Origin of the sequence: Streptomyces sp. NPDC001407 (assembly GCF_042895325.1) — a bacterium.
GTDB lineage: Bacteria > Actinomycetota > Actinomycetes > Streptomycetales > Streptomycetaceae > Streptomyces.
Map to the genome: position 1 here is coordinate 1 of NZ_JBIAWF010000003.1, position 229,596 is coordinate 229,596.

Genomic DNA, 229,596 nt, shown 5'->3' on the forward strand with positions numbered 1-229,596 from the left:
GCCGCAGCAATCTCCCCCACCGAATGACCGATCAGGAAATCCGCACGCACACCCCACGACGACACCAGCCGGAACAACGCCACCTCAACAGCGAAAATCCCCGCCTGCGCAAACACCGTACGATCCAACAACCCATCAGCAGCGCCCTCACCGAACACCACATCACGCAACGAACCACCAAGCTCCCCATCGAAGAGCCCGAACACCTCGTCCAACACCTCGGCAAAAACCGGGAACGCCTCATACAACTCACGCCCCATACCGACCCGCTGACTACCCTGACCAGTGAACATCACCGCCGACCGCACCGGCCCACCAGCCACACCACGCACCAACCCCGCGGCGCCCTCACCACTCGCGAGGCCGTCGAGTCCAGTGAGCAGCGCCTTCTCGTCCTCGCCCACGATCACGGCGCGGTGCTCGAACGTCGACCGGGTGGTGGCCAGTGCCCGGCCCACCGCCCGTACGTCCAACGCCTCCTGCCCGGCGACATGGTCACGCAGTCGCCTCGCCTGCGCGACCAGCGCCTCTTCCGTACGACCCGACACCACCCACGCCGGCAGACCGGCCGCCGCCGGGTCGTCCGGTGCGGCGTCCTCGGCCGGGGCATGCTCAAGGATGACGTGCGCGTTCGTGCCACTGATCCCGAACGACGACACACCCGCCCGACGCGGACGCCCGGCCTCCGGCCACGGCCGCGCCTCGTTGAGCAACTCCACCGCACCCGCCGACCAGTCCACCAACGGCGTCGGCTCATCCGCGTGCAACGTCCGGGGCAGCACACCGTGCCGCATCGCCATGACCATCTTGATGACACCGCCCACACCCGCGGCGGCTTGCGCGTGCCCGAGGTTGGACTTGAGCGATCCGAGCCACAACGGCCGGTCACCCGGCCGGTCCTGGCCGTAAGTGGCCAGCAGCGCCTGCGCCTCGATCGGGTCACCCAGCTGCGTACCGGTGCCGTGCGCCTCCACCGCGTCGACGCCGTCCGCCGTGATGCCCGCGTCAGCCAGCGCCTGGCGGATGACGCGCTCCTGTGCCGGCCCGCTGGGGGCGGTCAGACCGTTGCTCGCACCGTCCTGGTTGACGGCGCTGCCGCGTACCACCGCCAGCACCCGGTGCCCGTTGCGGCGGGCGTCCGAGAGCCGCTCCAGCACCAGTACGCCGACGCCCTCGGACCAGCCGGTGCCGTCCGCGCCCGCGCCGAACGCCTTGCACCGGCCGTCGACCGACAGGCCGCCCTGGCGGCTGAACTCCGCGAACATGACCGGGCTGGACATCACCGTCACGCCACCGGCCAGCGCGAGGGAGCACTCGTCCCTGCGCAGCGCCTGCACGGCCAGGTGCAGGGCGACGAGCGACGAGGAGCAGGCGGTGTCGACCGTGATGGCCGGGCCCGTGAAGCCGAAGGTGTACGGCACGCGGCCGGAGACGACGCTGGCCGCCGTGCCGGTGCCGTAGTACCCCTCGATCTCGTCCGGTACGGACGGCAGTCCCGCGGCGTAGTCGTGGTACATCACCCCCGCGTAGACGCCCGTGCGGCTGCCCTTGAGTTCGGTGGCGTCGATCCCGGCCCGCTCGACCGCTTCCCACGAGGCTTCGAGCAGCAGCCGCTGCTGCGGGTCCATCGCCAGCGCCTCACGCGGCGAGATCCCGAAGAAGCCCGGGTCGAAGTCCGCGGCGTCGTAGAGGAAGCCGCCCTTGCGGGTCGCGCTCTTGCCGGGCCGGTCGGGGTCCGGGTCGAAGAGGGAGTCGGTGTCCCAGCCGCGGTCCTCGGGGAAGTCCGAGACGGCGTCGCCGCTCCGGTCCACCAGCTGCCACAGGTCCTCGGGCGAGCCCACGCCGCCCGGGTACCGGCAGGCCATGCCGACGATCGCGATCGGCTCGCGGTGCCGCTGCTCCGCGCTCTGGAGCTGCTGACGGGTCTGGTGCAGCTCCCGCGCGACCCACTTCAGCTTGTCGAGCAGGTTCTTGTCATCGGTCATGTGAGGTCACTCCGCAAAAGTGTGTTCAGGACGGGCCGGGAGCTGATCAGGAATTCCCGAACTCTCTTTCGATGACGTCGAGGATCTCGTCCGTCGTCGCGGCTTCCAGCTGGTCGACGAAGGCGGAGCCGTCCGCGGGATCCGGCTCGGTGAGGGACGCGGCGGCGGTCTCCTCGCGGGGGTCCGGGAGCGCCAGCAGGCTCGTCAGGCGGTCCATGAGGCGCCGGCGCGACTCGCCGCCCAGCCCCGGTCCGGTCAGCGCCTGCTCGATCTTCCCGAGTTCCGCGAGGAGCGGCTCGATGCCGGCGCCGTCGGCCCGGTCCAGCTTGCCTTCCAGATACCGGGCCAGCTCCTGGACCGTGGGGTGGTCGAAGACCAGGGACGCCGGGAGACGGAGGCCGGTGGCCTTGTTCAGGCGGTTGCGCAGTTCGACCGCCATCAGCGAATCGAAGCCCAGCCCCTTGAACGGGGTGTCCACGCCGACCAGTTGGCCGGGGCCGTAGCCCAGCACCTCGCCCACGTAGCCCCGCACGGCGTCCAGCAGCACGCGCTGCCGCTCGGCCTCCCCCAGCCCCGCGACGCGGGCGGCGAGACCCGCACCGGCGGCCGGGTCCTCGGTCCGGGTGCGCCGCGCACCGCTCCGCACCAGCGACCGCAGCACCGACGGCACACCCTCCGCGCCACGCCGTTGCAGACCGGCCACATCGAGCAACGCCGGGACCACCGAGGCACTCTCCGCCGACAGGCCCGCGTCGAACAGTGCCAGCCCTTCCTCTGCGGACATCGCGGCCAGTCCGAGGGCCGACAGCCGGCCCCGGTCGACCTCCGACAGTCCGCCCGTCAGGCCACCGTCGGAGGCCCACCAGCCCCAGGCCAGCGACACCCCGGGCAGTCCGAGCGCACGACGCCGCTGCGCCAGGGCCTCCAGGAAGACATTCGCCGCGGCGTAGCCCGACTGTCCGGCGCTGCCCACCACCCCGGCGAAGGAGGAGAACAGGACGAACGCCGAGAGGTCGAGCCCCGCCGTCAGCTCGTGCAGATGGAGCGCGGCGTCCGCCTTGGGACGGAACACACCGGCCAGCCGCTCGGCGTCCAGTGACTCGATCACGGTGTCGTCGAGCACGGCCGCGCTGTGGATCACGCCGGTGAGCGGGCGGTCGTCCGGGATCGAGGCGAGCAGCCGGGCGAGGGCGTCACGGTCGCCCACGTCGCACGCTTCGACGCGAACGCGTGCGCCCGACTCGGCCAGTTCCGCGACGAGTTCGTCCACGCCTTCGGCCGCACTGCCGCGTCGCGACACCAGGAGCAGGTCGCGTACCTCGTACGCCGAGACCAGGTGCCGGGCCACCAGCGCGCCCAGGCCACTCGTGCCGCCGGTCACCAGCACCGTGCCCTGCGCGTCGAAGGACACCGTGCGCTCCGGGGCGGCGGTCAGCCGCGCGAGACGCGGCACGTACGCCTTGCCGTCGCGGACCGCCACCTGCGGCTCGGCCGCACCCAGCGCTGTACGGAAAGCGGCCTCCTCCGCGGCCTCGGAGAGGCCCGGTTCGAAGTCGACCAGCAACAGCCGGTCCGGGTGCTCCACCTGCGCCGAACGCACCAGACCCCACACCGGAGCCGCCGACAGGTCCCCGACGTCCTTGCCGGGGGCGACACTTACAGCACCGCGTGTCAGGACGACCAGACGCGCATCCGCGTACCGCTCGTCCGCGAGGAATTCCTGCACAGTGTGCAGCGCACGGGCAGTCGCTTCGGACACGCTGCCGGAATCCTGCTCCGCATCACCGCTGTGAGCCCACACCACCACACCGGGCACCGGCCCGGAGTCGCCCAGCGAACCCCACGCCTCTGCCGAAGGCGAAGCCGAGGCCGGAATCCATTCCATCTCGAACAGGGCATCCCGCAGGCCGCCGTTCGCGGCGCGCAGTTGCTCCCGTGCCACCGGGCGCGTCACCAGCCGGTCCACCGAGAGCACCGGCGCACCCGCCTCGTCCACGACGTGCACGGAGACGTCACCGTCGGCCGACGGCATCACACTCACCCGTACCGTCGACGCGCAGCCCACCTGGGACAGTTCGATGCCGGACCACACGAACGGCAGCCGCACTTCGTCGGCGGACGGATCGATCGACATGTGGAAGACGGCGTCCAGCAGCGCCGGATGGATGCCGTACGCGGCGGCCTCGCCGCTCACGGAGTCCGGCAGCGCGACCTCGGCGTAGACCTCCGCGCCGCGCCGCCAGGCAGCACGCACGCCCTGGAACACCGGACCGTATCCATACCCCTGGTCCGCCAACCGGTCATAGAGACCACCCACCTCGACCGGCACCGCACCAACCGGCGGCCACACACCCTCACCCACACCGGCAACAGAACCATCCGCGCCCATCAACGTCCCCGTGGCGTGCAGCGTCCACACATCGCCACCCACCACATCGGCATCGACGTCAGGGCAGGAGTGCACCGTCACCGCACACCGACCACTCTCATCCACACCGGCCAGGGCCACCTGCAACCGCACACCACCGGAAACACCCAGCACCAACGGCTGCTGAAGCGTCAACTCCTCCAGACGACCGCACCCCACCCGCTCACCGGCTTGCAGCACCAACTCCACGAACACCGCACCCGGCAACACCACAGAGCCGAACACCGCATGATCCGCCAGCCACGGCTGCTCAGCCAAGGAAAGCCTGCCGGTCCACACCACACCCCGGTCATCAGGCAACGACACCACCGCACCCAGCAACGGATGACCGGCAGCCACCAACCCCAGACCCGCCACATCACCACGCCGCACCGCCACATCCAGCCAGAACCGCTCCCGCTGGAAGGCATACGTCGGCAGGTCGACGCGTCGGGCGGCGGTGCCGGTGTAGACCGCGTCCCAGTCGACGGCCAGGCCGTGGACGTAGCCTTCGGCGACCGATGCCAGGAGGCGTTCCCGGCCGCCTTCCTCGCGGCGCAGGGTGCCCAGGGCCACGGCCTCGGTGCCGGTGTCCTCGAAGATCTCCTGGAGCCCGACGGTGAGCACCGGGTGGGCGCTGGATTCGACGAAGAAGCCGAACCCGTCCGCCAGCAGGGCGCGTACCGTCTCGTCGAAGCGCACTTCCTGGCGCAGGTTGGTGTACCAGTATTTGGCGTCCGCGCCCGAGGTGTCGAACATCCCGCCGGTCACCGTCGAGTAGAAGGGGATGTCGCCGCGGCGGGGCTCGATGTCCTGCAACGCGTCGACGACCTGCTCGCGGATGGCCTCCACCTGGGCGGAGTGCGAGGCGTAGTCGACCGGGATCCGCTTGGCGCGGACGCCGTCGGCCTCGCAGGCGGCGAGCAGTTCCTCCAGTGCCTCCGGTTCGCCGGAGACGACCGTGGAGGAGGGTCCGTTGACGGAGGCGACGGAGATCCGCTCGCCCCACGCCGCGAGGCGTTCGCGGACGCGGCCGGCGGGCAGGGGCACGGAGACCATGCCGCCCCGGCCGGAGAGTTCTCCGGCGATCGCGCCGGCCCGCAGTGAGACGACCTTCGCCGCGTCCTCCAGGGAGAGTCCGCCGGACACTGCGGCAGCGGCGATCTCGCCCTGGCTGTGGCCGATGACGGCGGCGGGCCGCACGCCCATCGCCTGCCAGACGGCCGCGAGCGAGACCATGACGGCCCAGAGGGCGCACTGCACGACCACGACGTCGTCAAGCGAGGGGGCGTCGTCCGCGCCGCGGACCACGTCCGTCACCGACCAGCCCACGTGCGGCCGCAGGGCCGCGTCGCACTCCGCCAGCCGCTCGGCGAACACCGGTGTGGATTCCAGCAGTTCCGCGGCCATGCCCCGCCACTGCGAGCCCTGGCCGGGGAAGACGAAGACGACCTGGCCCGGGTCCTCCGGTGCCCTGCCGGTGAACGTCCCGGCGGCGGGCGAACCGTCGGCCAGGGCGGTCAGGCCCGCGAGGGCGGTCGCGCGGTCCGCCGCCAGGACGACACCGCGGTGTTCGAGGGCGGCCCGTGTGGTGGCCAGCGAGAAGCCGACGTCGGGCACGGCCAGGTCGGTGCCGGCTGCCACGTACGCGGAGAGCCGCGCGGCCTGCGCCCGCAGGGCGGCCTCGGAACGGCCGGAGACGGGCCAGGGCACCATGACCGCGGCCGGCGGGGCGTCGGCGGCCTCGGCGGGTACGGGCTCGGGACCGGCCTCCTCGATGATGACGTGGGCGTTGGTGCCGCTGATACCGAAGGAGGAGACGCCCGCGCGGCGCGGGCGGCCGTCGGTGGTCCACTCCGTCTGTTCGGTGAGCAGTTCCACGGCACCCGCGGCCCAGTCCACGTGCGGGGACGGCTGATCCACGTGCAGGGTCCGCGGCAGCACTCCGTGCCGCATGGCCTCCACCATCTTGATCACGCCCGCGACGCCGGCGGCGGCCTGCGCGTGCCCGATGTTGGACTTGACGGAGCCCAGCCGCAAAGGCCGGTCGGCGGGGCGGTCCTGGCCGTAGGTGGCGAGCAGGGCCTGAGCCTCGATCGGGTCGCCGAGCGTGGTGCCCGTGCCGTGTGCCTCCACCGCGTCGACCTCGGCTGCGGAGAGTCCGGCGCCGGCCAGTGCCGCGCGGATGACCCGCTGCTGCGAGGGGCCGTTGGGGGCGGTGAGGCCGTTGCTCGCACCGTCCTGGTTGACCGCGCTGCCGCGGACGACCGCGAGCACCTGGTGTCCGTTGCGGCGCGCGTCCGACAGGCGCTCTACGAGCAGGACGCCCGCGCCCTCGGACCAGCCGGCGCCGTCCGCCGACGCGGAGAACGCCTTGCACCGCCCGTCGGGTGCCATGCCGCGCTGGCGGCTGAACTCCACGAACACCCAGGGGGTGGCCATCACCGTCACGCCGCCCGCCAGCGCCAGCGAACACTCGCCCGAGCGCAGGGCCTGCACCGCGAGGTGCAGGGCGACGAGGGAGGAGGAGCAGGCGGTGTCGACGGTGACCGCGGGGCCCTCCAAGCCGAAGGTGTAGGAGACGCGGCCCGAGGCGACGCTGCCCTGGGTGCTGGTGACGGCGTAACCCTCAAGGCCTTCGGGGGTCTCGGAAGCCGTGCCGTAGTCGTGGTGCATCACACCGGTGAACACGCCCGTCCGGCTGCCCTTCAGCGTCGTCGGGTCGATGCCGGCGCGCTCGAACACCTCCCAGGACGTCTCCAGCAGCAGCCGCTGCTGCGGGTCCATGGCCAGCGCCTCACGCGGGGAGATCCCGAAGAACGCCGGGTCGAAGTCCCCCGCGTCGTAGAGGAAGCCGCCCTCGCGTGCGTAGCTCTTGCCGGTGGCCTCCGGGTCCGGGTCGTAGAGTCCCTCGTCCCAGCCGCGGTCGGTGGGGAGGGCCGAGACGGCGTCGCCGCCCGTCTCCACCAGTCGCCAGAGGTCCTCGGGCGAGGCCACTCCGCCGGGGTAGCGGCAGGCCATGCCGACGATCGCGATGGGCTCGTCCGCCGCGGCGGTCTGCCCCGCGGGGGCCGGCGGCCCGGCGGCCGGTGCCGGCTCGGCGCCCAGGAGTTCGGAGCGCAGGTAGCCGGTGAGCAGGTCGGGGGTGGGGTAGTCGAAGACGAGCGTGGCGGGCAGGCGCCGGCCGGTGGCGGCGTTGAGGCGGTTGCGGAGTTCCACCGCGGTGAGGGAGTCGAAGCCGAGTTCCTTGAACGGGCGGCCCGAGGCGATCGTCTCCGGGGTGGCGTGGCCGAGGACGGTCGCCACCTGCGCGCGCACCAGGTCCAGCAGGGCCCTGTTCTGCTCGTCCTGGCCGAGGCCCGAGAGCCGCTGGGCGAGTCCGGCGCTTCCCGGGGTGCCGGCGGTGGCGGCCGTCCTGCGGGCCACCGTGCGGACGAGGCTGCGGAAGAGCGGCCGCAGCATGCCGGAGGCGGCCTCGCGGCGCAGCGTGGTCATCTCCAGGCGTACGGGCACCAGGTGCGCGTCGTCCCGGGTGATCGCCGCGTCGAGCAGGGCCAGGCCGAGGGCGGACGGCAGGGGCTGGATGCCCGCGCGCTCCATCCAGGCCAGGTCCTGCTGTCGGAGGTGGCCGAGCATGTCGCTGGAGCTGTCCCACAGACCCCAGGCGAGGGAGTGGGCGGGCAGTTGCCGGGCGCGGCGGTGCTGGGCGAGGGCGTCGAGGAAGGCGTTGGCCGCCGCGTAGTTGCCCTGGCCGGGGTTGCCGAAGGTGCCCGCGATGGAGGAGAAGAGGACGAACGCCGACAGGTCCAGCTCGCGGGTCAGTTCGTGCAGGTTGACCGCCGCGTCGACCTTCGGCCGCAGCACCCGCTGGGTCTGCTGGTGGGTCAGGGAGGCCACGAGGCCGTCGTCCAGCACACCGGCCGCGTGGACCACGGCGGTCAGCGGACGGTCGGCGGGGACGGTGGCCAGCAGGGCGGCGAGCGCGTCGCGGTCGGCGGCGTCGCAGGCCGCGATCTCCACGTCGGCGGCGCCGAGCCTGGTCAGCTCGGCCGCGAGTTCCCCGGCCCCGGCGGCGTCCCGGCCCCGGCGGCTGGTGAGCAGCAGGTGCCGTACGCCGTGCTCGGTGACCAGGTGGCGGGCCAGCAGCCCGCCCAGGGCACCGGTGCCACCGGTGATCAGGACCGTGCCCGTCGTGGCCGGCGCGGTGCGCTCGGCGGTCTCCTGGGCGGCGGCACGGGCCAGGCGGGGCACCAGGGCCACGCCCTCGCGCACCGCCACCTGCGGCTCGTCCGCGGCGACGGCCGCCGCGACCGCCGCGGCCAGTGCCGTGCGGGAGGTCTGCGGCCCGTCGACGTCCACCAGCACGAACCGGCCGGGGTTCTCCGACTGCGCCGACCGCAGCAGGCCCCAGACCGGCGCGTGCGCCAGGCCGGTGATGTCCTCGCCGTGCCGGGTGGCCACGGCGCCCTGGGTCACGACGACGAGGCGGGACTCCGCGGCGCGTTCCTCGGCCAGCCATGTCTGTGCCAGCGTCAGTGCCCAGGCGGTCGACTCGTGCGCGGCCGCCGTGAGACCGCCGTCCGCGGGAGTCGCGGGGCACGTGGCCACCACGGTCTCCGGTGCGGCGCCGTCGGCGAACAGCGTCTCCATGTCGGGTGCGTGCCGGGCCGCGTCGAGCGGCCCGGTCCCACCGAGCACCGCCCAGCCGCTGGTGCCGGTGGCGTCGCCGGTCGTGGGCAGCGCCGTCCATTCGGTGCGGAACAGCGCGTTGCGGGTGGGGTCCTCGGCGCCGCTGAGCTGCCGCGCCGACACCGGGCGCAGGATCAGCGACTCCACGGAGGCCACCGGTGCGCCCGTGGCGTCGGCGATCGTCACGGACACGGCGTCCGCGCCGGCCGGTGCGACCCGTACGCGTACGGCCGTGGCCCCCACGGCGTGCAGCGCGATGCCGCTCCAGGCGAACGGCAGCCGCATGGGTGCGGTGCCCTGCGTGTCCTGCTCGTCGAGTGCGCTCAGCAGGGCGGGGTGCAGTGCGGCGTCCAGCAGGGCGGGGTGGATGCCGAACCGGGCCGCGTCCGCGCCCTGTTCCTCGGGCAGGGCCACCTCGGCGTAGATCTCCTCGCCGGCGCGCCAGGCGGCGCGCAGCCCCTGGAAGGCGGGTCCGTAGCCGTAGCCGATGTCCGCGACCCGCTCGTAGAAGGAGTCCAGTTCGACGCGGTGCGCGCCCTGCGGCGGCCAGGCCGTCAGCTCGGCGGCGGGTGTCACGGCGGCGCTGCTCAACTGGCCGGTGGCGTGCCGGGTCCAGGGCTCGTCGGTGCCGGTGGCGTCGGCGGCTTCAGGCCGCGCGTACACCGCCACCCGGCTGCGCCCGTCGGCGCCCGGTGCCTCCACCGCCACCTGCACCTGGACGGCGCCGCGTTCGGGCAGGAGCAGCGGGGCTTCGAGGGTGAGCTCTTCGAGCAGGCCGCACCCGGCCGTCTCGCCGGCCCGCAGGGCCAGTTCCACGAACGCGGCGCCGGGCAGCAGGACGCTGCCCAGGGCGGCGTGGTCGGTGAGCCAGGGGTGCGTCTGCGCCGACAGGCGGCCCGTCAGCAGGACGCTCCCGTCGGCCGCGGCCCGTACCGCCGCGCCCAGCAGCGGGTGGTGGGCGGCGCCGAGGCCGAGGGCGGCCGGGTCGCCGGTGCCGGGGGCCGTGGTCTCCAGCCAGTAGCGGTCGCGCTGGAAGGCGGCGGTCGGCAGCTGGGTGAGCTGCGCGTCCGTCCCGGTGAAGAGGGCCTTCCAGTTCACGCCGGGCAGGCCGCGTACATATCCCTCGGCCAGCGAGGTCAGGAACCGGGCGGGGCCGCCCTCGTCGCGGCGCAGCGAGCCGATGGCCACTGCCTCGGTCTCCGCGTCCTCGAACGTCGCCTGCATGCCGGTGGTGAGCACCGGGTGCGCGCTGGACTCGACGAAGAACCGGAAGCCGTCCGCGAGCAGGGCCCGCACGGTGGCCTCGAAGTTCACCGGCTGCCGGGCGTTGTCGAACCAGTAGTCGGCCGTCAGTTCCCGGGTGTCGCGGACGGTGCCCGTGACGGTGGAGTAGAAGGGCACGGTGCCTTCGGCCGGGGTGATGTCGGCGAACAGCTCCAGGATCTCCTCGCGCAGCGGCTCGACCTGCGCGCAGTGCGAGGCCACTGTCGAACCGACCACCCGTGCGCGGACGTTGTCCTCACGGCAGGCGGCGACGAACTCCTCCAGTGCCGGGATGTCACCGGCGACCGTGACCGCCCGGGGGCCGTTGCGTCCGGCGATGACGAGGCGGCCGTCCCAGTGGGCCAGTCGGGCCTCGGTCTCGTCGGCGGGCAGCGCCACCGAGGCGACGGCTCCGTTGCCGACCAGCTCGCGGGCGAAGAGGGCGCTGCGCAGCACGGTCAGCTTCGCCGCGTCCTCCAGGGACAGCGCCCCGCCCACGCAGGCGGCGGCGATCTCGCCCTGGCTGTGTCCCACCACGGCGGCGGGCCGCACGCCCGCCGCCTGCCACACCGAGGCCAGTGACACGTTGACCGCGAACAGCACGGGCTGGAGGATCTCGATCCGGTCGGGCGACGGCGCGTGCGGCTCCTGCCGCAGCACGTCGGCCACCGACCAGTCCACGAACCGCCCGATCGCCGCGTCCGCCTCCGCGAGCCGCGCGGCGAACACGGGCGAGGAGTCGAGCAGTTCGGCCGCCATGCCCCGCCACTGCGAGCCCTGGCCGGGGAAGACGAACACCACCTTGCCCCGTACGTCGGCCGTGCCGGAGACGACACCCGGCGCGGGCAGGCCGCCGGCCAGCGCCGACAGGCCGGTCAGGGCCGTGTCGCGGTCGGGCGCGGGCACCACGGCGCGGTGTTCGAGCTCCGCGCGCGACGCGGCCAGCGACCAGCCCACGTCCACCGGGGACAGCTCGGTGCGGGCTTGCGCGAAGGCGGCGAGCCGGCCGGCCTGTGCCCGGAGCCCTTCCTCGGACTTGCCGGAGACGACCCAGGGCACCGGCCCGCCGGTGGCCGTGGGGTGCGTGCCGTCGCTGCCGTCGGCCGGGCCCGGGCCGTACGACCGCGCGTCGGCGGGGGCCTCTTCGAGGATCACGTGGGCGTTGGTGCCGCTGATGCCGAACGATGACACGCCGGCCCGGCGCGGCCGCCCGTCCGCCGTCCACTCCGCGGGCTCGGTCAGCAGTTCCACGGCGCCCGCGGACCAGTCGATGTGCGGCGACGGCTCGTCCACGTGGAGCGTGCGCGGGAGCGTCCCGTGCCGCATCGCCATGACCATCTTGATGACACCGGCGGCGCCCGCCGCCGCCTGCGTGTGCCCGATGTTGGACTTCAGCGATCCGAGCCGCAGCGCCCGGTCCGCCGCGCGGCCCTGGCCGTAGGTGGCCAGCAGGGCCTGGGCCTCGATCGGGTCGCCCAGGGTCGTGCCCGTGCCGTGCGCCTCGACGGCGTCGACCTCGTCGGGCGCGAGACCCGCGTCGGCGAGCGCGGCACGGATGACGCGCTGCTGGGCCGGTCCGTGCGGTGCCGTCAGGCCGTTGCTGGCGCCGTCCTGGTTGGTGGCGCTGCCGCGGATCACGGCCAGCACCTGGTGGCCGTTGCGCCGCGCGTCCGAGAGCCGCTCGACGAGCAGCACGCCGACGCCCTCGGCCCATCCGGTGCCGTCGGCGGCCGCCGAGAACGCCTTGCAGCGCCCGTCGGGCGACAGCGCGCCCTGGCGGCTGAGTTCCACGAACATCCCCGGCGTCGGCATGATCGTCACGCCGCCGGCCAGGGCCATCGAGCACTCACCGGAGCGCAGCGACCGCACCGCCCAGTGCAGTGCCACCAGCGATGACGAGCACGCGGTGTCCACCGTCACCGCGGGGCCCTCCAGGCCGAGGGTGTACGCGACGCGGCCCGAGGCCACGCTGATCGTCCCGCCGGTGAGCCGGTGCCCGTCGACGCCCTCCGCGCCCTCCTGCAACTGGGGTCCGTACTCCTGGAACATCGCGCCGAAGAACACGCCGGTCCGGCTGCCGCGGAGCGACGAGGGGTCCATGCCGGCCCGCTCGAAGGTCTCCCACGAGGTCTCCAGCAGCAGCCGCTGCTGCGGGTCCATCGCCAGCGCCTCACGCGGGGAGATGCCGAAGAAGGCCGGGTCGAAGTCGGGGGCGTCGTGCAGGAAACCGCCGTGCCGCACATAGCTCGTGCCGCGCCGCTCCAACTCCGGGTCGTAGAGCTTCTCCAGGTCCCAGCCGCGGTTGACCGGGAAGTCGCCGATGACGTCCCGCTCGGCCATCACCAGGTCCCACAGGTCCTCGGGCGACTCCACGCCGCCGGGGAAGCGGCAGGCCATCGCCACGATCGCGATCGGCTCGTCGTCGGCGGCGCCCGCGGTGGGCTGCGGCTCCGCCGTCTCGTCGACGCCGAGCAGCCGGCGGCCGAGGTGGGCGGCGATCGCGGACGGGGCCGGGTGGTCGAAGAGCGCGGAGGTGGTCAGGTTGACACCGGTCGCCGTCTTGAGGCGGTTGCGCAGGTCGACCATCGCCAGGGAGTCGAAGCCGAGCGACTTGAACGTACGGCCCATGTCGATGTCGTGGGGCGAGGGGTGCCCGAGGACGACGGCGACCTCGTCGCGTACGAGATCCTCCAGCCGCTCGGGGGTGAGGGCAGGGGTGGCGGCCTGCGGCTCGGACTCCCGCTGGACGGCGGGGACTTGAGCCATCACCTCGGGAGCGGCCACGCCCGGCACATCGAGCCAGTGGCTCCGGCGCTGGAAGGCGTACGTCGGCAGGCCGGCCGCCTTCGGCCCCTGCCCCAGCGGCACGGACCAGTCCACCTCGACGCCGCGCGTCCACGCCTCGGCGGCCGAGAGCAGGAAGCGGTCCCAGCCTCCCTCGTCGCGCCTCAGCGTGCCCACGACCAGGGCGCGCTCGTCGGCACCCGCCGCTTCGAGGGTCTCCTCCACACCGGCCACCAGGACCGGGTGGGCGCTCACCTCGACGAAACGGGTGAACCCGTCCGCCACCGCGGCCCGTACGCTCTCCTCGAACCGCACCGTCTCGCGCAGATTGCGGTACCAGTAGTCCGCGTCCAGCTCCCGGCCCGCGAGTGTGCGGCCGGTCACCGCGGAGTAGAAGGGGACGGCCGCCTGGCCGGGCGCGATGCCGGTCAGTTCGCGCAGCACCTCGTCACGGACGACCTCGACCTCGGCGCAGTGCGAGGCGTAGTCCACCGGCACCCGGCGGGCCCGGATCTCCTCGGACTCGCAGCGGGCGAGCAGTTCCTCCAGCGCGCCGGGCTCGCCGGACACGACCGTCGACGTGGGGCTGTTGACCGCTCCCACCGACAGCCGCCCGCCGAATCCGGCGATGAGCTCGGCGACCGCCGCGGCGCCCAGCGAGACGGCGGCCATGCCGCCGCGCTCCGACAGGCTCTCCCGGATCGCCTGGCTGCGCAGCGCCACCACCTTCGCGCCGTCGGACAGCGACAGGGCTCCGGCCACCACCGCTGCCGCGATCTCGCCCTGGGAGTGGCCCATGACCGCGGCCGGCCGGACGCCCACGGACCGCCACACCTCCGCGAGCGACACCATGACCGCCCAGAGCACCGGCTGCACCACGTCGACGCGGTCGAGCCGGTTCGCGTCCGCGTCCCGTACCACCTCGGTGAGGGACCAGTCGACGTACGGTGAGAGGGCCGCCTCGCACTCGGCCATCCGCTCGGCGAAGACCGGGGACGACGCGAGCAGTCCGGCGGCCATGCCCGCCCACTGCGACCCCTGGCCGGGGAAGACGAAGACCACGCCGGGGTCGGCCTGGGCATCGGCGTGGTCGCGCGCGCCGGCGGCCACACCGCGGACCAGGTGCGCGGCGCCGCCGCCCGTGGCCAGCGCCTGGAGCCCGGCGCGCAGGCCCGCCCCGTCCTCGCCCACCACGACGGCCCGGTGCTCGAACCGCGCGCGCCCGGCCGCCAGTGTGCGGCCGACCGCGTGGACGTCGGCTTCCGGGTGCCGGCTCGCGTAGGTGTCCAGGCGTTCCGCCTGCTCGCGCAGCGCGGCCTCGCCTCGGGCGGACACCAGCCAGGGAAGCGCACGGCCCGGCGCCATGGGCTCTGCCGGGGCTCCGGCAGCGTGTCCGTCGCGCGGCACGGACGGCGGGTCGGTGACGATCACATGGCAGTTGGTGCCGCCCAGGCCGAAGGAGGAGACGCCGGCGACGAGCCGTCCGTTCTCGCCCTGCCACGTCTCGTGCTCGCTTTGGACCTTGAGGTTCCACTCGGCGAGCGGGATGCGCGGGTTCCCCGTCTCGTGGTTGAGGCTCGGGACGAACTCGCGGTGGCTGACGCAGGAGATGACCTTCAGCAGCCCGGCGATGCCGGCCGCCGCTTCCAGGTGCCCGATGTTCGTCTTGACGGAACCGACCACGACGGGCTTGCCGTCGGGGCGCGCGGTTCCGAGCGCCTGGCCGACGGCGGCGGCCTCCAGCGGGTCACCGACCTTGGTGCCGGTCCCGTGCAGTTCGACGCACTGGACGTCCGCGGGCGAGATCCCGGCCGCCGCGCAGGCGTCGAGCAGCAGGTCGCGCTGGGCCGTGGCGCTGGGGACCGTCAGGCCGTCGCCGCCACCGTCGTTGTTGACGGCGGTGCCCTCGATGACGGCCAGCACCCGGTCTCCGTCGGCGACCGCCTGGTCCAGGGGCTTGAGCAGCACGAATCCGCCGCCTTCGCCTCGCGCGTAGCCGTTGGCCCGCGCGTCGAAGGTGTAGCAGCGGCCGTCGGGCGAGAGGGCCTCGAAGCGCTTGAGGCTGTTCGTGCTGTGCTCGGAGAGGATGAGGTTCACGCCGCCCGCCAGGACGGCGTCGGACTCGCCGCGCAGCAGGCTCTGCACCCCGAGGTGCACCGCGACGAGGGAGGAGGACTGGCCGGTGTCGACCACGACGCTGGGGCCGCGCAGGCCGAGGCCGTAGGAGATCCGGTTGGCGATGAAGCTGCGCTGAGTGCCCGTCAGGCTGTGCCGTGTCACCGCGTCCGGGCCGCCGCGGTGCAGCAGGGCGGCGTAGTCGTCGTTGATGGCTCCGACGAAGACGCCGACCCGGGTGCCCCGCAAGGCGTCGGGCGAGGTCCCGGCGTTCTCCACCGCCTCCCAGCCCAGCTCCAGCGCCAGGCGCTGCTGGGGGTCCATGGCGGCGGCTTCGGCCGGTGAGACCTCGAAGAAGTCGGCGTCGAAGCGGTCGACGCCTTCCAGGTATCCGCCCGGCAGGTCCGAAAGGCCCGCTTCCCGGCCGGTGCGGCGGGCGGCCGGGAATTCCCCGACTCCCGACCGGCCCTCCTTGAGGAGCTGCCAGAACTCCTCGGGGCCTCTCGCGCCGGCGACTCGGCACGAGAATCCCACGACCGCGATCCGCGCACTGGAGTTCCGGTCGTCACGCCCGGACATAACGTAACCGCTCATCGAAGATATCCCTCCAGGAATACCGGAACAACGTGCACGCGGGCAGCCCGTTCAAGCCCCCGAAGCAGATTGGGCAGAATTACGCGTGATCGGGACGGCTTTCGCTCACGAAAGCCGTGGATCAGCGATCGACTGAAGACCGCCTGCGCCGGTACGGCGAGGCGTCGTGTCAATTCTCAGGATTTCCCGCACACGGGGACCGGCGCGCCGCGCCGCCGCCCGCACCCGGTCCGCGAGGAGCGGGCGCACCCGCGCCCACCAGCCTGCTCCGGGTGCGGCAAGCACCCGCGCGACACCCGTCTCCGCGTCGAAAAAGTCACCCAGTCCCCCGACCAAGAACTACTCGAATCCGCCCTGCGGCACCGCTTCACAGACCACGCGACAGCGCGGTACTTCCAGCGGCCCCGGGGCGGTTACCAGCCAGTATGGCGGGGTGCGGTTTCAGCGCGGTTTCAGCACGCGCACCCCATCGTCCCGCACCGGGATCCGGGGCTCCCCGGTGCTCCGCACGGCCCGGCCGTGAGGCATGCTGACAGTCGGAGAATTCAGCTCTTGCGAACAGACAGATGGCGCGGGCACCTAGTACCGTCGCTGCGCAGTGACCTCTCGGAACCCCCGCGCGGTGCGCGTTCCCGATGAGAGTCCTTTCGTCCCAAACATTCAGCTCTAGGGAAGATCGCATGGTTCATCGGAAACGCACGATGAAACTCGGGGCCATAATCGACGGCCCCGGTTCACACATCGCCGCCTGGCGGCACCCTTCCACTCCGGTCGACGCCCAGCTCGACTTCGCCTTCCACCTCGCGTGCGCCCGCACGCTCGAACGGGGCCTGTTCGACTGCCTCTTCGTGCCGGACGTGGTGGCCGTCTGGGGCACCGACGTCCAGCACATCAGCCAGACCGCGCGCAACGAGCACTTCGAGCCGCTGAGCCTGCTGGCCGCCTACGCCGCCGGGACCGAGCACATCGGGCTCGCCTCGACGGCCACCACCACCTACAACGAGCCGTACGACATCGCCCGCAGGTTCACCTCCCTCGACCGCGTCAGCGGTGGCCGGGCCGGGTGGAACGTCGTCACCTCCGCCGCGCCCTGGGAGTCGCGCAACTTCGGCTTCCCCGAGCACATGGAGCACGACCTGCGCTATGTGCGCGCCGAGGAGTTCATCGGTGTCACCAAGCGGCTGTGGGCGGGCGAGCAGGACGGGGCGGGGCGGGGCGAGTTCTTCGACGTCCGGGGCCCGCTGAACCTGCCGGCCTCCCCGCAGGGCAGCCCCGTGATCTTCCAGGCCGGGGCCTCGCCCGTGGGCCGGGAGTTCGCGGCCCGGCACGCGGAGGTGATCTTCACCCGGCACACGCTGCTGTCCGACGGCCAGGAGACCTACGCCGACCTGAAGCGCCGGGTCGCCGCGCACGGCAGGGACCCGGAGCGGGTCCAGATCTGGCCCGGCGTCCAGCCTCTGGTCGCCAGTACGGAGCGGGAGGCGCGCCGGCTCATCGACGAGCTGCACGAGCTCGTGCCCGACATCGTGGCCGTCCGGGCGCTCCAGGAGCAGCTGGGCGACCTGGATCTGACGCGGTATCCGCTCGACGGTCCGGTGCCCGACATCCCGGCGTCCAACCGCTCGTCCAGCACGGCGAAGATGTGGATGACGCTGGCACACCGGGAAAAACTGACACTTCGTCAGCTGGCGCTGCGCCAGGTCGCCGACTTCTTCGCCGGCACGCCGGAGCAGGTGGCCGACCACATGGAGCGCGGCTTCACCGAGCGCGCGGCCGACGGTTACATCGTCGACTTCCCCCATCTCCCCGCCTCCCTCGACGCCTTCGTCGACCATGTCGTGCCGGAGCTGCGCCGCCGCGGCCTGGTGCACGACGAATACGTCGAGGGCACGCTCCGCGAGAAGCTGGGGCTGACCGCCCCCTCCTCGGACAGCGCGACGGCCGCGACCGGCCAGACGACCCTGAAGGCAGGTGCCGCGTGACTCAGCGCGCTGACCACATCACCTTGTTCACCCGGCTGATCACCGACCCGGGCACCGACGCAGGCGTGTTCGCGCGGGCCCGCGACCGGGCCCGGGGGGCGGAGGCCGCCGGGATCGACGCGCTGCTGCTCCACGACAGCCAGTCGGCGGCGACCGCCCCGGCCGAGGACCCGCACTTCGAGGCCGGCACCCTGGCCGGGGCCCTGGCGGTCTCGACGCGTGCGGTGGGGCTCGTGGCCGCCATGTCCACGGAGCACGCGCTCCCCTACCACGTGGCGCGGGTCCTGGCCACGGTCGACCACCTCACTCCCGGGCGCGCCGGCTGGCAGCCGCTCACCGGCGCCGACCCGGCCGCAGCGGCCAACTACGGCCGGGCCGACGGGCCTTCGTCCGCCGCGGCCCGGCGCTCGCGCGCCGCGGAGTTCACCGCCGTACTGACCGGTCTGTGGGACAGCTTCGACGACGACGCCTTCCGCAGGGACCGGGAGTCGGGGGTGTACTTCACCCCCGAGAAGCTGCACGCGCTCGACCACAGGGGTGAGCACTTCGACGTGGCGGGACCGCTCAACATCGCCCGCCCGCCGCAGGGGCACCCCCTCCTGGTCCACCGCCCGGCGGACGCCGACGACATCGCGTTCGCCGCCCGCGTCGCCGACGTCGTCCTTCTCACGGTGCCGGACGGCGAGGACCCCGCCCGGCTCCGGGAGGCCGTACGGGAGCAGGCCCGCGCCGCCGGGCGCGACGCCGACGGTATCGCCGTGCTGATCGACTGGCGGGTGGACGGCGGCCCGGACGAGGCCGAGCGGCTGCGGGCCCTGTTCGCGGCGGGTGCCGCGGACGGCTTCACCCTGCTCGCCCCCGCCGGCCCCGCCGAGGCGGCGCACGAAGCCGTCCTCTCCCTCGCGACCGCGGTGCGCGCCGGCGGCCACGCGCCGACGGCCACGCGCGAAGGCACCACCCTGCGCGACCGCCTGGGCCTCCCGCGGCCGGCCGACCGCCGAGCGGCCTGACCCGGCGCGGGCGCCGCCCCGGGCAGGGCCCACCGCGTGCACGCCGCGGTCCGCGTCCACCGACGCGCGGACCGCGGCGTGCGCGGTTCACGCGGCGCGGACCCTACCGCCCGCATCGGATATCCGCGGGGCCGGTGACAGAAACTCAGGTGAGCCTTGCCGAAACGGCGGCAAAACATGAGTGGCGAACTCCACAACCACCGGACAAGCGACCTCCATTGATGCCACGGATTTCTTCCCTGGCAATCACGAGGCTGGAATTCGCCCCTCACTCCACGCCTCTCATATGATGTTCGCTCGCTCGTCCGGGTGAAGCATCCACGAGACCTCTGGCTAACGTTGACTCGTTGCGCTGTCCTGGAATTCCGCCTCTCCGGACACGGGGGTCCAGCGGAGAGAATCCTCCCACCAGCGGCACAGTTTGCCCGGCTTCGCACCTGTTGCTCCCCTCGGGCAACCCCTGGAAGCGCCCGCACATTCTTGTCGACTTTCTTTTCCACGCGTTCTCATTCACGCCCCTGTAAAGCGTTGGATGCACCCGGCAACCAACTCATCGGGAAGGAAAGAAAGATGAGCAGAAGCAGGTTCACCACGACCGCGTCGGCCCTCGCGCTGACCGTGTCGGGACTCCTGGTGGCCGCCACCGGAACGGCCCAGGCGGGGGCCTATGACGACATCAGCATGCAGAAACAGGAAAAGACCCAGTGGTGCTGGGACGCCTCGGGGAACACCATCGCCAGTTGGTGGGGCTACAACTACAGCCAGACCGACTTCTGCAATCTCGCGCACAACGCGACCGGCGTCAGCTGCGCCAACCAGCCGGCCACCCTCGGGGACATGGCGGGTGCCTGGCAGGGCATGGGCTTCAGCAACACCGGCCAGGGAGTGAGCAGCCCGCTGTCGTTCAGCGAGGTCTCCAACGAGGTCAACGCGAGCCGGCCCATGGCCGTGCGCATCGGCTGGACGTCCGGCGGTGGCCACATGAACGTCGTCTACGGCTACGACGAGACCAACAACACCATCGCCGTCGGGGACCCGTGGCCGGACACCCAGACCTACACGTGGTGGAACTACAACGACTACGTCAGCAACAGCTCGTTCAAGTGGACGCACAGCCGCGAGCGGATCCAGGGCTAGGGAGGGCATCATGCGTGACAACAGAAGCTCCAGCACCCGGCGGACCACCCGCCTCGCCCGCCTGTCCCTCGGCCTCGCGCTGGGCACGTCCGCGGCGCTGACGGCGGCGACCGGAGCGGCCCACGCCGCCGACGGCCCCCTCGACATCCCCAACTACCAGGCCGCCCTGGACGCGGTGAAGTCGACGACCGTCCACAACACCGTCTGCCGGTTCCTCAGCGTTCCGGTCCCGCACGGCGGCACCCGGGGAGCCCAGTCGATCCCCGCCGCGACGGACCCGTGCCAGGGCGTGCCGTCCTTCACCGTCAAGGACCCGGTCGCCCTCTACGAGGTCACCCCGGACTTCGTGGCCGGCAAGGCCAAACCCGTCCTCACCGACGCCCTCCGGCTCACCTACGCGGTGTCCTCGGTCAGCGCGGGCAACGGCCGCACCGCCACGGTCATGCTCGGCGCCACCGAGGGCGGCGGCTGGCACCTGGCCGCCGTGCGCGAGGGCGACAGCGACGCCACCTATCCCACGAAGGGGGACCTGGGCGCCGCGGTGTTCTCCACCCCGCAGGACCACGCCTGGTACGAGCTGAAGCTCGACAACACCGTGCAGCCCCTCAACGACGCGGCCAAGAGCGCCATCGACGGCAAGTCCTCACTGCCGCTGGCCGATTACCAGACGCTGCTGAAGAGCCGGCTCGCCGACAAGCAGCCGGGCTCGGACTACGACACGAAGGGCTACTCCAGCGGCTACCGGGCCGCGGCCCCGGCACACCGCTCCTCGTCGCAGGCCCCGCTGATCGTCGGCGGGTCGGGCGCGGCGCTGGCGTTCATCGGCGGCGTCTTCGCCGTCCGCCGCAGGCGCGCGGCCAGGACCGACTGAGCCCTTCGCGGCAAGCCGTTCCCCTTCGCCCCGGTGCCCGGCCCTGCGGCCAGGCACCGGGGCGAAGCCGTCACACGGGTCAGCTCACCGCGTTGTAGCGCTGGAGGTATCCGGAGAAGCGCTCGAGATCCTCGTCGCCCCACTCCGTGAAGCGCTCCTCGAAGGTCACCCTGCGCTGGCGGTGCGCTTCCTCCAGAAGCCGCAGGCCGTCCTCGGAGGGCCGCAGGATCTGGCCCCGGCGGTCGTCCGGGTCGGGCTCGCGGACGATCAGGCCCAGGCGTTCCAGCACGGCGGTCTGCCGGCTGACGGTGGACTTGTCGAGCAGGAAGTGCTCGGCCAGGTCCGTGCCGCGGCAGCCGCCGGTCTCCTTCATGTGGTCGAGCATGGTGTAGGTGACCAGGGACAGCTCGGGGTGGATCTGAGCGGCCTTGTGGCGTGCCCGGCGGGCGAAAGCGGTCAGCTCGCGCTGGATGGTGCTGATGGTCACATCGCGGTCGGGCATACGTCCTCCTCCATATTCGTTGCATAATACATCTGACATTGGTTGCATTTACCAACCTAATCCAGAGGAGTCGCCCCCATGACCGCAGCCGCACACGCACGCCACGCCACCCACGGGCCACGCCACCACGCGAAGCACGTCACGCTCCACCTCCTGACCCCGCTGCTGATGTGCCTCGGCATGGGCCTCGCCTACCTGGGCGCCTTCCACTCGCCGGAACCGCACGAGATGAAGGTCGCGGTCGTCGGCACCTCGGCCAAGGCGGACGCGCTCGCCCGGACCCTCCAGAGCAAGGCGGGCGACACGCTCGACGTCACCACCGTCGCGGACCGCAAGACCGCCGTCGCGCGCCTGGAGGACCGCGACCTGGCCGGCGCGTACGTCCCGGACGCCGCGCACCCCGAGGCGCTGGTGGCCAAGGCCAACTCCGACACCACCGCCGTGGCGGCCACCACCGTCTTCCGCACCGTCGCGGACCGGCAGGGCGTACCGCTGACGGTCACCGACCTCACCACGCTCTCCAAGGGCGACCCGACCGGGCAGGGCATCTTCTTCCTGCTGGTCGCGCTGAGCATCGGCTCGTACGGCAGCGTGGCCGCGATCGGGGCCGCCGGCGCGGCCTTCAAGCTCTGGACCCGGGCGGCGATCGGCCTGGCCACCTCCGTGGTGGTGAGCGTCATCGGCATCGCGCTCGCCGGGCCGGTCTTCCACATCGTCGACCACGACTACGCGACCGTGTGGGCCATGGGCTGGCTCTACTCCGCGGGCGTCATCACCATCGGCATCGGCCTGCACACCTTCCTCAAGCGCTGGACGACGCTGGCACTGATGGTGCTCTTCGTGATGCTGAACTTCACCTCGTCGGGCGGCGTCTTCCGGCCCGAGCTCCAGAACGGCTTCTTCGGCTCGCTGCACGGCTTCTGGAACGGCGCGGGCTTCGTCGAGGGCGCCCGCAGCCTGCTCTACTTCGACGGCGGCGCGGGCTTCGACGGCCGCGTGCTCTCGCTGGTGTGCTGGCTGATCGGCGGCGTGGCACTGCTCGCGGTCTCGGCGGCCACCGAGAGCCGGCGGGCGCGCCGGACACTTCCGGCCTCCGCGGCCATTGCTTGACAACCTGAAAGATTGGCATTTACATCGAAGCATGTGCTTGAGAACCTCAAGCACATGCCGCCGAGCCCCTCCGGCGAGGCACCCCGCACCCACGATCGAGGCACCATGCACCACCCCGCTCCCGAGCAGCCCGCCGACGTCGTCGCCCGGCTGCGCGCCACCTTCCGCACCGGCCGTACCAAGCCCGTCGACTGGCGCACCACTCAGCTGCGCCGCTTGCGCACCCTGCTCACCGAGGAGGGCGCGGCCCTCGCCGACGCCCTGCACGAGGACCTCGGCAAGAGCGCGTACGAGGCGTACCGCACCGAGATCGACTTCACGATCCGCGAGATCGACCACACCCTCGACCACCTCGACGCCTGGCTGCGGCCCGAGCCCGCCCCGGTGCCCGCGCACCTCGGCGAGGCCACGGCCTGGACGCAGTACGACCCGCTGGGCGTCGTCCTGGTGATCGCGCCCTGGAACTACCCGGCGCAGCTGCTCCTCGCCCCCGTGGTGGGCGCGCTGGCCGCGGGCAACGCCGTGGTCGCCAAGCCCAGCGAGCTGGCCCCGGCCACCTCCGCGGCCCTCGCCCGCCTCCTGCCCCGGTATCTCGACACCGACGCGGTCGCCGTCGTGACCGGTGGCATCCCGGAGACCACGGCCCTGCTGGAGGAGCGGTTCGACCACATCTTCTACACCGGCAACGGCACCGTCGGCCGCATCGTCATGACCGCCGCGGCCAGGCACCTCACCCCGGTCACCCTCGAACTCGGCGGCAAGTCACCGGTGTTCGTCGACAAGGGCACCGACCTCGCGGTCGTCGCGGCACGGCTCGCGGCCGGCAAGTTCCTCAACGCCGGCCAGACGTGCGTGGCGCCCGACTACGTCCTCACCGACCCGGAGACCGCCCGCGCGCTGGAGCCGGCCCTCGCGCGGGCCGTCGAGGAGCTGTACGGATCCGACCCTGCGGCGTCCGGGACGTACGGGCGGATCGTCAACGAGCGCCACTTCGACCGGCTGTCCGGCCTGCTCGGTTCCGGACGCGTGGTGACCGGCGGCGGCACCGACCGCGCCACGAAGTACATCGCCCCCACCGTCCTGGCCGACGTCGACCCGGAAGCGCCGGTCATGCGGGAGGAGATCTTCGGTCCCGTCCTGCCCATCGTCACGGTCCCCGGCCTGGACGAGGCCATCGGCTTCATCAACGACCGCGACAAGCCGCTGGCGCTCTACGCCTTCACGGAGTCCGAGGAGACCCGGCGGCGCCTCGCGGCCGAAACCTCCTCCGGAGGGCTCGGGTTCGGCCTTCCGCTGGCCCATCTGACGGTCTCGGACCTGCCGTTCGGCGGCGTCGGCGAGAGCGGCATGGGCAATTACCACGGCCGCTACTCCATCGAGACGTTCAGCCACCGCAAGGCGGTGCTCGAGAAGCCCCTGGGCTGAGGGCTCGTCGTGGCGGTGGCCGCACCCGGTGTGCCGGGTGCGGCCACCGCTTGTCACTGCGCCATCTCGTAGGCGCCGGACAGCGCCTCGACGCGCTCCCAGACGCGCGCGGAGCGGGCCTCGTCGACGACCGGGCGGCGGACCGCGCCCAGCGCCCAGGTCTGCTGCTCGGCGGTGGCGGAGTCCTTGCCGTGGAGCTCGACGGCGTGCGCGGAGAAGTCGCGGACGAGGACGGCGAACAGCTCGTCCAGCACGTCCTCGTCGAGGCCGGCCGGCCGCGCCTGCTCCAGGATCAGCTGACCGTGCACGACCAGCGCGAACAACTGGCCCACGGCGAGCAGGAGATCGAGGTCGCGGCTCTGCTCCTCGTCGGGGGCGGCGGTGGTGACGAACGCGCACAGGGCGTCCGCCTGCTCCCGGAAGCGGGCGACGTTGGGCACGGCGGCGTACGCGTCGTAAGCGGTGCGCCAGTCGTGGAAGCGCACGGAGCCGAGACCGCGGGCCGGCCCCTGGCGGAAGAGGAACGCGTCGTCGGCCGCGTCGAGGCGGCTCGGCACCGGCGCGTAGTCGGCCGGGTCCAGCAGGTGGTTGCGCATGAACTTGAGGATCAGCGCGAGGTTGACGTGGACCGTGCCCTCCAGCTTCGGCAGCCCGCGGATCTCGGTGGCGGCCTGGGCGAAGTAGGTGTCCTTCTCGAAGCCCTTGGCCGCGATGACGTCCCACATCAGGTCGATGACCTTCTCGCCCTCCGTGGTCACCTTCATCTTCGTCATGGGGTTGAAGAGCAGGTAGCGGCGGTCGTCGGGCCCGGCGGAGCGGAAGTAGTCGACGGCGCGGTCACTGAAGAGCTTCATCCCGACGAGACGGACGTACGCGTCGGTCAGCTCGCGGCGCACGTGCGGGAAGGCGGTAACGGGACGGCCGTAGAGGACGCGGTTGTGCGCGTGGGTGACGGCCTCGTACATCGCGTGCTCGCAGATGCCGATCGAGGCCGTGCAGAGGTTGAACTTGCCGACGTTGACGGTGTTGAGGGCGGCGTCGAACGCGGCGCGTCCGGTGTGCAGCACGTCCTCCGGCGCGACCGGGTAGTTCTCCAGCCGGAACTCGCTGACGTACTTCGAGGAGTCGACGACGTTCTTCACGAGGTGGTACGCCGGGTGACGGCTGTCGGCGGCGAAGAAGACGTAGCCGTCGGGGCCCTCGACGTCGGTGCGGCGACCGAAGACGGAGACGAGCCCGGCGGCGTTGCCGTTGCCTATGTAGTACTTCGAGCCGGTGGCCCGGAAACCGCCGTCGCCGTCGGGCTCCAGCAGCATGTCGGTGGAGTAGATGTCGGCGCCGTGGGCCTTCTCGGACAGGCCGAAGGCGAACACCTCGCCCTGGGTGAGGAGTTCCGCGGCACGCTCGCGCGCGGCGGTGTTGTCGCTCTGCCAGACCGGGCCGAGGCCGAGGATGGTGACCTGCCAGGCGTACCAGTAGTCGAGCCCGTAGAAGCCGAAGATCTCGTTGAGGGCCGCGATCCGGGCGGTGTCCCAGCGCGCGTCCCCCTGCCCGGCGGCGGCCGGGGTGAGGAAGGTGGCGAACAGCCCCTCCTTGGCGGAGAACGCGAGGAAGTCCGCCAGCCAGGCGCGGGAGCGGTAGTCCTCGATCAGCTTGCGCTTGCCGCGCTGCTCGAACCAGTCGACGGTGGCGCGCAGCAGCCTGCGGGTCTCGGGGTCGAAGTGCGCCGGGTCGTAGGTGCGCGGGTTGAACAGAAGCTGGTCGGCCATGGATGTTCGCCTTTCCGGCTTGACGGTTGAGGGTGTCGGAGAAGTAAGGGATTCAGCGCTGGGGGCGGAGCCGGTGGAGGGTGGCGAGCACGTCGTCGAGCCAGGCGATCGTCATCCGCTCGTACGCGATGCCGCCGCGCAGCACGACGTGTTGCAGCTCCTGTCCGGCATCGAGCGGGTCCGGGGCCTCGGCGCCGGTGAAGTCGCGCGCCTCGCCCGCGAGATAGTGCGCGAGCCGCTCGGAGTGCGCCCGGTGGTGCCGTTCGACCTCGCGGATCAGCGCGGCGGGGTCGTCGAAGGCCGCGCCGCGGATCTTCACGGCGAGGTCGTGACGGACGCTCTCGGGTTCGATCGGTTCGTGCAGCCACTCGGAGAGGGCGGCCCGGCCGGGGGCGGCGACGGAATACTCCTTCTTGTCCGGCCGGCCCTGCTGCGGCACGTCCCGGACGTCGAGCCGCCCGTCGCCCTCCATCCGCTTGAGGACGCGGTAGATCTGCTGGTGGGTGGCGGTCCAGAAGTATCCGATGGACCGCTCGAACCGCCGGGCCAGCTCATAGCCGGAGCCCGGCTTCTCCAGCAGGGAGACGAGGATCGCGTGCTCGAGCGCCATGCCCCGGATCCTGCTATGCAACTCGTTTCATATACAAGCGGCGCCCCGCAGGTGAGACACGGCTCACCCGGCGCGTGGCCGCCCCGGCATGGCCACAATCGGCCCCCTGCGATCGCCACGCCTCCGGTGCCTCTCCCGCGCGGCCCTCCCCTGGTGCCATCCTGGACGCATCTGCGGGACGACTGCGGGGAGCGCCCCCGCGGGAAGGGGCCCCACCGTGCTTCGCGTCGCAGTCGTCGGGTCGGGACCGAGCGGGGTCTACACCGCCCAGGCACTGGTGCAGCAGCAGGACGTCCCCGGAGTGACGGTGGACGTCCTGGACCGGCTGCCCTGTCCGTACGGTCTGGTGCGCTACGGGGTGGCGCCCGACCACGAGAAGATCAAGTCGCTCCAGGGCACCCTGCGCACGGCGCTGGAGCACCCGGCCATCGCCTTCCTGGGCAATGTCCCGGTCGGTGACGGGCCCGGTGACCTGACACCGCGTCGGCTCCTGGAGCTCTATCACGCGGTGGTCTACTGCGTGGGCGCCGCGACCGACCGCAGGCTCGGGATTCCCGGTGAGGACCTGCCCGGCAGCTTCTCGGCCACGGAGTTCGTCTCCTGGTACAGCGCCCACCCGGACGCCGCGCCCGGCGGCTTCGTCCTCGGCGCGCGCTCGGCGGTGGTCATCGGGGTGGGCAATGTGGCGGTCGACGTGGCCCGGGTGCTGGGCCGCGGCGCCGATGAGCTGCGGCCGACGGACGTGCCGGACGCGGCCCTCGCCGCGCTCGCCGCCAGCCGCGTGCGGGACGTCCACATGGTGGGCCGGCGCGGGCCCTCGCAGGCGAAGTTCACCACCAAGGAGCTGCGCGAGCTGGGTGAGCTGCCGGGTGCCGAGGTCCGCGTACGGCCCGCCGAGACGGCGCTGGATCCGGCGTGGGCGGACCCCTCGGGGCTGCCGTCTGCGAGCAGGCGGAACGTCGAGGTCCTGCGGAGCTGGGGAGAGGCACCGGGACGGGGCCTGGCGCGCCGGATCCACCTGCGGTTCTTCCTGCGTCCTGTCGCCCTGCTCGGGGACGGCGCGGTGCGCGCGGTGCGCTTCGAGCGGACCGTGCCGGACGGCCGGGGCGGCGTGAGAGGCACCGGCCGGTTCGAGGAGATCGACGCGCAGCTGGTGCTGCGGTCGGTGGGCTACCGCGGGGTGCCGATCCCGGGGCTGCCCTTCGACGGCGAGCGGGGCACCGTGCCGCACGCGCGAGGCAGAGTGCTGCGCGACGGGGTGCCCTCGCCCGGTGAGTACGTGGCGGGGTGGATCAAACGCGGGCCGACCGGGGTGATCGGCACCAACCGTTCGTGCGCCAAGGAGACGGTCGGCTCACTGCTGGCCGACGCCGAGGCGCTCGGGGCGCGCAGGCCGGTCGAGGACGCGCGGTCGGCACTGCGCGCGGTCGCCCGGGAGGTGGTCGAGTGGCCAGGGTGGCTGGGGATCGAGGCCGCGGAGTCCGCGCTCGGCCGCCGCCTGGGCCGGGGGCCGGTGAAGATCCCGGACTGGGAGGGGCTGCTGACCGCGGCCCGCACCCGGCGCTGAGGTCCTCGGCGGCCGGGCGGTTCAGTCGCCCGCGAGCCGGTCCTCCTGATGGGCGGCCGAGGTGAGGACGGCGTCGAGCAGCCCGGGGAAGAGGGCTTCGAGGTCGTCGCGGCGCAGGGCGCTCATCTTCGCGGTGCCGCGGTAGGTCTGGCGGATCACGCCGCTCTCGCGCAGCACGCGGAAGTGGTGTGTGGTGGTGGACTTGCTGACCGGCAGCTCGAACACCGAACAGGCCAGCTCGTCCTCGGTGCGGGCGAGACAGCAGGTGATCTTCAGCCGCAGGGGGTCGGAGAGCGCGTGCAGCACGCTTTCGAGACGGATCTCGTCCCGTTCGGGGTGCTCCAGCGAACGGCCTGGGGACGGGGGCCGGGTCTGCGTCTGCACGGCTGCTCCTTCAGGTCGGCAAGGCTTCGGAGGGTCCGTGAAGGCGGCACCCGGGAGCCGGTGTACGAGATCCATCGTACTTCGCCGACCTGCTTACTACGAGAGGCATCGTATGAGTTTCGGCCAGGACATCGACCAAAAGCGGTCAGCCACACAAATGTTTCTATTTTTCGCGCAACCGTACATGCGTGTCGATCATCTGTAGAAGTGTGGCGGGGGGGTGCAGTCGACCGGTTCGGGCGACGCGGCCGTGACCGCCGCTGGCTCTGCTGATACGAGAAAGGTCGACTCACGTGCACGTCGGATCGGGCCGTCGCTCCGTCCTGTTGGCATCCGCCCTGATGGGTTCCCTGGTGCTCAGCGCCTGTTCGGGGGGATCCGGCGGCTCCAGTGCCGATGCCGGGTCCGAGGCCCGGATCACCGTCACCCCGGGCGAGGGCAAGGAGGTCGAGCTCGGCTCCCCGATATCGGTGAAGGCCGAGGGCGGCCGGCTCACCGGAGTCGAGGTCAAGGACGACAAGGGGCAGAAGGTCACGGGCCAGTTGGCCGACGACGGTTCCTCCTGGACCTCGGAGGGCAAGGTCGGCCCGCAGACCACTTACACCGTGCGTTCCACGGCGAAGGGCGGCAAGGACGGCAAGGGCAAGGAGTCCTCCTCCACCGCGACCTTCACCACGAAGCAGGCGTCGAAGGTCAACAAGCTCACCAACACCCCGGGCGACGGGCAGACGGTCGGCACGGGCATGCCCGTCTCGATCCTCTTCGACAACCCGGTGGACAAGAGCAAGCGCGCCGAGATCGAGAAGTCCCTGAAGGTCACCACGCAGCCGAAGGTGGAGGGCGCCTGGGGCTGGGTGAAGGACTGGTCGGGCCAGGACCGGATCGACTGGCGCCCCAAGGACTACTGGCCGTCCGGGACCAAGGTCTCCGTCAACGGCAACCTCTCGGGCGTCAACTCCGGTGAGGGCGGCTGGTTCGCGCGGAACTACCAGTTCGGCTTCTCCATAGGCGCCGACCACAAGGCCGTCATCGACGTGCCCAGCCACACGCTGACGATGTACGAGAACGGCAAGCCCGTCGGGGACATCAAGGGCTCCGCCGGCTCACCCGTGGACCCCACCCGCGGTGGCGTCCACACCGTGCGCAGCAAGAACGCCGACGAGACCATGGACTCCGCCACCATCGGCCACGGCAACGAGTGGATGCTGGACTCGAAGTGGGTGACCCACCTGACCGCGTCCGGCACCTTCCTGCACTCGGCGCCCTGGAACCAGTCGCTCGGCGTGGAGAACAACAGCCACGGCTGCTTCGGCATGACCACCAGCGACGCCAAGCGGGTCTACGACTTCCTGCCCATCGGCTCGACCGTCGAGGTCAAGAACACCAGCAGCACCAAGGTGACCGACGTCGGCAACGGCCTCGAGGTCTGGCAGGAGACGTGGGACCAGTGGCAGAAGCGCAGCGCGCTGAAGTGACGGCCGCACCGGTTCATCCATAGACAGCTTCATCCACAGCCTGCTTCATTCACAGCGGGCGACGCGGCCGGGGGCCACGGGAGTTGATCCCGTGGCCCCCGAGCCGTCAGGCGGCCCTGCGGTACTGGGCGGGCCGGCGCGGCGGCAGCCCCAGAGCGGTGGCCGCGCGCAGCGGCCAGTAGGGGTCGCGGAGCAGTTCGCGGCCGAGGAGCACCGCGTCCGCCCGGCCCGACGCCACGATCTCCTCGGCCTGGGCGGGGTCGGTGATCAGCCCGACGGCGCCCACGGGCAGGCCGGTCTCCTCGCGCACCCTGGCGGCGAAGGGGACCTGATAGCCGGGCGCGGTGGGGATGACGGCATCGGGAGCGTTGCCGCCGGTGGAGGTGTCGAGCAGGTCCACGCCGTGCGCGGCGAGGTCCTTCGCGAACCGCACGGTCTCGTCCGCGGTCCAGCCTTCCCGGTCGTCCTCGGCGTTCTCCGTGAGCCAGTCCGTGGCGGAGATCCGGAAGAACACGGGCAGTTCCTCGGGCCACACCGCGCGCACCGCGTCCACGACCTCCAGCGCGAACCGGGTGCGGTTCTCGAAGGAGCCGCCGTACTCGTCGGTGCGGTGGTTGCTGTGCGGGGAGAGGAACCCGTTGATCAGATAGCCGTGGGCGCCGTGGATCTCGACGACCTTGAAGCCGGCCGCGAGCGCCCGCCGAGCGGCGGCGGCGAAGTCGGCGACCACCTGGGCGATGTCGTCCTTGGTCAGCTCGCGCGGCGCGGGATAGCCCTCCGCGAAGGGCAGCGGGGAGGGCGCGACGGTCGTCCAGCCGTACGCCTCCGGGCCGGCGGGACCGCCGCCGCGCCACGGCCGCTCGGTCGACGCCTTCCGTCCGGCGTGCGCGAGCTGGACAGCCGGCACCGCGCCGTGGGCCTCCAGGAAGGAGGTGATGCGCCGGAATGCCGCCACCTGCCGGTCGTTCCACAGCCCCAGGTCGGCGGGCGAGATGCGCCCCTCGGGGGAGACAGCCGTGGCCTCGGTGAGGATCAGCCCCGCGCCGCCGACGGCCCGGGCGGCGAGGTGGGCGAAGTGCCAGTCGTGCGGCACACCCATGTCGGGGCCGTGGTCGTCCGCGCTGTACTGGCACATGGGCGCCATCCAGACCCGGTTGGGGATGGTCAGCGAGCGCAGGGTGAAGGGCTCGAAGAGGGCACTCATCAAAGACTCCGTTTCCGCCGGTGCAGCCGACGCGCTGCGGCTGGTACGAGAAACACCGTACTACGAGAATTCTCGAATTACGACACCTCTCGTACAAGCTGGCGGGACCCCCGTTCGAGGGACACGCCCCCGGCCGGAACCTGCCCATGGGCCGGACGCGTTCGTACGGGCACGCACTGAGCCAGTAGAGTGACGCCCCGTGGCTGCACGACCTTTGAACGAGATCGTCGAACACGGCTGGGCCAAGGCGCTGGAACCGGTGGCCGGGCGCATCGCGTCGATGGGCGACTTCCTGCGCGCCGAGATCGCCGCGGGCCGTACGTATCTGCCCTCCGGCGCGAATGTGCTGCGGGCCTTCCAGCAACCCTTCGACGACGTAAGAGTGCTGATCGTCGGTCAGGACCCGTATCCGACGCCCGGCCATGCCGTGGGGCTGAGCTTCTCGGTCGCGCCCGAGGTGCGCCCGCTGCCCGGCAGCCTGGAGAACATATACCGCGAGCTGCACACCGACCTGGGTCTCCCCCGCCCGTCCAACGGCGATCTCACGCCGTGGACCCAGCAGGGCGTCCTGCTCCTCAACAGGGCCCTGACCACCGCTCCGCGCAAGCCCGCGGCGCACCGGGGCAAGGGCTGGGAGGAGGTCACCGAGCAGGCGATCCGCGCGCTCGTCGCCCGCGGCGGCCCGCTGGTGGCGATCCTGTGGGGCCGTGACGCGCGCAATCTGCGGCCACTGCTGGGCGATGTGCCGTCCGTCGAGTCCGCGCACCCCTCCCCCATGTCGGCCGACCGCGGCTTCTTCGGCTCCCGGCCCTTCAGCCGGGCCAACGAGCTGCTGGCCCGCCAGGGGGCCGCCCCCGTGAACTGGCAGCTGCCGTGAGCCGGCCGGGCCTGTGACAGGCCCGGCGGGCCATGTGCTGGGGGTCGACTCGGGCGGTTCGGGCATCCGGATCGCCCTGGCCCCCGCCGACGGCAGCGGCCCGCCACTGACCTGGACCTCTCCCGCCCCGGCGGGGGTGGCAGCCCGGCGGCTCCTCGATCACGTCCTGCCCGCCGCCAGGGACCTGCTCACCCGCGCCGGAGCGCAAGCCTGCGAAGCCGCCTGCGTGGGCGCCGCCGGAATGGCCGCGCTGGGCGACGAGCTCCGCGCCGTCCTGCCCGGCGCCCTGCGTGAGGCCCTCGGAGTGCGCCGCCTCGCGCTCGCCTCGGACGCGGTCACCGCTTACGCGGGAGCGCTCGGCCAGCGCCCCGGCGCGGTGGTGGCCGGGGGCACCGGGATGATCGCGCTCGGCACCGACCTGACCCAGGAAGGCGGTTGGCGCCGCGCGGACGGCTGGGGTCATCTGCTGGGCGACTGCGGCAGCGGTGCGTGGATCGGCCGCGCCGGGCTCGAGGCGGCGCTGCGCGCGCACGACGGGCGGGCCGGCGGATCGGACGCGCTGCTGGCCCGGATGACCACCACTCTCGGCCCGGCGCCGGATCTGCCCGCCGCGCTCTACCCGCGCCCGGACCGGCCCGCGGTCCTCGCCTCGTTCGCGCCCGAGGTCGCCCGGTGCGCTCCGGAGGATCCCGTCGCGGCCCGGATCCTCCGCGAGGCGGCCCGGCACATCGCCGAGACCGCCGCCGCCGCATGCCCGCGCCGATGGCCGGTTTCCGGCCGATCGACGCACGCGGCAGCGGAAACGGCCGGGCCGGGTGCGGCCGGTGTGACGTGTGAAGTCGCACTCACGGGCGGACTGTTTCGCATGGGTGACCCGCTGCTCGCACCACTGCGCGAAGAATTGCAATCGCAACTGCCTCACGCACAGCTCGTTCCCGCCCAGGGCACACCGCTCGACGGCGCATTGCGCGTGGCAGGAGCCTTGGTGACGGACAGTCTGCACTTGCCGACGGATCCCGTGATGTTGCGTATCATTTGCTGAACGACTCTTCGTGGACCGTATGTCTGGACGAATAAATCCGGACAGACGGCGCTGTATCGCCCCCGCCCGAACGGCCCGGTGCGATGAACGGCTAACATGCGGCGCCATGAGCTCCCCCACAGGGCCCGCGCCTGGCCTGCCTGTACGAATGCCGCGTCCCCGCCAGCCCGGTCGACACCGGCGGCCGGAACCGGCGGCCGCGCCGACGGGCGCGCCGCCGCTCGTCCTCGCCGTGCCGGGGACGCCCGACCTCGCCACCCGGCAGCTCGCCGAGGAGACCCTCAGCATCGCCCGCTCCGAGCTCCCCGGGCTCGACGCGCGCATCGGCTATGTGGACGCCGAAGGCGGCGACGTGGGGTATCCGTCACTGGAGTCGGTGCTGGCCCACGCGGCGGCCCAGCGGGCCGCTCGCGCCGGCGAAGCCCAGGACGGCTCCGAGGGGGACGGAGCCGACTCCTGGGACCGCTTCCCGACCGCCGTGGCCGTGCCGCTGCTGGCGGGTCCCGACAGCTCGCAGCTGCGCCGCATACGCCAAGCGGTGATGAACAGCGGTTCCGTCACCGAGCTCACCGACACGCTGGGCCCGCACCCGCTGCTCGCCGAGGCCCTGCACGTGCGTCTCTCGGAGGCCGGGCTGGCCCGCGCCGACCGGGCGCGACTGTTCACAGTTGCAACCGCCGCGGACGGCATCATCCTGGCGACCGTCGGCGGCGAGGAGGCCGTGCAGGCGGCGGGCATCACCGGCATGCTGCTGTCGGCCCGCCTGGCCGTGCCGGTGCTCGCGGCGGCGCTGGACGAGGAAGGCGGCATCGCCCGCGCCGCGGAGCAGCTGCGCTCCTCCGGCTCCCGGAATCTGGCGCTCGCGCCCTGCATCATCGGCCCCGAGGTGGCCGAGGGTCTCGCGGCCGAGGCCGCGCGCGAGGTGTCCTGCGCCTCGGCCGAACCGCTCGGCGCCTACCCGGCGATCGGCAAGCTGGCCCTGGCGAAGTACGCGGCGGTGCTGGGCCTGACGACCCAGCCGTCGCTCCAGGGCGCACCGGTCCGCTGACGATCCATCCCGTACGAACGCGCGTGACCGGCAGGGCGAACGCTGCCGCCACGTGCCACACACCCTGACGGCAAGGCCCCGGAACGGCGGGCCGGAGCCGTCCGGTCCGGAGGGGCTCCCGCACCGCGGGAGCCCCTCCGGCCGTTTCAGCCCCTCCGGCCGTTCCGGTGCGGTGTCAGGAAAAGATCACGCAGGAGGCGGCGGGCACGGCGAGCGCCCCGGCGGGGCTCGGTATGCCCGTGTCGGGGTCGATCGCGAACCAGGTCACGTCACCCGACCGCTCGTTGGCGGCGTAGAGATACCGGCCGCTGGGGTGGAGCGTGAGATCGCGGGGCCAGTGGCCTCCGCAGGGGGTGGAGGCGTGGATCCCGAGGATGTCGCCGGACGCGTCGAGGGCGAGGGTGGTGATGCTGTCGTGCCCTCGGACGGCGACCCACAGGAACCGCCCGTCCTCGGAGACCACGGGCTCCGACGGATAGGCGACGGCATCCGTGCCGGGCCTGAGAACGCGCGTCTCCCCGGCCGGCACCAGAGAGCCCTCCGCCGCGTCCCAGCGGCACACCGTGACGGTCGGGACCAGCTCGTTGAGGACGTACGCGCGGTCGCCCCCGGGATGGAAGGCCAGGTGCCGGGGGCCCGTCCCGGACCGGAGCCGCGTCTCGTGGTGCGGGCGCGGCAGACCGGTCACCGGGTCGAGGGCAGAGATCCACACCGAATCCGTGCCGAGGTCCACGGCGAGCAGCAGGCGCCCGGAGGGGTCGGGCACGACGGCGTGCGCGTGCGGACCGCGCTGCCGGTCCGCCACGGGGCCGGAACCCCGGTGCGGCAGGACGGCGGACGGCGCTCCGAGCGCTCCGCCCGTACGCACCGGGAGGGCGCTGACGCTGCCCGAACCGTAGTTGGCGGTGAACAGGTGCTTGCCCGCGAAGCCGAGGTGCGTCGGCGCCTCGCCGCGCACGGGAACGGGCTCGCCCAGCGGTTCCAGCCGAGCGGGATCGGCCAGCGAGAAGGCCGCGACGGCGCCCTCGTCGGTCTCGCTCACCGCGTAGAGCATGTCCGCTCCGGGAGACAGCGCGAGGAAGGACGGGTTGGCCACGGCGTCGGTGGCATGCACCGGTGTGAGCGTGCCCGTGCGGCTGTCGACCTCGGCGACCGTCACACCGGGCCCGCCCGCCGCCGTGAACGAGCCGATGTACGCGAAGCGTCCCCGCCGGCTGTGCTGGTCACTGCTGATCACCGTGCCACCCTCCCCACCGAATCACTCTGTACACCTGACGCTACACGGAGCCACTGACAAGCCCGAGGTCAGGGCGATGGCGGGCTCCGGACGGGACGGAGCCGACGCCCGCCCTTCAGCGTTGCCATTGGCCCCTTCGCGCGCCGACAGTACGGTGGGTAACCATGCCATTGGTACAGTCATTCCGACGTCTCTTGAGCCAACAGCCGGATAGATGGTCTGATGGAGACGTCGATGGCGCTGCGGAGATCCGTGGCGCCTTTTTCGTGTCCGTGCGTCGAAGGGGCGGGAAGTAGTGCTGAAGAGGGCGTTCATGGCACCGGATCCGGGCCGGGCGAGGCTGCGGGTCGCCGTCCGCGCTGTCGCGGGCGTGGCCTGTGCCGTCGCCGTGGTCCAGCTGTCGGGTCTGCCCCTGACCGCTTCCATCACCGCTGGGCTCACGGCCCTGCTCGCGCTGTTCACGGTCGCCGACCCGACCGTACGCCGCCAGGTGATCACCACCGCCCTGCTGCCGGTCGTCGGCTTCCCCGTGCTCGCGCTGGCCGCTGCGCTGCACGGCATGCCACTGGTGCGTGACGCGGCCTTCCTGGCCGTCGTCTTCTGCGGGGTGTACGCCCGCCGGTGGGGTGCGCGGGGCAACGCGCTCGGGATCTTCGGCTTCATGATGTTCTTCGCGACGCAGTTCCTGCACGCCGTCCCCGCCCAGCTGCCGCACCTGTACGCGGCTGTGATCATGGCGCTCGCGGCCGCCGGGCTCGTCCGCTTCGGGCTCTGGCGCATCGAGCGGCATACCCCGCCGCCCGCGGGCCCGGCGCCCCTCGCGGGCCGCGGACTGGCGCGCGTCACGACCCGGCAGGCGTTCCAGGCCGCCTTCGCCTGCGGCCTGGCGCTCGCCGTCGGGCAGCTGGTCTCCGACGCGCGCTGGTACTGGGCCGTCGGCACCGCTTGGTGGATCTTCGTCAACACCGCCTCGCGCGGCGAGACCCTCGTCCGCGGCTTCCGGCGGGTCCTGGGCACGGTGCTCGGCATCGCCACGGGAATCCTCGTGGCGATCCCCCTGCACGGGGCCGCCGTGCCCACCGCGGCCCTTGTCGCCGTCTGCGTCTTCGGCATCTTCTACACGTCCGCCGTCTCCTACACGTGGATGATGTTCGCCGTGACCATGATGGCCGGGCTGCTCTACGGGCTCCTCGGGGTCCTGGACGCGGACCTGCTGATCCTCAGGCTGGCCCAGACCGGCGTCGGGGCGGCGGGCGCGGCCATCGCCGTCCTGGTCGTCCTGCCCGTGACCACGCACGCCGCCACCGACGCGTGGATCCAGCGCGCCCTGCACTGTGTGCACACCTGCGCGGCCGAAGCGGCCGCACGGCTCGCCGGTTCCGAGGCCGCCGACCCCGGCCCGCGGGTCGCCGAACTGGAGCTCCTGCTCGGCAGGGTGCGGCTCTCGCTCGCCCCGCTCGTCCACCCGCTCAACCCGTTCGGCGCCCGCAAGGAGAAGGCCCGTCGCGTGCTGGCCCTCCTGGACGACTGCGCCCGCGAGGTGCGGGGGCTGGCGTCCATCGCCGCCGACCCCGAGGCATCGCACGACGACCGCCTCGCCGCCGCTTGCTGGCGCGTGGAGGCCGCGGTGGAGTCGCTGACGACGCCGGGCAAGGCCCGCGACGCGGTGGGGGCCACGGCCGCGGCGCCCGAGCACCCGCTGGCCGAGCCGGCACTCGCGCACCTGCACAGCCTGGAGCGGGCACTGGCCGAACTGGCGGTGCCGCTGCACAGCTCGCGTCCATCTCCGCTGGTCGGGGCCTGACCGGCGATCCGGAAACCCGGGCGGCCATCGGCACTTGACGCCGTGCGGGGCTGAGCCGTTGGTACTGTTACCGGCCAGGAAGTACGACCACAGGGAGGTCGGCGGCCCATGGCCGTGGACACGCTGGACGCGAGCATTCTGCGGCTGCTGCTGGAGCAGCCGCGCACGAGCGTGCGGGAGTACGCGCGTGTGCTGGGCATCGCGCGCGGCACGCTCCAGGCGCGGCTCGACCGGCTGGAGCGCGACGGCGTGATCACCGCCACCGGGCCGCGGCTGTCCCCCGCCGCGCTCGGCCACCCCGTGCTGGCCTTCGTCCATATCGAGGTGACCCAGGGGCACCTGGACACGGTCGCCACGGCGCTCGCGGACGTGCCGGAGATCATCGAGGCGTTCTCGATCACCGGCGGCGGCGACCTGATGGCGCGGGTCGTCGCCCGGGACGCCGGCCATCTGGAGGACGTCATCCAGCGACTGGTGCAGTTCCCGGGTGTGGTGCGTACGCGCACCGAGATGGTGCTGCGCGAGCGGGTGCCCTATCGCGTGGTGCCGCTGGTCGACGCGGTGGGGCGCGCGGCCGCTCAACGGAGCTCCTGAACGGGCCGTCCCCGGCGCGGGACCGGCCCCGTTTCTCACTGTGAAGAAGTAGGTGCGATTATCTGCACGCTCTACTCAACACGCGAGAAACAGAGGCATGTATGGAGCGATGTGGGGAAAGACCGGCACGCCGGTGGGGTGCCGCTCTGATCGCGTCGGCCGCGGCGGTCGCCGTCGCGGTGCCGGCGACGACCGCGCAGGCCGCGAGCGGCCCGGCGGTGACCGGCGCCAAGGGCGCGTTCCTGCTCGACAGCGGCAGCAACCGCCAGTTGTGGAGCAAGGACGCCGACACCAAGCGGCAGATGGCCAGCACCACCAAGGTCATGACCGCGATGGTCGTGCTGGACACACGCGGAGTCGACCTGAACAAGCAGGTCACCATCAAGCAGTCCTACCGCGACTACGTGGAGCGGAACGGCGCGAGCACGGCCGATCTGCGCACGGGCGACAAGATGACGGTGCGACAGCTGCTGTACGGCCTCCTGCTGCCCTCGGGGTGCGACGCGGCGTACGCGCTGGCCGACACGTTCGGCAGCGGCAGCACCGAGAAGCAACGCACGAGCTCGTTCATCGCCAAGATGAACAAGAGGGCGTCCGACCTCGGCATGAAGAACACCAAGTACGACTCGTTCGACGGCATATCGCAGGCCGGGGCCAACTACACGACGCCTCGCGACTCGGCACAGCTCGCCCGGCACGCGATCGCCAACAGCACGTTCAGCACGGTCGTGAAGACGACCGGCACTCAGCAGAAGGCCGCGAACGTCAAGCGGACCTACTACTGGGACAACACGAACAAGCTGCTCGGCTCGTACAAGGGCGCGATCGGCATCAAGACCGGCACCGGCACAGCCGCCGGACCGTGTCTGGTGTTCGCCGCCAAGCGTGACGGACGGACCGTCGTCGGCGTCATCCTCAATGACGCCACCTCCCGCTACCCGGACGCGGTGAAGATGCTGGACTGGGCCTACAAGACCAAGTCCGACGTCAAGCTGCGCCAGCTCCCGGAGTCGGCACAGCGGGACTGATCGCCCGCTGAGCGACCGCGGATGAGCCTTCCGGCCATGCGCCAAGGCCCTACCAGGAATGCCTGGTAGGGCCATTGTTGCGAGAGCCCCGAGGCTCGGGGACACCGGCTTCCACGGACGCCGCGCGGCCGTCCTCAGCGGCCGTCCTCAGCCGAGGAACGACAGGCGTACCCTCCGGTCCGGGTTGTCCACGTTCGTATCGACCAGGACGACCGACTGCCAGGTTCCCAGTTCCAGTTCGCCGTTCACCACGGGCAGCGTGGCGTGCGGCGGGACCAGGGCGGGCAGGACGTGGTCCCGGCCGTGCCCGGGAGTGCCGTGGCGATGCCGCCAGCGGTCGTCGGCGGGGAGCAGGTCGCCGAGGGCGGCCAGCAGGTCGTGGTCGCTGCCCGAGCCGGTCTCGATGACGGCCAGACCGGCGGTCGCGTGGGGCGTGAAGACGTTCAGCAGTCCGTCGCGCCCCGGGGCGACCTCACGGAGGAACGCGGCGCACTCCTCGGTGAGGTCGTACACGGTCTGCGTGGAACCGGTCGTGATGCCGATCGTGCGGGAGGTGAAGGTGGTATCAGCCATGCCTCACATTCAAGCGGAGTGGCGATGGCCCCGGCGCCGGCCCGGCCGCGTGGCCGGTCCTTCACAGCGGTCGCTCGCTGCGGCAGTATGAGGCGCTGGATGATCAGGTGGGAAGAGGAGCGGGGAGAGGAGGGGGACATGCGCGTAGGACTGTTCGTCACCTGCGTCAATGACACTCTCTACCCCCGGACGGGCCAGGCGGTCGTCACCCTGCTGGAACGGCTGGGTGTGCGGGTGGACTTCCCGATGGAACAGACCTGCTGCGGTCAGCCGCTGTTCAATACGGGATACCGCCATGGGACCGAGCCGCTGATGCGCCGTTACGCAGCGGCCTTCCGTGACCACGACTACGTCGTCACGCCCTCGGGCTCCTGTGCCGCCATGGTCCGTGACAACTACCCACGGATCGCGGCGAAGGCCGCCACGGAGGGCCGCGGCGAGGAGCTGTCCGCGATGGCGGCCGAGGCGGTGGCCAAGACCTACGAGCTGACCGAGTTCCTCGTCGATGTCCTCGGCGTCACGGATGTCGGCGCGTACTACCCGCACACCGTCACCTACCACCCCACGTGCCACGGGCTCCGGGTGCTGGGGCTCGGCGACCGCCCCCGGCGCCTGCTGGAGCAGGTGAAGGGTCTCGAACTGCGGGAGCTGGAAGGGGCGGAGGAGTGCTGCGGCTTCGGCGGCACGTTCGCGGTGAAGAACCCCGCCGTGTCCGCCGCGATGGGCACCGACAAGGCCCGCGCCGTCACCACGACCGGCGCAGGTGGCGTGTGCGCGGTCGACAACTCCTGTCTGATGCACATCGGCGGCATCCTCTCCCGTGCGGGTTCGGCCGTGCGTCCTGTCCATATCGCGGAAATACTCGCCGGCGAGGAGGGCGACGTCCGGTGAGCAGCAGTCGCAGGAGCGATCCCCCGAGGAGCCCGGCGAGCGGGACGCCGGGCCCCGCCGACAGCGACCCTCGGGACCGCCCTCGCGGCGCCACCTACCTGGGCATGCCGGCCTTTCCCCAGGCCGCCGCCGTCTCGACCCGCGACGGCCGCCTGCGCGCCAATCTCCGCCACGCGACGCACACCATCCGCGCCAAGCGTGCCCAGGCGGTCGCGGAACTGGCCGACTGGGACCGGCTGCGCGCCGCCGGTGCCGCGATCAAGGACCGGACCTTGCGCCATCTCGACCACTACCTGGTGCAGCTGGAGGAGTCGGTGACCCGGGCCGGCGGCACGGTGCACTGGGCGGCCGACGCCGCGGAGGCGAACCGCATCGTCACGGACCTGGTGCGGGCCACCGGCGAGACCGAGGTCGTGAAGGTCAAGTCGATGGCGACCCAGGAGACCGGCCTCAATGAGGCCCTGGAGGACGCCGGGATCCACGCCTACGAGACCGACCTCGCCGAACTGATCGTCCAGCTCGGTGACGACCTCCCCTCACACATCCTCGTCCCCGCCATCCACCGCAATCGCGGCGAGATCCGCGATATCTTCCGCGACCGCATGGCGAGCTGGGGCCGCCCGGCGCCCGAGGGCCTGAGTGACCGGCCCGCCGACCTCGCCGAGGCGGCTCGGACGCACCTGCGCGAGAAGTTCCTGCGCGCCAAGGTCGGTGTCTCCGGCGCGAACTTCATGGTCGCCGAGACCGGGACCCTGGTGGTGGTCGAATCCGAAGGCAACGGCCGGATGTGCCTGACCCTCCCGGAGACGCTGATCTCGGTCGTCGGTATCGAGAAGGTCGTGCCGGCATGGCGGGATCTGGAAGTCTTCCTCCAACTCCTGCCGCGCTCCTCGACCGCGGAGCGGATGAACCCGTACACGTCGATGTGGACAGGCACCACCGACGGCGACGGCCCACGCTCCTTCCACCTGGTGCTGCTCGACAACGGGCGCACCGACACCCTCGCGGACCAGGTCGGCCGCCAGGCGCTGCGCTGCATCCGCTGCTCGGCCTGCCTGAACGTCTGTCCCGTGTACGAGAGGGCCGGCGGCCATGCGTACGGTTCGCCGTACTCCGGCCCGATCGGTGCGATCCTCACCCCCCAGCTGCGTGGTCTCTCCTCCCCCTTGGAGGAGTCCCTTCCGTACGCCTCGTCGCTGTGCGGCGCTTGTTTCGAGGTGTGCCCGGTCGCCATCGACATCCCGGAGGTCCTGGTCCACCTGCGTGAGCGGGTCGTGGAAGGCGGCGAGGTCACCCTGCGCGGAACACGCACCGTCATCAAGCCCGCCAGGAAGCACAGGGCCGAGCGCGCCATGATGCGGGCCGCCCGCTGGACCTTCGACCACCCGGGCGCGTTGCGCCATGGCCAGCGGCTGCTCTCCCGCACCCGCCGGCTCCATCCCGGACGGCTGCCCGGCCCGGGCCGGGCCTGGACGGACACCCGCGAACTGCCCGATGTACCGGCCGAATCCTTCCGGGACTGGTGGGCCCGTACACGAGGGGAAGCGACATGAGCACGGGGCCGGGCACGGGGCCGGGCATGGGGCCAGGGGTGGGGCCAGGGGTGGGGGTGGGGGTGGGGCCAGGATCGAGCAAGGAGCGGGTCCTCGGGCGCCTCCGGCGTGCGCTGAGCGATGTGCCACGCGACGAGCACCCGGAAGACCACCCCGTCGTGCGCGACTACCTCACCACGCATGGGCAGCACACGCCCGCCGAGTCCGTCGACCTGCTCGCCCGGAATCTCTCCGACTACCGTGCCGTCGTCCACCACACGGACGCCGCCGGCCTGCCCGCGCTCCTCTCCCGTCTGCTGGCCGCACGGGGCGCGCGGCGCGTGGTGGTGCCGTCCGGGCTGTCGGGGACCTGGCTCGCCGGGGCGGAGGTGCATGTCGTGCCCGACTCCGCGTCCGCCGCCTTGTCGCCGGACGAACTGGACACGGTGGACAGTGTCGTCACCGGCTGTGCCCTGGCGATCTCCGAGACCGGCACGATCGTCCTCGACGGGAGCCCTGACCAAGGGCGCCGCGCCATCTCGCTCGTACCCGATCACCACCTGTGTGTGGTGCGGACCGCGGACCAGGTCGTGGACTCCGTACCGCAGGCCCTCCCCCGCCTGGACCCCGCCCGTCCACTGACCTGGATCTCGGGCCCTTCCGCGACCAGCGACATCGAGCTGGACCGGGTGGAAGGAGTCCACGGTCCACGCACGTTGGAAGTGATCCTCGTGGCAGGAGATCCACGGCCTGCCTCCGCGTATCCCTGAGACGTTCGGAGCTGACGCATGCGCGCACCACGACCGGACCCCCGCGCCGCCACCGTCATCGGTGCCTCCCCCGAGGTCTTCCAGCTGAACCGGGAACCCGCTCGCAGCCCGCTCATCCCCTTCGCCGACGTGCCCTCCGCCCTTGCCCGTCACCCCGCTGACTCGCCCTACTACCGCTCGCTCAACGGCGAGTGGCGCTTCGCCTGGTCCGGCAACCCGGCGGATCGCCCCCTGGACTTCTACGACCAGGACTTCGACAGCTCCGACTGGGGCCGCATCGAAGTGCCCGGCAACTGGGAAACGCAGGGCCACTCCGAGCCGACCTACTTCAACGTCCGCTATCCCTGGACCGGGTACGAGGAGCCTACTCCCCCGCACGCGCCGGCCTCCTTCAACCCGGTGGGCTCCTACCTCCGCACCTTCACCGTCCCCGACGAGTGGCACGGCCGCCGGACACTGATCTCCTTCCAGGGCGTCAAGTCGGCCTTCTTCATCTGGGTCAACGGCGAACTCGTCGGCTACAGCGAAGACAGCTTCTCCCCCGCGGAATTCGACCTCAGTCCGTACCTGCGCGGCGACCGGGGACCGGAGGGGAACAGTCTCGCGGTCGAGGTCTACCGCTGGTCCAACGGCAGCTGGCTGGAGGACCAGGACATGATCGACCTGTCCGGGATCTTCCGCGACGTCTATCTCATCTCCGTACCCCAGGTCCATGTGCACGACCTCTTCGTCCGCACCGACCTCGACGCCGACTTCCGCGACGCCGACCTGACGGCACAGGTGACGCTGCGGTCCGGGTCGTCGGCCGATCCTGCCGGCCATCTGGTCCGTGCCGTCCTCCACGACGCTGAGGGATCCCCCATTCTCTCCCGTACCGGCACCGCCCGATTCGACGCCGCCAGCGGGGAAGCCGTTGTCGAGCTGAGTGCCCCTGTCCCAGGGCCGATGCTGTGGTCCGCCGAGGCACCCAACCTCTATGACCTCACGGTCGAAGTGATCAGCCCCGAGGGCCGCACACTCGAGGTCCAGCACACACGCGTCGGTTTCCGCACGATCTCCTGCGCGCAGGGAAGGCTCACCATCAACGGCAGGCCCCTCGTCTTCCGCGGAGTCAACCGGCACGAGTCCGATCCGGACCACGGGCAGGCGGTCCCGCCCCACCACATGGTGCGGGACATCCGCATCATGAAGCAGCACAACATCAACGCTGTCCGCACCTCCCATTACCCCAACCACCCGCGCTGGCTCGAACTGTGCGACCAATACGGCCTCTATGTGATCGACGAGGCCAACTTGGAGACCCACGACGTGCGGGACACGCTGCCGGGGAGCCGCCCCGAGTGGGCCCCCGCCTGCCTCGACCGGATCCGCAGCCTCGTCGAGCGGGACAAGAACCACCCCTGCGTCGTGGTCTGGTCTCTGGGCAACGAAGCCGGCCAGGGGAACATCTTCCGGGCCATGGCCGACTGGGTCCACGACCGTGATCCGTCCCGCCCTGTGCACTACGAGGGCATGAACGAAGTCGCCGACATCGAGTCGCGGATGTATGCCACGCCCCACGCCGTGGAAGCGTACGGAAAGTCGGGCGCGACCAAGCCGTACATCCTCTGCGAGTACGCCCACTCGATGGGCAACAGCACGGGCAATCTCAAGGAGTACTGGGACGTCATCGAGGCCCATCCCCTGCTTCACGGCGGATTCATCTGGGACTTCGCCGACCAGGCCATCCGTCTCCCGCTCCCGGGCGGTCTCGATGGCACCTACCTCTCCTACGGCGGCGACTGGAAGCCCGGCCACCCCTCGGACGGCAACTTCTGCTGCAACGGCCTCGTCGACGCCGACCGCTCCCCGCGACCCGCCCTCCTGGAGGTCAAGAAGGTCTATCAGCCCGTACGGGTGTCCGCTGTGGACCTCGGCGCCGGCACCCTGCGGATCGTCAACCGACAGCTCTTCACCGATCTTCAGGGATACGAGCTGCTGTGGGAGGTCACGCGCGACGGGACCCGAGTCCAGCACGGCTCTCTCACCCCGCCGCAGACCGGACCCGGTGAAACCGCGACGGTGCAGTTGCCGCTGAAGCCACCGGAGGACCCGGTGCCCGGCGCCGAGCACTGGCTGAACCTCTCCTTCGCTCTTCGCGTCGCGACGCCCTGGGCCGCGGCGGGCCATGTCGTCGCCGCCGAGCAATTCGCCCTGCCCTGGCGCGCCCCGGCACCCGCCCCCGTCTCCACGGCCGTCCTTCCAGCGGTCTCCGTAGCACAGACCACGCGCACCATCACGCTCACTGGCCCGCACCTCGACCTTGTCCTGGACAGGACCACCGGAACATTCACCACCTACCGCTACGGCGGAAGGACACTCCTGACAGGCGGCCCCGTGCCCAACTTCTGGCGTGCGCCTACCGACAACGACATCGGACGCGCCGCCCAGGTCACCTCGCACACCTGGCGCGACGCGGGCGCCAACCGCACGGTCACCGGCATCGAGGTCGCGCAGACGGCGGCCGGAGAAGTCGTCCTCACCATTGCGGCGACCCTCCCGACCTCTCCCAGCGTCTCCCACTGGACGACCGTGTTGACCGTGCGCGGGAACGGCGAGGTCCACATACGCCATAGTCTCCTCCCTGGTCAGGGCCTCCCGGACCTGCCGATGGTGGGCGCCCTGCTGACCGTGCCCGCCGACTGCCAGGACTTCAGTTGGTACGGACGAGGACCAGGGGAGAACTATCGGGACCGGTGCTCCGGATCCTTCGTCGGTCGCTACAGCCGTTCCCTGGCCACAACCGTCATGCCGTACGCCCGCCCGCAGGAGAGCGGCAATGTGACGGGCGTCCGCAGCGTCTCGCTGACCGGGCGGGACGGTGTCGGGCTGACCGTGCTGGCTGAACCGGGGGACGTATCCGGGTGGTTGGAGGTAAGCGCTCCCCCTTGGACGCCCTTCGACCTGGATGGGCCCCGCCACCCGCACGAGCTCGAGCCACGCGGCCAGACATTCCTGGGCGTCATTCACCGGCAGATGGGCGTCGGCGGCAACGACTCCTGGGGAGCGGCGCCGCTGGAGCGCTATCTGCTGCATGCCGATCGCGAGTACAGCTACGCCTACCGGCTGCGGCCCGCCCCCTGAAGGCCGCTTGTGGAACCCTTCGATGCCGAACTGCTCTCCGATGTCCATGGCACGAGATTAGGCATGGCGTGTTCGGAGCGTGACGGTCTGTCCACAGGCCCAGTCATATGATCCCACTCTGCAAGGAGTCGAGTTGAGCCTTCCCCTGCACGGCGTCACCGTCGTCGCCCTGGAACAGGCCGTCGCCGCGCCCTTCGCCACCCGTCAGCTGGCAGATCTCGGCGCACGCGTCATCAAGGTCGAGCGGCCGGGCCGTGGTGATTTCGCCCGTGACTACGATCGCAGCGCCAAGGGCCTGTCCGCCTATTTCGTCTGGGTCAACCGGGGCAAGGAGAGCGTCGTTCTCGATCTCAAGTCCGCCCCGGACCGCTCATTGCTGGACCGCATCATCACTCGGGCCGATGTGTTCATACAGAACCTCGGCCCTGGCGCCGCCGAACGACTCGGCTTCGGCAGCGTCGAGTTGCACACCCGGCACCCTCGCCTGATCACCTGTGATGTCTCCGGCTATGGCCCCACTGGCCCGTACCGCGACAAGAAGGCCTATGACTTGTTGGTGCAGTGCGAGGCGGGTCTGGTATCGATCACCGGCGACCCCGACTCACCGGCCCGGCCCGGCATTTCCATCGCCGACATCGCCGGTGGCATGTACGCCTACACGGGAATACTGAGCGCGCTGTACGAGCGCGAGCGCACCGGCGAGGGATCACAGCTCTCCGTCTCTCTTTTCGACGCTCTCGCGGAATGGATGGGGCATCCGTACTTCGCCGAGGCATACGGCGGGCCGCCCGTTCCCCGTAGCGGTGCCCGGCACCCTTCCATCTCCCCTTACGGGCATTACCGTTGTGGGGACGATGCCAGCGTCTTCCTCAGTGTGCAGAACGAGCGCGAGTGGGAGGCGCTGTGCGAAAAAGTCCTCCGGCAGCCCGCGTTGGTCCACGATCCACGCTTCGCAGACAACCCCCAGCGCCGGGCCCACGACGACGAACTGACAGCCGTGATCGAGCAGCGATTCCATCCGCATACGGCGGACGAGGTTCTCGCCCTGCTCGAAGGAGCGGGAATCGCCCACGCCCGCCTTCGGACAGTCGCCGAATTCACCACCCACCCTCAGTTGACGGCGCGCGACCGGTGGCGCGACTTCGATTCACCGGCCGGCCCGTTGCGCGGGCTCCTGCCGCCGGTTGAAGTCCGTGGACGGGAGGCAGCCATGGGGGCGGTGCCCGCGCTCGGGGCCCATACCACCGCGATCCGCGCGGAGTTCTCGTGCCCCGAGAAACGTTAGCGTTCGAGCGGGCGTTTCGCGGTCTCCGGAAGCATCAGATAAACACAGGCCGAGACCACACAGAGCGCCGCGACATACCAGGGGAAGGCGCTCGGATGCCCCGACTGCTTGAACCAGGTGCCGACGTACGGCGCGGTGCCACCGAAGAGCGCGACGGTCAGGGAATAGGGGAAACCGATTCCCGCGGCCCGTACGCGGGCGGGGAACACCTCGGCGTTCACCGCTGCGGCCACGGAGGTGTATCCCGTGAGCAACACCATCCCGGCGCACTGCACCAGCAGCAGCGAAGTGAAGGATCCATCGATCGCGTGCAGCAGAGGCACCGCGAGAGCGGCGAATCCCACTGCGAAACCGATCAGCAGGGGCTTGCGCCCGACGCGGTCCGACAACATGCCGCCGAGAGGCTGGAGTACGGCGAAGAAGGCCAGGGAGATCGTCCCGGCGAGCAGTGCGTCGCCTTTTCCGATATCGGCGTTCACCTGGGCGTACGTCGGCAGATACGTGGTCCAGGTGTAGTAGGCGAGGGTGCCGCCCGCCGTGACCCCGCAGATCAGGAGCGACTGGCGAGGGTAGCGGCGCATGCCTTCGAAGAGCGACGGTCGCGCGGCTGTCTCTGGCACCGCCTCGTGCGTCTCACGTGCTCCCTGCCGGATCCAGAATCCGACGAGGCTGATGAGGGCGCCGAAAAGAAAGGGAATACGCCAGCCCCAGTCGCCCATCTGCTCCTCCGTGAGGAGGTGGGCCAGGAGGGCCGCACTGCCGGATGCGAGGAGCTGTCCGAAGGTCGTGGACACGTATTGGAAGCTGGAGAACAGCCCCCTTCGGCCGGGGCCGGCCGATTCGATGAGGAAAGTCGTCGAGGCCGCGAATTCCCCTCCGACGGAGAGCCCTTGGAGCAGGCGGGCGATGACGAGCACCACGGGCGCGAGGACGCCCACGGAGGCATAGGTGGGCGTGAGCGCCACCAGCAGGCTGCCGCCTCCCATGAGCAGAATGGTGACGGTCAGCGCGGCCCGTCGGCCCCGACGGTCGGCGACGGCCCCCATCAGGAGGCCTCCGACCGGACGCATGAAGAAGCCGACGGCGAAGACGGCGAAGGTGGAGAGCATGGGCACCAGGGAGTTCCCGGTTCCCTTGGGAAAGACCTGGTCCGCGAAGTAGGTCGCGAGGAACGAATAGGCGTACCAGTCGTACCATTCGGCGGCATTGCCGACCGATGCCGCGGCGAGCTGACGGACGGAGAACCGGGGGTGGAAGCCCGTCGCATTCACCGGATTCGGGGTACCGGCGGCTCCGCCGCCGTCGACAGGCAGGGACTCGGATTGCGTCATGATCCATTGAATCCCCTCCCCCTTCACTTCGCACACCCGTCCGATGTGGCTTCTCTCATGCCGTAGCCGGCTGCCCCTCTCCCTCAGATCTCTCTCGGATCCCTCAGACGCTCGCCGCGAGGTGGGCGTCACGGCGTACGAGGGCGGCGTAGTGGCCGTCTTCCGCGAGGAGTTCCTCGTGAGTGCCGCTCTCGGCGATCCGTCCCCCGTCGAGGACGACGATTTGATCTGCGTCGCGAACAGTGGACAGCCGGTGCGCGATGGTGATCGTCGTGCGGCCCGCGGAGAGAGCGTCGATGGCTTGCTGAACGGCGTGCTCCGTGCGTGTGTCCAGGGCACTGGTCGCTTCGTCCAGGATGAGGACCGGCGGATCGCGCAGGATCGTACGGGCGATGGCAAGCCGCTGCTTCTCTCCCCCGGAGAAGCGGTAGCCACGCTCCCCGACGAGAGTGTCATAGCCGTCGGGCAGGGAAGCGATGTGCTCGTGGATCTGCGCGGCCTTGGCTGCCGCCACCATCTCCTCGTCCGTGGCGTCCGGTTTGGCGAACCGCAGATTGTCGGCGACCGAGGCATGAAAGAGATACGTCTCTTGCGAGACCACTCCGACCGCGCGGGCGAGCGTGTCGAAATCGAGGTCACGGACGTCGACGCCGTCCAGGAGAACCCGGCCGCCGACGACGTCGTACAACCGCGGCACCAGATAGCTGAGGGTGCTCTTGCCCGAGCCGGTCGGGCCGACGACGGCCAGGCTGCCACCGGCCGGAACGTCCAGGTCGATGCCGCTGAGCGTTTGCCTCGGTGGTTCCCCGGAACCCTGTGCCTCGTAGGAGAACGTGACGTCCTCGAAGCGGACTTCACCGCGCACCTTCTCCAGCCGCACCGGCGCTTCCGGCTCGGTGATGTCCACGGGCAGGTCGAGGTATTCGAAGATCCGCTGGAAGAGAGCGAGGGAGGTCTGCATCTGCACACCCGTGGTCAGCAGGCTGATCGCCGGCCGGAAGAGGGCTTGTTGGAGCGAGACGAAGGCGACCAGGGTGCCGAGGGAAATGCCGGGGCCGCCTGCTTTGAGCGCGATGCCGGCCGCCCAGTAGACGAGAGCGGGCATGGCCGCCATGACAACGCCGATGGTGGACATCCTCCAGCGCCCGGCCATGTTCGCCCGGACCTCGAGCCCGACGAGCCGTTCGGATTCCTGGGAGAACGCCCGTGTGAGGGAGTCGGAGCGGCCCATGGTGCGGCCGAGGAGGATCCCGCTCACCGACAGCGACTCGGTGACCATGGCCGCCATGGCGGCCATCTGCTTCTGCCGCTGAGAGGTGATCTTCTTGCGCTCGCGGCCCACGCGCCGGCTGATCCACACGAAGACCGGCAGAAGGAGCAGGGAGACCACGGTGAGCCGCCAGTCCAGGGCCAGCATCGCCACCACCGTGGCGACGACACCGGTGAGATTGGAGACCAGCGAGGTGGCGGTCGAGGTCACCGTGGCCTGCATGCCGCCGATGTCATTGGCGATGCGCGACTGCACCTCACCGGTGCGGGTCCGGGTGAAGAAGGCGAGGGGCATGCGCTGGAGTTGGTCGTAGACCGCGGTGCGCAGATCGTGCATCACCCGCTGGCCGACGGTGGTGGAGATCAGCGTCTGCGACACGCCGAAGATGCCGTTCACGACAGCGGCCGCGATCATGCCGAGCGCCAGCAGGCTGAGAAGGCCCGTACGGCCTTGCGGGATGGCTACGTCGAGCACCTCGCGCAGAAGGAAGGGCGAGGCGACCGAAACGAGCGAGGAAGCGGCGACGAGCAGCCCTACGAGGGCGAGTCTGCCGCAATAGGGGCGGAAGAGCCGGAGGATCCTGCGCACTTGCGCGGGTTGCTCCGGGTCCGCGGGCGGGGGTGTCCAGTCAGGTTGATCGTGACGCATGGGCTCCTGGTTCTCTGATCGCGAAGGGTGGGCGCGAGAGAGGCGCGAACGGGACCGGCAACATACCGGTCCGCGGGGCCGGCGATGGAGATCCGACCACATAGCGAGCATAGCTCATTGTTACCTATACTCACAATGCACTGGGTCCTGTAATCTCTGGTCATGACCGCTTCCGATTCGTCCGCCCAGCTCGCCGAACAGCTGCTGCGCCTCACCCGCAGGCTCCACCGGGCGCAGAAGCTCTATCTGGGACCGATCGGCATCACGCCCGCCCAGGCCCGGCTGCTGCGCACTGTCGCGCACTACGAGGAGCCGCCCCGTATGGCGGATCTCGCCCAGCGGCTCGAGGTCGTCCCGCGCGCCGTGACCACGCTGGTCGATGCTCTCGAGGAGCACGGCTCGGTGCGCCGGGTTCCGGATTTGTCCAACCGGCGGGTCATCCGGATCGAGCTCACCGATCACGGTCGCTCCACCCTGCGTGCCCTGCGCGAAGCCCGGCGGACCGCCGTCGAGGACACCCTCGCACCGCTCTCCGCCGAGCGGCGCGAACTGCTCGGCGACCTGCTGGCCGAGTTGCTGAACGGCCCGGACCAGCCCTGCTGACGTTCCGGCGCCCGCCCGGAAACCGGCGCCCGCCCGGAAGCGGGCCCCGAGGCCGCGGGGCCCGCTCGACCGTGCTGGTCAGCAGTGGCGCCGGTCCTCCGTCAGCTCGCCCTGGGCCGTCGCCAGTGTCCGGTCGTAGCACGTGCCGGGGCCTTCGAGACGGTACCGCTCACGCGAGACACCGGTCGCGTGCCGCTGTTCGCGCGGCACGTTCTGGTTGTACGCGGCGTCACCCTTATAGGTATCGTCGAAGCTCGACCAAGTGAGACGCCTGCCTGCACGCACAGTGACACTGTCCGACCGGTCGCCCATCGTCATGACCGTGCGCAGACGGCCTCCGGTCGAGACCGTCGTCGCTCCGTCCATGGTGTACGTCCGGTGGGTGCGGGTCGTGGCGGCAGGTCCGTGCCCGGCGGTCGTGACCGTCTCGTCGTCGTTCCAGCGCGCCTTGAGCGCGTCCGTTGTCTCGTTCTCGTTCCAACGGTGGTCGGAGTTGCCCGCGATGTTCCGTGTGACGGTCGTCGTCACACGGCCGTGCGAGGTGTCGAGGTATCCGCCGACGGTCAGCGTGTGGCCTCCGTCGGCTCGCAGGTGCCGCTCGGCACCGGGCTCGTAGGCGGTGTCATTGCGGGGTTCGCCCACGTCGTGGGTGGTCAACGCGCCGCTGACCGCGGCCGACTTGGCGTCCTGCCAGACCAGGACGTTGGTGGGCGTGCTCCAGCCGCTCTGGCCGTCGGGCAGTCCGGCGACGGAGACCGTTATCCGGTGCGGCTTACCGTCGTTCAGTTGCCCGGCGAAGGGCGTGAGGTCGTACTCGACGGGTCGCACGTCGAAGGCGCGCGGCCCCGGAATCACGTACCACAGGAAGGGGTTGGACCAGCCCCCGGTCCATACCGTCGGGAACGGGGCGGCGATTCCCGCCAGGCGGCCGTCGACGGCGACCTGGACCTCGCGATAGGGCCCGTCCTTGGCCTTGCACGAGTACGGCGTGGAGTCGGGCACGGTGAGGTACCAGAACTCCTCGCATCCGCCTCCCGAGCCCGTCGCGTAGACCTCGGCCACGATCCGCTCGCTGTTGCGGGGAGCCGTCAGCTTCCCCTCGTAGGCCGAGCCCACGCTGTGCGCCCCGTCGAGGGTGAGGACCTTGTCCGGGGCCGAGGCAGCCTTCACCGGCCCTTCGGCAGCGTAGAACGTCAACGTGACCTTGACCTTGATGACACCTGTGTACGTGCTGTCCACGGTGTTGCCGATGAGCATCTCGACGGGCTGCTCGCTGCGCAGCGTGGCGGCATAGCGGGTGACGTCCTTCTCGACGTTCCAGGCGATGCCCTGGGGTGACGGCTCGGGTGTGGACGTGCGCAGGACCTCGACGCCGCCGATGTGCAGGTAGCCCAGGCGGTCGAATTGCCGTCCGGCGACGGACCCTTCGAGCCGCAGGACCACCTTGTTCCAGCGGTCACCACAGGCCTTGGGCGGCGTGTAGGTGCTCTTGTAGGGCGTGTAGTCGCGGAATTCGGTGTCGGCGACGGTCACCTTGCAGGACCGGGTGTCCGGGGTGGCTATCGGCGGGGCGGCGGTGACCGGATCGTGCCAGTGGGTGCCGAACTCGGTCGGCGGGCCCGCGGCCGTCGCTGGGTTCGCGCCCAGCGCCAGTCCGATCGTCGCGGCGCACAGCGCGAGAAGCAGTCGTCTCATGGGGCAGGAGTGAAGCGCGTCGTGGAGCGGCGCGCCAGAGCCCCTTTGGCCTGATGCGTCTGGCCTGATGCGTCGCCGCTGAGGGAAAACCAGTTGAATACGGCACTCCGGTGGCGCGAACCTTGCAGCATTCCCACCCCCGTTCCCACCCTCCACTCGAACTCGGGATGTCATGCAGATTCGCGATCTCCCCTATCCCGACCCAGGCCGGCCCGATGTCCGATCCGGGCCTCGCCTGCTGCTGTGGCTGGGGCGGAACCAACTGGCGGGTCAGATCAAGGCCATGCTGTGGGGCACCCTGCACATGGCGTCCGTGGCCCTGCTGCCGGTGACCATGGGTATCGCCGTACAGGCGGTCGTCGACCGGTCGGGCATACGGCTGGCGCTGGCGGGTGGCCTGATGGTGCTGCTCGGCACCCTCATCGCCCTGGGTGACACGATGCTGCACCGTACGGCCGTCACCAACTGGATCACGGCGGCGGCCCGGTTGCAGCAGCTTCTGGCCCGCAAGACGGCCGAGTTGGGGGCCACTCTGACCCGGCGGGTCGCGGCGGGTGAAGTGGTCGCCGTTTCGACCGGTGACGTGGAGAAGGTCGGCTGGTTCGTCGAGGCTCTGTCGCGCTTCGCCTCGGCCGCGTTCACCACTGTGGCGGTGTGTGTGGCCCTGGTGGTCTACCAGCCCGCGCTGGGCGTCGTGATCGCGATCGGCGTGCCCGTGCTGGTGCTGGCCGTGCTGCCGCTGCTGCCTCGCGCGACGAAGCGGGCGGATGAGCAGCGGGAGAAGGCAGGCCGGGCGACGGAGTTGGCCTCGGACACGGTGGCGGGGCTGCGTGTGCTGCGGGGCATCGGCGGCGAGGAACTGTTCCTGGATCGCTATCGGCGGGCGTCGCAGGAGGTCCGCAAGGCAGCCGTGTACAGCGCCCGGATGTGGGCGCTGATCGCCGCGGTGCAGGTGGCACTGCCGGGGCTGCTGCTGATCGCGGTGGTCTGGTACGGCGTCGGGCTGGTCCAGGACGGCCGCATCGGCGTCGGCGAACTGGTCACCGTCTATGGCACGGTCACCTTCCTGCTCTTCCCGCTGCGTCAGTTCGAGGAGATCGCCATGGCGTACTCCTTCTCCCGTCCGTCCGCGGCGCGCGCGGCCAGGGTGCTCGCACTGCGGCGCACCGTACCGGCGGCGGACGACGCGGACCGCGGGCCGGCACCATCAGGCGATCTCCGTGACCCGGCGAGCGGCGTGCTCGCGCCTGCCGGTCTGCTGACTGCGGTGGTGTGCGGTGACCCGGATGCCGCCGGGAGGCTTGCCGACCGGCTGGGCGGGCATGCGGCGGGCGACACCGCCGGTGTGGCCTCGGCCCGGCTCGGGGGTGTGGCACTGGACGAACTCCCGCTGGACACGGCCCGTGCCGCTGTGCTCGTCCAGGACAAGGATCCGGTCCTGCTGTCGGGGACGCTCGCGGAGCTGCTGGACGTTCCTGCTTCGGGGGCCGTCAATGCCGAAGCGGCTCTGGCCGCGGCGCAGTGCGCTGATGTGCTGACCGCACTGGCGCAGGCGTCGGCGGACGACTCCGGTGATCCGATGCGGACCCGGATCACCGAGCGCGGCCGTTCGCTCTCGGGAGGCCAGCGCCAGCGGCTGGCGCTGGCGCGGTCGCTGGTGACCGATCCACAGGTGCTGGTGCTCGACGAGCCGACCTCGGCTGTGGACTCGCACACCGAGGCGCGGGTCGCGGACGGGGTGAAGGCCCTGCGAAAGGGCCGCACCACCGTGGTGTTCTCCTCCAGTCCGCTGCTGCTCGACCGGGCCGACCGCGTGGTGTTCGTGCAACAGGGCACGGTCGCAGCCGAAGGTACGCATCGCGAGCTGCTGCGGGATGCCGCCTACCGCGCTGTCGTCACACGGGCGACAGATGCGGAGAGCAACAGGGAGAAGACCGCATGGACCGCGGAAGCGGAGCCGGAGCTCACCGAGCTCAAGGAGATCGAGCCCATCGAGGAGTCGGCATGATCGGCGTGAGACTGCCGGCGTACGACCCGGCGGCACCGGAGTCTGCGACCACCTTGCCCGTGGCCGCACCGACGACCGTACGGGCCTACGTCCGCGGGCTGTTCCGTCGGCACCGGAGAGCCTTCGTTCTGCTGGTGACGGTGAACGCGCTGGCCGTGACCGCGTCCATGGTCGGTCCGTATCTGCTCGGCGGCCTGGTCGAGGATCTGTCATCGGGGGCGCGTGACCTCCATCTGGGGCGCACGATCTCGCTGTTCGCGGTCGCTCTGGCCGCCCAGACGCTGTTCGTGCGGTTGGTGCGGCTGCGTGGGGCGGTGCTCGGCGAGGAGATGCTGGCGGATCTGCGCGAGGACTTCCTCGTACGGTCGGTGGCGCTGCCTCCGGGTGTCCTGGAGCGGGCCGGTACGGGCGATCTGCTCTCCCGCATCACCACGGACATCGACCGGCTGGCGAATGCCATGCGCGAGGCCGTGCCGCAGCTGGCGATCGGCTTCGTGTGGGTGGGGCTGCTGCTGGGCGCCCTCACGCTGACGGCGCCACCGCTGGCGCTGTGCGTGCTGGTGGCGCTGCCGGTACTGGTGGTGGGCTGCCGCTGGTACTTCAGGCGGGCGCCGAGTGCCTACCGGTCCGAGGCCGCGGGCTACGCGGCGGTCGCGGCGTCCCTGACGGAGACCGTGGACGCGGGGCGGACCGTCGAGGCACACCGGCTGGGCGCGCGCCGGGTCGCACTGTCCGACCGGCGGATCTCGGAGTGGACGCAATGGGAGCGCTACACCCTGTGGCTGCGCTCGGTGCTGTTTCCGGTGATCAACGTGACGCATACGCTGGTGTTCGGCTCGGTGCTGATCATCGGTGGTGTCTTCGTCCTCCAGGGGTGGGTCTCGGTCGGTCAGCTGACGACGGGCGCGCTCTTCGCGCAGATGCTCATCGATCCGGTCGGGCTGATTCTGCGCTGGTACGACGAGCTCCAGGTCGCTCAGGTCTCGCTGGCCCGGCTGGTGGGGGTCCACGAGATCGAGCCCGACGTCGGGTCCGAGGGCACGGAGCCGGAGGGCCGGGACGTGCGGGCGGACGAGGTCCGGTTCGGCTACCACGCGGGCAGCGATGTGTTGCACGGGGTGTCCTTGGAGGTCAGACCGGGCAGCCGGGTGGCACTGGTCGGGCCGTCCGGCGCGGGCAAGTCGACGCTGGGACGGCTGCTGGCGGGCATCTACGCCCCGCGCTCCGGCGCGGTGACGCTCGGCGGCGCCGAGCTGGCCCGGATGCCCGTGGAGCGGGTGCGGCGGCACGTGGCCCTGGTCAATCAGGAGCACCACGTCTTCGTGGGCTCGCTGCGTGACAACCTCCTGCTGGCCCGCACGACCGCGGACGACGGGGAGCTCTGGGCGGCTCTCGGCGCCGTGGACGCGGATGCCTGGGTGCGGGCACTGGACCAGGGCCTCGACACGGAGGTCGGGTCCGGTGCGCTCTCGCTCACCCCGGCCCAGGCCCAGCAGATCGCGCTGGCGCGGCTCGTCCTCGCCGATCCGCACACGCTGGTGCTGGACGAGGCGACGTCGCTGCTGGATCCACGGGCGGCCCGGCATCTGGAGCGCTCGCTGGCGAGGGTGCTGGAGGGGCGTACGGTCGTGGCGATCGCGCACCGGCTGCACACCGCTCATGACGCGGACGTGATCGCGGTCGCGGAGGACGGCCGCATCACCGAGCTGGGCAGTCACGATGAGCTGGTCGCGGCGGACGGGGCGTACGCGGCGCTGTGGCGTTCCTGGCACCGGTAGCCGGGGGCGCGCGGGCCGGGCGGCCCTGGGGATCAGATGAGATCCAGGGCGCCGAGCCCGCTCGCTCCTCCGATCAGGATGAAGACCGGCGTCAGGACCTTCAGCTCCACCCAGCTGCCCGCCCGGAAGCGCAGGGACTTCGGCGGGCCCACCGGATACCAGCGCTTGCGGCCGATCGGTATCGGCCACAGGATCGGGCAGCCGGAGACGGTGAGCGCGTCACCGATGTCATGCACGAGCGCCCCGAGGATGATGGGCAGGCCGAGCCACATGTACTCCTGGCCCGGGTCGCCGAACAGCCAGTCGGAGCCGTTGCCCGGCTGGTTCAGGACGCCGGCGAGTATCCAGGCGCTGGTGGCGCCGAGCAGCCACACCAGGACGTCACTGGACGTCCGGGCCATCCGCCACAGGAGCCCCTCGACGGCGAGCACAAGGTGGACGAAGAGGATGCCGAGCACCGCCCAGCGGCCGCCGGTCATCGCGAGCGCCGAGGCACCGACCCCTATCAGCACCGCCCACAGCCAGGTGTGGGTGAGGGTGCGGTGGCCGCCGTTGCGCCGCGGGTCGCCATGGCCTCGGGTGGCCTTGTAGACGGCGTGCGACAGCTTGTCGATGATCTCGCACAGGGAGCGGGATATCGGGCCGAAGGCGCGCGATATGGTCGCCGACTTGTGGTCGAGGTCGGGGGCGAGTGCCGCGCCGGCGCAGATCAGGGCCCCGACGATCAGCACCGGCCACGGCATCGGGTGGCCCGCGGCGGCGACCGCGGCCCCCACCCCCAGCCAGGCGGCAGCGCCCGAGAGCGAGTGCGCCGGTCCCATCATGGTCGTTTCACCCCTTTTGTTGGCCGACGTCGTGCATTCCTGACGCCAGGTCGGCGACTCAGCGTAGCCTCCGATGATCATCGTCCGACCGCCCGGTTCTCTGATACGGCCCCAGGCCAGGCAGTATGGAGGGGTGACCCTTATCGATCAGATGCCGAGCCATGCCGACCCCGATGCCCTCTTCGAAGCTTTTTCGACCTGGGCCGAGGAGCGGGGTATCACGCTGTACCCCGCACAGGAGGAGGCACTGATCGAGGTCGTCTCCGGAGCGAACGTGATCCTCTCGACGCCGACCGGCTCGGGAAAGAGCCTCGTCGCGGCGGGAGCGCACTTCGCCGCGCTCGCCAATGACCAGGTGACGTTCTACACCGCGCCCATCAAGGCGCTGGTCTCGGAGAAGTTCTTCGACCTGTGCAAGATCTTCGGCACGGAGAACGTCGGCATGCTCACCGGTGACGCGTCGGTCAACGCGGACGCGCCCATCATCTGTTGCACGGCCGAGATCCTCGCCTCCATCGCGCTGCGGGACGGCAAGGACGCCGACATCGGTCAGGTCGTCATGGACGAGTTCCACTTCTACGCGGAACCCGACCGGGGCTGGGCCTGGCAGATCCCGCTGCTCGAACTGCCGCAGGCGCAGTTCATCCTGATGTCGGCGACGCTGGGTGACGTCTCCAGGTTCGAGGAGGACCTCACCCGCCGCACGGGGCGGCCCACCGCCGTGGTCCGGTCGGCGACCCGGCCCGTCCCGCTCTCCTACGAATACCGCGCGACGCCGCTGACCGAGACCCTGACCGAGTTGCTGCAGACGCATCAGGCGCCGGTCTACATCGTCCACTTCACCCAAGCCGCCGCCGTGGAGCGGGCGCAGGCGCTGATGAGCATCAACATGTGCTCGCGCGAGGAGAAGGACGAGATCGCCAAGCTGATCGGCAATTTCCGCTTCACCACCAAGTTCGGCCGGAATCTCTCGCGCTATGTGCGTCACGGCATCGGCGTCCACCACGCCGGCATGCTGCCCAAGTACCGCCGGCTCGTGGAACGGCTGGCGCAGGCGGGCCTGCTGAAGGTCATCTGCGGTACGGACACGCTGGGCGTCGGGGTCAACGTGCCGATCCGCACGGTGCTGTTCACCGCGCTCACCAAATACGACGGCCAGCGGGTGCGGACACTGCGCGCCCGGGAGTTCCACCAGATCGCCGGGCGGGCCGGGCGGGCCGGCTTCGACACGGCGGGCTTCGTCGTCGCCCAGGCGCCCGAGCACGTCGTGGAGAACGAGAAGGCGCTGGCCAAGGCGGGTGACGACCCCAAGAAGCGCCGCAAGGTGGTCCGCAAGAAGGCCCCCGAGGGCTTCGTCAACTGGGGCGAGAACACCTTCGAGAAGCTCATCGCCTCCGAGCCCGAGCAGCTCACCTCCCGCTTCCGGGTCACCCATGCCATGCTGCTGGCGGTCATCGCGCGTCCGGGCAACGCCTTCGAGGCGATGCGCCGTCTGCTGGAGGACAACCACGAGCCTCGCCGGAACCAGCTCCGGCACATCCGCCGTGCCATCGCCATCTATCGCTCGCTGCTCGACGGCGGCGTGGTGGAGCAGTTGGACGAGCCGGACGCCGAGGGCCGGATCGTTCGGCTGACGGTCGACCTCCAGTCCGACTTCGCGCTCAACCAGCCGCTGTCGACCTTCGCGCTCGCCTCCTTCGAACTCCTCGACCCGGAGTCCCCGTCCTACGCACTGGACATGGTCTCGGTGGTCGAGTCGACGCTGGACGACCCGCGGCAGATCCTGGCCGCCCAGCAGAACAAGGCGCGGGGCGAGGCCGTGGCGGCGATGAAGGCCGACGGTGTCGAGTACGAGGACCGCATGGAGCGCCTCATGGACGTCACCTACCCCAAGCCCCTGGAGGAGGTGCTCACCCACGCCTACGGCCTCTACCGCAAGAGCCACCCCTGGGTCGGCGACCACCCGCTTTCCCCGAAGTCGGTCATCCGCGACATGTACGAGCGGGCCATGACCTTCACGGAGTTCACCTCCTTCTACGACCTCGCGCGGACCGAGGGCATCGTGCTGCGCTACCTCGCCAGTGCGTACAAGGCGCTGGACCACACCGTTCCCGACGACCTGAAGTCCGACGACTTCGAAGATCTGATCGCCTGGCTCGGTGAAATGGTCCGGCAGGTCGACTCCAGCCTGCTGGACGAGTGGGAGCAGCTGGCCAACCCCGAGGACGAGACGGCGGAGGAGGCGCAGGAGCGCGCCGACCAGGTCAAGCCCGTCACCTCGAACGCCCGCGCCTTCCGGGTGCTGGTGCGCAACGCGCTGTTCCGTCGCGTCGAGCTCGCCGCGCTCGACAGGGTCGGCGAGCTCGGCGAGATGGACGCCGAAGCCGGGTGGGACGAGGACCGCTGGGCCGAGGCCATGGACGCGTACTGGGACGAGTACGAGGAGCTGGGCACCGGCCCCGACGCCCGCGGGCCGAAGCTGCTGCGGATCGAGGAGAAGCCGGAGGACGGCCTCTGGCGGGTCCGGCAGACCTTCGCCGATCCGAACGGCGACCACGACTGGGGCATCTCCGCCGAGGTGGATCTCGCGGCTTCCGATGAGGAAGGCCGCGCGGTGGTGCGCGTCATGGACGTGGGTCAGCTGTAGCCTCCGAGGCGCCGCCCGCGCGCGGCGCCGCACCAGCAGAGGAGTGCCGATGACCAGTCCGACCGACCGCCTGGTGGGTCTGCTCGACCTTGAGCAGATCGATCTGAACATCTTCCGGGGCCGCAGCCCGGACGAGTCCCTCCAGCGGGTGTTCGGCGGACAGGTCGCCGGACAGGCACTGGTCGCGGCCGGGCGGACCACCGACGGTGACCGCCCGGTCCACTCGCTCCACGCGTACTTCCTGCGCCCGGGGCGGCCGGGCGTGCCGATCGTGTACCAGGTGGAGCGGGTGCGCGATGGGCGGTCCTTCACCACGCGGCGGGTGGTGGCCGTACAGCAGGGTCGGACGATCTTCAATCTCACCGCTTCCTTCCATCAGCCCGAGCCGGGTTTCGAGCACCAGGTGGCGATGCCCGAGGTGCCGGATCCGGAGGAACTGCCGCGGCTCGCGGACGAGATCCGCGAGCATCTCGGAGGCGAGCTGCCGAACGCTCTGCGGCACATGGAGCGGCGGCTCGCCTTCGACATCCGTTACGTGGACCGGCTGCGCTGGACGGCGCAGGAGCTCGTCGGCGCGGAACCGCGCAGCGCGGTGTGGATGCGCGCCGTGGGGCCGCTCGGCGACGATCCGCTGGTGCACACCTGTGCCCTCACCTACGCCAGCGACATGACGCTCCTCGACGCGGTGCGCATCCCGGTGGAGCCGCTGTGGGGCCAGCGGGGCTTCGACCTGGCGTCCTTGGACCACGCCATGTGGTTCCACCGGCCCATCCGTGCCGACGAGTGGTTCCTCTACCAGCAGGAGTCACCCATCGCCACGGGCGCCAGAGGCCTGGCGCGCGGCCAGATCTTCGACCACCAGGGCAGACTTCTGGTGTCTGTGATGCAGGAGGGGCTGTTCCGCAAGGTGCCTTGAGAGCGGCTTCAGGCGCGGGCGAGCGGCGCTCTTCCCCGGCGCAGCCACTTCCACAGTGCGCGAAACCCCCAGGGCGCTGCCCGTCCGGCACCTGGTGATCCACCGGTCCCGGTCGTGGGTGCCTCCGCCGTGGCGGCCCTCGCCTCCGCCGCCCTCCCGATGGGAGCACCCTGTGGTCCGTCCGGCACCGGCGCCTGCCGGATCGCGCGGGCTTCGGCCAGCGCGACGGTGAGCCGGCGCCGATACCGCTCGATCTCGTCCGGCTCGGCTGCCAGGGTCACCCTGTCGATGACCTCGCGGCCGGCCGCGGCGTTCGAGCGTCCGTGGGCGAGCTCCGGGCGCATCGCGCTCACGTAGGCGCGTTCATAGGGGTCGGGGACGGCATCGGCCAACTGCTCGGGGCCGAGCACCGAGGCGATGACCGCGGCTCGTTCCCATGGATCCTCGGCCAGAGCCAGCAGTTGGTCGATCCGGCGGGCGCGCCAGGTCCGGGCCCGCCTGTCCTTCCCCTCCGCCAAAGCGGTGCGCAGCGCGGGCGGGGTGCGGCCGGTGAGCAGGTCGGGGCTGGCGTCGGCGAACTCCACGAGATCGGCCGCGAGATAGTGCCAGACCACCGCGCGATACCGGTTGACGTAGAACCTCACGGGCGCGAAGCAGCCCGCTCTCGCGAGGCGGCCGAACCGGGCCGGACTGATGCCCATCAGCTCGGCGCCTTCGGCCGTGCCGACCACCCACACCCGCGTACGGAGCGCGTCGGGGAACCCGGCCACGCCCGTATGCCTGTCGATCTCGTCGCGTGGGACCCGTCGACGTCCGCCCGGCCCCGTCGCGACGGTCCGTACATGGCCCAGCTGCACGGCCAGTTCGAACTCGCGTGGCTTGAGCTCCAGCTCCCGGGCCGCCCTCCCGAACGGAACCCCGGTCACCGCCGTGCCCGGCTCATGGCACTGCTGCACCGTCATGACACCCTCCCCGCTACGGACCAATCACTGACAGTCACGACTGTAGCGGCCGGGTACGACAGCGCGTTCACCCTGTGGATAACTCCGGTCAGAGCTTGTGCTCGGCGTCTCCGCGAGGAGCGCCCTGCTGGCGCGACTCCACGCTCAGGTGCTCGCCGACCCGGTTGACCAAGAGGGTCATTTCATAAGCGACATGGCCGATATCGGCCCCGGGTCCACCGAGGACGCAAAGGCAGCTGCCATCCCCCGCGGCCGTCACGAAGAGGACACCTTCGTCGAATTCGACCATCGTCTGCCGCACTCCGCCCGCCCGGAATTGCCGCCCCGTGCCCTTGGCGAGGCTGTGCAGCCCCGAGGCGACCGCGGCCAAGTGCTCGGCGTCCTCTCTTTCGAGGCTTGCGCTGGCGCCCGTCACCAGTCCGTCGTTGGAGAGCACCAACGCGTGGCGTATGTGCTCGACGCGCTCGGTCAGGTCGTCCAGCATCCAGTCGAGTCCTTTGCTGAGTGCCATGTCCCGCCTCCCCGTTCCGCCGTTCCCCGTAACTGCCGTGCCAGCCTTGCTCACCTGCGCGCTGTCGGCAACCCGCCCGGCCTGTCGGCACGCGTCTGTGCGCCAGTTGGCACAAGATGGGAACATGGCACAGAAAATGAACAAGGACGAGTGGCGCGCCTTTCTTTCTGCGGGCACTCGCACCGGAAAGCTTTCGACGGTGCGTGCCGACGGAAGTCCGCACATCGCGCCCATCTGGTTTGTGCTCGATGGTGACGACCTGGTCTTCAACACCGGCGCGGATACGGTCAAGGGCCGCAACCTCGCCCGCGACGGCCGGATGGCGCTCTGCGTCGACGACGACCGGCCCCCCTTCTCGTTCGTCACCGTGCAAGGGCACGCCGAGTTGGGCGACGACCTCGATGAGGTGCGTTCCTGGGCGACGAGAATCGCCAGGCGCTATATGGGTGACGAACGCGCCGAGGAGTACGGGGCGCGGAACGGCGTCCCCGGCGAGCTGGTGGTCCGCGTCCGGATCGACAAGGTCGTGGCCCTGGCCTCGGTGGCGGACTGATCCACGCCGACGGCCTCGGCGCGGCCGTTCCGCAGCGGCTGCCCGCCCCGGAGAAGGCGGGCAGCCCGGAGTTCATGAGGCCTAGGCGGACTGTTCCGCGATCGCGGCATCTGGACTCAGGACATAGCGCATGCCGTCATCGCTGACGTCGTAAACGCGGCGCCTCCGGTTGATCCACGGATCGCTGGCCGGCCGCCCCCGCATCGAGCCGCCGGATCTCCACGAGCCAGTCGAAACGCTTCACTCGGCAGTCGCCCCTCCGTTGGCCGGAGGTTCAACTCTGCGGGCTCCGGGCACACTTGAACGACCGTAGGGCAACCGGCTCTCGAGGGCAGGTGATCGACGTGTTCGACAGGCTCCGCAAGCGCATCGAAGTGGCCTGGCAGCCGCCTGTGCCACCGCCGCCGTCCGCGGGACGCCGGAGCAACCTCTTCGAGGCGGCGGCCACCTATGTGGCGGCCTGCGCCGAGGAGGATCACGAGACCAGCGCGGAGGCCGCGCGCTGGGTCTCGCCGGAGGCGCTCTGCTTCGGCGTGAACGAGCTCGCCTGCCGTGCGGTCATCGCGCTGGCCCGCGAGCACGACCAGACACCGCAGCGCGTGGCCCGGACGCTGCTGGGTCTTCCCGCCGCCTGACCCACCGGAGCATGCCGCCCCGGCACCGGACACGATCTAGACGCATTCCAGCGGAAGGTGCGGTTCGGGCGGCAGTTCGGCGCGTATGGAGTCGCCGGGTCTGACCTCGCCGCCTGTCAGGACAATGCCCATGATGCCTCCCTTACGGACCACGGCACCGTGCTCGTCGCGGCCGATGACCTGCTTGAGCAGCCCCTTCTGGAACGCCTCGATCTGAGGGCAGGGATTGCGCAGTCCGGTCACCTCGACGACGGCCCGGTCGCCCAGACGCAGCCGCGTCCCCCGCGGCAGGCCGAGCAGGTTGATGCCTCTGGTGGTGACGTTCTCCCCCAGCTCTCCGGCGCGCACCGTGAAGCCTGCCTCGCCGACCTCGTCGAACAACTCCTCGTGGATGAGGTGCACCTGACGGAGATTGAGCTGTCCGGGATCCCGGGCGACTCGCGAGCGGTGCTGCACCGTCACTCCAAGGTGGGCGTCACCCTCCACGCCCAGCCCTTCCAGCAGCACGATGCTCTCCCGCACGGACTTGCCGAACTCGTGCTCCCCGCTGCGGCAGACGGCCTTCACCGTTCCCGACACCATCCGTTCCCCCTCATGGCATCTCCGCTGCCGCGAGCCGTTCACGCGCGGCGTCGATGATCCGACTCTAACCGCAGGCACCGACAGCCGGGGGACGCGCTCCACTCGGCCACTGTTCCCGCCCCCGTCACCAAAAAGGCGTGTACATGTCATTCTGCTGGCTCTACTCTGCCACCGAACCCGCAGGCTCCACCCCCTGACGCCCCACCTCCTCGTCGCCTGCGCGCCGTCGCCCACCCCGTACGGAGGACCCGTGCCCGCCGAAGCCAGCCAGACCCACGCCCCACGCCTCCCCCGCCGCCGTCTCGCCGCCCTGACCACAGCCTTCGGACTCGCCGCCGCGTCCCTCGGCCTGTGGGCCGCGGACTCCTCCGCCGCGGCGGCGGTGCCCACGCCGGACCACGTCGTGGTCGTCGTCTTCGAGAACCACGCCTACGACCAGGTCATCGGCAGCTCGAGCGCCCCCTACATCAACTCCCTGGCCTCCGGCGGCGCCAACCTGACCGCCTCGTACGCCGAGACCCACCCGAGCCAGCCGAACTACTACGCGCTGTTCTCCGGGGACACCCAGGGCGTCACCGACGACAGCTGTGTCACCCCCAGCTTCAGCGACGCGCCGAACCTCGCCTCCGAGCTCCTGGCCACGGGCAAGACCTGGGCCAGCTACAACGAGTCCTTGCCTGCCGAAGGTTCGACCACGTGCAAGAGCGGCAAATACGCCCAGAAGCACAACCCCTGGTTCGGCTTCGACAACGTCCCGACCAGCACGGCGCACACCATGTCGGCCTTCCCCGGCGACTTCGGCAAGCTGCCGACGGTCTCCTTCGTCGTCCCGAATCTGTGCAGTGACATGCACGACTGTTCCGTGGGCACCGGTGACACCTGGCTCAAGAACAACCTCAAGAGCTATGCCGACTGGGCCGAGACCCACAACAGCCTGCTGCTGATCACTTTCGACGAGGACAACCGGCTGAGCGGCAACCGCATCCCGACGGTCCTCTACGGACAGTCCGTGCGCGCCGGTTCGACCTCCGACGCCACCTACAACCACTACGACGTCCTGCGCACCGTCGAGGACATGTACGGCACCTCGCACGCCGGTAACGCCGCGGACGGCAAGGACATCACCGGCATCTGGAACAGCTGACCGTGTATCTCGCGGACAGCCGCACCACTCCCCAACCCTCCGACACCGCCGGCCGGCACCCCCTCCCCGGCCGGCGGGCCGTGCTCGTCCCGGGAGCCGTGCTCGCTCTGGGCAGCGTCAGCCTGATCACCGACGTCTCCTCGGAGATGGTCACCGCCGTTCTGCCGCTCTACCTCGTCGCCGGACTCGGGCTGTCCCCGCTCGGCTTCGGCCTCCTGGACGGTGTCTACAACGGCGTCAGCGCCCTCGTACGACTCATCGGCGGCAGGGTCTCCGACCGGGGCGGCGGGAGCCACAAGGCCGTCGCCGCCGTCGGCTACGGCCTTTCCGCCCTCTGCAAGCCTCTCCTGCTGCTCGCACACAGTGTGCCGTTGATCGGTGCGGTGCTCGCGGCGGACCGTACGGGCAAGGGGCTGCGCACCGCGCCACGCGACGCGATGATCTCCCTGGCCTGCGAACCGGGCAGCCGGGGGCGGGCGTTCGGCGTGCACCGTGCGATGGACACCGCCGGGGCCCTGCTCGGCCCGCTCGTCGCCTTCGTGATCCTGCGGGCGGCGGCCGACGGCTACGACGCCGTCTTCACCGTCAGCGGCTGCATCGCGGCGCTGGGCGTCCTCGTGCTCCTGCTGTTCGTTCCGGGGCACCGGGCCGCTCCCGTGCCGGCGGAAGCACCTGCCGATCGCGCGCCCCTGCGGGCCGTTCTGCGTCGGCCGACAGTGCGCCGGCTCACTGGCTGTGCCGCGTTGCTGGGGCTGACGACCGTCAGCGATTCGTTCCTCTACCTCACTCTCCAACGGCGCCTGGACCTCTCCGAGACGTGGTTCCCGCTGTTGCCGCTGGGAACAGCGGCAGCGTTCCTTCTGCTGGCCGTGCCTTTCGGAGCGATCGCCGACCGGCTGGGCCGCCGGCGGCTGTTCCTCTGCGGCCACCTGGCGCTGCTCACCGCGTACGGCCTGCTGGTCGCCCCGCTCGGTGACTCGACGGCGCTCGCCTTCGTCGTGCTCGCGCTGCACGGGAGCTTCTACGCGGCGACCGACGGAGTGCTGGCCGCCGTGACCGCCGACGCCGTGCCCACGACGGTCCGGGGCACGGGGCTCGCCGTGGTCCAGACGGGTCAGGCAGCCGCCCGCTTCGTGTGCTCGATCGCCTTCGGGGTGGCCTGGACGACCTGGGGCGACCGCGCGGCACTGGCCGCGGCGGCGACCGGTCTCACCGTCTCCGTCGCCGTCAGCGCCCTGCTGCTGCGCCCCTCACCCGACGCCTCACCGGAGCCTGTCCGTTGAACCGCAAGAACCGCATCCTGGCCCTGCTGGCCGCCGTGCTGATCCTGGGCGGTGTCGCCGTGGGAGCCACCTTGCACGCCGCCGGCCGGTCCGCCGAGAAGGACCGCGCACAACCGGGCGGCCCGCGCGTACACGCCGGGAAGGTCGCCCTGGACGCTCCGGGGCTCAGCGTCTTCCGCAACATGGCCTGGGGCCCGCACCGCGACGAGATCTCCACGGTTCCCGCGGCCGATCCGGCCGGGCCGCGCACATCCTCCGGAGTCCGCTGTCTGCGCTTCCACGCGGCCGCGGGCACCGGCATCTGCCTCCAGGCGGTGCACGGCAGGCTCCGCGACAGCTACCGCGCCGTGGTGCTCGACGCGCACCTGCGCGAACTGCGCCACTACGACCTGGCGGGCGTCCCCACCCGGGCCCGGGTCTCGCCGAACGGCCGGAGCGTGGCCTGGACGGTCTTCGTCAGCGGCGACTCCTACGCGGGCACGGCCTTCTCCACCCGCACCTCGATGCTCGACACCCGCACCTGGAGCCTCGACCGCAACCTCGAGGAGTACCGGTTCTTCCTGGACGGCCGCCTCCACCCGGCATCCGATCTCAACGTCTGGGGCGTCACCTTCGCCGACGACACCCGGTTCTACGCCACCGTCGCCACCGGCGGGCGGACCTATCTCGTGCGCGGTGACCGCTCCGACCGGACACTGCGCACCCTGCACACCAACGTCGAGTGCCCGTCCCTCTCACCCGACGGAACGCGTATCGCCTATAAGAAGCGCGTCGAGGGCGCGTCCCCCGACGCGCCCTGGCGGTTGTACGTCCTGGACCTGCGCACCCTGCGCGAGAGTGCCACGGCCGAACGCCGGAACGTCGACGACCAGGCGATCTGGCGGGACGGTCACACGCTCGTCTACTCCCTGCCCGGGGACTACGGCTCCGACCTGTGGACCGTCCCGGCGGACGGCTCCGGAAGCCCCCGGCTCTCCATGACCGCAGCCCTCGCCCCGGCCTACACCGGCTAACGCCCCAGCTGCTTGCGGGACATCCTGCGGAGCCTCTTGCGCTGTGCGGGGTCCAGCAGCAGATAGGCGGCGGCCGGCACGGCCAGCATCACCAGCAGACCCACCCAGGGGTGCAGCCACAGCAGGATCACCCCCACCACCACACCGGCGACGGCGACCTTGGCCCTGTTGCTCATGTCCGTGCCTCCTCCGCGACGGCTGCCGCTTGTCCTGAAGAACGCCCGGGGGTTCCGTCCGGTTCCTCACCCGGCCCGGAGCGGGGCGCCGACGTCGTGCATGTGGCCCAGCGCCTGCCGGTAGGAGTCGACAAGTCCGGTCTCGGTGTACGGCAGCCCGACGGCGCGGCAGTGCGCGCGGACGAGGGGCCGGACGAGCTTCAGGTGAGGCCGGGGCATGCTGGGGAAGAGGTGGTGCTCGATCTGGTAGTTCAGGCCGCCCATGAACCAGTCGGTCAGCGCGCCGCCCCGCACGTTCCGCGAGGTGACGACCTGCCGGCGCAGATGTCCCCAGCGCTCCCCGTCCGGGTCCGGCATGTCCATCCCCTTGTGGTTGGGGGCGAAGACCATGCCGAGATGGAGACCGAACAGCGCGTGGTGGACCAGCGCGAAGACCAGGGCCTTACCAGGAGACAGCACGGACAGCAGGAGCGTCGCGTAGCCCACCACATGAAGAGTCAGGAGGGCCGCTTCGACCCACCGCTCACGCGCTTCCTGCCTTTTGAGGTCGCGCACACTCGAAACCTTCAGGGCGATGCCTTCGAGCAGCAGCATGGGGAAGAACAGCCAGGCCTGGTGGCGGGTGAGCCAGCGGGTGAATCCCTGCCGCTGTGCTGCCTGTCGCTGCGTCCATACGAGCGCGCCGACGCCGACGTCCGGATCCTTGTCGATGTGGTTGGGGTTGGCGTGGTGGCGGATGTGCTTGTCGTTCCACCAGGCGTAGCTCATGCCGAGCAGCAGGTTCGCGTGCAGGAGGCCGAGCACGCGGTTGACGCGGCGGGTGGCGGCTATCTGCGCGTGCCCGCTGTCGTGGCCGACGAAGGCGATCCGGGCGCAGAAGACGGCCGCGGGCAGGGCCAGGAGCACGGCCCACCAGGAGTCCCCCACGAGCACGGCCCCGGCGGCCGTGGCCGCGAGTGCGAGCAGATCGGCGACGATGGTGAACGCGTACCTGCCCCGGCGCCGGTCGAGGAGTCCTTCCTCCCGGACCAGGCGCAGGAGCGGCGCGAAATCGCTGCCCGCGGTACGTTCCGCGAGCGGGGTGGTGGCCTGGCGCATGAGGTCTCCGGTGAGTTCGGACCGGCGGGCTGACTTCACAGAACGTACGGATCCGGGGCGTCCGGCAGCCATGGCGGCACCACCCGGATCCGCAGGGGGCAATCCCCCCTGGACGTGGGGGGCTGAGTGCACCCTGGGGACCACAGGGCGAAGGCGCGTGTCGCGCGTCACACACGGAGGGGGCGCTTCCGGCGGCGTTTCCCTGTACCCTCGACCGCTCGGAGCTTCACTAGTCAAATTTGAGGAATCCTCAGCCCAGTGACACCACCCCTTGCCGCAACCCCCTCCGAGATCTCCCGGCTCGTCCAGTGCTCGGCGGTCTTCCTCCCCGGCGACCCGGCCCGCACCGGCCGCGTGGCCTTCTGGCGGCCCGACGAGGAACCGCCCGCCGCACCGGGCAGCGTCGAGGAACTGACCGTCGTCGTCGACGACGGCACCGGCGTCTCCACCACGACGGTCCGGGCCGTGGTGATGCCCGTGCGCGAAGCCGTGCCGGTTCTCACCCGCGCCCGCGCGGCGCGCGCCGACGAGGCGGCCGCCTTTTGGGGCACGGCGGCGGTGCTCGCCCTGCAACTGGCCGCTCGCGGGCGCCTGCTCCCCGGACTGACCGCGACCGATCACGACGCGTGGCGCGTCGGACCGCTGGCACCCGAGGACATGAGCCGGATCCGGGAGCTGGCGGCCGCCATGCCGCCCGCCGCGCACTCCGTGCCGCTCCCTCACGACGGCAGCGGGCCTCTGCTGCTCCCCGAGCCGGAACGGCTCGTACGCGCCTTCCTGGACGCTGTCGCCGACGGCCTGCCGCGCACTCCCGCCGCCGCGGTCGCCGCGGGTGGTCCCGCCTTCGCCGCCACCGAACCCCGTCGGATGCCCGAACAGCGCGCGTGGGCGGACAGCGTGGCCGCCGGGCACGACGCCGGCGTACGGCTGTCCCTCCGCGTCGAGGTGCTGGGGCTCACCGACGTGGAGGGCGAGGACGCCTCTCCGCGTTTCCGGGCGGTGCTCCAGCTGCACAGCCTCGCCGACCCGGCACTCGTCGCGGACGCCGCCGACGTGTGGTCCGGCGCCTCGCCCCTCACGGCCGCGCTCGGCAAGGGAGCGCGCATGAACGCGCTGCTCGCCCTGCGCCGCGCCGCCCACGCCTGGCCCGCCCTCGCTCCCCTGCTCTCGGCCACGGCGCCCGACGCCGTCGACCTCGCCGACGAGGAGGTCGGCGAACTGCTCGGCGCCGCCTCCGCGGCACTGGACGCCGCCGGCGTCCAGGTGCACTGGCCGAAGGAAGTGGCCCGCACTCTCACCTCGTACGCCGTTGTCGGCCCACAGGACGACGCGGGCCGCGGCCAGGACGACGACCGTTCGGCAATACCCTCCCTGCTGTCGGCCGACGCCCTGCTCAGCTTCAGCTGGCGATTCGCCGTGGGAGACGAGGAGTTGACACAGGCCGAACTGGACCGCCTCGCGGAGGCAAGCCGCCCGGCCGTGCGCCTGCGCGACCAGTGGGTGCTCCTCGACCCCGAATCCGTACGCCGCGCCCAGGGCCGGCAGGACCGCAAACTCACGCCCGTGGAAGCGCTCGGCGTGGCCCTCACGGGGCGCACGCAGACGGAAGGCCCCGACGGCACCGAGGAGTTCGTCGACGTCCGGGCGAACGGCTGGCTGGCGGCGCTGCGCGACCGCATCGCCGATCCTGAGAGCACACAGGAGCCCCTCGCGCAGCCCGCCGCGCTCGCCGCCACTCTGCGCGACTATCAGCTGCGGGGACTCGACTGGCTGCACCGCATGACCTCGCTCGGCCTGGGCGGTTGCCTCGCCGACGACATGGGTCTCGGCAAGACCATCACGGTCATCGCCCTGCATCTGCACCGCGGGACGCTGCGGGACGCGGCAGGACCGACCCTGGTCGTCTGCCCGACCTCCCTGATGGGCAACTGGCAGCGCGAGATCGAGAAGTTCGCCCCCGGTACGCCTGTGCGCCGTTTCCACGGCTCGGCACGGAGTCTGGAGGGTCTGGCGGACGGCGAGTTCGTCCTCACCACCTACGGCACGATGCGGCTGGACGCGCGGCGGCTGGGAGAGACCGACTGGGGCCTGGTCGTCGCCGACGAGGCCCAGCACGTCAAGAACCCGTACTCCGACACGGCGAAGCAGTTGCGCACCATCGGCGGCAAGGCGCGCGTCGCGCTTTCCGGCACGCCGGTGGAGAACAACCTCTCCGAGTTGTGGGCGATCCTCGACTGGACGACGCCCGGTCTCCTGGGTTCGCTCGGCAGCTTCCGGCGGCGGTACGCGCAGGCCGTCGAGGGCGGTGTGGATCCGGGCGCGGCCGAACGGCTCGCCGCTCTCGTCCGCCCGTTCCTGCTGCGCCGGCGCAAGTCCGACCCGGGCATCGCCCCCGAGCTGCCGCCGAAGACCGAGACCGACCGGACGGTCGCGCTCACCAAGGAACAGGCGGCCCTCTACGAGGCCGTGGTGCGGGAGATCCTCGCCGAGGTGGAGGCCGCGGACGGTTTCGAGCGGCGTGGCCTGATCGTCAAGCTGCTCACCGGGCTGAAGCAGATCTGCAACCACCCGGCACAGTTCCTGAAGGAAGACGGCCTTCAGGAGGGCACCCCGCGGATCCAGGGCCGTTCCGGCAAGGTCGAGCTGCTCGACGAGCTGCTGGACACGATCCTGGCAGAAGGGGTGAGCGTTCTGGTGTTCACGCAGTACGTCCGGATGGCCAAGCTGCTGGAGGGGCACCTGGCCTCCCGGGGCGTGCCTGTGCAGTTGCTCCACGGCGGCACGCCGGTGCCCCGGCGCGAGGAAATGGTCCAGCGCTTCCAGGACGGTGAGGTACCGGTTTTCCTCTTGTCGTTGAAGGCAGCGGGCACGGGCCTCAATCTCACCCGGGCGGGCCATGTGGTGCACTTCGACCGCTGGTGGAACCCCGCCGTGGAAGCGCAGGCGACAGACCGCGCGTACCGCATCGGTCAGACCCAGCCCGTACAGGTGCACCGGCTGATCGCCGAAGGGACGATCGAGGACCGGATCGCCGAGATGCTCGCGCGCAAGCAGGCCCTCGCCGACTCCGTCCTGGGCTCGGCCGAGGCCGCTCTGACGGAACTCACCGACGCCGAACTCACCGAACTCGTCGCTCTGAGGGGGACCGGCCGATGACCGGACACGACATCACCGGCGGCACCGAGCTCACCTTCGCCGCCCTGCTTCCCGAGCCCGGCCAGGCATTCGCCCGGAGCTGGTGGGGCCGGGCCTGGCTCAAGGCCCTGGAGGACACCGCCCTGGACGGACGGCAGGTGAAGGCCGGACGCAAGCACGCCCGCGCGGGCGCGGTGGGCGCGGTCTCGGTGCGGCCGGGCCGGATCACGGCCCTGGTCCGCGACCGTGACGGCACGTCCTACCGCTCCGATGTGATGCTCCAGGAGCTCTCGGCGGCCGACTGGAACCGGCTGCTCGATCTGGTGGCCGACCGGGCAGGCCATATCGCGGCACTGCTGGACCACGACATACCGCCGCACCTGGCGGAGGACGCGCTGGCCGCCGGCGTGGAGCTGCTGCCCGGTATCGGCGATCTGGAGCCCGAGTGCGGCTGCGGGGCGTGGGACCACTGTCCGCACACAGCGGCACTGTGCCACCAGGTGGCGCGGATCCTCGACCAGGACCCGTTCGTCCTTCTGCTGATGCGCGGGCGTGGAGAGCGCGAGCTGCTGGACGAACTCCAGAGCCGCAACTCCGCACGCACCACGGCGCATGCCCCGGAGCCGAGCGCCGAGGTCGCCTCGGGCGTCCCGGCGCACGAGGTGTTCGCTGCGGGCTTCCTCGTACCCCCGCTGCCCGGTCCGCCTCCCCCGGTGGAGACCGCGGGCCGCCCGCCCGTGCTGTCCGGCGACACCGCTCCCGCTCCGGGGCTGGACGCCGGGGCACTGGAGTTCCTGGTCGCGGACGCGGCCGCGCGGGCCCGGCGAATGCTGGCCGAGGCGCTCGCTCCCGGCCACGAACGGTCACCCGTGGGAGAGGAACTGAACCTGTGGCAGGACACCGTGCGCCTCGCCGCCTCCGGGCCGCCGGCCGCCGTCGCGGCACGGCTGGCGTCGGGCTGCGGCCGCGACCGCCCCGGGCTCGCCCAGGCCGTACGGGCATGGGGCCACGGAGGGCCTGCGGCACTGTCGGTCCTGGAGGACGAATGGACGCCAGGAGCCGAGGAGCTCACGCGCGCCCACGCGCAGCTGACCGCCGCCCGGGAGGGCGGGACGACGCCGGCCCTGCGCGCCTCGCGCAACCGCTGGACGGTGGTCGGCTCGGACACGCAGCTGCGCTACGGGCGCGACGGCCGCTGGTGGCCGTACCGCAAGGAGAGCGGCCGCTGGCAGCCCGCCGGGCCCTGCGAGGACGATCCCGCGACCGCTCTCGCGGCTCTTCTGACGGAGGGTTCGCAGGAGGACTGACAGAGGGCCACGCCGCGCAGGTCTCGGCGATGAATCAAAGGAAAGAGCGCGCGAAATTCACACTTTCCCAGGAGGTGAGGGAAATTTTGCCTTTCAGTGCAGGAATATGGTGATCTACAGGTACGTCACCTTCTGATCAGAGAAAGGCCCTTCGGGATGGTTTTCGCCCTGCTGCGCCGTCGTAAGCGTTCCCTCCACCAGGAGGTCGCTCCGATTCCGCACGGCGCGGGGGCTCTCGACTGCCTGGTGCTCGATCCGGTCCAGCTACCGCTGCACAGGGCGGAAGTGTCCGTACGCGATCTCAACGGCCAGGAAGTGGTCCACGGGCAGACCGATCCGCACGGCCGGTTCGCGACGACCGTGGCGCCCGGCGAGTACAGCGTCGCCGTGACGGCCGAAGGGTTCCAGCCCGTACGGCGCAGCTTCACGTCCGCGGAGGGCGCGCGGACCACTCTCGAACCAGTGGGCATGGAACCGGCACCCACTCCGTCCATGCCGAGTCCCGGCGCGTGGCGCATCGACCCGGACCACACGGCCGTGCGCTTCATCTCCCGGCACATCGGGCTCGCGGAGGTGCACGGCCGGTTCAACCGGTTCGAGGGCACCTTGTGGATCGCCGAGAACATGGAGCACTCCCGCATCGACGTGGTGATCGAGACGGCGAGCATCGACACGGGGGTCAAGCAGCGGGACGAGCACCTGTGCTCCGCGGAGTTCCTGAACGTCGCCAAGTTCCCGTACATGCAGTTCACCAGTGAGCGATTCGTGCACCGCGGCGGGTCCCGGTGGACGGTCCAGGGCGTGCTCAATCTGCACGGCGTGAGCCGCAACGTCGCGCTCGACACCCGCTACCTGGGCATCGGCACCGGCATCATGGGCGAGACCCGCACCGCCTGTTCGGCCTCGACCGAGCTGCACCGCGAGGACTTCACCCTGGACTGGCGCTCGATGCTCCAGCGCGGCATAGCCATGATCGGTGCGACCATCAGGATCGAGCTGGACATCCAGGCCGTTCCGGCCCAGTGACGACGCCGGCCCGCTCGACGGCCTGGCCCTCGCGGCCGTCGAGCGGCAACGGCAGCAACTCCGTGGGGAGCCCGCTGGGCAGGCTCGTCGGGAGGCCGCTGGGCCACCCGGACGGCATACTCGTCGGCAGTCGGCTGGGGAGTCGCGTCGGCAGCTCCGAGGGCAGTCCACTGGGGAGGCTGAACGAGGGCGACGGGCCGGCCGAGGGTCCGTTGCCGGGCCCGTCGTCCTTCTTGCCCTTGTCCCCGATGATCAGCACCGCGCCCAGCGCGACCGCCGCGATCGCCACCAGCACGGTCACGGCGATCACCGTCCGCCGCCCGCCACCGCCGGACGGCGGCTCCGGGTTCCACGGCGGCCGCCCCGGGCCGAACCCGCCCGGAGGCGGTGCGGAGGGCGGAGGCGGTGGGCTCGCGGGCGGGCCGTACGGCGGTCCCGGTGGAGTGGCCATACGGCCCAGCGTTCCCGGTCGTGGAGCGCCGTCACCGCGCGGTGACGGTACCGCCACACGCTCCGCTCAGGACCGCGACATTCCAGGGCGGGAAAACCCCTGCACGCTCCGCGTGGCAGCTTCGCCGAAAAAATCCATACTCGTACGATTTGCCGGTGCTTGCCGAAGGTTACGACGATCGCTCAGCGGTGTGCGCGCAGGAATGCCTCGAGCCCGGCGAGGTCGTCCGTGTTGAGGTAGTCCACGCCCGCGGCGAGCAGTTCGCGCCACAGGGCGTCACGCGCCGCACCGGGCCGGTCGGGTGTGGCCCAGAAACGCACCTGCCGGTGTTCGGCGTGCGCGGTGGAGACGAGCCGCGACAGCTTGGCGCGTTCCCCTGCGGGCATCGGACCCACGCCCTGCCAGGTGAAGTTGAGGTTCCAGTCGTCACTGACGAGCGGGGCGAAGGACGCGGGGACACCACTGCCGAGATCCGTGAGGCGGCCGTCGTAGAAGGCCCGCCGTGTCCGCTCCTCCTCCATGGGGCCCCGAGCGCCCCGGTCCCCGGAGATGACGGCGGTGACCGCGCCGCGCCGGACCCGGCCGTTGTCACAGACGCTCAGCATCGAGCGGTAGCGCTGAAGATGCCGGGAGAGCTCACGGTAGGTCGGTCCGCCGGCGGTCTTGATGTCGATGAGCAGTTGCAGGGAGAAGTCGTACCCCGGATAGACCCGCCCGTGCCCGGATCTGACCCGGCGCAGCAGGGGGTCGAGGTAGAGCGACTCCAGGGTGCGCGTGGGGTCGAGCCCGGACGCGTCGTGCGCGACCAGGAGCTTGTCGCCGACGAGCCAGATGTCGGCCTCCACGCTGCCGAAGCCGTGGGAGAGCGCGTCGGTGAGCGGGCGGAGGTGCTCATAGTCGTTGTGCGCGTGGGCGCGGCGCAGGGGAGGCTTGCCCCGCGCGGCACCCTCGCCGGGCGCCGCGTCCGCCCGCCGGGCGAAGGCGGGTCCGGTGACGGAGCCGGCGAGGGCTGCTCCCAGGGTGATGACGGCTGCGCGGCGCGTACGAGGGGTCATGGCGACTCTCCCGGATCGGGGTGCGTCCGCCGCGGTGGCGGCCCGCACGAGCTGTCTCCTGCGAGTATCCGGGGCCACAGGGCCAAAGGGCAGGGAAGTGGCAAGAGTTGCCCGCGTCGACGTCGACGCGTTCCCTGTCGTTCTTTCGGGGCATGGTGAACTCTCTTGCACCGTGCCAGAGTTGACGGGACCTCTGGGGAGACTGTGATCGGATGCAGAAGCCGCGTGCGCGCGGGGCTGACGGTTCTGGTGGCGTGGGCGTCGCTCGTAGGAGGAGGTACGGCCTGGGCGGACTCGGCGGACGCGAGCACACAGCAGGCACTACGGCTGGGCGCGTCGACCTCTGTGGCGCCCGGGGTCGAGTACCGCGACTTCGCCCTTTCGGCTTCGCACGGGCCCACGTACGGGCATCTGCTGACCGTCGACCTGCGCGAACCGGGTGTCTCCCTCGATCTGCTCTATCCGGGGGCGGTCGCCGCGCGGTCCACGGTGTCCCACATGGCCGAGCGGAGCGGCGCGGTCGGCGGGGTCAACGGCGACTTCTTCAACATCACCGAGTCCCAGCACCCGGGGGTGGAGGCGACGGGCGCCCCGGTGGGTCCGTCCATCGCGAGGGGCCACCGGCTCGGCGCGGCGGTGCCCAACGGCCAGCGCTTCGGGCCTGCGATGCCACCGGGAGCGACGACCCGGGACGTCATCGGTGTCGGGACGGACGGCACGGCCAGGCTGGACCGCCTGACCCTGGCGGGCACGGTGACGGCCAAGGGCAAGAAGCTGACGCTGCGCGGCCTCAACCAGTACGCCTTGCCGGTGGGCGGGATCGGGGCGTACACCCATGACTGGGGCACGGCCTCGCGACGGCGTGCCACATGCGGTACGGACACCGACCGGTCCGCCCCGTGCAGCGCCGTCACCTATGAACTGACCGTGCGCCGCGACCGCGTGACCGAGGTGGCCAAGACCCCGGGGCGCGGTGCGATCCCCTCGGGATCGACCGTCCTGGTGGGGCGCGACGGGGGCGCGAAGGAGCTCCGCAAGCTGCGGGTCGGTGACACGGTGAAGATCGAGGAACGGCTGGAGTCCAAGGGGCGGGGAGCGCTCCGCTTCGCCATCGGCGGCTTCCCGGTGCTGCGCGGCGGCAGACCCCTCGCGGGGCTGGACCGCAAGACGTCGGCGGTGCGGACCTCCGCGGGCACGGTTGAGGGCGGCCGGCGGTTCTTCCTGCTGGCCCTGGACGGCGGCGCCGAATACCGCTCGGGCATGACCGTCGCCGAACTGGCCGCCCTCATGCGGGACCTCGGGGCGGAGGACGCGGTGAACCTGGACGGCGGCGGGTCGAGCACCCTGGTGACGCGGGACCCGGACGACGGGCGCACGGCGGTCCGCAACCATCCGTCGGGCGGAGGTGAGCGGCCCGTCGCGAACGGAATCGGAATTTTTATCCGAACCTAACATCGTCGATCAATCCACCCATGTGAGTGACTGTGTCACCCGATTCCCGCTGCTAGCTTCGAAGGTGCACGAGCGAAAAATCAGCGGAAAAGAAATCGTCGGGTCCGCAATGGGCATTTCGCAATGGATGGGTGGGCATTCGCATCATGACGACATCAGTGGAGACCGGCACCGCGGACAATAGCGGTACCGCCCCCCTGAGCCTGGGCACCGCCGCCGCACGCAATCTGGCGACCACGACCAAGACCGTGCCGCAGATGCAGGGCATCACCTCGCGGTGGCTGCTGCGCCTGCTGCCCTGGGTCCATGTGCCCGGCGGTTCCTACCGGGTCAACCGCCGCCTGACACACACACTGGGCGACGGCCGGGTGGAGTTCGTCTCCACCGGCTCGGAGGTCCGGGTCATCCCCGCCGAGCTGGGCGAGCTGCCGCCGCTGCGCGGCTTCACCGACGCGGCGACCCTGGAGGCGCTGGCGAGCCGCTTCACCCAGCGCGAGTTCCAGGCCGGTGAGGTGCTCGTGGAGGCCGGGCAGCCGGCCGACCAGGTCGTCCTGATCGCCCACGGCAAGATCGACAAGGAGCGCGAGGGCGAGTACGGCGACCCGGCCGTGCTCGACGTGCTGGCGGACGGCGGGTATTTCGGCGACCGGGCGGTCGCCGCGGAGGAGGAGCAGACCTGGGACTTCACCGCCAAGGCCGTCACCGCCTGCACGGTGCTGACCCTCCCCCGCCAGGCGTTCCAGGAGCTGCTCGGCACCTCGGAAGAGCTCCGTGCCCACGTCGCTGCCTTCCACGCCGCCGTCGGCCTCCCACAGAACGAGTACGGCGAGTCGGCCATCGACGTCGCCTCGGGGCACACCGGCGAGCCGGCGCTGCCGGGCGTCTTCGCCGATTACGAACTCTCCCCGCGCGAGTACGAACTGAGCGTCGCCCAGACGGTCCTGCGGGTCCACACCCGCGTCGCGGACCTCTACAACGAGCCGATGAACCAGGTCGAGCAGCAGCTGCGCCTGACCATCGAAGCCCTGCGCGAGCGCCAGGAGCACGAGCTGGTGAACAACCGCGCCTTCGGGCTGCTCCACAACGCCGACCTCAAACAGCGCATCCACACCCGCACCGGCCCGCCCACCCCCGACGACCTCGACGAGCTCCTGGCCACTGTGTGGAAGGACCCCGCGTTCCTCCTCGCGCACCCGCGCGCGATCGCGGCGATCGCCCGTGAGTTCAACAGCAGGGGCATCTATCCCGACAGCGTGGACGTGAGCGGGCACGCGGTGCCCGCCTGGCGCGGCGTACCGATCTTCCCGTGCAACAAGATCCCCATCAGCGACACGGGCACCAGCTCCATCCTGGTGATGCGCACCGGGGAGGAGGCCCAGGGCGTGGTCGGCCTCCACCGGACGGGAATTCCCGACGAGTACCGCCCGAGCCTTTCGGTGCGGTTCATGGGAATCAGTGAGCAGGCCATCATCTCCTATCTCGTGAGCGCCTATTATTCCGCAGCCGTCCTCGTTCCGGACGCCCTGGGAATTCTCGAGAACGTGGAAATCGGCCACTGAGATCCGGACCGGGGCCGGATTTCGATGCCCCCGGCTCCACGCATCCGTATCGCGTCGGACAGCGCAAGCGCAAGCGTCAGAGAATCGCAAACAGATGGGTGATAATCAGCCATGACCACGTCAGTGGAGTCCGCGCCCGATGAGCAGTCGGGCCAGTCGCAGCTGAGCCTCGGCACTCCCGCGGCACGGCAGCTCGCCACCACGACGAAGTCCGTACCGCAGATGCAGGGGATCTCCTCCCGCTGGCTCCTGCGCGTGCTGCCATGGGTCCAGGTGTCCGCGGGCACCTACCGGGTGAACAGGCGGTTGAGTTATACGGTCGGCGACGGCAGGGTCGAGTTCATCTCGACCGGCGCGGAAGTGCGGGTGATCCCCCCGGAGCTGGGTGAACTGCCCCTGCTGCGAGGCTTCGAGGACAGCACCGTGCTGGAGTCACTGGCGGACGGGTTCGTCCAGCGGCAGTACGCGGCGGGCGACACCCTGGTGCAGGCGGGCGCTCCTGCCGACCAGGTCTTCCTGATCGCCCATGGCAAGCTCAACAAGACGGGCCCCGGGAAGTACGGGGACGACACGGTGCTCGGGGTGCTGGCCGACGGCGACTACTTCGGCGAGCGCGTGCCTCTGGAGCCGGACGCCACCTGGCCGTTCACCGTCACGGCCGTCACGCGCTGCACGGTCCTGGCACTCCCCCTCCAGACCTTCCAGGAGCTGGCCGACCGCTCCGAGGCGCTGCGCGCCCACGTCGCGGGCTTCGCCTCCCGCCCCCGCCCGGCGCAGAACCACCGCGGCGAGGCCGACATCTCCGTGACCTCGGGCCACATCGGGGAGCCGGTCATCCCGGGCACCTTCGTCGACTACGAACTCTCCCCGCGCGAATACGAACTGAGCGTCGCCCAGACGGTCCTGCGGGTCCACACCCGCGTCGCGGACCTCTACAACGACCCGATGAACCAGGTCGAGCAGCAGCTGCGCCTGACCATCGAAGCCCTGCGCGAGCGCCAGGAGCACGAGATCGTCAACAACCCCGAGTTCGGCCTGCTCCACAACGCCGACCTCGGCCAGCGCATCCACACCCGCACCGGACCACCCACCCCCGACGACCTCGACGAGCTCCTGGCCCGGCGCCGTAAGACGCAGTATCTGCTGGCGCATCCGCGCACCATCGCGGCCTTCGGCCGGGAATGCAGCAGCCGCGGTCTCTACCCGAAGAACATCGAGGTCCTGGGATCGGCCGTCCGCTCCTGGCGCGGGGTGCCGCTGCTGCCGTGCAACAAGATCCCGGTCAGCGAGTCGGGGACCAGCTCGATCCTCGCGATGCGCACCGGCGAGGAGAACGAGGGTGTGGTGGGCCTCCACCAGACCGGTATCCCGGACGAATACCAGCCCAGCCTCAATGTGCGGTTCATGGGCATCAGCGAGCAGGCCGTCTCGTCCTACCTGGTGAGCGCCTACTACTCGGCGGCGATCCTCGTGCCGGACGCACTGGGCGTGCTGGAGGACGTCGAGATCGGGCGCGTGTAGCGACCGTCCCTGCCCTGGCCGGCCACAGCGCCGGCCAGGGCGTCAGGGCCGTACGCCACTGACGAACGTCGTGGTGGCCGAGAGCCCGTGGGCCAGGGTCGGGGCGATGCTCGTACTGGAGAGGAGGAACCCGAGCAGGACGCAGACCAGCGCGTGGGAGACCCGCAGCGCGCCACTGCGGAGAAACACCACCGCCATGATCAGAAGCAGTACGACCATGGAGATCGAAACGGCCACGGTGAGCCTCCTCGGCGGAGTGGTTTGTCCGCCAGTCTGGCCCATCGCACGGCGGGGACCCGTGAGGCGCGTGTACTCCAATCGGGTAGGAGTGCACCAGGCCGGGAGCGCGGGTGACGATCGCGCGGTCAGGATCGGCGCGAACGACGTCGGCATCGGCGCATCGTCGGCGGATGTCGGGAGGGCAGCCTGAGATGAGCGGAAACGGGCGCGGCCCCCTCGGCGGCCGGGACGGGCTGCCCGGACGGACATGCCGGGCACACGTGCCCCCGTACTGCCACAGACATGCCCGGCGCCCGTGCGGCCGGGAGTCGGTCGTGCCCCTCTGCGGCCGCGGGCCGGGCGTCGGGAAGCCGGGGCGGGCGCTCGGCGGGCAGGCGGGCCGGGCCTTGCCTAGGCTGACGGAATGAGCCGTACAGCCCCGGACAGCCCACACGTGGCGGTGCCCCCACCCACGGCGGGGGCCGGAGGCCGGGACAGCAGCGAGGGGCGGGGTTCCGCCTGGCAGCGGCTGCTGCACCGGGTGCCCAACGGGTTCGCGATCTTCTTCGGTCTGCTCGGAGTGTTCTGCGCGGTCACCTCGTTGATCGTGCCGCTGCGGCGCGCGGCGCGCCCTTTGACCGACGCCCTGGACACGCTGACCGTGCCCACCGCGCCGAACCTCGCCTATGCCGTCTTCCTGCTGCTGCTCGCCACAGCGATGGCGGCGCGTAAGCGCGTCACCCTCTGGTTCGTCCTCGCCTATCTCTCACTGCTGCTGATCGCGGACGCCCTGCTGCTGACGGTGGGCTACTGGGACACGATCCCGTCCCTGGTACTGTGTGCCGCCGCGATAGCCCTGCTGGTCCTGGCCCGGCGGGAGTTCTACGCGGCGTCGCGGCGCGGGGCGTTCCTGCGGGCCCTGTTGGTGCTGGTCGCGGGGCTGGCCGTGGCCATCCTGGTGGGCTGGGGCCTGGTGGCGGCGTTCCCGGGTTCGCTGGAGCGCGGCGGCGGCAACCGGCTGCTGTTCGTGGCCAACAAGGTGTGCGGTGGCCTGGTCAGCGGCCGGCACTTCACCGGGCACCCGCCGCACTGGCTGTTCTTCCTGCTCGGGCTGCTCGGGGCGCTGGCGCTGCTCAACGCGGCCATGACGCTCTTCCGTTCGCAGCGGCTCGAGGCGGCGCTGCACGGCGACGAGGAGCCGCGCATCCGCGCGCTCCTCGGCCGCTACGGCGGCCTGGACTCCCTGGGGTATTTCGCGACCCGCCGTGACAAGGCCGTCGTCTTCTCCCCCAGCGGCAAGTCCGCGGTCACCTACCGGGTGGAGGCGGGCGTCTGTCTGGCTTCGGCCGATCCGCTCGGCGACCCGGAGGCGTGGACCCCGGCGATCGACGCCTGGCTGGAGCTGGCGGGGCGGTACGGCTGGCAGCCGGCCGTGATGGGGGCCAGTGAGGCGGGGGCCAAGGCCTATGCCCGTTCGGGGCTCGGGGCGTTGCAGCTGGGGGACGAGGCGATCCTTCAGGTGGCCGCGTTCGACCTCGACGGCCGGGAGATGCGGGTGACCCGGCAGGCCGTCAACCGCGTGGAGCGTACGGGCGCGACCACGCGGATCCGGCGGCACTCGGCGCTCTCCGACGAGGAGATGGGCGAGGTCATCAAGCGCGCGGACGCGTGGCGGGACACCGAGACCGAGCGGGGCTTCTCCATGGCGCTGGGGCGCCTGGGCGATCCCGCCGACGGTGACTGCCTGCTGGTCGAGGCGTTCGACAGCGAGGGGAAGATGATCGCGCTGCTGTCGTTCGTGCCCTGGGGCCGTGACGGCGTCTCGCTGGATGTGATGCGCCGCGACCGGGCGGCGCCCAACGGGGTCATGGAGTTCATGGTCGCCCAGCTGTGCGCGCAGGCGGGGCGGTTCGGCATCAAGCACATCTCGTTGAACTTCGCGGTGTTCCGCTCCGCCTTCGAGGAGGGTGCGCGGATCGGGGCGGGGCCGGTGCTGCGGTTGTGGCGGAAGTTGCTGCTGTTCTTCTCCAAGTGGTGGCAGCTGGAGGCGCTCTACCGCTCGAACGTCAAGTACAACCCGGAGTGGCATCCGCGGTTCCTCTGCTACGCAGACGCCGGTGCCCTCGCCCGGATCGGGCTGGCCTCGGGGATCGCCGAGGGCTTCGTGGCCGTGCCCAGCCTGGGCAAGCTGTGGGGCCGGGGCCGGGCGCGGGGCATCGCGAGCCCCGCCTCCACCGCGGGCCTGCCTCCGCTCTCCGAGCTCGGATTCGCGGTCGGCGAGGGCCCCTGCGGCGAGGAGCCGCGGGACGAGCTCGCGGGCCTTCCCGAGCAGGTGCGGGTCAGGCGGCAGAAGCTGGAGCGGCTGCGGGAGGCCGGGGTGGATCCGTATCCGGTCGACGCCCGGCGCACCCACACCCTCGCCGCCGTGCGGGCCGCGCATCCGGGGCTCGCGCCCTCGTCCCGTACGGGCGAGCGGGTGACCGTGGCGGGGCGGGTGCTGCTCGTGCGCAACCACGGCGGCATCGCGTTCGCCGTCCTCCGCGACTGGTCCGGTGACCTTCAACTGGCCTTCACGCGCGACGACTCGGGGGACGGATGCCTGCGCCGCTTCGCCGCCCATGTCGATCTCGGCGACCACATCGAGGCCGAGGGCGAGGTGGGCACCACCGACCGTGGTGAGCTGACCGTCTTCGTGACCGGCAGCCGCATGATCGCCAAGTGCCTGCGCCCGTTGCCCGACAAGCGGCGGGGGCTGAGCGATCCGGAGGCGCGGGTGCGGATGCGCTATGTGGACCTGGCCGTCTCGCCGGAGGCCCGGCAGACCGTACGGGCCCGCAGCGCCACGGTGCAGGCACTGCGCCAAGGGCTGCTCGACCGGGGCTATCTGGAGGTCGAGACGCCGATGCTCCAGCAGGTCCACGGCGGCGCGAACGCCCGGCCCTTCACCACCCACATCAACGCCTACGACCTCGACCTCTATCTGCGGATCGCGCCCGAGCTCTATCTGAAGCGGCTGTGCGTGGGCGGCATGGAGAAGGTCTTCGAGATGGGCCGCACCTTCCGCAACGAGGGCGTCTCGTACAAGCACAATCCCGAATTCACGATGCTGGAGGCGTATCAGGCGTTCGCCGACTACGACGTGATGCTGGACCTGACGCGCGAGCTGATCCAGGGTGCCGCCGTCGCCGCCCACGGCTCGGCGGTCATCCTGCGCGCGGACGGCGACGGGAAGCTCGTCGAGCACGACATCTCGGGTCTCTGGCCGGTGAAGACCGTCCACGGCGCGGTGGCGGAGGTGCTCGGCGAGGAGATCGACGCCGATACGCCCGTCGCGGTGCTGCGGCGGCACTGCGACGCCGCGGGGGTGCCGCACAAGCCGGACGACCGGCGGGGGGACATCCTGCTGGAGATGTACGAGCGGCTGGTGGAGGAGCGGACCGGGCTGCCGGTGTTCTACAAGGACTTCCCCACCGACGTCTCTCCCCTGACCCGCCCGCACCGCCAGGATCCGCGCCTGGCCGAGCGCTGGGACCTGGTGGCCTTCGGCACCGAACTGGGGACGGCGTATTCGGAGCTGATCGACCCCGTCGAGCAGCGCCGCAGGCTCACCGCGCAGTCGCTGCTGGCCGCCGGTGGTGATCCCGAGGCGATGGAGCTGGACGAGGATTTCCTGCGGGCGCTGGAGTACGCGATGCCGCCGACGGGCGGGCTGGGCATCGGCGTGGACCGGCTGGTGATGTTCCTGACCGGGCTCTCGATCCGGGAGACGTTGCCCTTCCCGTTGGTCCGGAGGCGCTGAATTCCCTACCCTGCCCCAAAGGAATTCTTTGGGATGCGGATAGAATTCATTATTTGCCTTATAGATCGGGCGTTGTTAATTTGACAGCTCAGTCCCTGACCGAGCTGGTGGTGTTTTCTATGACGGCGGCACAGCGTGCGGCGACCCCATGGCTTCCGATGGCGGCCACGGCGGCGTTGTGGGGATCCGCGTTCACCGCGATCCGTATCGCGCTGCCGGATTATTCACCCAGCTCGATCGCGCTCCTGCGGATCGCCATCACCGTGGTGCTGCTCCTGCCGTGCCTGGCGATGAAGCGCATCGGCCGTCTCGAGCGCGGGGACGTTCTGCGCATGGCGGCCTTCGGGCTCACCGGGATGACCGCGTACCAGGTGCTGCTGTGCGCGGGCGAACAGAGCGTGGAGGCGGGCACGGCGGCCATGCTGATCGCCGCTTCCCCGGTCTTCACGACCGTGCTGGGCATGGCGTTCCTCGGCGACCGCCCCGGGCGGCGCGGGCTGGCCGGCCTCGGTCTCGCCCTGTGCGGTGCGCTGCTGGTCGCGGTGACGTCGGGCAGCGGAAGCGGTTCTCTCACGGGGGCGCTGATGGTGCTCCTCGCGGCCGCCACCCAGGCCACGTCGTTCGCACTCCAGAAGCCGCTGCTGAAGAAGTACTCGGGCGCGGAATGCGTCTTCTACGGCAGCTTGTTCGGCCTCGTGCCGCTGCTGGCGACGGCCCCGGACGCCGTCGGTCAGATCGCGGCCGCCGACACCCACCGCACGCTGGCGGTCCTCTGGCTCGGCCTGGGCTGCACGGCGATGGCCTTCTGGACCTGGTCGCGCACGCTGCGCGCGACCACCGCCTCGACCGCCTCGCTCGTGCTCTACGCGGTGCCCGTCGCCGCGCTCGCTCTGGACGCCGCGTTCCTCGGCAACGTTCCCGCCCTCAGCGCGGTGCTCGGCGGCCTGCTGGTCCTGGCCGGCGTCGCTGTCGCCTCGGTGCGCCGCGCGGCGCCCGCTCAGCGCCCGGCGGCCGGGTCGTCCGGCACGCCTGAGCGCGAACTGGCCGGCGCGGGCAGCCGGAAGTAGCCGAAGGGGTCAGCCGTCGGCGGGCGCCGCGGCACCCGCCAGTTCCTCCCACCGCACCGTACGGTCGCACCACCGGCCGAGCAGCGTGCGATCGTGGCCCACGGCCAGCAGGCCCGCGCCGGTCTCCGCGCGGTACTCCTCGACCACCGTCACCAGGGCGGCGGTCGTGGACGCGTCCAGCATCGCCGTCATCTCGTCGCAGATCAGCCAGCGCGGGCGCAGCACGAGCGCCCTGGCCAGGCAGGCGCGTTGCAGCTGCCCGTCGCTGACCTCGTGCGGCCGCCGGCGCAGCAGGTCGGCGGAGAGGCCGACCTGCCCGGCGAGTTCGGCCGTCCTGCCGTCGGCCTCGTCGCGGCGTCCGGTTGCTCGCAGCGGTTCCGCGATCAGGTCGGCGAGCCGCATGCGCGGGTCCGCCGAGAGGCGCGGCTGCTGGAAGACGACGCCGAAGGCGGTGCGCTGTTCCCGCGGGGCCCGGTGACGCCAGCCGTGGGCGGGGCTGCCGTCGATGACGACCGTGCCGGAGTAGGGGCGGTGCAGCAGTGCGGCGACCCTGGCGAGGGTGGACTTGCCGCAGCCACTGGGGCCGAGCAGTCCCACAGCCTCCCCCGCCTCGACGGTCAGCGAGACCTCACGCACGACGGGGGCCCGTCGCTCGTAACCCGCGGTGATCCGGCTCAGTTCCAGCACGTCAGGTCTCCTCCGGGTGGTGGCAGGCGACGCCGTCGGCGAGAGGCGGAACCGTTCCGCAGGCGTCCGTCGCCTTGACACAGCGGGCGGCGAAGGCGCAGCCGGACGGCAGGTCGCCGAGTTCGGGCGGCATGCCGGGGATCGGGGTGAACGCGCGCTCGGGCAGGGCGTCGAGCAGCCGGCGGGCGTACGGGTGGCGGGGGCCCTCGGCGCCGAAGAACGTGGTGGCGTCGGTGATTTCGACGATGCGGCCCGCGTACATCACGGCGACGCGGTCGGCGATGCGCTCCGCAGCCGCGAGGTCGTGGGTGATCATCAGCAGGGCGTGCCCGGAGTCGGCGTGCCTGCGCAGTTCGTCGGCCGTACGGTTCACGAGGTCGCGGTCGAGGCCGGTGGTCGGCTCGTCGGCGAGGAGGAGCGGGGCGTTCCCGACCAGGGCGAGCGCGGTGGCCGCGCGCTGGGCGAGTCCGCCGGAGAGCTCGTGGGGGTGGCGGTCGAGGTGGTCGGCGGGGAACGCGGCGCGCTCCGCGGCGGCTTCGCCGGCTTCCCGGAGTCCGTCCTTCCGAAGCGCAGTCGATTCGGAACCGGCGTTCCGGCGCCCGTTCTTCCGGACGCCGGTCAGCTCACGCAGCGTCTCGTGGAGCTGCGAGCGCACGGTGCGTACGGGCGTGAGGTGGGCGGCCGGGCTCTGCGGTACGAGGCCGATACGGCGGCCCCGTACCGTACGGGCCAGGGTGCGCTCGTCCGCGGCGAGGAGGTCGAGCCCGCCCTCGGGCCCGGCGAGGAGCGCCTGTCCCACCGTCCGGGCGTTGACCGGCAGCAGCCCCAGCAGCGCCGACGCGAGAACGGACTTGCCACATCCGCTCTCCCCGATCAGCGCGAGGCACTCCCCCGGCCGTACGTCGAAGGTGGCGTCGGTGACCGCGGCGACGTCCCGGCCGGTGCGCATCCGGAAGCGGACGGACAGGCCGCGCACGGAGAGAACGGGTTCGTGTGTGGCCAGGGCGCCCGGCGTCCCGGCCTCTTCGGGGGAACGCGTGGTCACAGCGTCAGCTCCGATCGGCGGCGTGGGTCGAGCCGGTCGCGCCAGGCGGCCGCGAGGCCCGCGATGGCCAGGGTGGGGACGATGATGAACAGGCCGGGGAAGAGCGTGGGCCACCAGTCACCGGCGAGCAGCGAACCCCGCGCGGCCTGGACCATGTTGCCGAGGCTCGCCTGGTGGGTGGGCAGCCCGAGGCCCAGGAAGGACAGCGCGGACTCGTGCCAGATCGCGTGCGGGACCATCAGCACCGCCGCGAGCCCGGCCTGCGGCAGCACGCCCGGCAGCAGGTGCCGCACGGTGACGCGCCACCGGGACGAGCCGCCGACGACGGCCGCGTCGATGTACGGGCGGGAGCGCAGCGACAGCACCTCGGCCCGGACGATCCTGGCGGTCGACAGCCAGTGGGTGAAGGCGACCGAGACGATCACCGGCCAGACGCCCGGCCGGAACATCGCCACGATGAAGATGCCGAGCAGCAGATGCGGCACCGAGGAGCACAGGTCGACGACCCGCATCACGACGCGGTCCGCCCAGCCGCCGAGCGCGCCCGCCAGTGCGCCGACCGCCGTGCCGACGACCGTCGCCGCGAAGGCCGCGACCACGCCGACGAGGAGGGAGACGCGCAGCCCGTAGACGCAGCGCAGCAGCAGGTCGCGGCCGACCTCGTCGGTGCCGAAGGGGTGGGCCCAGGACGGCGGGCGGAGCTTGGCGCCGAGGTCGACGGCCTGCTCGTCCAGGGGAACCAGTGCGGGCACGAGCAGTGCGACGAGGACGACGGCCGCGACGAGCGCGCCGGAGACGCTCGGGCGCGGCACGCGCAGGGCCCGCCGGGTCGTGCCGGTGAGGGTCTCAGCCATCGAATCCCACCCTGGGGTCGGCCAGTCCGTAGAGCAGGTCGGACAGCAGATTGCCGATCAGGACCGCTGCCGTGGCGAGCACGGTCAGGGCCGCGAGCAGCGGGAAGTCGACCTTGGTGGCCGCCTCGACGGTCGCGGACGCGATGCCGGGCCAGCTGAAGACGGTCTCCACCAGGAGCGCGCCGGTGATGAGTTCGGGGACGCGCGAGCCGATGAGCGTGAGGACGGGCAGCAGCCCGGAGCGCAGGGCGTGGTGGAGGAGAACGGTCCGTTCACGCAGGCCACGCGCGCGTGCTCCGCGTACGGGGTCCTCCTCCAGCGCGTCGCCGACGCCTTGGCGTACGTACAGCACGAACCACGGCAGTTGGGAGACGGCGAGCACGACGGCGGGCAGGACGACGTGGGAGGCGATCTGGCCGGGGGTGGCCGCGTCGCTGCCGGTGTCGGTGAGTCCGCCCGCGGGCAGGGCGTCGAGCTTGAGGGCGAAGAACCAGATGGCGAGCAGGCCGAGCCAGAAGGGCGGCGCCGCTTCGAGCGCGTACGCCACGGAGGTCACGGCCCGGTCGAAGAGGCCGCCCCGGCGCCGCGCGGCGAGGACGCCCAGCGCCGTGCCGGCGGTGACCGCCAGCGCGAACGCGATGGCGCACAGGAGCACGGACCAGCCGATGCGTTCGCCGATGACCTGGGCGACGGGCTGGCGCAGCGAGGTGGAGTCGCCGAAGTCGCCGGTGACGGCGGCGGTGATCCACTCCCACCAGCGGACGGCGAACGGCCGGTCGGCGCCGAGGTTCGCGCGCAGCTGGTCGAGGACCTCCTGGCCCGCGCTCAGCCCGGCGGAGCCCGCGTACGCCTGGGCGGGGTCGAAGGGCGAGGCCGCGGCGATGGCGAAGACGCCGAAGGTGACGGCGGCGAGCACGGGGATGGCGGCCAGCAGCCGCCGTCCGGTCATGCGCGCCATCGGCCCCCAGGGGAGCCGGACGGCGGCGCGGGTCACTTCTTCGGCTGCCAGGACTCGACGTTCCACCACGGTCCGGCGCCCAGGCCGTGGTCGTGGGGCTCGACCTGGGTGGTGATGTCCTGCCACTCGTCGTTCATGACGTAGAGGTGGTCGACGTGAGTGAGGAAGGTGTAGCCGGGGTTGTCGGCGAGGGCGCGCTGGACCTTGTCGTAGGCGGCCTTGCGGGCGGCCTTGTCGCCGCTGCGGCGGCCTTCCTCCAGGGCCTTGTCGACCTCGGGGTCCGCGTAGGCGGCCATGTTGTTGAAGCCGTCGAGGGCGAGCGAGGAGTGGAGGAGGTTGTAGAGGTCGAAGTCGGGGTCGGCGGGGTTGCCGCCGCCGGCCAGGACCGCGTCGTTCTTCATCCGCGGTTCGATGACCTCCCAGGTGCCGCTCTGCACCTCGACCTTGAGGCCGGCCTTCTTGGCGTCGGAGGCGAAGGCCAGGGCGTGGTCCTGGCGGAGCTTGTCACCGGCGGGGAACCAGAGGGTGAACTCCGCGCGCTGTCCGTCCTTCTCGCGGATGCCGCCGTCGCCGGTCTTCCAGCCGGCGTCGTCGAGCAGCTTCTTCGCCTTGTCGAGGTCGTGGGGGCGCTCGGTGCCCTTGGCGAACCACTCGCTGTCGGTGGGCACGGGGCCGTAGCCCGCCTTGCCCGCGCCTTCGAGGAGCTTGTCGACCATGATCTTGCGGTCGACTGCGAGGTCGAGGGCACGGCGGACGGCGATGTCGCCGGTCACCTTGTTCGCCGTGGGCAGCGAGACGCCGCGGAAGTCGGTGGTCCGGGCGGTGACGGACAGCTTGGACTTGTCGCCCTTGAAGTTCTTGGCGAGGTTCGGCGGCAGGATCGCGCCGTCGAGGTCGCCGTTGCGCAGGCGGGTGGCGCGGACGTCGTCGTCCTTGATGATCGCCATGGTGAGCTTCTTGACCTTCGGCTCGCCGCCCCAGTAGCCGGGGTTGGCCTTGAAGCTGAGCTTCTCGCCCTTGCTCCAGCCGGTGAGGACGTACGGGCCGGTGCCGACCGGCGCGGTGTTGAACGAACCGGTGTTGACGTCCTGCCCCTTGGCCACGTGCTCGGGGGCGATGGGCAGCACGGTGCGCTCGGCGAACGGCGCGTACGGGTACTTGAGCTTGAAGACGACGGTGTCGTCGCCCTCCGCGCTCACTCCGTCGATGGCGTCGAGCTCGCCCTTGGCGGCGTTGTCGGTCTTCTCGTCGAGGATGGTCCGGTAGGTGAAGACCACGTCCTTGGCCGAGAACGGCTCGCCGTCGCTGAACTTCACCCCGTGCCGGAGCTTGTAGGTGTACGTCTTCCCGTCCTCGGCCACCGCGGGCAGCGCGGCGGCGAGGGCGGGCTGGAGCTTCATGTCTGCGTCGCGGCGGAGCAGACCGTCGAAGATCTTGGAGTTGCCGTCCTTGCCGTAGCCGAGCAGCGGGCTGAGCGTCTCGGGCTCGTTGGCGAGCCCGACGACGAGCGACTCCTTGTCCTTGCCCCCACCCGGCGTCGAACACGCCGCGGCACCTGCCGCCACAACCCCTGCCATGGCCGCGGCGGCCACTCCCCGTACGGACCGGGCCGTCATGCCCCACACCCTCTTACTCACGATTTACTGCTATTGCGAATCAGTTGCAATTAAACAGCAGGCAAAGGGGAGGTCATGAGGCGGGGGTCTGGCGGCCCAGGTCAGGGACCGTGCTCAGTGCTTCTTGGCCGCGGGCTTCTGCTCGTCGATCTTGCAGGCCTCGTACTGGCCGACCTCGATGAAGTGGCGTACGTCGGCGGGGGTGCCCTTCAGCGCCTTGTCCCCGGCCGCCTTCACGGCCGGACCACCCTTGAACATGATCCTCAGGGTCTCCACCCGGTCGTCCTCCTCACGAGCCCGGAACTGACCGACCTCAAGGAAGCGGCGCACATCGGCGGGGGTGCCCTTCAACGCCGCGTCCCCGGCCTCCTTCACAGCCCTGCCGCCCTTGAACATGATGGTCAGGGTCTCGACCCGGTCGTCCTGTTCACGAGCCCGGAACTGGCCGACCTCAAGGAAGTGACGCATATCCTCGGCGGTGCCGCGCAGCGCAGCGTCCCCCGCCTCCTTCACGCCCCGGCCGGTGCCCGGCTTGCCCATGACCGTCAGAACCGCGATCCGCAGTTCCTCGTCCGTCATGTCGGAGACCTTGGCGGCCTCGCCCTGCTTCGCCGCCGACACGGCGGCGGGCGACTTGGCGGCACCACTGGCGGCGAAGGCCGGCGAGGACAGGAGGACAGCCGGAGCTATCGCGGCGGCCACGACCGCGGCGGAAACACGAGCCAACTTCATGCGGTACACCTACTCTTAACGTTCAAGATCGTTAGTTCGAATCGCAGAGTACGCCCCCTCCGGGCACCGACCGCGGCGGGGCGGCGTCAGGGAAGCGTCAAGCTTTGGGGCTACCGCCCTGTCACGGCAGCCACTCAGGCGAGCACCGTCAGGAGTTGCTTCGCGAAGTCCTTCGGGTGTTCGGTGCAGCCCAGGTGGCCGCCTCGGAATTCCACGAGGGTGGTGCCGAGGAGGTCTGCCAGGCGGGCCGCCGGGCCGTAGAGAGGGGTCTGGGCGCGTGAGTCGCGGCCCGCGGCCAGGACCAGGCGGTCCGATGCGCGGCGCAGGGCGGCGGTGTCCGGGGTCGTTCCCGAGAACGGGCACAGCATGTGCTTCAGGAAGACGGGGAAGTTGGCGTGCATCCGCGGCAGCATCTCCTGGATCTCGGGCGGCAGTTCCGTCGCCTCCTCCGCGGAACCGTCGCCGCCCAGCCCTTCGTTGAAGCGCGCCATCGCGGCGCCGAGCCCCTCCTCGCGCCGTCGGCCTGATAGCCGCCCAGATCCCGGAAGTTGTGCAGACGCTCGAACGCGATATGTCTCTTCACGCGAGCCAGCCTAAGGACACCGGCCCCGCGCATCGATCCCGGAACTGTCCTCTCAGTCGCGTGAGTTGCCGAAGAGCAGGCGGTATCCGATCAGCAGGACGAGCGAGCCGGCGATCGCGGAGCCCCAGGTGGCGGCGTCGAAGAAGTGGTTGCTGATCGGCTTGTGCAGGAACTTGGCCGACATCCAGCCACCGATGAACGCTCCGGCGATACCGATGAGGGTGGTACCGATCAGCCCGCCGGGGTCCCGCCCCGGCAGCAGGATCTTCGCGATCGCTCCGGCCAGCAGCCCCAGGATGATCCAGCCGATGATGCCCATGGTGTCGTTCTGCCTTTCCAGCGGTTGATCTGTGGTGCGCTGTCCGCACAGGAGTCCGGACACTGTGAGTGACGCGCAGCCATGGGGCGGCGGTTTCATCCCGACCTCATCGACTCGCTGGCATTGCCCACTTGCGCAACCTCTAAAGTGTCATCCATGACACACGATGGCGTGGCGGAATGGGAGACGGCCGTGCTCGAAGGCGGGCCGGCGGACGGGGCGCTGATCCGGCTGGTCGACCGTCCGGGAGTGGTGCAGGTCACCCACCCCTGTGCGGTGGAGGACCCCGCGGGCGGGATGAACGTGGCGGCGCTGTACGTCTACCGGCGCGATCCACGCGTGAAGGAAGCGCCCCTGCGGTACGGCTTCGACCCCGCGAGCCCTTGACCCGTCACGGAGCGGGCCGCCGTACCGGACCCCTCGGCAGAAAGCCGGCACCCCCTCGGGAAGGCGGCTGAATCACGCGTGGAAGGAGCCCAGTTGCCGCAGGGCAGAGCACCATCGACCGGCAGCGTCAACCTGCGTGTCGGAGCGGCGGTGGCCGAGATCGAGGGCCTGTACGCGGCCTTGCACGCGACCACGGACGAGCGGCGCAGAGATCGGCTCCTGGGCGAACTCGCCCGGGCCGGGCGGCGTCTCACCGATCTCGCGCTCGTACCGCAGCGGGACCGCGGGGGCGTCCAGCCCCGTTCCCGCTGGCAGCGCCGACGCTTCCTGGCGGCTCGCGGAGCCGCCAGGATCATCGCCTTCACCACGTCGGACGGCCGCTCGGAAAAGCGGGCACCTCTTGAGAACAGCCGCTGACCCGGGCCGGATCCGCGCCTGATCCGCCTCAGGCGACGGGGCCGGGCACGTCCGCCAGCTGTGCCAGCGACCGGCGGTGGTGGGCGGGCGTGCCCAGGGCGGTCACGCCGGTCTTGGCGCGTTTGAGGTAGAGGTGCGCGGGGTGTTCCCAGGTCATGCCGAGGCCGCCGTGGAGCTGGACGCACTCCTCCGCCGCGCGGACCGCGACCTCGGAGCAGCGGGACTGCGCCACGGCGACGGCGATCGCAGTGTCGGGGGCGTCGGTCGCGAGGGCGTCCGCGGCGTTGCGGGCGGTCGCGCGGGCCGAGGCGATGTCGAGCCAGAGTGCCGCGAGCCGGTGCTTGAGGGCCTGGAAGGAACCGATGGGCCGCCCGAACTGCCGTCGTTCACCGGCGTAGCGCACGGTTTCGGCCAGGCACCACTCGGCGACGCCGAGCTGTTCGGAGGCGAGCAGTCCGGCGGCGGTGAGCAGGGCGGCGTCCAGGGCGGTGCGGGACCGCTCGGGGCCGGCGAGCAGCGTGGCCGGGGCCGCGGAGAAGGTGATCCGGGCGATCGGCCGGGTGAGGTCGAGCGGGGTGAGCGGGGTGACCGTGACGCCTTCCGCGGCGGCGTCCACGCTGTGGAGGCCGGTGTCCGTGGGGACGATGAGGACGCCGGCCCCGGCGGCACCGGCGACGGCGTTCACCGTCCCGGTGAGCAACGCCCGCCCGGAACCGGTGGCTTCGGCGCGCACGGACGGCGGCACGGGTGCGCCCGGGGCGGTCGGCAGGGGCACGGCGAGCGCGCCCACCTGACGGCCTCCGGCCAGTGCGGTGAGCGGGGCCGCGACCTCGGCGCGGCCGGTGTCGCAGCCGAGCAGGGCGCGTACGGCCAGGACGGCGCTGGTCAGGAAGGGGACGTCGGCGACGGTGCGGCCGAGCTCCTCCAGGACGACGGCTGCCTCGCGGGCGGTCGCTCCCTGGCCGCCCAGCTTCTCGGGCACGAGCAGCCCGGCCGTGCCCATGCCCGTGGCGAGGGTCTGCCAGAGGCCGGTGTCGTACGGCTGGCCGTCCTCGGCGCGCGCGAGCACGGACGCGGGGGCGCCGTGGGCGGTGAGCAGGGAGCGCACGGCGGTGCGCAGGTCCTCCTCCGCCTCGGAGTAGAGCAGGTCCGGCGTCATCGGGGCAGGTCCTTCCACGGGAGGTCCTTGTCGTTGCGGGGCTCGGGCGGCAGGCCGAGGACGCGCTCGGCGACGATGTTGAGCAGGACCTCCGAGGTGCCCCCTTCGATGGAGTTGCCCTTGGCACGCAGATAGCGGTAGGCGGCGTCGCGGCCGGTGAAGTCGACGAGTTCGGGCCGGGTCATCGTCCAGTCCGCGTAGGTCAGCCCGTCCTCGGCGAGGAGTTCGAGCTCCAGGGCGCTGAGTTCCTGGTTGAGCCGGGCGAAGGCGAGTTTCATGCCGGAGCCCTCGGGCCCGGGGCGGCCGCGCTTGAGCTGCTGACGCAGCCGCTCGCCGGTGAGGCGGGCCGCCTCGGCGTCCACCCAGAGGCTCAGCAGGCGCTGGTGGAGTTCGTGAGTGCGCAGCTCCGGGCGTTCGCGCCAGGTCCGCGCCACGACGCCGATCATGCCGCCTTCGCGGGGCACGCGGGTGCCGCCGATGGCCACCCGCTCGTTCATGAGGGTGGTCTGCGCGACGCGCCAGCCGTCGCCGACCTCGCCCAGGCGGTGCGCGTCGGGGATCCGTACACCCGTGAGGAAGACCTCGTTGAACTCCGCCTCCCCGGTGATCTGGCGCAGCGGCCGCACCTCGACGCCCGGGTCGGTCATGTCGCAGACGAAGTAGGTGATGCCCTGGTGCTTGGGCACGTCGGGGTCCGTACGGGCGATGAGGATCGCCCAGCGGGCGAGGTGCGCGCTGGAGGTCCACACCTTCTGGCCGTCGACCGTCCAGCTGTCGCCGTCGCGCACGGCCCGGGTGGCGAGCCCGGCGAGGTCGGAGCCGGCGCCCGGTTCGCTGAACAGCTGGCACCACACCTCCTCGCCCGTCCACAGGGGTCGCAGGAAGCGCCGCTTCTGCTCGTCCGTGCCGTACTGGAGGATCGTGGGGGCGGCCATGCCGAGGCCGATACCGATGCGGCGGGGGTCGTTGCCGGGGGCACCGGCGGCGTCGAGCGCGGCGTCGACGACCGGTTGGAGGGAGCGGGGCGCGCCGAGGCCGCCGAGCCCTTCGGGGAAGTGGATCCAGGCGAGCCCGGCGTCGAAGCGGGCCCGCAGGAAGTCCAGGGGGGCGGTGCCGGCCGGGTCGTGCGCGGCGAGGAGGGCGGCGACGCGGTCGCGCAGCTCCCCCGCGTCCGGGGCGCTCATCGCGATCCGTCCTGGGCGGGGAGGACGACGAGGCGGCCGGTGGTCGTGCCGTCGGCCACGCGCTGGACGGCGTCGGCGGCCGCGGTGAGCGGCAGGCGCTCGCTGACGAGGGGGCGGACCGCGCCCTGGGCGGCGAGTTTCGTCAGCTCGTCGTGGCAGGCGCGGACCGTGGCCGGGTCCTTGGTGTTGTAGAGGCCCCAGTGCAGGCCGAGGATGGTGTAGTTCTTCACCAGGGCGTGGTTGAGCGCCGCGCTGGGGATCCTGCCGCTGGCGAAGCCGACGATCACGATGCGGCCCTCGAAGGCGATGCACTTGGTGGACTGGGTGTACGCGTCGCCGCCGACCGGGTCGTAGACGACGTCCGCGCCGTGCCCGCCGGTGGCGTCCTTGACGGCCGCGATCACGTCCTCGGCACGGCGGTCGATCACCACGTCGCAGCCGTTCTCGCGGGCCTCGCGCGCCTTTTCGGGGCCGCCGACGACGCCGATGACCGTGGCGCCGGCGGCTTTTCCGAGCTGTACGGCAGCGCTGCCGACGCCGCCCGCCGCGGCGTGCACGAGCAGGGTCTCGCCGGGCTGGATGCGGGCCCTGCGGTGCAGGCCGAACCAGCCGGTCTGGTAGCCGACGTGCAGGGCGGCGGCCTCGGCGTCGTCCAGGGACTCGGGGGCGGGCAGCAGGGTCCGGGCGTCCACGACGGCGCGCTCGGCGAAACCGCCTGCGGGGAGGGCGGGTTGCGCGAGCACGCGCGCGCCCACCGTGCCTTCCGCGCCCTCCCCGAGGGCGAGGATCTCGGCGCAGGTCTCCACGCCGGGGGTGAACGGCAGGGGCGGGCGGACCTGGTACTGACCGCGGCACAGCAGCGCGTCGGGGAAGTTGACGTTGGCGGCGAGGACGCGGATGAGGGCCTCGCCCGGTCCGGGCCGGGGGTCCGCCACGTCCTCGAGACGCATGACGTCCCGGGGTTCGCCGTTGCTGTGCACTCGCCATGCCTTCACTGGGGCCTCCGGGGTGGTGGGGTGGCGTGCGGTTCGCATACTAAGCGGTTGGTAAGGGCGTGGGGTAGGGGGTGATTCGGAGGCAGCGGCCGGTCGGTGGCCTGCCTGCCCTGCCCGCGCTGCCTGCCCTGCCTGCTCTTCCCGCTCTCCCCGCTCTTCCCGCTCTCCCCGCTCTCCCCGCTCTCCCCGCTCTCCCCGCCGACGGTCGCGGCCCGCCCTTCCCGTCGGCGGGCCCGCGGCCCGTGGCGCGGCTACGCCCGGCTCGTCGATTCGCGGGCCGTCAGGCGTGGGGTGGCCGCCCGCACCCGGGCGGGCGGGGCTCCCGTCAGGAGTTCGGTCAGGAGGCGGGCCGCCTCGCGGCCGAAGGCGGGGGTGTCGCGCGTCAGCGCCGTCAGGGGCGGGTGCGTGCTGCGGCACAGGACGGAGTCCTCCCAGGCCACGATGGACAGTTCGGCGGGTACGGAGACTCCGAGCTCCGCTGCGACGGCGAGGCCCGCGACGGCCATGACGTCGTTGTCGTAGACGACGGCGGTGGGCGGCCGCGGCCCGGACAGCAGCCGGCGTGTGGCCTCGGCGCCCTGGGCGTCGGAGTAGTCGGTGGTGACCGAGGTGACGTCGGCCAGGCCGCGCCGCTCGGCCTCGGCGCGCAGGCAGGCCATCCTGCGCCGGGTGTGGGCGAGTTCGGGCAGCCCCGCGACGTGGGTAACTCGGCGGTGGCCGAGGGCATGGAGGTGGCCGACGATGGAGGCCATGGCGCCGGTGTCGTCGGCCCAGAGGTTGGAGATCGCGCCGTGGGTGCCGATGGCGCCGTCGAGTGCTCCGATGACGACGGCGGGCAGGCCGAGTTCGTCCAGCAGTGCCGGGCGCGGGTCGTCGGCGCGGGGGTCGACGACGAGGAGTCCGTCGACCCGGTGCTCCGCCCACCAGCGGCGGTAGACCGCGCACTCGGCGTCGACGTCCTCGGCCATCTGGAAGAGCAGGCCGAGGCGGTGGCCGGCGAGCACTTCCTGGATGCCGGAGACCAGTTGGAGGAAGAAGGACTCGGCGCCCAGAGTGTGGGCGGGCCTGGCCAGGACGAGCCCGACCGTGGCCGCCCCCTCGCCGGACAGGGCACGGGCGGCGGTGCTGGGCTGCCAGCCGAGCTGTTCGGCGACCCTGCGCACGCGGGCGCGCGTGGCGTCGGAGACGCCGGGGCGGCCGTTGAGCGCGAAGGAGACCGCGCTCTCGGAGACGCCCGCGCGACGCGCGACGTCCTTCATCGTCGGGCGGCGGGCCGGGGTGCGGCGCATGGCTCTCCTTCTGCCCGCAGCCGGGGCGCGGGGCCGTGCTGAAGTGCTTGAGTGACCGTAACTCCCCGCAGGCTAAAGCGCATTAGCCGACAGCGGAAGTATTGACTTCGCCCCGCCACGGGTGCAGCTTTTGTTGCGCACCTCCCGGTCCGACCGAAGGAGTTCGCCGCGCCATGCCCCGTTCCCCCAGAACCGCTGCCGCCGCCGTCCCTCTTCTCGCGTCCGCCTTGTTTCTCACCGCCTGCGGCTCCGGCGGTGGTTCGGACGGCGGTGACGCCGACGGCAAGGCGGAGGGCGCCATCACCTTCCAGACCTGGAATCTGCGCAGCAAGTTCAAGGACTACTTCGAGGGCCTGACCGGGGAATTCGAGAAGCAGCACCCTGGCGTCAAGGTCAAATGGATCGACCAGCCCGCCGACAACTACGCCGAGAAGCTCAGCGCCGACGCCGGTGGCGGCACGCTGCCCGACGTCGTGAATGTGTCGCCCGACCTGTCCTATCCGCTCGCCAAGGCCGGGCTGCTGCTGAACCTGGACCGGGAGAAGGCCGCGGCGAAGTTCAAGGACGAATACACGCCCGAGGCGTGGCAGGGCAATGAGCTTCCGGGCCTGGACGGTTCGTACGCCTTCCCCTGGTATCTCAACACGGGCCCGCTGTTCTACAACAAGGCGCTCTTCCGGCAGGCGGGGCTCGATCCGGAGAAGCCGCCGAAGAGCTACGACGAGCTGTTCGCCACCGCCGACGCCCTGGCGAAACGGTCCGGCGGGAAGACCGCGACCCTCGCGGGCACCCCGTCCATCGAGGACTTCGGCCGCTACGGCGTACGGCTGATGAACTCCGACGCCACGAAATTCACCTACAACGAGCCCAAGGGCGTCGAACTCCTCACTAAATACAAGGAGCTGTACGCACACGGCGGGCTCGACGCGCAGGCGCTCACCAATACCGCGGAGCAGTCGGGGCAGAAGTTCCTGGAGCAGAAGGTCGCCATGAATCCCGGCAGCGCCCATGACCTGGACACCTTCAAGCAGAACGCGCCTGGCCTCTACAAGGAACTCGGCATCACCGACGCCCCGAACAACACGGGCAAGCCGAACATGTACGTGATGGGACTGGCCGTGAGCAAGCAGAGCAAGCACAAGGCCGCGGCCGTCGCCTTCGCCCACTTCGTCACGGACCGGAAGAACCAGGAGGACTTCGCGCACAAAGTCGCCGTCTTCCCCAGCACCAAGGGTTCGCTGGACGACTCTTACTGGACCGAGGACGACGGGACGGACGAGGGCCGGGTCCGGGTGGCCTCGGCGAAAATGCTCAAGGGCGCCGTCAATTACACGCCGGTGGTGCTGAGCGAGGAAATGAAGGTCGTCCTCAAGAACGAGGTCGCCAAGGCCCTCCAGGGCAAGAAGTCGCCTCAGCGGGCGCTGGACGACGCCGTCGCGCAGAGCGACAAGCTCCTCAAGCAGAGCTGACGGCCGTGAAGCGGCCCTCCGCACGCGTGCGCACCCACCGCGCGGCCAGCCCCTGGCTCTTCTTGCTGCCGGGCCTCGGGGTGATCGCCGCGTTCGACCTCTACCCCTTCCTCACCACCGTCCAGAAGGCGTTCACCGACGCGCGCACGCTGACCCCCGGCGGCTGGGTGGGGCTGCGCAACTTCCAGGACATGCTGGGCGACGACCAGTTCTGGGTGGCCCTGCGCAACAGCGGGCTGTACGTCCTGCTGGTCGTGCCCTTCACCGTGCTGCTACCGCTCCTGCTGGCGCTGCTGGTCCACAAGCGGCTCCCGGGCGTGACCTTCTTCCGCTCCGCCTTCTACACCCCGGTCGTGGCCTCCGTCGTCGTGGTGTCGCTGATCTGGGCCTGGATGCTGGACGACCGCGGGCTCGTCAACGGCATCCTGCGCTTCTTCGGGGCCGGTCCCGTGGCCTTCCTCGGTGACGAGTGGCTGCTGCTGTTCAGCGCGATGGCGCTGACGGTGTGGAAGGGTCTCGGCTACTACATGATCATTTATCTCGCGGCGCTCGCGAACGTCCCGCGGGAACTGCACGAGGCGGCCGCGGTGGACGGGGCCGGTGCCCTGCGGCGCTTCGTCAGTGTCACCGTCCCGGCCCTGCACTCCACGATGGTGCTGATCGGCGCGCTGTCGTCGGTGGCCGCCTTCAAGGTCTTCTCCGAGGTCTATCTGCTGGCGGGACCGACCGGCGGACCCGCCGGGCAGGACACCACGCTGGTGATGCTCGTCCAGCGGACCGGAACCGGGCTCAACGGGCGGGTCGGCTACGCCTCGGCCCTGTCCCTCGTCGTCTTCGTGATCGCCCTGCTGCTGATGCTGCTGGTGCTCCGCGCCGACCGGAAGGAGAGCGCCTCGTGACGCGCATGTCCGGCTGGGAGAAGGCGCTGCGCTATCTGCTGATGCTCGTCGTGCTGGGCATCACCGTCGGGCCGTTCCTGTGGCAGCTGTCCACTTCGTTCAAGGGCGCGTCCGAGGACATCTACACCTACCCGCCCGGCTTCCTGCCCGAGCACCCGACCACCAGGAACTATTCAGGTGTCGCCGACATCATTCCGGTCTGGGACTACGCGCTGAACTCCCTCAAGGTCGCGCTCGCCACTGTGGTGACCAACCTCGTGGGGGCTTCCCTGGCCGGATACGCCCTGGCCCGGCTGCGCTTCCGCGGCCGGCGGCTCGCCGGGCTCGCCGTCGTGGTGGCACTGCTCGTGCCCCTGGAGTCCGTCGTCATCGCGCAGTTCACCATGATGCGCGACCTGCACCTCAACAACACCCTCACCGCCGTCGTCCTGCCCGGCTCGGTCGGCGCGCTCAATGTGCTGCTGATGCGCAACGCCTTCGCGAACCTCCCGTACGAGATCGAGGAGGCGGCCGTCATCGACGGGGCGAACGTCTGGCAGCGGTTCCACCGGATCGCCCTGCCCTCCGTGCGCGGCACCCTGGCCGTCGTCGCGATCTTCTCCTTCATGGGCGCCTGGGACGACTTCCTCTGGCCGCTGATCGTGCTCTCCGACTCGGACCACTTCACGCTGACCGTCGGCCTGAACTACCTGCACGGAACGTTCCAGCAGAACCCCCGGCTGGTCGCCGCGGGAACCATCGTCGCCGTCGCCCCGCTCATCGTGCTGTTCGCCTGCCTCCAGCGGTACTTCTTCCGCGGCGTCGGCGAAGGCGCCGTCAAGGGCTGACCCCGCTCCCCGCCCGAAGGGACACCCCATGCGCTTCGGTGTGAACTACACCCCCACCCGCGGCTGGTTCCACCACTGGCTCGACTTCGACCTCGACGACATCCGCGCCGACCTCGACTCCGTCGCCGGCCTCGGCCTGGACCACATCCGCGTCTTCCCCTTGTGGCCCGTCTTCCAGCCCAATCGCGCCCTGATCCGCCCGCGCGCCGTCGAACAGCTGGTGAGCCTCGTGGACGCGGCGGGCGAGCGCGGGCTCGACGTCGCCGTCGACGGTCTCCAGGGCCACCTCTCCAGCTTCGACTTCGTGCCCTCCTGGACCACGACCTGGCACCGCCGCAACCTCTTCACCGACCCCGAGGTCGTCACCGCGCAGGAGGAGTACCTGGCCACCCTCGCCGGTGCGCTCGCCGGCCGGCCGCACTTCCTGGGCATGACGGTCGGCAACGAGACCAACCAGTTCTCCGGCGACCCGCACCCCGACCCCGACCGCATCGGGCCCGGCGAGGCGGAACGCTGGCTGCGCCGGATGCTGGCCGCCTGCGAGAAGGCCGCACCCGGCCGGACCCATCTGCACGCCTCCTACGACGCCGCCTGGTACGACGGCGCGCACCCCTTCACCCCCGCCCACTCGGCCCGCCTTGGCGCCATGACCGCCGTGCACTCCTGGGTCTTCGACGGCACCGCGCAACGGCACGGCCCGCGCGGCACGGCCACCGAACACCACGCGGCGTACCTCGTCGAGCTGTCCAAGGCCTGGGCCGCGGACCCGGCCCGGCCGGTGTGGCTCCAGGAGGTCGGGGCGCCCGCCCCGCACATCACCGCCGGGCAGGCGGCCGCCTTCACGGAGGCGACGGTCACCAATGCCCTGGACTGCCCCGGCCTGTGGGGCATCACCTGGTGGTGCTCCCACGACGTCGACCGCGCGCTCGCGGACTTCCCCGAGCTGGAGTACGGGCTCGGGCTGCTCACCAACGACCGGCGGGTGAAACCCGCGGGCGAGACGTTCGCCCGGCTCGCCCGTGAGCACCGTGCCGCGGTGCGCCCCGCGTTGCGACGGTCGACCGCGCTGGCCGTGGAGGCGGGGGATGTCTCGGGGGCGCCGCTGCGGGCGGTGTGCGCGCCGGGCGGGGAGTATTTCGAGGCGTGGATGCGGCTTGCCGGGCGCGGGCTGCGGCCGGCTTGTGTCCTGGCCCAATGGGCGGGTGACGCGGAGCACTTGACGGCGCGGGGCATCACCGAGGTCTTGACCGTGGCCCAGGCCCGGTAGTTCCTTCTCCCGGCCCGGCCCCTTCCCGGCCGCGTCCACTGTGCGGCTCCGCCGCGCGGGAGGCCCGGCTGCGGGCTCACCCCAGGGCCCGGGCTCCCACCGACCAAGGAGAGTCATGCGTCAAGAACCCACCCGCCGCCACGCCTTGGCCATCGGCGCCGGATCCGTCACCGCTCTCGCCCTGCCCGGCACAGCCACAGCCGTCACAGCCACAGCCACAGCCACGCTCCAGCCCTACGCCTCGTACTGGTTCCCCGACAGCCTGCCGTCCGGCACTCCCCGGCCCGGTGTCGTCTGGCGCAGCCTCCGCGTCTGGACACCCGCGAGCGACGCGGATCTGCCCTTCAACAAGGCGACCGTGCCGCTCGCCCCGCGCTTCACTCCCCCGCCCGTCAACGCCACCGCGCGCGCCGGGCAGGCGCGCGTCTGCGCGCTCGCCGCCTTCGCGCACACCTCCGGCAACCCCTCCCAGGGCTCGGACACCGCCGACCACTACGCGCTCACCCACTGGGCGTACCTCGACGAGCTGGTCTTCTGGGGCGGCTCGTCCGACGAAGGACTGATCCTCGCCCCCAACGCACCCGTCGTGGACGCGGCGCACCGCAACGGCGTGCCCGTCCTGGGGACGGTCTTCCTGCCCCCGGCCGCGTACGGCGGGCAGCTGCGCTGGACGGAGGACCTGGTGCGGCGCGGGGCGGGCGGCCGCTTCCCGCTGGCCGACAAGCTGATCGAGGTCGCGCGGGCGTACGGCTTCGACGGCTGGTTCCTCAACGCCGAGACCGGCGGCGGGGACGCCCGGCTGGGCGCGGCCATGCGGGACTTCGTGGCATATCTGCGGGAGCGCGGGGCGGGGCTGCGGGTGACGTGGTACGACGCGATGGCCGTCTCCGGCGACATCTCCTGGCAGAACGAACTCAACGACCACAACGCCGCGTTCTTCCGGGCCGCCGGCTCGATGTTCCTCAACTTCGGCTGGAGCCGCGCCGGGCTCGCGGCGTCGGCCGGGCGCGCGCGGCGGCTCGGGCGCAGCCCGTACGCGCTGTGGGCGGGCGTCGACGTCGAGGCGCGCGGCTGGGACACCCCCGTCGACTGGGACGCGGTCGTCCCGGCGGAGGGCCCGCACACCGTCTCGTACGGCTTCTACCGGCCCGAGTGGACCTGGACGAGCCTGCCCGCGGGCGGGCGCTCCCCCGCCGCCTTCCACGCGCGGGACGACCGCTTCTGGTCCGGCGAGGGCCTCGACCCCGCCGCGCCGCCGGCCGGGCCCTGGCGCGCGCCCGCCGCGTCCGTCGCGGACCGCTCCACGCTCACCGCGCTGCCCTTCGCGACGACCTTCAACACCGGCCACGGGACCGGCTGGTACGAGAAGGGCGCGCGCGTCTCCGACGCCGCCTGGAACCACCTCGGGCTCCAGGACCGGCTGCCCGGCCGCCGCTGGGTCGTCCGCACGGCGGGCACCCGGCCCACCGTCGGCTTCGACTTCAGCGACGCCTGGCGCGGGGGCAGCAGCCTCCTCGTGGAGGGCGCGCCGACCGGGCCGACGACGGTCGAGCTGTACGCGGCGCGGCTGCCGCTGTCCCGCACGACGGTCGTCGAACTGGCCCACCGCACCGACCCCGGGTCGGCGGCCGTGCGGGTGGAGCTGGCCGTGTCACCGCAGCCGGGCTCCTTCCACCACCTGCCCGCGGGCACGCTGCGGGCGGGCGGCCGCGGCTGGACGACCGTACGGCTGCGCCTCGGCGCGCTGCCGCACGGCACCGTCCACGCGTTGGGGATACGTCTCACCGCACCGGACGGCGGCACGGTCCGCTGGCGGCTCGGCGGCCTCGCGGTCCACGACACGGCGCCGCCCGCGCCCGCCCGGCCGGGCCGCGTCCGGGTGACCGCCTCCCGCCGGACCGGCGACGGCACGGCGGAGCTCCGGCTGGCCTGGGGTGCGGCCAGGGCACCTGTGCGCCATTACGAGCTCCACCAGGTGCTCCCCGGTGGCGGCCGCCGCTTCCTGGGCGGCACCTGTGGGCATGCCTACTACGTCGCGGCGCTGCGCCGCACCGCCACGGAGGCGGCCACGCGCGTCGAAGTGCGCGCCGTGGACGAGCTGTACGCCTCCTCGGCACCCGCGTCCGTCACTTTCCGCTGGTAGACCTACTGCGTGAGGACACCGACTCCATGCACAACGACCGCAGCATCACCGAAGCCCGACTGAAGCGGGTGCTGGACGAGCGCATCCGGCCCGCCGTCCACCCCGAGTCGGTGCCGCTGGCCGTCTCGGTGTGGAACGCGCCGGGCGAGCCCGTCCCCGTGGCGGAGGGGCTGGCGGCCGAGCGGGTGCCGATCCGGACCGGCGAGCCGTGGGGGCCTCCGTGGGGGACGAGCTGGTTCACCGTCACGGGCACGGTGCCGCCGGAGTGGGCGGGCCGGACCGTGGAGGCGCTGCTCGACCTGGGCTTCGACGAGAACATGCCGGGCTTCCAGTGCGAGGGGCTCGTCTACCGCCCGGACGGCTCGCCGGTGAAGGGGCTCAACCCCCGCAACCAGTGGGTGCGCGTCGGAGAGAAGGTCGCCGGTGGTGAGGAGGTGACGCTGCACATCGAGGCGTCGTCGAACCCGGTGATCCTGGACTACCACCCCTTCCTGCCGACCGAACTGGGCGACAGGGAGACGGCGGACGACGCGCCGCGCTACCGGCTGGCGCGGATGGACCTCGCCGTCTTCGACCGGACGGTGTGGGAGCTGGTCTTGGACCTGGAGGTGCTGGGCGAGCTGATGGCGGAGCTCCCCGTGGACGCTCCGCGCCGCTGGGAGATCCTGCGCGCCGTGGAGCGGGCGCTGGACGCGGTCGACCTCCAGGACGTGGGCGGCACGGCGGAGCGGGCCCGTGAGCGGCTCGCCGGGGTGCTGTCCGCGCCCGCCCACGCCTCGGCCCACCGGATCAGCGCGGTCGGGCACGCGCACATCGACTCGGCGTGGCTGTGGCCGCTGCGCGAGACCGTGCGCAAGGTCGCGCGGACGACGTCGAACATGACGGCGCTGCTGGAGGACGAGCCGGATTTCGTCTACGCCATGTCGCAGGCGCAGCAGTTCGCCTGGATCAAGGAGCACCGGCCGGAGGTCTACGCGCGGGTGAAGAAGGCGGTCGCGGAGGGCCGGTTCGTGCCCGTGGGCGGCATGTGGGTGGAGTCCGACACGAACATGCCGGGGTCGGAGGCGCTGGCGCGGCAGTTCGTGCACGGGAAGCGATTCTTCCTGGAGGAGTTCGGGATCGAGACGGAGGAGGTGTGGCTGCCGGACACGTTCGGCTATTCGGCCGCGCTGCCGCAGCTGGTGAAGCTGGCGGGGGCGAAGTGGTTCCTGACGCAGAAGATCTCGTGGAGCCGGACCAACAAGTTCCCGCACCACACCTTCTGGTGGGAGGGGCTGGACGGGACGCGCGTCTTCACGCACTTCCCGCCCATCGACACCTACAACGCGCAGCTGTCGGGCAAGGAGGTCGCGCACGCCGTCCGCAACTTCCAGGAGAAGGGCGGCGCGACGCGGTCCCTCGCGCCGACCGGCTGGGGTGACGGTGGCGGGGGGACGACGCGCGAGATGCTCGCCCGCGCGAAGCGGCTCGCGGACCTGGAGGGTTCGGCCCGGGTCACCTTCGAGAAGCCGTCGGCGTTCTTCGAGAAGGCGCACGCGGAGTACGCCCACGCCCCCGTGTGGGTGGGCGAGCTGTATCTGGAACTGCACCGGGCGACGCTCACCAGCCAGGCGCGGACCAAGCAGGGCAACCGCCGCTCGGAGCACCTGCTGCGGGAGGCGGAGCTGTGGGCGGCTACGGCGGCCGTGCGCACCGGTTTCCCGTATCCGTACGAGGCGCTGGACCGGCTGTGGAAGACGGTGCTGCTGCACCAGTTCCACGACATCCTGCCCGGCACGTCGATCGCCTGGGTGCACCGGGAGGCGGCGGCTGCGTACGCGGCGGTCGCGGCGGAGCTGGAAGCGGTCATCGGGGGCGCGCTGGCGGCGCTGGCGGGGGACGCCTCGGCGGGCGGGTGCGTGGTCTTCAACGCGGCACCGCACGGGCGCGGCGGCGTGCCGGCGCTCGGCGCGGCCGTCGAGAGTCCCGGGGACGGTGCGGCGGTGCGGGCGGTGCCCGGCGAGGGCGGCGGGTTCGTGCTCGACAACGGGCTGCTGCGGGTGGTGATCGACGGGCGGGGGCTGGTGGTCTCCGCGTACGACCTGACGGCCGGCCGCGAGACGGTCGCGCCGGGCGCGGCGGCGAACCTCCTCCAACTGCACCAGGACTTCCCGAACATGTGGGACGCCTGGGACGTCGACCACTTCTACCGCAACACTGTCACGGACCTCACGGACGTCGAGACCTTGGAGCTCACGGACACCGGCGCGGTCCGGGTGACGCGGGCCTTCGGGGCGTCACGGGTGGAGCAGGTCATCGGCCTGCCGGAGGGCGAGCGGCGGCTGGACATCACGACGCAGGTCGACTGGCACGAGACGGAGAAGTTCCTCAAGGCGGCGTTCCCGCTCGACGTGCACACCGACCGCGTGGCGGCGGAGACCCAGTTCGGCCACCTCTACCGCCCCACGCACACCAACACCAGCTGGGACGCGGCCAAGTTCGAGGCGTGCGCGCACCGCTTCGTCCACCTGGCGGAGCCCGGCTGGGGCGTGGCGGTCGTCAACGACTCCACGTACGGCTACGACGTGACGCGCGCCGTGCGCGACGGCGGCACGGGCACGACGACCACTCTGCGCCTCTCCCTGCTGCGGGCTCCCCGCTTCCCGGACCCGCGCACGGATCAGGGCACCCACCGCTTCCGTTACGCGCTGGTGCCGAACGCGTCCCTGGGGGACGCGGTGCGGGAGGGACACCGGATCAACCTCCCGGAGCGGCGGGTGCCCGGGGCCCGCGCGGTGGAGCCGCTGGTGTCGGTCCCGGACGACTCCGTCGTCGTGTCGGCCGTCAAGCTCGCGGACGACGGCAGCGGTGATGTGGTGGTGCGGCTGTACGAGGCGGGCGGCGGGCGGGCGCGGATCCGGCTGACGGCGGGCTTCGCGGTGGGGTCGGCGGCCGTGTGCGATCTGCTCGAACGGCCGCTCGGAGCGGTCGAGGCGCGGGGCGGTGTCTCCTTGTCGTTCCGCCCCTTCGAGATCGTGACCGTGCGGCTGGCCCGCGCCTGACCTCCGCGGCCGCCCGCCCGGATGCGGTGTCAGTGCCTGCGCATAGCATCACCGCATGAGACTGCGATTCCCCCGGCGGCGCCGGCGGCTGTTCGCCGCCGTGGCCGTCGGTGCCGTACTGGCCGGGGCCGGCACCTGGACGGCGGCTTCGGCCACGGGCGGCGGGCCCTCAGTGCACCGCGAGGACCGGTTCCTGAGCGTGCCCGACTCGCCGGGCGGCGGTGACAAGGTCCGGATCGACATGTCCTACTTCACGGCCGGTGACACCGGGCGCAGGCCGGCCGTGCTGCTCGCGCACGGTTTTGGGGGCACCAAGGAGGATCTGCGCGGCCAGGCCGAGGATCTGGCGCGCGACGGCTACGCGGTGCTGACGTGGTCCGCGCGCGGCTTCGGCAGGTCCACCGGCCGGATCGGGCTGAACGACCCGGACCACGAGGTCGCCGACGTGAGCCGGCTCATCGACTGGCTGGCCGGGCGGCCGGAAGTGAAGCTGGACAAGGCGGGCGACCCGAGGGTCGGGATCGCCGGCGGTTCCTACGGCGGTGCGGTCGCCCTCCTCGCGGCCGGGTACGACAAGCGGGTCGACGCGATCGCCCCGCAGATCACCTACTGGAACCTCGCCGACGCGCTCTTCCCGAACGACGTCTTCAAGAAGCTGTGGGCCGGCATCTTCTTCACCACCGGCTCCACCGGCGGCCCCGTCACGGCCGGACCGGGCAAGGGGACCCAGGCCCCGCCCTCCGCACCGCAGGGCGGCTGCGGAAGCTTCGAGCCGGCCCTGTGCGAGATGTACGAGCGGGTGGCCGTCGCCGGGAAGCCGGACGCGCAGGCGCGTGAACTGCTGGAGCGCCGCAGCCCGTCCGCCGTGGCCGACCGCATCAAGGTGCCCACGCTGCTCGTCCAGGGGCAGGGTGACTCGCTGTTCCCGCTCGACCAGTCCGACGCCGCGGCCAGGGCCGTCGCCCACAACGGCGCGCCCGTCTCCGTCGACTGGATCACGGGCGGGCACGACAGCGGCACGGGCGAGGGCGGTCGAGTCGAGCAGCGCACGCGCGCGTGGTTCGACCGCTATCTCAAGGACGACAAGAGCGCCGGCACCGGACCCGCGTTCCGCGTCAGCAGGACCGGTGGCATCGACACCACCGACGGCAAGGCGCAGGTGCGCGGCGCGAGCGCGGACCGCTATCCGGGGCTGCGCAACGACGCGCGTACGGTCCCGCTGACCGGCCGTCCGCAGTCGTTCGGCAATCCGGCGGGTGCCGCGCCTCCGGCGATCTCCGCGGTGCCGGGGATCGGTGCGGTGTCGCAGCTCTCGGGGCTGGGGGTGGGGCTGTCGCTCGACTTCCCCGGCCAGTACGCCCGTTTCGAGTCCGCGCGGCTGACGGAGGGGGTCCGGGTGACCGGGGCGCCGACGGTGCAGGCCAAGGTCTCCTCGGACTCCGGGGAGGCGGTCCTCTTCGCCAAGGTCTACGACGTGGGGCCCGACGGGCAGCAGGTGCTTCCCTCGCAGCTCGTCGCGCCCGTGCGGGTGACCGACGCCAAGGAGGGCAGGGCCGTCGAGCTGCGGCTGCCCGCCGTCGACCACACCTTCGAGGCCGGGCACCGGATGCGGCTCGTGCTCGCCTCCACCGACCTGGCCTACGCCTCGCCGGGCCAACCCGCGACGTACACCGTCGCCCTGGAAGGCGGCGGGCTGAGCGTGCCGACGGCGCCCGAGGTGCGGACCGCCTCGGCCGCGCTGCCGTGGTGGACGTGGGGACTGCCGGTGGCCGGCGCGGTCGTCGCGGCCGCCGTGCTGCTGACGGGGCGGCGGCGCACTGCCGTGCCCGCGCCCGATCCGGCGCTCGCCGAGGTGCCGTTGGAGATCACCGGCCTGAGCAAGCGGTACGCCAAGTCGGCCGACCGGTATGCCGTCCGCGAGCTGTCCTTCCGGGTCGAGCGAGGGCAGGTGCTCGGCCTGCTCGGGCCGAACGGCGCGGGCAAGACCACGACCTTGCGGATGCTCATGGGCCTCATCCGGCCCGACGGCGGCGAGGTGCGGGTGTTCGGTCACGCCATCCGGCCGGGCGCGCCGGTGCTGTCCCGCGTCGGGGCGTTCGTCGAGGGCGCCGGTTTCCTGCCGCACCTGTCCGGCCGGGCCAACCTCGATCTGTACTGGCAGGCCACCGGCCGTCCGGCCGGGGACGCCCACATCGAGGAGGCCCTGGAGATCGCCGGGCTGGGTTCCGCGCTGGAGCGGGCCGTAAGGACGTATTCCCAGGGCATGCGGCAGCGGCTCGCGATCGCGCAGGCCATGCTCGGCCTGCCGGACCTGCTGATCCTGGACGAGCCGACCAACGGCCTCGACCCGCCGCAGATCCGGGAGATGCGCGAGGTGATGATCCGCTACGCGGCGGCCGGGCGCACGGTCATCGTCTCCAGCCACCTCCTCGCCGAGGTCGAGCAGAGCTGTACGCATCTGGTGGTGATGGACCGCGGGCGGCTGGTCACGGCCGGTCCCGTCGCGGACATCGTCGGCTCGGGCGACACGCTGCTGGTCGGCGTCGAGGGCGGGCCGACGGAGGCCGTCGCGGAGAAGGTGGCGGCGCTGCCGGGCGTGGCGTCCGCGGTGCGGACGGAGGAGGGGCTGCTGGTGGGGCTCGACGGGATGAGCGCGGCGGCGCTGCTGGCCGAGCTGGTCCGGCTGGAGGTCCCGGTGGAGCGTGTGGGTCCGCACCGCCGTCTGGAGGACGCGTTCCTGACCCTGATCGGAGGCTCCGCATGAGCACGGCGACGGACATCGCCCCGGAGGCCGCGCCGGGCTATCGCGCGCGGCACACGCTGCCGCTGCGGGTGGAGGCGATGCGGCAGTTGCGGCGACGGCGCACGCTCGTGGTCGGGGCGGTCCTGGCCGTGCTGCCGTTCGTCCTGATCGCGGCCTTCGCGATCGGCGGGCAGCCGAGCGGGCGGGACGGCAGGGTGACGCTGATCGACACCGCGACCTCCTCCGGCGTCAATTTCGCGGCGACCTGTCTGTTCGTCTCGGCGGGCTTCCTGCTGGTGGTGCCGGTGGCGCTGTTCTGCGGTGACGCGGTGGCGTCCGAGGCGAGCTGGTCGTCCCTGCGCTATCTGCTGGCCGCGCCGGTGCCGCGGGCCCGGCTGCTGCTGAGCAAGCTGGCCGTGGCGCTGGGGTTCAGCGCGGCCGCGATGGTGCTGCTGCCGGTGGTGGCCCTGGCCGCGGGCACGGCGGCGTACGGCTGGGGGCCGCTCCAGATCCCGACGGGCGGTGCGCTGCCCAGTGGCACGGCGGCCGAGCGGCTCGCGATCGTCGTCGCGTACATCTTCGTCGGGCAGTTGGTGACGGCCGGGCTCGCGTTCTGGCTGTCGACCGTCACGGACGCGCCGCTGGGCGCGGTGGGCGGCGCGGTGGGCCTGACCATCGTGGGCAACGTCCTGGACGCGGTGACGGCGCTCGGCCACTGGCGCGACTTCCTCCCCGCGCACTGGCAGTTCGCCTGGGCGGACGCGCTCCAGCCGCACCTGGAGTGGTCGGGCATGATCAAGGGCACGGCGGTGTCGGTGTCGTACGCGCTGGTGCTCTTCGCTTTCGCGTTCCGGCATTTCCGGGGGAAGGACGTGGTGTCGTAGCGGCGGGGGGCGCCCCCCGCCACCGTCCCCACGGGCCGAATTCAGCCCGTTCCGTATACCGGGCCCGGCGGGCGCGTGTCCGCCAGCAGGCCGCGCACCGCCTCCCCCGCCTCTCCCGGGGACCACAGCGCGCCCTTGTCAGCCGTGGGTCCCGGCTGCCAGCCCTCCATCACGGTGATGCGGCCGCCTTCCGCCTCGAAGACGCGTCCCGTGACCCCGGCGGAGGCCCGGGATGCCAGCCATACGACCAGGGGGGAGACATTGGCGGGGGACATCGCGTCGAAGCCCGCCACGGGCGCTGCCATCGACTCCGCGAACACGCCCTCGGTCATCCGTGTGCGCGCCGCAGGCGCCACCGCGTTGACCTGGACGCCGTAGCGGGCGAGTTCGGCGGCGGCGACGAGCGTGAGGGCGACGATCCCGGCCTTGGCGGCCGCGTAGTTGGCCTGTCCCACGCTGCCCAGCAGCCCTGCCCCGGAGGTGGTGTTGACGACGCGTGCCGCGGGCCGGCGGCCGGCCTTCGCCTCGGCGCGCCAGTGCGCGGCGGCGTGCCGGAGCGGCAGGAAGTGGCCCTTGAGGTGGACGCGTACGACCGCGTCCCAGTCGTCCTCGCCGAGGTTGACGAGCATGCGGTCGCGCAGGAAACCGGCGTTGTTGACGAGCGCGTCGAGCCGCCCGTAGGTCTCCAGAGCGGTCGCGACGAGGGACGCGGCGCCGTCCGCGGTGGCGATGTCACCGTGGTGCGCGACCGCTTCGCCTCCACGCGCGGTGATCTCGTCGGCGACGTGCCGGGCCGGGTCCGCGGAGCCGCCCTGGCCGTCGGGCCCCACTCCCAGGTCGTTGACGACGACCTGGGCCCCCTCCGCGGCGAGGGCGAGCGCGTGCGCGCGGCCGAGGCCGCGGCCGGCACCGGTGACCACGGCCACCTGTCCGGCGCAGATTCCGGTGGGTGGGTCGGGCATGTCAGCGCTCCTTGTGGTGGGCGGCCGCGGCGTCGAGGAAGGCCGGGCGTTCCCCGCCGCCGTGGACGAGCAGGCTCGCGCCCGTGATGTAGGCGGCGTCGGGGGAGGCGAGGAAGACGGCCGCGGCGCCGATCTCGGCGGGCTCGGCGAGCCGCCCGGCGGGCACCGTCCGGGCGACGGCGGCGACGCCGTCCTCGTCGCCGTAGTGGAGGTGTGCCGAGGCGGTGCGGACCATGCCGAGGACGAGCGTGTTGACCCGGATCGCGGGCGCCCACTCGACGGCCATGGTGCGGGCGAGGTTCTCCAGCCCCGCCTTGGCCGCGCCGTAGGCCGCGGTGCCGGGTGAGGGGCGGGTGCCGCTGACGCTGCCGGTCATGAGGACGCAGCCGCCCTCCGGCTGCCGCCGCATGACGCGGTACGCGGCGAGCGACGCGGTCAGCGGCGCGAGGAGGTTGAGGCCGAGGATGCGCGCGTGGCGTTCGTCCGCGCCTTCGCCGAGGGGCTGGAAGGGCGTTCCCCCGGCGTTGTTGACGAGCACGTCCAGCCGTCCGTACGTCTCGTCGACCCGGGTGAAGAAGGCCCGTACGCCGTCCGCGTCCCGGAGGTCCACCGGCAGGAAGCGGGCGCTGCCGCGGTCCGTCGCGACCGGTCGTTCCGGCGGCCTGCGGGCGCAGACGACCACCCGTGCCCCGGTGTCCAGGAACGCCCGCGCGATGCCCGCCCCGACGCCGCGCGTTCCACCGGTCACGACGACGACCCGGTCGGACTCTCCCTCGGCGCCGCCCATTTCGCACCTCCCGCGTCGGCTTGCCCGCTGCTACCTTCACACCTAACAAACGTTTGGTGGAAAGGTAGTCGGTGGAAAGGTAGCTGATCCTCTGATGGGTGTCTCCACCTCCCGCCCCGAATCCGCCGTGGCCGTCGTCACCGTGGACTTCCCTCCGGTCAACGCCCTGCCCGTGCGCGGCTGGTACGACCTCGCCGCGGCCGTCCGCGCGGCGGGCAGCGATCCCGCGGTCCGCTGTGTCGTCCTCGGCGCCGCCGGGCGCGGCTTCAACGCCGGGGTCGACCTCAAGGAGATCCAGCGCTCCCCCGGCGGCAAGGCCCTGATCGGCGCCAACCACGGCTGCGCGACGGCCTTTTCGGCCGTCTACGACTGCGAGGTGCCGGTCGTGGCCGCCGTGCAGGGCTTCTGTCTCGGCGGCGGCATCGGCCTCGTCGGCAACGCCGACGCCGTCGTCGCCTCCGCCGACGCGACCTTCGGCCTGCCGGAGCTGGACCGGGGCGCCCTCGGCGCGGCCACGCACCTCTCCCGGCTGGTGCCGCAGCACCTGATGCGCACGCTGTACTACACCTCACGCACGATCACCGCGGAGGAGCTGCACCGGCACGGTGCCGTGTGGCGGGTCGTACCACGCGGCGAACTCCCGGACGCAGCCCTTGAGTTGGCGCGGGAGATCGCCGCGAAGGACGGCACGCTGCTGCGCATGGCCAAGGCCGCCATCAACGGCATCGACCCGGTCGACGTCCGCCGCAGCTACCGCTACGAGCAGAGCTTCACCTTCGAGGCCGGTCTGAGCGGTGTCGCCGACCGGCGACGGGACGCCTTCGTCCAGGGCGGGGCGGGGAAGGAGCGGCAGCCATGACCGCCGACAAGAGGATGACCGCGGACGAGGCCGTCGCCCGCCTGGAGAGCGGGATGACGGTCGGCATCGGCGGCTGGGGCTCACGGCGCAAGCCGATGGCGCTGGTACGGGCCCTGCTGCGGTCGGACGTCGGCGACCTCACCGTGGTGTCCTGCGGCGGCCCGGACGTGGGCCTGCTGGCGGCTGCCGGGCGGATCCGCAGGCTCGTCGCCCCCTTCGCCACGCTGGACTCCATCCCCCTCGAACCGCACTTCCGGGCCGCCCGGCAGCGGGGGGAGATCGAGCTGACGGAGCTGGACGAGGCGATGTTCATGTGGGGGCTGACGGCGGCCGCGCACCGGCTGTCGTTCCTGCCCGTGCGGGCCGGGCTCGGCTCGGACGTGATGACGGTCAACTCCGGTCTGCGCACGGTCACTTCGCCGTACGAGGACGGCGAGGAGTACGTCGCGGCGCCCGCGCTGACGCTGGACGCCGCGCTGGTGCACCTCAACCGGGCCGACGCGCGCGGCAACGCGCAGTACCTGGGCCCCGATCCCTACTTCGACGACCTCTTCTGCGAGGCCGCGCGCGAGGCGTACGTCTCCTGCGAACGCGTCGTCGACAGCGCGGAGTTCGCCGCCGAGGGCGGGCCGCAGACGCTGCTGGTGCAGCGGATGTGCGTCAACGGCGTCGTCGAGGCACCGGGCGGTGCGCATTTCACGTCCTGCGTGCCCGACTACGGCCGGGACGAGGTTTTCCAGGCCGCGTACGCCGAGGCGGCCGCCGACCCGGCGAGCTGGCGGGAGTTCACGGGCCGCTTCCTCTCGGGCGACGAGGACACCTACCGCACGGCCGTCGCGGACTTCAAGGGGGCGGCGGCGTGACGGCGACCAGGGCCGAGGTCTGCGTCGTGGCGTGCGCCGAGGCGTGGCGCGGCGACGGCGAGATCCTGGCGACCCCGATGGGCGTGGTGCCGCTGATCGGCGCGCGGCTGGCACGGCTCACCTTCGCGCCGGACCTGCTGCTGACGGACGGTGAGGCGATGCTGATCGCCGATGTGCCCGCGCTGGGCGAGCCCGCCGCGGCCGTCGAGGGGTGGCTGCCGTTCCGCCGCCACCTCGCGCTGGTCACGGGCGGCAGACGGCATGTGATGATGGGCGCGAGCCAGCTCGACCGGTACGGCAACCAGAACATCTCGTGCGTCGGCGACTGGTCGCGGCCCGCCCGGCAGCTCCTCGGCGTGCGCGGCGCCCCGGCCAACACCCTGAACAACCCGACCAGTTACTGGATCCCCCGGCACTCACCCCGGGTGCTGGTCGAGAAGGTCGACATGGTCTGCGGCGTGGGCTACGACCGGGCAGCCGCCGCCGGCCCGTCCGCCACGCGCTTCCACCGCATCCGCCGTGTGGTCACCGACCTGGCCGTCCTCGACTTCGAGACGCCGGACCGCACGATGCGGGTGCGCTCCCTGCACCCCGGCGTCACCGCCGGGGAGCTCCGGGCGGCCACGGGCTTCCGGCTCGACATGCCGGACCACACGCCCCGCACCCGCTCCCCCACCGCCGAGGAGCTGCGCCTGATCCGCGACGTCCTCGACCCGGGCACGCTCCGGAACAAGGAGGTACGGACGTGAGGACCGCGCTCACCGAGCTGACGGGTGTCCGGCACCCGGTCGTCCAGACCGGCATGGGCTGGGTGGCGGGCCCCCGGCTGGTGTCGGCCTCGGCGAACGCGGGAGCACTGGGCATCCTCGCCTCCGCAACCATGACGCTCGATCAGCTCCGGGGCGCGATAGAGGAGGTGCGCTCACGCACGGACCACCCCTTCGGGGTCAACCTCCGCGCGGACGCCGGCGACGCGGCCGAGCGGGTGGCCTTGATCATCGAGGAGAAGGTACGGGTCGCCTCCTTCGCCCTCGCGCCCTCACCGGAGCTGATCGCCCGCCTCAAGGACGCCGGTGTCGTCGTGATCCCCTCGGTGGGCGCACGGCGCCACGCCGAGAAGGTCGCGGCGTGGGGCGCGGACGCGGTGGTGGTCCAGGGTGCCGAGGGCGGCGGCCATACGGGCCAGGTGGCGACGACGGTGCTGCTGCCCCAGGTCGTGGACGCGGTCGGCATCCCGGTGATCGCGGCGGGCGGCTTCCACGACGGCCGCGGCCTGGCGGCGGCGCTGGCCTTCGGGGCGGCCGGGATCGCCATGGGCACGCGCTTCCTGCTCACCTCCGACAGCACGGTCCCGGCCCCGGTGAAGGCCGCCTACCTCGCCGCGTCCGTCACGGACGTCACGGTGACCACCAAGATCGACGGCCTCCCTCACCGGGTGCTGCGCACTCCTTTCGTCACGGCACTGGAACGGTCGGGACGTGCGGCCGCGCTCGTACGGGCCGCGCGGCACGCTCACGCGTTCCGCGAGGTGTCGGGGCTGGGGGTGGTGCGGCTGCTCCGGGAGGGGATGGCGATGCGGCGCGGTGCGGAGCTGACGTGGGGCCAGGTGCTGCTGGCCGCGAGCACGCCGATGTTACTGAGGGCGGCGATGGTGGACGGCCGGACGGATGTGGGGGTGATGGCTTCGGGGCAGGTGGCCGGGGTGATCGACGACCTCCCGTCGTGCGAGGAGTTGGTGGAGCGGGTGGTGTCGGAGGCGTCGGAGGTGCTGGCGTCTTTGGCCTCGGGGCGGTGAAACGGACCGGCCGTCATCCGCGAGCCCCGGCCCGCTCGCGGCGGGCCGGGGTCGGCCGGCGGCTACAGGCCCAGCTCCGCTGCGTCCTTGACGCTGGTCACGAAGGAGGACCAGGCGCCGGGCGGGAAGGTGAGTATGGGTCCGTGAGGGTTCTTGCTGTCGCGGACGGGGACGGTACCGCTCATGACGACGAGGTCACCGGCGACCTCTATACAGTCGCCGCCGTTGTTGCTGTAGGAAGACTTGAACCAGCGGAAGGAATCGGTCGTGGTCGTCACGGTGCGCCCTTTCGTACCTGCTCGATCATGGCCACAGATGCCGCCTGCGACAGCGCTTCGGCCTGTAGCTGATGGTAGGCGGTCAACATGGGCACTACGGATGTACTCTCGCGGTCGAGATTGCCTTGCGCCTGAGACTCGGCGTAGCAGATCAGGGACCGGTCCGGCAAGGTCAAGAGGTTGACGGGCAGGTCAAACGTTCGACGCTCGCCTATCGCGTACGGCGCCACCTGTAGCAGCGTGTTGGGCAATTCGGCGAACTCGGCCAGGCGCGCCAACTGGTTGTCCATGACGATGGACCCGCCGACAGTACGACGGATGCAGCTTTCATCCATAGTCACGAACACCATGGGTGGATGGGGTCGCGTCAGCGCTGCCTGCCGATTCGCCAGGAACGAGACCCGTTCATCCGCCTGTTCGGGCGTGATGGCTCCTCGGCGCACAGCGCTGTCGGCCAGAACCCGTGCGTACTCAGGGGTCTGCAACAGGCCGGGAATGATCCCGATGTTGTACAGCCGGATCTCTACAGCCCGGCCCTCGTACTTCACGTACTCCGGGAACCCCTCCAGCAGCGAACCGGTCTTGATCGAACGGTACTCGCGATCGAACGAGTCCGCGGTGCCGTCGATACCGAACACCTTGTCCGCGCTACGCGAGAAGCGAAGAGTTGGAGGCTTCCGACCAGTTTCAACTGCCGAAATATGCACGCTGGAGTATTCCATGCGTGCGGCAAGGTCGTCCTGAGTCCAACCACGCGCCTCTCGCAAGGTGCGTAGACGTGCACCGTAGGCCGCCTGGGGTGAGGCGTCGGGGTTCAACTCCTTGCGGTTCAAGTGGCTTTGACCATCCTTTCGTTCCTCTCCTACAGCTTGAAGGGTGCCCAGTCGTGGGCCACGCTGAACACCGCCGTCAGGAAAAGCAATACGGAGAGGAGTGATCGTGCCCGCCGATCCCTGGACCGGCTACCGATCCGGCGCGCTCGTGGTGGACACGTCCACCAACCGCATCGGCGTCAGCGTCGCCTTCGACGGCGAGCGGTACACCCTCAAAGGGACGAAGGGCGGCCCGCACGAGTGGACTGCCGACAAGCGCGCCGTCCGACTGGCCACCACCGAAGAGCGCGCCACTCTCGGACTCGGCCCCTGGAGCATCTGAGGCCTACACCCCGGTTCTCCCTCCCGCACTCCAGCGGGCAGGCTCCGCTCCTCCAAGATTGATCATCCCCCGAGAGGAGCGGTAAGACGCCCGCCCGGCCATCCTCGTGGCTGAAGAAGGCCGGGCGGGTCTTCAAAGGGAACGAAACTCGATTCACAGGGAGTTCGTCATGTGGCACACGCTGAGCAACGACGAATGCGACCACGAATGGGTGGAGTGGAGCGGAGCCGACCGCTGCCGCAAGTGCGGCACGACACAGTCGTAACGCCGAAAGCGGGAAGGGGCGCCGGGCGGTGCCCCTTCCTTTTCCTTGCCTTGACAGGAGTGCTCGTGATCGAACGAGTCAGTTGGGAAGCGCTCCCCGCCGGACTGCGCGGCGCGGTGGAGGAACGTGCGGGGCAGGTGATCGCGTCGGAGATCGTCGCCGAGGGGCTCAACTGCGCCGCTGCCCTTGTCCTGACCACGCAACGCGGCGAACGCCTGTTCTTCAAGGGGGTGCGCGAAACCCACGTGGCAGCCGTCGCGGCACTCGACCACGAGGCCCGCATCAACGGTGTGGTGCAAGACGTCAGCCCCACAGTCCTGCACCGCTTCCGGGTCTGCGGGTGGTCCTGTCTCGCCTTCGCGTTCGTCGACGGTCGGCACGCCGACCTCGGCCCCGCAACGAGTGACCTGGCAGCCGTGGCGTCCGCTCTGCGACGCATGCAGGCGTTCAGTGGTTCCGCCTTCCCCGCCCCGCCCTTCGTCGAAAGGTTCACGCCGTACCTGCTGCCCGGTGAGGCCGAGTCCCTGAGTGGAACCGCTTTGCTCCACACGGACACGAATCCGCACAACATCCTGATCGACAAACGCAACGGCAACGCCTACATCGTGGACTGGGCCATGCCCGCGACAGGCCCCGCATGGGCCGACCCGGCGTACACGGCCGTGCGCCTCATGGAATGCGGGCAGGCGCCCGCTGACGCGCTCGCCTGGCTGGGCGAGTTCACCAGTTGGCGGCACGCGGAGCCGAGATCGGTCGAGGCGTTCGTGAACGTCACGTGCCGGCGTTGGGCGGCGACCGTCGGCGAGCAGGCCGCAGAGCCCAGTAACGCCAGATTCCGGCATCTGCTGGGCTTCCACCACGACCGTTGAGTGGCCCCCAGCCCGGCCACCTACAGCCGCTCCACGATCGTCACATTCGCCTGTCCCCCGCCCTCACACATCGTCAGCAACCCGTATCGCCCGCGCCGCCGTTCCAACTCGCACAGCAACGTCGCAAGCAGCCGCACCCCCGTCGCCCCCAAGGGATGCCCCAGAGCGATCGCACCCCCGTTGACGTTGACCCGGTCAGGATCCGCACCCGTCTCCTGAATCCACGCCAGGACCACGGAAGCGAACGCCTCGTTGATCTCGACCAGATCGATGTCGTCCATCGTCAGGCCGGCCCGCTTCAGCGCACGTGCCGTGGCGGGTATCGGTGCGGACAGCATCCGGATGGGGTCCTCGGCGCGTACGGAGAGGTGGTGGATGCGGGCGCGGGGGGTGAGCCCGTGCTGCCGCAGGGCGTGGTCGTTCGCGATCAGGGTGGCGGCCGCGCCGTCGGAGATCTGGGAGGAGAGCGCGGCGGTGAGCGTGCCGCCGGTGAGGACGGGCGGGAGGGCGGCCATCTTGGCCGCCGTCGTGTCGCGGCGCGGGCCCTCGTCGGCGCTGACGGTGCGCCAGGGGACGAGTTCGCGGTCGAAGCGCCCCTCGTCGGCGGCGCGTACGGCCCGCCGGTGCGAGCGCAGGGCGTATTCCTCCATGGCCGCGCGGCTGATGCCCCACTGCTCAGCGATCATCTCGGCGCCGTGGAACTGGCTGACGGGCCGGTCGCCGTAGCGGGCCCGCCAGCCGTCCGACCCGGCGTAGGGGCCGTCGGCGAGCCCCAGCGGTTCGGCGGCGCGGCGGGCGGCGTAGGCGATGGGGACCTGCGACATGTTCTGCACGCCGCCCGCGACGACGAGGTCCTGGGTGCCGGAGAGCACGGCCTGGGCGGCGAAGTGGACGGCCTGCTGACCGGACCCGCACTGCCGGTCGACGGTGACGCCCGGCACCTGCTCGGGGAGGCCCGCGGCCAGCCAGCTCGTGCGGGCGATGTCACCGGCCTGCGGCCCGACCGCGTCGAGGCAGCCGAGGACGACGTCGTCGACGGCGGCCGGGTCCACGCCCGTACGGTCCATCAGGGCGCGCAGCACATGCGCGCCGAGGTCGGCGGGGTGGGCGACGGAGAGCCCGCCGCCCCGCCGGCCGACGGGGGTGCGTACCGCTTCGACGATGTATGCCTCGGCCATGGCCGCTCCTTGACGGGACGTCAGTCCGGCACGGCGATGCCGTCCAGGACGATCGACAGGTACTGGCGGGCGATCTCCTCGGGCGTGTGCTGTCCGCCCGGCCGGTACCAGGACGCGGCGACCCACACGGTGTCGCGTACGAAGCGGTACGTGAGCCGGGTGTCGAGGTCGGCGCGGAACTCCCCGTCGGCCACGCCGCGTCGCAGGGTGCCGAGCCACGCCTTCTCGAACCTGCGCTGGGAGTCGGCGAGATAGGCGAAGCGGGGCCGGGCGGCGAGGTGGCGGGACTCCTTCTGGTAGATGGCGACGGCGGGGCGGTGCCGGTCGATCTCACGGAAGGACTCGGTGACGAGGGCCTCCAGCGTCTCGCGGGGGCCGAGGCCGGCGGCGAGCACGGCGTCGTAGCCCGCCCAGAGCTCCTCCAGGAAGGCGGAGAGGATCTCGTCGAGCATCGACTCCTTGGAGTCGAAGTGGTAATAGAGGCTGCCCGCGAGCAGCCCCGCTTCGTCGGCGATCCGGCGGACGGTGGTGGCGTTGTAGCCGTGGGCGGCGAACACCTCGGCGGCGGTGGCGAGGAGTTCGCGGCGGCGCTCGGGGACGGCGGGGTTCGCGGTGGTCTGCTTGCTGTTCGGCACGGGGTCATTCTCGGTCACGCGCGCTGGCTGCTGACCGAGACCGTCTCCCCCGTCATGTAGGAGGAGTAGCCGCTGGCGAGGAAGACGATCACGTTGGCCACCTCCCAGGGCTCCGCGGGCCGGCCGAAGGGCTCGCGCGCGGTCAGCTCGGCGAGCACCTCGGGGCTGGTGACCTTGGCGAGGTGGGGGTGCATGGCGAGACTGGGCGCGACCGCGTTGACGCGCACGCCGTAGGCCGCCGCCTCGACGGCCGCGCAGCGGGTGAGGGCCATGACGCCCGCCTTGGCGGCGGCGTAGTGGGCCTGGCCGCGCTGGGCGCGCCAGCCGACGACGGAGGCGTTGTTGACGACGACGCCCCCGGCGCCGGAGGCGCGCATGCGGCGCAGGGCGGCGCGGGTGCAGCGGAAGGTGCCGTTCAGAGAGGTGTCGACGACCTTGTCCCACTGCTCGTCGGTCATGTCCACCAGATCGGCGGTGCCGCCGAGGCCCGCGTTGTTGACGACGACGTCGAGGGCGCCGTGGCGTTCCTCTGCGAGGTCGAACAGGGCGGTGACCTGGGCCTCGTCGGTGACGTCGCAGGGCAGTCCGGCGACCTGCCGGGCGCCGAAGCCGTCGCACAGCGCCGCGACGGTCGCCCGCAGCCGGCGGGCGTGGGCATCGCCGAGGACGACGCGGGCACCCTCTTCGAGGAAGCGCCGCGCGGTGGCCCCGCCGATGCCGGTGCCGGCGGCGGCGGTGATGACGGCGGTACGGCCCGACAGCAGTCCGTGGCCGGGGAGATAGGGCGGCGCTACGGGCCGGGAGGCGGTGCGGGACTCCGTGCGGGACTCCTCGACGCTGCTCATGACCGTACGTTAACCTACCAAACACTTGTTAGGGAAGGATGGGCATGTCCACTGACCCGACAGTGCGTTACGAGCGGCAGGGCCCGGTGGCGACGGTCACGATGAACCGGCCGCGGTACCGCAACGCGCAGAATTCCGCGATGACTTACGCCCTCGACGACGCCTTCCAGCGAGCCGCGGCGGACGACGGGGTCGGGGCCGTGATCCTCGCCGGGGCCGGTGAGCACTTCTCCGCGGGCCATGACATCGGCACCCCGGAACGCGACGCCCATCTCCCGCACGCGCGCCGGGCGGGCCTGTGGTGGGACCACTCCGACAAGGCGGGCGCGGACGGCCGCTTCGCCCGCGAGTCCGAGGTCTATCTGGGCATGTGCCGACGGTGGCGCGAACTGCCCAAGCCGGTGATCGCCGCCGTCCAAGGTGCCTGCGTGGCGGGCGGGTTGATGCTGGCGTGGGTCTGCGACCTGATCGTGGCGAGCGACGACGCGTTCTTCGCCGACCCGGTCGTCCGGATGGGCATCCCCGGTGTCGAGTATTTCGCCCACCCGTGGGTGATGCCTCCGCGCGTGGCCAAGGAGTTCCTCTACACGGGCGACCGGATGAGCGCCCGGCGCGCGTACGAGATCGGCATGGTCAATCACGTGGTGCCGCGCAGTGAACTCGCCTTGAAGTCAGAGGAGTTGGCCGCACGCATGGCACGGATGCCGCGCATGGGACTCGCCCTCGCGAAGCGGGCCGTGAACCAGGCCGAGGACCTCCAGGGCCTGCACAGCGGCCTCGACGCGGCCTTCGCCCTCCATCACCTCGCACACGCCCACAACGCCGAGACCGGCGGCGGTCCGCTCGGCGGCATGGACGTCGCGGCGATGAAGGCGAAGGAGCGCGGCGCCTGATGGACCTGGACCTGACGGAGCGGCAGGAGGAGTTCCGCACCGAGGCGCGCGCGTGGCTCGCCGCGCACGTGCCGCGCACTCCCCTGCGCTCCCTGGAGACGCGGGAGGGGTTCGCCGAACACCGTGCGTGGGAACGGACGTTGGCGGCGGACCGGTGGTCGGTGGTCTCCTGGCCGACGGCGTACGGCGGCCGGGGCCGTTCACTGCTGGAGTGGCTGCTCTTCGAGGAGGAGTACCACGCCGCCGGCGCGCCCGGCCGGGTCTCCCAGAACGGCATCGGCCTGCTCGCCCCGACCCTCTTCGCCCACGGCACGGAGGAGCAGCGCGCCCGTGTGCTGCCGCCGATGGCGAGCGGCGAGACGGTCTGGGCGCAGGCGTGGTCCGAGCCGGAGGCGGGCTCCGACCTCGCGGCCCTGCGGTCGGCCGCGGTGCGCGAGCGGGGCGGCTGGGTGCTGCGCGGCCGGAAGACCTGGTCGTCCCGCGCGGCCTTCGCCGACCGGGCCTTCGGGCTGTTCCGCAGCCACGCCGACCCGGACCGGCCGCCGCACCACGGGCTGACGTACGTGATGTTCCCGCTGGACGCGGACGGTGTGACGGTGCGTCCGATCGGCCGCCTCGACGGCAAGCCGGCCTTCGCGGAGATCTCGCTCGACGACGTGTTCGTGCCGGACGCGGATGTGATCGGCGAGCCCGGGCAGGGCTGGGGCGTCGCCATGAGCACCGCGGGCAACGAGCGCGGGCTGACCCTGCGCAGCCCCGGCCGCTTCCTCGCCACCGCGCACCGGCTGGCCGCCCTGTGGCACGAGAGGGCGGACCCGGGCGACACGGCGCTCCGGGAGCGGGTGGCGGACGCGGCCATCAGGGCGCGGGCCTACCAGCTGTTCACGTACGCCCACGCGGAGCGGCTGGCCGCCGGGGGCTCGCTCGGGGCCGAGACCAGCCTCAACAAGATCTTCTGGTCCGAGCTGGACCTCGCGCTGCACGAGACGGCGCTCGATCTGCTGGGCGCGGAAGGCGAGTTGCTGGACGAGGCGTGGGCCGAGGGCTATGTCTTCGCGCTGGCGGGTCCGATCTACGCGGGGACGAACGAGATCCAGCGGGACGTGGTGGCGGAACGCCTGCTGGGCCTGCCGCGCGGGCGGCGACGGCCGTGAACTCCGGCACCCTCCTCCGGCGAGAGGACATGGCGTGAGGCTTTCGCTCGACACCGCGCAGCTCGACTTCCGGCGCGCGCTCGCGCGCATGCTCGCCGAGGCCGGCACACCGGCGGCCACCCGCGCATGGGCCCGGGGCGAGCACGGTCCGGGGCTGGAGCTGTGGAACCGGGCGGCGGCCATGGGCGTCTTCGGGCTGGCCACCCCGGAGGCGTACGGCGGTTCGGGCATGCTGCCCGTGGAACTCGCCGTCTCCTTCGTAGAGCTGGGCCGCCACGCGGCGCCCGGCCCCTACGTCGAGACGGTCGCTGCTGCGGCGCTCCTCTCCCGCCTGGCCGAGCGCGGTGTGACCGCTCCCGCCGCGACCTGGCTCCCCCGCGTCGGCACCGGGGCGGCCCGGCTCACCCTGACCCTGCCCGGCGGCGGCCCGTACGCCCTGGACGCGGACGCGTGCGACGCCGTCCTGACCGTGAGCCCGGCCACCCTGTGGCTGACCACCGGCCACGGCCCCGTACGGCCGTCGCTCGATCCCGCGCGGCGGCTCGCCCTGCCGGACGGCGGCGGCGAGGTGCTGGCCACGGGCCCGGCCGTGCGGGAGGCGGCGGCGTACGCGGCGGACCTCGCGGCGTTCACGGTCGCCGCGCAGGCGCTGGGGGTGGGATGCGCGCTGCTGGAGCGCACGGTCGCGTACGTCCGGCAGCGCACCCAGTTCGGCTCGGCGGTCGGCGCGTTCCAGGCGGTCAAGCACCGGCTGGCGGACGTCCTGGTGGGCCTGGAGTTCGCCAGACCGCTGATCTTCGGCGCGGCCGTCGCGCTCGCGGCGGGCGCGCGGAGCGCCCCGGCCGAGGTCGCGGCCGCGAAGGCCACCGCCTGCGACGCGGCGTACGCGGCAGCCCGCACGGCGCTCCAGTTGCACGGGGCGATCGGCTACACGGCGGAGTACGACCTGTCGCTGTGGCTCGGGAAGGCCCGCGCCCTGCGCTCCGCCTGGGGCACTCCGGCGGAGTGCAGGGCCCGCGCGATGAAGTTATTTTTCAAGTAAAACACTTGCTAACCTTTTGGTATGCCCGAACAGACCCCTCGCCGCTTCCCCCTGCGCGGCACGATCCGGCTGAACCGCGCCGGGGACATCTGGCACAAGCCCGCGTTCAGCGCGGTCGCCGCGATCGCGGTCCCCGACGCCGCCCTGCTCGCCACCGACCGCCTCGACCTCGCGCTCTACACCTCGGCCGGGGCGCTCTGCGCGCTCTACGGCCACGCCAGGCCGTACGCGGCGCGCGCCCGCACGCTCGCCGGGGTGGTGCTCGGCATGGCCACCGGAGTGGGGGTGGCGCTGACGGCCTCGGCCCTGACCGGCTCCGTCGCACTGCTGGTCGTGGTCGCGGCACTGCTCGCGGCGGCGCAGAAGACACTGTGCGACGCCTTCCGGACCGGCCCGCCGGGCAGCATCGTCCTCACCTTCGTCAGCTCCACCGCGTGCTTCGTGCCGCAGCGGCCGGCCGATGTGCCCTGGCACATCGGGCTCGTCCTGGCCTGCGGCGCGTTCGCGTGGCTGATCTGCATGGCCCCGGGGCTCGTACGGCCGCACGGTCCGGAGCGCATCGCCACGGCCCGCGCGCTGGAGGCCGCCGCCCGGCTGCTGCGCGCGGACGCGGAAGCCGCTCCGCGCGCCCGGCACAGCGTGCTCGTCTTCACGGGCGCGGCACGGGCGGAGCTGCGACGCGCGACGGGGCGGCGCCGGGCCGAGGCGCTCGCCGGCCTGGAAGCCCTGCTCGTACGGGCCGAGTCGGCGAGCGCGGGCCGGTCCGATGCCCACGCTGAGGCGGAGCTCTACGACACCTGGGCCCGGGACCTGCGCAAGGGGCGCGCGCTGCCCGGCGACGTCACCGGCGGGGTCTCGCCCGGAGTGAGCCCGTCCGGCGGGCCCACCGCCCTCGACCGGCTGCGGCCCGGTTCGCCGCTGCTGCCCGTCGGGGTCCGGGTCCTGGCCGGGGGCACGCTCGCGGGCTGGGCGGCCCAGGCGGTGGGGATCGGCCATCCGTACTGGGCGGTGGTGACGGCCGCTTCAGTCCTTCAGGCGAATTCCGTGCTGTCCTGGCAGCGTGCCGTCCAGCGCGTCCTCGGCAACTTCCTGGGGCTGCTCCTCTTCACGGCGCTGCTGCCCGTGGCCCGGACGGGGGCCCTCGCCATGGTGCTGCTGTCGGTCGCCTTCCAGTTCGGCGCCGAGGCCCTCATCGCCCGCAGCTACGCGCTCGCGACCGTCTGTGTCACGCCCATGTCGCTGCTGCTCGGGGAATTCGCGGGCAGCCATCCCGCGGGCCGTCTCGTCAGTGACCGCTGGGCGGATACGCTCGTCGGCGCGGTGATCGGCCTGCTCGCCTGCGCGCTGGTCACCGACCGGCGCTCGGCGGACCGGGTCGACGCCGCGGTGGGCCGGGTCACCGAGGCGCGGGCCACGGCCCTCGCGCTGCTGGACGCCCCGCACTCCGCCCACGAAGCGGGCCGGGCCCGCGACCGGCTCGCGACCGCGCTCGTGGAGATGCGGGAGGCTGCCGACGCGGCCGCCGGCGAGTGGCGGCGGCGCACGCTCCCGCACGAACGGGTGGAGCGCGCCGAGCGCGACGGCCACCACACCCTGGCCGCGCTCGTCCGGAGCCTGGCCACGGCCGCGGCGTAGCCGGGACCCGGCCCTGTCACCGGGCCTGTCACCGGGCGGCCGGCGCGGGACGGCAGAATCTTGTTCCGGAGCACCCAGCCGAAAGGAACCCCCACCGTGACCGAGGACGTCGTCGCGCGCGTGCTGCGCCAGTGGCAGCAGGTCCATCCCGGGCTCGACACCGCGCCGATGGCCGTGATCGGCCGCCTCAACCGCTGCGCGGCACTGCTCGCGCAGGCGACGGACGCGCCGCTGGCGCGGGAGGGGCTGGCGCGCGCGGAGTTCGACATCCTCGGCACGCTGCGGCGCACGGGCCGGGAACTGTCACCCGGTCAGATCGCGCGGGAGACCTTCGCCTCGGGGGCGGCCGTCACCAAGCGGCTGCGCGTGCTGGAGGAGCGCGGCCTCGTCACCCGCCGCGCCGACGAACGCGACCGGCGCGTGGCCCACCTCTCCCTCACCGAGGCGGGCACGGACCTCATCGACCGCCTGTTGCCGCGTCAGCTCGCCTACGAGAGCACGCTGCTGGACGGGCTCGGCGACGAGCGGCGCGACGTGCTGTCGGACACGCTCGGGGAGTTGCTGATCCTTCTCGAGGGGCGGCTCGGGGGGCTTCAGCCGTAACCGTTGGCGGCGGTTCGTCGTATCGGGTGCGGGTCCTTTGCCGCCTGCGGGTCCTTTGCCGCCTGCGGGTCCTTTGCCGCCTGCGGCGGGGACGCCCTTCCGGGGTCCCCCCGGACGAAGTCTGGGGGAGTGTCCTCATACGCCGGACGGGCTGGGTTTGGCCGATGTGATCGAGCCTCTTCAGGCAGGCCTCAGGACGTGAGGCAGATACCCCTGCCCCGTATTGATCTCATCGCCGTCCCCCCTTGCTCCGCCATACACCCCGGGGGTATACATGTCTCCATCAGATACCCCCAGGGGGTATCCCCTCAGCCCCAGGAGTCGGCGATGACCACCACGGCCACCCAGGTCGAACTCACCATCGGCGGGATGACCTGCGCCTCGTGCGCCGCGCGCGTCGAGAAGAAGCTCAACCGCATGGACGGCGTGGAGGCCACCGTCAACTACGCCACCGAGAAGGCCAAGGTCACCTACCGCGACGACCTCTCCGTCGCCGACCTCGTCGCCACGGTGGAGGCCACCGGCTACACCGCCGCCGTGCCCCGGCCCGTACCGGAGGCCGGGCCGGAACCCGGGCCCGGCGACGGCGGTGAGCTGCGCACGCTGCGGCAGCGGCTCCTCACCGCCGTGGTGCTCGCCGCGCCCGTGGTCGTGCTGGCGATGGTGCCGGCCTGGCAGTTCACGTACTGGCAGTGGCTGTCCCTGACCCTGACCGCCCCCGTCGTCACCTACGCGGCCTGGCCCTTCCACCGCGCCGCCTTCACCAACGCCCGGCACGGCGCGGCGACCATGGACACCCTGGTCTCGGTGGGCACCTCGGCCGCGTTCCTGTGGTCGCTGTGGGCGCTGTTCTTCGGGAGCGCGGGCATGCCGGGCATGACGCACCCCTTCGAGCTGACCATCGCGCGCGGCGACGGCGCGGGGAACATCTATCTCGAAGCGGCCGCCGGGGTGACGGCGTTCATCCTGGCCGGGCGCTACTTCGAGGCCCGCTCCAAGCGCAAGGCCGGGGCCGCGCTCAAGGCCCTGCTGGAGCTCGGCGCCAAGGAGGTGACCGTCCTCCGCGGCGGCCGCGAGGAGCTGATCCGCACCGAGGAGCTCGTGGTCGGCGACCACTTCGTCGTCCGGCCCGGCGAGAAGATCGCCACGGACGGCACCGTCGTCGAGGGCACGTCCGCCGTGGACGCCTCGATGCTCACCGGTGAGTCCGTGCCGGTCGAGGTGGGGGCGGGCGACGGCGTCACCGGCGCGACGCTCAACGCGGGCGGGCGGCTCGTCGTGGCGGCGACCCGCGTCGGCGCGGACACCCAGCTGGCCCGCATGGCCGAGCTGGTGGCGGACGCCCAGAACGGCAAGGCGGCCGCGCAGCGGCTCGCCGACCGGATCTCCGCGGTCTTCGTGCCCGTGGTCATCGCCCTCGCGCTCGGCACGCTGGCCTTCTGGCTGATCAGCGGCGCGGGTCCGACGGCCGCGTTCACGGCCGCGGTGGCCGTGCTGATCATCGCCTGCCCGTGCGCCCTGGGGCTCGCGACGCCGACCGCGCTCATGGTCGGTACGGGCCGGGGCGCGCAGCTCGGCATCCTCATCAAGGGGCCCGAGGTGCTGGAGACCACGCGCAAGGCCGACACGATCGTGCTGGACAAGACCGGTACGGTCACCACCGGCCGGATGACGCTGCTCAAGGTGCACACCACCGAGGGCACCGCGGAGGCCGAGGTGCTGCGGCTCGCGGGCGCTCTGGAGCACGCCTCCGAGCACCCCATCGCGCGGGCGATCGCCACCGGGGCGGCAGAGCGCGTGGGCGCGCTGCCCGTACCGGAGGACTTCGTCAACGCTCCCGGGCTCGGCGTGCAGGGCGTCGTGGACGGTCACGCGGTGCTCGTCGGCCGGGCGAAGCTGCTCGACGCGTGGTCGATGCCACTGCCGGCGGCGCTGGCCCGTGCGAAGGAGGAGGCCGAGGCCGCGGGGCGTACGGCGGTAGCGGTGGCCTGGGACGGCGAGGCCCGCGCGGTGCTGGAGGTCGCCGACGCGGTGAAGGGGACGAGCGCGGAGGCCGTCCGGCGGCTGCGCGCGCTGAGGCTGACGCCGATCCTGCTGACCGGCGACAACCGCGCCGTCGCCGAGGCCGTGGCCGCCGAGGTCGGCATCGACGAGGTGATCGCCGAGGTCATGCCGGAGGACAAGGCCGATGTCGTCAGGCGCCTTCAGGGCGAGGGCCGTTCGGTCGCGATGGTCGGTGACGGCGTCAACGACGCGGCCGCCCTGGCCCAGGCCGATCTGGGGCTCGCGATGGGCACCGGCACGGACGCGGCGATCGAGGCGGGCGACCTCACGCTCGTCCGCGGCGACCTGCGGGTCGCGGCCGACGCCATCCGGCTGGCCCGGCACACGCTCGCGACCATCAAGGGCAACCTCTTCTGGGCGTTCGGCTACAACGTGGCCGCGCTGCCACTGGCCGCGGCCGGCCTGCTCAACCCGATGATCGCGGGAGCCGCGATGGCCTTCTCGTCGGTCTTCGTGGTCGGCAACAGCCTGCGGCTGCGGCGGTTTTCCGCCGAGTAGGCGCTCACCGGGGGCGGTCGTCCGCACCGGCACGCCCCCTGACGTGCCGTCATGCGCGGGCCGGTGAAATGAGCCCCCTGTACCCGGTTCATGATGAATCGGTAACAGGCGAACCCGCCGCCCTCCACAGCCCCTCTTCGATGGTGTCAATCACCGCCGACAGGGAGGGCAGAAGCCATGGCGCTGCAGAAGAAGCACACGATCCGGATCGCGGCCGCGGCGGCGGTCCTCTCGGTGGCCGCGGGCACCATCGCCGTGGCCGCCGAGCACGGCGGGGGCGGCGGGAACAGCGCCAAGGTGTCGGACCGTCCCGCGCCCGCGAAGAGTGTGAGCGACGAGATCGTGCGGATCTCGGAGGACCAGGGGAAGACCGTCAACCTCACCTTCGACGACGGCCCGGACCCCACGTGGACGCCCAAGGTCCTGGCCCTGCTGGAGCAGTACGGCGCCAAGGCGACCTTCTGCATGATCGGCCCGAACGCGCAGAAGCACCCGGACCTGGTGAAGAAGGTCGTGGCGGCGGGGCACCGGCTGTGCGACCACTCGATATCGCACGACACGACCATGGACAAGAAGCCGGTGGCGTACCAGGAGAAGGAGATCCTGGACGCGCAGAAGCTCATCGAGGACGCCTCGGGCGGCGAGCCCGTGCGCTACTACCGGGCCCCGGGCGGGGCGTTCACCCCCGACAGCCGGCGGATCGCCGCCGAGAACGGCATGCGCCCGCTCGGCTGGAACGTGGACACCAAGGACTTCGAGCACCCCGGTGTCGAGAAGATCCTGGCCACGGCCAAGCGGGAGCTGAGCAAGGGGCCGACGGTGCTGATGCACGACGGCGGCGGCTCGCGCGCCCAGACCGTCGAGGCGCTCGGCCGGCTGCTGCCCTGGCTGAAGCAGGAGGGCTACACCTTCAGCTTCCCCAAGATCTGAGGGCTTCCCGGCCCCGTCAGGGGGCGGTCGGCGCCGCGGTCCGGGTGGGGAGCTGGGCCGCGGGGAAGGCGTTGTTGTTGTCGCAGACCAGGTCCGAGATGACATAACTGCCGCCACTGAGCTCGACCTTCACGTCCTGGATCGGCCGCCCCCGGGGCGCCTCGGCGTTCGCCGCCGTGCACACGAGCTGGCTGCGGGCGACCGGGGACAGCTTCAGCACGTTGTACGGCAGCTGGATGCCCACCCGCATGGTGCCGGTGGTGACGTGGACCTCGCCGTTCGTCTTCGGCAGATCGGAGTACATCCCGCGTTCCCTCTCCGGCTGGTTGGTCCCCTTCAGGAGCAGGCCGACGGCGTCCTCCGGGCCGACCGTGTCCCCGGCGTCCCGGCTGCTGGAGGCCATGCCGGTGGGCGTCATGAAGTAGAGCCTGACCTCGTAGGTGTTGGTCACCCCCGGCTTCCTGGCGCCCGTGGCGGGCTGGCCGGCGTCGATGGCGTCGGTGGTGGTGACACCGCAGCCCGCGAGCGTGGTGAGCAGCAGCGCGGCGGCGGCCGCGCGCGGCTTCCCGGCGGGGATCCTCATGCCTCCTCACCCCCGCCGAGGCGCAGGGGCAGATCCACGGTGAACACCGCTCCTCCTCCGGGTGCGTTGGCGGCCCGCACCGTCCCTTCGTGCAGGCGGACGTTCTCCAGGGTGATGGCGAGACCGAGGCCGCTGCCCTCGGAGCGGGCGCGGGCGGAGTCGGCCTTGAAGAACCGGTCGAAGACGTGCGGCAGCACGTCGGGGTCGATGCCCGGCCCGCGGTCCGCGATCTCGATCAGCAGCCGCTCGCCGGTGACCCGTTCCTCGGCGCGGACCGCGACGCTGACCGGTTCCCCGCCGTGCTTGAGCGCGTTGCCGACGAGGTTGGCGACCACGACGTCGACGCGCCGCGGGTCCAGCCGGGCCCGTACGCCCTCGGGCAGGTCGGCGGCCACCTTGTCCTGCCAGCCCCGTGCCTGGAGGGTCTTGCGCACGGTCTCCGAGACGTCGACCTCGTCGAGGTGGAGGGCGGCGGCGCCCGCGTCGAAGCGGGAGATCTCCATCAGGTCCTCGACCATGCGGGCGAGCTTCCCGGTCTCCTCGCTGATGAGCCGGACAGCGTAGGCGGTGTCGGGGTCGAGCGTGGCGGCGTCCTCGTCGAGGACGTCGACGACGGCGGTCATGGCGGCCAGCGGGGTGCGCAGCTCGTGCGAGACGTCGGCGGCGAAGCGCCGGGAGTTGGCCTCCATGCGGCGCAGCTCGGCGACGTTCTCCTCCAGTGCCTCGGCCATGTCGTTGAAGGTCCGGGAGAGGTCGGCGAGCTCGTCGCGGCCGGTCACCCGCAGCCGGGTGTCGAGCTCACCGACGGCGATCTTCCGGGAGGCGCGGCGCAGTTCGCGTACGGGCCGCAGCACGCCGCGGGCGGCGATCAGGGCGGGCACGGCGGCGAGGGCGACGGCGGGCAGGGCGCCGCTCTGGGCGGCCTTGACCAGGGCCTGCACATTGGCCTCGTCCTCGCGGAGCGCCATCTGGGCGTAGACCTCCAGGCCGGAGGGCCGGCTGGTGTCCTTGAAGGTGACGGGCAGGCCGATGGCGAGCCAGGGGTCGCCGTCGATGTCCATGCGCTGGAAGGCCGGGATGCCGGAGCGGACCTTCTGCTGGAGGCCCTGCGGGATGGCCCGGTTGGCGTCCACCGGGGGCACCATCGCCCCGCCCTGGTAGCGGAGGTGGATGATCCAGCGCTGCGCGCCGCCGGCCGCGGCGAGCCGGCGGCTGAGGTCGGCCTGGGCCTGCGGGGTCAGCGGGAAGGTGTAGTCGGGCACCTGCGAGTTCACCTGCGAGCGCAGGGAGTCGATGGTGGTGTCCTGGGTGTGCTTGAGGATCGCGGTGCGGGCCGAGCGGAAGGTCAGCCCGGCCGTGGTGAGCGCGCTGAGGGCCGCGACCAGCAGGAAGGCCACGATCAGGCGGGCGCGCAGCCCCCTGGCGGCACCGCGCAGATTCGGGCGGCGGAACTCCGGGCGGCGCGGTCCGCCGAGGCGCGGGAGCAGCCGGCGTGTCACAGGGGTCCGAACCGGTAGCCGAAACCACGCACGGTCTGGATGTACTTCGGGGACCTCGTGGAGTCCTCGACCTTGGTGCGCAGGCGCATCACACAGGCGTCGACCAGCCGCGCGTCGCCGTGGTAGCTGTGCTCCCACACGTGTTCCAGGAGCTGCTGGCGGCTGAAGACCCGGCCGGGCGTCGAGGAGAGGTAGAGCAGGAGCTTCATCTCGGAGGGGGCGAGGGGGAGGTCCTGGCCGTGCTTGGCCACGAGCAGGCCGGCGCGGTCGATGGTGAGGTCGCCGTGCGTCTCGACCGGCTGGGCCACGGCCGGGTCGGGGCCGCCGTCGCCGGGAGCGGCGCGGCGCAGCACGGCCCGGATCCGGGCTTCGAGGACCTCGCCGCGGGCGGGCTTGACGATGTAGTCGTCGGCGCCCGCCTCCAGGCCGAGTACGACGTCGATGTCGTCGCCGCGCGCGGTGAGCATGATGATCGGGATCTGCCGGGTGGCGCGGATCCTGCGGCACACCTCGAAGCCGCTCTTGTCGGGCAGCATCAGATCGAGCAGGACGAGGTCGGGGCGGAAGGTCTCCATGGCGGCGATACCGGCCTCGCCGGTCGCGGCGCCCTCGACCTCGTGGCCGCGGCGGCGCAGGGTGAGCGTGACACCTTCCCGTACGGCTCGGTCGTCCTCGATCAGAAGCACGCGTGACATGCGGCCAGTATCCGTCCCATCAGCACACCAGTACGACATTCGGCCCTCCGGGCGGCCGAACTGTCACCGACTGCTCATATTCGCCGGAGCGGCGCCGGGCAGGGCGCCGGCGAGGACGGGCCACAGGCCGGGGTCCTCGAAGCCGAGCGCCCACAGTGCCGTCCCCGCGACCCCGTACTTCCGAAGGACGCGCAGGTGGTCGGCGGTCCCGCGGGCGTCCTGGTACCAGACCTCGCGCTGCTTGCCGTCCTCGGTGTAGGTGAAGTGCGGGGTGTGCGCGACGGGGTCCAGGGCATAGGGCGCGCCGGTCCTGCGGCGCAGCTCCTCGGCCTCCCGCCAGGTGCGGTGGGTGGCCCGGCCGGGGTCGCCCACGGCGTGGTCCCAGCCGTAGGCCGGGATGCCCATCTCGATCTTCTTCGCGGGGAGCCTGGCGGTGGCGTAGCGCAGGATCTCGTCGTACCAGTCGGGGGTGGAGAGCGGGCCGGGCGGGGCGAGGGCGTCGTGGAGGTTGTAGCCCATGATCCGCAGCCGGTCGAGGGAACGGCCCAGCCGGGCGTAGTCGAAGACGGGGCCGAGGTCGTGGCCGGGGGTGGCGGAGCGGGGGAAGACGGCAGCCGTGCACTGCTTGCGCAGCGCGTGCAGCCGCTCGCAGACCTCGCCGGTCAGGGCGGTGAAGCCGGTGCGCACCCGGTCGAGGAGTACGGGGTCGGCGGCGCTGTCGTTCATCTGCTCGTAGTCGAGGTCGAGGCCGTCGTACGGGAGGTCGGTGACCAGGCGCAGCAGGGTCTCGACGTGTGTGGCGCGGGTCCTGGGGTCTCCCGTGAGGTCCGCCATCGCGGCGGCGCCAAGGGTCTCGGTGACGGTGGGCACGACCTTGATCCCCGCCTGGTGCAGGCCGTCGATCACGGACCGGTCGCCGGCGCCGGGGTGCGCGGTGACGTGGTCGGCGGCGGTGGTCTCGTACCAGAAGGGGCTGACGGTGTGCAGTTGCTCCGCGTGGGCGAGCGCGTCCCGGTAGGCGCCGGGCTCCCAGTAGGGCAGCCAGGCGGAGACGTCGCGCTGTGGTGGCGGGGCGGCGTCGGCGGGGGCGGTCGCGGGGGCGGCGCTCAGTGCGGCCAGCGCGGCCAGGACCGCTGCGCGGGTGCGGATCATGTGACCAGCGTGGGGCGGGCCGGCCGGTGGCGCGAGCGTGGTTGCCCCGCACGGAGGCCGGGGCTACACCCCCAGATGTCTCCGCAGCAGCTCGCGGAAGTCGTGGTCGAACGCCTCGTAGCGGCTGCGGAGCCGCTCCCCCGGCCAGTGCGGCGGCAGCAGCGCGGCCGGCAGGACCGGGTCCGCCAGGAGGTGGCGGAGGACCGCCGCCGAGACGGTGAACTGTTCGGCGAGGCCGCCCGGGCGCAGCGCCGCCTCCAGCGCGAGGGCCCGCGCCGCCCATCCCTCCAGGTCCCACAGCGTCGCCGCGAGCCGCGCCGGGTCGCCCTCGGGCTCGCCGGTGAGGACCGCGCACTGCTCGGCGACGACGGGGGGACGGTCGCGGACGAGGTTGGCGGGGCGGAGCCAGCAGCCCTCGCGGAGCTCGGCGAGGCGCAGGGCCGCCATCACCTGGCGGAGCGCCGCGCGGTCGGCGGGGGCGCGGCGCTCGGTGGTGACGACGGCGATCTCCCAGCCGCCGTCCCAGGCGCGGGTGCGCGGGGCGCGGCTGTCGTCCTGCCGGGCCTGGCGGGCGAGGAGACGGTCGGTGAGCCGGTAGGTGCCGTCGCGCTGTTCGAGGTCACCGGCGGCGACCATGCGGGTGAGCGCGGTGCGTACCGTGCCCTCGGCGGTGCCGAAGAGCGCGCCCGCGCGGACGAGGGCGCGGGCGGGCAGCGCGGGCGGGTGGTGGCCGAGCAGGGTGGAGAGCACGACCGAGCGCGCGGTCAGCGGCCGGAGGGGCAGGCGGGTGCCGGTGTCGTCCATGGTTGTCGAAACCCTGTTCATTACAGTGCTGGATCACGCATCATAAAACTGTAATGCCGCTGCGCGCCCCGTCCGGAGGTCCCCCGTGAACGCCACCCACGACGTGTTCAACCAGGCCCCGCCCCTGACCGGCTTCACCACCGCCGACGACCCGGCGCTGCTGGAGGCGCTGCGCCGCGACGGCGGCGGCTGGGGCGAGGCGGAGGTGCGCGCGCTGGGGGCGCGCGCTGGGTCGGAGGAGGTCCAGGAGCGGGCGCGGCTCGCGGAGGCGTACCCCCCGGTGCTGCGCACGCACGACCGCTACGGCCACCGGGTCGACGAGGTGGAGTTCCACCCGGCCTGGCACGAGCTGATGGCCGAGGCAGTGGCGAGCGGGCAGCACGCCGCGCCCTGGGCCGAGCCCCGCGCCGGGGCCCATCTGGTGCGCGCCGCGAAGTTCTACGTCTGGGCACAGGCCGAGCCGGGGCACGGCTGTCCCGTTTCCATGACGTACGCCGCGGTGCCCGCGCTGCGCGCCCAGCCGGACCTCGCCGCCGCCTACGAGCCGTTGCTCGCCTCGCGCGCGTACGACTACGGCCTCCGGCCCCCGCTGGGCAAGCGGGGGCTGATCGCGGGCATGTCGATGACGGAGAAGCAGGGCGGCTCGGACGTCCGGGCCAACACGACGACTGCGGTGCCCGCGGGCGACGGTTCGTACGTGGTCACCGGTCACAAGTGGTTCACGTCGGCGCCGATGAGCGATGTGTTCCTGATGCTCGCTCAGGCGCCCGAGGGGCTCACGTGCTTCCTCATGCCGCGGGTGCTGCCCGACGGCACGCGCAACGCCATGCGCCTCCAGCGGCTGAAGGACAAGCTCGGCAACCGCTCCAACGCCTCGGCGGAGATCGAGTACGAGGGAGCCGTGGCCTGGCCGGTGGGCGAGCCCGGGCGCGGGGTGCGCACGATCGTCGAGATGGTCAACATGACGCGGCTCGACTGCGTCATCGGGTCGGCGGCCGGCATGCGGGCCGGGCTGCGGCAGGCGCTGCATCACACGGCGCACCGGCGGGCGTTCGGGGCCGAGCTGATCGACCAGCCGCTGATGCGCAACGTCCTGGCCGACCTCGCCGTGGAGTCCGAGGCGGCCACTGTGCTGGCGATGCGGCTGGCGGCCGCGCTCGACGCCGCCGAGGCCGGTGACCCCGCGGAGGCGGCGCTGCGCAGGCTCGCGCTCGCCGCCGGGAAATACTGGGTCTGCAAGCGCGGCAGCGCGCACGCCGCCGAGGCCCTCGAATGCCTGGGCGGCAACGGCTACGTCGAGGAGTCCGGCATGCCCCGGCTCTACCGCGAGGCGCCGCTGCTGTCCATCTGGGAGGGCTCGGGCAATGTGGGCGCGCTGGACGTGCTGCGCGCGCTGACCAAGGAACCGGCCGCCCTCGACGCCTACTTCGCCGAGGTCGGCACGGCGGCGGGGGCGGACACCCGGCTGGACGCCGCCGTGGTGCGCCTGCGCGGTCTCCTCGGCTCGCTCGCCGACCCGCACCGCGCCCAGCTGCTGGCGCGCCGCGTCGCCGAGCAGCTCACGCTCGTGCTCCAGGGCAGCCTGCTCGTGCGGTACGGCACGCCGGCCGTCGCCGACGCCTTCTGCGCGTCCCGGCTGGACGGCGACTGGGGCCACGCGTTCGGCACCCTGCCCATCGGTGCGGACCTCGGCCCGATCCTGGACCGCGCGCGGGCGAAGGAGACGCTGTGACGGTCCGTACGGAACGCTCCGGCCCGGTGACGACCGTCGTCCTCGCCCGGCCCGCCGCGCGCAACGCCGTGGACGGCCCGACGGCGGCCCTGCTGGCCGACGCCTTCCGGGCGTTCGAGGCCGACGACGCGGCGCGGGTGGCGGTGCTGTGGGGCGAGGGCGGCACCTTCTGCGCGGGCGCCGACCTCAAGGCCTTCGGCACGGAGCGGGGCAACCGCGTCGCGCCCGACGGCGACGGCCCGATGGGCCCGACCCGGCTGCGGCTGTCGAAGCCGGTCATCGCGGCCGTGAGCGGTCACGCGGTCGCGGGCGGGCTGGAATTGGCTCTGTGGTGCGATCTGCGGGTGGCGGAGGAGGACGCGGTCTTCGGGGTGTTCTGCCGCCGCTGGGGCGTGCCGCTGATCGACGGCGGCACGGTGCGGCTGCCGCGGCTGATCGGGGCGAGCCGGGCCATGGACCTGGTCCTCACGGGCCGCCCGGTGCCCGCTCCGGAGGCGTACGCCATGGGCCTCGCGAACCGCCTGGTGCCGCCCGGCGGGGCCCGGGCCGCGGCGGAGGAACTGGCCGCGGAGATCGCCCGGTTCCCGCAGTCGTGCCTCCGGAGCGACCGCGCCTCCCTGCTGGCACAGGAGGGCCTCCCAGAGGACGAGGCCCTGGCGGCCGAACTCGCCCACGGGCGCACCTCCTTGGCCGAGGCGGCCGAGGGCGCGGCCCGCTTCGCGGCGGGCGCGGGCCGGCACGGGGACTTCACCCACCTCTGAGGCCCCGGATCCCCGCTCCCCGTAACGGAGTTGCACGTTACGTTTCTGCACACAACGCACACAGTTCTTCATCCCATCGAAGGGATTACGCCGGGGAATTGGCCGCGAGGCGCGCGCGACCGCCAAGATCTGCGTCGTGAGTGGATGGGTACGGGCAGGGCGTACGGGCATCGTGACCTTCGCGGCCGTGCTGGCGACAGCGGCGGGCGCGCCGGCACCTGACGGCGACCTTGGTCCCGCGGCGGGCGGGCCGCGCCCCTCCCACGCGACCGCCGCCCCCGGCACCACCCGCGCCGCGCCGCCGCCGGAGCATGAGCGCGACGGAAGCCGCCCGCCCTCGGTCCGTGTGACGAGCGACGGGCCGGGCGATCTCTCGCCGTCGGTCGTCATCGACGACGGACACCACCGGCAGGTCCGGGTCTCCGGCGGCGGGGGCGACGACGCCACCTCGGTGGTCATCCGGGGGCGCGGCTGTCTGACGGTGCTCTCGCACGGTGCGGAGAGTTCGGCGCTGATCAGTGCCGACTGCCCTCAGGCACCGCCGCCGCCCGTACGGACGGCCGGTCCCCGGCCCGCGCCCCGCGCCCCGGCTCCCCCGTCACCACGGCCCACGCCGCCCCCTCCACCACCGCCCGCCCCGGCCCCCGCCGCCGTCGTGGTGAAGCGCGCGGCACCCGCGCCGCCGCCCCCGGCGCCCTCCGCTCCACCGGCCCCGAACCCCGTGCCCGCGGTCGCCGCGGCCCACATCGCGCCCCGTACCTACCACCAGGCGGCCGGATTGCCCGCCCCCGGCGGCTCCTCGCCGGTCATCCTCATGCTGGTGCTCACCGCCCCGGCCGTGCTCGCCGCGGCCATGCTGCGGCCGCGCGGCGGCGGTGGCGGTGGGCGGAGCTGACCCACCGGTACGTCGTCCCACCTGTTCGCCCCCTTGTCCACCCCCGCTCTTCCCGGAGGTTCCCTTGGCCGAGTGGCTGGTCCTGACCCTCGCGATGGCCGCCGCGTGCGCGGTCGTCCTGACGATCACCGTGCTCCGGGAACGCAGGCTGACCGAGGACGACGACCCCTCCGAGACCCCCGACGTGATCGAGTACATGACGATGATGATCGGGGTCGTGTACGCCATCGTGCTCGGCCTGGCCATCGCCGGTGTCTGGGAGGCGCGCAACACCGCGCAGGACGGCGTCCGCGCGGAGGCGCAGGCGCTGCACGAGGTCAGCGAGCGGGTGCAGGCGTACGCGCCGGCGGTCCGGGACCGCACCCGTGAGGACGTCGACGCGTATGTGAGCTACGTGGTCCACAAGGAATGGCCGGTGATGCTCAAGCGGGGCGAGATCACCGACCGCAGCGAGCAGTTGCTCGCCAAAGTGCGGGAGGACGTCACCTCGTACGTGCCGCGCGACGACCACGAGTCGCAGTCGTACCAGCCGCTGCTGGACCAGGTGGGGGCCGCGGACGCCGCGCGCTCCGCGCGGGCGCAGAACGCGAACGACACCATGCCGGGCGTGGTGTGGTTCGGGCTGATCGGGGGCGCCGTGGTCGCCGTCGGGCTGATCTTCACCCTCCAGATCCGGCGCTCCCCACGCGAGTTGCTGCTCGCGGGTGTCTACAGCGCGATGATCGCCTTCCTGCTCTTCCTCATCTGGGACTTCAACACGCCCTTCGGCCACGCGGTGTCGGACGCCGTCGGCCCGTTCACGGACATGTTCGCCACCTGACGGGCAGTCGCTTGAGCCCGTTCTGGAGGTTGGACGTCAGCCGCACCGGTTCGCCCGCGAGCTCCAGGCCGGGCAGCCGGTCGACGGCCGCCCGCAGCATGGCCCGCAGTTGGGTGCGCGCCAGGTGGGCGCCCAGGCAGAAGTGCGGCCCGTAGCCGAAGCTGACGTGGTCGTTGGGGGTGCGGGTGATGTCGAAGCGGTCGGGGTCGGGGAAGACGCTCTCGTCGCGGTTGGCGGAGGCGTGGTAGACGACGACCTTCTCGCCGCGCCGGATGCGCACCCCGGCCAGCTCCGTGTCGCGGGTGGCGGTGCGCCGGAAGTCGATGACGGGCGGCCAGTAGCGGAGCACCTCCTCGACCGCCGTGTCCGTCGTGGCGGGTTCGGTCCGGAAGAGCTCGTACTGCCCGGGGTGGTCGAGGAGGGTGAGCAGCCCGCCGGGTATGGCGTTGCGCAGCGTCTCGTTCCCGGCCACCACGAAGAGGAAGAACATCGTCTCGAACTCGTCGCGGGTCAGCCCGCCCGCGCACATGCGGGCCAGCACGCTGCCGGGCCGGACCTCGTCGGCCAGCGCGTGGGCGTAGGCGAACATGTCGGCGAGCCCCTCGCGCGACCGCGGGCTGATCATGCTGCCGTCGGGCCGGGTGAGCGTCGGCGGGCGGTGGGCGAGGGCCGCGCGGCCCATCGGGCTCAGCGCCTCGGGGTCGGCGGTGCTGGACTGCGCGTGGTCGGCGTCCTGGTAGCCGATGACGCGGTTCGACCAGTCGTAGAGCAGCAGCCGGTCCTCGTCCGGCACCCCCATGAGGTGGGCGAGGGTCCGCACGGGCAGGTCCGCGGTGAGCTCCACGAAGTCCGCCGCGCCCCGCCCGGCGACGCCGTCCACGAGCGCACGGGCGCGGGTCTCGATGACGGTCTCCAGCTCCCGGACGGCCCGCGAGGTGAACGCCGAGGCGACGATGCGGCGCAGCCGGGCGTGGCCGGGCGGGTCCTGGTTGAGCATCATGGCCCGGACGAACGCGAGCTCCTCCGCGGTGCCGGGGTCGCGGAGCTGGGTGGCGCCCAGGTGCGAGGAGTAGACCTCCGGGGTGCGCAGCACGCGCTTGACGTCGGCGTGCCGGAATACCGCCCAGTAGCCGGGGCCCGCGGGCCAGGGACCCACGGCCGGTTCCCCGATCCGGCAGACGGGGGCGCTCGCCCGTAACTCGCGGAAGCGGGCGTAGGGCACTCCGCGGGCGTAGGTGCCGGGGAGGAAGACGTCGGAGGTCACCTCGGGTGCGGTCACCTCGGGACCGTACGCCCTCCTCTGGCGGGCACGTCAAGGGCTCGCCACAATGTCGGAGGGTCCCCTGCGCCCATGGTGAGAGGCGAGGGGGGGACGATTTGACGGCACGCGGACAGGGAACGAGAGCAGGAAGCGGGAAGCAGGAAACGGACGGAGGTACGGACCGTGACCGACACCGAGTCCGACAGGGCGGACGCCGCCCGTGTCGTCGGCGAAGCGGAAGTGGACGCGCTCGTGCGGGGGATCTGCTTCAAGACCGGGCCACCGCGGCGCCTCGGCGTCGAACTGGAATGGCTCGTCCACGATCTTCGCGACCCCGCCCGTCCCGTCCCCCCGGCCCTGCTGGCAGCCGCCGTCGACCGGCTGCGGACCCTGCCGCTGAAGTCCCTGCTCACCCTCGAACCCGGCGGCCAGGTGGAGTTCAGCTCCCGGCCCGCGGAGTCCCTCGCCTCCTGCGTGGCGGAGGTCTCCGCCGATCTCGCCCTCGCCAGGCCCGCACTGCGCGACCTCGGCCTCGTCCTCGCCGGTTACGGCCTGGACCCCTGGCACCGGCGCCACCGCGTCCTCGACACGCCCCGTTACGACGCGATGGAGGCCCACTACGACCGCCTGAACGGCGCCGGGCGCACCATGATGTGCCGGACGGCGTCCGTGCAGGTGTGCGTGGACGCCGGCTTCGAGGAGCCGGGGCCGCTGGGGTTCGGACGGCGGTGGCGGCTGGCTCACCTGCTGGGCGCGGTGCTGCTGGCCGCGTTCGCCAACTCCCCGCTGCAGTCGGGCCGCCCGACCGGGTGGCGTTCCAGCAGGCAGGCCACGTACACCCGGATGGATCCGGGGCGCACCCTGGCCCCCGACGGGACGCTGGAGCCGCGCGCGGCCTGGGCGCGGTACGCGCTGGACGCCCCGGTGATGTGCGTGCCGTCGGGCGAGGCCGCGTCCTGGCGGTCGCCCGCGGGCCTGGACCTGCGGGGCTGGATCCGCTCGGGGCGGCCCCGGCCGGTCACCGCCGACGACGTCGCCTACCACCTGACAACGTTGTTCCCGCCGGTGCGGCCGCGGGGCCACCTGGAGCTGCGCATGATCGACGCCCAGCCCGGGGAGGACGGCTGGCTGGTGCCGCTCGCCGTGACCGCCGCGCTCTTCGACGACCCGGTGGCCGCCGAGACCGCCTATCGCGCGGTGAAGGCGCTCGCGGACACCGCGGGCCCGGACCCCGCGCCGCGCAACGCCCTGTGGCGCAACGCGGCGCGCCGCGGCCTCGCCGACCCCGAGCTGCACGGGGCCGCCGTCACCTGCTTCGCCGCCGCCCGCGAGGCACTGCCCCGGCTGGGTGCGCCGCCCCATGTCCTCGCCGCCGTCGACTCCTTCGTCACGCGCTATGTCGACCGGCGGCGATGTCCCGCCGACGACGTCCTCGACCACGTCATCGGCAAGGAGACCCGCACATGACCAGCACCGCGCGGGATCCCGAACCCCTCCGGCAGCGCGCCGTGACCGCCCTCGTCACGGCGCGCGAGCGCACCCGGCACCTCACCGGCTGCGTGGACGAGCCCGAACTCCTCGCCCAGCACTCCCCCTTGATGTCCCCGCTGGTCTGGGACCTCGCGCACATCGGCAACCAGGAGGAGCAGTGGCTGCTGCGCGCGGTGGGAGGCCGTGCGGCGCTGCGCCCGGAGATCGACTCCGTGTACGACGCCTTCGAGCACCCGCGTGCCCGCCGCCCGGCACTGCCGCTGCTGCCGCCCGCCGAGGCGCGGGGCTATGTCGCGGACGTGCGCGGCCGGGTCCTGGACCTGCTGGAGACCACCCCGCTGCGCGGCGCCCCGCTGGTGGAGGCCGGTTTCGCCTTCGGCATGATCGCCCAGCACGAGCAGCAGCACGACGAGACCATGCTGATCACCCATCAGCTGCGCCGGGGCCCGGCCGCGCTCACCGCGCCCGAGCCGCCGCCCGCGGCGCCGGACGCGGGCCTGCTGCCCGCGGAAGTCCTCATCGAGGGCGGCCCGTTCACGATGGGCACCTCCACCGAGCCCTGGGCCCTCGACAACGAACGGCCCGCCCACACCCGTTTCGTGCCGCCCTTCTTCCTCGACACCCTGCCGGTGAGCAACGGCGCGTATCTGCAGTTCATCGAGGACGGCGGCTACAGCGACCCGCGGTGGTGGCTGCCCGAGGGCTGGGAGCAGGTGCGGGCCCATGGCCTGGCCGCGCCGCTGTTCTGGCGGCGCGAGGGCACGGCCTGGGTGCGGCGGAGGTTCGGGGTCGTGGAGCCCGTACCGCCGGACGAGCCGGTGCTGCACGTCAGCTGGTACGAGGCGGCGGCCTACGCCGCCTGGGCCGGGCGGCGGCTGCCCACCGAGGCCGAGTGGGAGAAGGCCGCCCGCCACGACGCGGCCTCGGGCCGCTCGCGCCGCTACCCGTGGGGCGACGAGGACCCGACGCCGGCCCACGCCAACCTGGGCCAGCGCCATCTGCGCCCGGCGCCGGCCGGCGCGTACGCGGCGGGTGACTCGCCGCTGGGTGTACGGCAGTTGATCGGTGACGTGTGGGAGTGGACGGCGAGCGACTTCCTGCCGTACCCGGGCTTCCGGGCCTTTCCCTACCGCGAGTATTCGCAAGTGTTCTTCGGCAGTGCCCACAAGGTGCTGCGCGGCGGGTCCTTCGCCGTCGACCCGGTCGCCTGCCGGGGCACTTTCCGCAACTGGGACCTGCCGGTCCGCCGGCAGATCTTCGCCGGGTTCCGTACGGCCCGCGACGCGGAGTCGTCCTGATGTGCCGTCATCTCGCGGTCCTGGGACCGCGGTCCACGATCGGCGCGACCGTCACCGAGCCGCCGCACTCGCTCGTCCGCCAGTCGTGGGCACCCCGCCGACAGCGGTACGGCACGGTCAACGCGGACGGCTTCGGCATCGGCTGGTACGCGCCGGGCGACCCCGTGCCCGCGCGCTACCGGCGGGCAGGTCCCGTGTGGGGCGACCAGACGTTCGCCGACCTCGCCCGGGTGGTGCGCACCGAGGCGCTGCTCGCCTCGGTGCGGGACGCCACCGAGGCGGACGCCGACGGGGAGGCGGCCACGGCGCCGTTCTCCTCCGGGCCCTGGCTGTTCAGCCACAACGGGGCGCTGGCCGGCTGGCCGGACTCCGTCGCCGCGCTCGCCGCCCCGCTGCCCCCGGGGGCGCTGCTGCGGCTGGCGGCGCGCTGCGACTCGGCGTTCGTCTGGGCGCTGGTCGAGCACCGGCTGCGCGAGGGCGCGGACTTGGGGTCCGCCCTCGCGGGGGCGACCCTGGCGCTGGCCGGGGCCGCCCCCGGCTCCCGGCTGAACCTGCTGCTCACCGACGGGGCGACCATCGCGGCGACCGCCTGGGGCGACTCGCTCTGGTGGCTTCGCGCCCCCGTGGGGCGGACCGTCGTCGCCTCCGAGCCCTATGACGACGACCCCGCCTGGCGCGAGGTCCCCGACCGCACCCTGCTCACCGCCACCCGCGCCGGCGTCGCGCTGTCGCCCCTCTCCCCGCTCGCCCCGCACTCCGCGCTCAAGGAGCCCGTTCTGTGAGTCCGTTCGCCCTGACCCGCACCCTTCCCGTCGACGCGACCGCCGCCGCCCTGCGCGCGGACGTCGCGACCGGGCTGACCCGTACCCCCAAGGCGCTCCCCCCGAAGTGGTTCTACGACGCCCGCGGCAGCGAGCTGTTCGACGCGATCACCCTGCTTCCCGAGTACTACCCGACGCGCGCGGAGCGGGAGATCCTCCTCACCCGGGCCGCCGGGATCGCCGAGGTCCTGCGGCCGCGGACACTGGTGGAGCTGGGCTCCGGCTCCTCCGACAAGACCCGCCACCTCCTTGCGGCGCTGCCCTCCATCGACCACTACGTGCCCGTCGACGTCAGCGAGAGCGCCCTGGAGGGCGCGGCGCGGACGCTGCTCGCCGAGCACCCCGGCCTGACCGTGCACGCCCTCGTCGCCGACTTCCAGTACGGTCTGGCGCTGCCGGACACGCCCGGTCCCCGGCTCCTCGCCTTCCTGGGCGGCACGATCGGCAATCTCCGGCCGGAGGAGCGGGCGGTCTTCTTCGGCGCGGTGCGGTCCGGGCTCGCGCGCGGTGACGCGTTCCTGCTGGGCACGGACCTGGTCAAGGACGAGCGGACGCTGGTCGCCGCCTACGACGACGCCGCGGGGGTGACGGCGGAGTTCGACAAGAACGTCCTCGCCGTCGTCAACCGCGAACTCGGCGCGGACTTCGACCCCGCGGACTTCGACCACGTCGCCCTCTGGGACGCGCGGCGGGAGTGGATCGAGATGCGGCTGCGGGCCCGCAGCGCCGTCGTGGTGAAGATCCCCGCGCTGGATCTCGCGGTGCACTTCGAGGAGGGCGAGGAGCTGCGGACGGAGATCTCGGCGAAGTTCCGCCAGGAGGGGGTGCGCGCGGAACTGGCGGCCGCGGGGCTGGAACTGCGCCGCTGGTGGACCGACGAGGAGGGGCGCTTCGCGCTGTCGTTGTCCGTGCCGGTTAGCCTCGCTGTGTGAACGAGGAGAAGAACGAGCGGCGCGGCGAAGGCATCCCGGCGGGCTTCGAGCGCGGCACGGACGGCCCGAAGGTGATCGTCGTCGGTGTCGACGGCTCCGACACGTCGTGGCGCGCCGCCGCCTACGCGGCCGGGCTGGCCCGTCGGCAGCACGCGCTGCTGGCGATCGTCTACGTCCAGCCGGTGCTGGCGGGCAGCGCCGCGCTCGGGGCTCCCGTGGCGGAGGTGACGGAAGAGGTGGCCGAGGAGCTGCTCGCCGAGATCCGCGCGGCGACGGAGCGGCTGCGGGGGATCCACGAGATGCGGTGGGAGTTCCACACCTTCCGCGGCGACCCCTACGCCGGGCTGGTCAAGGCGGCTGAGGAGCTCACGGCGGACGCGGTGATCGTGGGCGCGTCCGAGCAGGCCGGCCACCGGATCATCGGTTCGGTGGCGGTCCGCCTGGTGAAGGCGGGCCGCTGGCCGGTGACGGTGGTCCCGTAGCGGCCGCTCAGTCCTCGTCGTCCAGCCGGAAGCCCACCTTCAGGCCCACCTGGTAGTGGCCGACCCCACCCTCCGTCAGGTGGCCCCTGATCTGCGTGACCTCGAACCAGTCGAGGTTGCGCAGCGTTCGGGACGCCCGCCCCAGGCCGTTGCGCACGGCGGCGTCGACGCCGTCCGGTGACGAGCCGACGATCTCGGTCACGCGATACGTGTGGTGGGTCATGGCGCGGGCTCCAGGCGTGGAACGGTCCGGACATCCCCACCGTGACCCACCGCGCGCCCGCCCGCGAGGCGAGCGCCGCCGTTGGAAGACACCGCGGGCAGGGGGTCAGCCGCGCGGCACCACCGACGACAGCACCTGCGGCAGCGGGTACCAGTCGGCCGTCGCGAAGCTGGCGTGGGCCTTGGCGAGGAGGGCGACGCGGTCCCGGGCCTGGGTCTCGGTGGGGCGGGTGATGTCGATGGCGGGCGGGACCTTGTGCGCGTCGGTCATGACGACGAGGTAGTGCCGGCTGTCGTACCAGGCCGTGTCGATGCCTCCGCCGGTGTAGGTGGCCGCGTCCCCGTCGAAGAGGACGAACCACGGGCGGATCGTGGGGTCGGTGTAGCGGGTGCGGGGGTCGCCCGGCACCGCTCCGTGCACGGCCGGGAAGGCGCCCGCCTGCCGGAGCCGGCCCGCGGCGGCGAGGTCCCGCAGGTGCGTCGCGTACTCCCGGTCGGTCCACAGCCGGTCAAGGGGGTTCTTCTCCTCCACGGTGCCGGGGATCAGCTCCACGACGAACTTGCCCGCGAGCGCGGCCCTGTCCGGCCAGCCGTCGGCGCGCACGGCATCGTCGAGCGTGGCGTGCTTCCCGGCCAGGTCGGCGGGGCGGTAGAGGGCGTCACCGAGCTTCTGCCCCAGGAGGGCGTCCAGCTCGGCCGGGCCGCGCCCGCTGCTGGCGTCGAAACCGTCCTTCATCTCCACCTTGAGCAGGACGGGCCGGTGGCCGGGGTGCGCGTCGTGCCAGGCCCTGATGTCGGCGAGGCAGCCGGAGAGGGGCTGGTCGCGGGACTTCGTGCGCAGCTCGGCGGGTGAGGCGGCGCCCTCGCAATTGTTGTTGTTCGCGAGCGGGTTGGCGTGCGAGACGCGGAAGGAGCGGCCGCCGAAGCCGTTGGTCCAGACGTCGAGTTCGAGGAGCGAGGCGCCCGAGTCGAGGGCGTCGGCGAAGTAGGGGTACTTCGCCTTCTCGTAGGCGTTGTGCACCCCGACCGAGGTGGTGGCGGACCAGGCCGCCTGTCCGGCCGTCGTCCCCGCCCCGGCCGGTGCGGCCGTGACGGCCGCCGCGACCGTCGCCGTGACCGCAATCATTCCCGCACGTATGCCCGTTCGCATGTCCCCACCACTTTCGTCGATCTCGCGCGCCGCGAGCGATGAGCAGGCTACTGGATCGTGTGCGGGGACCAGGGAGGTCAGTGTGGGGGACGGGGCGCACACGTGCCCCGGGAACCTCGTGCGCAGCACGCAAATGAGCTCACCCACCCGTATACAGAACTGCACGATCCTGCAGTCGTGGGAAGCTCGACGCTCCTGCGCGGGCCGCGCCGGGCAAGCACTGGACGGGCCCTTGGACGGGCATGGAACGAGCGAGGGGCCGGTGCGGGCATGGGCGGCGAGGAATACACCAGCTGGCGCAACCACTTTCTGCTGCTGCTCGACCGGATCCCGACGCCGATCGCGGTCTGCCGGGCGGACGGCGAGGTGACGGTCGCCAATCCGGCCATGGCCGCGGAGTGGGGCACGGCGCCCGGCAGACTGCGCGGCCGCAATCTCCAGGAGCTGTTCCGGCCGCGTGCCATCGGCCGGCTCGACCGGCACATCGAGGCGCTGCGGCTGGGCCGCCGGCCCCGTCACCCGATCGAGGTGCGCTGGGTGACCGGTGCGGACGGGATCGAGCGGGAGGGCGAACTGCTGGTGGACCCGGTGGGTGACGCCTTCCCCGCGAACCCGATGCTGCTGGCGATCCTGCGCGTACGGGCCGATCCGTCGCACCGGCCGGTGGAGCCGATGGCGGAGGTCAGCGTGGTGGAGGGGAACATCCTCGCGCTGGCCGCCGCCGGGGCCACGACCGCCGCCATCGGCAAGGCCGTCGGCCTGACCGTGGACGGCGTCAACTACCACTTGACCAGGCTCACCCGGCGCTGGCGGGTGCCCAACCGCACGGCTCTGGTGGCGAAGGCGTACGTCCTCGGTGTGCTCTCCACGCGGGAGTGGCCGCCCGCCCCCGCCCCGGCGCCTCAGCGGGCGCGGGGCGCGTGCCGCAGCACGCAGTCACCGCACATCCCGCCGGGCAGGACGCGGTAGTACAGACAGCAGGTGGTGCGGGCGAAGGCCGGGCCGCCCGGCGCGGGGGCGGTCAGGGTGCCGGTGCCGCGCAGCGGCGGGGCGTCGAGCAGCGCTCGCGTCAGGGCGAGCGCGCGGGCCGCCTCCTCGGGCCGGTGCCGCTCGCGGCACCACGCGTGCAGCACCCGCAGTGATCCGGCGAGCGACGAGGCGGCGTTGCCCCACAGCAGCCGGCCGGAGACCGGGACGACGGCACGCACCGCGGCGTGCAAGGCGGTCAGCGGGCCGTCCAGGACGTGCTCGCGCAGCCGGCCGGCCAGGTCGGCGGCGGGCGGCAGCGCGGCGGGCGCGGGCAGCCACAGGTCGTCGGGGGCCGTGCGCGCGGGGTGCCAGCGGAGCCGGCCGTCGGCGAGGTCCGGCACCCGGCCGGTGAGCACGGCGGAGCCGAGGGCGACGGACAGCAGCCGCCCGGCGATGCCCTGGTAGGCGATGGACGCGGCCACCCGCCGGTCCGCCGTCCCCAGCCGCTCCGCCACCGTCGCCACCCTGCGCCGTACGGCCTCCTCGGTCCGGCCCGTCAGAGAGAGGTACTCCTCCCCCGCGCCGCCGGGGTCGTCGTCGGTGCGCAGGGCGAAGAAGGGCCCTACGGAGCTGAGTTCGCGGAGGTCCATGGGCGGCGGCGGGTCCGTTCGGGAGCGGGCAGGGGCACCGTCAGCCTTTCACGGCCCTCTCGCGTGCGCGCCCGCTGGGCCGGGGATCGCCACACCAGGCGCGCCGGACATCATGACAGCGCGTCAGCCTCTCGATACCCTCGGCGTTGACAACGATGTCAGGTCATATGACGCGTCAGACGAGGGGCGTGGACGATGAGATGGACCGCACACCTGCGGCTGCGTGCCGGCGCGGCCGCGCTCGCCTTCGCGGCGACGCTGGCCGGGGCGGCGCTCGTACCCCCGCAGCGGGCCGTGGCGGCCGACGACGACCTCACCGGTCTGGTGAACCCGTTCATCGGCACCCAGAACGAGGGCAACACCTTCCCCGGTGCCGCCGTGCCGTTCGGGATGGTGCAGCTGTCCCCCGACACCGGGCACAGCACCGGCTACGACTACAAGGACGGCCACATCCGGGGCTTCAGCGCCGTGCACCTGTCCGGCGTGGGCTGCCGCATCGGCGGTGACCTGCCCGTGCTGCCCACCACCGGCGAGGTGACCCGCACGGACAACGCCCGCTACGCGGCCGCGTTCAGCCACAGCGCCGAGACGTCCCGGCCGGGTTACTACAAGGTCGGGCTCTCCTCGTACGGCGGCATCACCGCCGAGCTGACGGCGGGCGAGCGGAGGGGCGTCCAGCGCTACACCTTCCCCTCGACCGACAAGGCCAACGTCCTGCTCAACACGGGCCAGTCGCTGCACCGCACGGTGTCCACCACGGTCGAGGTGGTGGACTCCCGTACGGTCCGCTCCACCATCACCGGCCGCGGCTTCTGCCAGGACACCCGGCCCTACACCCTGCACACCATCACCCGCTTCGACCGCCCCTTCACCGGCTTCGGCACCTGGAACGGCGACCGGATCACCCCGGGTTCCAAGCTCTCCACCTCCACCGGGCGCAATGGCGCGTGGGTGCGCTTCGACACCACCCACGACCGGACCGTCGAGGCCACGACCGCCCTCAGCTACGTCGACGCCGCGGGCGCGGAGGGCAACCTCCGCGCGGAGAGCGGCGATTTCGACCGTACGGCGCGGCAGGCGCGCGCCGCGTGGGAGCGGCGGCTGTCCGACGTCAAGGCCCAGGGCGGCGGCCGGGCGCTGCGGCGCACCTTCTACTCCTCGCTCTACCGCGCGTTCCTCTCCCCCAACATCGGCAGCGACGCCGACGGCCGCTACACCGGCTGGGACCAGCAGCCGCACCGCGCCGAGGGGTTCACCTACTACCAGAACTGGTCACTGTGGGACACCTACCGCACCCAGGCGCAGCTGCTGGCACTGCTCGCGCCGCGTGAGGCGCGGGACATGGCGCTGTCGGTGCTGCGCGTCGACCGCGACGGCGGCTGGCTGCCTAAGTGGGGCTACGGCACGGTCGAGACGAACATCATGACCGGCGACCCGGTGACGCCGTACCTCACCAACGCCTACCAGGCGGGGCTGCTCGCCGGCCACGAGGAGGAGGCGTACCGGGCGCTGAGGAAGAACGCGGACGGGGTGCCGCCCGCCTCCTCCCCCTACGCCGGCCGGGACGGCAACGCGGAGTACCTCAAGAACGGCTACGTGCCCTATCTGCCGGACCGCCCCAACGAGAAGCCCGGCGACTCCGACTACCAGCAGGGCGCGTCGGCGACCCTGGAGTACGCGCTCGCCGACGCGGTCCTCGCGAAGATGGCCCGCGGCCTGGGTCACCGCGCGGACGCCGAGCGCTACGCCGAGCGCGCCCGGAACTACCGCAACGTCCACGACCCCTCGACCGGCTTCTTCCGCGCCCGCGACGGGAAGGGCGCCTTCACCGGTCCCGCCGACCCGGCGAAGAGCGTCGGCTTCCACGAGGGCACGGCCTGGCAGTACCAGTGGCTGGTCCCCCAGGACCTGCCCGGGATGGTGCGGCTGATCGGCGGCGAGGACAAGGCGAACGCCCGGCTCGACTCCTTCTTCGCCTACGACAGGCTGCTGAAGGACCCGGCGCGCACGGCCCGCGAGGTGTGGGTCAACGGACCGTACGACTACTACAACGCCGACAAGTACAACCCGCAGAACGAGCCCGACCTCATCGCGCCGTACACCTATCTCTCCACCGGCATGCCGTGGAAGACCACGGACGTGGTGCACGCCGCGCTCACCCTCTTCACCGACACCCCGACGGGCATGACCGGCAACGACGACCTGGGCACGATGTCGGCGTGGATGGTCCTCTCCGCCATCGGCGTCTATCCGGTGCAGCCGGGCGCGGACACCTGGGGGCTGAGCACCCCGGTGTTCGAGCGGGTGGACCTGCGGCTGGACCGGCACTGGTATCCGCGCGGGCGGCTGACGGTGACCGCGCCGGGCACCTCGGACACCGACCGCTACATCCGGTCGGTCCGGCTCGACGGCTCCCCCCAGGACCGCACCTATCTGACGACCGCGCAGCTCAAGGAGAGCTCCCGGCTCGACTTCACCGTCGGGCGGGAGCCCTCGCGGTGGGGCACGGCGCCGTCGGCCGTGGCGCCCGCCATCGGCTGAACCCGGGGCCGGGTGCGGGGCGGCGCCTTCCGAAGCCGCCCCCGCTCGGCGATGATGTCCGACCCCGTCAGGGTCGACGAGAGGACACCACACATGGCCAGGCTCCGCGCGGGTCAGGGCGTACTGCGCCGCAAACCGATCGAGACCATCGAAGAGGCGGAGACCGTCGAGGGCGGCGGCCCGGCCCAGCGGCTGACCCGGTCCCTGGGGGTGTGGCAGCTGACGGCCATCGGTGTCGGCGGCATCATCGGCGCGGGCATCTTCAGCCTCGCCGGGACCATCGCCAACGGTGTCGCCGGCCCCGCGGTGCTCGTGTCCTTCCTCATCGCGGGCGTGGCGAGCGCCGCGGCGGCCTTCTCGTACGCGGAGTTCGCGGGCCTGATCCCCCGGGCCGGCTCGGCCTATACCTACGGCTACGCCGTGCTCGGGGAGATCGGCGGCTGGTTCATCGGCTGGGACCTGCTGCTCGAATACACGGCGATCGTCGCGGTGGTCGCCATCGGGATCTCCGGCTACATCAACTTCCTGCTCGGGGAGATGCACGCGAAGCTGCCGACCTGGATGCTGGGCGCGCCGGGCACCGGGACCGGGCACCGGGTCGACCTGTTCGCGGCGGTGCTGTGCCTGCTGATCGCCTGGCTGCTCACCATGGGGATGAAGAACGCGGCGCGCTTCGAGACGGTCGTCGTCGGCCTGAAGATCGTGGTGGTCCTGCTGGTGGTCGTCGTGGGCTTCTTCCATGTGAAGTCGTCCCACTACACGCCCTTCTTCCCGTTCGGGGTCAGCGGTGCCTTCACGGGCGCGGCCACGGTCTTCTTCGCCGTCTTCGGCTACGACGCGATGTCGACGGCCGCCGAGGAGTCCAAGGACGCGCAGCGCCACATGCCCAGGGCGATCCTCTACTCGCTGGGCATCTCGATGGTGCTGTACGTGCTGGCCTGCCTGGTGCTGACGGGCATGCAGAGCTACAAGGACATCGACAAGAAGAGCGGCTTCTCCACGGCCTTCAAGTCGGTGGGGCTGGACGGGATCGCGGACGTCATCGCGGTCGGCGCGATCATCGGCATCCTCACCGTCATGTTCACGTTCATGCTGGGTGTCACCCGCGTGTGGTTCGCGATGAGCAGGGACGGGCTGCTGCCCAAGTGGTTCGCCAAGACGCACCCGACGCGGCACGTGCCCACGCGCGTGACGTGGATCGTGGGCGTGGCCTCCGCGGCCATCGCCGGTCTCGTGCCGATCGGCGAGGCGGCCGAGCTGACCAACATCGGCATCCTGCTGGCGTTCGCGGTGGTGTGCACGGCGGTGATCGTGCTCCGCCACAAGCGCCCGGACCTGCCGCGCTCCTTCCGCTGTCCGTGGGTGCCGGTGGTGCCCGCGGTCGGGGTCGCCGCGTCGATCTGGCTGATCACCTATCTGGCATGGCAGACGTGGGTGCGGTTCGCGGTCTGGTTCGCGGTGGGGATGGTCGTGTACTTCGCGTACTCCTACAAGCACTCTGAGCTGGCCCACGCGGACGCGCGGGGCATCCCCCAGGAGTGAGCGGCTATTTGAGCAGGCGGGACAGCCTGCGGTCGGCGAGCGGTCTGCCGCCCGTCTGGCACGTGGGGCAGTACTGGAGCGAGGAGTCGCGGTAGGAGACCTCGCGGATCGTGTCCCCGCAGACCGGGCACGGCTCTCCCGTCCGCCCGTGCACCCGCAGCCCGCTCTTCTTCTCGGCCTTCAGCTCCGCGGCCGCGTGGCCGCGCGCCCGCTCGACGGCCGCGCGCAGCGTCGTGCCCAGCGCCTCGTGGAGCGCGGTGATCTCGTCCTCGGTCAGGCTCGCGGCGAGCTTGAAGGGGGACATCCTGGCGGCGTGCAGGATCTCGTCGGAGTAGGCGTTGCCGATGCCCGCGATCACGCTCTGGTCCCGCAGAACGCCCTTGAGCTGCCGCCGCTCGTCACGCAGCAGCGCTGCGAAGGCGTCGCGGGTGAACTCCGGCGCGAGGGGGTCCGGGCCGAGCCGGGCGATGCCGGGTACGTCGGACACCTCGCGGACGCAGTGGACGGCGAGCCGCTTCTGGGTGCCCGCCTCGGTGAGGTCGAAGCCCGCGCCGTCGGTGAGGCGGAGGCGCAGGGCGAGTGGGCCCTTGCCGGGGCGCGGCGGGGCGTCGGGGAGGCGGTCGTGCCAGCGCAGCCAGCCGGCGCGGGCGAGGTGGAAGGCCAGGTGCGGGCCGCCGTCGGTGGCCAGGTCCAGGAACTTGCCGTACCGCCGCACGGCGGTGACGGCCCGCCCCTCGGCCTCGCTCAGCGGCGGGTCGTAGGTCTTGAGTACGGACACGGCCACCGGGAGCACCCGCTCGACCGTCCGTCCGGCGAGGTGCTCGGCGAGGAACCCGGCCAGGGCTTCGACCTCGGGCAGCTCCGGCATGGCTCCAGTCTGCCGCAGCCCCCGGGCGCGGCAACCGGGCCGGGGCCGGTCACCGCCGCAGCGCCGCCTTGAGATAGGGCGCGGTCACGCTGCCCGCCGCTTCCGCCACCTCGTGCGGCGCGCCCGCCGCCACCACGCGCCCGCCCTGGTCCCCGCCGCCGGGCCCCAGGTCGATGACGTGGTCCGCGCCCGCCGCCACGGTCATGTCGTGTTCCACGACCACCACGGAGTTGCCCGCGTCGACCAGGCCGTGCAGCTGCCGCAGCAGCAGTTCGGTGTCGGCCGGGTGGAGGCCGGTGGTGGGCTCGTCGAGGACGTAGAGCGTGTGGCCCCGCCGGGTGCGCTGGAGTTCCGTGGCGAGTTTGATGCGCTGTGCCTCGCCGCCGGAGAGCTCGGTGGCGGGCTGGCCCAGGCGCAGATAGCCGAGGCCGACGTCCTGGAGGGTGCGCAGGCTGCGGGCCGCGGCGGGCACGTCGGCGAGGAAGCCGGCCGCGGCGTCGACGGTCAGGTCGAGGACCTCGGCGATGTTCGCGCCGCGATAGGTGATCTCCAGCGTCTCCGGGTTGTAGCGCGCCCCCTGGCACGCGGCGCACGGCGCGTACGTACCGGGCAGGAAGAGCAGTTCGACGGCGACGAAGCCCTCGCCCTGGCAGACCTCGCAGCGCCCGGCGGTGACGTTGAAGGAGAAGCGGCCCACGGTGTAGCCGCGGGCGCGGGCCTCGTCGGTGGCGGCGAAGACCTTGCGCACGGCGTCGAACAGGCCGGTGTAGGTGGCGAGGTTGGAGCGCGGCGTGCGGCCGATCGGCTTCTGGTCGACCGTGACGAGCCGGTCGACGGTCTCCAGCCCCTCCGTCCCGGTGACCGGCTCGCCCGCCAGGTGGGCGGTCACCCTCTCCGCGAGGACCTGTCCGACCAGCGTCGACTTGCCCGAGCCGGAGACGCCGGTGACGGCGGTGAAGACGCCGAGGGGGAAGTCCACGTCGAGGCCCCGGAGGTTGTGCCGGGTGACGTCGCGCAGGCGCAGCGCGCCGGAGGGCTCGCGGGGCGTACGGGCCGGGGGCGCCGCCCCGTCGGGGAAGACGAACCGGCGGGTCGCGGAGCCGGTCACGGCGGCCAGCCCGGCGACGGGCCCGCTGTAGAGGATCTCGCCGCCGTGCTCGCCGGCCCGTGGTCCGACGTCGACGATCCAGTCGGCGCGGCGCACGACGTCCAGGTGGTGCTCGACGACGAACAGCGAGTTCCCGGCGGCCTTCAGCCGGTCCAGGACGGTGAGCAGCGCGGCGCTGTCGGCGGGGTGGAGTCCGGCCGAGGGCTCGTCCAGGACGTAGACGACGCCGAAGAGGCCCGAGCGCAGCTGGGTCGCGAGGCGCAGCCGCTGGAGTTCGCCCGCGGAGAGGGTGGGGGTGGGCCGGTCCGTGGCGAGGTAGCCCAGGCCGAGTTCGGTGAGCACCTCGATGCGGGCGACGAGGTCGGTGGCGAGGGCGGCGGCCACACCGTCGCGCTCGCACGCAGGGCGCAGGGTCCGCGCGAGGTCCGCGAGCGGGAGGGCGGCGAGCGCGGCGATGTCCCGGCCCGCGAAGGTGACGGCCAGCGCCTCGGGCCGCAGCCGCCGTCCGCCGCACACCGGGCAGGGGCCGCTGACGAGGTGCCGCTCGGCGCGGGCGCGCAGGGAGGCGCTCTTGGAGTCGGCTGCGGTGTGCAGGACGTAGCGCTTGGCGCTCATGTAGGTGCCCTGGTAGGGGCGTTGGATGCGGTCGGCGTCGCGTACGGGGTGGACGGTGACGACGGGCTGTTCGTCGGTGAAGAGGATCCATTCGCGGTCGGCCCGCGGCAGGTCGCGCCAGGGCCGGTCGAGGTCGTGGCCGAGGGCGCCGAGGATGTCGCGGAGGTTCTTGCCCTGCCAGGCGCCCGGCCAGGCGGCGATCGCGCCGTCGCGGATCGACAGCGACGGGTCGGGGACCAGCGATTCCTCACTGACGTGGTGGACCTGGCCCAGGCCGTGGCACTCCGGGCAGGCACCGGCGGCCGTGTTGGGCGAGAAGGCGTCGGAGTCCAGCCGCTCGGCGCCCTCGGGGTAGGTGCCCGCGCGGGAGAAGAGCATGCGCAGGGAGTTGGAGAGGGTGGTGACGGTGCCGACGGAGGACCGGGAGGTGGGCGCGGACCTGCGCTGTTCGAGGGCGACGGCGGGTGGCAGCCCGCTGATCTCCTCGACCTTGGGCGCGCCCACCTGGTGGATGAGCCGGCGGGCGTAGGGGGCCACGGACTCGAAGTAGCGCCGCTGGGCCTCGGCGTAGAGGGTGCCGAAGGCGAGCGAGGACTTGCCGGAGCCGGAGACGCCGGTGAAGACGACGAGGGCATCGCGCGGGATGTCGACGTCGACGGCCCGCAGATTGTGCTCGCGCGCGCCGCGGACCCGCACGTAGGGGTCGTGCGCGCCGCCGTCGGGGGTCGTCATCGGGGTGCTCTCCGCGGGTAGGCGCTGTGCGTTTCGCCCGATTTTATGGGCGTGGGGGTTCCGGTTCGCGCCGGGGGGCCGTCCGCCGGAGCCGGCCGGGGCCCTGGGCCGCGGCCGGGTCGGCGCGTTTTTCCGCGCCCCGGCGCAGGGCCCACCCGCCCGTCACCGCGAGCGCGGCCACCGCGTAGGCCACCGTGCCGAGCAGGTCGGGATCCCCGACGGCCCGGCCGCCGATGTACTTCGCCGCCCCGGCCACGGCGACGCCGAGCCACTCCCACCGGCCGTCGAGGGCCACCAGACCGATGAGGAGCAGGGCGTACCAGGAGTAGCCGGGGGTCAGCAGCAGGAACGCCGTCCCCGTGACCAGCAGCGCGCCGCGCCACGGCCGCCGGGGGCCGCCGCGCCGGAGCACGTACGCCACCACCGCGGCCAGCACGACGAGCGTGGCGGGCAGGGCCCAGGAGTCGGGGAGCACCAGGCGCAGCAGGGCGTACCGGTTCTTCACGGTGGCGTCGTCGTAGCCCTCCTCCCGCGTATAGCCGCTCAGGTAGCCGAGGACGGAGCTGTCCGAGACGAGGATGTAGGGCAGATAGCCGAGGGCGACGACGGCCGCGGCGGGCAGCAGCACCGCGAGTGCCTGGCGGGCGCGGCCGCGTGCGGTGCCCCGTGCCGCGAGGCCGCTCAGTGCGCCCGGCAGGGTGACGGCGGGCAGGAGTTTGGTGGCGATGCCCGCGCCGAGCAGGGAGCCGCCGAGGGGGCGGCGGGCGGCGACGACGGTGAAGGCGGCGACGGTGAACAGCACGCTCAGCGCGTCGGCGTGGGCGTTGTTGACCGCTTCGACGGCGACGGCCGGGCACCACGCCCAGTAGACGGCGGCCCGGCCGTCGCCGCGCCTGCGCAGCGCGTACAGCAGCAGCCCCGAGGTGGCCACGGCGAGCAGCGCGCCGCCCACCTGGAACGGCTTGTGCCGGGTGCCGGGCGGGGAGAGTGCGTGGACGAGGAGGAAATAGCCCTCGGCGACGGGCGGGTAAATGGTGTGCACGTAGGGCCGGTTGATGCGCGTACAGGTGCCCTGCCCGGTGCCCGGCGCGATGCGGAAGCGCTCCGGCCGCTCGCACTGGGCGCCTTGGGGGAAGAGCCAGGGGTCGCGCAGGTGCGCCAGCCCGGGGTCGGCCGGTGCGTGGTCGTACGGCGAGATGCCCGCGGCCTGCACCCGTCCGTCCCAGACGTAGCGGAAGGCGTCCGAGCTGGTGCGGGGTTCGGCGAGCAGGCCGGTGGCGGCGACGGCGACCGAACCGGCCAGCACCAGGGGCACGACGTGCCGGGCGGACACCGCGCGCAGGGACCAGGCGGCCGCGGCGAAGAGCGCCCAGGCGGCCGCGTACCAGCCGGTGAGGGCGGCCGGGTCCGTGAAGTAGGCATCACTGCGGACGGCGGTGGCGAGGACCGTGACGAGGGCGGCGAGCAGCGCGGAGCTGAGGGTGACGGCGGTACGGGGCTTCACGCTCCCACCCTGGCACCACGAGCCCGCCCCGGCCTTCGGACCTGCACGGGCGTCCGCGTTTCGTAAGGTGTCGATCACGCCGTGGAGGGCGTCGCGCGCGGTCTGATGGAGGCATGAGACTCCCCCTGCCGTCCTTCCGGGGCCGCCTCCACGACGCCCGCACCGCGACCGCCGTCGGCCGCTGGCTGGGCGTGGCGGTCGCCGTGTGCTTCGTGACCGGGCTGATCAGCCACTACCTCCAGCAGCCGGGCATGCTGGCCGGCGTGTTGCCCAGCCGCCCCCGGTGGGGCTACCGGGTGAGCCAGGGGCTGCACGTGGCGAGCGGCATCGCCGCGGTGCCGCTGCTGCTGGCGAAGCTGTGGACGGTCTACCCGCGGCTGTTCGTGTGGCCCGCGGTGCGGTCGGTGCGGCACGCGCTGGAGCGGGTGTCGGTGGCGGTGCTGGTGGCGACGGCTCTGTTCGAGCTGATGTCGGGGCTGCTCAACACGGCGCAGTGGTATCCGTACGGGTTCTCCTTCGTGCCCGTGCACTTCGCGGTGGGCTGGGTGCTCATCGGCTCCGTCGTCCTGCACGTGGCGGTCAAGGCCCCGGAGATCAGGGCGCATTGGCGGCGCCGGTCGGCGGGCACCCTGGCGCTGCCGGCCGAGGACGCCGTCGACCGGCGGTCGCTGCTGACCGCCGTGGGCGTGGCGGCCGGTGCGGTCACGGTGACGACGGTGGGGCAGTCGTTCACCCCGCTGGGCGCGCTGGACCTGCTGGCGCCCCGGCACCCGGACCACGGCGCGCAGGGCCTGCCCGTCAACCGGACTGCCGCGCTGGCCAGGGTGACCACCGCGACCGTGCGCGACTGGCGGCTGCGGGTCGACGGCCCGCGCCCGTACGGGCTGACGCTGGACGAGCTGCGCGCCATGCCGCAGCGGGAGGTGACCCTGCCCATCGCGTGCGTGGAGGGGTGGAGCAAGTCGGCGCGCTGGACGGGCGTGCGGGTCCGCGACCTCCTGGACCGGGCGGGCGCGCCGCCCGGCGCCCTGATCCGGGTGACGTCGCTGGAGGCCCATGGCGGTTACCGCGTGATGATGATGCCGCACACCTACGCCCGCGACCCGCTCACCCTGCTCGCCCTGCGCCTCGACGGCCGGGTGCTCTCCCTCGACCACGGCTACCCCGCCCGGATCATCGCCCCGAACCGGCCGGGCGTGCTCCAGACCAAGTGGGTCGCGCGGATGGAGGCGCTGTGACACGGATCTTCGCAGGGGTGCTGGGGCTCGCGCTGATGGCCGCCGGGGTGTGGGCACTGCTGTTCGGTGCGCAGCCGCAGGATCCGTGGATCGTGGTGAAGTGGCTGATCGGCGTGCTCGTCGCGCATGACGGCGTGGTGGTGCCGGTCACCTTGGCGGTGGGCTTCGCGGTGTCCCGGCTCCCGGCAAGGGGCGTGGTGCGGGGCACGCTGCTGGTGGGTGCGGCGCTGACGGCGGTGGCCCTCCCCGTACTCCTCCGGCCGGGGCCGGTGCAGAACGCGTCGGTGCTGCCGCTGGATTATCCGCGCAACTGGGTGCTGTGCGTGGGGGTGACGGCGGGGGTGGGGCTCTTGGTGTGGGCGGCCGGGTGGTGCCGGCGCCGCCTGCGGCGGTAGCGGCTCACTACGGGATGGACGGTGCGGGTGCGCTGCTCCCCCAGCTACCGCTGGGAGGTGGGGGAGTTTGAGGACAACGCGGCGAAGCCGTGTTGCGGGGTCTGGGGCGAAGCCCCCACGCGGCGGAGCCGCACATCAGACGCAGCCGGGAAGGGGCGGGTAGGGGAAAAAGCCCGCCGCAGGCGCCAACCACCGGCACCCTAAACCGCAGCCGGCAGCACCACATCGAACCGGCAACCCCCCGGCACGTTGCGGACCGTCGCCCGCCCCGCATGCGCCTCCACGATCCCCCGTACGATCGCGAGCCCCAGCCCCGCCCCCGCCGGCGGCGTCCGCGCGGCCGATCCCCGCCAGCCCGTGTCGAAGACGCGGGGGAGGTCGGCCTCCGGGATGCCGCCGCAGCCGTCCGTCACGGAGAGCACCACCGTGTCCGCCTCCCGCCGCGCGGCCACCGCGACCGTGCCGTCCTCCGGGGTGCGGTGGATCGCGTTGACGAGGAGGTTGCCGAGGACGCGCGTCATCTCCTTGCCGTCGACCTCCACGGGCACCGCGTCGACCCGGTCGCCGACGAGGCGCACGCCGTGCTCGCGGGCGAGCGGGCCCGCCCCGGCGAGCGCGTCGCCCACCAGGTCGTACACCGACATCCGGCTCGGGCACAGCGGCAGGGCGCCCGCGTGGATGCGGGAGAGCTCGAAGAGGTCGCCGACCATGGAGTTGAGCCGGTCCACCTCGTGCCGGATCTGGCGGAAGTAGCGCTGGGGGTCCTCCGCCATGCCGTCCTCCAGCGCCTCGGACATGGCGCGCAGCCCGGCGAGCGGGGTGCGCAGGTCGTGCGAGATCCAGGCGACGAGTTCCCGGCGCGAGGTCTCCAGCGCCTTCTCCCGCTCCCGGGACCGGGCAAGGCGCTCGCTGGTGGCGGCCAGTTCGCGGCCGAGCTCGGCGAGTTCCGCGGTGGCGCCGCCGCCGGGGGCGGCGAAGCTGCCGTCGTCGCCGAACGAACGGGCCGCGCGGGTCAGGGCGTTGCTGCGGGCCACCACCCAGCGGCCCAGCAGCAGCGCGGTCGCGAGCGAGACGACGGCGGCCATCGCGCAGACCGTCGTGACGACGGTCAGGTCGTGCGAGGAGAGGAACATCGCCCAGGCCACGGCGAGCGTCCCGGCCAGCATCGCCGTGACCGACACGGCCGCCACGACCGTGAGCGAGACGGCGACGGAGCGGTGGCGCAGCGCGCGGAGTGCGACGGCGCCCAGCAGCCCGGCGGCCGCGGCGCCGAGGAAGGCGAAGAGGGCGATGAGCAGGACGTCACGCATGGCCGGGCTCACTCTCGGCGGGGACCTCGAAGCGGTAGCCGACGCCCCAGACGGTCTGGATGAGGCGGGGCCGCGCGGGGTCGTCCTCCACCTTGGCGCGCAGCCGCCGCACGTGCACGGTCACCGTCGACAGGTCGCCGAACTCCCAGCCCCACACCTCGCGCATCAGCTCCTCGCGCCCGCAGGCCCGCCCGGGGTGCCGCAGCAGGAACGCGAGCAGGTCGAATTCCCTTACGGTGAGGGCGAGTTCTGACCCGTCCTTGGCGGCCCGGCGGGCCACCGGGTCGAGGGTGAGCCCCGCCGCCCGCAGCGGGGGCGCCGTGGCGGGCCCGGCGGCGGCGCGCACCTGGGCGCGGCGCAGCACGGACCCGACGCGCAGCACCAGCTCGCGGGGGCTGAAGGGCTTGGTCACATAGTCGTCCGCGCCGAGCTCCAGCCCGAGGATGCGGTCGTCCTCGTCGCCGCGCGCCGTCAGCATGATCACCGCGACCGGTCCGGCGGCACGCAGCCGGCGGCACACCTCCAGGCCGTCCATGCCGGGCAGCATCAGGTCGAGCACGACCAGGTCGGGGCGGAAGGCCGCGGCCTTCTCCAGCGCGCCGGGGCCGTCGGCGGCCCGGTCCACGGCGAAGCCGGCCCGGTCGAGGTAGCCGGCCACGACCTCGGCGACGGTCGGGTCGTCGTCCACGACGAGCACGCGGGCGGGGGGTGTGGTCTGCATGCCGCAAGCGTCGCACGCCGGGCCGGGAGTGCCGGGCGGCGCCGGTAGCGGGCCGGGCGATGTCCGCGTTTCGTAAGAACGCAGAGTCCGAAATGCCGGAATTCTCTCCGTAGGGTGAACAGCGTGACAGACCAGACCACCACCTCGCGCACCGACCGCGTGGATGTCGTACTCCCCTGCCTCGACGAGGCCGCAGCGCTCCCCTGGGTCCTGGCCCGCGTCCCCGCCGGGTGGCGGGCCGTCGTGGTCGACAATGGCTCGACCGACGGCTCGGCGGACGTGGCCCGCTCGCTCGGGGCCACCGTCGTCCACGAGCCCAGGCGCGGCTTCGGCGCCGCCTGCCACGCCGGGCTGCGGGCCGCCGACGCGGAACTCGTGGCCTTCTGCGACTGCGACGCCTCCCTCGACCCCGGGCTGCTGCCCGCCATGGCGGCGGCCGTACGCTCCGGCACGGCCGATCTCGTGCTGGGCCGCCGCCGGCCCGAGGGCCGTGGCGCCTGGCCGCTGCACGCCCGCCTGGGCAACGCCGCGCTCGCCCGCCTGCTCCAGCGGCGTACGGGCCTGCGGCTGCGCGACCTCGGCCCCCTGCGCGTCGCACGCCGCGAGGCCCTGCTGGGCCTCGGCCTGACGGACCGCCGCAGCGGCTATCCGCTGGAGATGGTCGTCCGCGCCTGCGACGCGGGCTGGCGGGTCACCGAGACGGACGTCCCCTACCGCCCGCGCACGGGCGCGTCGAAGGTGACGGGCACCTGGCGCGGCACCTGGCGCGCGGTCCACGACATGCGGGGCGTCCTGCGGACGGCTCCCACGGGTGCGGAGGTCACGGCTCGATGAACGCTTCCCCTGAACGGCCGATGCCGGGCCGCCCTGCGGACAGCTCCCACGCGTGCGACCGCCACAGCCCTGTGAACGCGGCTCCCGAACAGCCGATGCCGGACTGCCCTGCGGACAACTCCCACACGCGCGAACCCCACAGCCCTGCGAACAGGCCCCCCGAACAGCCGATGCCGGGCTGTCCTGCGGACAGCTCCCACACGTGCGACCGCCACAGCCCTGCGGACACGCCTCCCGCACGGCCGGTACCGGGTCGCCCCGTCGACGGGAACCCGGCGGCAAGCCCGGGCGCTCCGTCGGGATCCACAGCCTCCGGGGCGCACGGCGGCCGGACGGACACCACGTCCGGGGTCGCGGCCACCGGCACACCGCCCCGGCACCGCGAAGACCGGGCGTGCGGTACGGACAGCCCGTACCGGCCCGCCGCCCCAGGCGCCCCGTGGCGTCACCACGCGCCCGGCCGGCCCGGGTCCCGGGCCGGCCGGCACTCGCCCGTCGGGCCCACCACGCTGCTCGTCATCGCCAAGGAGCCGCTGCCCGGGCGGGTCAAGACGCGGCTCACGCCGCCGTACAGCCCGGAGCGGGCCGCGCGGATCGCCGAGGCGGCTCTCGCCGACACCTTGCGGGCCGTGCTCGCCATGCCCGCGCGGCGGCGCGTGCTCGTCCTCGACGGGCGCCCCGGGCTCTGGCTGCCTCCCGGCTTCGACGTGGTGCCGCAGTGCGCGGGCGGGCTCGACGAGCGGCTCGCGTCCGCCTTCGCCGGGTGTACGGGGCCGACGTTGCTCATCGGCATGGACACCCCGCAGGTCACCGGCCATCTGCTGGCCCCCGCGCTGGCGGACGACGCGTGGCGCGGGTGCGACGCGTGGTTCGGTCCGGCCGCCGACGGCGGGTTCTGGGCGCTGGGCCTCGCGGAGCCCCGGCCCGGCCTGCTGCGCGGCGTCCCCATGTCCACGGCCCGCACCGGCGCCGTGCAGCGGCGCCGCCTCACGGAGGCCGGGCTCGTCGTGCGCGACCTGCCCGAACTCCGCGACGTGGACACCGCCGAGGACGCCGCCCAGGTGGCAGCCGCGGCACCGCACGGACTCTTCGCCGCGGCAGTCGCGGCCGGGGCCGCCCGGTGACCGTCGGCGAACTGACCCCACGCCGGAGCACCGGCGCCTGGAGCTCCGACCCCTACGCCGACGCCGTCCACGTCGGCCGCGGCCCGCTCTTCCTGCGCCGCGCGGACGGCTGGCTGCTGCCCCTCGAAGTGGAGCGCTGGTGCGGCGACGCGGACCCCGCCGACATGACCGTGCTCGACCGCTGCGAGGGCGAGGTCATCGACATCGGCTGCGGCCCCGGCCGCCTCGTCGCCGCCCTGGCCGCGCTCGGCCGCCCGGCCCTGGGCGTGGACGTGAGCCCGGCGGCCGTCGCCCGCACCCGCCGCGCGGGAGGCACGGCGCTGTGCCGGTCGGTCTTCAACCCCCTGCCGGGCGAGGGGCGTTGGGGCACGGCGCTGCTCGTCGACGGGAACATCGGGATCGGCGGCGACCCCCGCGCGCTCCTGGCGCGCGTCGCCGCCATCACCGCGCCACGCGGGCTCCTCCTCGTCGAGGCCGCGGCGGCGGACGTCGACGAGCGGGTGCGGGTGCGGGTGGACGACGGCCGGGGGCGGCTGGGGCCGGCGTTCCCCTGGGCGCGGGTGGGGACGACCGCGCTGCTGCGGCACGCGGACGCCGCGGGGTGGCGAGTGGCGGACCGCTGGGAGTCGGCGGGCCGGTGGTTCGCCGCGCTGCGGCTCTGACGCTGGGGCGAGGAGAGAAGGACGACGGGAAAGGGCGGGCGGGAAACCGCCCGCGTCAGCCGCCCTGGTGGTGGGCGATCACTTCTTCCAGGGACCCCTGGGGGACCTCGCCGGTGGGCGTCAGCTTGTCGACCGCCTGCGGAATCACCCGCGCCAGCTCGTCCGCCGCTTCCTCCGGTGTGACGCCCGCCTTCTGCGCGACGTGGTCGAGCGCCTGGTAGGGCAGGGCCTGCGCCACTTCCGGGCCGCTGACCGGCTCGTTGGGCCCGGTGCCCACCCAGGAGCCGGTCTTCGCGCCGAGCCCGCCCTCCTGGAGCTGCTGCAACAGGCCGGAGAGCGACTCCCCTCCCCCGCTGCCGAGCGCACCGAGCAAAGAGCCCAGCAGAGAGCCTTCCTTGCTGCCGCCGAGCAGCCCGCCGAGCAGGGTTCCCAGGTCGTTGTCCGCCATGTCTGCCGCCTTTCCTGGAAGCGCACCGATATGCCATCCATCTATCCCGGGACGGCGGATCCGGCCCGGGATGGCGGGATGTTCACCCGTACGCAGCCATGGTCACACGCGCTGCGGCGCCCGCGCGAACTCCGTCATCCCCTCCGCGAAACCCACCGCCGCGCGCCAGCCCAGCTCCTCGCGCAGGCGCCGCGAGGACGCGGTGATGTGACGGACGTCGCCGAGCCGGTACTCGCCCGTGACGACGGGAGCCGGTCCGCCGTGCGCGGAAGCCAGGGCGGCGGCCATCTCCCCGATGGTGTGCGGGGTGTCGCTGCCGCAGTTGTACGCGCGCAGGGTGCCCGCCGGGCGGCCGGCGAGGTGTTCCAGGGCCAGGACGTTCGCCGCGGCCACGTCGCGTACGTGCACGAAGTCCCGGCGCTGGCGGCCGTCCTCGAAGACGCGGGGGCCCTCGCCGCGGGCGAGCGAGGAGCGGAAGAAGGAGGCGACGCCCGCGTACGGGGTGTCGCGGGGCATCCCCGGGCCGTAGACGTTGTGGTAGCGCAGGGAGACGGCCGTGCCGCCGGTGGCGCGGGCCCAGGCGGCGGCCAGGTGTTCCTGGGCGAGCTTGGTCGTCGCGTAGACGTTGCGGGGGTCGACGGGGGCGTCCTCGTCGACCAGGCCCGGCGTCAGTTCCCGCTCGCAGCGCGGGCAGCGCGGTTCGTAGCGCCCGGCGTCGAGGTCCGCGGCCGCCCGCGGGCCGGGGCGCACCACGCCGTGCCGGGGGCAGGCGTAGCGTCCCTCGCCGTAGACGACCATGGAGCCGGCGAGGACCAGGCGGCGCACGCCCGCTGCGGCCATCTCCGCGAGGAGGACGGCCGTGCCGAGGTCGTTGCAGCCCACATAGGCGGGAGCGTCGGCGAAGTCCTTGCCGAGGCCGACCATCGCGGCCTGGTGGCAGACGGCGTCGATGCCGCGCAGGGCACCGGCCACGGCCGCGCGGTCGCGGAGGTCGGCATCGGTCCACTCGACGCCGGCGGGCCGGGGCGGTGTCTCGGGGTGGGCCGCGGGCAGCAGCGCGTCGAGGACGACGGGCCGGTGGCCGCGGGCGGTGAGTGCGGTGACGATGTGCGAGCCGATGAAGCCCGCGCCTCCGGTGACGAGTACGCGCATGGACCCGACGTTAGAGGCGCGGGCGGCGGGGCGCCCGTACCGGCGCCGCCCCGTCACCGGTCCGTAAGAACCTCGCCGGCCGTCAGGCCGCCTCGCTGGAGGCCGTCGCCGCGCGCGCCGCCCAGCGCTGCTCGACCTTGCCGAACCGCCAGTAGGCGAGCGCCGCCGCCCAGACCACCACGAAGAGGCCGACGATGACGAAGCCGACGTTGTCGAGGTTGAGGCCGGAGATCCAGCCGGTGACCGCGTCGTTCATGTCGAGCTTGTCGTGCAGCACGGTGACCAGCTCGATGGTGCCGATGAGGAAGGCGACGGCGATCGAGAGGCCGGTGATGGTGAGGTTGTAGTAGACCTTGCGGACGGGGTTGGAGAACGCCCACTGGTAGGCGAAGTTCATGAACGTGCCGTCGAGGGTGTCGAAGAGGCTCATCCCGGCGGCGAACAGCAGCGGCAGGCACAGGATCGCGTACCAGGGCAGCCCGGCGGCCGCGCCGCTGCCCGCCATCACCATGAGGGTGACCTCGGTGGCGGTGTCGAAGCCGAGGCCGAAGAGGAAGCCCAGGGGGTACATCTGGCCGGGGCGGGTGATGGAGCGGGTGAAGCGGCCGAGGATGCGGTTCATGAAGCCGCGCGAGTCCAGGTGCTGCTCCAGCTCGGCCTCGTCGTAGCGGCCCTCGCGCATGGCGCGGAAGATGCGCAGGATGCCCGCGAGGGCGACGAGGTTGAGGGCGGCGATGAGGTAGAGGAAGCCGCCGGAGACCGACGTGCCGACGACACCGAGGGTCTGGTGGGTGGTGGAGTCCTCGTCCATCAGCTTCCCGGCGATCTGGGTGCCGCCCGCCACCAGCGCGGCCATGACGACGACCACGCTGGAGTGGCCGAGGGCGAACCAGAAGCCGACCGAGACCGGGCGCTTGCCGTCGGCCATCAGCTTGCGGGTGGTGTTGTCGATGGCGGCGATGTGGTCGGCGTCGAAGGCGTGCCGCATGCCGAGGGTGTAGGCGGTGACGCCGAGTCCGACGCCGTAGACCTTGGAGTCCACGGTGTAGTGGTCGGGGACGACGAGCAGATAGAGCACGCCGAAGGCGACGACGTGCAGGGCGGCTATGACGCCCAGGAGTCCGGCGGTGCGCACGGTGTCCTGGCGGCGCCAGCGGAATGCGGACGGGCCGCCGGTGGCGGGCGCGGCGGGGGTTTCGGTGGGCAGGGTCATCTTGCGGGTCACGCTCCAGCACCTCGTGGATCTTCTCGTGAGATGCCGTGGCCGGTCTCCTGGCTTACGGGTTCGCTCGCGCCCGTCCCTGCCTTCCCGGCAGCAGGCTGCGGCCAGTGGCTCCGCGCACCCCGAGGGCGCGCGGAACGGGACGGTAACTCCCCGATCACAGTGGCGAGGGCCGCTCCGGAGTGGGACCACGAGGGTCCGTCACCGGTCTTCCCGAACACCACGGCCGGGCCACTTTAGCGCTCTGACCGGCGCGAGTGGCAAAGAAGTGGCAGTTGCCATAGTCGGGCAGGAGCGCTCTCCGGGCATGCGCGGGCGCCCGCCGTTCCGGAGCGCCGATGCTGGACGCGCCCCGCGAGCCGGTGCTACTACCAGTGCAGTTGACGGGTCACCCCATCCGGCACGAGAGAGGGCACGCCCATGGCGGACACCGGGCAGGAACCGGAGCGACGGGTCGGATTCGTACGCCGGATCGGGCTGTTCCAGGCCACCACCATCAACATGAGCCAGATGTGCGGCATCGGGCCCTTCGTCACCATCCCCCTGATGGTGACGGCGTTCGGCGGCCCGCAGGCGGTGATCGGGTTCGTCGCGGGCGCGCTGCTGGCGCTCGCCGACGGGCTGATCTGGGCGGAGCTGGGTGCCTCGCTGCCGGGGGCGGGCGGCAGTTACGTCTATCTGCGGCAGGCGTTCCAGTACCGCAGCGGCAAGCTGATGCCGTTCCTTTTCGTGTGGACGGCCATGCTGTTCATCCCGCTGGGCATGTCGACGGGGATCATCGGCTTCGTGCAGTACCTCGGCTATCTGTGGCCGGGCATGGGGCAGACGGCCGGGGACCTCGTGGGGCTCGCGGTCATCGCGCTCATCGTCGTGGCGCTGTGGCGGCGGGTGGAGAACATCGCGCGGCTCACCGTGGTGCTGTGGGCGGTGATGATCGCCTCGGTCGTCCTCGTCATCCTCGCGGCGTTCACCCACTTCAGCCCCCACCGGGCCTTCACCTATCCCGCCCACGCCTTCGAGCTGACGACCAATCACTTCTGGATCGGCTTCGCGGCGGGCCTGACCATCGGCATCTACGACTACCTCGGCTACAACACCGCCGCCTACATGGGCGCCGAGATCAAGAACCCGGGACGGACGCTGCCGCGCGCGATCGTCTACTCCATCCTCGGCATCATGGCGATCTATCTGCTGCTCCAGATCGGCACACTGGGGGTCGTCGACTGGAAGCAGATGCTCGACGAGAACTCCACGGCACACTCCTCCGTGGCCTCCGCCGTCCTGGAGACGGCCTGGGGCAAGGGCCCGGCCCGGACGGTCACGGTGCTGATCCTGATCACGGCCGTCGCCTCCGTCCTCACCGGTCTCCTCGGCGGCTCCCGCGTGCCCTACGACGCAGCGCGGGACAAGGTCTTCTTCCGCTCCTTCGGCAGCCTGCACCCCCGCCACCACTTCCCGGTGCTGGGCCTGGCGTCGATGGGCGTCATCACCTGCGTCGGCTTCCTGATCGGCCGTCATACGGACCTGACCACGCTGATCCAGCTGCTGACCACCGTGATGGTGATCGTCCAGGCGCTGGCCCAGGTGGTGGCGGTGTCGGTGCTGCGCCGCCGGCAGCCGGGGCTGCGCCGCCCGTACCGCATGTGGCTCTATCCGCTGCCGAGCCTGGTGGCGCTCGTGGGCTGGCTGGTGATCTACGGCTACGCGGACAAGAACTCCCCCGGCCGGCACCCCATCGAGTGGTCGCTCGCCTGGGTCGCCGCGGGCTGTGTGGCGTTCGCGCTCTGGGCGCGCGTCGAGAAGGTGTGGCCGTTCGGCCCGCGCGAGATCTCGGAGGAGTACCTGCACGCCCCCGACCCCGACGCGGGCGCCGATCCCGACGGCTCCACGGGCCCGGAACCGGGCCCCGACGCGGGCCCGGGACCGGACGCGGGGCCCGGCGCCGACACCGATCCCAGGGCACCCGAACCGGTCTGACGTCGCCTCATGCGCGAGGAGCCGAGCGGCCCGGCCACCGGTGGCCGGGCCGCTCGGTGATAGAAATTGCATCCATGCCCGTGACCCCCTCACCCTCCGCGCCCGCGTCCTCCTCACCGCACGCCCCGGCCGCGGCACCGCGCAGACTGCTCTGGCACCGCCTCATATTCGGGCTGTGGTTCCGGCCGGTCGAAGTGCTCGACGAGGCCCGGGACCGCAGCGTCTGGGGAGCGGCGACGTTCCTGTGCCTGCTCGCCGGGCTGCTGGGGACGCTGGGCAGGGGCGACTTCCAGGCGCAGTGGCGGGTCAGTCCCACGCTCGCGATGGAGGCGGTGGCCATCGCCGACGGCGTGCTGCTCCTCGCCAGCCTGCTGCTGGGCGTCGTCACGCACGCGATCGCCCGCAGGCTCGGCGGCAACGGCAGGTTCGGCCCGACGGTCACCCTGTTCGTGGTGATCTTCTGGGCGACGGACCTGCCCCGGCTCGCCCTCCACGCCTGGCTGCCGGGCGGGTCGTATCCCGTACGGGCGGCGGCCTGGATCACCGCGGGCTTCGGCTACGCCTTCTCCGCGCTGCTGATCCGGGGCCAGCACCACCTGCCGACGCACAAGGCGGCCGCGGCGGTGAGCATCCAGATGCTGGCGGCGGTCGCGCTGCTGAAGTTCCCGGCCGGCGGCTGAGGTCCGGCCCCGTGACGGCCGTCGCGCACGGAGCGGATCCGCGGTGGAAGTCGACGGCCCGCCCGGTGCGACGGGGGATGCACACCGGGCGGGCTCACGCACAGTTCTACCTCATCAAGGATGGGTCATGCATCAAAAACCTGTTCGGCTTTTTCTATGACCATTGCACGGGGAGCGAAATCAAGCCACGCGCCCGCACCGAGGGCCGCCACCTGAGCTCCGCACGCGGAACGCCGAGCTCCAGGGAGGGGAACCGCTCCAGCAGCGCTGCCAGCGCCGTTTCCGTCTCCATCCTGGCCAGCGGCGCTCCCAGGCAGTAGTGGATGCCGTGCCCCAGCGCCAGGTGCCCGGAACGATCACGGTTCGGATCCAGCCGTTCCGGATCTGTGAAGTGACGAGGATCACGATTGGCGGCGGCGACGGCGAGCAGCACGGTCTCGCCCGCGGGCACCGTGACCCCGCCGATCTCGATGTCTTCCAGCGGGAATCGCCGGATGGACAGCGGCGCGGGCCCGTCCCAGCGGCTGAACTCCTCGACCGCCGCGCCGAGTCCGGCCGGATCCGATCGCAAGGATTCCATCAAGGCCGGGTGGTCCAGCAGGGCGAGGACGGAGTTGGCGATGAGGTGAACGGTGTTCTCATAGCCGGCGAAGAGGATGAGGAAGGCGAGCGAGGTGAGCTCGTCCTCGGAGAGCCGGTCGCCCCCGTCCTCGTCGTCCCGGACCGCGATCAGGTCCGAGAGCAGGTCGTCGCCGGGTTCGGCGCGCTTGCTCGCGATCAGTGCGGTGAAGAAGCGCACGAGGTTCCCGACGGCCTCCTTCATCAGGTGCGGCCGCGCGGGGTCCGGCGCGATCATCGCGTCGGTCCAGGCACGGAAGTCCAGCCGGTCCTCCTTGCGCACACCCAGCAGGTCGCAGATGACGATGATGGGCAGCGGTCCGGCGTAGGCGGCGAGCAGGTCGGCGCGCCCGTCGGCCTCGACGGCGCCCAGGAGTTCGTCGGCGACCCGGCGCACCGGCTCGCGGAGCTTTTCCACGCGGCCGGGGGTGAACGCCTTCACCACCAGGCGGCGCACGCGGGTGTGGTCGGGCGGGTCCATGTTCAGCAGGTTCGCGTCCAGCGCCGGAGGCAGCGAGAAGCCGCTGTAGTTGCCGGGCTTGGCATTGCGCCTGTCCAGCGACAGCCGGGGGTCCGCGAGGCACTGGCGCACGTCGTCGTAGCGGGTCACCAGCCAGGCGGGCCGGCCGTCGGAGCCGGTGATCCGGTGAACGGGCCCGGCCTCACGCAGCTTGGCGTAGGTGCCGTACGGATCGGTGGTCAACGAGTTGACGTCGAAGGAGCCGGTGTTCTGCATGAGAGACGACTCTAGACGGGGCCTCTCGGCACTCCACATCAGCACATCCAGCCCGCCCGCTTGAACACCCCCACCAACCCCAACCAGCCCGTCCGGCGAGCTTGAGGACACCCCACCACACCAGCCACAACCAGCCCGTCCGGCGATTGAGGACACCGCCGCGCAGCGGTGGTGCGGAACAACACAACCCGCAGAGAACAGACGAACCGCAGCCGAGACCACGAGCAACCGCAAACAGCGGAAAGCGCACGGGCGACGCCGGATCCGTATCGCTACGGACCCGGCGCCGGCCTGTGGCGCAGGCGGCCTTGACCCCCGTCCAGGGCCGCCTCGTCTGTGGGCCGCGCGCCGTCAGGGACGGCGTGCCGCGCAAATCTCCCGTAGTTCACTGAGCACGGAGTCCACCAGCGGGTCGTGGTAGACGTCCGCGACGCGTGCCAAGTGCTCGTGTTCCTCGGCCGGATCGGAGCTGACAGTGATCACCACACTGTCCGCGTGCGGCGCCGGCACATGGCCGGTGACCTGGTTGGCCAGGCCCCGGCGCAGGGCCGCCGCCTCCACCACCGCGGCCAGACCGCGCTCGTCCAGGGCGGCGGCGCTCGCCTTCTCCCGGGCGATGTCCAAGGTCGCCGCCTCGACATGGCGCCGGATGCCGCGCTGGATGTCGCGGATCTCGGCCATCTGCCGGTTGGCCCGCCACTCCAGGTCCGCCAGCGGCCAGCGGCCGGTCCAGCGGCGCTCCGCGAGGGTGACCTCCGGGGCGTGGGCGGTGACATCCTGCCACAGCGGCTGGAGCCGGCGCAGCCGCCGCCAGGCGGCCACCCGCGGACCCGCCGCGGGCAGCGAGAAGCCGACGAGGACGAGCAGCGCGGCGACCGAAGCGCTCATCGGGGCCACGCCGTTGGACAGCCAGTACGCCTCGTGGCCGCCCCAGCTCAGCACGAAGCCGACCAGCTTGCACAGGCAGTACAGCAGGCCCAGCCAGCAGCCCGCGGCGAGCGTGCGCAGGCCCTTGGAGAGCCAGGAGCGGCCCAGTTGGGCGGCGTAGCGCGGGCAGAGCGCGCCGAGCCCGGCGAGGCTGACGCCGAAAATGGCCAGATACAGCACCAGGAAGGCGACCACTCCGGGCGCGTCGGCGTAGGCGGTGCTGAAGTCGCGGGGATGCTCCACGGAGTCGGGCCGGCCGACGGCGAAGCAGACGATGGCCGCCGCCCACGCCACGGCCACGGCGGTGACCGCGAACCGTGCGCGAGCCGCCCCCCGGGCCCTGGCCGCCTCCTCGCCCCGGCTGGTCCAGCGCAGCAGCAGCACCGTGGCGCCCGAGGCGAACAGCACGACGGCCGAGTAGAGGAAGACCATGGCCAGGTTGGCCACGCCGGTCAGCCGGTCGAAGGCGCGGTAGACGCTGGGCGCGGAGAAGAGGAAGACGACGGGCACGCCCGAGGTCATCAGGGCGGTCAGCCCGAGGTCCACGTTGCCCCGGTCGCGGAGCCAGGCGCGGGTCTTGTAGCCGACCATGACCCAGGCGACGGCGCTGAAGGTCAGATAGAGAACGTCAAACACCGGTGACGCCCCCTTCCCTGAGCTGTTGGCGCACGTGCTGGAGCGCCGGGCCGAGCGAGGCCGCGAGCTCGGCGGCCTCCCCCTCCAGCGGCACGTCCTGGCCCGGCGGCGGCGGCACGATCTTCTCCATGAGGAGGGTGCCGAGGATCTCGGTCTCGCGCTCGGTGAGGTTGTCGTAGCAGTGGTGCCGGGCGAGGCCCATGGTCAGGCCCATCCGGCGCATGGCGGTGGCCACGTCGACCGACGGTGTCCACACCTTGAGGGCGTCCTCGGTGACGGCCGGGTCCTGGTCGTGGCCCAGCAGCAGGTGGCCGACCTCGTGCAGCACGATGTGGACCTGGTGCCAGGGCGAGGTCTTCTGTTCGTAGATGACCCAGAACGCGTCGTCCGTGGTGGCCGTCATGCCCGAGACGACACCGTCGAGGCTCATGGGGATCAGGCGGATGGGCCGGCCCACGCGGCGCGAGACGACCTGGCACAGGCCGTGCAGGTCGGTCGACGCGGGCAGCGCGAGCTCCTGGATGAGCTGCTTGCAGCGGCGTCGTATGCGCCCCACTCGCATGCCTGCACCGTCCTCGTCCTCGGTACGCCGCCAGTAGGTGAAGAGCTGGTCGTCCGCCGTGACGGTCACGGTCGCTCCTCACCACCCGCGTCGGGCGGGTCGGCCGGAAGATTCATCTGCTGCCGGAACTGGGCAATGATCGTGTTGAGGCTGTCCTGCACCTCGGGCGGCAGCCCCACGGAGCGCAGGGCTATCGCACGGACGCGCTGATCCCTCATGGCGACGAGGAAGCGGACCTCTTCCTCCACCCGCTCGGCCTGCGAGGCCGAGAGGTCGCCCATCAGATAACCCACGGGCACGGCGAAGAATTTCGCGAGCGCGCGCAGCACGTCCGGACTGGGGTTGGCACGCCTGCCGTTGCGCAGCATCGACAGGTACTGCTCGGTGAGCCTCACCCCGCCGTACTCCTCGGTCCCGCGGCTGATCTCGTCGGCCACGTGACCATTGGTGTACGGCGCCCCCGGCGGATGCATGTTCGCGAACAGGTAATTGAGCCGCTCCGCGAGCGGGCTGCCCATCTCACCTGCCGACCTGTCGCCCCCGACTGCCATCTGCTCCGTCCTCACGAGCTGTCCCCATGTCACCTCACGGCCAGTTAAGCCCGAGGTGGCTACGGGGAGCATCCTGTCACGGGAGAACGCCTGACACTAGTCCGCCCGGTGTTCTCCCTGCGTGAACGACTTAACCACGAGTTGATATCGGCTCTTCACCCGGAATCCCCGGAGCGTTCCGCTCCCCGTGTCCGGCCCGTCTTCGGACACCGCGCCGATGCCCGAACACACGTGTCCGGTTCCGGTCGTCCCGGTGAATCCCGGCGCGCCGGGCTCTCGTTCCCTCCGGCTGTCCGTAGGACGATGACACGCTCGTCCCGCACGTGCCCCGGGCCCCAGGTCCCTCATGCGGGACAACGGCGAGCCGAACGAGAGGAATCCGTTCATGAACAGATTTCTGAGACATCTCGCCCTTCGGGGCGCCGCCGCCCTGCTCCTCGGGCTGCCGGCGGCCGTGGTGCCCGGCACCCTCGCGGCCGCCGCGGGGCCGCCGCCCGGCGCGGCGGCGGCCGACGCGTACTGGACGCCCCAGCGGATGGCGTCCGCGCTGCCGGTGGTGACCGGCAAGCAGGCGCCGCCGCCCCCGGCGGTGGAGGAGGAGCGGGCCGAGGGGGGTGGCGTGCCGCCCAGCCACCCCTTCGACGGCCTGCCGCAGGTCGGGACTTTCTTCTGGACCGACGGCAAGAACACCGGCCGCTTCTGCGGCGGCACGGTCGTCCAAAGCCCCGATCACGACCTGGTGATCAGCGCGGCCCACTGCCTGCGCTCACCCGATCCCAAGCGGCACCTGTCCTTCGTGCCGCAGTACCACGACGGACTCAAGCCGCACGGCGTCTTCCCCGTCGAGAGCATCTACATCGACCAGCGCTACTACGACCGGGGCACGGACGGCGGTGCGCGCTGGGACTACACGGTGGTGCGGCTCGGCCCGCGCTCGGACGGCACCGAGGTGCAGAGCGCCGTGGGCGGCTTCGACTTCGCGATCGGCACCGGCTACACCCACCACGACGTGCGCCTGATCGGCTATCCGGGCAGCAGCGACGCGAAGTACCCCAAGCCGATCGACTGTTCCTCGTCCACGCACCGGTACACCAGCACCGACCCCAAGGCCCCCGGCGACTTCCTGGAGATCGCCTGTGCGGGCTATGTGGGCGGCACGTCGGGCGGGCCCTTCCTGGTACCGGGCCTGACGGACTATCTGCTGATCGGTGTCATCGGCGGCTACCACACGGGCGGGGACACCCCCGACATCTCCTACAGCTCGTACTTCGACGACGACCTGCTGGACCTGTACCTGCACGCGGTCGAGGGTGACCCGCCCGCGGGCCGGTGAGACGCCGACGGCGCCCGCGGCCTTCCCGGCCACGGGCGCCGTCGTACGAGGAGCGCCTGCTACTGCCCGACGGGCGGGCGGTGGTGGCGGTGGGGGTGGCGGGTCAGGGTGTAGCCGCCGATGGCCGCGAGGGCGCCGAGCACGGCGCCGCCCACGGTCCACGCCCAGCGGTCGGACCACCAGCTGCCGTTCCAGCCGCTCTCCGGCTCCTTCAGGGCGGCCGCGTGCAGCGGGGCGCCGAGTTCGCCGCCCTCGGCGCTGGAGCCGCCCATGTCCTTCACGTCGGCCTGGATCTCCGCCTTCACGGGCAGGCCGAGGTCCTGGTCGGGGCCGTCGGAGACCGTCAGGCGGGCGTAATAGGCGCCGGGGAGCGGGTCGTTCGCCCAGCGCTCGGACCACGGGCGGACGGTGCGCAGCGTGCAGGTCAGGGTGACCGAGGCGGCGTCCCCCGCCGCCCGCTGCGTGGGCTCGCCGGAGGCGCACGCCTGACGGCGGCGCAGACCGTCGAAGACGTCGAGCTGCCAGGTGGCCGCGCCGTGCCGGCGCGACGCCTCGGGCAGCTGCACGGTGGTCTTCACGGTCGCCCGCTGACCCGCGCCGGCGGGGAACTGCCAGTAGAGGTAGTCACCGGTCGACGCGGTCGCGGTGGCCTTCTGCCCCTGCTCGACGGCGGTGGCGGTACGGAAGGTGGTGCCGGCCTCCGTCGGGGCGTCGCCGTCCTTCGCGGAGGCGCTCGGGCTCGGGCTGTCGGCGACGGCACCGCCGGCCGAGGCGAACAGGGCGGCGCCGGCCAGCAGCGCGGCGGCCATCACACGGGTTCCACGCATCAGTTCGCCCTCCACACAGCGACGCGCCAGCGGGACAGCCAGCCCCACACCAGCCCGGCGAGCAGTCCGGTCACGGCCAGCACGGCCAGCAGCACCCAGCCCCGGCCCAGGCCGAAGGCGGCCAGGTCGGAGGGGTTGTCGGGGGCCTTCACCAGGTCGACGGCCAGTTCGAGGGGCAGGCCCGGGTCACGCTTGACGGACGGTGGCGCGGAGAAGGAGTTGGCGACCTCCAGGCAGACCGTCCGGGCCTCCTTGTCGTTCTTGCTCTTCCCCACGGGATAGCGCAGTCCGGAGGACATCACGTCCGTACGCCCGCTGCCCGCGTCGGAGCCTCTGACGAGTTCCTGGCCGTTCTCCCCGACCGCGCGCACGAGCACGCCGTAGTCGCGGTCGACGGCGCGGTCCGCGCCCACGCTCACCGAGGTGCGCAGTTCCTGACCCGGCTTCACCTGCACGCGGTACCAGCGGTGCTCGGCGAAGGTCTCCCGGTCCGTCCAGATCCCGGCACCGAGCTCGGGCGCCTTGGCGCACTCGGCCGCGCCCTGCACGGGCTTCGGGGTCTCGACGGGGGTGTCGGCCCGGCGGACGATCTGCTTGATCTTGCCCGACAGCTCGTCGGTGTGCTGGACGGAGGTGAACGTGCCGCCGGTGGCCTCGGCGATGCAGGTGAGCTGCTCGCGCGTCTTGTCGTCGTGGGCGAGGCCGAGCGTGTCGACCGTCAAGTGCGTGCCCTTGGCCGCGAGTTCGCGGGCCACGTCGCACGGGTCGGGCTGGCCGCAGGAGTCCTCGCCGTCGGTGATGAGGACGACCCGGCGGGTTCCGCCGTCGGTGCCGAGGTCCTGGTCGGCGCCGCGCAGCGCGTAGCCGATCGGCGTCCAGCCGGTGGGCCGCAGGGTGGCGACGGCCGCCTTGGCCTCCGTGCGGTCCACCGGGCCGACGGGGTAGAGCTGCTTGCTGTCGCGGCAGCCGATCTCCTTGTCGTCACCGGGGTAGGTGGCGCCGAGGGTGCGGATGCCGAGCCGCACGCCGCCGGGAACGGCGTCGATCACTTCGTTGAACGCCTGCTGAGCGGCCGCCATGCGCGACTGGCCGTCCACGTCCCGGGCCCGCATCGAGCCACTGACATCCAGTACGAGCTCGACCTTCGGGGAGTTCTTCGAAGGCCCGTCGGCGGCGCTCGCCGGGGCGGTTCCTGCGGCGAGCGCGGCGAGCAGAGCGCATGCGCTCGCCGCGAGCCGTCTTGTGATGATCATCCGAAGATCCTAGTGAGGGACGTGGGCAGCCCCAAACCGGCTGCCCACCCCCCTCCGGGCCTCTGGAGGGGTGCGCTACTCCTCGCCCTCCAGCCGGCCTTCCGTCTCCAGGAAGGCCCGCTTCAGCGCGTCCAGCGTGGCCGCGTCCGGCTTCGCCCACATGCCCCGGCTCTCCGCCTCCAGCAGGCGTTCCGCGATGCCGTGCAGGGCCCAGGGGTTGGCTTCCTGGAGGAAGGCGCGGTTCTCCGGGTCGAGGACGTACGTCTGGGTGAGCTTGTCGTACATCCAGTCGGGCACGACGCCGGTGGTGGCGTCGTATCCGAACAAGTAGTCCACCGTGGCGGCGAGTTCGAAGGCGCCCTTGTAGCCGTGGCGGCGCATCGCCTCGATCCAGCGGGGGTTGACCACGCGGGCGCGGAAGACGCGGGACGTCTCCTCCACCAGGGTGCGGGTGCGGACCGTCTCCGGGCGGGTGGAGTCGCCGATGTACGCCTCGGGGGCCTTGCCCTTGAGTGCCTTCACCGTCGCGACCATGCCGCCGTGGTACTGGAAGTAGTCGTCGGAGTCGGCGATGTCGTGCTCGCGGGTGTCGGTGTTCTTGGCCGCGACCGCGATCCGCTTGTAGGCGGTCTCCATCTCCTCGCGGGCCGGGCGGCCTTCGAGCTCCCGGCCGTAGGCGTAGCCGCCCCAGACGGTGTAGACCTCGGCGAGGTCGGCGTCGGTGCGCCAGTCGCGGCTGTCGATGAGCTGGAGCAGCCCGGCGCCGTAGGTGCCGGGGCGGGAGCCGAAGATGCGGGTGGTGGCGCGGCGTTCGTCGCCGTGTGCGGCGAGGTCGGCCTGCGTGTGGGCCCGTACGAAGTTCTGCTCCGCCGGCTCCTCCAGCGCGGCGGCCAGCCGTACGGCGTCGTCCAGCAGGCCGATGACGTGCGGGAAGGCGTCGCGGAAGAAGCCGCTGATGCGCAGGGTGACGTCGACGCGGGGGCGGCCGAGCTCCTCCAGGGGGATCGGCTCCAGGCCGCCCACGCGGCGGGAGGCGTCGTCCCACAGCGGGCGGATGCCCAGCAGGGCGAGGGCTTCCGCGACGTCGTCGCCGGCGGTGCGCATGGCGCTGGTGCCCCACAGGGACAGGCCCACCGACGTCGGCCAGTCGCCGTGGTCGGTGCGGTAGCGCTCCAGGAGGGAGTCGGCGAGGGCCTGGCCGGTCTCCCAGGCCAGGCGGCTGGGCACGGCCTTGGGGTCGACGGAGTAGAAGTTGCGGCCCGTCGGCAGGACGTTGACCAGGCCGCGGAGCGGCGAGCCGGACGGCCCGGCGGGCACGGACCCGCCCGCGAGGGCGTGCACGGCGTGGTCGAGCTCGTCGGTGGTGGCGGCCAGGCGCGGGACGACCTCGCGGGCGGCGAAGTCGAGGATGTCCGCGACCGCTTGGGGCTGCCCCTGGGCGACGCGGGAGACGGCGGCCGGGTCCCACTCCGCGTCCTCCATCGCCTGCACGAGGGCGCGCGCCTTCTCCTCCGCCTCGTCGGCGGTGGTGCGGGTGGCGGCGGACTCGTCCAGGCCGAGGGCCTCGCGCAGGCCGGGCAGGGCGGCGGTGCCGCCCCAGATCTGCCGGGCGCGGAGGATCGACAGGACGAGGTTGACGCGCTCGGGGCCGGTGGGCGCGCCGCCCAGGACGTGCAGGCCGTCGCGGATCTGGGCGTCCTTGACCTCGCACAGCCAGCCGTCGACGTGCAGCAGGAAGTCGTCGAAGCCGTCGTCGTCGGGCCGGTCCTCCAGGCCGAGGTCGTGGTCGAGCTTGGCGGCCTGGATGAGGGTCCAGATCTGGGCGCGGATGGCGGGCAGCTTGGCCGGGTCCATCGCGGAGATCGAGGCGTATTCGTCGAGGAGTTGCTCCAGGCGCGCGATGTCGCCGTAGGACTCCGCGCGGGCCATCGGCGGCACGAGGTGGTCGACGAGGGTGGCGTGGGCGCGGCGCTTGGCCTGGGTGCCCTCGCCGGGGTCGTTGACGAGGAAGGGGTAGACCAGCGGCAGGTCACCGAGGGCGGCGTCGGGGCCGCAGGCGGCGGACAGGCCCGCGTTCTTGCCGGGCAGCCACTCCAGATTGCCGTGCTTGCCGAGGTGGACCATGGCGTCCGCGCCGAAGCCGCCGTCCTCGCGCGTGGCCGCGATCCAGCGGTAGGCGGCGAGGTAGTGGTGCGAGGGCGGCAGGTCGGGGTCGTGGTAGATGGCGATGGGGTTCTCGCCGAAGCCGCGCGGCGGCTGGATGAGGATCAGCAGATTGCCGCGGCGCAGGGCCGCCAGCACGATGTCGCCCTCGGGGTTGCGGCTGCGGTCCAGGAACATCTCGCCGGGCGGCGGGCCCCAGTGCTCCTCGACGGACTCGCGCAGTTCGCTCGGCAGCAGGGCGTACCAGCGCTTGTAGTCGGCGGCGGGGATGCGGACGGGGTTGCGGGCGAGCTGCTCCTCGGTGAGCCACTCCTGGTCGTGGCCGCCCGCCTCGATGAGGGCGTAGATCAGCTCGTCGCCGTCGCCCGACGCGAGGCCGGGGACGGGCTCGGTGCCGAAGTCGTAGCCCTCCTCGCGCAGTCGGCGCAGCAGGGCGACGGCGCTGGCGGGGGTGTCGAGGCCGACGGCGTTGCCGATGCGGGAGTGCTTGGTGGGGTAGGCGGAGAGCACGAGGGCGAGGCGCTTCTCGGCCGCCGGGATGTGCCGCAGCCTGGCGTGGCGCACGGCGATGCCCGCGACGCGCGCGGCTCGCTCGGGGTCGGCGACGTACATCGGCAGGCCGTCCTCGTCCACCTCCTTGAAGGAGAAGGGGACGGTGATCAGGCGGCCGTCGAACTCGGGGACGGCGACCTGGGTGGCCGCGTCGAGCGGCGAGAGGCCCTCGTCGTTCTCCTCCCAGGCGCTGCGCGGCCCGGTCAGGCACAGGGCCTGGAGCACGGGCACGTCGAGGGCGGCCAGCGCGCCGGCGTCCCAGGACTCGTCGTCACCGCCCGCGGAGGCGGCGGCGGGCTTGGTGCCGCCGGCGGCGAGCACGGTGGTGACGACGGCGTCGGCGGTGCGCAGGGCGTCGACGAGCTCGGGCTCGGGGGCGCGCAGGGAGGCGACGTAGAGCGGCACCGCGACGCCGCCCGCGTCCTCGACGGCACCGCAGAGGGTGTCCACGAAGCCGGTGTTGCCGCTCATGTGGTGGGCGCGGTAGTAGAGCACCGCGATGCGGGGGCCGCCCGTGTTCTCCACGCGGGGGGTGCGCTCCAGCGGGCCCCAGGTGGGGGCGGGCGCGGGTGCCTCGAAGCCGTGGCCGGTGAGGAGCACGGTGTCGGAGAGGAAGCGGGCGAGCTGTCCGAGGTTGGCGGGCCCGCCGTGCGCGAGATAGGCGTGGGCCTCGGCGGCGATGCCGATGGGCACGGTGGAGTGCTCCATCAGCTGGGCGTCGGGCGCCTGTTCGCCGGTGAGCACCACGACGGGGCGGTCCCCGGCGAGGAGCGCGTCGAGCCCCTCCTGCCAGGCGCGGACCCCGCCGAGGAGGCGGACGACCACGAGGTCGGTGCCCTCCAGGAGGCCGGGGAGTTCATCGAGCGCGAGCCGGGCCGGGTTGGCGAGCCGGTACGGGACCGGGCCCCCCTGGGCGGCCGCCGCGCGGGCGCTGAGCAGGTCGGTGTCGGACGTCGACAGGAGAAGGATCACGCGGCGCTCCCCAGGGCATCGTGGGTCGCCCGGGGCGTGCTGAACCGGAATGTGCGCATGCGGCGGCAGCCTTCCTCGGGGTCCGCGCCCCGGGCGGTTGGAGGACGGCGGGAGTTCCTGACTCGCCCGGCATCGCTGCCGGGCTCACAGTGGCGGGACCGTGCCGGAGTTCCACCGGCTTCCTCCCCTGGCGCCGTCGCTGGCGTTCGGTCCGGGCCGGCCCACCTGGGCCGACCCTTCCGTGAGCATAGTAAGCGCTGGCGGGCGGCGTGGGGGCCGGTGCGCGGGGCTCGCGTTCCCACGGTCGTCGGTATGCTCGCCGCCATGTCCGTCACCCCCACATCCGCCTCGGACCGGGATAACTCCGGCGGCGGCGCCGCACGTCCGAAGGGCTCCGTCCGCGCGGGCGGTGACGCCTGTCCCGGCGCGCTGCGCCTGCACTCGGCGGACGACGGCGCGCTGGCCCGCGTCCGGCTGCCCGCCGGCCTGCTGACGGTGCGTCAGGCCGAGGTGCTGGCAGGGATTTCCGAGGAGCTGGGCGACGGCGGTCTCGACATCACCTCGCGCGGCAACGTCCAGCTGCGCGGCCTCGCCGACGGCTGCGGGGGCGAGCTCGGCGAGCGGCTGCGCGCGGCCGGAATGCTGCCGTCCGACCGGCACGAGCGGGTGCGCAACACCGTGGCGTCCCCGCTGTGCGGCCTGGACGGCACCGGCCACGGTGACGTGCGGGCCTGGGCGCGGGAACTGGACCGGCTGCTGTGCGCGAACCCGGACGTGACGGGCCTTTCAGGACGCTTCCTCTTCGGACTGGACGACGGCCGGGGCGACATCGCGGCGCTCGGCCCCGATGTGACATTGATCGCAACCGAGGGCGGCCAGGCCCTGCTCGGCTACGGAACCTCCGCTTCCGGCCTGCGGGTCGCCGCCGCGCACGGGCCGCGGGCGGCGGTCCTCGCGGCGGAGGTCTTCCTGGAGGCGGCACGCGCGAGCGGCGCCACCGCCTGGCGCGTCAAGGACCTCGCGGAGGAACACCGGCCGCACGCCGGTGCGTTGGCGCACCGCCTCGCCACCGCGGGCATCGTCTCCGCACCCGCCGCGCTCGCGCCGCCGCCGGGCACTCCGGTGGAACCGGGCCTGGTCACCGGCCCGTACGGGCGCACCGCGCTCTCCGTGGCCGCGCCGCTGGGCCGGCTGACCGCCGCTCAGTGGCGGCTCGTCGTCCGCACCGCCGCCGAGGACGGGGCCGGTGAGCTGCGTGTGACACCCTGGCGCGGCATCGTCGTACCGGGCCTGCCGTCGGATACGGCCCCGGACCGGCTGGCCGCCCTCGCGGACGCCGGGCTCGTCACCTCCGCCGCCTCCCCCTGGCACCGTGCGGGCGCCTGCGCGGGCCGCCCCGGCTGCGCGAAGTCCCGCGCGGACGTACGGGCGGACGCGGCGGACTGCCTCACCGGCGGGCGGACCCGCGGCCTGCCGGTGTACTGGTCCGGGTGCGAACGAAGGTGCGGTCACCCCTCGGGGGTCTGGGTGGACGTCCTGGCGACCGGCGAGGGGTATGAAATCGCCGTACGGGGCGGCACGACGGACGGCACGGCGCACACGGTGACGGCGGCGGAATCGGCGGCGGCGGTGACGGCGGCCCGCGAGACGACCTGACCCGACCGACGATCCGCACACCACAGACCCACAGAGCGAACCAGCAAGCGAGGCGAAGTGTTCGAGTACGAGAAGGACGGCGCGGCCATCTACCGCCAGTCCTTTGCCACCATCCGCGCCGAGGCCGACCTCGGCGCGCTGCCGCCGGACGTCAGTCAGGTCGCGGTGCGCATGATCCACGCCTGCGGGATGGTCGATCTCGTACGGGACATCGCCTACAGCCCGCGGGTCGTGGCCCGCGCGCGCGAGGCGCTGCGCGCCGGTGCGCCGATCCTGTGCGACGCGAACATGGTCGCGAGCGGCGTCACCCGCAAGCGGCTGCCCGCGGACAACGAGGTGCTCTGCACGCTCGCCGACCCGGCCGTGCCGGAGCTCGCCCGCACCATGGGCACCACGCGCAGCGCCGCCGCGCTGGAGCTGTGGCGGGACAGGCTCGACGGGGCGGTGGTGGCGGTGGGCAACGCGCCGACCGCGCTGTTCCGGCTGCTGGAGATGGTGCGCGACGGCGCCCCGCGCCCGGCGGCCGTCATCGGCATCCCGGTGGGCTTCATAGGCGCCGCCGAGTCCAAGGACGCGCTGGCCGACAGCCCGTTGGGGCTGGACTATCTGGTGGTGCGGGGCAGGCGGGGCGGCAGTGCGATGGCCGCCGCCGCGATCAACGCGATAGCGAGCGAGGAAGAGTGAGCGAGCAGCAGACGAAGGGCCGGCTGTACGGGGTCGGCCTCGGCCCCGGCGACCCGTCCCTGATGACCGTGCGGGCCGTCGAGGTCATCGCCTCGGCCGACGTCGTCGCCTACCACAGCGCCCGGCACGGGCGTTCCATCGCGCGCTCCATCGCCGAACGCCACCTGCGTCCCGGCCACATCGAGGAGCGGCTGGTCTACCCCGTCACCGTGGAGACCACCGACCACCCCGGCGGTTACCGCGGCGCGATGGAGGAGTTCTACGAGGAGGCCGCGGCCCGGCTCGCGGCCCATCTGGACGCCGGGCGCAGCGTCGCGGTGCTCGCCGAGGGCGACCCGCTCTTCTACAGCTCGTACATGCACATGCACAAGCGGCTCGCCGACCGCTATCCCACCGAGGTGGTGCCCGGCGTCACGTCGGTCAGCGCGGCCGCCGCCGCGCTCGGCAGCCCGCTGGTGGAGGGCGAGGAGGTGCTGACGATCCTGCCGGGCACGCTGCCCGAGGAGGAACTGACGGCCCGTCTGGCCTCCACGGACTCGGCCGTGGTGATGAAGCTCGGCCGCACGTTCCCCGCGGTGCGGGGCGCGCTGGAGCGCGCGGGGCGGCTGGCGGACGCGCGCTATGTGGAGCGCGCCACGATGGCCGGGCAGCGCACGGAACCGCTGGCGGAGGTGGATCCGGAGTCGGTGCCGTACTTCTCGGTGGCGGTGCTGCCGAGCCGCGTCGACGCGCCTTTGGCGCCCGGCGGGCGGGGCGAGGTCGTGGTGGTCGGGCTCGGCCCGGCGGGCCCGCTGTGGCTGACGCCGGAGGCCCGCGGCGAACTGGCGGCCGCGGACGACCTGGTGGGCTACAGCACCTACGTCGACCGGGTGCCCGTGCGGCCAGGGCAGCGCCGCCACCCCTCCGACAACAAGGTGGAGTCCGAGCGCGCCGAGTTCGCCCTCGACCTCGCCCGGCAGGGCCGCCGGGTCGCGGTGGTCTCCTCCGGCGACCCGGGCGTCTTCGCGATGGCGACGGCCGTGCTGGAGGTCGCCTCCGAGGACCCCTACCGCGAGGTGCCGGTGCGGGTGCTGCCCGGCATGACCGCCGCCCACGCCGCGGCCTCCCGGGCGGGCGCGCCGCTCGGCCACGACTACGCGGTGATCTCGCTCTCCGACCGGCTGAAGCCGTGGGAGGTCATCGCGGAGCGGCTGCGCTCGGCAGCGGCGGCGGACCTGGTCCTGGCCCTCTACAACCCCGGCTCCCGCAGCCGGCTGTGGCAGGTCGGCAAGGCACGCGAACTCCTGCTGGAACACCGCACGCCGGACACTCCCGTGGTGCTGGGCCGCGACGTGGGCGGACCGGAAGAGAGCGTACGCATCGTGCGCCTGGGCGACCTCGACCCGGCGGAGGTCGACATGCGCACGATCCTCCTCGTGGGCTCGACGCAGACCCGAGCGGTGCGGCGGGGCGAGGGCGGTGAGGAGGTCGTCTGGACCCCGCGGCGGTATCCGGAGGCGTAGCCGGTCTCACAGCCCGACGAACGTGACTTGGCGGATGTAGACCCGCTGGTGACGTGGGATGACCTGGTACAGGAACATGCCCGACGCGTCGATGGTCTCTGCCTGCATACGGGGCGAGGTGCCTGTGTGCTTCGCCCCGTCGAGGTAGAGAGCCGCAGCGGCGCGGACCAGTTCGTCGGCCCGCTCTTCCACCTTCGCGATGAAGGCAAGGTTATCGATGCCGCCGATGACGTACCCGGCGTCGGGGTCGTACTCCCAGGCCCAGGACTCAGTCACCGGCCACCGCGGCGCGAGCTTCGTTGTACACGGACATGCACTCGTCCATCGCTTCACGCCATCTCGGGTCGTCACGGCCGAGGGTGTTCGCAGTCTCCAGAGCCGCGCGATAGCGGGCGGCCAGGCCGGGGCGGCGTTCGATCTCGATCTCGGTCGCCCATTTGATCTGAAAGATCCGGATCGGGTTGAACGAGGCATGCTGAGTGGCTGCGGTGAACGCCGAATCACGGTCCGCTTGGAATTCCGCGAGGCGGGAGGGCGCGATGCGCGCGAGCGCGGCCCGTAGCGCGGGAAACGTCATCTCGGGCTGCGGGATCAGCTCCGCGGGCTCTTCGGCATGCTGTGCGCTCATTGGTCCTCCGTCCATCCGGCGTGCTCCGAACCGTACCGGCTGACCGTCCGGTACCGGAGCGGAACCAACCGATCACCGTCACTCAAGGACATCCCTCGCCCATCCCACGGCCGCCGCCAGGTCCTCCGCGACCGGGACACCCGCCGGCACCGGGGGCCGCCGCACCACCACCACCGGCACCCCCGCCTCGCGGGCAGCGACCAGCTTCGCCGACGTCGCCGACGCTCCGCTGTCCTTCGTCACCAGGACATCGATGGCATACCGCCGCAAAAGCTCCCGTTCCCCGTCGAGCGTGAACGGCCCCCGATCCAGCAGCACTTCCATCCGCGGCGGCACCGGCGGCTCGGGGGCGTCCACGGAGCGCATGAGGAACCACATATCCTCGAGGTGCGCGAAGGCGGCCAGCCCCATCCGGCCCGTGGTCAGGAACACCCGTTCACCCAGCGCGGGCAGTGCCCGCGCCGCCTCGTCCAGCGACGCGACGGAAGTCCAGCGGTCCCCCGGGCCCGCGGCCCACCCGGGGCGGCGCAGGGCGAGCAGGGGAACACGGGCGACCTCGGCCGCTTGCGCCGCGTTGAAACTGATCGTGCCGGCGAAAGGATGGGTGGCGTCGATGAGCGCGTCCACCTGCTGCTCGCGCAGCCAGCGGGCCAGGCCGTCGGGCCCCCCGAACCCCCCGATACGCACCTCCCCCACGGGCAGCCGCGGCTGGGCGACGCGGCCCGCCAGCGAGCTGGTGACGCGCAGGGCCGGGTCCGCGGCCAGCTCGGCGGCGAGGCGGCGGGCCTCGGTCGTGCCGCCCAGGATCAGGACGTGGCGCTCGGCGCTCACCGCGGGCCCTTCCGTTCGCTGTGCCCGTGCTGCCGCCGGGCGTTCATGGTCCGGGGCCCACTCTACGGCCGGAGGCCACCGTGACTGAGACCGAGGCCGCGCGGCCGGCGGGCGGGCGTACGGCGCAGCTCGCGCACACCGGGCTGCGGCACGGCTGGACGACGGGTGCCTGCGCGACGGCCGCGACGACCGCCGCCTACACCGCGCTGCTCACCGGCGACTTCCCCGACCCGGTGACGATCACGCTGCCCAAGGGGCAGACGCCCGCGTTCGCGCTGGCCGCCGAGGAGCTGGGCGGGGGCCGGGCGATGGCCGCGGTCGTCAAGGACGCGGGGGACGATCCGGACGTGACGCACGGCGCGCTGATCCGCTCGACGGTGCGGGTGCTGCCGCCCGGTTCCGGGGTGGTCTTCCGCGCCGGGCCGGGCGTGGGGACCGTGACCCGCCCCGGACTGCCCCTGCCCGTCGGCGAGCCCGCCGTCAATCCCGTGCCCCGGCAGCTGATGCGCGACCACGTCGCCGGGGTCGCCGCCCGGCACGGCGGCACGGGCGACGTCGAGATCGAGATCTCGGTGGACCACGGCGAGGAGATCGCCCGCTCCACCTGGAACCCCCGCCTCGGCATCCTGGGCGGGCTGTCGATCCTGGGCACCACGGGCGTCGTCGTGCCGTATTCCTGCTCCGCGTGGATCGACAGCATCCGGCGCGGTGTGGACGTGGCGCGGGCGGCGGGCCGTACGCACGTGGCGGGGTGTACGGGCTCCACGTCGGAGAAGGTCGCGGTGGCCGTGCACGGGCTGCCGGAGGACGCCCTGCTGGACATGGGCGACTTCGCGGGCGCGGTGCTGAAGTACATCCGCAGGCACCCGGTGGACCGGCTGACGGTGGCGGGCGGTTTCGCCAAGCTGTCCAAGCTCGCGGCGGGGCACCTGGATCTGCATTCGGCGCGCTCGCAGGTGGACAAGGGGTTCCTGGCCGAGCTGGCCCGGCGGGGCGGCGCGGACGCCGCTCTCGTGGCGTCGGTGGCCGCCGCCAACACGGGCCTGGACGCGCTCCAGCAGTGCGCCGCGCGTGGCGTCCCGCTGGGCGACCTGGTCGCGGCGACGGCGCGCGACGAGGCTCTCGCGGTGCTGCGGGGCGCGCCGGTCGCGGTCGACGTCATCTGCATCGACCGCGCGGGCACGATCGTCGGGCGCGCGGAACCCCGTGGCCCCGGGGCCCGTTGACGGCACCGGCCCGTACGCTAGGACTTCACCAGGCCCAACTGCCGGGCCAGCCGCATCAGGTCGTACGTCCACCACCCTTCCTGGATCCGGCCGTCGCTGAAGGCGAAGACGGTGACGCCCGTCATCTCGACGTCCCGGCCGGTGGGCGCGAGGCCCATGAACTCGCCGGTGTGCGTGCCCCGCCACGTCCACGACGTGGCCACCTGGTCGCCTTCCGCCAGCTGGCCGTGGAGCGCGAAGTGGAAGTCGAACGCCGCACGCCAGTTGGTGACGTCGTCCTTCATGACGTCGGAGCCGATCGTGGTGTCCGTCTCCTTGCCGATGTCGTGGTCGCGGTAGTCGGCGGCGAAGAGCTCGTCGATGAGACCGAGGTCGCCCCCGACAGCGATGTCCTCGAAGAAGCGGCGGGCGGTGGCCTTGTTGAGCTGCTCGTCGCGGACGACCTCGAGGTCGGTGAAGACGGGCTCCCCCTCGCAGAGGGCGACCATCTCCTCGAAGATGCGGTTGGTCTCCGGAAGACCGGAGTTCTTCATCGCTTCTTCGTAGGAGGGGAACTCTATGATCTCCACATAGTGATCGCTGTCGGAGCGGTCCCGGCCGACGACGGCGTGGGTGGCGGTGCGCTTGCCCTCGGTCGCCTCGACCCACTGGTCCATGAGCCGGTTCATGTCGTCATAGCTACGGGTCTTGCAGTCCACTATTTGCATAAATGCCATAGCGGCCTCACCTCCCGGGTGATATGTCCAGGTTAGACCTGGCGCACCTGCCCGGGAGGCGCGGAGGGGCTACGCGGGGGTAGCCGCGCCTCAGCGGGCGCGGGTCGTGGAGTAGAGGTGGCTGTCCGGGAACTGCTCGGCCGCCAGCGCCCGCCCGACGATGATGACCGCGGTCCGCACCACGCCCGCCTCCTTCACCTGTCCGGCGATGTCGGCCAGCGTGCCGCGCAGGACGAGTTCGTCGGGGCGGCTGGCCATGGCGACGACGGCCGCGGGGCATTCGGGGCCGTAGTGCGGCAGGAGTTCGGCGACGACGCGGTCGGCGTAGCGGGCCGCGAGGTGCAGGACGAGCAGGGCGCCGCTGCGGCCGAGCGTGGCCAGGTCCTCGCCCTCGGGCATGGGGGTGGCCTGCTGGGCGACGCGCGTGAGGATCACGGTCTGGCCGACGGTGGGCACGGTCAGTTCACGGCCGAGGGCGGCGGCCGCCGCGGCGTAGGAGGGCACGCCGGGCACGATCTCGTACGCGATGCCCGCCGCGTCCAGGCGGCGCATCTGCTCGGCGACGGCGCTGAAGACGGCGGGGTCGCCGGAGTGCAGCCGGGCCACGTCGTGCCCGGCCTTGTCCGCCCGCACGAACTCGGCCGTGATCTGGTCCAGGTCCAGCCGCGCCGTGTCGACGAGGCGGGCGTCGGGCGGGCACTCGGCGAGGAGTTCGCGCGGGACGAGGCTGCCCGCGTAGAGGCAGACGCCGCAGCGGGCGAGCGTCCGCGCGCCGCGCACCGTGATCAGGTCGGCGGCACCGGGGCCGGCGCCGATGAAGTACACGGTCATGGCTGGAGGTCTCCTAAGCGGTCTTGGGGAAGTTCCGGTGCGGTACCACGCCCGTCGGGGCGCGGGGCTGTGGCGTTGTACGAGCGCGACGGCTCCCAGTGGACCGCACTTCCAGCGGAGCGCTCGGGCGGGGTTGCCGCCCGAGCTGGTTCAGGGGAGCACCGGTCCGGCGCCACCGACCCCGGGCGACCGCTTGACCGCCGCCCACTGCGTCACCGGCATCGCCTGCCGCCAGCCGGTGAAGCCGCCGACGGGGACGGCGCGGGCGACGGCCAGGCGCGTCAGCTCACCGCCGTGGCGCCGGTGCCACTCGCCGAGCAGCGCCTCGGACTCCAGGGTGACGGTGTTGGCGACGATGCGCCCGCCCTCGGGAAGCGCGTCCCAGCAGGCGGTGAGCAGGCCGGGCGCGGTGAGCCCGCCGCCGATGAACACGGCGGCGGGCACGGGCAGTCCGGCGAGCGCGGCGGGGGCCGCGCCGGTGACGACGCGCAGCGCGGGCACGCCCAGGGCTTCGGCGTTGCGGGCTATCCGCCCGGCCCGTACGGCGTCGCGCTCGACGGTGACGGCCCGGCAGGAGCGGTGGGCGCGCATCCACTCGATGCCGATGGAGCCGGAGCCGCCGCCCACGTCCCACAGCAGCTCGCCGGGGGCCGGGGCGAGGGCGGCCAGCGTCACGGCGCGCACATGACGCTTCGTCAACTGTCCGTCGTGCTCGAAGGATTCGTCCGGCAGGCCGGGGGTGAGCGGCAGGCGGGGCGCGCCGGGGGCGCGGAGGCACTCGACGGCGATCACGTTGAGGGCGTCGCCGGGGGGCTGCCGCCAGCCGTCCGCCGTGCCCTCGACGTGGCGCTCGCGCGCGCCACCGAGCTGTTCGAGCACGGTCATCCGGCTCGGCCCGTAGCCCCGGTCGGCCAGCAGGGCCGCGACCTCGGCGGGGGTGTCCGCCCCGGAGCTGAGGAGGAGCAGCCGGCGCCCGTGGTGCAGGGCGGCGGTGAGCGCGGCGAGGGGGCGGCCCACGAGGCTGAGCACCTCGGTGTCGTCCAGCGGCCAGCCGAGCCGGGCGCAGGCGTAGGACGCGGAGGAGGGGTGCGGCAGGACGCGCAGCCCGGTGGCGTCGCCGAGGACGTCCACGAGCGTGCGGCCGATGCCGAAGAACATGGGGTCACCGCTGGCGAGCACGCAGACCCGGCGTCCGGTGTGCGCGGCGAGGAGTCCCGGCACCGCCGGGCGCAGCGGCGAGGGCCAGGCGACGCGCTCCCCCGCGCACTCGGCGGGCAGCAGGTCCAGCTGCCGGGGTCCGCCGATCAGCACCTCGGCGTCGCGCAGCGCCTCCCGGGAGACCGGGGCGAGGCCGGGCCAGCCGTCGGCGCCGATGCCTACGACGGTGACGGGGGCGTGGCTCACGGGGGCGCACCTCGGTATCTGTGGTGGTCAGGGGCACCGGAACTCTACTGACCTGGGGAGATGGCGGAACAGCCGGGCCCTTAATGCATAGGATGTGCATTTACTTATAAGTGGCAGGAGGCGTGACGTGGTGCGTTCACCGGTGGTGCTGGGGATCGAGTCGTCCTGCGACGAGACCGGTGCGGGGCTCGTCCGGGACGGGGAGCTGCTGGGGCACACGGTGGCCTCCAGCATGGACGAGCACGCGCGCTTCGGCGGCGTCGTGCCGGAGATCGCCGCCCGCGCGCACGTGCACGCGGCGGCGCCCGTGGTGCGGGCCGCGCTCGACGACGCGGGGCTGTCGATGAGCGACATCGGCGCGGTGGCGGTGACCACGGGACCGGGGCTGTCCGGAGCGCTCCAGGTCGGCGTCGCGGCCGCGAAGGGCTTCGCGTACGCGCTGGGGGTGCCGCTCTACGGCGTGCACCACCTCGCCGGGCACGTGGCCGTGGACGCGCTGGAGCACGGTCCGCTGCCCGACCCCTGCGTGGTGCTGATCGTCTCCGGCGGCCATACGTCCCTGCTGCTCGTGCGGGACCTGGCGCGGGATCCGATCACGCACCTCGGGGACACGCTCGACGACGCGGCGGGCGAGTGCTTCGACAAGGTCGCCCGGGCCTTCGGCCTCCCCTACCCCGGCGGGCCCGCCGTCGACCGGGCGGCCCGCGAGGGGGACCCGCGGGCGGTGCCGTTCCCGAGGCCGCTCACGGGGCCGCGGGACGACCGCTACGCGTTCTCCTTCTCCGGCCTCAAGACGGCCGCCGCGCGCTGGGCGGAGCAGCACCGGGCGGCGGGGCTGCCGCTGCCCGTCGCGGACGGCGCGGCCTCGCTCCAGGAGGCGGTGGCGGACGTCCTGACGCGCAAGGCGGTCGCCGCGTGCGTCGAGCACGGCGTGGGCACGCTGGTGGTGGTCGGCGGGGTGGCGGCGAACTCGCGTGTGCGGGCGCTCGCGCAGTCGCGCTGCGCTGCGGCCGGGATCGAGCTGCGCGTGCCGCCCCTGCGGCTGTGCACGGACAACGGCGCGATGGTCGCCGCGGTCGGCGACCTGCTGGTCCGCGCGGGCGCGGAGCCGGCGCCGCTGGACCTGTCGATCGACCCCTCGGCGCCCCTGGAGTACGCGGCGCTCACGCCACGGGCGGTCGTGCGGGCCGCCTGACCGGCACAAAAGGGTGCCGCAGGTGAGAGATCACCTGCGGCACCCTTTTGTGTGGGGAGGGGGCGGACGGCCCCCTCCCGCCTACCAGTTCGCGCGCTCGTAGTCCTTGAGGAAGCAGCCGTAGAGGTCCTCACCGGCCTCGCCCCGGACGATCGGGTCGTAGACGCGGGCCGCACCGTCGACCAGGTCGAGCGGCGCGTGGAAGCCCTCCTCCGCGAGGCGCACCTTGTCGGGGTGCGGCCGCTCGTCGGTGATCCAGCCGGTGTCGACGGCGGTCATGAGGATGCCGTCGGTCTCCAGCATCTCCTGCGCGCTGGTGCGGGTGAGCATGTTGAGCGCGGCCTTGGCCATGTTGGTGTGCGGGTGGCCCGCGCCCTTGTAGCCGCGGCTGAAGACGCCCTCCATGGCGGAGACGTTCACCACGTACTTCCGGCGGGCCGTGGAGGCGGCCATCGCCGGGCGCAGTCGGCTGACCAGCACGAACGGCGCGGTCACATTGCACAGCTGCACTTCGAGGAGCTCGACGGGGTCGACCTCCTCCACCGTCTGGATCCAGGTGTTCGTGGCGTCCAGGTCGGGCACCAGGCCGCCCGCGTCGATCGCCGTGCCGGCCTCGACCCGCGCGAGCGAGGCGGAGCCGGTGGTCAGGGCGAGCTCGGTGAGCGCCTGCGGGGTGAGCTCGTCGTGCTTGGCCCCGGCGGGGGCGGGCAGCGCGGCCTGGGCGCCACTGCCGAAGGCGCCGAAGACGACCGAGGCGGGCAGCTCACCGGCGGGCAGCGGGGCCGCCTCGGCGGCGACGAGCTCGCGGTAGGCGGCCGGGGAGCGGCGGACCGTCTGGGCCGCGTTGTTGATCAGGATGTCGAGCGGACCCTCGGCGCTGACCGAGTCGGCCAGGGCGACGACCTGGGCCGGGTCGCGCAGGTCGATGCCGACGATCTTCAGCCGGTGCAGCCACTCCGCGCTGTCCGGCATGGCCTTGAAGCGGCGGATCGCGTCGTTGGGGAAGCGCGTGGTGATCGTGGTGTGCGCGCCGTCCCGCAGCAGCCGCAGGGCGATGTACATGCCGATCTTCGCCCGGCCGCCGGTGAGCAGCGCGCGCTTGCCGGTGAGGTCCGTGCGGGCGTCCCGGCGGGCGCGGTTCTCCGCGGCGCAGGACTGGCAGAGCTGGTGGTAGAAGGCGTCGACCTCGACGTACCGCGTCTTGCAGATGTAGCAGGAGCGGGGGCGCTCCAGGATGCCGACGATCTGGGCGGTGGAGGTGGCCGCGAGGGGGATGCCGCGCGTCTCGTCGTCGATGCGGTCCGCGGCGCCGGTGGCGGTGGCCTCGGTGACGGCCTTGTCGTTGGCGGTCTTGGCGGCCCGGCGCTCCTGGCGGCGGCGCTGCTTGACCGTGCGGTAGATCCCGGCGGTGGCACGGCGGATCTCGATCGCGTGCGGGTGGTCGACCGGCAGCCGGTCGAGCTCCTCGAGCACGCTCAGGCAGACCGCCATCCGCTCGGGATCGATGCCCGACTGGTGGACCGCACCGTCGCGGCTTTCTTCTGTGACCGTCATCGGCGCTGTCGTTTCCCAGTTCTTCTGATCTATTGAAGCTTCGAAGAACTGTACGTAGGCGGAGCCTGCCACGACAAACCCGAGCGCCGAACATCACACGATCCAGGCGCGCCCGCCGCGGCACCGGTGACCGACCCCTCACCGTGGGTCACGACCGGCACGGCGGCCCGGCCCGCCGGGGGGCGACGCGGGCACCGGGACGCGAAAGCATCCGGCGCACCACGGAAAACACCTTTCCGTAAAGGGAGTTGGGCATTTCCGGAGCGAACTCCCTTACCGGCCAAGCCCGCTCACGCCCCTTCCCAGGAATGCCTCACCGCCCCCATCAACCCCGAATGCATTCCATATGACTTATTGAGCTTTCCGGGTTAATTATGGTGTTCGGCGCCGATATTGGGCGAATCCCTTTGGATTCTCCGGCAACAATTGCCGCTCAACACCCATGAGAAAGGTTTAGCCATGTCGCGTATCGCCAAGGCCGCCGCCCTGACCCTCGCCGCCGGCGCCGCCGTTTCCGGCGCCGCGGGAATCGCTTCCGCAAACGCTGGAGCAGAGGGCGCGGCCGTCGGCTCCCCCGGCATCATCTCGGGCAACGCCATCCAGGTGCCGATTCAGATCCCGCTCAACCTCTGCGGCAACACGATCGACATCGTCGGTCTGCTGAACCCCACCTTCGGCAACACCTGCGCCAACGTCGACGAGGAAGAGCACTTCCACAGCCACCACGGCGGTCACGGCCACGGCGACCACGACCGCTGGTAACCCGCCTGCGCGGAGCGTGCTTCCAGCCGGCCGCATCCGCGCACCCCGCGCCGGGGAGGGGTCACAGTCAGCCGCCGGAGTCCTCACCTGCGCGTTCGTGGCGCCCATCATGGTCATCATGGTGGGCGCCACCGCCATGTGCGGCTTCCTCGCCACCGGGGTCGGCGGGTTTCCGTCTGGGGTGCTGGGCACCGGGCAGATCGGGGATCTCGACGATCGGCGGCAGATCGGGGGTCAGGTGGGTGTGGCCGGACGTCATGGTGATGCGCCTCCTGCCGTGCGGGAACTGCCAGGGAAAGCAGGTGTACGGAAAGCCGCCGCAGCGGAGTACGTACGGCGAGCCCGCCGTACTCACCCCGGGGCGGGGCTGCGGCCCGGTGGGGCGGCGGCCTGGCCGAGCAGTTCCCGGCGCAGCCGGGCGCAGGTGCGGCTGAGGATGCGGGAGATCTGCATCTGGGAGACGCCGAGGCGGGCCCCTATCTGTTTCTGGGTGAGATTTCCGAAGAAACGCCAGTACAGGACGCATTTCTCCCGCTCGGGCAGCGCGCTCAGCAGCGGTTTGAGGGACTGCCGGTCGACGACCAGGTCCAGCGCGCGGTCCGCCCAGCCCAGGGTCTCGGCGAGCGGGAGGTCGTCGGCACCGAGGACCGGGTGGTCCAGCGACAGCGTGTTGTGCACGCCCTCGGCCGCGAGCCCGCGGAGCACCTCCTCCATGGTCAGCCCGGTCTCCGCGGCCAGCTCAGCCGGGGTCGTCCGGGCCCGCGCGTCCCGGTGCGCCAAGGCCGTCTGCGCGGTGCGGACCGCGGTGCGCAGCTCCTGGTCGCGGCGGGGTATGTGCACCGACCAGGCGTGGTCGCGGATGTGGCGCTTGAGTTCGCCGTTGATGGTGGGAACGGCGAAGGTCTCGAAGGCGTGGCCGAGCCCGGGGTCGTAGCGGTCGACGGCGTTGACCAGCCCGAGGGCGGCCACCTGGCGCAGGTCGGCGGGGCTCTCGCCGCTGCTGCGGAAGCGCAGGCTGATGCGCTCGGCCATGGGCAGCCAGGCGGCGATCACTTCCTGGCGGAGGCGGTCGCGCTCCGGGCCGGGGGGCAGGGCCGCGAGGAGCACGAAGTCGCCGGCCGTGTCGGGGGCGTCGCGGGTGCGCCGCCGCTGGGTCGTCTCGGCCATGATCACGCTGCTCCCCTCGCTCACGCGCACACTCCCGACGTGTGCGGGCGGCACCGGAGGAGCCGGCGCCACCGTTCCTTGAGGCTCGGGCGGCCGTTGCCGGCCACGATCACACCAGCATCACGCGCGCCTGGGGTTTACGCGACTCGGAGCAGTCCCGCGCGCACTCACGGTGACCGTGCCGCCGGTGTCGTTTCCTTCCGCCGGGCATCGGGTACCCGCCCAGCCGCGACGCGCGTCCGCCACCGCACGGGAGGCTCCATGACCACGCACCGCCACATCGCCGCGCCGGGTACGAGCGGGCTCACCGATGCCGAGGTGGCGGCCCTGGACGCCCACTGGCGCGCGGCCAACTACCTCTCCGCCGGGCAGATCTACCTGCTGAGCAACCCCTTGCTGACCGTCCCGCTGGAACCCGAGCACATCAAGCCGCGGCTGCTGGGCCACTGGGGCACCACCCCCGGCCTCAATCTGATCCACACCCACCTCAACCGCGTGATCACCGCACGGGACCTGGAGGCGATCTGTGTCTGGGGCCCGGGCCACGGCGGGCCGGCCGTGCTCGCCAACTCCTGGCTGGAGGGCAGCTACGAGGAGGTCTATCCGGACGTGAGCCGGGACGCGGAGGGCATGGAGCGGCTGTTCCGGCAGTTCTCCTTCCCCGGCGGGGTGCCCAGCCACGTCGCCCCGGAGACGCCCGGTTCGATCCACGAGGGCGGCGAGCTCGGCTACTCCCTCGCCCACGCCTACGGCGCCGCCCTGGACAACCCCGGCCTGCTGGTCGCCTGCGTCATCGGGGACGGCGAGGCGGAGACAGGGCCGCTCGCCACGTCCTGGCACGCGAACAAGTTCCTCGACCCCGTGCACGACGGGGCGGTCCTGCCCGTGCTCCACCTCAACGGCTACAAGATCGCCAACCCCTCCGTCCTCGCCCGCCTCCCCGAGGAGGAGCTGGACCGGCTGCTGCGCGGCTACGGCCACGAGCCGCTGTACGTCTCCGGTGACGACCCGGCCCATGTGCACCGGGCGCTGGCGGCCGCCCTCGACCACGCCCTGGACCACATCGCCACCGCGCAGCGCGTGGCCCGCGAGGAGGGTGTGCCCGACCGCCCGCACTGGCCGATGATCGTGCTCCGCACGCCCAAGGGCTGGACCGGCCCGGCCGAGGTCGACGGCCTGCCCGTCGAGGACACCTGGCGCGCCCACCAGGTCCCCCTCTCCGGGGTCCGGGACAACCCCGAGCACCTGCGCATGCTGGAGAGCTGGCTGCGCTCCTACCGTCCGGAGGAGCTCTTCGACGCGCGGGGGCGGCCGCTGCCGCGGGTGCTGGAGTACGTACCGCGCGGCACCCGGCGGCTCGGTGCCACCCCGCACGCCAACGGCGGCCTGCTCACCCGCTCGCTGCCGCTGCCGCCGCTGGAGCACTACGCCGTGCCCGTGGACAAGCCCGGCACCGCCCTGCACGAGCCGACCCGGGTGCTCGGCGGCCTGCTCGCGCAGGTGATGGCCGACACCGCGGAGCGCCGGAACTTCCGGCTCGTCGGCCCGGACGAGACCGCCTCCAACCGGCTGGACGCCGTCTACGCCGCGAGCGGCAAGGCGTGGCAGGAGCGGACCCTGCCCACCGACGAACACCTCGCCCACGACGGCCGGGTGATGGAGGTGCTCTCCGAACACCTCTGCCAGGGCTGGCTGGAGGGCTACACCCTCACCGGCCGGCACGGCCTCTTCTCCTGCTACGAAGCCTTCGTGCACATCGTGGACTCCATGGTCAACCAGCACATCAAGTGGCTCAAGACCTCCCGGGCCCTGCCCTGGCGCCGGCCCGTCCCCTCCCTCAACTACCTGCTCACCTCGCACGTCTGGCGCCAGGACCACAACGGCTTCTCCCACCAGGACCCCGGCTTCGTCGACCACGTGCTCAACAAGTCGCCCGACGTCGTCCGCGTCTACCTCCCGCCGGACGCCAACACCCTCCTGTGCGTGGCCGACCACGTGCTGCGCAGCCGCGACCGCGTCAACGTGGTCGTCGCGGGCAAGCAGCCCTGCTTCGACTGGCTCACCCTGGACGAGGCCCGCGCCCACTGCGCGCGCGGCGCCGGGGTGTGGACCTGGGCCGGCACGGAGACCGGCGAGCGGCCGCCCGACATCGTGCTCGCCTGCGCGGGCGACGTCCCCACCCAGGAGGTGCTGGCCGCCGCCGACCTGCTCCGCCGCCACCTGCCCGGCCTGGCCGTACGGATCGTCAACGTCGTCGACATGACGCGCCTGCTGCCGAAGGAGGAGCACCCGCACGGGATGTCCGACGCGGAGTACGACGCGCTGTTCACCCGCGACCGACCGGTCATCTTCGCCTACCACGGCTACCCATGGCTCATCCACCGGCTGACCTACCGCCGCACCGGCCACGTCGGCATGCACGTGCGCGGCTACAAGGAGATGGGCACGACGACCACGCCCTTCGACATGGTCGTCAGCAACGACCTGGACCGCTACCGCCTGGTCATGGACGTCATCGACCGGGTCCCCGGCCTGGGCGTGCGCTCGGCGCCGGTCCGGCAGGCGATGGCGGACGCCCGTACGCGGCACCACGCCTGGATCCGGGAGCACGGCACGGACATGCCGGAGGTGCGGGACTGGACGTGGTCCGGCGCGTCCGCCCTGTCGTGAACCGCCCTGTCGTGAACCGGGCCTGAAGTCACAGGAGTCGGCGAGCAGGGATATGACGCGCGTCACACCGACGGCATCTTGACGGTGCGTGTGTGTAATCGATTACCTGAGCCGCACGAAATCGATTACATCCCCGCGGCCGACGGAGCGTCATGGCGAACATCAAGGACGTGGCCGAGCGGGCGGGCGTGTCCGTCGCCACCGTCTCCCGGGTGCTCAACGGCCGCTCCGCCGTGGCCGCCACCCGCGACCGCGTCCTCGCGGCCGTGGCGGAGCTCGGCTACCGGCCCAACGTGGTCGCCCGCGCGCTGCGCACCGCACGCACCCGCACGCTGGGCCTGGTCATCAGCGACCTCCGCAACCCCTTCTTCACCGAACTCGCCGACGCTGTCGAGCAGGAGGCCCGGCGGCTCGGCTACACCCTGATCATCGGCAACGCCGGGGAGAGCCCGCACCAGCAGGACGACTACATCCGCACCCTCCTGGACCGGCGCATCGACGGCCTGATGGTCAGCTCCGCGGGCACCGGCTCCGCGATGCTCGGCGAGGTCGTCTCCTCCGGCACCCCGCTCGTCCTCCTCGACCGGGCGGTGCCCGGCGTCGCCGCCCCCTGCGTACGGGCCGAGGGCCGCCAGGCGCTCACCGAACTCGCCGCGCACCTGGCGGCGCTGGGGCGGCGCAGGCCCGCCGTCATCGTGGCCCCCGCCGGGACGCCCATCGGCGAGGAGCGCCTGGAGCTCTTCCGGACGGCCCTGGCCGCACACCGGATCGCCCTGCCCGCGCAGCGGATCGTCTCCTCGCCCGACCTCTCCCCCGTCGGCGGGCAGCGGATGATGCGGGCGCTGCTGGACCTGCCGGAGCCGCCGGACGCCGTGCTGGCCACGGACAACCTGATGGCCCTGGGCGCGCTCGACGAGGTGCGGGCACGGGGCCTGCGCATCCCCGCCGACGTGGCTCTGGTGGCGTTCGACGACGTGGCGTGGTTCGCGCACACGGACCCGCCGCTCACCGCGATCGCCCAGCCGACGCGGGAGTTGGGACGCGCCGCCGTGCACACGCTCCTGGAACGGATCGAGGGCCGCGAGGCCCCGTCGGTGCTGCTGCCGGCGCGGTTCGTGGCCCGCCGTTCCTGCGGCGAATGAACGAGAGAGGAGGACCGCATGACCGGCGTCGAAGACGACTCCCCGGCCGGTGGCCGGGAGCTGCTGCGGGTCGAAGGGGTCACCAAGTCCTTCCCCGGCGTACGGGCGCTGGACGGGGTGGACCTGAGCCTGCGCGCCGGTGAGGTGCACGTCCTGCTGGGGGAGAACGGGGCGGGCAAGAGCACCCTCATCAAGATGCTCTCCGGCGCCCACCGCCCCGACGGGGGCCGCATCCTGGTCGACGGGCGGGAGGCCGCCATCCGCTCCGCGCAGGACGCCGAGCGCCTCGGTATCGCCACCATCCACCAGGAGTTCAACCTCGTCCCCCGGCTCACCGTCGCGGAGAACATCTTCCTCGGGCGGCAGCCGCGCACCGCGCTCGGCCTCGTGGACCGGCGCACCATGCGCGCCCGCGCCGCCGAGCTGCTGCGCCTGGTGCGCCTCGACGTCTCCCCCGCCACCCCGGTCTCCGAACTGGGCATCGCCCGGCTCCAGATGGTGGAGATAGCCAAGGCGCTCAGCCTGGACGCCCGCGTACTGATCATGGACGAGCCGACCGCCGTCCTCACCTCCGAGGAGGTCGCGACCCTCTTCGGCATCGTCCGCGAACTGCGGGAGAGCGGCGTCGGCGTCATCTTCATCACCCACCACCTGGACGAGATCGCCGCGCTCGGGGACCGGGTGACGGTGCTGCGCGACGGGCGCTCGGTGGCGGAGGTGCCCGCCTCGACGGACGAGGACGAGCTCATCCGGCTGATGGTCGGCCGCGACATCGCCGAGCAGTATCCGCGGCAGCGCCCCGGGGAGCCGGGCGCGCCCCTGCTGAGGGTGCGGGGGCTGACCCGCACCGGCGGCCGGGGCCCGGGCTTCGCCGACGTCGCCTTCGAGGTGCGGGCCGGTGAGGTCGTGGGGCTGGCCGGGCTGGTGGGCGCGGGCCGCACCGAGGTCGCGCGGGCGCTGTTCGGCGTGGACCGCTACGACGCCGGCACGGTCGAGGTGGACGGCAGGGTGCTGGCCCGCGGTGACGTACGGGCCGCCATGCGGGCCGGGCTCGGGCTCGTCCCCGAGGACCGCAAGGGCCAGGGCCTGCTCCTGGACGCCTCGTTGCGCGACAACCTCACCCTGGCGCGGCTCGACCGCGACACCCGCGGCGGGTTCGTGGACCGGCGGGCGCAGCGCCACGAGGCGGCGGCGGTGGCCGAGCGGCTGAAGGTGCGGATGAGCGGTCTCGAGCAGTCTGCGCGCACGCTGTCGGGCGGCAACCAGCAGAAGATCGTCATCGGCAAGTGGCTGCTGGCGGGCACCCGGCTGCTGATCCTCGACGAGCCGACGCGCGGCATCGACGTCGGCGCGAAGGTCGAGATCTACCGGCTCGTCAACGAGCTGACGGCCACGGGCCGCGCGGTCCTGATGATCTCCAGTGACCTGCCGGAGGTGCTCGGGATGAGCGACCGGGTGCTGGTGATGGCCCAGGGCCGGATAGTCGGTGAGCTCGCGGGCGAGGAGGCCACGCAGGACGCGGTGATGGAACTCGCGGTCGGGGTGCCGCACTTGGACAGGACAATGGATCAGAGCGCGATGGAGGGCTCCGATGTCGGCTGAGGTGCTTCGGGCGCCCGGGGTCACCCCCGGGCAGTGGTTCACGAGGGCGGTGCTCCGCAACGGCCCGCTGGGCGGGCTGGTCGCCCTGGTCGTGGTGATGGCGGCGCTGTCCCGGGACTTCCTGGGCGGGCAGAACCTCCTCAACGTCGGTGTCCAGGCGTCGGTGACGGCGATCCTCGCGTTCGGCGTGACGTTCGTGATCGTGTCGGCGGGCATCGACCTGTCCGTCGGCTCGGTGGCCGCGCTCTCGGCGACGGTGGTCGCGTGGGCCGCCACGTCCCAGGGGCTGCCGGTGGTGGTGGCGGTGCCGCTGGGTCTTGCGGTGGGCGTGGTGGCCGGGCTGGTGTCCGGCGCGCTCGTCGCCTACGGGCGGCTCCCCGCCTTCATCGCCACGCTGGCGATGCTGTCCGTCGGCCGCGGCCTCGCGCTCGTCATCTCGGGCGGCTCCCCGATCGCCTTCCCCTCCTCGCTCGGCCGGCTCGGCGACACCCTCGGCGGCTGGCTGCCGGTGCCCGTGCTCGTGATGGTCGCGATGGGGGCCGTCGCGGCGCTGGTCCTGGCACGGACGTACACGGGGCGGGCGATGTTCGCGATCGGCGGCAACGAGGAGGCGGCCCGGCTCTCGGGCATCGACGTCCGGCGCCGCAAGCTCGTCGTCTACGCGCTCTCCGGGCTGTTCGCCGCGGTGGCGGGCATCGTGCTGGCCTCCCGGCTGACCTCGGCGCAGCCGCAGGCGGCCGTGGGCTACGAACTGGACGCCATCGCCGCCGTGGTCATCGGCGGGGCGAGCCTGTCCGGCGGCTCGGGCAAGGCGTCGGGCACGCTGATCGGCGCGCTGATCCTCGCGGTGCTGCGCAACGGCCTCAACCTGCTGTCGGTGTCGGCCTTCTGGCAGCAGGTCGCGACGGGCCTGGTCATCGCGCTGGCCGTGCTGCTGGACACGCTGCGCCGCCGGAGCGCGCGATGAGGGGGCGTACGGGAGCGGTGGCCGCGGCGGCGGCGCTGGCCGGTGCCCTCGCGCTGAGCGGCTGCGACCGCGGCGGCCACACGGATCTGGGGCTCGCGCTGTCCACGATGAACAACCCGTTCTTCGTGGGCATCAAGAAGGGCGCGCAGGAGGAGGCGAAGGCCCGCGGCCTGAAGATCAACATCACGGACGCGCAGAACGACCCGGTGCAACAGGTCAACCAGATGGAGACGTTCACCAGTCAGAACGTCAAGGCGGCGGTCATCAATCCCGTCGACTCGGACGCCGCGGTGCCTGCGGTGGGGGTCGCCAACCGCGCGGACGTACCGGTGATATCCATCGACCGCGGGGTCAACGGCGGCAAGGTCGGTTCGACGATCGCCTCCGACAACGCCGCGGGCGGGCGGCTGGCGGCGAAGACGCTCGCGGAAGCGGTCGGCGGCAAGGGGAAGGTGGCGTTCCTGGAGGGCCTGCCGGGCACGTCGGCCGCCCGGGAGCGCGGCAAGGGCTTCGAGGAGGGCATCCGGGCCTATCCGGGCATCGAGGTCGTCGCCCGGCAGCCCGCCGACTTCGACCGCACCAAGGGCATGGACGTCATGGCGAACATGCTCCAGGCGCACGGTGACCTCGCCGGTGTCTTCGCCGCCAACGACGAGATGGCGCTCGGCGCGTCCAAGGCGCTGGGTGCCCGCTCCGGCAAGGCCGTGAAGGTGGTCGCCTTCGACGGCACGCCGGACGGCATCGCGGCCGTACGGGACGGGGCCCTGACCGCGACCGTCGCCCAGCAGCCCAGGCTGCTCGGCAGGCAGGCGGTGGACTGGGCGGTCCGGGCCGCGGAGCACAAGTCGCTGCCGCGCGAGGTGAAGGTTCCCGTGGTGCTGGTGACCCGGGAGAACGCCGGCGGCTTCGCGGGCTGAGAGGGTTGAGGACGTGAACGAGAAGAAGATGTACGACGTACTGGTCGTGGGCTCGGCCAACGCCGATCTGACGGTCCGGGTCGGCCGTCGGCCTGACGCGGGCGAGACGGTGCTGGGGTCGGACCTGGTGGAGTCGCCCGGTGGCAAGGGCGCCAATCAGGCCGCCGCTGCCGCCCGGCTCGGGACCCGCACGGCCCTGCTGGCGAAGGTCGGTGACGACGCCTACGGCGAGCTGGTGCTGGCCGGTCAGCGCGCGTCCGGCGCCGAGGTGCGGCACGTCGTGGTGGAGAAGGGCGCCCGGACCGGCACCGCGATGATCATCGTCGGCGCGGACGGCGACAACAGCATCGTCGTCTCCCCCGGCGCCAACGCACACCTCTCCCCCGCCGACGTGCGGGCGTCGCGGGAGGTGATCGCCGGTTCCGCGGTGGTCTCGCTGCAACTGGAGATCCCCGAGGAGACCGTACGGGAGGCGGTCCGCGTCGCCCGGGAGACCGCCACCCGCGTCGTGCTCAACCCCTCGCCCCCGCCGGCGGGCGACCTGGATCCCGAACTCTTCGAGGCGGCCGATCCATTGGTCGTCAACGAGCACGAGGCGCGGCGGATCTCCAAGCTCCACTGCGCGGGAGCGCGCGAGTGGATCACCGGACTGCGGAGGATGGGCGCGCGTTCGGTCGTGGTCACCCTCGGCGGGCGCGGCGCGCTGGTCCTGGACGCCACGGACGACGAGCCGGCCGTCGTGCCGGGAGTACCCGCCGAGGTCGTCGACACCACCGGGGCCGGGGACGCCTTCACGGGGGCGCTGGCCGGTCAACTGGCCACGGGGGCCTCGCTGCTGGAGGCGGCGCGGTTCGCCGTGCGGGTGGGGGCGGCGGCGGTGTCGAAGAGCGGTGCGCAGCCGTCGTACCCGACCCGCGCCGAACTCCCCGGGTAGCGGACCCGGTCCGCATATCGTCAACCGCGTTCAACTATCGAACATTTGGCTGTATCTCGTGGGTGACGATGTGTCGCCACGCGGTCGCTCCGCGATACCGTCGGCGTCGAGGTGAACGCGGTGCCGGACGGGGCGGATGGGATCGCCGGGGCCGGGCCGCTCCGACTCGATCTGGAGGACCGACATGTTCCGTGACCGTCCCCGCCGCGCCCTGAGCATCGCCGCCGCCGCGGTGGCCGCCGCCGGCGCCGTGACGATCAGCGTGCTGTCCCTGCAACCCGCCGCCGCCGACGGGGACAAGGATCTCCGCCTGGTCACGGTGCAGAAGGTCGGCACCGAGCCGGAGCACCCACGGACCGGGGACCGCTGGGTGACCTACTTCGACCTGCACACCGCGGCGACCGGCAAGGACGGCAAGGAGACCGCGGGCAAGCGCGTGGGCGACGCCAGCGACCGCTGCGACGTGGTGCTGGCGCGCTACGAGGGCATCGTGACCCAGTGCGAGCGCGTCCTGCGCACCGATCGGGGCACGCTGGTCCTGACCTCCCTGACGAACCGCTTCGGCCGCGGCCCCTATCCGACGACCGCGGCGGTGACGGGCGGCACGGGCAGCTACGCGGGCGCGAAGGGCGAGGCCCACATCACGCTGAAGGACGACGGGGCGGCGTACCGCATCCAGCTCCGCTGAGGCCGTGCGGGAGCCGTCCGTCACCGGGCGTCCGGGGCGGGCTCCGTTTTGACCCGGGCGATCAGCAGCGCCACGTCGTCCTGGTCGTTGCCGTCGCGCAGTGAGCTCAGCAGCAGGTCGCAGGTGGCCTCCAGGTCCTGGGGAGCGCCGGCCAGGACGGAGAGCAGGGCTTCGAGGCGGGTGTCGATGTCCTCGTCCCGGGTCTCCACCAGGCCGTCGGTGTACAGCACGAGCCGGTCACCGGGGGACAGCGGCAGGCTGACGCTCTCGAAGGGGACACCGCCGACGCCCAGCGGCGCTCCGGCGGGCAGTTCGAGCAGTTCGGGGCGGTGACCCGGGCGTACGAGGACGGGCGGCAGGTGGCCGGCGGTGGCGACGTGGCAGCGGGCCTCGTGGGGGTCGTACACGGCGTAGACACAGGTGGCGATCATCTGGTCCAGACCGGTGGCGGTGTGGTCGAGGTGGTGCAGCACCCTGTCGGGGGCGATCCCCAGCTGGGAGAGCGTCCGGGCGGCGGTGCGCAACTGGCCCATGGCCGCGGCCGCGTTGATGCCGCTGCCCATGACGTCCCCGACGACCAGGGCGCTCTTCTCACCTGCCTGCGGGATGACGTCGAACCAGTCGCCCCCGACGTTGCTGGCGGCGCCCGCGGGCTGGTAGCGGTAGGCGATCTCCAGGCCGACCAGGTGCGCGGGCCGCTGCGGGAGCAGATTGCGCTGGAGGGTGAGGACGGTGCTGCGCTCGCGCTGGTACCAGCGCGCGTTGTCGATGCTGACGGCGGCCCGCGCGGCCAGTTCCCCGGCGAGCGCGATGTCGTCCTCGCCGAAGGGCCGGGGGTTGCCGATGCGCTTGAGGTCCAGCGCGCCGAGCACCTCGCCCCGGGCGATCAGGGGAACCGCGAGGTAGGAGCGCAGTCCGGCGCGGGCCAGCAGCTCGGCCGCCGCCCCGTCGCGGGCGATGCGGGGCAGGTCGCGGTCGTGGACCCGGGCGACGCACACGGGCCGCCCGGTGGTCACGCAGCGGGTGACCAGCCGGTCGGCCGCGTACTTCGCGATCTGCCCCGGCGGGTCGGCGGCGCGGACGGCGTCGGTGGCCCCGGCGGAGTCGGTGGAGGCCACGGCGAGGGCGCGGAAGACGGCGGCGTCCCCGTCCGGCGGGACGGCGCGCTCACCGGCCAGCACCGTGTCGAGGACGTCGACGGCCGCGACGTCGCCCAGGCCCGGCACCACGGCCTGGGCGAGCTCCTGGGCGGTGCGGTCCAGGTCGAGGGTGGTGCCGATCAGCACGGAGGCGTCGGCGATCAGGGCCGTGCGCCGCCTGGCCTCGTTGTTCGCCCGGTGCCGGTCGGTGACGTCGACGACGGAGGTGGCGAGGCCGAGGGTGCGCCCGGCGGGGTCCTCCAGGCGGTAGTACGAGACCAGCTGGGCCTGGTCCTCGGTGACGCCGCCACCGGCGCGGCCCACGGCGAAGCGGTCCAGCAGCGGGATGCCGGTGGCCAGCACCTCGCGCATGGCGGACTCGATCTCGGCCACGTCCGCGAGCGGCAGGGCCTCGCCGACGTGCCGGCCGAGATGCTCCTCGGCGGACAGTCCGTGGATGCGCTCCAGCGCGGGATTGACCATGACGAACCGCAGGTCGGTGTCGAGGACGGCGAGGCCGATGGGCGACTGGGCGACCAGCCGGAGCGAGAGGGCGAGGTCCCGCTCGATGTGGCGGAGGACTTCCTGGTCGGTGGCCATCCCGAGGGCGTAGAAGTCGCCGCTGCGGTCCTCCAGCCGCATGTTGCGGAACTCCACCAGCCGGGCGGTGCCGTCCTTGTGCCGGGCGGGGAAGACGCCGGCCCAGGACTCGCCGCCCATCACCTTGGCGAACAGCTCCAGCACCGGCCCCAGGTGCTCGTCGATGACCAGCAGCTCGGCGGCGTACTGCCCGAGGGCCTCCGAGGCGCTCCAGCCGAAGAGGGCCTCCGCCTGCGGGCTCCACAGGACGATCCGCCCCTTGCCGTCCAGGACGACGGCGGCCACGTTGAGCACGTCCAGCAGGCCGCCCGGCTCGTAGGGCGCGCCCGCGGCAGGGCCGGGTTCCGACCGGTACGCGTCGGTCGTCCCCATCGAGGACCTCCTTCCGCCCCAGAGGGTGGTGCGGCGGCCTCGCGCCGGTCGGGCCGGACCGGCAGGTCACTCCGGGTCTCCCCCGGCCGCTCCACCATGTCGCCGCAGCGACTTCCATGGTCTCTCCGAACCCGCTCGGTGCGCAGCCTGTGCGCGTTCGCCCATGGTCCGGGGCGCGGAGGTCAGCGGGCGGGGGCGGGGGCGGGGAGGGCCAGCGTGAACCAGACGGTCTTGCCCTTGGCGGACGGCCGGTGGCCCCACCGGGTGGCGATCTGCTCGACGAGCCACATCCCGCGCCCGTTCTCGCTGTCCGGGCCCGCCTCGCCGCAGCGCGGCAGGTGTCCGCCGGTGTCGGAGACCTGGGCGACGAGGTGTCCCCGTGCCCGGGTCAGCACGAGCTCGATGTCGCCGGCGGCCTCGCTCACGTGGACCACGGCGTTGGTGACCAGCTCGGAGAGCAGGAGGGCGGTGTCGCCGACGAGCTCGTGCAGGCCCCATTCGGCCAGCAGCCCTTCCGCGAACCGGCGGGCGGCGGCCACGGAGCGCACGGTCGCGGGCAGCGAGATCGTGCGGGAGGGGTGCGGCGGGGGGTAGTGCGGGTGCCGCCGCGCGGGCGGGCTGTGCATGCACAGGGGGAGCCCGGCGGTGGCCCAGGAGGACCGGAGGCCGTGCCGTGGCGCGGCGGCCCGGCCGGTGACCGGGTCGGGGTCGCTGGTGACGGCATCGCCCGTGTGCGGGGGACTCACGGTGTCACGGCTGGTTGCAGGCATCTGACTCAAGGGCAATCGAGGTAGCGCGAAGGGCGCCGGCCGGGAACGTGTCTCCGACGCCGGGACGGTCCTGCGGGAGCGGATTTCGGGCCGCTGGTCTTCGCGGTGGTTCCCCCCACATTCGCGCGCTTTCCGCCAGAGGTCTATACCCATTATGTGACCAAGGCCGTGCGGAGTGCTATCGCCGCAGGTGACGTCGGCTGTGGACGGCATAAAGTCCCGGCCGGCGCCGGGGGTGACGGGCCCGCCGGCCCGCCACCCCTCACAGGTGTCGTGCCTACTTCGGGCACTCCTTCCAGGCCAGGTGGTAGATGGTGTTGAGGTTGCCGTCGGTCGAGTCCATGGTCATGTAGCTCGTGGACTTGGTCGGGTCCGAGGTCCCGGCGTTGACGCGCAGCTCGGTGTTGATGTTGAAGTTGCGCTGCTCGCCGCACGGCGCCCAGACCAGGGACGCGATGTCGACCTGGTCGGTCGCCTGCCAGTTGTCGGCGTAGGCGCCCTTGAAGTTATGGATGCTGGGGACGGTCTGGGACTGCCCCTGGAAGTAGTACGACGCCTTCTCGGCGCCGGTCGCGCCGTTCTCCAGCTGGGCGTAGCCGCGGTAGTCCGCGCTGGCGATGGCGTAGGTGAAGCCCTGGGGCACATGGACGATCAGGTTGAGCTGGCAGTTCTTTCTCGCGTCGGTCGGCTTGGACCCCAGGCCCACCTGGGCGAGGTAGTCGCTGTAGGTCACCGTGAAGGCGGTGTTGTCCGGCGAGACGGCCACCGCGGCGGTCCCCTGCGGGCAGCCCGAGCCGTTCACGGTCGCTATCTCGATCACGATCTTGTCCGGCGGCGGGTTGACGATGACCGAGGGACCGTACGTGGAGAACGGCGCGCTGAACAGCGCCGCGATAGTGGCCCCTGCGAAAAGACCGGCGGGCATGGCTCTCTCCAATCGTTGTCCTGGACTGAGCGGTCGCATTCCGGCCGGACGCCGGGGGACGGATTCCGGAAACGGAATGAGTGAGAACTGAACGATTTCAGGGCATGATCATGACAAGTCATGCCCGGGGGTGACCCGTGGGGACGGGAGCGTTCGAATGGTAGGAGGCGGCACACCGGTCCGCCAGAGTCGGCGTCGGCCATGCGGCCTCTTGGCCGGTATTGGCCGACGCCCGACTCCGTTCATTTGGCCGAGAGTTCGGGGAACGCGTGGCTCAAGTGAACACAGAGGAAGGAGATGAGGACCGCCGCCGTGATCACACCGAGGCACCCGAAGACATCACGCAAGGTGCTCGCCAGGGGACCCAGCGGCGGCCGGGCGGGCGGAGCCGACGGTTCGGGCACGACCGCGGGCGGAGCCGGTGGTTCGGGAGCGGGCGGAGCCGGCTGAACGGAAGCGGACAGCCGAACAGGCGGGGGCGACTGCTCCGAGGGGGACCTGGGATGCGGCAGGGACGGAGCGGAGGGCGAAGGCCGGGACGAGGACGGGGCGTCGGTGCGGCCGTCAGGCCTGGGCGGGCTGTGCATGCGGGGAACCATTGCGCCTGACGGGGTCGGGGACGGATCGCGGAGCGGGCTCGATGCCGTACTGGGCGGCCTGGAGCTCGTACATCGAGCGGTACAGCCCGCCCTCGACGGCCATCAGCTCCTCGTGGGTGCCTGCGCCCACGAGGTGGCCACGGTCGAGCACATAGATGAGGTCGGCGGTCGCGGTCGCGGCCAGCCGGTGGGTGATCAGCAGGACGGTCGTGCCCTCGTCGGTCAGCGTCCGCAGCGAACGGAACGCCTCGGCCTCGGCCTTGGGGTCCAGCGCGGAGGTGGGTTCGTCCACGATGAGCAGGGGCGCGCGGCGGTAGCGGGCGCGCGCGCTGCCCAGCCGCTGCCACTGGCCGCCGGAGATCTGGGTGCCGCGCTCGAAGCCCTTGATGACCAGGCTGTCCCACTGATGCGGAAGGGAGTTGACGACATCGGTCGCGCCTGCGTCGGCGGCCGCTCGGTCGATGAGCTCCTGGTCGAGCCGCCGACCCGGCCGGCCGATGTGGACGTTGGCGCGGGCGGTCATGGGCCAGCGGGGGAAGTCCTGGGACAGGACGGCGACCTGGTCGAAGAGCTGGTCGCGGTCCGCCTCCCGGACGTCGACGCCGTTCCAGGACAGACGGCCCGAGGTCGGCAGATAGAGCCCGGCGATCAGCTTGGCCAGGGTGGTCTTGCCGGAGCCGTTCGCCCCGACCAGGGCCACGACCTTGCCGGGCGGAACGGCCAGGCTGACCTCGCGGAGCGCGGGGACGGTGGTGTCGGGGTAGACGAACGAGACCTTCTCCAGCCGGATCTCGCGCACCCCCGCCGCCAGCGGCGTCCCACCGGAGGGGATGGCGTTGCGCTCGGCGGTGCGGCAGGCGTCCTCCAGATCGCCCAGATACATCGCTTCCTCGTAGAGGCGGTTGACCTGGATCACCAGGGAGGTGAGCCCGGCGCCGCCGGTGCGTACGGCGATCACGGCAGTGCCGGCGACCGCCAGGGGCACCCCGCCGGAGGCCAGCAGCAGCCACAGCACGCCGTACGCGGCGACGGCCGCCAGCCCGGACAGCGCCGAGGACGCGCTCTGGGTGACCGCCTGGGCGCGGGACAGGCGCTGTTGCTCCTTCTCCATGGTCGCCGCCATGTCGTCGTAGGCGTCGACGAGCATCCGGCCCGCGCCGTGGACGCGGATCTCGGCGGCCGAGTCCTGGCTGGTCAGCCTGGAGGTGATGACGGAGATCGCGCGCCGGTGCTCGATCCAGGCGTGCCGCGAGGCGTACTGGCGGCGGGCGGAGACGACCGCGCCCCAGCCCTTGGGTGCCGCGATCAGCAGCAGCATGAGCACCAGCGACGGGTGCAGCAGGGCCAGCACACCGGCCGCGGAGACCAGCCCGATCAGGGCGTTGACCACGAGCACCGAGGAGCCGAGCATCCTCCGCACCGCGTCGGTGCCGAAGCGGCCCGCGTCGAGCTTGCGGTGGAAGTCCTTGTCCTCCAGCATCGCGAGCTCCACCCGGACCGCGGTGCGGTAGAAGCGGGCGGTGCACACCCGCTCCACCTTGGGCTCCAACTGTCCGGCGGCGGCCACGGAGACCGAGGCGAGCAGGGCGGAGGCCGCGCTGACCGCGGTGACGGCCAGGAGGGCGGGCAGCCCCCGGTGGATCCGCTCGGGGGTGGGCCCGGAGGCGAAGAGGGCCACGAGCACCTGATTGGTGGCCACCAGCCCGAAGGCGCGGGCCGCGCCCTGCCCCAGCTCGGCGCCCAGCAGGGTGAGCAGTGCGGCGGGGTCCTCGCGCCAGGCGGCCTTCGCCACCGTGCCGGCCATGGCCGGGAACTGCCGCGCCATCGACCGGAAGGTGAGCCTCAGGAGGGGCTTCCCGTGGTTCACGAACGCCGCGTCGCACCGCAAGGCGCCGCCGAACAGCAGCAGTTCGCTCGCCGAGACGGGGATCGTCCGTGGTGCCCGCCCCTTGAGGACGGTCATCGTGCCCCCGCCGCGGCGGGCTGTGGGCGGCGGGCTCGCGGGGCGTTCCGCGGGTCGGTCCGGGCGGACATGGCGCCTCCAGGGTTCGGTGGACGAAGCGGTGGGGGTGTGCTCCCGTTCTTGGGCAGGGCCCATGGGCATGCGAAGGCCGCGGGGGTGGGCGGCGACGTGCCGAGGAGTCGGAGTGGGGGCGGCGGGCCCCGGCGGACGGCGGTGCGGTCCGGTACAACCGTCGGCGAACGCGGGGATCCGATGTCCGTTTCCGGACAGGAAGGACTCTATCTCCGCCTGCGTGCCGGGAAGTTCGGCATCCGGCACTTCCCGGCTGCCGGTTCACTCGTTCAGGTACAAAACAGTGCCGTTTCCTGGGAAGTGACGGACACTCACACAGGCATGCCCGCACACGCGGAGCCCGGACCTCCGGTCGGGGTCCGGGCTCTCGGGGATCGTCGGCGGGGGCGGGCGGCTTCAGTCCTCGCGGGCCAGCGGGGGGAGCTTGCGGAGCTTCAGCTCGGTGTGCTTGCCGTAGGCGTAGTCGAGCATCCTGGCGGCGTCGGGATAGCGGGCGGTGGCGTCGTCGAGGATCACGCCGACCACGGCGCGGCCCCGGCGCTGCGCGGCGAAGACCAGGCAGGGACCGGCGGCCGTGGTGGTGCCGGTCTTGATGCCGATGACGTCCTTGTAGGAGCCGAGCAGCTTGTTGGTGTTGTACCAGGTGTAGAGGCGGTTGACGTTGGCCGCCTTCTGCTGGGTGTTCAGAGAGCCCATGACCTGGCGGAAGGTGTGGTTCCCGAGCGCGTGCCGGGAGAGCTTCGCCAGGTCGCGCGGGGTGGTGAGGTTGCCGCCCCGGGAGGAGATGCCGTCGAAGGAGTCGTAGGTGGTGCGGCTCAGCCCGAGTTCGGACGCCTTCTTGTTCATCATGGCGATGAACGAACGGGTGCGCGCCCCTTCGTCGTCGCCGCTGCCGAAGGTGTCGGCGAGCGCGTAGGCGGCGTCACAGCCGGACGGCAGCATCAGCGCGTAGAGCAGCTGCCTGACCGTCAGCTTGTCGCCGGTACGGAGGTCGGCGGTGCTCGCTCCGGTGCGTGCGACGTAGTCGCGGTAGGCCTGCTTGACCTCGATCTGCCGGTCGAGGTCCGCCCCGTGGCCGTCGAGCACCACGACCGCCGTCATGATCTTGGTGGTGCTGGCCATCTGCCGCCTGGTGTCGGCCTCCTTGGCCCACAGCTGCTTGTCGGCACCGCTGTCGAGCAGATACGCGCCCTTCGCGGCGACCTTCGGCGGGCCGCTCGCGCCGGCGGCCTCCGCCATGGGCGCCGGGAGCGCGAGGACGACGGCCGTGGCCGACGCGATCACCGCCGCTCCCCAGCGGCCGGCCGATGCTCCCCCACATCGCTGCATACAGGCTCCAGTTACTCGGATAGTCGGTTCGGGCGAGCGCATCGTTGCACCGGTCGCCGCAGGTGACGAAATCCGCCTCACCAAAGGGTGATTGGGGCCTCGCATGCTGACGGAAGGAGGGTGTGGGCATGTGATAGAGGGACGCCTTGCGCGCGTCCCGCCCGGGAAGCGTCAACTCCCGCTGACGGGATGCCCGACGGACAGGCCGGACGCGAGCTTGCGCTTCGCGTGGCCGATGTGGGAGTGCACCAGGGCCTCGTCGGCGCCGAGCAGGCTCGCGACCTGGACCACGCTGTATCCGATCACGTGGTTGAGGACGAGGGCGTCGCACTGCCGCTCGGGCAGCCGGGCGATCGCCGCGTACAGCGCCATCCGGTTCTCCAGCAGCTCGAACCGCTGCCGGCACTCGGTGGGCAGGCGGGTCACGCAGCCGAACGCGGCCGTCACCAGCGCCGAGTCACGGCCGCGCACCGCGAGCCAGGCCGCCAGGTGCTCCTTGAGCGACGTCCAGGCGTACGAGTCGGCGGACGGCCGGCGCAGCACGTGCGGCCACTGCCGGCCCAGCTGCCCGAAGACCGCCGCCACGATCTCCTCCGCCGCCTCACCGTCCCCGGTGTGCACATGGACATACGCGCACCAGCGGCTCGCGTGCATCTCGCGGAAGGCGGCGAAGGTGATCGCCAGTCGACGGCTGCGCATGCGGAGCGGCGGGAGCCGGTCCGTCTCTCCAGTCACAGATCCCTCGATCCGTCGTGCGGTGCGTCCAATGAACCGGAAGGCGGAGCTGGTTGTGCGGCAACACGTCAAAAATTTTAACTCTCCGCAGCGGCATGATTACTCGCGCGCGACAGTGAGGTGCCTTACCTCCCCGCCCCGGGCGTTCAGATCGCGTAGCGCCAGATCGTCAGCATGTACGCGCCGTACCAGCAGCCGAACGCGGTCGCCGCCGTCAGGGCGACCACCGCCGTGCGCGGACGCGCCCGGGCCAGTGCTCTCGCCGCGGGCACCAGGAAGAGCAGGCCCGGCACCAGCAGACGCAGCTTCGAGTGGGAGTAGTTGCTCTGGCAGAGCGTGAGGACGAGGATGCCCGTGCCGTGGACGAGCAGCGGCGGCCACGCGTCGCGCCGCCAGGCCACGACCGTCGCGCAGACCAGCCCGAGCAGAAGCACGGCCGTGCTCACCGGCACCCAGCCCTCGCTGTGGCCGAGCGAGTCGCGGAGGAAGCCGAGGAACGCCGCCCCGTTGTCCCAGTGCGTGCCCCACCCGGCCTCCTGGATGGAGAACCACGCGTCCAGGTCACCGATGCGCGCCCCCACCCACCACAGGTACAGGGGCGTGCCCGCGCAGGCCAGGGCGAGGGCCGCCAAGGGGCGGGCCCGCGGGCGGCGTTCGCGGAGCAGTTCCAGGGCGACTGCCACGGCCAGGGCCGCCACCACGGCCGCGGCTGCGGGCCGGGTCAGCCCGGTGAGCAGCGCGAGCGTGCCCGCGGTGAGCCAGGCGCGGCGGTGCGCGGCCAGCAGCGTCCCGGCGGCCAGCGCGAGGAACAGCGACTCGCTGTACGACATGAGGAACGCGACGGCCATCGGCTGCGCCCCGGCGAGCAGGACGGTCCCGATGACGGCGGTCCGCCGCCCGTACAGCCGGGTGAGGAGGGCCTGCACGACGATCAGCGCGGCGATCAGCGCGAGGTGGGCGGTGACGATGCCCGCCGTCTCGTGACTGAGGCCCGTGCAGGTGTGCACCACGCGGATCAGCAGCGGATACAGCGGGAAGAACGCGAGGTTGTTGCCGGTGAGCCTGCCGTCGGCGGCGTAGGTGTAGTCGTCGGGATAGCCGTTGGCGGCTATGTCGACGTACAGCTTGCCGTCCCAGGAGAGCAGCGACTCCCGCAGCCCGGGGCCTTCGGGGCCGGCCATCGCGGCGAGCAGCACGAGGTGCAGCACGGTGGTGGCGGCGTAGACCGCGAGGGCCGGCCACACCCACGGGAAGATACGTTTCGCCAGGCGCCGGGCCGGCGACGCGGGCAGCGCCGGCCCGGCGGCCGGCTCCGTCGCCGGGCCGGGGTCTCCTGTGCGGGAACCGGGTATCGGGACCGGATTCATGGTGTCGTCATGCCATTCGTCGATCGGCGGTCGGTGGATTCGGTGCGCTGTGGGTGCGGGGCGGTGCCGCGGTCCCGGCAGCCTCGGCCCCGCTCATCCGGCGGGGAAATGGTCCGCGCGTGCCGCCGTGATGAGGGCCGAGACGTCTCCCCAGTCCAGGCCCGCCGCGCGTGCCCGGCGCATCCATTCCGACAGTTCGCCGAGGAGCGGGGAGTCGGCGAGGGGGCTCCGCTGTGCCGGGACCGCGCTGACGAAGGTGCCCACGCCGGGGCGGGGTTCGACGAGCCCGAGGTGTTCGAGCTCCCGGTACGCCTTCAGCGTCGTGTTCGGGTTGAGCTTGGTGTCCCGCGCGACCCGCGCCGCGGTGGGCAGTTGGTCGCCCTCGACGAGGATGCCCATCCGCAGCGCTTCCTGGACCTGCTGGACGATCTGGAGGTAGGCGGCCATGCCGCTGTGCCGGTCGATCCTGAACTCGACCATGTCGCCCGCCCCTCATCCCGTCCGTCTGCGTGTGGACCGGACGGCTTCGCGGATCACAGCGGCCGCCGGCGGATCCACCACACGGTGAAGCCCGCGATCACGAGGGCCGCCGCCAGCAGGATTCCGGCCCACGTCCACTGCATGCCGCTCATCTGGTCGTGGGCGAAGTATTCCAGGCGCTCGGCGACGATGCCCTTGTCCGCCCTGCACTGGGCGGGCGTGTGCTCGTTGGCGCAGGCGCCGAAGCCGTGGAGCTTGCCCTGGGCGTCGACGGTCCAGTTGTCGAAGCGGGCGCCGCCCGCGGGGACGGCGGGCTGGCCCTGCTCCACGGGGTTGGTGATCTGCCGGGGTGTGAAGGGCAGCAGCCGGATCCGGTCCCACACGAGGTTCATCGCGAAGCCGAAGCCGAACGCCAGCACCATGGCGGGCACCACCCGGCGGACGGCCACCCCGAGCGCGATGCCGACGGCGAGGTAGAGCAGCGACAGGGCCACCGGCGTGGGGCCGGTGGTGTCGAAGTCGCCGCTCTCGGTCCAGTCGGCGAAGGTGACGCCGTGCACCGCGCGCCACCAGTAGCTGAACGCGGCGGAGAGCACGACCGAGCACACCAGCGTGACGAGCACCGCCACGCCGGTCTTGGTGGCCAGCCAGCGGCGGCGGGTCATCGACTGGGTCGTCACCAGCTTCAGGGTGCCGCGCTCCAGGTCACCGGCGATCAGCGGGGCGCCGAGGAAGACGCCCGCGACCACGGGCAGCATCGACATCATCCAGGAGCCGTTCTGGAAGGCCGACGCGTACGCCGTGTTCTGGAAGGCCATCCTGAACTCGCCGTCCGTGGCGCCCGCCCGGCCACCGGCCAGATAGTCCACGGCCGCCGCCCGCTCCCACAGCATGTAGACGCAGGCCGACGCCGCGAGGACCAGGCAGGCCACCAGCGCCGTGCGGTGCTGGCGCCAGACCAGCCACGGCATGCCGCGCAGCAGACGCGGCGGCCGCTTCCCGGCTTCCGTCTCCTTCGGTGTCCCTACGGCCGGGCTCATGGCGCCGTCCCCTCTTCCCCGCGCTCGGCGCGGTCCTCGTTCTCGATGCCGGCGTCCGCGGTCAGCAGGGCGGGGGCGCCGGGCGACCGCAGATAACCCAGCAGCACCTCCTCCAGGCCGGCCGCGGTGACCTTCCACTCGCCCTCGACCGGGCCGCGGGCGCGGATCAGCGCGGTGAACTGACGTCCTGTGGTGCGCGACTCGACGACGGTGTGCCGCGCGATCTCCTCCGGCACTCCCTCCACGAGGTGCGCCCCGGTGACCATCCGGTGGGCTCCCAGCAGCTCGTCGACCCCGCCCGCCAGCCGTACGCGGCCGTCGGCGACGGCGAGCAGGTGGTCGCACATGGTGGCCACGTCGGACAGCTGATGGGAGGACATCACGACGGTCGTGCCCTGCTCGGTGGCCTCGGCCATCAGCAGCCCGGCGAGCTCGTGCTGGGAGAGCGGGTCGAGCGCGGCCAGCGGCTCGTCGAGCAGCAGCAGTTCGGGCCGCTTGCCGAAGGCCAGGGCGAGCGCCAGCCGGGCGCGGTGGCCGCCGGAGAGCGTGTCCACGCGCGCGCCGAGCGGGATCCTGCCGGACCGCACGATCCGCTCGGCGGTCGCCTGGTCCCAGCGGGGGTTGAGCTCCGCGCCCAGGCGCAGGGTGTCCTCCACGGTGAACCGCGGGAAGAGCGGCTTGTCCTGGGCCACGAAGGCGCAGCCCGCGAGGACCCCGGGGTCCGTCACGTCCCGGCCGAGGAGCCGCAGGCTGCCGGTCGTCGGCCGGACGAGCCGGGCCGCGATGCCGAGCAGGGTGCTCTTGCCCGCGCCGTTGGAGCCGACGAGCCCGCAGATCGATCCGGCGGGCAGCCGGAAGGAACAGTCGCGCAGCGCCCAGTTCTTCCGGTAGCGCTTGCCCAGCCCCCGCGCCTCCACCGCCCAGCGGCTCGCGCCGTCGGCTGGTCTCATCCCACCCATCGCCCACCTTGCTAATTAACTAGTCAGCTAGTGGAATGAGCATTATGGATCACGGGACCGCATGTCAACACGACGGAGCAGGACGGCCGAAAGGGGCGCAATCCCGCCGCATCACGGCGAACTTGCACCCCTTTTGCGCGTTTTGACCTATTTCACGGAGCTGTTCGCGCCCGGCCGTGCGCACAGGGCGTTGTCGACGAGCCCGCGCGCGGCGGGGCCCAGCCGCGCGGGGTCGGGGCGGTCCCCCGCGCTGGTGATCGACACGGCGACGGACCGCTTCCCGTCCGGGGTCACGCCGGTGCGGGTGTACGAGCCGAATCCGTCGCCCTCGTGCGTCCAGTAGCCGCTGCCGCAGGAGAGCGGGACCCAGCGCAGCCCGAGCCCGTACTCGCCCTGCGGCCACTCGGCCAGGTCGTCGGGGTCGTCGGTGCGGGCCACGGTCCGCCGCATCTCGGCCAGTTGGGCCTCGGACAGGAGCTTGCCGGTGACGAGGGCGCGGAAGAAGGTGTTGAGGTCGCCGGTGGTGCTGATGACCGCCGAGTCCGCGGTGTGCTGGAGGCTCTGCTCGGTGACGTCCAGCCGGCCGCCGCCGGGCAGGTCGAAGTACACCCGGGCGTGTGGGCCGGGCATGAAGGGGTTGGCGCCCGCGACGCCGGTGCCGCGCAGGCCGAGCGGGGCGATGACGCGGTGCTCGACCTGCTCGCGCCAGCTCAGGCCGCCCGCCTTCTCGGCGATCAGGCCGGCGAGGAGGTAGTTGGTGTTGGAGTACGCCCAGCGGGGGTGCTCGTGGTCGGGTGTGAACAGCGGCCGGTGGCGCATCGCCACGGCCACCCACTGCCCGGCGGGCGTCGCGTCGTAGCGGTGCTTCTCGAAGTCCTCCAAGAGCGCGCCGGAGAGCTCCGGGTCGTCCACGTAGTCGAAGAGGCCGCTGGTCTGCTGGAGAAGGTCGCGGACCGTGATCCTCGACCCGTCGTTGCCGTTGCCCGCGACGACGCCGGGCAGCCACTTCTCGACCGTGTCGTCCAGCGACAGCCTCTTCTCGGCGGCCAGTTGGAGCACGACGGTGGCGGTGAACGTCTTCGTCGTGCTCGCCGTGCGGAACCGCGCGTCCCACGGCACCTGCTCCCCCGTCGCCGACCTGGCACGGAGGGTGCCCTCGCCGGTGGCGACCTCGGCGAGGACGCTCACCTTGCCGCCCGCGGCCCGCACCGCGCGCACGTCCGACTCCAGGGTGCGGGTGCCGTAGTGCCCCGCGGCCGGGCCGGAGGCGCTCGCCTGCGGCACCACCGCGATCCCCGCGGCGACGGCCGCGGCCACGCTCACCGCCGCCCCCAGCCGGCCTGCCTTCGACCAGCGGCTCTTCCGCCCGTGCGCGCGCATCGTCCTCGTCCCCCTGGGTGTCCCGTGCCGGTGGAGGGCCGTTCCCTCCCCGCGCACCCAGCAAATCAGCGGCGGCAGGGGCGGGCCAGGGACGTGGGCCCCCGGCGGGGGTGGGGAAAACCCCCCTTTCCGGCGGCGGGCACGGAAGGGCCGGGCGGCCCGGCGCGGTGGGGTCACCGCGCACACGGGCCGCCCGGCCTGGTGTACGTCGTGCCGACGGCCGTCAGGCCGGGGCCGCGCCAGGGGAGCGCGTGAGCCCGGAGGGTTCGGGGGCTTTCGTGCCTCCGGGCTCCACCGTTACGTACACCGTCAGGCCGCTTCCTTCGGCCGCGCGCGGGGGATGAAGAGGCACACGACCGCGGCGGCAGCGGCCGACGCGAGAATGAACTCCCAGCCGTGGTCGAACGAGGTGACGAGGTCACCGCCGTGCGGCGCGGCGAGGAAGGCGACGAGGAGGGCGACGCCCAGCACCGAGCCGACCTGCCGGGCCATCGTCACCACGGCCGAGCCGGTGGAGAAGCTCTGCGGCGGCAGGGCGGTGACCGCGGCGCCGACGAGCGTGGGCACGACCAGGCCGACCCCGATCCCGGTGAGCAGCATGCCGGGGAGCAGGCCCGCGGCGTAGTCGTGGCCGGTGTCGAGGCGGTAGATCCACCAGGCGATGCCCGCGGCGAAGAGAACGCAGCCGATCGCGGAGACCGCGGCCGAGCCGAGCCGCCGGATCACGGGCCCGATGCCCATGGCGAAGCCGGGGACCATGAGCGGCCCGGGGGCGATGGCGAGGCCGGTGCGCAGCGGGGACCAGTGCCACACCTGCTGGCACCAGAGCACGGCGGACAGCAGCATCGCGCCGAAGGCCACCGCGAAGAGGAGGTTGGCGAAGGTGGAGGGTCCGACGGCGGGCACGCGCAGCAGGTGCAGCGGCAGGATCGGCGAGGGGTGGCGGGAGGAGCCGTAGAGGAAGAGCGCCAGCAGGACAACGCCCGCCACCAGCGAGCCGATCGTGCGGCCGGAGGTCCAGCCCCAGTCCTCGCTCTTGACCAGGCCGAGGGCGAGGACGGCGATGCCGAGGGTGAGGAGGGCCGCGCCCACGAGGTCGAGCCGGGCGGTGGCGGGGCGGGCGGGCGTACGGGGCAGCACCCGCACGCCGAGGACCAGCGCGAAGACGCCGATGGGCAGGTTGACCAGGAAGACCCAGCGCCAGTCGAGCTGGGTGAGCAGGCCGCCTGCGACCGGTCCGAGCGCCGCGGCCACACCGCTGATGGCCGTCCAGCCGCGGACGGCGGCGACCCGCTTCTCGGGCGGGGCCGCGGCGAGCAGGATGCCGAGGGAGGCGGGGATCAGCATGGCCGCGCCGACGGCCTGGACGACGCGGGCCGCGACGAGGACCCACACCCCCGGCGCCACCGCGCAGGCCGCGGAGGCGGCGGTGAAGACGGCGATGCCCAGCAGGTACGCCTGGCGGGGGCTGGTGCGGTCCGCGAGGCTGCCCGCCGGGACGAGCAGCGCGGCGAAGACGACGGCGTAGGCGTTGAGGATCCACGACAGGGACGCCAGCGAGGAGCCGGAGAACTGGTCGCCGATGTCGGGCAGGGCGACGTTCACGATGAACATGTCGAGGTTGGACATCGCAACCCCGGCTACAACGACGGCGAACACTGGACCGAAGCGGGGCTTCGTCGCACTGCCCGCCTGAGCGGCGGCAGTCTGAGTCATCGCTCTCCTCGTTCGTGGGTTGGCTTTTCCAACTCACTGGAGCATACAGCGTCACTCAGCGCTGACGGAATGTGATGTGGGCCGCTCACCCACACTTCACGGGGAGTTGGCCGAAGCCGCGCTGAACGAGCTGGTCGCGGAAGGTGGGTTCACCCGCGGGCGCGAGGCCGGGGAAGCGGCGCAGCACGGCGGGCAGCGCGAGCTCCGCCTGCATCCGGGCCAGGCCCGCGCCGAGGCAGTAGTGCGCTCCCCCGCTGAGGGTGAGCGCGTGGTTGCCCTGCCGCCCGGGGTCGAAGACGCCGGGGTCGGCGTACTGGCGCGGGTCGCGGTTGCCCGCGGCGATCAGCAGCGTGACCTTCGTGCCGGCGGCCACCGGCACCCCGAAGAAGTCGAAGTCCTCGGCGGCCATGCGGTTCAGGGCCTGCGCGGCGGGGTCGAAGCGCAGGGTCTCCTCGACGAAGCCGGGGGCGAGCGAGGGGTCCTCGCGCAGCCTGGCGGCGTGTCCGGGGTGCTCGAGGGCGAGGCGCAGCGCGTTGCCGATGAGGTCCATGGGGGCCTCGGTGCCGGCGACCAGGAGCAGCATGAAGTTGGCGACCAGCTCCTCCTCGCTGAGTTCGCCCGTGGCGTCCCGGAGCCGGACCATCTCGCTCACCAGGTCGGTGCCCGGCCGGGCACGCCGGCGCGCGGCCAGGTCGGTGAAGTAGACGGCCAGTTGATCCATCGCGGCGTCACCGGGGGCGAGCTGGGCGAGGTCCTGAACCGGCTCCAGGGCAGTGGTGATCGCGCCGATGGCACCGCGGAAGCCCGGCTGTTCCTCCTCGGGTATGCCGAGCAGCTCCCCCATCACGGCCATGGGCACCCGGAACGCGAACTCCGCCATGATGTCGACCGGGGCCCCGCCCGCGCCGAGGTCCGCAAGCCGGTCCACGAGCCCGCCGATCAGGCCCTCCAGGGCGGGCCGCAGGGCCGCGATGCGGCGGGGCGTGAAGGCGACGCCGAAGAAGCGGCGGTAGCGGTCGTGGTCGGGGTTGTTGCTGAAGAGCATGTTCCTGGTGAGCCAGCGCCAGGAGGAGTGGTCGCGCCAGCCGGGCAGCAGCGCGTCCTGCACGGCGGCGTCCGTGGACAGCAGGGCCGTCTCGCGCAGGGCTCTGGAGCATTCGGCGTGCCCGGTGACGACGAGCTGGCCCGGCCCCAGCGGCAGGATCGGGCCGTAGGCGCGCAGGGCTTCGTAGAGGGGATAGGGGTCGCGCTTCCCCCGGGGGGAGAGGAGGGTCGTCATGGCGGTGCGCGGGTCCGTGGCGGTGGTCATGGGTCTCCTTCGTCGCGCGGAACGGGGGCTCTGCACGCCGGCCCGGTCGTGCCGCGGGTCCGGCGACCTGTGGCCGTGGTGCTACAGCGGGGCCATCACGAAGTCTTCCTTCGTCGTGCCGCAGTCGGGGCACTTCCAGTCCGCCGGGACGTCCTCCCAGCGGGTCCCGGGGGCGATGCCCTCCTCGGGCAGGCCGAGGGCTTCGTAGTAGACCCAGCCGCACACCAGGCACATCCACGCCCTGTCGCCGGTTCGCGTTTCCTCGCTCACGGGATGGTCTCTCCAGTCCTCGTGCCGTGTTCCGCGACGAACGCGGAGACGGCGCTCTTCACTTCGGGTGACATCAAGATGCCCATGTGGCCGCGGCCGGGCGCTCTTTCGAGCCGTACGTCCGGCAGTCCGGCCGCGATGGCCTCGGCCTCGCGGAAGGGGACGACCGGGTCGTCGGGGTCGTGGAGGGCGAGGATGGGGCAGTCGAGGCCGCGGCCGAGGCCGACGACGTCCCAGTGGGTGACGGGCACGCCGTTGCGGCGGTGCAGTTCGGTGCGGATCCGGTCGACGATCGCGTGCGACAGCCGCAGTTCGTCCCGCGCCCAGCCCTCCAGCACGGAGGTGAGCGTGCAGGTCGGGGCGAGGAGGGCGAGGCAGTCGGTGCTCCGCCGTGGCCGCGCGGCCACGGCCCCGACCGCGGCGATCGAGCCCAGCGAGTGCGCGATCACCACCCGCGCGCCGCCGAGCGAGTCCAGGACGGCGCCCACGGCGGTGGTGAACTGCGTCATCGTCGCCTGGGTGCCCTCGTGCACGCCGTGCGCGGGGGCGTCGAACGCGGCTACGCGGTAGCCGAGTTGCCGCAGCGGTGCGATCAGGGAGTACATGCTGCTGCTGTCGGAGCCCCAGCCGTGGACGAGCAGCGCGGTCGGCCCGCCGTCGTCACCCCACAGATAGCCCCCGCGCACATCGGGGTTCCCCCGGACGGCGAACCTCCGGGCGCCCAGCGGCAGGACGTTGTCCGGCCGGCCGCCCAGCGGGCGGGTCCGGCTGAACACATCGGTCGCCCAGCGCCCGCCGACGCCCGGCAGCACGGCGCCCACCGCCGCGTGGGCGAACCTCCTCAGGACCGGCGGTGTCATGACGGCGCCTTCACCGCCGGCGGGGCGTCCACCGGCGCGATCTTCGTACGCGAGAAGTCGGTGTAGAAGCCCGACTCGGTGTCGTAGAAGTGCAGCCGCCGGACGATGCGCGCCAGCTGGCCCACCCGCACCCGCTCCTCGCGGACCATGCCGGGGTACGCCTCCTTCAGCGCCGCCTGGGCCTTGCGGAGGTTGTAGTACGGGACGACGGGGGCCACGTGGTGCGCCGTGTGGATGGAGATGTTGTGGGTGAGGAAGAGCAGCCACTTCGGATAGACGTAGTCGGTCGTCACCAGCAGCCGGCTGGCGTTGCGCGTCCAGTGCTCGTTGGTCAGGTAGGGCACGTCGCTGGAGCTGTGGTGCATCAGCGTCGTCGCGCTGAACCACGCGTGGGTGGCGAGCCAGGGTGCCACGAAGTAGAGGAAGAGGCCCTCCACGCCCGTGAAGTAGACGAGCGGGGTGAAGTACAGGACGCACACGGCGAGGACGAAGACGATCGACCGGCGGACGTCGCGGCGCGCCTCCCGCTTGGGGAAGAAGGAGGGCCGGAAGCCCGACTCCCGCCAGTAGTTGATGGTGCCGCCCCAGAAGGCCCAGGTCCTCGTCCCGTGGTAGATCACCTTCTCGCGGAACGGCATCCGGTCGTACAGCGCGGCCGGGACCGGCCGCCAGTCCGTGTCCAGCTCCAGGTTGTTGGTGTGGCTGTGGTGGAGGTTGTGTACGTGACGCCAGGCGTGGAAGGGGTAGATCAGGGGCAGCAGGGACACATGGCCGACGGCGAAGTTGAACCTGCGCGACCGGGAGAACGAGCCGTGCCCGCAGTCGTGGGCGATGCAGTGCAGCCCCCAGCCGCCGAGGCCCGCCACCACCCACAGCGGGATGTACAGCAGCCAGTGGGGCGCGTAGGCGACGCCCACGAGGGCCCCGATGTAGAGCGCCCAGCTGACGGCGAAGCCGAGCAGCCCGCGGGCGACGCGGGGCTCGAAGTAGTCCCTAGGGATCGCCGACGCGAGCCGCTCGCCCTGAAGTTGCTCCGACTTGCGCAGGAAGTCCTTGAAGGGTTCACCGGGGTCCGAGGGGAAGTTGTACGCGGCCATCGTCCCGCTTCCCTTCAGCCGGTCCGGTCGGACAGCCTGAGCTCCCGCGCCAGATAGCCGCTCAGGTCGTCGATGGTCTGGTGCTCGTAGAGCAGCCCCGGGGACAGCCGCCGCTCGACGACCTTCTCCAGCGCGCCCGACACCTGGACGGCGACGCGGGAGTCGAGCCCGTACGCCTCGAAGGACTTGCCCGTGTCGATGTCGGCGGGCGGCACCTCGATCCGCTTGGCCAGGTGGTCGATCAGCCACTGCCGGAGGGACTCCTGTGTCAGCGGTCCCGTTGTCCGCGCTTCCTTCTTGCGTCCGAACATCTCGTGCTCACGCTCCCGTGGGGTGTGTGGTGGTGAAGTGGTCGCTGATGGTCCGGGATGGGGCGGGGTCAGGCGGCGGACTTCACGGCCCGCTTCCGTGCGATGGTGGCCGCGTCGGGCTCCCTGAGGTCCCAGACGACGCCCGCCTTGCCCAGGCCGAAGAGCAGCCAGCCGCTGAGGTCCGGCTCCCACCAGGTCACCCCGTGGCGGTAGGAGCCCGGGAACGCGTGGTGGTTGTTCTGGAGCCCCTCGCCGAACGTGAAGGCGGCGACGGGCCAGTTGTTGGCGCTGCGGTCGGCGTTGTGGAAGGGCCGGCTGCCGATGGCGTGGCAGACCGAACCGACGCACCAGGCGGCCTGGTTGGCGACGAAGATCCGCGCCAGCCCGCCGAAGACCAGGCCCGTCAGCGCGGCCATCGGTGTCCGCTCGACGGCGAGACCGGCCACGGCCGGGATCAGCACGCCGACGACCACCCAGGTGGGATAGGTGCGGTGATACCACATCAGCCTGCGGTCGCGCAGGACGTCCGGCGCGAACACCGTCCACTTGGAGGTCTCGTCGCTCAGCATCCACGGCATGTGCGCGTACCACAGTCCGCGCAGCCGGGCCCGCAGGCTGCGGCCGTGCAGGTTGGGCGAGTGCGGGTCGCCCTCGCGGTCGCTGAAGCGGTGGTGCCTGCGGTGCGTGGTGACCCAGAACATCAACGGGCCCTGGGCGCCCATGGATCCGGTGATCATCATGACGCCCTCGAAGAAGGGCGACGTCTTGAACGCCTTGTGCGAGAGATAGCGGTGGAAGCCGATGGTGATCCCGCCCATGTGCACGAAATACATCACGCCGAACAGGACCAGGTCCGTGGTCGTGAAGTTTCCGCTCCACAGGAAATACCCGGCCGCCACGGTGCCGAGCAGCGGCAGGGTCATCGTGGTCAGCGCGGAGAACCGTTTGATGCGGCGGCTGGCGGGGTCCAGCTTGACGATCGCCGCCGCGAGCGGGTCGGTGGGTGTTGCCGTGGTCATCGGGGCTCCTTTCTGCGGTTGGCTGCGCCGGGGCGGGTGTTGTTCCCCAGCCCCGCCCCTTCCCGAACTGAGGCACGCGCCCCGGACCCAAACGCGCTCCGCGCGGTGTCCTCAATCGCCGGACGGGCTGGATTTGGCTGATGTGGGTACGCGATTCAGCCCGTTGGGGGCACCTCTGGGGGGCACCACCGGACGGAGTCTGGGGGAGGTAGCTGGGGGAGTTTGTCGACACTCCCCCAGACTTGGTCCGGGGGCCCCGAGGGCGCTCTCCGCCGCAGGCGGCAACGGAGCCGCGGCCGGGGGTCTGGGGCACGAGCCCCAGTTCGGGAAGGGGCGGGACTGGGGAAATGACACGCCACCTAATCCGGTCGCGCGCGCTTCGGGTAGCGGACGTCGGACACCAGACCCAGCAGATCCAGCAGCCGGATGAAGCCTCCCGCGATGTCGATCTGCCAGAACGCGTGCCGGTTGTGCGCCAGGCCGGGCTGCGCGTGGTGGTTGTTGTGCCAGGAACCGCCCACCGAGAAGGGCGCGAGCGAGGCGACATTGCGGCTGTTGTCACGCGTGCGGTGCGGCCTGCTCCCCAGCGTGTGACCGATCGAGTTGACGCTCCACGTCACGTGGTCGAGGAGGAAGATCCGGGCGAGACCGCCCCAGAGCAGGCCGCCCACGGCACCCCGGCCGCTGCCCCCGGTGAGCGCCCAGCCCAGCAGGGCGGGCAGCGCGAGACCGAGCAGGACCCAGCCGAAGTAGTAGCGGTCGATCCTCATGACCAGCCGGTTGCGCAGCAGGTCGGGGACGCGCTTGCTCCAGTTCTGCCGGCGGACGGTGAACAGCCAGCCGACGTGGCCGTGCCAGAGCCCGCGCAGCCGGGGGAAGCGCCGCCCGTCCTCGACGGGCCGGGGCGAGTGCGGGTCGCCGTCGCGGTCGGTGTACGCGTGGTGCTGCCGGTGGGTCGCCACCCAGAAGACGATCGGGCCCTGTGCCGCCATCGACCCGGCGATGCCCCAGAAGGCGGTGACACCGGGCCGGGCGGCGAAGGACAGGTGCGAGAAGAAGCGGTGGAATCCGCCCTCCACGCCCAGGGAGGTCAGCAGATACATCCCTACGAGCAGGCCGAGGTCGACGGCGGTGAATCCGTAGGCCACGGAGAACGCCACCGCGCCGAAAAAGCCCGCGGTGGGCAGTCCCACGGTGACGTAGGCGAGCCGGCGGGCGGAGGCGTCGGTGTCGGCGGCCGCCTCGGCCGGCGGGAGACCGGCGGAGATCTCGGGCAGAGAGGTCATGGGGACTCCCGTCACCGCACGGACAGCGGCAGGGCGTCCGCGGCCGGGGTCAGCTTCTTCAGCGTTCCTTGGACATATGCCTTGCGGGTGGCGTCCCGGCGGACCTTTCCGCTGGTCGTCATCGAAATCGCGCCGACGGGAGCGAAGTGCACATCGGCCGGTGCCACGCCGTGCCCCGCCGTCACCGCGGCGGTCACCGCGTCCCGAACCGCGTCGATTTCCTCGGCCAATTGCCGGGCCGTACCCCGGAATTCGGTGACGACGACGAGTTCCTCGCCGCTCTCCCCCGGCACGGAGAACACGGCCGCGCCGCGCAGCTTCTCGTGGGCGCTCCGCACGGAATGCTCGATGTCCTGGGGATAGAGATTGCGGCCCGCGATGACGACGAGGTCCTTCAGGCGTCCGGTGACGCAGAGCTCCCCTTCGTGCAGGAAGCCGAGGTCGCCGGTGCGCAGATAGGTGAGTTCGTCTCCCGGATCCGCGAGGCGCGCGGTGAAGGTCGCGGCGGTGAGCTCCGGCTTGCCCAGGTAGCCCGTGGCGACGTTCGGGCCGCGCACCCAGATCTCGCCGACGCGGCCGGGCTCCGCCTGGCGCCGCTCGCCGGGATCGACGACGATCACTTCATGGCCCTCGGCGACCTCGCCGCAGCTGACGATCCGGGCGGCCCGGCCGGCGTCCGCCGCTTCGGCGTCCTCCGCGTCCTCCGCGGTGAGGTGGCGGACGCGGCCGTTCTCCAGGGCCGCCTTGTCCAGCCATACGGTCTTCACGGCGCTGCCGGTGCGCTTGCCCGACACATAGAGGGTGGCCTCGGCGAGCCCGTAGCACGGGATGAGTGACGTCTCGTCGTAGCCGCGCGGTCCGAAGCGGTCCCGGAAGGCGTCCAGCGTGGCCCGCGAGACGGGCTCGGAGCCGCAGAAGACCTGGCGCAGGCTGCTGAGATCGAGGGTCGCGAGTTCCTCGTCGGTGATGCTCGACGTGCAGATGTCGAACGCGAAGTTCGGGCCGACCGAAATGGTCACCTTGTGGTCGGTGACGGCCTTGAGCCAGCGGTAGGGGCGCTGCACGAAATACGCCGGGGGCATCAGCACCAGGGGCCAGCCGCCGTGCACCGCGAGCATGATCGTGCCCATCAGGCCCATGTCGTGGTAGGGCGGCAGCCAGGTGCAGCCGACGCGGTCGGGCTCGTATCCCATGTTCGCCTCGAGGGCGCGGCAGTTGCTGACGAGGTTGTCGTGCGTGAGCACGATCCCCTTGGGGTCGCCGGTCGAGCCGGAGGTGTACTGGAGCAGCGCCGGTACGTCGGTCCGCACGGTCGCGCGGGTGTCACCGTCCGGGCGCCGGGCGCCCGCGGCCCGCCGGAACCAGTCGTCGTCGACGAACATCCAGTGCGGGCGGGCCGCGGACGCGGGCAGTTCCGCCTCGAACTGCGCGACGCGGTCCGCCAGCCGGGTGTCCGCGATGATCACGTCCGGGGCGCAGTCCTCGACGATGGAGAGGAAGCGTGCCAGGGCCCGCTTGCCGGTCGGCGGGAAGGACGGCACGGCGGTGGCACCGGCCTGGAAGATCCCGAAGAGGGCGGCGATGTAGTGCAGGCCCGGGTCGAGGGCCAGGACGACGCGGTGGCCGGTGAGTTCGCGCCGCAGCAGGCCGGTGGCGACGGCGGCCGCGTGCTCGGCGAGGTCGTGGTACGTCCATTCCACGGCGGCGTCGTCCGTGCCGTCGGGCAGGAAGCGGAAGGCGAGCTGCCGGGGCAGGCTCGCGCGATGCCCGAGTATCCCGGGCAAGGTCGCGGGCCGTGGCGGGCCCGCCCACCCTGATATGTGATCCACAGCGCCCCCGTGCTTCTCTTTTTCGACTACGTGGGTCTCGTGACCGGGGCCGTCATCGCGCCGGTGCCGGACCCCTGGATTCCTGTGCTCTTGCTGCCGTGCACGGTGGAGCTCTCAGTCGGTGTGTCTCAGTCGGTGCGGATGATGCGGAGCTGCTGTGCCGAACCCAGGTGGGCGCCGTCCGGGCCCCAGGCGTCGATCTCCTCGTCGACCCAGCCGTCGGCGGTGGCCGAGCGGGTCCGGGCGCGCAGGAGGATCCAGGGCGAGGACGTACGGTCGAGGTTCTCGCCGGTGCGTACCGTGAGTTCGACGGTCGGCACGAGGGCCAGGGTCGACAGTACGGCGGCGTAGGAGGGTGCCAGCGCGTCCATCAGGAGGATGAACCGCAGGGCGTCCGGTGGCCGCTCGTCGCCCACGAGGCGTATCCAGGCGGTCAGTTCGGGTTCCTTGCCTCCCGCGTAGGGCCGGTTGGGGCCGACCGGGCGGATCTCCAGATAGGCGGAAATGGGCACGAACTCCGGCGGGATCGCGAAGATTTCGCATTCCTCGACGGGTGGCGCCTCCGGCATCGCCGGGGCGAACTCCGCCCATTCCGCGGCTTTGGGGGATCCGAGGACCGCGGACGCCTCGACGTGCATTCCCTTTGCCGTCACCGCCTTGGCGCCGACCGCGGTGAGACTGCGTCCGGCTCTGGTCAGCGAGGTCTCCAGCCGGAACTCATCGCTGATCGGCCGGTGAAAGCGCGCGGTGACACTCCGCAGCGGAAGCCCGGGGGCTTCGCCCCGCATCGCGGCGGCCATGAGCGCGACCGTGAGCCCGCCATGGAATCCGCCGAAACCGTTCAGGTGCGCCCCGGCGCCGATCCGGTCGGCCGTGGGCCGGCCGAGCAGATCGAGGGGTGACGGCGGTGGTGCGGTGTTCGTCATGAGCACACCGATTCCCCGGCCGGTGCGGACACGGGGAACTGCGCGCGATGGCGGAACTCGATCGTCGACAACATGCCAGTCCTGGCGATGAGTTGGATCACACGAGTGACCGTAGAAGGGGCCGATGTCGCCAAGCAAGCAATAATTTTTGTGACCCGCGTCACTGGTGGGCGAATCATGGAATCCGCGTGACGTTCAACACTCGATGCCCTTCCCCTCCTGGGTTGCGGAATCCAACCCGCCCGGAGATAGTCTCCCCGGCGAGTGAGCTCGATCCGGCTCGGGGGGCCCGTATGAGCGGCACGGTGACCGCCGCCGCGGTGCGCCGACGGCCCGCGGAATCCGCGTGCCCCGATGTCGCCCCAGGCGGGGCCGGTTCTCCCGCCTTTTTCCGGAGCGGAAGCCGAACTCCGGTCACGGACCCCGGCAACGGCCGGCGCATCCGGACCCGGGCGGTTCTTCCGCCGGTATTCCAGTGGCCGCGTTCCGTATCGGGAGCACAGCGGCGGACCCGTGGTAACGGCCGGGCGCGGACCGGCACCAGGACGGACCGAAGGTGGGTATTGCCATGCTGATACAGCGAGCTGCCGCACAGGACGTAGGAATTCTGGGGATCGGCGCCTATCGGCCGCACCGCGTCGTGGGCAATGAGGAGATCGCGGAACGCACCGGCCGTACGGCCGAATGGATCGAACGGCGTACGGGGATCGTCGAGCGTCGGTACGCCGCCGCGGACGAGACCGTGGCGGACATGGCGGTGGAGGCGGCGCGGAAGGCGGCCGCCGACGCGGGGGTCGCGCCCGGCGGGCTGGACGCCGTGGTCCTGGCCTCCATGTCGGGCCTGCGGCAGACCCCCGGCAGCGCGGCGGAGGTCGCCGACCGGCTGGGCACCCGGGCCGCGGCATTCGACCTCAACGCGGCCTGTTCGGGATTCTGTTACGCGCTGGCGCTGGCCGCCTCATTGGTGCGGGACGGCTCGGCCCGCCATGTGGCGGTGATCGGCTCCGACAAGATGACGGACATCGTCGGAGCCGAAGACCCCGCCACGGCCATTCTGTTCGCCGACGGTGCCGGGGCGATGGTGGTCGGCGCCCAGGAAGAAGGCGGGATAGGCCCGGTCGTCTGGGGCTCGGACGGAAGTCGCGGTGAACTCATCGCGCACTCCGCCGACTGGCTCCAGTACCGCGACGACCCCGAAATCGCGTGGCCCACCATGCGCATGGCCGGGCCCGAGGTATTCCGCTGGGCCATCGAGGAGATGCCGGACGTGGCCCGCCGGGCATTGGCCGCCGCGGGTGTGCGCCCGGAGGGACTCGGCGCGTTCGTCCCGCACCAGGCGAATCTGCGGATGATCGAGACCGTGGTGCAGCGACTGGGACTTCCCGCACATGTCGCCGTGGCCCGCGACGTGGTGAACTCCGGGAATACCTCGGCCGCCTCCATTCCCCTCGCCGTCGCCCGGCTGCGTGAATCGGGGGCCGTGGGCACGGGCGATCTGGCGCTTCTCCTCGGATTCGGGGCCGGCCTCACCTGGGGAGCCCAGGTCGTGCGACTGCCGTGAGCGGAGCCACGCGAAAAACGGCCGCCGGATGAGCGTGCGCGCCGGGCGGTTCCGCGCGTCCCTTCCTCCGCAGCCCGTTTGTCCCCTTCCGTCCCACCGATGAACGCGTTCCGGCCAACGGGCCCGCGATGTCGGCTTAATGTCGGGATGAGGCCACCGCGCAGCGGCTCGCCTCGCCGACGGAACACACCGCACCAAAGGCAAGGACACCATGACGTCAGCCACTTCGCGCGTGCCGGGCCGGCCCGCCGCCCCGTCCGGACAGTCCGCCGAACCGGAACGGCCGCCGTTCACGCACTTCGGCCCGGAGATGCTGACCGCCGCGCTGGACGGGCTTCCCGCGGACGCCGTCGCGACCTTCGCCGCCTCCTGGGACGGCCTCCCCGCCGACGCCCACCTCGGCACCGACCGGCCCTACCGCTTTCGCCGGTACGGCTCCTTCCGCATAGCCGGCGACCGGCTGGCGCCGCTGCCGCACGCCGCGTTCTTCCAGGACCGCTCGGTGAACCGGGTGCACGGCGGGGTGGAGAGGCTCTTCGCCCCGCTGGAGGAGGCGGTGGCGGCGGGTGAGGTGCTGCGCACGGTCGTCCGCGCCCTCCACGAGCGCCTGCCCGGCCCCCGGACCGGCATCGACACCTGCGGTGTCCACCAGATCCGCGTCACCGCCACCGTCCGGGCCGAGGGCCACCCCGCACCCGAGGGCGTGCACCGGGACGGTCACGCCTATGTCGCGCAGGTGCTGATCCGCCGCCGGGACGTACGGGGCGCGGAATCCTGTCTCTACGACCTCCAGGAGCGGCCCGTGCACCGGGCGCTGCTCACC

Annotated in this window: 187 protein-coding genes, 1 pseudogene and 2 riboswitches (1 of these 190 only partly in view); of the genes and pseudogenes, 94 read left to right on the plus strand and 94 right to left on the minus strand. The window is 72.4% G+C overall.

The window, feature by feature from the left end:
- Together ACFY1P_RS05640 and ACFY1P_RS05645 are read right to left on the minus strand one after the other, a co-directional pair.
- Positions 1-1,985 (minus strand): type I polyketide synthase (locus ACFY1P_RS05640; RefSeq protein WP_390749812.1); only part of this gene is annotated, 1,985 nt, incomplete at its 3' end.
- Positions 1,986-2,031: 46 nt separating this feature from the next.
- A complete protein-coding gene (locus tag ACFY1P_RS05645; RefSeq protein ID WP_390749813.1) occupies positions 2,032-15,837 on the minus strand; it encodes an SDR family NAD(P)-dependent oxidoreductase in 13,806 nt (4,601 codons plus the stop codon).
- Between the two features lie 680 nt (positions 15,838-16,517).
- Between ACFY1P_RS05645 and ACFY1P_RS05650 the strand changes: the two genes are divergently transcribed.
- The 4 genes from ACFY1P_RS05650 to ACFY1P_RS05665 all read left to right on the plus strand — a co-directional run bounded on the left by ACFY1P_RS05650 (position 16,518) and on the right by ACFY1P_RS05665 (position 20,837).
- Entirely contained in the window at positions 16,518-17,819 is a 1,302-nt protein-coding gene (locus ACFY1P_RS05650; protein ID WP_390749814.1) for an LLM class flavin-dependent oxidoreductase, read from the plus strand.
- Complete coding sequence (locus tag ACFY1P_RS05655) at positions 17,816-18,829, plus strand: LLM class flavin-dependent oxidoreductase (RefSeq protein ID WP_390749815.1); 1,014 nt, start codon at positions 17,816-17,818, stop codon at positions 18,827-18,829. The genes ACFY1P_RS05650 and ACFY1P_RS05655 overlap by 4 nt, the downstream gene beginning before the upstream one ends.
- Before the next feature lie 570 nt (positions 18,830-19,399).
- A complete protein-coding gene (locus ACFY1P_RS05660; RefSeq protein ID WP_361520134.1) occupies positions 19,400-19,966 on the plus strand; it encodes a papain-like cysteine protease family protein in 567 nt (188 codons plus the stop codon).
- Between the two features lie 10 nt (positions 19,967-19,976).
- Positions 19,977-20,837: a hypothetical protein gene (locus tag ACFY1P_RS05665; protein WP_361520137.1), complete on the plus strand. Its 861-nt coding sequence runs from the start codon at positions 19,977-19,979 to the stop codon at positions 20,835-20,837.
- 79 nt (positions 20,838-20,916) lie between these two features.
- On the opposite strand, the gene ACFY1P_RS05670 is transcribed toward ACFY1P_RS05665, so the two are convergent.
- Entirely contained in the window at positions 20,917-21,339 is a 423-nt protein-coding gene (locus tag ACFY1P_RS05670) for a MarR family winged helix-turn-helix transcriptional regulator (protein WP_361520140.1), read from the minus strand.
- 78 nt (positions 21,340-21,417) lie between these two features.
- Here ACFY1P_RS05670 and ACFY1P_RS05675 point away from each other — a divergent pair, with 78 nt between their 5' ends.
- Both ACFY1P_RS05675 and ACFY1P_RS05680 read left to right on the plus strand, forming a co-directional pair.
- Positions 21,418-22,449, plus strand: a complete 1,032-nt coding sequence (locus tag ACFY1P_RS05675) for a hypothetical protein (protein ID WP_390749816.1) — start codon at positions 21,418-21,420, stop codon at positions 22,447-22,449.
- A gap of 105 nt (positions 22,450-22,554) precedes the next feature.
- Positions 22,555-23,874, plus strand: coding sequence for an aldehyde dehydrogenase family protein (locus ACFY1P_RS05680; protein WP_390750018.1), 1,320 nt, complete (start codon positions 22,555-22,557; stop codon positions 23,872-23,874).
- A 53-nt stretch (positions 23,875-23,927) separates the two neighbouring features.
- Here ACFY1P_RS05680 and ACFY1P_RS05685 read toward each other — a convergent pair whose 3' ends face one another.
- Together ACFY1P_RS05685 and ACFY1P_RS05690 are read right to left on the minus strand one after the other, a co-directional pair.
- Positions 23,928-25,643, minus strand: coding sequence for an acyl-CoA dehydrogenase family protein (locus ACFY1P_RS05685; protein WP_390749817.1), 1,716 nt, complete (start codon positions 25,641-25,643; stop codon positions 23,928-23,930).
- 52 nt (positions 25,644-25,695) lie between these two features.
- Complete coding sequence (locus ACFY1P_RS05690; protein WP_361520149.1) at positions 25,696-26,253, minus strand: PadR family transcriptional regulator; 558 nt, start codon at positions 26,251-26,253, stop codon at positions 25,696-25,698.
- Between the two features lie 217 nt (positions 26,254-26,470).
- Between ACFY1P_RS05690 and ACFY1P_RS05695 the strand changes: the two genes are divergently transcribed.
- Complete coding sequence (locus ACFY1P_RS05695) at positions 26,471-27,820, plus strand: FAD-dependent oxidoreductase (protein ID WP_390749818.1); 1,350 nt, start codon at positions 26,471-26,473, stop codon at positions 27,818-27,820.
- Between the two features lie 21 nt (positions 27,821-27,841).
- Here ACFY1P_RS05695 and ACFY1P_RS05700 read toward each other — a convergent pair whose 3' ends face one another.
- Positions 27,842-28,204: an ArsR family transcriptional regulator gene (locus ACFY1P_RS05700; RefSeq protein WP_361520153.1), complete on the minus strand. Its 363-nt coding sequence runs from the start codon at positions 28,202-28,204 to the stop codon at positions 27,842-27,844.
- A 293-nt stretch (positions 28,205-28,497) separates the two neighbouring features.
- Between ACFY1P_RS05700 and ACFY1P_RS05705 the strand changes: the two genes are divergently transcribed.
- Positions 28,498-29,679 (plus strand): Ig-like domain-containing protein, encoded by a 1,182-nt coding sequence (locus ACFY1P_RS05705; RefSeq protein WP_361520156.1) that lies wholly within the window; start codon positions 28,498-28,500, stop codon positions 29,677-29,679.
- 106 nt (positions 29,680-29,785) lie between these two features.
- Here ACFY1P_RS05705 and ACFY1P_RS05710 read toward each other — a convergent pair whose 3' ends face one another.
- Entirely contained in the window at positions 29,786-30,883 is a 1,098-nt protein-coding gene (locus ACFY1P_RS05710) for an NADH:flavin oxidoreductase/NADH oxidase (RefSeq protein ID WP_390749819.1), read from the minus strand.
- A 199-nt stretch (positions 30,884-31,082) separates the two neighbouring features.
- On the opposite strand from ACFY1P_RS05710, the gene ACFY1P_RS05715 reads away from it, so the two are divergent.
- From ACFY1P_RS05715 to ACFY1P_RS05725, 3 genes are all read left to right on the plus strand, one after another.
- Complete coding sequence (locus tag ACFY1P_RS05715; protein ID WP_361520162.1) at positions 31,083-31,760, plus strand: uracil-DNA glycosylase; 678 nt, start codon at positions 31,083-31,085, stop codon at positions 31,758-31,760.
- Positions 31,761-31,773: 13 nt separating this feature from the next.
- Positions 31,774-32,802: a BadF/BadG/BcrA/BcrD ATPase family protein gene (locus tag ACFY1P_RS05720; RefSeq protein ID WP_361520165.1), complete on the plus strand. Its 1,029-nt coding sequence runs from the start codon at positions 31,774-31,776 to the stop codon at positions 32,800-32,802.
- 106 nt (positions 32,803-32,908) lie between these two features.
- Positions 32,909-33,850, plus strand: a complete 942-nt coding sequence (locus ACFY1P_RS05725; protein WP_361520168.1) for a hypothetical protein — start codon at positions 32,909-32,911, stop codon at positions 33,848-33,850.
- A 175-nt stretch (positions 33,851-34,025) separates the two neighbouring features.
- Here the strand turns inward: ACFY1P_RS05725 and ACFY1P_RS05730 are convergent, their stop codons facing one another.
- Positions 34,026-35,087 (minus strand): lactonase family protein, encoded by a 1,062-nt coding sequence (locus ACFY1P_RS05730; protein WP_390749820.1) that lies wholly within the window; start codon positions 35,085-35,087, stop codon positions 34,026-34,028.
- Between the two features lie 313 nt (positions 35,088-35,400).
- Between ACFY1P_RS05730 and ACFY1P_RS05735 the strand changes: the two genes are divergently transcribed.
- From ACFY1P_RS05735 to ACFY1P_RS05745, 3 genes are all read left to right on the plus strand, one after another.
- Positions 35,401-36,891, plus strand: a complete 1,491-nt coding sequence (locus ACFY1P_RS05735; RefSeq protein ID WP_390749821.1) for an FUSC family protein — start codon at positions 35,401-35,403, stop codon at positions 36,889-36,891.
- 108 nt (positions 36,892-36,999) lie between these two features.
- Positions 37,000-37,485 (plus strand): Lrp/AsnC family transcriptional regulator, encoded by a 486-nt coding sequence (locus ACFY1P_RS05740; RefSeq protein ID WP_361520172.1) that lies wholly within the window; start codon positions 37,000-37,002, stop codon positions 37,483-37,485.
- Positions 37,486-37,586: 101 nt separating this feature from the next.
- Positions 37,587-38,513 carry a D-alanyl-D-alanine carboxypeptidase family protein gene (locus tag ACFY1P_RS05745; protein ID WP_390749822.1) on the plus strand — a complete coding sequence of 309 codons (927 nt, stop codon included), beginning with the start codon at positions 37,587-37,589 and terminating at the stop codon, positions 38,511-38,513.
- 147 nt (positions 38,514-38,660) lie between these two features.
- On the opposite strand, the gene ACFY1P_RS05750 is transcribed toward ACFY1P_RS05745, so the two are convergent.
- Positions 38,661-39,086, minus strand: a complete 426-nt coding sequence (locus ACFY1P_RS05750) for a secondary thiamine-phosphate synthase enzyme YjbQ (RefSeq protein WP_361520178.1) — start codon at positions 39,084-39,086, stop codon at positions 38,661-38,663.
- Between the two features lie 138 nt (positions 39,087-39,224).
- Here ACFY1P_RS05750 and ACFY1P_RS05755 point away from each other — a divergent pair, with 138 nt between their 5' ends.
- The 5 genes from ACFY1P_RS05755 (at position 39,225) to ACFY1P_RS05775 (ending at position 46,687) form a co-directional block, all read left to right on the plus strand.
- Positions 39,225-39,977 carry a (Fe-S)-binding protein gene (locus tag ACFY1P_RS05755; protein ID WP_390749823.1) on the plus strand — a complete coding sequence of 251 codons (753 nt, stop codon included), beginning with the start codon at positions 39,225-39,227 and terminating at the stop codon, positions 39,975-39,977.
- Between the two features lie 104 nt (positions 39,978-40,081).
- Positions 40,082-41,530 carry a lactate utilization protein B gene (locus ACFY1P_RS05760; RefSeq protein WP_390749824.1) on the plus strand — a complete coding sequence of 483 codons (1,449 nt, stop codon included), beginning with the start codon at positions 40,082-40,084 and terminating at the stop codon, positions 41,528-41,530.
- Positions 41,531-41,556: 26 nt separating this feature from the next.
- The gene (locus ACFY1P_RS05765) at positions 41,557-42,279 is read left to right on the plus strand and encodes a lactate utilization protein C (protein WP_390750019.1); all 723 of its coding nucleotides are present in this window, start codon (positions 41,557-41,559) and stop codon (positions 42,277-42,279) included.
- A gap of 18 nt (positions 42,280-42,297) precedes the next feature.
- Positions 42,298-45,402 carry a glycoside hydrolase family 2 TIM barrel-domain containing protein gene (locus tag ACFY1P_RS05770; protein ID WP_390749825.1) on the plus strand — a complete coding sequence of 1,035 codons (3,105 nt, stop codon included), beginning with the start codon at positions 42,298-42,300 and terminating at the stop codon, positions 45,400-45,402.
- A 133-nt stretch (positions 45,403-45,535) separates the two neighbouring features.
- Positions 45,536-46,687 carry a CaiB/BaiF CoA transferase family protein gene (locus ACFY1P_RS05775; RefSeq protein ID WP_390749826.1) on the plus strand — a complete coding sequence of 384 codons (1,152 nt, stop codon included), beginning with the start codon at positions 45,536-45,538 and terminating at the stop codon, positions 46,685-46,687.
- Here the strand turns inward: ACFY1P_RS05775 and ACFY1P_RS05780 are convergent.
- Positions 46,684-48,018, minus strand: a complete 1,335-nt coding sequence (locus tag ACFY1P_RS05780) for an MFS transporter (RefSeq protein ID WP_390749827.1) — start codon at positions 48,016-48,018, stop codon at positions 46,684-46,686. The two genes, ACFY1P_RS05775 and ACFY1P_RS05780, sit on opposite strands and share 4 nt — an antisense overlap.
- Before the next feature lie 103 nt (positions 48,019-48,121).
- Positions 48,122-49,936 (minus strand): ABC transporter ATP-binding protein, encoded by a 1,815-nt coding sequence (locus ACFY1P_RS05785; RefSeq protein ID WP_390749828.1) that lies wholly within the window; start codon positions 49,934-49,936, stop codon positions 48,122-48,124.
- Between the two features lie 162 nt (positions 49,937-50,098).
- Between ACFY1P_RS05785 and ACFY1P_RS05790 the strand changes: the two genes are divergently transcribed.
- A complete protein-coding gene (locus tag ACFY1P_RS05790; RefSeq protein ID WP_361520199.1) occupies positions 50,099-50,539 on the plus strand; it encodes a MarR family transcriptional regulator in 441 nt (146 codons plus the stop codon).
- A 78-nt stretch (positions 50,540-50,617) separates the two neighbouring features.
- Here ACFY1P_RS05790 and ACFY1P_RS05795 read toward each other — a convergent pair whose 3' ends face one another.
- Positions 50,618-52,234, minus strand: coding sequence for a peptide-N4-asparagine amidase (locus ACFY1P_RS05795; RefSeq protein WP_390749829.1), 1,617 nt, complete (start codon positions 52,232-52,234; stop codon positions 50,618-50,620).
- A 172-nt stretch (positions 52,235-52,406) separates the two neighbouring features.
- Here ACFY1P_RS05795 and ACFY1P_RS05800 point away from each other — a divergent pair, with 172 nt between their 5' ends.
- Positions 52,407-54,242 carry an ABC transporter transmembrane domain-containing protein gene (locus ACFY1P_RS05800; RefSeq protein WP_390749830.1) on the plus strand — a complete coding sequence of 612 codons (1,836 nt, stop codon included), beginning with the start codon at positions 52,407-52,409 and terminating at the stop codon, positions 54,240-54,242.
- On the plus strand, positions 54,239-56,020 hold the full coding sequence (locus ACFY1P_RS05805) for an ABC transporter ATP-binding protein (protein WP_361520207.1): 1,782 nt from the start codon (positions 54,239-54,241) through the stop codon (positions 56,018-56,020). The genes ACFY1P_RS05800 and ACFY1P_RS05805 overlap by 4 nt, the downstream gene beginning before the upstream one ends.
- A gap of 32 nt (positions 56,021-56,052) precedes the next feature.
- Here ACFY1P_RS05805 and ACFY1P_RS05810 read toward each other — a convergent pair whose 3' ends face one another.
- Positions 56,053-56,844 carry a metal-dependent hydrolase gene (locus ACFY1P_RS05810; protein WP_361520209.1) on the minus strand — a complete coding sequence of 264 codons (792 nt, stop codon included), beginning with the start codon at positions 56,842-56,844 and terminating at the stop codon, positions 56,053-56,055.
- Between the two features lie 133 nt (positions 56,845-56,977).
- Here ACFY1P_RS05810 and ACFY1P_RS05815 point away from each other — a divergent pair, with 133 nt between their 5' ends.
- The gene (locus ACFY1P_RS05815) at positions 56,978-59,491 is read left to right on the plus strand and encodes a DUF3516 domain-containing protein (RefSeq protein WP_361520212.1); all 2,514 of its coding nucleotides are present in this window, start codon (positions 56,978-56,980) and stop codon (positions 59,489-59,491) included.
- Positions 59,492-59,540: 49 nt separating this feature from the next.
- The gene (locus ACFY1P_RS05820; protein WP_390749831.1) at positions 59,541-60,407 is read left to right on the plus strand and encodes an acyl-CoA thioesterase; all 867 of its coding nucleotides are present in this window, start codon (positions 59,541-59,543) and stop codon (positions 60,405-60,407) included.
- A gap of 8 nt (positions 60,408-60,415) precedes the next feature.
- On the opposite strand, the gene ACFY1P_RS05825 is transcribed toward ACFY1P_RS05820, so the two are convergent.
- Together ACFY1P_RS05825 and ACFY1P_RS05830 are read right to left on the minus strand one after the other, a co-directional pair.
- On the minus strand, positions 60,416-61,369 hold the full coding sequence (locus ACFY1P_RS05825) for a DUF6397 family protein (protein WP_361520217.1): 954 nt from the start codon (positions 61,367-61,369) through the stop codon (positions 60,416-60,418).
- A gap of 88 nt (positions 61,370-61,457) precedes the next feature.
- Entirely contained in the window at positions 61,458-61,880 is a 423-nt protein-coding gene (locus ACFY1P_RS05830) for a roadblock/LC7 domain-containing protein (RefSeq protein ID WP_361520220.1), read from the minus strand.
- A gap of 124 nt (positions 61,881-62,004) precedes the next feature.
- On the opposite strand from ACFY1P_RS05830, the gene ACFY1P_RS05835 reads away from it, so the two are divergent.
- Both ACFY1P_RS05835 and ACFY1P_RS05840 read left to right on the plus strand, forming a co-directional pair.
- Positions 62,005-62,433, plus strand: a complete 429-nt coding sequence (locus ACFY1P_RS05835; RefSeq protein ID WP_361520222.1) for a PPOX class F420-dependent oxidoreductase — start codon at positions 62,005-62,007, stop codon at positions 62,431-62,433.
- A gap of 344 nt (positions 62,434-62,777) precedes the next feature.
- Positions 62,778-63,068: a hypothetical protein gene (locus tag ACFY1P_RS05840; RefSeq protein ID WP_390749832.1), complete on the plus strand. Its 291-nt coding sequence runs from the start codon at positions 62,778-62,780 to the stop codon at positions 63,066-63,068.
- Positions 63,069-63,104: 36 nt separating this feature from the next.
- Here ACFY1P_RS05840 and ACFY1P_RS05845 read toward each other — a convergent pair whose 3' ends face one another.
- Positions 63,105-63,650 (minus strand): MOSC domain-containing protein, encoded by a 546-nt coding sequence (locus tag ACFY1P_RS05845; protein WP_390749833.1) that lies wholly within the window; start codon positions 63,648-63,650, stop codon positions 63,105-63,107.
- Positions 63,651-63,960: 310 nt separating this feature from the next.
- On the opposite strand from ACFY1P_RS05845, the gene ACFY1P_RS05850 reads away from it, so the two are divergent.
- The 3 genes from ACFY1P_RS05850 to ACFY1P_RS05860 are packed head-to-tail and all read left to right on the plus strand — an operon-like array spanning position 63,961 to position 67,090.
- Complete coding sequence (locus tag ACFY1P_RS05850; RefSeq protein WP_390750020.1) at positions 63,961-64,794, plus strand: alkaline phosphatase family protein; 834 nt, start codon at positions 63,961-63,963, stop codon at positions 64,792-64,794.
- 2 nt (positions 64,795-64,796) lie between these two features.
- Positions 64,797-66,077, plus strand: a complete 1,281-nt coding sequence (locus ACFY1P_RS05855) for an MFS transporter (RefSeq protein WP_390749834.1) — start codon at positions 64,797-64,799, stop codon at positions 66,075-66,077.
- Positions 66,074-67,090 (plus strand): TolB family protein, encoded by a 1,017-nt coding sequence (locus ACFY1P_RS05860; protein WP_390749835.1) that lies wholly within the window; start codon positions 66,074-66,076, stop codon positions 67,088-67,090. The genes ACFY1P_RS05855 and ACFY1P_RS05860 overlap by 4 nt, the downstream gene beginning before the upstream one ends.
- Here ACFY1P_RS05860 and ACFY1P_RS05865 read toward each other — a convergent pair.
- Both ACFY1P_RS05865 and ACFY1P_RS05870 read right to left on the minus strand, forming a co-directional pair.
- Positions 67,087-67,266, minus strand: a complete 180-nt coding sequence (locus tag ACFY1P_RS05865) for a hypothetical protein (protein ID WP_390749836.1) — start codon at positions 67,264-67,266, stop codon at positions 67,087-67,089. The two genes, ACFY1P_RS05860 and ACFY1P_RS05865, sit on opposite strands and share 4 nt — an antisense overlap.
- Before the next feature lie 66 nt (positions 67,267-67,332).
- Entirely contained in the window at positions 67,333-68,364 is a 1,032-nt protein-coding gene (locus ACFY1P_RS05870; protein ID WP_390749837.1) for a fatty acid desaturase family protein, read from the minus strand.
- A gap of 258 nt (positions 68,365-68,622) precedes the next feature.
- Here ACFY1P_RS05870 and ACFY1P_RS05875 point away from each other — a divergent pair, with 258 nt between their 5' ends.
- The 3 genes from ACFY1P_RS05875 to ACFY1P_RS05885 all read left to right on the plus strand — a co-directional run bounded on the left by ACFY1P_RS05875 (position 68,623) and on the right by ACFY1P_RS05885 (position 73,832).
- Positions 68,623-71,520, plus strand: a complete 2,898-nt coding sequence (locus tag ACFY1P_RS05875) for a DEAD/DEAH box helicase (protein ID WP_390749838.1) — start codon at positions 68,623-68,625, stop codon at positions 71,518-71,520.
- A complete protein-coding gene (locus ACFY1P_RS05880) occupies positions 71,517-72,806 on the plus strand; it encodes an SWF or SNF family helicase (RefSeq protein WP_390749839.1) in 1,290 nt (429 codons plus the stop codon). The genes ACFY1P_RS05875 and ACFY1P_RS05880 overlap by 4 nt, the downstream gene beginning before the upstream one ends.
- Before the next feature lie 156 nt (positions 72,807-72,962).
- Positions 72,963-73,832, plus strand: a complete 870-nt coding sequence (locus tag ACFY1P_RS05885; protein WP_361520244.1) for a YceI family protein — start codon at positions 72,963-72,965, stop codon at positions 73,830-73,832.
- Here ACFY1P_RS05885 and ACFY1P_RS05890 read toward each other — a convergent pair.
- Both ACFY1P_RS05890 and ACFY1P_RS05895 read right to left on the minus strand, forming a co-directional pair.
- Positions 73,792-74,283: a hypothetical protein gene (locus tag ACFY1P_RS05890; RefSeq protein WP_390749840.1), complete on the minus strand. Its 492-nt coding sequence runs from the start codon at positions 74,281-74,283 to the stop codon at positions 73,792-73,794. The genes ACFY1P_RS05885 and ACFY1P_RS05890 overlap by 41 nt on opposite strands.
- Before the next feature lie 182 nt (positions 74,284-74,465).
- Positions 74,466-75,338, minus strand: coding sequence for a phosphatidylinositol-specific phospholipase C/glycerophosphodiester phosphodiesterase family protein (locus ACFY1P_RS05895; protein WP_390749841.1), 873 nt, complete (start codon positions 75,336-75,338; stop codon positions 74,466-74,468).
- A 225-nt stretch (positions 75,339-75,563) separates the two neighbouring features.
- On the opposite strand from ACFY1P_RS05895, the gene ACFY1P_RS05900 reads away from it, so the two are divergent.
- From ACFY1P_RS05900 to ACFY1P_RS05910, 3 genes are all read left to right on the plus strand, one after another.
- Positions 75,564-76,790, plus strand: coding sequence for a phosphodiester glycosidase family protein (locus ACFY1P_RS05900; protein ID WP_361520252.1), 1,227 nt, complete (start codon positions 75,564-75,566; stop codon positions 76,788-76,790).
- 146 nt (positions 76,791-76,936) lie between these two features.
- Positions 76,937-78,349 (plus strand): family 2B encapsulin nanocompartment shell protein, encoded by a 1,413-nt coding sequence (locus ACFY1P_RS05905; protein ID WP_390749842.1) that lies wholly within the window; start codon positions 76,937-76,939, stop codon positions 78,347-78,349.
- Between the two features lie 111 nt (positions 78,350-78,460).
- Positions 78,461-79,870 (plus strand): family 2B encapsulin nanocompartment shell protein, encoded by a 1,410-nt coding sequence (locus ACFY1P_RS05910; RefSeq protein WP_390749843.1) that lies wholly within the window; start codon positions 78,461-78,463, stop codon positions 79,868-79,870.
- A 42-nt stretch (positions 79,871-79,912) separates the two neighbouring features.
- Here the strand turns inward: ACFY1P_RS05910 and ACFY1P_RS05915 are convergent, their stop codons facing one another.
- Positions 79,913-80,107, minus strand: a complete 195-nt coding sequence (locus ACFY1P_RS05915) for a hypothetical protein (RefSeq protein ID WP_361520260.1) — start codon at positions 80,105-80,107, stop codon at positions 79,913-79,915.
- Between the two features lie 406 nt (positions 80,108-80,513).
- Between ACFY1P_RS05915 and lysX the strand changes: the two genes are divergently transcribed.
- Together lysX and ACFY1P_RS05925 are read left to right on the plus strand one after the other, a co-directional pair.
- Positions 80,514-83,888 (plus strand): bifunctional lysylphosphatidylglycerol synthetase/lysine--tRNA ligase LysX, encoded by a 3,375-nt coding sequence (gene lysX / locus ACFY1P_RS05920; RefSeq protein WP_390749844.1) that lies wholly within the window; start codon positions 80,514-80,516, stop codon positions 83,886-83,888.
- An 80-nt stretch (positions 83,889-83,968) separates the two neighbouring features.
- Positions 83,969-84,955 carry a DMT family transporter gene (locus tag ACFY1P_RS05925; RefSeq protein ID WP_361520265.1) on the plus strand — a complete coding sequence of 329 codons (987 nt, stop codon included), beginning with the start codon at positions 83,969-83,971 and terminating at the stop codon, positions 84,953-84,955.
- A gap of 9 nt (positions 84,956-84,964) precedes the next feature.
- On the opposite strand, the gene ACFY1P_RS05930 is transcribed toward ACFY1P_RS05925, so the two are convergent.
- The 8 genes from ACFY1P_RS05930 to ACFY1P_RS05965 form a co-directional block, all read right to left on the minus strand.
- Positions 84,965-85,642: an ABC transporter ATP-binding protein gene (locus ACFY1P_RS05930; RefSeq protein WP_390749845.1), complete on the minus strand. Its 678-nt coding sequence runs from the start codon at positions 85,640-85,642 to the stop codon at positions 84,965-84,967.
- 1 nt (position 85,643) lies between these two features.
- On the minus strand, positions 85,644-86,591 hold the full coding sequence (locus tag ACFY1P_RS05935) for an ABC transporter ATP-binding protein (RefSeq protein WP_361520396.1): 948 nt from the start codon (positions 86,589-86,591) through the stop codon (positions 85,644-85,646).
- 92 nt (positions 86,592-86,683) lie between these two features.
- Positions 86,684-87,541, minus strand: coding sequence for an ABC transporter permease (locus tag ACFY1P_RS05940; RefSeq protein ID WP_361520271.1), 858 nt, complete (start codon positions 87,539-87,541; stop codon positions 86,684-86,686).
- The gene (locus ACFY1P_RS05945) at positions 87,534-88,490 is read right to left on the minus strand and encodes an ABC transporter permease (protein WP_390750021.1); all 957 of its coding nucleotides are present in this window, start codon (positions 88,488-88,490) and stop codon (positions 87,534-87,536) included. The genes ACFY1P_RS05940 and ACFY1P_RS05945 overlap by 8 nt, the downstream gene beginning before the upstream one ends.
- A gap of 41 nt (positions 88,491-88,531) precedes the next feature.
- Positions 88,532-90,115, minus strand: a complete 1,584-nt coding sequence (locus tag ACFY1P_RS05950) for an ABC transporter substrate-binding protein (protein ID WP_361520399.1) — start codon at positions 90,113-90,115, stop codon at positions 88,532-88,534.
- 114 nt (positions 90,116-90,229) lie between these two features.
- Positions 90,230-90,847, minus strand: coding sequence for an ALF repeat-containing protein (locus ACFY1P_RS05955; protein ID WP_390749846.1), 618 nt, complete (start codon positions 90,845-90,847; stop codon positions 90,230-90,232).
- 134 nt (positions 90,848-90,981) lie between these two features.
- Positions 90,982-91,338 (minus strand): hypothetical protein, encoded by a 357-nt coding sequence (locus tag ACFY1P_RS05960; RefSeq protein WP_390749847.1) that lies wholly within the window; start codon positions 91,336-91,338, stop codon positions 90,982-90,984.
- Between the two features lie 144 nt (positions 91,339-91,482).
- Positions 91,483-91,749, minus strand: coding sequence for a GlsB/YeaQ/YmgE family stress response membrane protein (locus tag ACFY1P_RS05965; protein WP_361520289.1), 267 nt, complete (start codon positions 91,747-91,749; stop codon positions 91,483-91,485).
- Positions 91,750-91,905: 156 nt separating this feature from the next.
- Here ACFY1P_RS05965 and ACFY1P_RS05970 point away from each other — a divergent pair, with 156 nt between their 5' ends.
- Positions 91,906-92,136 carry a hypothetical protein gene (locus tag ACFY1P_RS05970; RefSeq protein WP_361520292.1) on the plus strand — a complete coding sequence of 77 codons (231 nt, stop codon included), beginning with the start codon at positions 91,906-91,908 and terminating at the stop codon, positions 92,134-92,136.
- Positions 92,137-92,229: 93 nt separating this feature from the next.
- Entirely contained in the window at positions 92,230-92,553 is a 324-nt protein-coding gene (locus tag ACFY1P_RS05975; protein ID WP_361520295.1) for a hypothetical protein, read from the plus strand.
- 28 nt (positions 92,554-92,581) lie between these two features.
- Here ACFY1P_RS05975 and ACFY1P_RS05980 read toward each other — a convergent pair whose 3' ends face one another.
- The 4 genes from ACFY1P_RS05980 to ACFY1P_RS05995 all read right to left on the minus strand — a co-directional run bounded on the left by ACFY1P_RS05980 (position 92,582) and on the right by ACFY1P_RS05995 (position 97,180).
- Positions 92,582-93,712 carry an acyl-CoA dehydrogenase family protein gene (locus ACFY1P_RS05980; protein ID WP_390749848.1) on the minus strand — a complete coding sequence of 377 codons (1,131 nt, stop codon included), beginning with the start codon at positions 93,710-93,712 and terminating at the stop codon, positions 92,582-92,584.
- A complete protein-coding gene (locus ACFY1P_RS05985; protein WP_390749849.1) occupies positions 93,709-94,896 on the minus strand; it encodes an acyl-CoA dehydrogenase family protein in 1,188 nt (395 codons plus the stop codon). Before ACFY1P_RS05985 ends, ACFY1P_RS05980 begins: the two co-directional genes overlap by 4 nt.
- Entirely contained in the window at positions 94,893-95,891 is a 999-nt protein-coding gene (locus tag ACFY1P_RS05990) for an NADPH:quinone oxidoreductase family protein (RefSeq protein WP_361520301.1), read from the minus strand. The genes ACFY1P_RS05985 and ACFY1P_RS05990 overlap by 4 nt, the downstream gene beginning before the upstream one ends.
- Positions 95,892-96,142: 251 nt before the next feature.
- A complete protein-coding gene (locus tag ACFY1P_RS05995; protein ID WP_361520304.1) occupies positions 96,143-97,180 on the minus strand; it encodes a LacI family DNA-binding transcriptional regulator in 1,038 nt (345 codons plus the stop codon).
- Between the two features lie 173 nt (positions 97,181-97,353).
- On the opposite strand from ACFY1P_RS05995, the gene ACFY1P_RS06000 reads away from it, so the two are divergent.
- The 8 genes from ACFY1P_RS06000 to ACFY1P_RS06035 all read left to right on the plus strand — a co-directional run bounded on the left by ACFY1P_RS06000 (position 97,354) and on the right by ACFY1P_RS06035 (position 110,453).
- Positions 97,354-98,649, plus strand: coding sequence for an ABC transporter substrate-binding protein (locus ACFY1P_RS06000; RefSeq protein WP_390749850.1), 1,296 nt, complete (start codon positions 97,354-97,356; stop codon positions 98,647-98,649).
- Entirely contained in the window at positions 98,646-99,548 is a 903-nt protein-coding gene (locus ACFY1P_RS06005) for a carbohydrate ABC transporter permease (protein ID WP_390750022.1), read from the plus strand. The genes ACFY1P_RS06000 and ACFY1P_RS06005 overlap by 4 nt, the downstream gene beginning before the upstream one ends.
- A gap of 5 nt (positions 99,549-99,553) precedes the next feature.
- Positions 99,554-100,375, plus strand: coding sequence for a carbohydrate ABC transporter permease (locus ACFY1P_RS06010; protein WP_361520405.1), 822 nt, complete (start codon positions 99,554-99,556; stop codon positions 100,373-100,375).
- 28 nt (positions 100,376-100,403) lie between these two features.
- Entirely contained in the window at positions 100,404-101,642 is a 1,239-nt protein-coding gene (locus ACFY1P_RS06015) for a glycosyl hydrolase (protein ID WP_390749851.1), read from the plus strand.
- 115 nt (positions 101,643-101,757) lie between these two features.
- Positions 101,758-103,785, plus strand: coding sequence for an endo-beta-N-acetylglucosaminidase (locus ACFY1P_RS06020; RefSeq protein ID WP_390749852.1), 2,028 nt, complete (start codon positions 101,758-101,760; stop codon positions 103,783-103,785).
- Positions 103,786-103,811: 26 nt separating this feature from the next.
- Positions 103,812-106,826: an alpha-mannosidase gene (locus ACFY1P_RS06025; protein ID WP_390749853.1), complete on the plus strand. Its 3,015-nt coding sequence runs from the start codon at positions 103,812-103,814 to the stop codon at positions 106,824-106,826.
- Positions 106,827-106,881: 55 nt separating this feature from the next.
- Entirely contained in the window at positions 106,882-109,590 is a 2,709-nt protein-coding gene (locus tag ACFY1P_RS06030; RefSeq protein WP_390749854.1) for an alpha/beta fold hydrolase, read from the plus strand.
- Positions 109,587-110,453 (plus strand): ABC transporter permease, encoded by an 867-nt coding sequence (locus tag ACFY1P_RS06035; protein WP_390749855.1) that lies wholly within the window; start codon positions 109,587-109,589, stop codon positions 110,451-110,453. The genes ACFY1P_RS06030 and ACFY1P_RS06035 overlap by 4 nt, the downstream gene beginning before the upstream one ends.
- A 41-nt stretch (positions 110,454-110,494) precedes the next feature.
- Here ACFY1P_RS06035 and ACFY1P_RS06040 read toward each other — a convergent pair whose 3' ends face one another.
- Together ACFY1P_RS06040 and ACFY1P_RS06045 are read right to left on the minus strand one after the other, a co-directional pair.
- Entirely contained in the window at positions 110,495-111,415 is a 921-nt protein-coding gene (locus ACFY1P_RS06040; protein ID WP_361520328.1) for an SDR family oxidoreductase, read from the minus strand.
- Between the two features lies 1 nt (position 111,416).
- Positions 111,417-112,202 carry an SDR family oxidoreductase gene (locus ACFY1P_RS06045; RefSeq protein WP_361520331.1) on the minus strand — a complete coding sequence of 262 codons (786 nt, stop codon included), beginning with the start codon at positions 112,200-112,202 and terminating at the stop codon, positions 111,417-111,419.
- Positions 112,203-112,296: 94 nt separating this feature from the next.
- Between ACFY1P_RS06045 and ACFY1P_RS06050 the strand changes: the two genes are divergently transcribed.
- From ACFY1P_RS06050 to ACFY1P_RS06065, 4 genes are read left to right on the plus strand one after another with little or no spacing between them, the layout of a single operon-like run.
- Positions 112,297-113,061: an enoyl-CoA hydratase family protein gene (locus ACFY1P_RS06050; protein ID WP_361520334.1), complete on the plus strand. Its 765-nt coding sequence runs from the start codon at positions 112,297-112,299 to the stop codon at positions 113,059-113,061.
- On the plus strand, positions 113,058-113,924 hold the full coding sequence (locus ACFY1P_RS06055) for a CoA-transferase (RefSeq protein WP_361520337.1): 867 nt from the start codon (positions 113,058-113,060) through the stop codon (positions 113,922-113,924). Before ACFY1P_RS06050 ends, ACFY1P_RS06055 begins: the two co-directional genes overlap by 4 nt.
- A complete protein-coding gene (locus ACFY1P_RS06060; RefSeq protein WP_390749856.1) occupies positions 113,921-114,673 on the plus strand; it encodes a CoA-transferase subunit beta in 753 nt (250 codons plus the stop codon). Before ACFY1P_RS06055 ends, ACFY1P_RS06060 begins: the two co-directional genes overlap by 4 nt.
- Positions 114,670-115,719: a nitronate monooxygenase gene (locus ACFY1P_RS06065; RefSeq protein WP_361520343.1), complete on the plus strand. Its 1,050-nt coding sequence runs from the start codon at positions 114,670-114,672 to the stop codon at positions 115,717-115,719. The genes ACFY1P_RS06060 and ACFY1P_RS06065 overlap by 4 nt, the downstream gene beginning before the upstream one ends.
- A gap of 62 nt (positions 115,720-115,781) precedes the next feature.
- Here the strand turns inward: ACFY1P_RS06065 and ACFY1P_RS06070 are convergent, their stop codons facing one another.
- Both ACFY1P_RS06070 and ACFY1P_RS06075 read right to left on the minus strand, forming a co-directional pair.
- Positions 115,782-115,997, minus strand: coding sequence for a DUF397 domain-containing protein (locus ACFY1P_RS06070; RefSeq protein WP_361520346.1), 216 nt, complete (start codon positions 115,995-115,997; stop codon positions 115,782-115,784).
- Positions 115,994-116,830 carry a Scr1 family TA system antitoxin-like transcriptional regulator gene (locus tag ACFY1P_RS06075; protein ID WP_390749857.1) on the minus strand — a complete coding sequence of 279 codons (837 nt, stop codon included), beginning with the start codon at positions 116,828-116,830 and terminating at the stop codon, positions 115,994-115,996. The genes ACFY1P_RS06070 and ACFY1P_RS06075 overlap by 4 nt, the downstream gene beginning before the upstream one ends.
- A gap of 106 nt (positions 116,831-116,936) precedes the next feature.
- Here ACFY1P_RS06075 and ACFY1P_RS06080 point away from each other — a divergent pair, with 106 nt between their 5' ends.
- Positions 116,937-117,152, plus strand: a complete 216-nt coding sequence (locus ACFY1P_RS06080) for a hypothetical protein (RefSeq protein WP_361520352.1) — start codon at positions 116,937-116,939, stop codon at positions 117,150-117,152.
- A gap of 330 nt (positions 117,153-117,482) precedes the next feature.
- A complete protein-coding gene (locus ACFY1P_RS06085; RefSeq protein ID WP_390749858.1) occupies positions 117,483-118,286 on the plus strand; it encodes a phosphotransferase in 804 nt (267 codons plus the stop codon).
- A 20-nt stretch (positions 118,287-118,306) separates the two neighbouring features.
- Here the strand turns inward: ACFY1P_RS06085 and ACFY1P_RS06090 are convergent, their stop codons facing one another.
- Genes ACFY1P_RS06090 through ACFY1P_RS06100 form a run of 3 tightly spaced genes read right to left on the minus strand, consistent with a single transcriptional unit; the run spans position 118,307 to position 120,944 of the window.
- On the minus strand, positions 118,307-119,464 hold the full coding sequence (locus ACFY1P_RS06090) for an acetyl-CoA C-acetyltransferase (RefSeq protein ID WP_390749859.1): 1,158 nt from the start codon (positions 119,462-119,464) through the stop codon (positions 118,307-118,309).
- Between the two features lie 20 nt (positions 119,465-119,484).
- Positions 119,485-120,117 (minus strand): TetR/AcrR family transcriptional regulator, encoded by a 633-nt coding sequence (locus ACFY1P_RS06095; protein WP_390749860.1) that lies wholly within the window; start codon positions 120,115-120,117, stop codon positions 119,485-119,487.
- Entirely contained in the window at positions 120,114-120,944 is an 831-nt protein-coding gene (locus ACFY1P_RS06100; protein ID WP_390749861.1) for an SDR family oxidoreductase, read from the minus strand. The genes ACFY1P_RS06095 and ACFY1P_RS06100 overlap by 4 nt, the downstream gene beginning before the upstream one ends.
- 44 nt (positions 120,945-120,988) lie before the next feature.
- Here ACFY1P_RS06100 and ACFY1P_RS06105 point away from each other — a divergent pair, with 44 nt between their 5' ends.
- From ACFY1P_RS06105 to ACFY1P_RS06135, 7 genes are all read left to right on the plus strand, one after another.
- Entirely contained in the window at positions 120,989-121,837 is an 849-nt protein-coding gene (locus ACFY1P_RS06105; RefSeq protein WP_390749862.1) for an enoyl-CoA hydratase, read from the plus strand.
- A complete protein-coding gene (locus tag ACFY1P_RS06110) occupies positions 121,837-122,991 on the plus strand; it encodes an acyl-CoA dehydrogenase family protein (RefSeq protein ID WP_390749863.1) in 1,155 nt (384 codons plus the stop codon). The genes ACFY1P_RS06105 and ACFY1P_RS06110 overlap by 1 nt, the downstream gene beginning before the upstream one ends.
- 34 nt (positions 122,992-123,025) lie before the next feature.
- Positions 123,026-124,033, plus strand: coding sequence for an acyl-CoA dehydrogenase family protein (locus ACFY1P_RS06115; RefSeq protein WP_390749864.1), 1,008 nt, complete (start codon positions 123,026-123,028; stop codon positions 124,031-124,033).
- A 21-nt stretch (positions 124,034-124,054) separates the two neighbouring features.
- Positions 124,055-125,668: an FUSC family protein gene (locus ACFY1P_RS06120; protein ID WP_390749865.1), complete on the plus strand. Its 1,614-nt coding sequence runs from the start codon at positions 124,055-124,057 to the stop codon at positions 125,666-125,668.
- Between the two features lie 96 nt (positions 125,669-125,764).
- Positions 125,765-126,271 (plus strand): MarR family transcriptional regulator, encoded by a 507-nt coding sequence (locus tag ACFY1P_RS06125; RefSeq protein WP_361520379.1) that lies wholly within the window; start codon positions 125,765-125,767, stop codon positions 126,269-126,271.
- 327 nt (positions 126,272-126,598) lie between these two features.
- Positions 126,599-128,833 (plus strand): heavy metal translocating P-type ATPase, encoded by a 2,235-nt coding sequence (locus ACFY1P_RS06130; RefSeq protein ID WP_390749866.1) that lies wholly within the window; start codon positions 126,599-126,601, stop codon positions 128,831-128,833.
- Positions 128,834-129,010: 177 nt separating this feature from the next.
- Positions 129,011-129,763 (plus strand): polysaccharide deacetylase family protein, encoded by a 753-nt coding sequence (locus ACFY1P_RS06135; RefSeq protein ID WP_361532223.1) that lies wholly within the window; start codon positions 129,011-129,013, stop codon positions 129,761-129,763.
- Between the two features lie 16 nt (positions 129,764-129,779).
- On the opposite strand, the gene ACFY1P_RS06140 is transcribed toward ACFY1P_RS06135, so the two are convergent.
- The 5 genes from ACFY1P_RS06140 to ACFY1P_RS06160 all read right to left on the minus strand — a co-directional run bounded on the left by ACFY1P_RS06140 (position 129,780) and on the right by ACFY1P_RS06160 (position 134,496).
- Positions 129,780-130,346 carry a hypothetical protein gene (locus ACFY1P_RS06140; protein WP_361532226.1) on the minus strand — a complete coding sequence of 189 codons (567 nt, stop codon included), beginning with the start codon at positions 130,344-130,346 and terminating at the stop codon, positions 129,780-129,782.
- On the minus strand, positions 130,343-131,845 hold the full coding sequence (locus ACFY1P_RS06145) for an ATP-binding protein (RefSeq protein ID WP_390749867.1): 1,503 nt from the start codon (positions 131,843-131,845) through the stop codon (positions 130,343-130,345). The genes ACFY1P_RS06140 and ACFY1P_RS06145 overlap by 4 nt, the downstream gene beginning before the upstream one ends.
- The gene (locus ACFY1P_RS06150; RefSeq protein WP_361532229.1) at positions 131,842-132,540 is read right to left on the minus strand and encodes a response regulator transcription factor; all 699 of its coding nucleotides are present in this window, start codon (positions 132,538-132,540) and stop codon (positions 131,842-131,844) included. Before ACFY1P_RS06150 ends, ACFY1P_RS06145 begins: the two co-directional genes overlap by 4 nt.
- Positions 132,541-132,603: 63 nt before the next feature.
- A complete protein-coding gene (locus tag ACFY1P_RS06155; RefSeq protein ID WP_390749868.1) occupies positions 132,604-133,692 on the minus strand; it encodes a glycosyl hydrolase family 18 protein in 1,089 nt (362 codons plus the stop codon).
- 63 nt (positions 133,693-133,755) lie between these two features.
- Entirely contained in the window at positions 133,756-134,496 is a 741-nt protein-coding gene (locus tag ACFY1P_RS06160; RefSeq protein ID WP_390749869.1) for a PaaX family transcriptional regulator C-terminal domain-containing protein, read from the minus strand.
- 85 nt (positions 134,497-134,581) lie between these two features.
- Between ACFY1P_RS06160 and ACFY1P_RS06165 the strand changes: the two genes are divergently transcribed.
- The 4 genes from ACFY1P_RS06165 (at position 134,582) to ACFY1P_RS06180 (ending at position 138,704) form a co-directional block, all read left to right on the plus strand.
- Positions 134,582-136,228: an acyl-CoA dehydrogenase family protein gene (locus ACFY1P_RS06165; protein ID WP_390749870.1), complete on the plus strand. Its 1,647-nt coding sequence runs from the start codon at positions 134,582-134,584 to the stop codon at positions 136,226-136,228.
- Complete coding sequence (locus ACFY1P_RS06170) at positions 136,225-136,989, plus strand: crotonase/enoyl-CoA hydratase family protein (RefSeq protein WP_390749871.1); 765 nt, start codon at positions 136,225-136,227, stop codon at positions 136,987-136,989. The genes ACFY1P_RS06165 and ACFY1P_RS06170 overlap by 4 nt, the downstream gene beginning before the upstream one ends.
- Positions 136,990-137,125: 136 nt before the next feature.
- The gene (locus ACFY1P_RS06175) at positions 137,126-137,884 is read left to right on the plus strand and encodes a hypothetical protein (RefSeq protein WP_390749872.1); all 759 of its coding nucleotides are present in this window, start codon (positions 137,126-137,128) and stop codon (positions 137,882-137,884) included.
- Positions 137,885-137,948: 64 nt separating this feature from the next.
- Positions 137,949-138,704 carry a hypothetical protein gene (locus ACFY1P_RS06180; RefSeq protein ID WP_361532247.1) on the plus strand — a complete coding sequence of 252 codons (756 nt, stop codon included), beginning with the start codon at positions 137,949-137,951 and terminating at the stop codon, positions 138,702-138,704.
- Here the strand turns inward: ACFY1P_RS06180 and ACFY1P_RS06185 are convergent.
- A complete protein-coding gene (locus ACFY1P_RS06185; RefSeq protein ID WP_361532250.1) occupies positions 138,682-139,983 on the minus strand; it encodes a cytochrome P450 in 1,302 nt (433 codons plus the stop codon). The genes ACFY1P_RS06180 and ACFY1P_RS06185 overlap by 23 nt on opposite strands.
- Before the next feature lie 165 nt (positions 139,984-140,148).
- Here ACFY1P_RS06185 and egtA point away from each other — a divergent pair, with 165 nt between their 5' ends.
- Genes egtA through ACFY1P_RS06210 form a run of 5 tightly spaced genes read left to right on the plus strand, consistent with a single transcriptional unit; the run spans position 140,149 to position 144,989 of the window.
- Positions 140,149-141,432 (plus strand): ergothioneine biosynthesis glutamate--cysteine ligase EgtA, encoded by a 1,284-nt coding sequence (gene egtA, locus ACFY1P_RS06190; protein ID WP_361532253.1) that lies wholly within the window; start codon positions 140,149-140,151, stop codon positions 141,430-141,432.
- The gene (egtB, locus tag ACFY1P_RS06195) at positions 141,429-142,754 is read left to right on the plus strand and encodes an ergothioneine biosynthesis protein EgtB (protein ID WP_390749873.1); all 1,326 of its coding nucleotides are present in this window, start codon (positions 141,429-141,431) and stop codon (positions 142,752-142,754) included. The genes egtA and egtB overlap by 4 nt, the downstream gene beginning before the upstream one ends.
- Positions 142,754-143,536, plus strand: a complete 783-nt coding sequence (egtC, locus tag ACFY1P_RS06200; protein WP_390749874.1) for an ergothioneine biosynthesis protein EgtC — start codon at positions 142,754-142,756, stop codon at positions 143,534-143,536. The genes egtB and egtC overlap by 1 nt, the downstream gene beginning before the upstream one ends.
- Complete coding sequence (egtD, locus tag ACFY1P_RS06205) at positions 143,533-144,507, plus strand: L-histidine N(alpha)-methyltransferase (protein WP_390749875.1); 975 nt, start codon at positions 143,533-143,535, stop codon at positions 144,505-144,507. The genes egtC and egtD overlap by 4 nt, the downstream gene beginning before the upstream one ends.
- Complete coding sequence (locus ACFY1P_RS06210; protein ID WP_390749876.1) at positions 144,504-144,989, plus strand: universal stress protein; 486 nt, start codon at positions 144,504-144,506, stop codon at positions 144,987-144,989. Before egtD ends, ACFY1P_RS06210 begins: the two co-directional genes overlap by 4 nt.
- 7 nt (positions 144,990-144,996) lie before the next feature.
- Here ACFY1P_RS06210 and ACFY1P_RS06215 read toward each other — a convergent pair whose 3' ends face one another.
- Together ACFY1P_RS06215 and ACFY1P_RS06220 are read right to left on the minus strand one after the other, a co-directional pair.
- A complete protein-coding gene (locus tag ACFY1P_RS06215; RefSeq protein WP_361531657.1) occupies positions 144,997-145,212 on the minus strand; it encodes a dodecin in 216 nt (71 codons plus the stop codon).
- Between the two features lie 105 nt (positions 145,213-145,317).
- On the minus strand, positions 145,318-146,337 hold the full coding sequence (locus ACFY1P_RS06220; protein ID WP_361531660.1) for a phosphatidylinositol-specific phospholipase C domain-containing protein: 1,020 nt from the start codon (positions 146,335-146,337) through the stop codon (positions 145,318-145,320).
- 294 nt (positions 146,338-146,631) lie between these two features.
- On the opposite strand from ACFY1P_RS06220, the gene ACFY1P_RS06225 reads away from it, so the two are divergent.
- Positions 146,632-147,330, plus strand: a complete 699-nt coding sequence (locus ACFY1P_RS06225) for a PAS domain-containing protein (RefSeq protein WP_390749877.1) — start codon at positions 146,632-146,634, stop codon at positions 147,328-147,330.
- Here the strand turns inward: ACFY1P_RS06225 and ACFY1P_RS06230 are convergent.
- Positions 147,264-147,980 carry a (2Fe-2S)-binding protein gene (locus tag ACFY1P_RS06230; protein WP_390749878.1) on the minus strand — a complete coding sequence of 239 codons (717 nt, stop codon included), beginning with the start codon at positions 147,978-147,980 and terminating at the stop codon, positions 147,264-147,266. The two genes, ACFY1P_RS06225 and ACFY1P_RS06230, sit on opposite strands and share 67 nt — an antisense overlap.
- A gap of 195 nt (positions 147,981-148,175) precedes the next feature.
- On the opposite strand from ACFY1P_RS06230, the gene ACFY1P_RS06235 reads away from it, so the two are divergent.
- The gene (locus ACFY1P_RS06235; RefSeq protein WP_390749879.1) at positions 148,176-150,521 is read left to right on the plus strand and encodes a GH92 family glycosyl hydrolase; all 2,346 of its coding nucleotides are present in this window, start codon (positions 148,176-148,178) and stop codon (positions 150,519-150,521) included.
- A 93-nt stretch (positions 150,522-150,614) separates the two neighbouring features.
- The gene (locus ACFY1P_RS06240) at positions 150,615-152,063 is read left to right on the plus strand and encodes an amino acid permease (RefSeq protein WP_361531672.1); all 1,449 of its coding nucleotides are present in this window, start codon (positions 150,615-150,617) and stop codon (positions 152,061-152,063) included.
- 4 nt (positions 152,064-152,067) lie between these two features.
- On the opposite strand, the gene ACFY1P_RS06245 is transcribed toward ACFY1P_RS06240, so the two are convergent.
- From ACFY1P_RS06245 to ACFY1P_RS06255, 3 genes are read right to left on the minus strand one after another with little or no spacing between them, the layout of a single operon-like run.
- Positions 152,068-152,931, minus strand: a complete 864-nt coding sequence (locus ACFY1P_RS06245; RefSeq protein ID WP_361531675.1) for a DNA-formamidopyrimidine glycosylase family protein — start codon at positions 152,929-152,931, stop codon at positions 152,068-152,070.
- A 49-nt stretch (positions 152,932-152,980) separates the two neighbouring features.
- The gene (locus ACFY1P_RS06250) at positions 152,981-155,386 is read right to left on the minus strand and encodes an ABC transporter (protein WP_390749880.1); all 2,406 of its coding nucleotides are present in this window, start codon (positions 155,384-155,386) and stop codon (positions 152,981-152,983) included.
- A gap of 43 nt (positions 155,387-155,429) precedes the next feature.
- On the minus strand, positions 155,430-156,890 hold the full coding sequence (locus ACFY1P_RS06255; protein ID WP_390749881.1) for a glycosyltransferase 87 family protein: 1,461 nt from the start codon (positions 156,888-156,890) through the stop codon (positions 155,430-155,432).
- A gap of 113 nt (positions 156,891-157,003) precedes the next feature.
- Here ACFY1P_RS06255 and ACFY1P_RS06260 point away from each other — a divergent pair, with 113 nt between their 5' ends.
- Entirely contained in the window at positions 157,004-158,128 is a 1,125-nt protein-coding gene (locus ACFY1P_RS06260; protein ID WP_361535529.1) for a molybdopterin-dependent oxidoreductase, read from the plus strand.
- The gene (locus ACFY1P_RS06265; protein ID WP_361535532.1) at positions 158,125-158,523 is read left to right on the plus strand and encodes a hypothetical protein; all 399 of its coding nucleotides are present in this window, start codon (positions 158,125-158,127) and stop codon (positions 158,521-158,523) included. The genes ACFY1P_RS06260 and ACFY1P_RS06265 overlap by 4 nt, the downstream gene beginning before the upstream one ends.
- Before the next feature lie 200 nt (positions 158,524-158,723).
- Here ACFY1P_RS06265 and ACFY1P_RS06270 read toward each other — a convergent pair whose 3' ends face one another.
- Positions 158,724-159,833, minus strand: coding sequence for a sensor histidine kinase (locus ACFY1P_RS06270; protein WP_390749882.1), 1,110 nt, complete (start codon positions 159,831-159,833; stop codon positions 158,724-158,726).
- Positions 159,826-160,554 (minus strand): response regulator transcription factor, encoded by a 729-nt coding sequence (locus tag ACFY1P_RS06275; protein WP_361533496.1) that lies wholly within the window; start codon positions 160,552-160,554, stop codon positions 159,826-159,828. Before ACFY1P_RS06275 ends, ACFY1P_RS06270 begins: the two co-directional genes overlap by 8 nt.
- Before the next feature lie 123 nt (positions 160,555-160,677).
- Here ACFY1P_RS06275 and ACFY1P_RS06280 point away from each other — a divergent pair, with 123 nt between their 5' ends.
- From ACFY1P_RS06280 to ACFY1P_RS06290, 3 genes are all read left to right on the plus strand, one after another.
- The gene (locus ACFY1P_RS06280; protein ID WP_390749883.1) at positions 160,678-161,388 is read left to right on the plus strand and encodes a glycosyltransferase family 2 protein; all 711 of its coding nucleotides are present in this window, start codon (positions 160,678-160,680) and stop codon (positions 161,386-161,388) included.
- 509 nt (positions 161,389-161,897) lie between these two features.
- A complete protein-coding gene (locus ACFY1P_RS06285; protein ID WP_361533514.1) occupies positions 161,898-162,512 on the plus strand; it encodes a DUF2064 domain-containing protein in 615 nt (204 codons plus the stop codon).
- Positions 162,509-163,174 carry a class I SAM-dependent methyltransferase gene (locus tag ACFY1P_RS06290; protein WP_361533502.1) on the plus strand — a complete coding sequence of 222 codons (666 nt, stop codon included), beginning with the start codon at positions 162,509-162,511 and terminating at the stop codon, positions 163,172-163,174. The genes ACFY1P_RS06285 and ACFY1P_RS06290 overlap by 4 nt, the downstream gene beginning before the upstream one ends.
- 55 nt (positions 163,175-163,229) lie before the next feature.
- On the opposite strand, the gene ACFY1P_RS06295 is transcribed toward ACFY1P_RS06290, so the two are convergent.
- The 3 genes from ACFY1P_RS06295 to ACFY1P_RS06305 form a co-directional block, all read right to left on the minus strand.
- A complete protein-coding gene (locus tag ACFY1P_RS06295; protein ID WP_390750023.1) occupies positions 163,230-163,718 on the minus strand; it encodes a YidB family protein in 489 nt (162 codons plus the stop codon).
- A 6-nt stretch (positions 163,719-163,724) separates the two neighbouring features.
- A complete protein-coding gene (locus tag ACFY1P_RS06300) occupies positions 163,725-164,774 on the minus strand; it encodes an NAD-dependent epimerase/dehydratase family protein (RefSeq protein WP_390749884.1) in 1,050 nt (349 codons plus the stop codon).
- An 82-nt stretch (positions 164,775-164,856) separates the two neighbouring features.
- Positions 164,857-165,999, minus strand: a complete 1,143-nt coding sequence (locus ACFY1P_RS06305; protein WP_390749885.1) for a HoxN/HupN/NixA family nickel/cobalt transporter — start codon at positions 165,997-165,999, stop codon at positions 164,857-164,859.
- A 19-nt stretch (positions 166,000-166,018) separates the two neighbouring features.
- A riboswitch (cobalamin riboswitch) is annotated at positions 166,019-166,236 on the minus strand.
- A 180-nt stretch (positions 166,237-166,416) separates the two neighbouring features.
- Between ACFY1P_RS06305 and ACFY1P_RS06310 the strand changes: the two genes are divergently transcribed.
- Both ACFY1P_RS06310 and ACFY1P_RS06315 read left to right on the plus strand, forming a co-directional pair.
- On the plus strand, positions 166,417-167,973 hold the full coding sequence (locus ACFY1P_RS06310) for an amino acid permease (protein WP_361533511.1): 1,557 nt from the start codon (positions 166,417-166,419) through the stop codon (positions 167,971-167,973).
- A 74-nt stretch (positions 167,974-168,047) separates the two neighbouring features.
- Positions 168,048-168,653, plus strand: a complete 606-nt coding sequence (locus ACFY1P_RS06315) for a YIP1 family protein (RefSeq protein ID WP_361528745.1) — start codon at positions 168,048-168,050, stop codon at positions 168,651-168,653.
- A gap of 154 nt (positions 168,654-168,807) precedes the next feature.
- Here the strand turns inward: ACFY1P_RS06315 and ACFY1P_RS06320 are convergent, their stop codons facing one another.
- The 4 genes from ACFY1P_RS06320 to ACFY1P_RS06335 all read right to left on the minus strand — a co-directional run bounded on the left by ACFY1P_RS06320 (position 168,808) and on the right by ACFY1P_RS06335 (position 172,683).
- Positions 168,808-170,007 carry a cytochrome P450 gene (locus tag ACFY1P_RS06320; RefSeq protein WP_390749886.1) on the minus strand — a complete coding sequence of 400 codons (1,200 nt, stop codon included), beginning with the start codon at positions 170,005-170,007 and terminating at the stop codon, positions 168,808-168,810.
- A gap of 351 nt (positions 170,008-170,358) precedes the next feature.
- Positions 170,359-171,570, minus strand: coding sequence for an MAB_1171c family putative transporter (locus ACFY1P_RS06325; RefSeq protein ID WP_390749887.1), 1,212 nt, complete (start codon positions 171,568-171,570; stop codon positions 170,359-170,361).
- Positions 171,563-172,201 (minus strand): hypothetical protein, encoded by a 639-nt coding sequence (locus ACFY1P_RS06330; RefSeq protein ID WP_361528751.1) that lies wholly within the window; start codon positions 172,199-172,201, stop codon positions 171,563-171,565. The genes ACFY1P_RS06325 and ACFY1P_RS06330 overlap by 8 nt, the downstream gene beginning before the upstream one ends.
- On the minus strand, positions 172,198-172,683 hold the full coding sequence (locus tag ACFY1P_RS06335) for a helix-turn-helix transcriptional regulator (protein ID WP_361528753.1): 486 nt from the start codon (positions 172,681-172,683) through the stop codon (positions 172,198-172,200). The genes ACFY1P_RS06330 and ACFY1P_RS06335 overlap by 4 nt, the downstream gene beginning before the upstream one ends.
- 385 nt (positions 172,684-173,068) lie before the next feature.
- On the opposite strand from ACFY1P_RS06335, the gene ACFY1P_RS06340 reads away from it, so the two are divergent.
- Positions 173,069-174,016, plus strand: a complete 948-nt coding sequence (locus tag ACFY1P_RS06340) for a trypsin-like serine peptidase (RefSeq protein WP_390749888.1) — start codon at positions 173,069-173,071, stop codon at positions 174,014-174,016.
- Positions 174,017-174,075: 59 nt separating this feature from the next.
- Here ACFY1P_RS06340 and ACFY1P_RS06345 read toward each other — a convergent pair whose 3' ends face one another.
- The 3 genes from ACFY1P_RS06345 to cobN form a co-directional block, all read right to left on the minus strand.
- A complete protein-coding gene (locus ACFY1P_RS06345; RefSeq protein WP_361528757.1) occupies positions 174,076-174,843 on the minus strand; it encodes a hypothetical protein in 768 nt (255 codons plus the stop codon).
- Positions 174,843-176,096: a VWA domain-containing protein gene (locus ACFY1P_RS06350; RefSeq protein WP_390749889.1), complete on the minus strand. Its 1,254-nt coding sequence runs from the start codon at positions 176,094-176,096 to the stop codon at positions 174,843-174,845. Before ACFY1P_RS06350 ends, ACFY1P_RS06345 begins: the two co-directional genes overlap by 1 nt.
- A 75-nt stretch (positions 176,097-176,171) precedes the next feature.
- Entirely contained in the window at positions 176,172-179,783 is a 3,612-nt protein-coding gene (cobN, locus tag ACFY1P_RS06355; protein WP_390749890.1) for a cobaltochelatase subunit CobN, read from the minus strand.
- A gap of 111 nt (positions 179,784-179,894) precedes the next feature.
- Positions 179,895-179,968: riboswitch (cobalamin riboswitch) on the minus strand.
- A gap of 139 nt (positions 179,969-180,107) precedes the next feature.
- Between cobN and cobG the strand changes: the two genes are divergently transcribed.
- The 3 genes from cobG to ACFY1P_RS06370 are packed head-to-tail and all read left to right on the plus strand — an operon-like array spanning position 180,108 to position 183,625.
- Positions 180,108-181,439, plus strand: a complete 1,332-nt coding sequence (cobG, locus tag ACFY1P_RS06360; RefSeq protein WP_390749891.1) for a precorrin-3B synthase — start codon at positions 180,108-180,110, stop codon at positions 181,437-181,439.
- Positions 181,440-181,496: 57 nt separating this feature from the next.
- Positions 181,497-182,123, plus strand: coding sequence for a precorrin-8X methylmutase (locus ACFY1P_RS06365; RefSeq protein ID WP_361528765.1), 627 nt, complete (start codon positions 181,497-181,499; stop codon positions 182,121-182,123).
- Positions 182,120-183,625, plus strand: a complete 1,506-nt coding sequence (locus tag ACFY1P_RS06370) for a precorrin-2 C(20)-methyltransferase (protein WP_361528767.1) — start codon at positions 182,120-182,122, stop codon at positions 183,623-183,625. Before ACFY1P_RS06365 ends, ACFY1P_RS06370 begins: the two co-directional genes overlap by 4 nt.
- Positions 183,626-183,631: 6 nt before the next feature.
- Here the strand turns inward: ACFY1P_RS06370 and ACFY1P_RS06375 are convergent, their stop codons facing one another.
- From ACFY1P_RS06375 to ACFY1P_RS06385, 3 genes are all read right to left on the minus strand, one after another.
- Positions 183,632-183,901: a hypothetical protein gene (locus ACFY1P_RS06375; protein ID WP_361528769.1), complete on the minus strand. Its 270-nt coding sequence runs from the start codon at positions 183,899-183,901 to the stop codon at positions 183,632-183,634.
- Positions 183,894-184,253: a hypothetical protein gene (locus ACFY1P_RS06380; RefSeq protein WP_361528771.1), complete on the minus strand. Its 360-nt coding sequence runs from the start codon at positions 184,251-184,253 to the stop codon at positions 183,894-183,896. The genes ACFY1P_RS06375 and ACFY1P_RS06380 overlap by 8 nt, the downstream gene beginning before the upstream one ends.
- Positions 184,254-184,331: 78 nt before the next feature.
- Entirely contained in the window at positions 184,332-185,084 is a 753-nt protein-coding gene (locus ACFY1P_RS06385) for a cobalt-precorrin-6A reductase (RefSeq protein ID WP_361528773.1), read from the minus strand.
- An 80-nt stretch (positions 185,085-185,164) separates the two neighbouring features.
- On the opposite strand from ACFY1P_RS06385, the gene ACFY1P_RS06390 reads away from it, so the two are divergent.
- Positions 185,165-186,310: a cobalt-precorrin-5B (C(1))-methyltransferase gene (locus ACFY1P_RS06390; protein ID WP_361528775.1), complete on the plus strand. Its 1,146-nt coding sequence runs from the start codon at positions 185,165-185,167 to the stop codon at positions 186,308-186,310.
- Between the two features lie 17 nt (positions 186,311-186,327).
- Here ACFY1P_RS06390 and ACFY1P_RS06395 read toward each other — a convergent pair whose 3' ends face one another.
- The 3 genes from ACFY1P_RS06395 to cbiE all read right to left on the minus strand — a co-directional run bounded on the left by ACFY1P_RS06395 (position 186,328) and on the right by cbiE (position 189,261).
- Positions 186,328-187,026, minus strand: a complete 699-nt coding sequence (locus ACFY1P_RS06395; protein WP_361528777.1) for an ester cyclase — start codon at positions 187,024-187,026, stop codon at positions 186,328-186,330.
- 90 nt (positions 187,027-187,116) lie between these two features.
- The gene (cobM, locus tag ACFY1P_RS06400; RefSeq protein WP_361528779.1) at positions 187,117-187,857 is read right to left on the minus strand and encodes a precorrin-4 C(11)-methyltransferase; all 741 of its coding nucleotides are present in this window, start codon (positions 187,855-187,857) and stop codon (positions 187,117-187,119) included.
- A gap of 150 nt (positions 187,858-188,007) precedes the next feature.
- The gene (cbiE, locus tag ACFY1P_RS06405; protein ID WP_390749892.1) at positions 188,008-189,261 is read right to left on the minus strand and encodes a precorrin-6y C5,15-methyltransferase (decarboxylating) subunit CbiE; all 1,254 of its coding nucleotides are present in this window, start codon (positions 189,259-189,261) and stop codon (positions 188,008-188,010) included.
- Positions 189,262-189,391: 130 nt separating this feature from the next.
- Here cbiE and tsaD point away from each other — a divergent pair, with 130 nt between their 5' ends.
- Positions 189,392-190,456 (plus strand): tRNA (adenosine(37)-N6)-threonylcarbamoyltransferase complex transferase subunit TsaD, encoded by a 1,065-nt coding sequence (tsaD, locus tag ACFY1P_RS06410; protein WP_390750024.1) that lies wholly within the window; start codon positions 189,392-189,394, stop codon positions 190,454-190,456.
- Between the two features lie 81 nt (positions 190,457-190,537).
- On the opposite strand, the gene ACFY1P_RS06415 is transcribed toward tsaD, so the two are convergent.
- Positions 190,538-192,010, minus strand: coding sequence for an SDR family NAD(P)-dependent oxidoreductase (locus tag ACFY1P_RS06415; protein ID WP_361523656.1), 1,473 nt, complete (start codon positions 192,008-192,010; stop codon positions 190,538-190,540).
- A gap of 459 nt (positions 192,011-192,469) precedes the next feature.
- Here ACFY1P_RS06415 and ACFY1P_RS06420 point away from each other — a divergent pair, with 459 nt between their 5' ends.
- Entirely contained in the window at positions 192,470-192,772 is a 303-nt protein-coding gene (locus ACFY1P_RS06420) for a chaplin (RefSeq protein WP_361523654.1), read from the plus strand.
- Between the two features lie 67 nt (positions 192,773-192,839).
- Here the strand turns inward: ACFY1P_RS06420 and ACFY1P_RS06425 are convergent, their stop codons facing one another.
- Positions 192,840-193,031, minus strand: a complete 192-nt coding sequence (locus ACFY1P_RS06425; RefSeq protein WP_361523651.1) for a hypothetical protein — start codon at positions 193,029-193,031, stop codon at positions 192,840-192,842.
- Between the two features lie 92 nt (positions 193,032-193,123).
- Positions 193,124-193,963 (minus strand): SigB/SigF/SigG family RNA polymerase sigma factor, encoded by an 840-nt coding sequence (locus tag ACFY1P_RS06430; protein WP_390749893.1) that lies wholly within the window; start codon positions 193,961-193,963, stop codon positions 193,124-193,126.
- 237 nt (positions 193,964-194,200) lie between these two features.
- On the opposite strand from ACFY1P_RS06430, the gene ACFY1P_RS06435 reads away from it, so the two are divergent.
- The 6 genes and pseudogenes from ACFY1P_RS06435 (at position 194,201) to ACFY1P_RS06460 (ending at position 202,859) form a co-directional block, all read left to right on the plus strand.
- Positions 194,201-196,609, plus strand: coding sequence for a phosphoketolase (locus ACFY1P_RS06435; protein WP_390749894.1), 2,409 nt, complete (start codon positions 194,201-194,203; stop codon positions 196,607-196,609).
- A gap of 152 nt (positions 196,610-196,761) precedes the next feature.
- Positions 196,762-197,751, plus strand: coding sequence for a LacI family DNA-binding transcriptional regulator (locus tag ACFY1P_RS06440; protein ID WP_361523643.1), 990 nt, complete (start codon positions 196,762-196,764; stop codon positions 197,749-197,751).
- Positions 197,752-197,769: 18 nt separating this feature from the next.
- Positions 197,770-199,353 carry a sugar ABC transporter ATP-binding protein gene (locus tag ACFY1P_RS06445; RefSeq protein ID WP_390749895.1) on the plus strand — a complete coding sequence of 528 codons (1,584 nt, stop codon included), beginning with the start codon at positions 197,770-197,772 and terminating at the stop codon, positions 199,351-199,353.
- Positions 199,343-201,237 (plus strand): annotated as a pseudogene (locus ACFY1P_RS06450) (substrate-binding domain-containing protein). Before ACFY1P_RS06445 ends, ACFY1P_RS06450 begins: the two are co-directional and overlap by 11 nt.
- 28 nt (positions 201,238-201,265) lie before the next feature.
- Positions 201,266-202,171, plus strand: coding sequence for a ribokinase (locus ACFY1P_RS06455; RefSeq protein WP_390750025.1), 906 nt, complete (start codon positions 201,266-201,268; stop codon positions 202,169-202,171).
- Positions 202,172-202,355: 184 nt separating this feature from the next.
- Positions 202,356-202,859: a hypothetical protein gene (locus ACFY1P_RS06460; RefSeq protein WP_390749896.1), complete on the plus strand. Its 504-nt coding sequence runs from the start codon at positions 202,356-202,358 to the stop codon at positions 202,857-202,859.
- A gap of 20 nt (positions 202,860-202,879) precedes the next feature.
- Here ACFY1P_RS06460 and ACFY1P_RS06465 read toward each other — a convergent pair whose 3' ends face one another.
- The 21 genes from ACFY1P_RS06465 to ACFY1P_RS06565 form a co-directional block, all read right to left on the minus strand.
- Entirely contained in the window at positions 202,880-204,970 is a 2,091-nt protein-coding gene (locus ACFY1P_RS06465) for a SpoIIE family protein phosphatase (protein ID WP_390749897.1), read from the minus strand.
- 182 nt (positions 204,971-205,152) lie between these two features.
- On the minus strand, positions 205,153-205,740 hold the full coding sequence (locus ACFY1P_RS06470) for an ATP-binding protein (protein WP_390749898.1): 588 nt from the start codon (positions 205,738-205,740) through the stop codon (positions 205,153-205,155).
- Positions 205,741-206,017: 277 nt separating this feature from the next.
- A complete protein-coding gene (locus tag ACFY1P_RS06475; protein ID WP_361523629.1) occupies positions 206,018-206,665 on the minus strand; it encodes a DUF4360 domain-containing protein in 648 nt (215 codons plus the stop codon).
- A gap of 564 nt (positions 206,666-207,229) precedes the next feature.
- A complete protein-coding gene (locus ACFY1P_RS06480; protein ID WP_390749899.1) occupies positions 207,230-209,227 on the minus strand; it encodes an ABC transporter ATP-binding protein in 1,998 nt (665 codons plus the stop codon).
- A gap of 468 nt (positions 209,228-209,695) precedes the next feature.
- Complete coding sequence (locus ACFY1P_RS06485; RefSeq protein WP_390749900.1) at positions 209,696-210,628, minus strand: D-alanyl-D-alanine carboxypeptidase family protein; 933 nt, start codon at positions 210,626-210,628, stop codon at positions 209,696-209,698.
- Positions 210,629-210,799: 171 nt separating this feature from the next.
- Positions 210,800-211,363, minus strand: coding sequence for a sigma-70 family RNA polymerase sigma factor (locus ACFY1P_RS06490; protein WP_361523622.1), 564 nt, complete (start codon positions 211,361-211,363; stop codon positions 210,800-210,802).
- Positions 211,364-211,509: 146 nt separating this feature from the next.
- Entirely contained in the window at positions 211,510-212,607 is a 1,098-nt protein-coding gene (locus tag ACFY1P_RS06495) for a hypothetical protein (RefSeq protein WP_361523619.1), read from the minus strand.
- A 216-nt stretch (positions 212,608-212,823) separates the two neighbouring features.
- Entirely contained in the window at positions 212,824-213,210 is a 387-nt protein-coding gene (locus tag ACFY1P_RS06500; RefSeq protein WP_361523616.1) for a GntR family transcriptional regulator, read from the minus strand.
- A gap of 53 nt (positions 213,211-213,263) precedes the next feature.
- Positions 213,264-214,250, minus strand: coding sequence for an ABC transporter permease (locus ACFY1P_RS06505; protein WP_390749901.1), 987 nt, complete (start codon positions 214,248-214,250; stop codon positions 213,264-213,266).
- On the minus strand, positions 214,247-215,200 hold the full coding sequence (locus tag ACFY1P_RS06510) for an ABC transporter ATP-binding protein (protein WP_361523611.1): 954 nt from the start codon (positions 215,198-215,200) through the stop codon (positions 214,247-214,249). The genes ACFY1P_RS06505 and ACFY1P_RS06510 overlap by 4 nt, the downstream gene beginning before the upstream one ends.
- Before the next feature lie 156 nt (positions 215,201-215,356).
- Complete coding sequence (locus tag ACFY1P_RS06515; RefSeq protein WP_390749902.1) at positions 215,357-216,589, minus strand: serine hydrolase domain-containing protein; 1,233 nt, start codon at positions 216,587-216,589, stop codon at positions 215,357-215,359.
- Positions 216,590-216,898: 309 nt separating this feature from the next.
- Complete coding sequence (locus tag ACFY1P_RS06520; RefSeq protein ID WP_390749903.1) at positions 216,899-218,305, minus strand: MFS transporter; 1,407 nt, start codon at positions 218,303-218,305, stop codon at positions 216,899-216,901.
- An 85-nt stretch (positions 218,306-218,390) separates the two neighbouring features.
- Positions 218,391-219,614, minus strand: coding sequence for a cytochrome P450 (locus tag ACFY1P_RS06525; protein ID WP_390749904.1), 1,224 nt, complete (start codon positions 219,612-219,614; stop codon positions 218,391-218,393).
- An 81-nt stretch (positions 219,615-219,695) separates the two neighbouring features.
- On the minus strand, positions 219,696-219,848 hold the full coding sequence (locus ACFY1P_RS06530; protein WP_361523659.1) for a rubredoxin: 153 nt from the start codon (positions 219,846-219,848) through the stop codon (positions 219,696-219,698).
- A 32-nt stretch (positions 219,849-219,880) separates the two neighbouring features.
- A complete protein-coding gene (locus ACFY1P_RS06535) occupies positions 219,881-220,744 on the minus strand; it encodes an alpha/beta fold hydrolase (RefSeq protein ID WP_361523602.1) in 864 nt (287 codons plus the stop codon).
- Positions 220,741-221,841 (minus strand): fatty acid desaturase, encoded by a 1,101-nt coding sequence (locus ACFY1P_RS06540; RefSeq protein WP_390749905.1) that lies wholly within the window; start codon positions 221,839-221,841, stop codon positions 220,741-220,743. The genes ACFY1P_RS06535 and ACFY1P_RS06540 overlap by 4 nt, the downstream gene beginning before the upstream one ends.
- Positions 221,842-221,855: 14 nt before the next feature.
- Positions 221,856-222,152 carry an acyl carrier protein gene (locus ACFY1P_RS06545; protein ID WP_361523596.1) on the minus strand — a complete coding sequence of 99 codons (297 nt, stop codon included), beginning with the start codon at positions 222,150-222,152 and terminating at the stop codon, positions 221,856-221,858.
- A 68-nt stretch (positions 222,153-222,220) separates the two neighbouring features.
- Complete coding sequence (locus ACFY1P_RS06550) at positions 222,221-223,171, minus strand: acyl-CoA desaturase (RefSeq protein WP_361523594.1); 951 nt, start codon at positions 223,169-223,171, stop codon at positions 222,221-222,223.
- A gap of 359 nt (positions 223,172-223,530) precedes the next feature.
- On the minus strand, positions 223,531-224,457 hold the full coding sequence (locus tag ACFY1P_RS06555; RefSeq protein WP_361523591.1) for an acyl-CoA desaturase: 927 nt from the start codon (positions 224,455-224,457) through the stop codon (positions 223,531-223,533).
- Positions 224,458-224,468: 11 nt separating this feature from the next.
- Complete coding sequence (locus tag ACFY1P_RS06560) at positions 224,469-226,241, minus strand: fatty acyl-AMP ligase (RefSeq protein ID WP_390749906.1); 1,773 nt, start codon at positions 226,239-226,241, stop codon at positions 224,469-224,471.
- 173 nt (positions 226,242-226,414) lie between these two features.
- The gene (locus tag ACFY1P_RS06565; protein ID WP_361523586.1) at positions 226,415-227,212 is read right to left on the minus strand and encodes a thioesterase family protein; all 798 of its coding nucleotides are present in this window, start codon (positions 227,210-227,212) and stop codon (positions 226,415-226,417) included.
- A 568-nt stretch (positions 227,213-227,780) separates the two neighbouring features.
- On the opposite strand from ACFY1P_RS06565, the gene ACFY1P_RS06570 reads away from it, so the two are divergent.
- Entirely contained in the window at positions 227,781-228,773 is a 993-nt protein-coding gene (locus ACFY1P_RS06570; RefSeq protein WP_390749907.1) for a beta-ketoacyl-ACP synthase III, read from the plus strand.
- A 211-nt stretch (positions 228,774-228,984) separates the two neighbouring features.
- A protein-coding gene (locus ACFY1P_RS06575; protein WP_390749908.1) for a 2OG-Fe dioxygenase family protein crosses the window boundary here: on the plus strand, positions 228,985-229,596 show its 5' portion. Its footprint extends 144 nt past the window's final position; the window shows 612 of its 756 coding nt (coding positions 1-612); it begins with the start codon at positions 228,985-228,987; its stop codon lies beyond the right edge, outside the window.

What these genes read in the sequence shown, in the direction of transcription:
- ACFY1P_RS06535 (WP_361523602.1), bottom strand. Translation starts at nt 220,744, where the DNA reads ATGACACCGCCGGTCCTGAGGAGGTTCGCCCACGCGGCGGTGGGCGCC.
- ACFY1P_RS06505 (WP_390749901.1), bottom strand. Translation starts at nt 214,250, where the DNA reads ATGAGCCCGGCCGTAGGGACACCGAAGGAGACGGAAGCCGGGAAGCGG.
- ACFY1P_RS06510 (WP_361523611.1), bottom strand. Translation starts at nt 215,200, where the DNA reads ATGAGACCAGCCGACGGCGCGAGCCGCTGGGCGGTGGAGGCGCGGGGG.
- ACFY1P_RS06030 (WP_390749854.1), top strand. Translation starts at nt 106,882, where the DNA reads ATGAGACTGCGATTCCCCCGGCGGCGCCGGCGGCTGTTCGCCGCCGTG.
- ACFY1P_RS06550 (WP_361523594.1), bottom strand. Translation starts at nt 223,171, where the DNA reads ATGACCACGGCAACACCCACCGACCCGCTCGCGGCGGCGATCGTCAAG.
- ACFY1P_RS06435 (WP_390749894.1), top strand. Translation starts at nt 194,201, where the DNA reads ATGACCACGCACCGCCACATCGCCGCGCCGGGTACGAGCGGGCTCACC.
- ACFY1P_RS06570 (WP_390749907.1), top strand. Translation starts at nt 227,781, where the DNA reads ATGCTGATACAGCGAGCTGCCGCACAGGACGTAGGAATTCTGGGGATC.
- ACFY1P_RS05880 (WP_390749839.1), top strand. Translation starts at nt 71,517, where the DNA reads ATGACCGGACACGACATCACCGGCGGCACCGAGCTCACCTTCGCCGCC.
- ACFY1P_RS06105 (WP_390749862.1), top strand. Translation starts at nt 120,989, where the DNA reads ATGTCCACTGACCCGACAGTGCGTTACGAGCGGCAGGGCCCGGTGGCG.
- ACFY1P_RS05685 (WP_390749817.1), bottom strand. Translation starts at nt 25,643, where the DNA reads ATGGCCGACCAGCTTCTGTTCAACCCGCGCACCTACGACCCGGCGCAC.
- ACFY1P_RS06015 (WP_390749851.1), top strand. Translation starts at nt 100,404, where the DNA reads ATGCGCTTCGGTGTGAACTACACCCCCACCCGCGGCTGGTTCCACCAC.
- ACFY1P_RS06565 (WP_361523586.1), bottom strand. Translation starts at nt 227,212, where the DNA reads ATGACGAACACCGCACCACCGCCGTCACCCCTCGATCTGCTCGGCCGG.
- ACFY1P_RS06250 (WP_390749880.1), bottom strand. Translation starts at nt 155,386, where the DNA reads ATGACGACCCCCGACGGCGGCGCGCACGACCCCTACGTGCGGGTCCGC.
- ACFY1P_RS06335 (WP_361528753.1), bottom strand. Translation starts at nt 172,683, where the DNA reads ATGGCAGTCGGGGGCGACAGGTCGGCAGGTGAGATGGGCAGCCCGCTC.
- ACFY1P_RS06010 (WP_361520405.1), top strand. Translation starts at nt 99,554, where the DNA reads ATGTCCGGCTGGGAGAAGGCGCTGCGCTATCTGCTGATGCTCGTCGTG.
- ACFY1P_RS06425 (WP_361523651.1), bottom strand. Translation starts at nt 193,031, where the DNA reads ATGACGTCCGGCCACACCCACCTGACCCCCGATCTGCCGCCGATCGTC.
- ACFY1P_RS06120 (WP_390749865.1), top strand. Translation starts at nt 124,055, where the DNA reads ATGCCCGAACAGACCCCTCGCCGCTTCCCCCTGCGCGGCACGATCCGG.
- ACFY1P_RS05650 (WP_390749814.1), top strand. Translation starts at nt 16,518, where the DNA reads ATGGTTCATCGGAAACGCACGATGAAACTCGGGGCCATAATCGACGGC.
- ACFY1P_RS06275 (WP_361533496.1), bottom strand. Translation starts at nt 160,554, where the DNA reads ATGCAGACCACACCCCCCGCCCGCGTGCTCGTCGTGGACGACGACCCG.
- ACFY1P_RS05980 (WP_390749848.1), bottom strand. Translation starts at nt 93,712, where the DNA reads ATGACGCCGGACCTGCTCTACTCCGAGGCGGAGGAGGACCTGCGCACC.
- ACFY1P_RS05780 (WP_390749827.1), bottom strand. Translation starts at nt 48,018, where the DNA reads ATGACGCAATCCGAGTCCCTGCCTGTCGACGGCGGCGGAGCCGCCGGT.
- ACFY1P_RS05940 (WP_361520271.1), bottom strand. Translation starts at nt 87,541, where the DNA reads ATGGCTGAGACCCTCACCGGCACGACCCGGCGGGCCCTGCGCGTGCCG.
- ACFY1P_RS05830 (WP_361520220.1), bottom strand. Translation starts at nt 61,880, where the DNA reads ATGGCACTCAGCAAAGGACTCGACTGGATGCTGGACGACCTGACCGAG.
- ACFY1P_RS06500 (WP_361523616.1), bottom strand. Translation starts at nt 213,210, where the DNA reads ATGGTCGAGTTCAGGATCGACCGGCACAGCGGCATGGCCGCCTACCTC.
- ACFY1P_RS06090 (WP_390749859.1), bottom strand. Translation starts at nt 119,464, where the DNA reads ATGGCCGAGGCATACATCGTCGAAGCGGTACGCACCCCCGTCGGCCGG.
- ACFY1P_RS06445 (WP_390749895.1), top strand. Translation starts at nt 197,770, where the DNA reads ATGACCGGCGTCGAAGACGACTCCCCGGCCGGTGGCCGGGAGCTGCTG.
- ACFY1P_RS05790 (WP_361520199.1), top strand. Translation starts at nt 50,099, where the DNA reads ATGACCGCTTCCGATTCGTCCGCCCAGCTCGCCGAACAGCTGCTGCGC.
- ACFY1P_RS05800 (WP_390749830.1), top strand. Translation starts at nt 52,407, where the DNA reads ATGCAGATTCGCGATCTCCCCTATCCCGACCCAGGCCGGCCCGATGTC.
- ACFY1P_RS05945 (WP_390750021.1), bottom strand. Translation starts at nt 88,490, where the DNA reads ATGACCGGACGGCGGCTGCTGGCCGCCATCCCCGTGCTCGCCGCCGTC.
- ACFY1P_RS06110 (WP_390749863.1), top strand. Translation starts at nt 121,837, where the DNA reads ATGGACCTGGACCTGACGGAGCGGCAGGAGGAGTTCCGCACCGAGGCG.
- ACFY1P_RS06235 (WP_390749879.1), top strand. Translation starts at nt 148,176, where the DNA reads ATGAGATGGACCGCACACCTGCGGCTGCGTGCCGGCGCGGCCGCGCTC.
- ACFY1P_RS06100 (WP_390749861.1), bottom strand. Translation starts at nt 120,944, where the DNA reads ATGAGCAGCGTCGAGGAGTCCCGCACGGAGTCCCGCACCGCCTCCCGG.
- ACFY1P_RS05955 (WP_390749846.1), bottom strand. Translation starts at nt 90,847, where the DNA reads ATGAAGTTGGCTCGTGTTTCCGCCGCGGTCGTGGCCGCCGCGATAGCT.
- ACFY1P_RS05965 (WP_361520289.1), bottom strand. Translation starts at nt 91,749, where the DNA reads ATGGGCATCATCGGCTGGATCATCCTGGGGCTGCTGGCCGGAGCGATC.
- ACFY1P_RS05985 (WP_390749849.1), bottom strand. Translation starts at nt 94,896, where the DNA reads ATGAGCGCCCCGGACGCGGGGGAGCTGCGCGACCGCGTCGCCGCCCTC.
- cobM (WP_361528779.1), bottom strand. Translation starts at nt 187,857, where the DNA reads ATGACCGTGTACTTCATCGGCGCCGGCCCCGGTGCCGCCGACCTGATC.
- ACFY1P_RS06040 (WP_361520328.1), bottom strand. Translation starts at nt 111,415, where the DNA reads ATGCCCGACCCACCCACCGGAATCTGCGCCGGACAGGTGGCCGTGGTC.
- ACFY1P_RS06345 (WP_361528757.1), bottom strand. Translation starts at nt 174,843, where the DNA reads ATGCGTGGAACCCGTGTGATGGCCGCCGCGCTGCTGGCCGGCGCCGCC.
- ACFY1P_RS05895 (WP_390749841.1), bottom strand. Translation starts at nt 75,338, where the DNA reads ATGACCCCTCGTACGCGCCGCGCAGCCGTCATCACCCTGGGAGCAGCC.
- ACFY1P_RS06155 (WP_390749868.1), bottom strand. Translation starts at nt 133,692, where the DNA reads ATGATCCGCACCCGCGCAGCGGTCCTGGCCGCGCTGGCCGCACTGAGC.
- ACFY1P_RS05665 (WP_361520137.1), top strand. Translation starts at nt 19,977, where the DNA reads ATGCGTGACAACAGAAGCTCCAGCACCCGGCGGACCACCCGCCTCGCC.
- ACFY1P_RS06415 (WP_361523656.1), bottom strand. Translation starts at nt 192,010, where the DNA reads ATGACGGTCACAGAAGAAAGCCGCGACGGTGCGGTCCACCAGTCGGGC.
- ACFY1P_RS06035 (WP_390749855.1), top strand. Translation starts at nt 109,587, where the DNA reads ATGAGCACGGCGACGGACATCGCCCCGGAGGCCGCGCCGGGCTATCGC.
- ACFY1P_RS05845 (WP_390749833.1), bottom strand. Translation starts at nt 63,650, where the DNA reads ATGGTGTCGGGAACGGTGAAGGCCGTCTGCCGCAGCGGGGAGCACGAG.
- ACFY1P_RS06525 (WP_390749904.1), bottom strand. Translation starts at nt 219,614, where the DNA reads ATGACCACCGCCACGGACCCGCGCACCGCCATGACGACCCTCCTCTCC.
- ACFY1P_RS05660 (WP_361520134.1), top strand. Translation starts at nt 19,400, where the DNA reads ATGAGCAGAAGCAGGTTCACCACGACCGCGTCGGCCCTCGCGCTGACC.
- ACFY1P_RS06270 (WP_390749882.1), bottom strand. Translation starts at nt 159,833, where the DNA reads ATGCGTGACGTCCTGCTCATCGCCCTCTTCGCCTTCCTCGGCGCCGCG.
- egtB (WP_390749873.1), top strand. Translation starts at nt 141,429, where the DNA reads ATGACCAGCACCGCGCGGGATCCCGAACCCCTCCGGCAGCGCGCCGTG.
- ACFY1P_RS05750 (WP_361520178.1), bottom strand. Translation starts at nt 39,086, where the DNA reads ATGGCTGATACCACCTTCACCTCCCGCACGATCGGCATCACGACCGGT.
- ACFY1P_RS06340 (WP_390749888.1), top strand. Translation starts at nt 173,069, where the DNA reads ATGAACAGATTTCTGAGACATCTCGCCCTTCGGGGCGCCGCCGCCCTG.
- ACFY1P_RS06140 (WP_361532226.1), bottom strand. Translation starts at nt 130,346, where the DNA reads ATGAGGATCCCCGCCGGGAAGCCGCGCGCGGCCGCCGCCGCGCTGCTG.
- ACFY1P_RS06135 (WP_361532223.1), top strand. Translation starts at nt 129,011, where the DNA reads ATGGCGCTGCAGAAGAAGCACACGATCCGGATCGCGGCCGCGGCGGCG.
- ACFY1P_RS05745 (WP_390749822.1), top strand. Translation starts at nt 37,587, where the DNA reads ATGGAGCGATGTGGGGAAAGACCGGCACGCCGGTGGGGTGCCGCTCTG.
- ACFY1P_RS06130 (WP_390749866.1), top strand. Translation starts at nt 126,599, where the DNA reads ATGACCACCACGGCCACCCAGGTCGAACTCACCATCGGCGGGATGACC.
- ACFY1P_RS05950 (WP_361520399.1), bottom strand. Translation starts at nt 90,115, where the DNA reads ATGACGGCCCGGTCCGTACGGGGAGTGGCCGCCGCGGCCATGGCAGGG.
- ACFY1P_RS06530 (WP_361523659.1), bottom strand. Translation starts at nt 219,848, where the DNA reads ATGTGCCTGGTGTGCGGCTGGGTCTACTACGAAGCCCTCGGCCTGCCC.
- ACFY1P_RS06055 (WP_361520337.1), top strand. Translation starts at nt 113,058, where the DNA reads ATGACCGCCGACAAGAGGATGACCGCGGACGAGGCCGTCGCCCGCCTG.
- ACFY1P_RS06045 (WP_361520331.1), bottom strand. Translation starts at nt 112,202, where the DNA reads ATGGGCGGCGCCGAGGGAGAGTCCGACCGGGTCGTCGTCGTGACCGGT.
- ACFY1P_RS05810 (WP_361520209.1), bottom strand. Translation starts at nt 56,844, where the DNA reads ATGATGGGACCGGCGCACTCGCTCTCGGGCGCTGCCGCCTGGCTGGGG.
- ACFY1P_RS05680 (WP_390750018.1), top strand. Translation starts at nt 22,555, where the DNA reads ATGCACCACCCCGCTCCCGAGCAGCCCGCCGACGTCGTCGCCCGGCTG.
- ACFY1P_RS06475 (WP_361523629.1), bottom strand. Translation starts at nt 206,665, where the DNA reads ATGCCCGCCGGTCTTTTCGCAGGGGCCACTATCGCGGCGCTGTTCAGC.
- ACFY1P_RS06540 (WP_390749905.1), bottom strand. Translation starts at nt 221,841, where the DNA reads ATGGCCGCGTACAACTTCCCCTCGGACCCCGGTGAACCCTTCAAGGAC.
- ACFY1P_RS05725 (WP_361520168.1), top strand. Translation starts at nt 32,909, where the DNA reads ATGAGCTCCCCCACAGGGCCCGCGCCTGGCCTGCCTGTACGAATGCCG.
- ACFY1P_RS06465 (WP_390749897.1), bottom strand. Translation starts at nt 204,970, where the DNA reads ATGGGGACGACCGACGCGTACCGGTCGGAACCCGGCCCTGCCGCGGGC.
- ACFY1P_RS06000 (WP_390749850.1), top strand. Translation starts at nt 97,354, where the DNA reads ATGCCCCGTTCCCCCAGAACCGCTGCCGCCGCCGTCCCTCTTCTCGCG.
- ACFY1P_RS06245 (WP_361531675.1), bottom strand. Translation starts at nt 152,931, where the DNA reads ATGCCGGAGCTGCCCGAGGTCGAAGCCCTGGCCGGGTTCCTCGCCGAG.
- ACFY1P_RS05805 (WP_361520207.1), top strand. Translation starts at nt 54,239, where the DNA reads ATGATCGGCGTGAGACTGCCGGCGTACGACCCGGCGGCACCGGAGTCT.
- ACFY1P_RS05825 (WP_361520217.1), bottom strand. Translation starts at nt 61,369, where the DNA reads ATGACGGTGCAGCAGTGCCATGAGCCGGGCACGGCGGTGACCGGGGTT.
- ACFY1P_RS06395 (WP_361528777.1), bottom strand. Translation starts at nt 187,026, where the DNA reads ATGGCATTTATGCAAATAGTGGACTGCAAGACCCGTAGCTATGACGAC.
- ACFY1P_RS05670 (WP_361520140.1), bottom strand. Translation starts at nt 21,339, where the DNA reads ATGCCCGACCGCGATGTGACCATCAGCACCATCCAGCGCGAGCTGACC.
- ACFY1P_RS05795 (WP_390749829.1), bottom strand. Translation starts at nt 52,234, where the DNA reads ATGAGACGACTGCTTCTCGCGCTGTGCGCCGCGACGATCGGACTGGCG.
- ACFY1P_RS05935 (WP_361520396.1), bottom strand. Translation starts at nt 86,591, where the DNA reads ATGCGCACCGGCCGGGACGTCGCCGCGGTCACCGACGCCACCTTCGAC.
- ACFY1P_RS05995 (WP_361520304.1), bottom strand. Translation starts at nt 97,180, where the DNA reads ATGCGCCGCACCCCGGCCCGCCGCCCGACGATGAAGGACGTCGCGCGT.
- ACFY1P_RS05870 (WP_390749837.1), bottom strand. Translation starts at nt 68,364, where the DNA reads ATGCGCCAGGCCACCACCCCGCTCGCGGAACGTACCGCGGGCAGCGAT.
- ACFY1P_RS06440 (WP_361523643.1), top strand. Translation starts at nt 196,762, where the DNA reads ATGGCGAACATCAAGGACGTGGCCGAGCGGGCGGGCGTGTCCGTCGCC.
- ACFY1P_RS05890 (WP_390749840.1), bottom strand. Translation starts at nt 74,283, where the DNA reads ATGGCCACTCCACCGGGACCGCCGTACGGCCCGCCCGCGAGCCCACCG.
- lysX (WP_390749844.1), top strand. Translation starts at nt 80,514, where the DNA reads ATGAGCCGTACAGCCCCGGACAGCCCACACGTGGCGGTGCCCCCACCC.
- ACFY1P_RS05690 (WP_361520149.1), bottom strand. Translation starts at nt 26,253, where the DNA reads ATGGCGCTCGAGCACGCGATCCTCGTCTCCCTGCTGGAGAAGCCGGGC.
- ACFY1P_RS06160 (WP_390749869.1), bottom strand. Translation starts at nt 134,496, where the DNA reads ATGGACGACACCGGCACCCGCCTGCCCCTCCGGCCGCTGACCGCGCGC.
- ACFY1P_RS05820 (WP_390749831.1), top strand. Translation starts at nt 59,541, where the DNA reads ATGACCAGTCCGACCGACCGCCTGGTGGGTCTGCTCGACCTTGAGCAG.
- ACFY1P_RS06545 (WP_361523596.1), bottom strand. Translation starts at nt 222,152, where the DNA reads ATGTTCGGACGCAAGAAGGAAGCGCGGACAACGGGACCGCTGACACAG.
- ACFY1P_RS06480 (WP_390749899.1), bottom strand. Translation starts at nt 209,227, where the DNA reads ATGACCGTCCTCAAGGGGCGGGCACCACGGACGATCCCCGTCTCGGCG.
- ACFY1P_RS05960 (WP_390749847.1), bottom strand. Translation starts at nt 91,338, where the DNA reads ATGGCGCGCTTCAACGAAGGGCTGGGCGGCGACGGTTCCGCGGAGGAG.
- ACFY1P_RS06025 (WP_390749853.1), top strand. Translation starts at nt 103,812, where the DNA reads ATGCACAACGACCGCAGCATCACCGAAGCCCGACTGAAGCGGGTGCTG.
- ACFY1P_RS06020 (WP_390749852.1), top strand. Translation starts at nt 101,758, where the DNA reads ATGCGTCAAGAACCCACCCGCCGCCACGCCTTGGCCATCGGCGCCGGA.
- ACFY1P_RS06050 (WP_361520334.1), top strand. Translation starts at nt 112,297, where the DNA reads ATGGGTGTCTCCACCTCCCGCCCCGAATCCGCCGTGGCCGTCGTCACC.
- egtC (WP_390749874.1), top strand. Translation starts at nt 142,754, where the DNA reads ATGTGCCGTCATCTCGCGGTCCTGGGACCGCGGTCCACGATCGGCGCG.
- ACFY1P_RS05735 (WP_390749821.1), top strand. Translation starts at nt 35,401, where the DNA reads ATGGCACCGGATCCGGGCCGGGCGAGGCTGCGGGTCGCCGTCCGCGCT.
- ACFY1P_RS06240 (WP_361531672.1), top strand. Translation starts at nt 150,615, where the DNA reads ATGGCCAGGCTCCGCGCGGGTCAGGGCGTACTGCGCCGCAAACCGATC.
- ACFY1P_RS05645 (WP_390749813.1), bottom strand. Translation starts at nt 15,837, where the DNA reads ATGAGCGGTTACGTTATGTCCGGGCGTGACGACCGGAACTCCAGTGCG.
- ACFY1P_RS06310 (WP_361533511.1), top strand. Translation starts at nt 166,417, where the DNA reads ATGGCGGACACCGGGCAGGAACCGGAGCGACGGGTCGGATTCGTACGC.
- ACFY1P_RS05865 (WP_390749836.1), bottom strand. Translation starts at nt 67,266, where the DNA reads ATGAGCAACAGGGCCAAGGTCGCCGTCGCCGGTGTGGTGGTGGGGGTG.
- cobG (WP_390749891.1), top strand. Translation starts at nt 180,108, where the DNA reads ATGTCCGTCACCCCCACATCCGCCTCGGACCGGGATAACTCCGGCGGC.
- ACFY1P_RS05755 (WP_390749823.1), top strand. Translation starts at nt 39,225, where the DNA reads ATGCGCGTAGGACTGTTCGTCACCTGCGTCAATGACACTCTCTACCCC.
- ACFY1P_RS06485 (WP_390749900.1), bottom strand. Translation starts at nt 210,628, where the DNA reads ATGCAGCGATGTGGGGGAGCATCGGCCGGCCGCTGGGGAGCGGCGGTG.
- ACFY1P_RS06225 (WP_390749877.1), top strand. Translation starts at nt 146,632, where the DNA reads ATGGGCGGCGAGGAATACACCAGCTGGCGCAACCACTTTCTGCTGCTG.
- ACFY1P_RS06300 (WP_390749884.1), bottom strand. Translation starts at nt 164,774, where the DNA reads ATGCGCGTACTCGTCACCGGAGGCGCGGGCTTCATCGGCTCGCACATC.
- ACFY1P_RS06260 (WP_361535529.1), top strand. Translation starts at nt 157,004, where the DNA reads ATGAGACTCCCCCTGCCGTCCTTCCGGGGCCGCCTCCACGACGCCCGC.
- ACFY1P_RS05760 (WP_390749824.1), top strand. Translation starts at nt 40,082, where the DNA reads ATGCCGGCCTTTCCCCAGGCCGCCGCCGTCTCGACCCGCGACGGCCGC.
- ACFY1P_RS06220 (WP_361531660.1), bottom strand. Translation starts at nt 146,337, where the DNA reads ATGATTGCGGTCACGGCGACGGTCGCGGCGGCCGTCACGGCCGCACCG.
- ACFY1P_RS05710 (WP_390749819.1), bottom strand. Translation starts at nt 30,883, where the DNA reads ATGAGTGCCCTCTTCGAGCCCTTCACCCTGCGCTCGCTGACCATCCCC.
- ACFY1P_RS06215 (WP_361531657.1), bottom strand. Translation starts at nt 145,212, where the DNA reads ATGACCCACCACACGTATCGCGTGACCGAGATCGTCGGCTCGTCACCG.
- ACFY1P_RS06350 (WP_390749889.1), bottom strand. Translation starts at nt 176,096, where the DNA reads ATGATCATCACAAGACGGCTCGCGGCGAGCGCATGCGCTCTGCTCGCC.
- ACFY1P_RS06555 (WP_361523591.1), bottom strand. Translation starts at nt 224,457, where the DNA reads ATGACCTCTCTGCCCGAGATCTCCGCCGGTCTCCCGCCGGCCGAGGCG.
- ACFY1P_RS06320 (WP_390749886.1), bottom strand. Translation starts at nt 170,007, where the DNA reads ATGCAGAACACCGGCTCCTTCGACGTCAACTCGTTGACCACCGATCCG.
- ACFY1P_RS06520 (WP_390749903.1), bottom strand. Translation starts at nt 218,305, where the DNA reads ATGACTCAGACTGCCGCCGCTCAGGCGGGCAGTGCGACGAAGCCCCGC.
- ACFY1P_RS06150 (WP_361532229.1), bottom strand. Translation starts at nt 132,540, where the DNA reads ATGTCACGCGTGCTTCTGATCGAGGACGACCGAGCCGTACGGGAAGGT.
- ACFY1P_RS05905 (WP_390749842.1), top strand. Translation starts at nt 76,937, where the DNA reads ATGACGACATCAGTGGAGACCGGCACCGCGGACAATAGCGGTACCGCC.
- ACFY1P_RS06420 (WP_361523654.1), top strand. Translation starts at nt 192,470, where the DNA reads ATGTCGCGTATCGCCAAGGCCGCCGCCCTGACCCTCGCCGCCGGCGCC.
- ACFY1P_RS06455 (WP_390750025.1), top strand. Translation starts at nt 201,266, where the DNA reads ATGTACGACGTACTGGTCGTGGGCTCGGCCAACGCCGATCTGACGGTC.
- ACFY1P_RS06470 (WP_390749898.1), bottom strand. Translation starts at nt 205,740, where the DNA reads ATGCCTGCAACCAGCCGTGACACCGTGAGTCCCCCGCACACGGGCGAT.
- ACFY1P_RS05835 (WP_361520222.1), top strand. Translation starts at nt 62,005, where the DNA reads ATGGCACAGAAAATGAACAAGGACGAGTGGCGCGCCTTTCTTTCTGCG.
- ACFY1P_RS05910 (WP_390749843.1), top strand. Translation starts at nt 78,461, where the DNA reads ATGACCACGTCAGTGGAGTCCGCGCCCGATGAGCAGTCGGGCCAGTCG.
- ACFY1P_RS05885 (WP_361520244.1), top strand. Translation starts at nt 72,963, where the DNA reads ATGGTTTTCGCCCTGCTGCGCCGTCGTAAGCGTTCCCTCCACCAGGAG.
- ACFY1P_RS06460 (WP_390749896.1), top strand. Translation starts at nt 202,356, where the DNA reads ATGTTCCGTGACCGTCCCCGCCGCGCCCTGAGCATCGCCGCCGCCGCG.
- ACFY1P_RS05770 (WP_390749825.1), top strand. Translation starts at nt 42,298, where the DNA reads ATGCGCGCACCACGACCGGACCCCCGCGCCGCCACCGTCATCGGTGCC.
- ACFY1P_RS05675 (WP_390749816.1), top strand. Translation starts at nt 21,418, where the DNA reads ATGACCGCAGCCGCACACGCACGCCACGCCACCCACGGGCCACGCCAC.
- ACFY1P_RS06315 (WP_361528745.1), top strand. Translation starts at nt 168,048, where the DNA reads ATGCCCGTGACCCCCTCACCCTCCGCGCCCGCGTCCTCCTCACCGCAC.
- ACFY1P_RS05740 (WP_361520172.1), top strand. Translation starts at nt 37,000, where the DNA reads ATGGCCGTGGACACGCTGGACGCGAGCATTCTGCGGCTGCTGCTGGAG.
- ACFY1P_RS05785 (WP_390749828.1), bottom strand. Translation starts at nt 49,936, where the DNA reads ATGCGTCACGATCAACCTGACTGGACACCCCCGCCCGCGGACCCGGAG.
- ACFY1P_RS06515 (WP_390749902.1), bottom strand. Translation starts at nt 216,589, where the DNA reads ATGCGCGCGCACGGGCGGAAGAGCCGCTGGTCGAAGGCAGGCCGGCTG.
- ACFY1P_RS05970 (WP_361520292.1), top strand. Translation starts at nt 91,906, where the DNA reads ATGACACACGATGGCGTGGCGGAATGGGAGACGGCCGTGCTCGAAGGC.
- ACFY1P_RS06230 (WP_390749878.1), bottom strand. Translation starts at nt 147,980, where the DNA reads ATGGACCTCCGCGAACTCAGCTCCGTAGGGCCCTTCTTCGCCCTGCGC.
- ACFY1P_RS05765 (WP_390750019.1), top strand. Translation starts at nt 41,557, where the DNA reads ATGGGGCCAGGGGTGGGGCCAGGGGTGGGGGTGGGGGTGGGGCCAGGA.
- ACFY1P_RS06380 (WP_361528771.1), bottom strand. Translation starts at nt 184,253, where the DNA reads ATGAGCGCACAGCATGCCGAAGAGCCCGCGGAGCTGATCCCGCAGCCC.